Source organism: Geodermatophilus arenarius, from assembly GCF_042654585.1.
Classification (GTDB): Bacteria; Actinomycetota; Actinomycetes; order Mycobacteriales; family Geodermatophilaceae; genus Geodermatophilus; species Geodermatophilus arenarius.
The window spans coordinates 1-179,538 of record NZ_JBHSGR010000008.1; the positions used below are offsets into that span (position 1 = coordinate 1).

General features: G+C 75.9%; 193 protein-coding genes and 4 tRNA genes. 125 read left to right on the forward strand and 72 right to left on the reverse strand.

The genetic code is table 11. The annotated features are described in order from the left end of the window. Positions 1-61: 61 nt before the first annotated feature. Positions 62-685, forward strand: coding sequence for an MBL fold metallo-hydrolase (locus tag ACFO3M_RS08895; protein WP_387988224.1), 624 nt, complete (start codon positions 62-64; stop codon positions 683-685). Between the two features lie 18 nt (positions 686-703). Here the strand turns inward: ACFO3M_RS08895 and ACFO3M_RS08900 are convergent, their stop codons facing one another. Beyond that, a complete protein-coding gene (locus ACFO3M_RS08900; RefSeq protein WP_387988225.1) occupies positions 704-1,048 on the reverse strand; it encodes a hypothetical protein in 345 nt (114 codons plus the stop codon). Positions 1,049-1,209: 161 nt separating this feature from the next. Between ACFO3M_RS08900 and purF the strand changes: the two genes are divergently transcribed. Together purF and purM are read left to right on the forward strand one after the other, a co-directional pair. Next, positions 1,210-2,793 (forward strand): amidophosphoribosyltransferase, encoded by a 1,584-nt coding sequence (purF, locus tag ACFO3M_RS08905; RefSeq protein ID WP_387988226.1) that lies wholly within the window; start codon positions 1,210-1,212, stop codon positions 2,791-2,793. Next, complete coding sequence (gene purM, locus ACFO3M_RS08910) at positions 2,790-3,854, forward strand: phosphoribosylformylglycinamidine cyclo-ligase (protein ID WP_387988227.1); 1,065 nt, start codon at positions 2,790-2,792, stop codon at positions 3,852-3,854. The genes purF and purM overlap by 4 nt, the downstream gene beginning before the upstream one ends. Positions 3,855-3,926: 72 nt before the next feature. Here purM and ACFO3M_RS08915 read toward each other — a convergent pair whose 3' ends face one another. Together ACFO3M_RS08915 and ACFO3M_RS08920 are read right to left on the reverse strand one after the other, a co-directional pair. Beyond that, a complete protein-coding gene (locus ACFO3M_RS08915; protein ID WP_387988228.1) occupies positions 3,927-4,145 on the reverse strand; it encodes a DUF3073 domain-containing protein in 219 nt (72 codons plus the stop codon). Between the two features lie 188 nt (positions 4,146-4,333). After that, complete coding sequence (locus tag ACFO3M_RS08920) at positions 4,334-4,567, reverse strand: Rossmann-fold NAD(P)-binding domain-containing protein (RefSeq protein ID WP_387988229.1); 234 nt, start codon at positions 4,565-4,567, stop codon at positions 4,334-4,336. On the opposite strand from ACFO3M_RS08920, the gene ACFO3M_RS08925 reads away from it, so the two are divergent. The 13 genes from ACFO3M_RS08925 to ACFO3M_RS08985 all read left to right on the forward strand — a co-directional run bounded on the left by ACFO3M_RS08925 (position 4,554) and on the right by ACFO3M_RS08985 (position 15,712). Then, the gene (locus ACFO3M_RS08925) at positions 4,554-6,029 is read left to right on the forward strand and encodes a recombinase family protein (RefSeq protein WP_387988230.1); all 1,476 of its coding nucleotides are present in this window, start codon (positions 4,554-4,556) and stop codon (positions 6,027-6,029) included. The two genes, ACFO3M_RS08920 and ACFO3M_RS08925, sit on opposite strands and share 14 nt — an antisense overlap. Before the next feature lie 250 nt (positions 6,030-6,279). Next, positions 6,280-6,519 carry a hypothetical protein gene (locus ACFO3M_RS08930; protein ID WP_387988231.1) on the forward strand — a complete coding sequence of 80 codons (240 nt, stop codon included), beginning with the start codon at positions 6,280-6,282 and terminating at the stop codon, positions 6,517-6,519. A gap of 209 nt (positions 6,520-6,728) precedes the next feature. Then, on the forward strand, positions 6,729-6,956 hold the full coding sequence (locus ACFO3M_RS08935; protein WP_387988232.1) for a hypothetical protein: 228 nt from the start codon (positions 6,729-6,731) through the stop codon (positions 6,954-6,956). Next, positions 6,953-7,216, forward strand: coding sequence for a hypothetical protein (locus ACFO3M_RS08940; RefSeq protein WP_387988233.1), 264 nt, complete (start codon positions 6,953-6,955; stop codon positions 7,214-7,216). The genes ACFO3M_RS08935 and ACFO3M_RS08940 overlap by 4 nt, the downstream gene beginning before the upstream one ends. 151 nt (positions 7,217-7,367) lie before the next feature. After that, entirely contained in the window at positions 7,368-7,730 is a 363-nt protein-coding gene (locus ACFO3M_RS08945; RefSeq protein WP_387988234.1) for a hypothetical protein, read from the forward strand. 562 nt (positions 7,731-8,292) lie between these two features. Next, the gene (locus ACFO3M_RS08950; RefSeq protein ID WP_387988235.1) at positions 8,293-9,195 is read left to right on the forward strand and encodes a ParB/RepB/Spo0J family partition protein; all 903 of its coding nucleotides are present in this window, start codon (positions 8,293-8,295) and stop codon (positions 9,193-9,195) included. A gap of 1,067 nt (positions 9,196-10,262) precedes the next feature. Beyond that, positions 10,263-10,991, forward strand: a complete 729-nt coding sequence (locus tag ACFO3M_RS08955; protein WP_387988236.1) for an HNH endonuclease family protein — start codon at positions 10,263-10,265, stop codon at positions 10,989-10,991. Then, entirely contained in the window at positions 10,991-11,449 is a 459-nt protein-coding gene (locus ACFO3M_RS08960; RefSeq protein WP_387988237.1) for a WhiB family transcriptional regulator, read from the forward strand. The genes ACFO3M_RS08955 and ACFO3M_RS08960 overlap by 1 nt, the downstream gene beginning before the upstream one ends. Positions 11,450-12,537: 1,088 nt before the next feature. Beyond that, a complete protein-coding gene (locus ACFO3M_RS08965; RefSeq protein ID WP_387988238.1) occupies positions 12,538-12,963 on the forward strand; it encodes a helix-turn-helix domain-containing protein in 426 nt (141 codons plus the stop codon). Further along, positions 12,960-13,244, forward strand: coding sequence for a hypothetical protein (locus ACFO3M_RS08970; protein WP_387988239.1), 285 nt, complete (start codon positions 12,960-12,962; stop codon positions 13,242-13,244). The genes ACFO3M_RS08965 and ACFO3M_RS08970 overlap by 4 nt, the downstream gene beginning before the upstream one ends. After that, positions 13,241-13,924 carry an E3 binding domain-containing protein gene (locus ACFO3M_RS08975; protein ID WP_387988240.1) on the forward strand — a complete coding sequence of 228 codons (684 nt, stop codon included), beginning with the start codon at positions 13,241-13,243 and terminating at the stop codon, positions 13,922-13,924. Before ACFO3M_RS08970 ends, ACFO3M_RS08975 begins: the two co-directional genes overlap by 4 nt. Before the next feature lie 260 nt (positions 13,925-14,184). Then, complete coding sequence (locus ACFO3M_RS08980; RefSeq protein WP_387988241.1) at positions 14,185-15,096, forward strand: hypothetical protein; 912 nt, start codon at positions 14,185-14,187, stop codon at positions 15,094-15,096. Positions 15,097-15,169: 73 nt separating this feature from the next. Beyond that, a complete protein-coding gene (locus tag ACFO3M_RS08985; protein WP_387988242.1) occupies positions 15,170-15,712 on the forward strand; it encodes a hypothetical protein in 543 nt (180 codons plus the stop codon). 96 nt (positions 15,713-15,808) lie between these two features. Here ACFO3M_RS08985 and ACFO3M_RS08990 read toward each other — a convergent pair whose 3' ends face one another. Further along, positions 15,809-16,252 carry a hypothetical protein gene (locus tag ACFO3M_RS08990; protein WP_387988243.1) on the reverse strand — a complete coding sequence of 148 codons (444 nt, stop codon included), beginning with the start codon at positions 16,250-16,252 and terminating at the stop codon, positions 15,809-15,811. A 546-nt stretch (positions 16,253-16,798) separates the two neighbouring features. Here ACFO3M_RS08990 and ACFO3M_RS08995 point away from each other — a divergent pair. Next, positions 16,799-18,109: a DNA-methyltransferase gene (locus tag ACFO3M_RS08995; protein WP_387988244.1), complete on the forward strand. Its 1,311-nt coding sequence runs from the start codon at positions 16,799-16,801 to the stop codon at positions 18,107-18,109. Here ACFO3M_RS08995 and ACFO3M_RS09000 read toward each other — a convergent pair. Then, on the reverse strand, positions 18,045-18,875 hold the full coding sequence (locus tag ACFO3M_RS09000) for an SfiI family type II restriction endonuclease (RefSeq protein ID WP_387988245.1): 831 nt from the start codon (positions 18,873-18,875) through the stop codon (positions 18,045-18,047). The two genes, ACFO3M_RS08995 and ACFO3M_RS09000, sit on opposite strands and share 65 nt — an antisense overlap. A gap of 1,076 nt (positions 18,876-19,951) precedes the next feature. Between ACFO3M_RS09000 and ACFO3M_RS09005 the strand changes: the two genes are divergently transcribed. Together ACFO3M_RS09005 and ACFO3M_RS09010 are read left to right on the forward strand one after the other, a co-directional pair. Beyond that, positions 19,952-20,227, forward strand: a complete 276-nt coding sequence (locus ACFO3M_RS09005) for a hypothetical protein (protein ID WP_387988246.1) — start codon at positions 19,952-19,954, stop codon at positions 20,225-20,227. A gap of 73 nt (positions 20,228-20,300) precedes the next feature. Next, entirely contained in the window at positions 20,301-20,657 is a 357-nt protein-coding gene (locus tag ACFO3M_RS09010) for a hypothetical protein (protein ID WP_387988247.1), read from the forward strand. A gap of 183 nt (positions 20,658-20,840) precedes the next feature. On the opposite strand, the gene ACFO3M_RS09015 is transcribed toward ACFO3M_RS09010, so the two are convergent. Beyond that, the gene (locus ACFO3M_RS09015; protein ID WP_387988248.1) at positions 20,841-21,251 is read right to left on the reverse strand and encodes a hypothetical protein; all 411 of its coding nucleotides are present in this window, start codon (positions 21,249-21,251) and stop codon (positions 20,841-20,843) included. A 228-nt stretch (positions 21,252-21,479) separates the two neighbouring features. Further along, positions 21,480-21,791 carry an IclR family transcriptional regulator gene (locus ACFO3M_RS09020; RefSeq protein ID WP_387988249.1) on the reverse strand — a complete coding sequence of 104 codons (312 nt, stop codon included), beginning with the start codon at positions 21,789-21,791 and terminating at the stop codon, positions 21,480-21,482. Between the two features lie 154 nt (positions 21,792-21,945). On the opposite strand from ACFO3M_RS09020, the gene ACFO3M_RS09025 reads away from it, so the two are divergent. The 7 genes from ACFO3M_RS09025 to ACFO3M_RS09055 all read left to right on the forward strand — a co-directional run bounded on the left by ACFO3M_RS09025 (position 21,946) and on the right by ACFO3M_RS09055 (position 26,063). Further along, positions 21,946-22,125, forward strand: a complete 180-nt coding sequence (locus tag ACFO3M_RS09025) for a hypothetical protein (RefSeq protein WP_387988250.1) — start codon at positions 21,946-21,948, stop codon at positions 22,123-22,125. Continuing rightward, positions 22,113-22,478, forward strand: a complete 366-nt coding sequence (locus ACFO3M_RS09030; RefSeq protein WP_387988251.1) for a hypothetical protein — start codon at positions 22,113-22,115, stop codon at positions 22,476-22,478. The genes ACFO3M_RS09025 and ACFO3M_RS09030 overlap by 13 nt, the downstream gene beginning before the upstream one ends. Before the next feature lie 129 nt (positions 22,479-22,607). Next, positions 22,608-23,273 (forward strand): hypothetical protein, encoded by a 666-nt coding sequence (locus ACFO3M_RS09035; protein ID WP_387988252.1) that lies wholly within the window; start codon positions 22,608-22,610, stop codon positions 23,271-23,273. After that, a complete protein-coding gene (locus tag ACFO3M_RS09040; RefSeq protein WP_387988253.1) occupies positions 23,273-23,512 on the forward strand; it encodes a hypothetical protein in 240 nt (79 codons plus the stop codon). Before ACFO3M_RS09035 ends, ACFO3M_RS09040 begins: the two co-directional genes overlap by 1 nt. A 1,017-nt stretch (positions 23,513-24,529) precedes the next feature. Further along, the gene (locus ACFO3M_RS09045) at positions 24,530-25,150 is read left to right on the forward strand and encodes a hypothetical protein (protein WP_387988254.1); all 621 of its coding nucleotides are present in this window, start codon (positions 24,530-24,532) and stop codon (positions 25,148-25,150) included. Beyond that, on the forward strand, positions 25,147-25,770 hold the full coding sequence (locus tag ACFO3M_RS09050) for a hypothetical protein (protein ID WP_387988255.1): 624 nt from the start codon (positions 25,147-25,149) through the stop codon (positions 25,768-25,770). Before ACFO3M_RS09045 ends, ACFO3M_RS09050 begins: the two co-directional genes overlap by 4 nt. Positions 25,771-25,829: 59 nt before the next feature. After that, positions 25,830-26,063 (forward strand): hypothetical protein, encoded by a 234-nt coding sequence (locus ACFO3M_RS09055; RefSeq protein ID WP_387988256.1) that lies wholly within the window; start codon positions 25,830-25,832, stop codon positions 26,061-26,063. A gap of 609 nt (positions 26,064-26,672) precedes the next feature. On the opposite strand, the gene ACFO3M_RS09060 is transcribed toward ACFO3M_RS09055, so the two are convergent. Next, entirely contained in the window at positions 26,673-27,764 is a 1,092-nt protein-coding gene (locus ACFO3M_RS09060) for a Glu/Leu/Phe/Val family dehydrogenase (RefSeq protein WP_387988257.1), read from the reverse strand. 218 nt (positions 27,765-27,982) lie between these two features. On the opposite strand from ACFO3M_RS09060, the gene ACFO3M_RS09065 reads away from it, so the two are divergent. Then, positions 27,983-29,302: a M23 family metallopeptidase gene (locus ACFO3M_RS09065; protein WP_387988258.1), complete on the forward strand. Its 1,320-nt coding sequence runs from the start codon at positions 27,983-27,985 to the stop codon at positions 29,300-29,302. Here the strand turns inward: ACFO3M_RS09065 and ACFO3M_RS09070 are convergent. Further along, the gene (locus tag ACFO3M_RS09070) at positions 29,289-30,212 is read right to left on the reverse strand and encodes a LysR family transcriptional regulator (RefSeq protein WP_387988259.1); all 924 of its coding nucleotides are present in this window, start codon (positions 30,210-30,212) and stop codon (positions 29,289-29,291) included. The genes ACFO3M_RS09065 and ACFO3M_RS09070 overlap by 14 nt on opposite strands. A gap of 93 nt (positions 30,213-30,305) precedes the next feature. Here ACFO3M_RS09070 and ACFO3M_RS09075 point away from each other — a divergent pair, with 93 nt between their 5' ends. After that, positions 30,306-31,463, forward strand: a complete 1,158-nt coding sequence (locus tag ACFO3M_RS09075; protein WP_387988260.1) for an MFS transporter — start codon at positions 30,306-30,308, stop codon at positions 31,461-31,463. A 60-nt stretch (positions 31,464-31,523) separates the two neighbouring features. Here the strand turns inward: ACFO3M_RS09075 and ACFO3M_RS09080 are convergent, their stop codons facing one another. Then, a complete protein-coding gene (locus ACFO3M_RS09080; protein ID WP_387988261.1) occupies positions 31,524-32,060 on the reverse strand; it encodes a hypothetical protein in 537 nt (178 codons plus the stop codon). Positions 32,061-32,119: 59 nt separating this feature from the next. Between ACFO3M_RS09080 and ACFO3M_RS09085 the strand changes: the two genes are divergently transcribed. The 5 genes from ACFO3M_RS09085 (at position 32,120) to ACFO3M_RS09105 (ending at position 38,382) form a co-directional block, all read left to right on the forward strand. Next, positions 32,120-32,986 (forward strand): MBL fold metallo-hydrolase, encoded by an 867-nt coding sequence (locus tag ACFO3M_RS09085; protein WP_387988262.1) that lies wholly within the window; start codon positions 32,120-32,122, stop codon positions 32,984-32,986. Beyond that, positions 32,983-34,284: a class I adenylate-forming enzyme family protein gene (locus tag ACFO3M_RS09090; protein WP_387988263.1), complete on the forward strand. Its 1,302-nt coding sequence runs from the start codon at positions 32,983-32,985 to the stop codon at positions 34,282-34,284. The genes ACFO3M_RS09085 and ACFO3M_RS09090 overlap by 4 nt, the downstream gene beginning before the upstream one ends. Continuing rightward, positions 34,281-35,801, forward strand: a complete 1,521-nt coding sequence (mftG, locus tag ACFO3M_RS09095) for a mycofactocin dehydrogenase MftG (protein ID WP_387988264.1) — start codon at positions 34,281-34,283, stop codon at positions 35,799-35,801. Before ACFO3M_RS09090 ends, mftG begins: the two co-directional genes overlap by 4 nt. Positions 35,802-35,894: 93 nt before the next feature. Further along, a complete protein-coding gene (locus ACFO3M_RS09100) occupies positions 35,895-36,872 on the forward strand; it encodes a phosphotriesterase family protein (protein ID WP_387988410.1) in 978 nt (325 codons plus the stop codon). Between the two features lies 1 nt (position 36,873). Continuing rightward, positions 36,874-38,382: a class I adenylate-forming enzyme family protein gene (locus ACFO3M_RS09105; RefSeq protein WP_387988265.1), complete on the forward strand. Its 1,509-nt coding sequence runs from the start codon at positions 36,874-36,876 to the stop codon at positions 38,380-38,382. Between the two features lie 63 nt (positions 38,383-38,445). On the opposite strand, the gene ACFO3M_RS09110 is transcribed toward ACFO3M_RS09105, so the two are convergent. Next, the gene (locus tag ACFO3M_RS09110; protein ID WP_387988266.1) at positions 38,446-38,661 is read right to left on the reverse strand and encodes a hypothetical protein; all 216 of its coding nucleotides are present in this window, start codon (positions 38,659-38,661) and stop codon (positions 38,446-38,448) included. 132 nt (positions 38,662-38,793) lie between these two features. Between ACFO3M_RS09110 and ACFO3M_RS09115 the strand changes: the two genes are divergently transcribed. Further along, a complete protein-coding gene (locus ACFO3M_RS09115) occupies positions 38,794-39,477 on the forward strand; it encodes a phosphodiesterase (protein WP_387988267.1) in 684 nt (227 codons plus the stop codon). 133 nt (positions 39,478-39,610) lie between these two features. Beyond that, positions 39,611-40,624 carry a hypothetical protein gene (locus ACFO3M_RS09120; protein ID WP_387988268.1) on the forward strand — a complete coding sequence of 338 codons (1,014 nt, stop codon included), beginning with the start codon at positions 39,611-39,613 and terminating at the stop codon, positions 40,622-40,624. Here ACFO3M_RS09120 and ACFO3M_RS09125 read toward each other — a convergent pair. The 4 genes from ACFO3M_RS09125 to ACFO3M_RS09140 form a co-directional block, all read right to left on the reverse strand. Next, positions 40,585-41,076, reverse strand: a complete 492-nt coding sequence (locus tag ACFO3M_RS09125) for a GNAT family N-acetyltransferase (protein WP_387988269.1) — start codon at positions 41,074-41,076, stop codon at positions 40,585-40,587. The two genes, ACFO3M_RS09120 and ACFO3M_RS09125, sit on opposite strands and share 40 nt — an antisense overlap. 29 nt (positions 41,077-41,105) lie before the next feature. Further along, positions 41,106-41,179 (reverse strand) — tRNA-Phe (locus tag ACFO3M_RS09130). A gap of 26 nt (positions 41,180-41,205) precedes the next feature. Beyond that, positions 41,206-41,279, reverse strand: a tRNA-Asp gene (locus ACFO3M_RS09135). A 24-nt stretch (positions 41,280-41,303) separates the two neighbouring features. Beyond that, positions 41,304-41,376, reverse strand: a tRNA-Glu gene (locus ACFO3M_RS09140). Positions 41,377-41,491: 115 nt separating this feature from the next. Between ACFO3M_RS09140 and ACFO3M_RS09145 the strand changes: the two genes are divergently transcribed. Continuing rightward, positions 41,492-42,139, forward strand: a complete 648-nt coding sequence (locus tag ACFO3M_RS09145) for an AMIN-like domain-containing (lipo)protein (RefSeq protein WP_387988270.1) — start codon at positions 41,492-41,494, stop codon at positions 42,137-42,139. A 4-nt stretch (positions 42,140-42,143) separates the two neighbouring features. Here the strand turns inward: ACFO3M_RS09145 and ACFO3M_RS09150 are convergent, their stop codons facing one another. The 4 genes from ACFO3M_RS09150 to ACFO3M_RS09165 form a co-directional block, all read right to left on the reverse strand. Further along, positions 42,144-42,467 (reverse strand): hypothetical protein, encoded by a 324-nt coding sequence (locus tag ACFO3M_RS09150; protein ID WP_387988271.1) that lies wholly within the window; start codon positions 42,465-42,467, stop codon positions 42,144-42,146. A gap of 23 nt (positions 42,468-42,490) precedes the next feature. After that, positions 42,491-44,008 (reverse strand): metallophosphoesterase, encoded by a 1,518-nt coding sequence (locus tag ACFO3M_RS09155; RefSeq protein WP_387988272.1) that lies wholly within the window; start codon positions 44,006-44,008, stop codon positions 42,491-42,493. 96 nt (positions 44,009-44,104) lie between these two features. Further along, positions 44,105-44,707: an NAD(P)H:quinone oxidoreductase gene (wrbA, locus tag ACFO3M_RS09160; protein ID WP_387988273.1), complete on the reverse strand. Its 603-nt coding sequence runs from the start codon at positions 44,705-44,707 to the stop codon at positions 44,105-44,107. Positions 44,708-44,825: 118 nt separating this feature from the next. After that, positions 44,826-45,305, reverse strand: coding sequence for a GtrA family protein (locus ACFO3M_RS09165; RefSeq protein WP_387988274.1), 480 nt, complete (start codon positions 45,303-45,305; stop codon positions 44,826-44,828). Positions 45,306-45,488: 183 nt separating this feature from the next. Between ACFO3M_RS09165 and ACFO3M_RS09170 the strand changes: the two genes are divergently transcribed. The 4 genes from ACFO3M_RS09170 to ACFO3M_RS09185 all read left to right on the forward strand — a co-directional run bounded on the left by ACFO3M_RS09170 (position 45,489) and on the right by ACFO3M_RS09185 (position 47,996). Then, on the forward strand, positions 45,489-45,914 hold the full coding sequence (locus tag ACFO3M_RS09170) for a VanZ family protein (RefSeq protein ID WP_387988275.1): 426 nt from the start codon (positions 45,489-45,491) through the stop codon (positions 45,912-45,914). Positions 45,915-45,924: 10 nt separating this feature from the next. Further along, positions 45,925-46,806 (forward strand): Rieske (2Fe-2S) protein, encoded by an 882-nt coding sequence (locus tag ACFO3M_RS09175; protein WP_387988276.1) that lies wholly within the window; start codon positions 45,925-45,927, stop codon positions 46,804-46,806. Positions 46,807-46,828: 22 nt separating this feature from the next. Further along, a complete protein-coding gene (locus ACFO3M_RS09180; RefSeq protein WP_387988277.1) occupies positions 46,829-47,686 on the forward strand; it encodes a hypothetical protein in 858 nt (285 codons plus the stop codon). A gap of 178 nt (positions 47,687-47,864) precedes the next feature. After that, positions 47,865-47,996: a hypothetical protein gene (locus ACFO3M_RS09185; RefSeq protein ID WP_387988278.1), complete on the forward strand. Its 132-nt coding sequence runs from the start codon at positions 47,865-47,867 to the stop codon at positions 47,994-47,996. A 472-nt stretch (positions 47,997-48,468) separates the two neighbouring features. Here ACFO3M_RS09185 and ACFO3M_RS09190 read toward each other — a convergent pair whose 3' ends face one another. After that, on the reverse strand, positions 48,469-48,822 hold the full coding sequence (locus ACFO3M_RS09190; protein ID WP_387988279.1) for a phage holin family protein: 354 nt from the start codon (positions 48,820-48,822) through the stop codon (positions 48,469-48,471). Positions 48,823-48,897: 75 nt separating this feature from the next. Further along, on the reverse strand, positions 48,898-49,266 hold the full coding sequence (gene gvpJ / locus ACFO3M_RS09195; RefSeq protein WP_387988280.1) for a gas vesicle protein GvpJ: 369 nt from the start codon (positions 49,264-49,266) through the stop codon (positions 48,898-48,900). Positions 49,267-49,727: 461 nt separating this feature from the next. Between gvpJ and ACFO3M_RS09200 the strand changes: the two genes are divergently transcribed. The 3 genes from ACFO3M_RS09200 (at position 49,728) to ACFO3M_RS09210 (ending at position 50,922) form a co-directional block, all read left to right on the forward strand. Further along, positions 49,728-49,800 (forward strand) — tRNA-Lys (locus ACFO3M_RS09200). 52 nt (positions 49,801-49,852) lie between these two features. Beyond that, entirely contained in the window at positions 49,853-50,512 is a 660-nt protein-coding gene (locus ACFO3M_RS09205) for a dihydrofolate reductase family protein (protein WP_387988281.1), read from the forward strand. Next, positions 50,509-50,922: a VOC family protein gene (locus tag ACFO3M_RS09210; RefSeq protein ID WP_387988282.1), complete on the forward strand. Its 414-nt coding sequence runs from the start codon at positions 50,509-50,511 to the stop codon at positions 50,920-50,922. Before ACFO3M_RS09205 ends, ACFO3M_RS09210 begins: the two co-directional genes overlap by 4 nt. Before the next feature lie 174 nt (positions 50,923-51,096). Here the strand turns inward: ACFO3M_RS09210 and ACFO3M_RS09215 are convergent, their stop codons facing one another. Next, positions 51,097-52,161, reverse strand: coding sequence for a DUF2332 domain-containing protein (locus ACFO3M_RS09215; protein ID WP_387988283.1), 1,065 nt, complete (start codon positions 52,159-52,161; stop codon positions 51,097-51,099). A gap of 268 nt (positions 52,162-52,429) precedes the next feature. On the opposite strand from ACFO3M_RS09215, the gene ACFO3M_RS09220 reads away from it, so the two are divergent. From ACFO3M_RS09220 to ACFO3M_RS09270, 11 genes are all read left to right on the forward strand, one after another. Then, complete coding sequence (locus ACFO3M_RS09220; RefSeq protein WP_387988284.1) at positions 52,430-55,846, forward strand: ATP-binding protein; 3,417 nt, start codon at positions 52,430-52,432, stop codon at positions 55,844-55,846. After that, positions 55,846-56,358, forward strand: a complete 513-nt coding sequence (locus tag ACFO3M_RS09225) for a hypothetical protein (protein WP_387988285.1) — start codon at positions 55,846-55,848, stop codon at positions 56,356-56,358. The genes ACFO3M_RS09220 and ACFO3M_RS09225 overlap by 1 nt, the downstream gene beginning before the upstream one ends. Continuing rightward, positions 56,355-57,551: a hypothetical protein gene (locus tag ACFO3M_RS09230; RefSeq protein ID WP_387988286.1), complete on the forward strand. Its 1,197-nt coding sequence runs from the start codon at positions 56,355-56,357 to the stop codon at positions 57,549-57,551. The genes ACFO3M_RS09225 and ACFO3M_RS09230 overlap by 4 nt, the downstream gene beginning before the upstream one ends. 10 nt (positions 57,552-57,561) lie before the next feature. Further along, entirely contained in the window at positions 57,562-58,683 is a 1,122-nt protein-coding gene (locus ACFO3M_RS09235) for a hypothetical protein (protein WP_387988287.1), read from the forward strand. A gap of 63 nt (positions 58,684-58,746) precedes the next feature. Continuing rightward, on the forward strand, positions 58,747-59,178 hold the full coding sequence (locus ACFO3M_RS09240) for a heavy metal-responsive transcriptional regulator (RefSeq protein ID WP_387988288.1): 432 nt from the start codon (positions 58,747-58,749) through the stop codon (positions 59,176-59,178). Positions 59,179-59,351: 173 nt separating this feature from the next. Beyond that, entirely contained in the window at positions 59,352-59,846 is a 495-nt protein-coding gene (locus ACFO3M_RS09245; RefSeq protein ID WP_387988289.1) for a DUF2975 domain-containing protein, read from the forward strand. Next, complete coding sequence (locus tag ACFO3M_RS09250; RefSeq protein WP_387988290.1) at positions 59,846-60,091, forward strand: helix-turn-helix domain-containing protein; 246 nt, start codon at positions 59,846-59,848, stop codon at positions 60,089-60,091. Before ACFO3M_RS09245 ends, ACFO3M_RS09250 begins: the two co-directional genes overlap by 1 nt. Next, on the forward strand, positions 60,088-61,020 hold the full coding sequence (locus tag ACFO3M_RS09255) for an ABC transporter ATP-binding protein (protein WP_387988291.1): 933 nt from the start codon (positions 60,088-60,090) through the stop codon (positions 61,018-61,020). Before ACFO3M_RS09250 ends, ACFO3M_RS09255 begins: the two co-directional genes overlap by 4 nt. Beyond that, positions 61,017-61,799, forward strand: a complete 783-nt coding sequence (locus ACFO3M_RS09260) for a hypothetical protein (protein ID WP_387988292.1) — start codon at positions 61,017-61,019, stop codon at positions 61,797-61,799. Before ACFO3M_RS09255 ends, ACFO3M_RS09260 begins: the two co-directional genes overlap by 4 nt. Continuing rightward, the gene (locus tag ACFO3M_RS09265; RefSeq protein WP_387988293.1) at positions 61,796-62,932 is read left to right on the forward strand and encodes an FAD-dependent oxidoreductase; all 1,137 of its coding nucleotides are present in this window, start codon (positions 61,796-61,798) and stop codon (positions 62,930-62,932) included. The genes ACFO3M_RS09260 and ACFO3M_RS09265 overlap by 4 nt, the downstream gene beginning before the upstream one ends. A 74-nt stretch (positions 62,933-63,006) precedes the next feature. Further along, complete coding sequence (locus ACFO3M_RS09270) at positions 63,007-64,458, forward strand: protein kinase domain-containing protein (protein ID WP_387988294.1); 1,452 nt, start codon at positions 63,007-63,009, stop codon at positions 64,456-64,458. An 11-nt stretch (positions 64,459-64,469) separates the two neighbouring features. Here the strand turns inward: ACFO3M_RS09270 and ACFO3M_RS09275 are convergent, their stop codons facing one another. Further along, positions 64,470-64,970: a VOC family protein gene (locus ACFO3M_RS09275; protein ID WP_387988295.1), complete on the reverse strand. Its 501-nt coding sequence runs from the start codon at positions 64,968-64,970 to the stop codon at positions 64,470-64,472. Positions 64,971-64,977: 7 nt separating this feature from the next. After that, positions 64,978-65,331: a GNAT family N-acetyltransferase gene (locus ACFO3M_RS09280; RefSeq protein ID WP_387988296.1), complete on the reverse strand. Its 354-nt coding sequence runs from the start codon at positions 65,329-65,331 to the stop codon at positions 64,978-64,980. A gap of 391 nt (positions 65,332-65,722) precedes the next feature. Here ACFO3M_RS09280 and ACFO3M_RS09285 point away from each other — a divergent pair, with 391 nt between their 5' ends. From ACFO3M_RS09285 to ACFO3M_RS09300, 4 genes are all read left to right on the forward strand, one after another. Next, positions 65,723-66,343, forward strand: coding sequence for a hypothetical protein (locus ACFO3M_RS09285; protein ID WP_387988297.1), 621 nt, complete (start codon positions 65,723-65,725; stop codon positions 66,341-66,343). Positions 66,344-66,963: 620 nt separating this feature from the next. Beyond that, positions 66,964-67,230: a hypothetical protein gene (locus ACFO3M_RS09290; protein WP_387988298.1), complete on the forward strand. Its 267-nt coding sequence runs from the start codon at positions 66,964-66,966 to the stop codon at positions 67,228-67,230. After that, positions 67,230-68,159 (forward strand): hypothetical protein, encoded by a 930-nt coding sequence (locus tag ACFO3M_RS09295; protein ID WP_387988299.1) that lies wholly within the window; start codon positions 67,230-67,232, stop codon positions 68,157-68,159. The genes ACFO3M_RS09290 and ACFO3M_RS09295 overlap by 1 nt, the downstream gene beginning before the upstream one ends. Before the next feature lie 194 nt (positions 68,160-68,353). Next, the gene (locus tag ACFO3M_RS09300; protein WP_387988300.1) at positions 68,354-69,745 is read left to right on the forward strand and encodes a neutral zinc metallopeptidase; all 1,392 of its coding nucleotides are present in this window, start codon (positions 68,354-68,356) and stop codon (positions 69,743-69,745) included. Between the two features lie 9 nt (positions 69,746-69,754). Here ACFO3M_RS09300 and phaZ read toward each other — a convergent pair whose 3' ends face one another. From phaZ to ACFO3M_RS09330, 6 genes are all read right to left on the reverse strand, one after another. Further along, a complete protein-coding gene (gene phaZ / locus ACFO3M_RS09305) occupies positions 69,755-70,573 on the reverse strand; it encodes a poly(3-hydroxyalkanoate) depolymerase (RefSeq protein ID WP_387988301.1) in 819 nt (272 codons plus the stop codon). Next, complete coding sequence (locus ACFO3M_RS09310; RefSeq protein ID WP_387988302.1) at positions 70,557-72,329, reverse strand: PHA/PHB synthase family protein; 1,773 nt, start codon at positions 72,327-72,329, stop codon at positions 70,557-70,559. Before ACFO3M_RS09310 ends, phaZ begins: the two co-directional genes overlap by 17 nt. Positions 72,330-72,402: 73 nt before the next feature. Continuing rightward, positions 72,403-73,029, reverse strand: coding sequence for a phosphatase PAP2 family protein (locus ACFO3M_RS09315; RefSeq protein WP_387988303.1), 627 nt, complete (start codon positions 73,027-73,029; stop codon positions 72,403-72,405). Then, positions 73,026-74,129 (reverse strand): lysylphosphatidylglycerol synthase transmembrane domain-containing protein, encoded by a 1,104-nt coding sequence (locus ACFO3M_RS09320; RefSeq protein ID WP_387988304.1) that lies wholly within the window; start codon positions 74,127-74,129, stop codon positions 73,026-73,028. The genes ACFO3M_RS09315 and ACFO3M_RS09320 overlap by 4 nt, the downstream gene beginning before the upstream one ends. After that, positions 74,126-74,746 carry a hypothetical protein gene (locus tag ACFO3M_RS09325; protein ID WP_387988305.1) on the reverse strand — a complete coding sequence of 207 codons (621 nt, stop codon included), beginning with the start codon at positions 74,744-74,746 and terminating at the stop codon, positions 74,126-74,128. Before ACFO3M_RS09325 ends, ACFO3M_RS09320 begins: the two co-directional genes overlap by 4 nt. Then, positions 74,743-76,455 (reverse strand): phosphatase PAP2 family protein, encoded by a 1,713-nt coding sequence (locus ACFO3M_RS09330; RefSeq protein ID WP_387988306.1) that lies wholly within the window; start codon positions 76,453-76,455, stop codon positions 74,743-74,745. Before ACFO3M_RS09330 ends, ACFO3M_RS09325 begins: the two co-directional genes overlap by 4 nt. A gap of 191 nt (positions 76,456-76,646) precedes the next feature. On the opposite strand from ACFO3M_RS09330, the gene ACFO3M_RS09335 reads away from it, so the two are divergent. Then, the gene (locus ACFO3M_RS09335; protein ID WP_387988307.1) at positions 76,647-77,561 is read left to right on the forward strand and encodes an ABC transporter substrate-binding protein; all 915 of its coding nucleotides are present in this window, start codon (positions 76,647-76,649) and stop codon (positions 77,559-77,561) included. Positions 77,562-77,571: 10 nt separating this feature from the next. Here the strand turns inward: ACFO3M_RS09335 and ACFO3M_RS09340 are convergent, their stop codons facing one another. Further along, complete coding sequence (locus ACFO3M_RS09340) at positions 77,572-78,753, reverse strand: acyl-CoA dehydrogenase family protein (protein ID WP_387988308.1); 1,182 nt, start codon at positions 78,751-78,753, stop codon at positions 77,572-77,574. Positions 78,754-78,902: 149 nt separating this feature from the next. On the opposite strand from ACFO3M_RS09340, the gene ACFO3M_RS09345 reads away from it, so the two are divergent. Then, on the forward strand, positions 78,903-79,610 hold the full coding sequence (locus ACFO3M_RS09345) for a hemerythrin domain-containing protein (protein WP_387988309.1): 708 nt from the start codon (positions 78,903-78,905) through the stop codon (positions 79,608-79,610). A 108-nt stretch (positions 79,611-79,718) separates the two neighbouring features. Here ACFO3M_RS09345 and ACFO3M_RS09350 read toward each other — a convergent pair whose 3' ends face one another. Then, positions 79,719-80,765: a YihY/virulence factor BrkB family protein gene (locus tag ACFO3M_RS09350; protein ID WP_387988310.1), complete on the reverse strand. Its 1,047-nt coding sequence runs from the start codon at positions 80,763-80,765 to the stop codon at positions 79,719-79,721. A 97-nt stretch (positions 80,766-80,862) separates the two neighbouring features. Continuing rightward, positions 80,863-82,380, reverse strand: coding sequence for an MFS transporter (locus ACFO3M_RS09355; RefSeq protein WP_387988311.1), 1,518 nt, complete (start codon positions 82,378-82,380; stop codon positions 80,863-80,865). 200 nt (positions 82,381-82,580) lie between these two features. On the opposite strand from ACFO3M_RS09355, the gene ACFO3M_RS09360 reads away from it, so the two are divergent. Then, entirely contained in the window at positions 82,581-82,757 is a 177-nt protein-coding gene (locus ACFO3M_RS09360) for a hypothetical protein (RefSeq protein ID WP_387988312.1), read from the forward strand. A 137-nt stretch (positions 82,758-82,894) separates the two neighbouring features. Here the strand turns inward: ACFO3M_RS09360 and ACFO3M_RS09365 are convergent, their stop codons facing one another. Next, a complete protein-coding gene (locus ACFO3M_RS09365; protein ID WP_387988313.1) occupies positions 82,895-84,685 on the reverse strand; it encodes an acyl-CoA dehydrogenase in 1,791 nt (596 codons plus the stop codon). 94 nt (positions 84,686-84,779) lie between these two features. On the opposite strand from ACFO3M_RS09365, the gene ACFO3M_RS09370 reads away from it, so the two are divergent. Next, complete coding sequence (locus ACFO3M_RS09370) at positions 84,780-85,250, forward strand: hypothetical protein (RefSeq protein ID WP_387988314.1); 471 nt, start codon at positions 84,780-84,782, stop codon at positions 85,248-85,250. Continuing rightward, positions 85,247-86,422, forward strand: a complete 1,176-nt coding sequence (locus tag ACFO3M_RS09375; protein WP_387988315.1) for a zinc-dependent alcohol dehydrogenase — start codon at positions 85,247-85,249, stop codon at positions 86,420-86,422. Before ACFO3M_RS09370 ends, ACFO3M_RS09375 begins: the two co-directional genes overlap by 4 nt. 147 nt (positions 86,423-86,569) lie before the next feature. Here the strand turns inward: ACFO3M_RS09375 and ACFO3M_RS09380 are convergent, their stop codons facing one another. Together ACFO3M_RS09380 and ACFO3M_RS09385 are read right to left on the reverse strand one after the other, a co-directional pair. Beyond that, positions 86,570-88,351, reverse strand: a complete 1,782-nt coding sequence (locus ACFO3M_RS09380; RefSeq protein ID WP_387988316.1) for an MDR family MFS transporter — start codon at positions 88,349-88,351, stop codon at positions 86,570-86,572. Further along, the gene (locus ACFO3M_RS09385; protein WP_387988317.1) at positions 88,348-88,884 is read right to left on the reverse strand and encodes a MarR family winged helix-turn-helix transcriptional regulator; all 537 of its coding nucleotides are present in this window, start codon (positions 88,882-88,884) and stop codon (positions 88,348-88,350) included. The genes ACFO3M_RS09380 and ACFO3M_RS09385 overlap by 4 nt, the downstream gene beginning before the upstream one ends. Before the next feature lie 296 nt (positions 88,885-89,180). On the opposite strand from ACFO3M_RS09385, the gene hrpA reads away from it, so the two are divergent. Further along, positions 89,181-93,128: an ATP-dependent RNA helicase HrpA gene (hrpA, locus tag ACFO3M_RS09390; protein WP_387988318.1), complete on the forward strand. Its 3,948-nt coding sequence runs from the start codon at positions 89,181-89,183 to the stop codon at positions 93,126-93,128. Here hrpA and ACFO3M_RS09395 read toward each other — a convergent pair. After that, a complete protein-coding gene (locus ACFO3M_RS09395) occupies positions 93,125-93,523 on the reverse strand; it encodes a hypothetical protein (protein ID WP_387988319.1) in 399 nt (132 codons plus the stop codon). The two genes, hrpA and ACFO3M_RS09395, sit on opposite strands and share 4 nt — an antisense overlap. Positions 93,524-93,731: 208 nt before the next feature. On the opposite strand from ACFO3M_RS09395, the gene ACFO3M_RS09400 reads away from it, so the two are divergent. The 3 genes from ACFO3M_RS09400 to ACFO3M_RS09410 all read left to right on the forward strand — a co-directional run bounded on the left by ACFO3M_RS09400 (position 93,732) and on the right by ACFO3M_RS09410 (position 95,772). Then, a complete protein-coding gene (locus ACFO3M_RS09400; protein ID WP_387988320.1) occupies positions 93,732-94,112 on the forward strand; it encodes an ATP-binding protein in 381 nt (126 codons plus the stop codon). A gap of 75 nt (positions 94,113-94,187) precedes the next feature. Then, positions 94,188-94,361, forward strand: coding sequence for a hypothetical protein (locus tag ACFO3M_RS09405; protein WP_387988321.1), 174 nt, complete (start codon positions 94,188-94,190; stop codon positions 94,359-94,361). A 46-nt stretch (positions 94,362-94,407) separates the two neighbouring features. Beyond that, entirely contained in the window at positions 94,408-95,772 is a 1,365-nt protein-coding gene (locus tag ACFO3M_RS09410) for a cytochrome P450 (protein WP_387988322.1), read from the forward strand. 10 nt (positions 95,773-95,782) lie between these two features. On the opposite strand, the gene ACFO3M_RS09415 is transcribed toward ACFO3M_RS09410, so the two are convergent. Beyond that, complete coding sequence (locus tag ACFO3M_RS09415) at positions 95,783-97,096, reverse strand: sulfate adenylyltransferase subunit 1 (protein ID WP_387988323.1); 1,314 nt, start codon at positions 97,094-97,096, stop codon at positions 95,783-95,785. A gap of 92 nt (positions 97,097-97,188) precedes the next feature. Between ACFO3M_RS09415 and ACFO3M_RS09420 the strand changes: the two genes are divergently transcribed. Next, positions 97,189-97,419: a hypothetical protein gene (locus ACFO3M_RS09420; RefSeq protein ID WP_387988324.1), complete on the forward strand. Its 231-nt coding sequence runs from the start codon at positions 97,189-97,191 to the stop codon at positions 97,417-97,419. A 65-nt stretch (positions 97,420-97,484) separates the two neighbouring features. On the opposite strand, the gene cysD is transcribed toward ACFO3M_RS09420, so the two are convergent. The 6 genes from cysD to ACFO3M_RS09450 form a co-directional block, all read right to left on the reverse strand. Beyond that, positions 97,485-98,411, reverse strand: a complete 927-nt coding sequence (cysD, locus tag ACFO3M_RS09425; protein ID WP_387988325.1) for a sulfate adenylyltransferase subunit CysD — start codon at positions 98,409-98,411, stop codon at positions 97,485-97,487. Between the two features lie 37 nt (positions 98,412-98,448). Further along, on the reverse strand, positions 98,449-99,174 hold the full coding sequence (locus ACFO3M_RS09430) for an inositol monophosphatase family protein (protein ID WP_387988326.1): 726 nt from the start codon (positions 99,172-99,174) through the stop codon (positions 98,449-98,451). After that, complete coding sequence (locus ACFO3M_RS09435; RefSeq protein WP_387988327.1) at positions 99,171-99,884, reverse strand: PaaI family thioesterase; 714 nt, start codon at positions 99,882-99,884, stop codon at positions 99,171-99,173. Before ACFO3M_RS09435 ends, ACFO3M_RS09430 begins: the two co-directional genes overlap by 4 nt. Next, complete coding sequence (locus ACFO3M_RS09440; RefSeq protein ID WP_387988328.1) at positions 99,874-101,460, reverse strand: sensor histidine kinase; 1,587 nt, start codon at positions 101,458-101,460, stop codon at positions 99,874-99,876. Before ACFO3M_RS09440 ends, ACFO3M_RS09435 begins: the two co-directional genes overlap by 11 nt. A gap of 59 nt (positions 101,461-101,519) precedes the next feature. Further along, complete coding sequence (locus tag ACFO3M_RS09445; RefSeq protein WP_456904131.1) at positions 101,520-102,248, reverse strand: response regulator transcription factor; 729 nt, start codon at positions 102,246-102,248, stop codon at positions 101,520-101,522. Positions 102,249-102,354: 106 nt separating this feature from the next. Continuing rightward, positions 102,355-103,170, reverse strand: a complete 816-nt coding sequence (locus ACFO3M_RS09450) for a siderophore-interacting protein (protein ID WP_387988330.1) — start codon at positions 103,168-103,170, stop codon at positions 102,355-102,357. 310 nt (positions 103,171-103,480) lie between these two features. On the opposite strand from ACFO3M_RS09450, the gene ACFO3M_RS09455 reads away from it, so the two are divergent. Together ACFO3M_RS09455 and ACFO3M_RS09460 are read left to right on the forward strand one after the other, a co-directional pair. Continuing rightward, complete coding sequence (locus tag ACFO3M_RS09455) at positions 103,481-103,690, forward strand: hypervirulence associated TUDOR domain-containing protein (RefSeq protein ID WP_387988331.1); 210 nt, start codon at positions 103,481-103,483, stop codon at positions 103,688-103,690. A gap of 31 nt (positions 103,691-103,721) precedes the next feature. Beyond that, complete coding sequence (locus ACFO3M_RS09460; protein WP_387988411.1) at positions 103,722-104,144, forward strand: DUF2795 domain-containing protein; 423 nt, start codon at positions 103,722-103,724, stop codon at positions 104,142-104,144. Between the two features lie 29 nt (positions 104,145-104,173). On the opposite strand, the gene ACFO3M_RS09465 is transcribed toward ACFO3M_RS09460, so the two are convergent. Continuing rightward, entirely contained in the window at positions 104,174-105,175 is a 1,002-nt protein-coding gene (locus tag ACFO3M_RS09465; RefSeq protein ID WP_387988332.1) for a hypothetical protein, read from the reverse strand. 196 nt (positions 105,176-105,371) lie between these two features. Here ACFO3M_RS09465 and ACFO3M_RS09470 point away from each other — a divergent pair, with 196 nt between their 5' ends. Then, complete coding sequence (locus tag ACFO3M_RS09470; RefSeq protein ID WP_387988333.1) at positions 105,372-107,465, forward strand: LCP family protein; 2,094 nt, start codon at positions 105,372-105,374, stop codon at positions 107,463-107,465. Positions 107,466-107,663: 198 nt separating this feature from the next. Here ACFO3M_RS09470 and pstB read toward each other — a convergent pair whose 3' ends face one another. From pstB to ACFO3M_RS09500, 6 genes are all read right to left on the reverse strand, one after another. After that, complete coding sequence (gene pstB, locus ACFO3M_RS09475; RefSeq protein WP_387988334.1) at positions 107,664-108,443, reverse strand: phosphate ABC transporter ATP-binding protein PstB; 780 nt, start codon at positions 108,441-108,443, stop codon at positions 107,664-107,666. A 26-nt stretch (positions 108,444-108,469) separates the two neighbouring features. Beyond that, complete coding sequence (gene pstA, locus ACFO3M_RS09480; protein ID WP_387988335.1) at positions 108,470-109,549, reverse strand: phosphate ABC transporter permease PstA; 1,080 nt, start codon at positions 109,547-109,549, stop codon at positions 108,470-108,472. Beyond that, a complete protein-coding gene (pstC, locus tag ACFO3M_RS09485) occupies positions 109,549-110,502 on the reverse strand; it encodes a phosphate ABC transporter permease subunit PstC (RefSeq protein ID WP_387988336.1) in 954 nt (317 codons plus the stop codon). The genes pstA and pstC overlap by 1 nt, the downstream gene beginning before the upstream one ends. 104 nt (positions 110,503-110,606) lie before the next feature. Further along, positions 110,607-111,731 carry a phosphate ABC transporter substrate-binding protein PstS gene (gene pstS, locus ACFO3M_RS09490; protein WP_387988337.1) on the reverse strand — a complete coding sequence of 375 codons (1,125 nt, stop codon included), beginning with the start codon at positions 111,729-111,731 and terminating at the stop codon, positions 110,607-110,609. 243 nt (positions 111,732-111,974) lie between these two features. Then, the gene (mshD, locus tag ACFO3M_RS09495) at positions 111,975-112,913 is read right to left on the reverse strand and encodes a mycothiol synthase (protein WP_387988412.1); all 939 of its coding nucleotides are present in this window, start codon (positions 112,911-112,913) and stop codon (positions 111,975-111,977) included. After that, positions 112,910-113,680, reverse strand: a complete 771-nt coding sequence (locus ACFO3M_RS09500) for a winged helix-turn-helix transcriptional regulator (protein ID WP_387988338.1) — start codon at positions 113,678-113,680, stop codon at positions 112,910-112,912. The genes mshD and ACFO3M_RS09500 overlap by 4 nt, the downstream gene beginning before the upstream one ends. 99 nt (positions 113,681-113,779) lie before the next feature. Between ACFO3M_RS09500 and ACFO3M_RS09505 the strand changes: the two genes are divergently transcribed. The 7 genes from ACFO3M_RS09505 to ACFO3M_RS09535 all read left to right on the forward strand — a co-directional run bounded on the left by ACFO3M_RS09505 (position 113,780) and on the right by ACFO3M_RS09535 (position 118,153). Continuing rightward, positions 113,780-114,577 (forward strand): alpha/beta hydrolase family protein, encoded by a 798-nt coding sequence (locus tag ACFO3M_RS09505; RefSeq protein WP_387988339.1) that lies wholly within the window; start codon positions 113,780-113,782, stop codon positions 114,575-114,577. Then, the gene (locus ACFO3M_RS09510; RefSeq protein WP_387988340.1) at positions 114,574-115,407 is read left to right on the forward strand and encodes a hypothetical protein; all 834 of its coding nucleotides are present in this window, start codon (positions 114,574-114,576) and stop codon (positions 115,405-115,407) included. The genes ACFO3M_RS09505 and ACFO3M_RS09510 overlap by 4 nt, the downstream gene beginning before the upstream one ends. A gap of 9 nt (positions 115,408-115,416) precedes the next feature. Continuing rightward, positions 115,417-116,106, forward strand: a complete 690-nt coding sequence (locus tag ACFO3M_RS09515) for an LmeA family phospholipid-binding protein (RefSeq protein WP_387988341.1) — start codon at positions 115,417-115,419, stop codon at positions 116,104-116,106. After that, a complete protein-coding gene (locus tag ACFO3M_RS09520; RefSeq protein WP_387988342.1) occupies positions 116,103-116,588 on the forward strand; it encodes a thioredoxin family protein in 486 nt (161 codons plus the stop codon). Before ACFO3M_RS09515 ends, ACFO3M_RS09520 begins: the two co-directional genes overlap by 4 nt. A gap of 120 nt (positions 116,589-116,708) precedes the next feature. Continuing rightward, positions 116,709-116,984 carry a DUF4395 family protein gene (locus tag ACFO3M_RS09525; protein ID WP_387988413.1) on the forward strand — a complete coding sequence of 92 codons (276 nt, stop codon included), beginning with the start codon at positions 116,709-116,711 and terminating at the stop codon, positions 116,982-116,984. 36 nt (positions 116,985-117,020) lie between these two features. Next, positions 117,021-117,854: a sulfurtransferase gene (locus ACFO3M_RS09530; protein ID WP_387988343.1), complete on the forward strand. Its 834-nt coding sequence runs from the start codon at positions 117,021-117,023 to the stop codon at positions 117,852-117,854. Between the two features lie 2 nt (positions 117,855-117,856). Beyond that, positions 117,857-118,153 carry a DUF1416 domain-containing protein gene (locus ACFO3M_RS09535; protein WP_387988344.1) on the forward strand — a complete coding sequence of 99 codons (297 nt, stop codon included), beginning with the start codon at positions 117,857-117,859 and terminating at the stop codon, positions 118,151-118,153. A gap of 107 nt (positions 118,154-118,260) precedes the next feature. Here ACFO3M_RS09535 and ACFO3M_RS09540 read toward each other — a convergent pair whose 3' ends face one another. Next, entirely contained in the window at positions 118,261-119,493 is a 1,233-nt protein-coding gene (locus ACFO3M_RS09540; RefSeq protein ID WP_387988345.1) for a PP2C family protein-serine/threonine phosphatase, read from the reverse strand. A 209-nt stretch (positions 119,494-119,702) separates the two neighbouring features. Here ACFO3M_RS09540 and ACFO3M_RS09545 point away from each other — a divergent pair, with 209 nt between their 5' ends. From ACFO3M_RS09545 to ACFO3M_RS09555, 3 genes are all read left to right on the forward strand, one after another. Next, complete coding sequence (locus ACFO3M_RS09545; RefSeq protein ID WP_387988346.1) at positions 119,703-119,849, forward strand: hypothetical protein; 147 nt, start codon at positions 119,703-119,705, stop codon at positions 119,847-119,849. Between the two features lie 66 nt (positions 119,850-119,915). Then, positions 119,916-120,452, forward strand: a complete 537-nt coding sequence (locus ACFO3M_RS09550; RefSeq protein ID WP_387988347.1) for a heme-binding beta-barrel domain-containing protein — start codon at positions 119,916-119,918, stop codon at positions 120,450-120,452. Continuing rightward, positions 120,449-122,149, forward strand: coding sequence for a DUF885 domain-containing protein (locus ACFO3M_RS09555; protein WP_387988348.1), 1,701 nt, complete (start codon positions 120,449-120,451; stop codon positions 122,147-122,149). Before ACFO3M_RS09550 ends, ACFO3M_RS09555 begins: the two co-directional genes overlap by 4 nt. Here the strand turns inward: ACFO3M_RS09555 and ACFO3M_RS09560 are convergent. Beyond that, on the reverse strand, positions 122,146-122,841 hold the full coding sequence (locus ACFO3M_RS09560; RefSeq protein ID WP_387988349.1) for a TetR/AcrR family transcriptional regulator: 696 nt from the start codon (positions 122,839-122,841) through the stop codon (positions 122,146-122,148). The genes ACFO3M_RS09555 and ACFO3M_RS09560 overlap by 4 nt on opposite strands. A gap of 129 nt (positions 122,842-122,970) precedes the next feature. Between ACFO3M_RS09560 and ACFO3M_RS09565 the strand changes: the two genes are divergently transcribed. Continuing rightward, positions 122,971-123,903 (forward strand): NAD-dependent epimerase/dehydratase family protein, encoded by a 933-nt coding sequence (locus ACFO3M_RS09565; RefSeq protein ID WP_387988350.1) that lies wholly within the window; start codon positions 122,971-122,973, stop codon positions 123,901-123,903. Between the two features lie 3 nt (positions 123,904-123,906). Here ACFO3M_RS09565 and ACFO3M_RS09570 read toward each other — a convergent pair whose 3' ends face one another. Both ACFO3M_RS09570 and nhaA read right to left on the reverse strand, forming a co-directional pair. Then, positions 123,907-124,605, reverse strand: a complete 699-nt coding sequence (locus ACFO3M_RS09570; protein ID WP_387988351.1) for a hypothetical protein — start codon at positions 124,603-124,605, stop codon at positions 123,907-123,909. A gap of 344 nt (positions 124,606-124,949) precedes the next feature. Next, positions 124,950-126,299, reverse strand: a complete 1,350-nt coding sequence (gene nhaA / locus ACFO3M_RS09575) for a Na+/H+ antiporter NhaA (protein ID WP_387988352.1) — start codon at positions 126,297-126,299, stop codon at positions 124,950-124,952. 129 nt (positions 126,300-126,428) lie between these two features. Between nhaA and murD the strand changes: the two genes are divergently transcribed. The 9 genes from murD (at position 126,429) to ACFO3M_RS09620 (ending at position 134,198) form a co-directional block, all read left to right on the forward strand. Further along, on the forward strand, positions 126,429-127,796 hold the full coding sequence (gene murD / locus ACFO3M_RS09580; protein WP_387988353.1) for a UDP-N-acetylmuramoyl-L-alanine--D-glutamate ligase: 1,368 nt from the start codon (positions 126,429-126,431) through the stop codon (positions 127,794-127,796). Continuing rightward, positions 127,789-129,120, forward strand: a complete 1,332-nt coding sequence (locus tag ACFO3M_RS09585) for a MurL-like N-terminal domain-containing (protein WP_387988354.1) — start codon at positions 127,789-127,791, stop codon at positions 129,118-129,120. Before murD ends, ACFO3M_RS09585 begins: the two co-directional genes overlap by 8 nt. Before the next feature lie 101 nt (positions 129,121-129,221). Continuing rightward, the gene (locus ACFO3M_RS09590; RefSeq protein ID WP_387988355.1) at positions 129,222-129,677 is read left to right on the forward strand and encodes a Fur family transcriptional regulator; all 456 of its coding nucleotides are present in this window, start codon (positions 129,222-129,224) and stop codon (positions 129,675-129,677) included. Continuing rightward, positions 129,674-130,783 (forward strand): CAF17-like 4Fe-4S cluster assembly/insertion protein YgfZ, encoded by a 1,110-nt coding sequence (ygfZ, locus tag ACFO3M_RS09595; RefSeq protein WP_387988356.1) that lies wholly within the window; start codon positions 129,674-129,676, stop codon positions 130,781-130,783. Before ACFO3M_RS09590 ends, ygfZ begins: the two co-directional genes overlap by 4 nt. Beyond that, a complete protein-coding gene (locus tag ACFO3M_RS09600; RefSeq protein WP_387988357.1) occupies positions 130,780-131,349 on the forward strand; it encodes an RsiG family protein in 570 nt (189 codons plus the stop codon). Before ygfZ ends, ACFO3M_RS09600 begins: the two co-directional genes overlap by 4 nt. 98 nt (positions 131,350-131,447) lie before the next feature. Continuing rightward, complete coding sequence (locus tag ACFO3M_RS09605) at positions 131,448-132,386, forward strand: asparaginase (protein WP_387988358.1); 939 nt, start codon at positions 131,448-131,450, stop codon at positions 132,384-132,386. Positions 132,387-132,474: 88 nt separating this feature from the next. Continuing rightward, positions 132,475-132,999, forward strand: a complete 525-nt coding sequence (locus ACFO3M_RS09610; RefSeq protein ID WP_387988359.1) for a helix-turn-helix domain-containing protein — start codon at positions 132,475-132,477, stop codon at positions 132,997-132,999. Further along, a complete protein-coding gene (locus tag ACFO3M_RS09615; protein WP_387988360.1) occupies positions 132,996-133,736 on the forward strand; it encodes a hypothetical protein in 741 nt (246 codons plus the stop codon). Before ACFO3M_RS09610 ends, ACFO3M_RS09615 begins: the two co-directional genes overlap by 4 nt. 177 nt (positions 133,737-133,913) lie before the next feature. Next, complete coding sequence (locus tag ACFO3M_RS09620; RefSeq protein WP_387988361.1) at positions 133,914-134,198, forward strand: DUF2516 family protein; 285 nt, start codon at positions 133,914-133,916, stop codon at positions 134,196-134,198. Positions 134,199-134,220: 22 nt separating this feature from the next. Here ACFO3M_RS09620 and ACFO3M_RS09625 read toward each other — a convergent pair whose 3' ends face one another. From ACFO3M_RS09625 to ACFO3M_RS09635, 3 genes are read right to left on the reverse strand one after another with little or no spacing between them, the layout of a single operon-like run. Then, positions 134,221-134,430, reverse strand: coding sequence for a PspC domain-containing protein (locus ACFO3M_RS09625; RefSeq protein ID WP_387988362.1), 210 nt, complete (start codon positions 134,428-134,430; stop codon positions 134,221-134,223). Positions 134,431-134,481: 51 nt separating this feature from the next. Continuing rightward, positions 134,482-135,339 carry a spermidine synthase gene (locus ACFO3M_RS09630; RefSeq protein ID WP_387988363.1) on the reverse strand — a complete coding sequence of 286 codons (858 nt, stop codon included), beginning with the start codon at positions 135,337-135,339 and terminating at the stop codon, positions 134,482-134,484. Further along, a complete protein-coding gene (locus tag ACFO3M_RS09635; protein ID WP_387988364.1) occupies positions 135,336-136,193 on the reverse strand; it encodes a class I SAM-dependent methyltransferase in 858 nt (285 codons plus the stop codon). The genes ACFO3M_RS09630 and ACFO3M_RS09635 overlap by 4 nt, the downstream gene beginning before the upstream one ends. A 59-nt stretch (positions 136,194-136,252) precedes the next feature. Here ACFO3M_RS09635 and ACFO3M_RS09640 point away from each other — a divergent pair, with 59 nt between their 5' ends. Beyond that, a complete protein-coding gene (locus tag ACFO3M_RS09640; protein ID WP_387988365.1) occupies positions 136,253-137,254 on the forward strand; it encodes a UDP-N-acetylmuramate dehydrogenase in 1,002 nt (333 codons plus the stop codon). A 52-nt stretch (positions 137,255-137,306) separates the two neighbouring features. On the opposite strand, the gene ACFO3M_RS09645 is transcribed toward ACFO3M_RS09640, so the two are convergent. Next, on the reverse strand, positions 137,307-138,095 hold the full coding sequence (locus ACFO3M_RS09645; protein WP_387988366.1) for an SDR family oxidoreductase: 789 nt from the start codon (positions 138,093-138,095) through the stop codon (positions 137,307-137,309). 84 nt (positions 138,096-138,179) lie between these two features. Between ACFO3M_RS09645 and mshA the strand changes: the two genes are divergently transcribed. Genes mshA through ACFO3M_RS09670 form a run of 5 tightly spaced genes read left to right on the forward strand, consistent with a single transcriptional unit; the run spans position 138,180 to position 142,792 of the window. Next, positions 138,180-139,508, forward strand: coding sequence for a D-inositol-3-phosphate glycosyltransferase (mshA, locus tag ACFO3M_RS09650; protein WP_387988367.1), 1,329 nt, complete (start codon positions 138,180-138,182; stop codon positions 139,506-139,508). A gap of 13 nt (positions 139,509-139,521) precedes the next feature. Beyond that, positions 139,522-140,106 carry a type III secretion system chaperone family protein gene (locus ACFO3M_RS09655; RefSeq protein ID WP_387988368.1) on the forward strand — a complete coding sequence of 195 codons (585 nt, stop codon included), beginning with the start codon at positions 139,522-139,524 and terminating at the stop codon, positions 140,104-140,106. Then, entirely contained in the window at positions 140,103-141,695 is a 1,593-nt protein-coding gene (locus ACFO3M_RS09660; RefSeq protein ID WP_387988369.1) for an MFS transporter, read from the forward strand. Before ACFO3M_RS09655 ends, ACFO3M_RS09660 begins: the two co-directional genes overlap by 4 nt. 18 nt (positions 141,696-141,713) lie before the next feature. Next, positions 141,714-142,016 (forward strand): hypothetical protein, encoded by a 303-nt coding sequence (locus ACFO3M_RS09665; protein ID WP_387988370.1) that lies wholly within the window; start codon positions 141,714-141,716, stop codon positions 142,014-142,016. A gap of 5 nt (positions 142,017-142,021) precedes the next feature. Then, on the forward strand, positions 142,022-142,792 hold the full coding sequence (locus ACFO3M_RS09670) for a phosphoglyceromutase (RefSeq protein ID WP_387988371.1): 771 nt from the start codon (positions 142,022-142,024) through the stop codon (positions 142,790-142,792). A 179-nt stretch (positions 142,793-142,971) separates the two neighbouring features. On the opposite strand, the gene phoU is transcribed toward ACFO3M_RS09670, so the two are convergent. Next, positions 142,972-143,625 (reverse strand): phosphate signaling complex protein PhoU, encoded by a 654-nt coding sequence (gene phoU, locus ACFO3M_RS09675; RefSeq protein WP_387988372.1) that lies wholly within the window; start codon positions 143,623-143,625, stop codon positions 142,972-142,974. 219 nt (positions 143,626-143,844) lie between these two features. Here phoU and ACFO3M_RS09680 point away from each other — a divergent pair, with 219 nt between their 5' ends. After that, positions 143,845-145,071: a sensor histidine kinase gene (locus ACFO3M_RS09680; RefSeq protein WP_387988373.1), complete on the forward strand. Its 1,227-nt coding sequence runs from the start codon at positions 143,845-143,847 to the stop codon at positions 145,069-145,071. Then, complete coding sequence (locus ACFO3M_RS09685) at positions 145,068-145,748, forward strand: winged helix-turn-helix domain-containing protein (RefSeq protein WP_387988374.1); 681 nt, start codon at positions 145,068-145,070, stop codon at positions 145,746-145,748. Before ACFO3M_RS09680 ends, ACFO3M_RS09685 begins: the two co-directional genes overlap by 4 nt. A 147-nt stretch (positions 145,749-145,895) precedes the next feature. Here ACFO3M_RS09685 and ACFO3M_RS09690 read toward each other — a convergent pair whose 3' ends face one another. Together ACFO3M_RS09690 and ACFO3M_RS09695 are read right to left on the reverse strand one after the other, a co-directional pair. Beyond that, on the reverse strand, positions 145,896-146,117 hold the full coding sequence (locus tag ACFO3M_RS09690; RefSeq protein WP_387988375.1) for a DUF3072 domain-containing protein: 222 nt from the start codon (positions 146,115-146,117) through the stop codon (positions 145,896-145,898). A 10-nt stretch (positions 146,118-146,127) separates the two neighbouring features. Further along, entirely contained in the window at positions 146,128-146,346 is a 219-nt protein-coding gene (locus ACFO3M_RS09695; protein WP_387988376.1) for a hypothetical protein, read from the reverse strand. An 81-nt stretch (positions 146,347-146,427) separates the two neighbouring features. Here ACFO3M_RS09695 and ACFO3M_RS09700 point away from each other — a divergent pair, with 81 nt between their 5' ends. Beyond that, complete coding sequence (locus ACFO3M_RS09700) at positions 146,428-147,441, forward strand: helix-turn-helix domain-containing protein (protein ID WP_387988377.1); 1,014 nt, start codon at positions 146,428-146,430, stop codon at positions 147,439-147,441. 129 nt (positions 147,442-147,570) lie between these two features. Here ACFO3M_RS09700 and ACFO3M_RS09705 read toward each other — a convergent pair whose 3' ends face one another. From ACFO3M_RS09705 to ACFO3M_RS09715, 3 genes are all read right to left on the reverse strand, one after another. After that, the gene (locus tag ACFO3M_RS09705) at positions 147,571-148,422 is read right to left on the reverse strand and encodes a class I SAM-dependent methyltransferase (RefSeq protein ID WP_387988378.1); all 852 of its coding nucleotides are present in this window, start codon (positions 148,420-148,422) and stop codon (positions 147,571-147,573) included. A gap of 5 nt (positions 148,423-148,427) precedes the next feature. Further along, positions 148,428-150,605 (reverse strand): bifunctional MFS transporter/dTMP kinase, encoded by a 2,178-nt coding sequence (locus tag ACFO3M_RS09710; RefSeq protein ID WP_387988379.1) that lies wholly within the window; start codon positions 150,603-150,605, stop codon positions 148,428-148,430. Between the two features lie 94 nt (positions 150,606-150,699). Next, complete coding sequence (locus tag ACFO3M_RS09715; protein WP_387988380.1) at positions 150,700-151,518, reverse strand: DUF3109 family protein; 819 nt, start codon at positions 151,516-151,518, stop codon at positions 150,700-150,702. 40 nt (positions 151,519-151,558) lie between these two features. On the opposite strand from ACFO3M_RS09715, the gene ACFO3M_RS09720 reads away from it, so the two are divergent. Both ACFO3M_RS09720 and ACFO3M_RS09725 read left to right on the forward strand, forming a co-directional pair. Continuing rightward, the gene (locus tag ACFO3M_RS09720) at positions 151,559-152,503 is read left to right on the forward strand and encodes a Ppx/GppA family phosphatase (RefSeq protein ID WP_387988381.1); all 945 of its coding nucleotides are present in this window, start codon (positions 151,559-151,561) and stop codon (positions 152,501-152,503) included. Beyond that, on the forward strand, positions 152,503-153,348 hold the full coding sequence (locus tag ACFO3M_RS09725) for a hypothetical protein (protein WP_387988382.1): 846 nt from the start codon (positions 152,503-152,505) through the stop codon (positions 153,346-153,348). Before ACFO3M_RS09720 ends, ACFO3M_RS09725 begins: the two co-directional genes overlap by 1 nt. Positions 153,349-153,375: 27 nt before the next feature. On the opposite strand, the gene ACFO3M_RS09730 is transcribed toward ACFO3M_RS09725, so the two are convergent. Continuing rightward, on the reverse strand, positions 153,376-153,945 hold the full coding sequence (locus ACFO3M_RS09730; RefSeq protein ID WP_387988383.1) for a type 1 glutamine amidotransferase domain-containing protein: 570 nt from the start codon (positions 153,943-153,945) through the stop codon (positions 153,376-153,378). A 105-nt stretch (positions 153,946-154,050) separates the two neighbouring features. On the opposite strand from ACFO3M_RS09730, the gene proC reads away from it, so the two are divergent. The 5 genes from proC to ACFO3M_RS09755 all read left to right on the forward strand — a co-directional run bounded on the left by proC (position 154,051) and on the right by ACFO3M_RS09755 (position 157,896). After that, positions 154,051-154,869: a pyrroline-5-carboxylate reductase gene (gene proC / locus ACFO3M_RS09735; RefSeq protein ID WP_387988384.1), complete on the forward strand. Its 819-nt coding sequence runs from the start codon at positions 154,051-154,053 to the stop codon at positions 154,867-154,869. 252 nt (positions 154,870-155,121) lie between these two features. Then, the gene (locus tag ACFO3M_RS22745; protein ID WP_456901439.1) at positions 155,122-155,463 is read left to right on the forward strand and encodes a helix-turn-helix domain-containing protein; all 342 of its coding nucleotides are present in this window, start codon (positions 155,122-155,124) and stop codon (positions 155,461-155,463) included. A gap of 301 nt (positions 155,464-155,764) precedes the next feature. Further along, positions 155,765-155,863, forward strand: a complete 99-nt coding sequence (locus ACFO3M_RS09745) for a 30S ribosomal protein bS22 (RefSeq protein WP_012854759.1) — start codon at positions 155,765-155,767, stop codon at positions 155,861-155,863. A 10-nt stretch (positions 155,864-155,873) separates the two neighbouring features. Further along, positions 155,874-156,992 carry an NAD-dependent epimerase/dehydratase family protein gene (locus tag ACFO3M_RS09750; protein WP_387988385.1) on the forward strand — a complete coding sequence of 373 codons (1,119 nt, stop codon included), beginning with the start codon at positions 155,874-155,876 and terminating at the stop codon, positions 156,990-156,992. Continuing rightward, entirely contained in the window at positions 156,985-157,896 is a 912-nt protein-coding gene (locus ACFO3M_RS09755; RefSeq protein WP_387988386.1) for a lysophospholipid acyltransferase family protein, read from the forward strand. Before ACFO3M_RS09750 ends, ACFO3M_RS09755 begins: the two co-directional genes overlap by 8 nt. 159 nt (positions 157,897-158,055) lie before the next feature. Here ACFO3M_RS09755 and ACFO3M_RS09760 read toward each other — a convergent pair whose 3' ends face one another. From ACFO3M_RS09760 to ACFO3M_RS09770, 3 genes are all read right to left on the reverse strand, one after another. Next, positions 158,056-158,961, reverse strand: a complete 906-nt coding sequence (locus ACFO3M_RS09760; protein ID WP_387988387.1) for an HAD family hydrolase — start codon at positions 158,959-158,961, stop codon at positions 158,056-158,058. A gap of 94 nt (positions 158,962-159,055) precedes the next feature. Further along, positions 159,056-160,261, reverse strand: a complete 1,206-nt coding sequence (locus ACFO3M_RS09765) for a DUF5667 domain-containing protein (RefSeq protein WP_387988388.1) — start codon at positions 160,259-160,261, stop codon at positions 159,056-159,058. 118 nt (positions 160,262-160,379) lie between these two features. Continuing rightward, entirely contained in the window at positions 160,380-161,210 is an 831-nt protein-coding gene (locus ACFO3M_RS09770; protein ID WP_387988389.1) for a sigma-70 family RNA polymerase sigma factor, read from the reverse strand. Positions 161,211-161,412: 202 nt separating this feature from the next. Here ACFO3M_RS09770 and ACFO3M_RS09775 point away from each other — a divergent pair, with 202 nt between their 5' ends. From ACFO3M_RS09775 to ACFO3M_RS09840, 14 genes are all read left to right on the forward strand, one after another. Continuing rightward, entirely contained in the window at positions 161,413-161,664 is a 252-nt protein-coding gene (locus ACFO3M_RS09775) for a glutaredoxin family protein (protein WP_387988390.1), read from the forward strand. A 277-nt stretch (positions 161,665-161,941) separates the two neighbouring features. Next, the gene (locus tag ACFO3M_RS09780) at positions 161,942-162,628 is read left to right on the forward strand and encodes a redox-sensing transcriptional repressor Rex (RefSeq protein WP_387988391.1); all 687 of its coding nucleotides are present in this window, start codon (positions 161,942-161,944) and stop codon (positions 162,626-162,628) included. Continuing rightward, positions 162,625-163,980 (forward strand): glutamyl-tRNA reductase, encoded by a 1,356-nt coding sequence (locus ACFO3M_RS09785; RefSeq protein WP_387988392.1) that lies wholly within the window; start codon positions 162,625-162,627, stop codon positions 163,978-163,980. The genes ACFO3M_RS09780 and ACFO3M_RS09785 overlap by 4 nt, the downstream gene beginning before the upstream one ends. Further along, entirely contained in the window at positions 163,977-164,927 is a 951-nt protein-coding gene (gene hemC, locus ACFO3M_RS09790) for a hydroxymethylbilane synthase (RefSeq protein WP_387988393.1), read from the forward strand. The genes ACFO3M_RS09785 and hemC overlap by 4 nt, the downstream gene beginning before the upstream one ends. 103 nt (positions 164,928-165,030) lie before the next feature. Further along, entirely contained in the window at positions 165,031-166,560 is a 1,530-nt protein-coding gene (locus ACFO3M_RS09795; protein WP_387988394.1) for a uroporphyrinogen-III synthase, read from the forward strand. Beyond that, a complete protein-coding gene (gene hemB, locus ACFO3M_RS09800) occupies positions 166,557-167,555 on the forward strand; it encodes a porphobilinogen synthase (protein WP_387988395.1) in 999 nt (332 codons plus the stop codon). The genes ACFO3M_RS09795 and hemB overlap by 4 nt, the downstream gene beginning before the upstream one ends. Further along, complete coding sequence (locus ACFO3M_RS09805) at positions 167,555-168,100, forward strand: hypothetical protein (protein WP_387988396.1); 546 nt, start codon at positions 167,555-167,557, stop codon at positions 168,098-168,100. The genes hemB and ACFO3M_RS09805 overlap by 1 nt, the downstream gene beginning before the upstream one ends. Then, positions 168,097-169,479 carry a glutamate-1-semialdehyde 2,1-aminomutase gene (gene hemL / locus ACFO3M_RS09810; RefSeq protein WP_387988397.1) on the forward strand — a complete coding sequence of 461 codons (1,383 nt, stop codon included), beginning with the start codon at positions 168,097-168,099 and terminating at the stop codon, positions 169,477-169,479. Before ACFO3M_RS09805 ends, hemL begins: the two co-directional genes overlap by 4 nt. Further along, positions 169,479-170,111 carry a histidine phosphatase family protein gene (locus ACFO3M_RS09815; protein ID WP_387988398.1) on the forward strand — a complete coding sequence of 211 codons (633 nt, stop codon included), beginning with the start codon at positions 169,479-169,481 and terminating at the stop codon, positions 170,109-170,111. The genes hemL and ACFO3M_RS09815 overlap by 1 nt, the downstream gene beginning before the upstream one ends. Next, positions 170,108-170,740 (forward strand): TlpA family protein disulfide reductase, encoded by a 633-nt coding sequence (locus ACFO3M_RS09820; protein WP_387988399.1) that lies wholly within the window; start codon positions 170,108-170,110, stop codon positions 170,738-170,740. The genes ACFO3M_RS09815 and ACFO3M_RS09820 overlap by 4 nt, the downstream gene beginning before the upstream one ends. Continuing rightward, positions 170,741-171,559 (forward strand): cytochrome c biogenesis CcdA family protein, encoded by an 819-nt coding sequence (locus ACFO3M_RS09825; protein WP_387988400.1) that lies wholly within the window; start codon positions 170,741-170,743, stop codon positions 171,557-171,559. Further along, a complete protein-coding gene (resB, locus tag ACFO3M_RS09830; RefSeq protein ID WP_387988401.1) occupies positions 171,556-173,190 on the forward strand; it encodes a cytochrome c biogenesis protein ResB in 1,635 nt (544 codons plus the stop codon). The genes ACFO3M_RS09825 and resB overlap by 4 nt, the downstream gene beginning before the upstream one ends. Then, entirely contained in the window at positions 173,187-174,152 is a 966-nt protein-coding gene (gene ccsB / locus ACFO3M_RS09835; protein ID WP_387988402.1) for a c-type cytochrome biogenesis protein CcsB, read from the forward strand. The genes resB and ccsB overlap by 4 nt, the downstream gene beginning before the upstream one ends. Before the next feature lie 116 nt (positions 174,153-174,268). Next, positions 174,269-174,619: a hypothetical protein gene (locus ACFO3M_RS09840; protein WP_387988403.1), complete on the forward strand. Its 351-nt coding sequence runs from the start codon at positions 174,269-174,271 to the stop codon at positions 174,617-174,619. A 95-nt stretch (positions 174,620-174,714) separates the two neighbouring features. Here the strand turns inward: ACFO3M_RS09840 and ACFO3M_RS09845 are convergent, their stop codons facing one another. Further along, a complete protein-coding gene (locus tag ACFO3M_RS09845) occupies positions 174,715-174,924 on the reverse strand; it encodes a hypothetical protein (RefSeq protein WP_387988404.1) in 210 nt (69 codons plus the stop codon). 107 nt (positions 174,925-175,031) lie between these two features. Here ACFO3M_RS09845 and ACFO3M_RS09850 point away from each other — a divergent pair, with 107 nt between their 5' ends. Beyond that, positions 175,032-175,469 carry an Lrp/AsnC family transcriptional regulator gene (locus ACFO3M_RS09850; protein WP_387988414.1) on the forward strand — a complete coding sequence of 146 codons (438 nt, stop codon included), beginning with the start codon at positions 175,032-175,034 and terminating at the stop codon, positions 175,467-175,469. Between the two features lie 29 nt (positions 175,470-175,498). Further along, entirely contained in the window at positions 175,499-175,810 is a 312-nt protein-coding gene (locus ACFO3M_RS09855) for a DUF4229 domain-containing protein (RefSeq protein ID WP_387988405.1), read from the forward strand. Positions 175,811-175,817: 7 nt separating this feature from the next. On the opposite strand, the gene ACFO3M_RS09860 is transcribed toward ACFO3M_RS09855, so the two are convergent. Both ACFO3M_RS09860 and menE read right to left on the reverse strand, forming a co-directional pair. Next, positions 175,818-176,690: a 1,4-dihydroxy-2-naphthoate polyprenyltransferase gene (locus ACFO3M_RS09860; protein ID WP_387988406.1), complete on the reverse strand. Its 873-nt coding sequence runs from the start codon at positions 176,688-176,690 to the stop codon at positions 175,818-175,820. Next, positions 176,690-177,829, reverse strand: a complete 1,140-nt coding sequence (gene menE / locus ACFO3M_RS09865; protein WP_387988407.1) for an o-succinylbenzoate--CoA ligase — start codon at positions 177,827-177,829, stop codon at positions 176,690-176,692. The genes ACFO3M_RS09860 and menE overlap by 1 nt, the downstream gene beginning before the upstream one ends. A gap of 41 nt (positions 177,830-177,870) precedes the next feature. Between menE and ACFO3M_RS09870 the strand changes: the two genes are divergently transcribed. Together ACFO3M_RS09870 and ACFO3M_RS09875 are read left to right on the forward strand one after the other, a co-directional pair. Next, the gene (locus ACFO3M_RS09870; protein WP_387988408.1) at positions 177,871-178,830 is read left to right on the forward strand and encodes an o-succinylbenzoate synthase; all 960 of its coding nucleotides are present in this window, start codon (positions 177,871-177,873) and stop codon (positions 178,828-178,830) included. Continuing rightward, the coding region (locus ACFO3M_RS09875) for a thiamine pyrophosphate-binding protein (protein WP_387988409.1) at positions 178,827-179,538 on the forward strand (712 nt) is incomplete at its 3' end. The genes ACFO3M_RS09870 and ACFO3M_RS09875, both read left to right, overlap by 4 nt.

The window sequence follows — 179,538 nt, forward strand, 5'->3', positions numbered from 1 at the left end:
TCGAGGCCGCGTTCGAGAAGATGCAGAAGGGCGAGGTGCTGCGCTCCGTGGTGGTCCTCTGATGGCCGGGTCCACGGGAGGCGTCCGCATCGAGAAGGCCGTCGTCTCCGGGGTGTTCAGCCTCGACGGGCAGGACTTCGACGTCGACAACAACGTCTGGCTCGTCGGCGACGACGACGAGGTGCTGGTGATCGACGCGCCGCACCGCGCCGAGCCGATCCTCGAGGCGATCGGCGGGCGGAGGGTGACGGCGATCGTGCTCACCCACGGGCACAACGACCACATCACGGCCGCGGTCGACCTGCGGGAGGCCACCGGCGCGCCGGTCTGGTTCCACCCCGCCGACCGGGTGCTGTGGGAGATGGTCCACGAGAGCGCCGACCCCGACGAGGCGCTGGCCGAGGGCACCCTCTTCCGCGTCGCCGGCACGTCGCTGACCGCGCTGCACACCCCGGGTCACAGCCCGGGCAGCACGTGCCTGCACGCGCCCGACCTGGCCGCCGTCTTCACCGGCGACACGCTGTTCCACGGCGGCCCCGGCGCCACCGGCCGCAGCTTCAGCGACCACCCGACGATCGTGCGGTCGATCCGCAGCAGGCTGCTGACCCTCCACGGCGACACGGTGGTGCACACCGGCCACGGCGAGGACACCCGCATCTCCGCCGAGATCAGCACCGTCCGGTAGGGCGGCGCCGGCCCGGCGTCACGCCGGGCCGGCGTTCCCCCCGGCCGTCGTCCCGTCGCTCCCGGCCTCCGCGGCCGGGGGCTCCGGCGTGCCCGAGCGCTCCAGGCGCTGGCGGATCGCCGCGACGTTGAGCGCCAGGTCCTCCAGCGCCTCGACGGCGCGCGTGGCGAGGGCGAACGTGAGGTTCTCCCGCCGCTCCTCGGCGCTGGGCTCGCGCCGGCGCTGCCGCGTGTCGTGGTCGGTCGCCCGCCGCCAGGGGTCGTCGTCGCCGTCGTCGCCGCCGCGCGACGGGTCGAACAGCCCGCGCAGCATGCGCTGGGCCATCTCGAGGAAGTCGTTCGGGTCGGGCCGGTCGCTGCTCATGTCGGTTCCTCTCAGGTGGACCGTCCGTCAACGCGCCGGACCCCTGCTGCGGTTCCGCCCGCCCGGAGTGCCCGGCCGGCCGGTGCGGACCCGCCGCCGGGGTGGGCACGATCACGGCTCGGGCAGGAGGTACCCCGCAGGGCGCCGGTACGCTCGTCGGTGTGCCTCGCGGTGACGGACGGCTGACGCACGACCTCGACCCCCACGCTCCCGGCCCCCAGGACGCCTGTGGCGTCTTCGGCGTCTGGGCTCCGGGGGAGGAGGTCGCGAAGCTGACCTACTTCGGCCTGTACGCCCTCCAGCACCGCGGTCAGGAGGCGGCGGGCATCGCGGTCTCCGACGGCGCCTCGGTGGTCGTCTACAAGGACCTCGGCCTGGTCAGCCAGGTGTTCGACGAGTCCACGCTGGGCAGCCTGCGCGGCCACCTCGCCGTCGGGCACACCCGGTACTCGACCACCGGCGCGTCCACCTGGGAGAACGCCCAGCCGACGTTCCGCACCACCGACGCCGGCACCGGCCTGGCGCTGTGCCACAACGGCAACCTGGTCAACACCGCGGAGCTGGCCAGCCGGGCCGCGGACGCCGGCGTGCCCGGCGCCTTCACCGCCAGCACCGACTCCGACCTGGTCACCTCGCTGATCGCCGCCCGCCCCGACATGAGCGTCGAGGCCGCGGCCATGGAGGTGCTCCCGCAGCTGCGCGGCGCCTTCAGCCTCACCTTCATGGACGAGGACACCCTCTACGCCGCCCGCGACCCGCAGGGCGTGCGCCCGCTGGTCCTCGGCCGGCTCGAGCGCGGCTGGGTGGTGGCCAGCGAGACCGCGGCCCTCGACATCGTCGGCGCCTCGGTGGTCCGCGAGGTGGAGCCCGGCGAGCTGCTGGCCATCGACGAGAACGGCCTGCGCAGCCAGCACTTCGCCCCGGCCGAGCCCAAGGGCTGCGTCTTCGAGTACGTCTACCTCGCCCGCCCCGACACCACGATCGGCGGCCGCAGCGTGCACGCCGCCCGCGTCGAGATCGGCCGCCGGCTGGCCAAGGAGCAGCCCGCCGACGCCGACCTGGTGATCCCGGTCCCGGAGTCCGGCACGCCGGCCGCCGTCGGGTACGCCGAGGCCAGCGGCATCCCCTACGGGCTCGGGCTGGTCAAGAACTCCTACGTCGGCCGCACGTTCATCCAGCCGTCGCAGACCATCCGGCAGCTGGGCATCCGGCTCAAGCTCAACCCGCTGCGCGACGTCATCCGCGGCAAGCGGCTGGTCGTCGTCGACGACTCGATCGTGCGGGGCAACACCCAGCGCGCGCTGATCCGCATGCTGCGCGAGGCCGGCGCGGTCGAGGTGCACGTGCGCATCTCCAGCCCGCCGGTGAAGTGGCCGTGCTTCTACGGCATCGACTTCGCCAGCCGCGCCGAGCTCATCGCCAACGGCCTCGACGTCGACGGCGTGCGTGCCTCCATCAACGCCGACTCCCTCGGCTACGTCTCCGAGCAGGGCCTGGTCGCCGCCACGGAGCAGCCGGTCAACCGGCTGTGCACCGCGTGCTTCACCGGCCGGTACCCGATCCCGCTCGGCGAGTCCGGGGTGCTCGGCAAGCACGTGCTCGAGGGCAGCCTCCCCGCCGGCGTGGCCCGCACCCCCATGCCGCGGGTCGACGACGCCGAGCGCGCCGTCACCGGCTGGACCGGCCAGCAGGCCGGCAGCCCCGCGGTGCCCGGCGGCGCCGACGACGCCCTGCGCCGTCCGTGAGCCGGGCGCCCGGGAGCGGCGGCTTCACCTACGCGGACTCCGGCGTCGACATCGACGCCGGCGAGCGGGCCGTCGACCTCATGCGGACGGCGGTCGAGCGGACCCGCCGGCCCGAGGTGGTCGGCGGCCTGGGGGGCTTCGCCGGGCTGTTCGCGCTCGACACGACCCGCTACCGGCGCCCGCTGATCGCCTCGTCCACCGACGGCGTGGGCACCAAGATCGCCCTGGCGCGGCAGCTGGACCGGCACGACACCGTCGGCATCGACCTGGTCGCCATGGTCGTCGACGACCTCGTGGCCTGCGGCGCCGAGCCGCTGTTCCTCCAGGACTACGTCGCCTGCGGGAAGGTCGTCCCGGAGAGGATCGCCGCGATCGTCACCGGCATCGCGGCGGGGTGCGAGCAGGCCGGGGCCTCGCTGGTCGGCGGGGAGACCGCCGAGCACGGCGACCTCATGGCCGCCGACGAGTACGACCTGGCCGCCACCGCGGTCGGCGTCGTCGAGGCCGACGCGGTGCTCGGGCCCGAGCGGGTCCGCGACGGCGACGTCGTCGTCGCGATGGCCTCGAGCGGGTTCCACTCCAACGGCTACTCGCTGGTGCGCCGCGTGGTGTCCGCCGCCGGCCTCGACCTCGCCGCCACCCCGGCCGGGCTGGACCGGCCGCTGGGTGACGTGCTGCTCGAGCCGACGCGGATCTACGCCCTCGACTGCCTCGCCCTGGTGGACGGGCTCGGGGTCGACGGGGTGCACGCGTTCGCGCACGTCACCGGCGGCGGGCTCGCCGGCAACACCGCGCGGGTGGTGCCCGACGGGCTGGAGGCGGTGCTCGACCGCGGCACCTGGGCACTGCCGGCCGCGGTGTCCCTGCTCGAGGAGCACGGCGTGCCGCGCGAGGAGTCCGAGCGGGCGTTCAACTGCGGCGTCGGCATGGTCGCCGTCGTCGCGGCCGAGGTGGCCGAGCGGGCGGTGGGCCTGCTGACCGGCCGCGGGGTGCCGGCCTGGGTGGCGGGCACCGTCGGCGCCGGCGGGACCGGCGCGCGGCTGGTGGGTTCCTACCGCTGACCACGGCACACACCGCCGCCCCACGAGGGACGGCGGTGTGTCGTGTCGATCAGACCGGCGCGGGGCCGACCCTCAGCGACTGGCTGCCCAGTCGTCCTCGGAGTCGTCGTCCGCCCACCGGTCGGTGTACTCGTCGTCCTCGTCGTCGTCCTTGTCGGCACGCGACGCGGTGTACGGAGACGGAGAACCGGCCAGCTCGCGCTGCAGCGCGGAGAGGTCGGTGTTGGGTGAGCTGTACTTGAGCTCACGGGCCACGCGTGTCTGCTTGGCCTTCGCTCGGCCGCGCCCCATCGGCTCGACCCCCTCGTGACGGAGAACGGGAGTCCAGCTCACGGGCTGGACGGCCCGCGTGGCGACCCCGACTGAGTGACTGTGTCTTGACCCAGCCTACGACACGAGCGAGGCGCGGGCACGGGTCCTCCCCCGCGGTCCCCCGACAGGGGCGGTGGTCCGCGCCACGCCCCTGCCGACGGCCCAGGTCAGCGGGGCAGCCGGATGGTCGCCAGCCGCCCGACGGAGGCGATCCGCTGCTCGGCCAGCCGGTCGGCGGCGACCGCGGGGGAGACGCCCTCGGCCGCGGCCGTCTCGAACACCCGCAGCGCGACGTCGAAGATGCCGGCCGCCTTGGCCTCCGCGCGGGCGAAGGAGAAGCCGTGCGCATACTCGTGCCAAAGACCTGCATTGGCGTACGTTGGCCCCGTGACCACCACCACGCACAAGGGCCTGACCAGCTCAAACACCGCCGCCGACACTGCCAGCACCGACGCCGCGCCCGTCGTCCGGGCCGTGCTCTACAGCCGCATCAGCAAGGACACCGAGGGCCTCGGGCTGGGCGTCGAGCGCCAGCGCGAGGAGCTGCACCGGCTGGCCGCCGCCCGTGGCTGGCACGTGGTGGCGGACCTAGCGGACAACGACATCAGCGCCAGCAGCGGCAAGCGTCGCCCGGCCTACGAGCAGGCGATGGCCCTGGTGGACCGCCGCGAGGTGGACGTGCTGGCCGTGTGGGCGGTGGACCGGCTGGTGCGCCGCCTGCGGGATCTGGAGGACGTGATCGACAGGACCGAGGCGAGTGGCAGTGCCGCCGGGGTCCGTATCGTCACCTGCCAGGGAGACCTCGACCTGTCCAGCCCGGCGGGCCGGATGCAGGCGCGCATCCTGGCGTCCGTGGCCCGCAACGAGTCCGAGCAGAAGGGCCTGCGCCAGCGGCTACAGCAGCGCCAGGCCGCGCAGTCCGGCCGCCCCCCGGCGCGCCGCGCCTTCGGCTACTTGCCCGGCGGCCGGGACCTGAACGAGCCCGAGGCCGGCGCGATCCGCGAGTGCGCGAAGCGACTGCTGGCCGGGGCCAGCCTGACCAGCCTCGCGGACTACCTCAACGGCGAGGGCCTGACCACCAGCCTGGGCCGCCCGTGGGAGCGGACCGCCGTGCGCGCCATGCTGCTGAACGCCCGCCTGGCGGGCATCCGCACCCTGCGCGGCGAGGTGGTGGGCAAGGGCACGTGGCCGCCGGTGCTGCCCGAGGAGGACTGGCACGCGGTCCGCGCGCTGCTGCTGACCCCCGGCCGGACCACCAGCGGCGGCACCACCGCCCGCAAGTGGGTGGGCGGCACCCTGTACCGGTGCGGCCGGTGCCGTGCCCCCATGCGGACCGGCACCCGCGCCGGTGCGTCCGGCAACGCTGACCCGACCGCCGCGCGCATTTACCTGTGCGACGCCACCGGGTCAAAGCACCTGACCCGGCGGGCGGACGAGGTGGATGCCTACGTGCTGGCCGTGGTCGAGGCGCGGCTGGCCGAGCCGGACGTGGCCGCGCTGCTGCCCGCCGAGTCCCCGGACGTGGCCGGGCTGCGCCGTGAGGCGGCGGACCTGCGGGAGCGCCGGGACGGGCTGGGCGAAGCCTTCGCCGACGGCCTGCTGACCGCCGCGCAGGTGAAGACGGCCTCGGACCGGCTGTCGGCGCGGCTGGCCGAGGTGGAGGAGCGGCTGGCGCAGGCCAGCCAGGCGGGCGGCCTGTCCTACGTGCTGGCCGCCGAGTGCCCGCCGGTGGCTTTCCGGTCCGCCGCCCTGGGCATCCAGCGCGCCGTCATCGACACCCTGATGACCGTGGTGCTGCTGCCCGGCCGGTCCGGCAGCCGGGGCTTCGACCCCGAGACCGTCCGGCTGGACTGGAAGGGCTGACCGCTCCGCACCACCCGGCCACCGGCCCCGGCTGCCCCCTTGGCGGCCGGGGCCGTCGCATGTCCAGGGGGCCGGAAGTTTGCGCACGCGCTAGTAGGCACGGCGCGCTAGGGCACCTAGCGTCGTGGGTGCCAGGCAGCGGGGCACAGGTCCCGCACCCCCGACCGTGGGGGCTGGCGAGCGGTGGCAGTGCGCGGCCAGGGACGCGCCACCGTGCGATCCCTGACCCCAGGAGCCCACCGTGTCATCGGTGACTCATGAGCGCGCCCGCGTGGCCCACGCGACGCGCTTCCACGGCCCGGACGCCCCGCAGACCGCCCTCGCCCGGCGGGACCTGCGCGCCGCGAACCTCGAGGCCGCCATCCGGCGCGCGGTGGCCGAAGCCCCGCCCCTGACCGGGCAGCAGAAGGCCAGGCTGCGCGCGCTGCTGTCCCCGGCCGCCGGCACCGCCGCCCGGCAGCAGGCCGCCCGGCTGGACGGCGACGAGTGACCGCCGCCCCGGCGCGGCCGGGGCGGGCTGACCCCAGGGACACGTCTCGCCGCACGGTGCGTCCGCGAGACGTAGGTTGGGCGGTGCCTGACGCGGTGACCCCCGCTGACGGCAGCACCGGCCTCCCCCGTGGGGACCCGGCCCGCACCGCCCCGGCACGGCGGCAGCGGACAGGGGAGGTCTCGCTGCCGCACGTCCTGGGGGTCCCGATGGCCGCACCACCCGTCCCACCGAACCCGGAGGTCCGCCGCTGGCGGGCCGCCGTGGGCCTGGCCGCGCGCTGGCATGGCCCCGACAGCCCCGAGGCGCTGGCCGCCCGGCAGGCGCTACGACACGCCGCGCTGTCCGCCGACGTGCGCGACGCCCTGGCCGCCGGGCACCTGTCCCCGGCGCACCGGCGGGACCTGGCCGACATGCTGCTGGACGGTGCCGCGTGAGCGCCGCCACCCGCCGCCGTGCGGCCACCACCCTGCCGACCGGCCTGTCCACCGCCGAGCGGCTGGTCTACGGCTACCTCGCCGCCTTCGTCACTGTGCGAAAGGGCGTGCCCGTGGACCCGCCCACGCTGGCCGCTCACGTCTGCCTGCCCGCTGACGTGACCGCCGCCGCCGTCGAGGCGCTGCTGGCCCGACGGCTGCTGCGCCGCCAGCCCGACGGCCGCGTGCTGGTCCTGGGCGCGCCGGGGAGTGGACCATGAACGGGGAGACCCGGCCCCCCTGCCCTGGGGACCGGGCCACCGCCACCGCTGACACCGCCGCCGCCAAGCAGGGGGTCCGCGCTGCCCAAGGTACCGGCCCGGCGGGTACTGCCGCGCCTGGCCGCCACCTGCCGGACAAGGGGGTCGGGTAGTGGCCGCGCCGCCCCGGTGGAAGGCCAACGCCGGGCTGCGCGGGAAGTGGTCGCGGGCCGTCATCGGCAGCCCTGATATCAGCCCGCCAGCCGCGCGGGTGGCTTGGGCGCTGTCCCTGTGGATGACCGACGACGGGGTGGTGGCCGTCAACCGCCGCGAGGTGGCCGAGGCGCTGGGCTGGAAGACGGTTCAACGGGTCACGGACCGCATCGGGGAGCTGCGGCGGGCCGGGTTCCTGGGCGACGTGGGCGGCGGCAAGAACGGCCAGGTGGCCCGCTACCAGGCGCAGATCCCCCTCCCCGCCCGGCAGTGGATGGCCGCCGGGACCGCCGCCGCCAGCGCCGAGGAGGGCACGCGGTGACCGGGGCCAGGTACCCCGGAGCGGGGTACCTCGGTGGCCGCCTTTACGGGGGGCAGGTAACGGGCAGCCAGGTACCTGGGAGCGGGGTACCTGCCCTCGCGGCGACAGGCGGGCCAGGTACCCCGGAGCGGGGTACCAATACGCGCGCGCGTCAACAGACGGGACGTGCCTCGGTCCCCTACGGGACCGCACCCGGCCGCCGGACTGGTGCCCCGTCCGGCCCCGTCCTGTCCTTCGCTGCGGTGACGCCGACAGGCGGCACCTACGGGACCGGACCACGACGGGACGGATGGGCGGCCGGTCACGTCCTGCGGCTGACCGCCGGACGGCGACGGCACGAGCCACCGTCAGCGATGAAGAACAACAACAACCATTCCCGCCACCACGGCGGCACCGGCGGACGGTTGCCCGGCAGCACCGCCCTGCGGGGCCGTCCGACCGACGCCCGACTGGTGTCGCGGGGCGCGGAACGCGAAGCCACCTGCGGCCCGCAGGACCGCGTACGCGCGCACGTCCCCAGGACGACGCTGTGGCCATCACGCAGGACCCGATAGGTGACCGCATGACCGCCATCGCCGGGGTGCACCCGTACGCCGAGCAGTTCCCGATGCTGACCGACGACGAGCTGGCGGATCTGGCCGAGTCGATTCGGGCGAATGGTCTGCGACAGCCCATCGTCGTCACCCCGGACGGGCTGGTGCTGGACGGGCGCAACCGGTGGGCCGCCTGCCAGCGTGCCGGGGTCAAGCCGGCGACGATGGTGTACGAGGGCGACCCCGCCGACTGCGTCATCGACGCCAACGTGCGGCGGCGGCACATGACCACCGGCGCGCGGGCGATGAGTGCGGCGCTGGTGCTTGCGGCTGCTGGGCGGCGGCGGGACGGCCGGTGGATCGGCTGGTCCCGCACTTCCCAGACATCTGGAAGGTCCTCCGGCGAGCGCGAGGCGCTGCGGCAGGCGGGCGTCGTCCTCGACTACGCGCCGGACCTGGCCGCGCCGGTGGTGTCCGGCGAGGTGACGCTGAATGCCGCCTACGAGCGAGCGCAGCGTGCACGGGGGTCCAGACGGCTACGCGACGACGAGGACGCTGCACGCGCCCACCTCGAGGAGCACGCCCCCGAGCTGGTCGAGTTGGTGGCCGACGGCACGCACGGGTCCTACCGCGAGGTCGCCTGGGCCGCGCTGCTCATCGAGGACGAGCGGGCGGGTGCAGCGCGGTCCGAGCGTGACCACCAGCAGCAGTCAAAGCGCACCTACGCCCACCTGGCGGGGACCGTCCGGTTCCTGGCCCAGCTCGACGCAGCCCTGGGCGGCGTGAACCGCGTCATGGACGCCTACGACCCCGCCGCGCTGGACGCCACGGCAGGTGCCGACCCCGCCGGCCTTGAGCCGGATAGCCTGCGCCGCGCCTCGCACTTCCTGGCGCAGCTCGCGGAGTGGGCGGAACGGCGGAACAAGGCATGACCCTCGCCGACCAGGCACTCACCCCCGGCACCCCCACCGAGTGCCCCCTTGTCCCCGACCTGGGGGTAACCCGTGAGCGCCGCTGTGTCGTGGACCCTCTCGCCTCAGGTCCCGTCACACTAGGGACCTCCTGCCAGGCCGACTCCGTGGCGCTCGCGGCACGGCCTCCCGGCCAGCACCACCAGCACCCACGGATGCTCCCGCCCGGACTGCCCCACCCGCAGGCCAGCACCCACACGGCCAGGCGGACCCCGGCACCCACGCGGGCAGCACCCCCGCGCCAGCACGTGCACCCCCCCCCCGCGCACAGGCTCCCCCGCACAGGGGCTCCCCCACGCACAGGGCAGGGGCAGGGCAGGGGCACCCACCCCACCCACGCACCAGGCCACAGGCGCAGGGGCACGGCAGGGGCAGGGCAGGGGCAGCAGCACAGGCAGGGCAGCAGCAGCGGTGACAGCGCAGGCACAGCCAGCAGCAGCATCGGACAGGCAGGCAGCAGCACACACACGTCGGCACAGGTCAGCGCACGCATGGTCAGCGCGATGCACACGGCGCATGACCAATGCGATGCGCATGGTCATCGGTCAGCGATGCACATGGTCATCACTGACGCGATGCACACGGGCATCGGCGACGCGATGCACACGCGGGCATCGGCATCGGCCAGGCATCGGCACGCGGGCAACGGCACGGACAGGCAGCAGCACAGGCAGCCCGGCACCCACCGCACCACCAGCAGCACCACCCCGAACACCACCCGCGAGCGCGCCACGACGGCCCGCGAGCGTCCCGAGCAGCCGCCGCCCGCACTAGCGGACCAACGGACCAGCCAGCACCCACCGCGCGCCGAACGTCGTCACCACCAGCCAACCCCGCCGCGACCGCCGAGCCCGCCGCCCCGTCACCAGCCCGGCGCAAGCTGATCGGCTGACGACCCCCTCCCCCCTTCGAATGTCAGCCACCCCCGGTACCTGACCCCTTCGCCGCTAGTCAGCAGTCCCCCCCGATTCGCACAGACACCGATTCGGCTCACGAAGTGCCAACGACCACCGAGAGGACCCCGAGACGTGACAAGCGCACCGACCAGGCCAGCGCCGGCCGTCGCTGCTGACGAGGGCGGGCTGCTGGCGGGCCTGACGCGGCAGGAGCGGGACCGGCTGGCGGCGCTGCTGGCGGGCAGCAGCACCGAGGACCCGTCCGGCTGCCTGCATTGGCGCGGCCGGACCAACGAGCAGGGCTACCCGATCCTCTGGCTGGGCGACCGCTACGTGCGGGTGCACCGGCTGGCGTACGAGCTGACCGAGGGGCCGGTGCTGCCGGGCTTGCTGCTCGACCACGCCTGCCACACCGCCGACCGGTCCTGTCCTGGGGGCCGGTCCTGCCTGCACCGCCGCTGCATCCGCCCGGCGCACCTGGAGCCGGTGTCCGACCTCGAAAACGTGCGCCGGGGCCGCAGTCCGGCTGCCGTGGTGATGCGGACGGGCTACTGCCAGCGGGGCCACCTCGTCGCGGGCGACAACCTGCTAGTCCGCACGTACCCGAACCGGCGGACCGAGCGCCGCTGCCGCATCTGCGCCGAGGCTGCGGTGGCCCGGTGGGTGGCGCGGGACGCGGAGCGGCGGAGGCAGGCGCGCAAGGCGCAGGGTCCCCGGCAGCCCCGAACCGTCTGCTCGCAGGGGCACCCGATGACCGAGGCGAACACGTACCGGCGGCCGTCCGGGGCCACCGAGTGCCGGACGTGCCGAGCCGCGAAGCCGCACCGCAGGACCGCCACGGCGTCGGGGCGGGTGGCCTGATGCCCGCCCGGCAGGCAGCGGACCGCAGCGGCCCCGCGTCCCGCTGGCCGGTGGCGTGGGTGGGTCCGTCCAGCGCCGTGCCCTGGCCCAAGGTCCGCCCGGCGTCCCCGGACGCGGCGGCTGCCCATCGGGTGCTGCGCGCCGCGCTGAACCGGCTGACCGCGAAGACGCCGTGCCAGCGCGGTCCGGCCGAGGACTGGTTCCCGGTGGGTCAGGCTGGCGTGCCGCAGGGCCGCGAGACGGCGCTGCGCTGCCAGGGCTGCCCGGTCATCGACGAGTGCCTGGCCGCCGGGCTGGCCGCCTACGAGGTGGGCATATGGGGTGGCACCAGCGAGGGCGAGCGCGACGCCATGCGCCGGGCCGCGCGTGCCGAGCGGGCGCGTCACGAGCTGGCCGCCGCCAGGGCCGCGCGGGCTGCCGGTGCCGTGGCCGACCGGGTGCCCGAGCCAGTCGGCTAAGAGGTACCCCAAGGGGTATGCGAGGGCCGGTCTAACTATTCGTAGGCGACAGCGCGAGCGGCTGACTCAAAGTCAGACGAGCATGGCCTGACCTACGAACAGTCAGCCGACAGGCCGACTCGCCTAACGCTTGAGTCGGCCTCTCGGAAGGTCCCTGGCATAGCGGTCCGCAAGTGGAGGGTCAGGCCGACTCAGGGCACGACAGGGGCGAGAGCGGGCAGACGCTAAGCCGGCGATTTGCGGTCCCGCGAGGGGTGCTGATCGGCGGGTTCGGGGCGGCCGTCGCCGCCGTCCGCCAGCGGCACCGGGGGCCGTCGTCAGCCCCCGGCGCGGCGGGGACCGGCCTCACACCACCGGACGGGGCCAGGGTGGGCCGTCCGCCGCCACTTCGGGAGCCCCCTCGGCGTGTCTCGACCGGCGTAGCGCGCTGTCCGCAGGGTGAAGATCGCTTGACCCGCTCGGGTCTTCGCCACGCAAGCTCGGCAGGCAGGCCGCCAGGGGCGGACCACCGGCGCAGGGACGTGGACGGCAACAGAGCCGCCCGCACCCGCCCCGGCCAGGACGCCCCGGCAGGAAGACCGCCGCCGTGCTCCCGAACTCCCTGACCGAGCGAGCCCGCCTGGGCGCGCTGACCCGTGACCACGCACCCGAAGCCGAGGTCGCCGCGTGCCGTCACCGCATGCTCGTCGGCCAGGCCGCCCGCCTGGTCCGGCAGGCCGTGGCGCTGCTGCCGCCGGACACGTCCCGCGAGGACCGAGACGAGCTCGCCCGGCTGCTGTGGGGCGACACGTGGTGAGCGCGCCGGACACGTGCCGCCACGGGCACCCCTACGACGAAACCAACACCGCCTATCGGACGGACGGCCGCCGCCGGTGCCGGGCCTGCGCCGCCGCCCGGTCCCGCCGTTGGTACGCCACCGTCGAACGCCCGGACCCGGCCCGGCGGGCGCACCGGAACGCGCAGCGGCAGGCCAGCCGAGAGCGCGCCCGCCAGGCGGCTGCGTCGTGACCGCCCCGGCCGGACGGCCCGGCCCGCGCCCCGCCGTGGCTGCACCAGCCCGCCGCCCACCCGCGCGCCGGGTGGCCCCGGTGGCTGACCTGGCAGCCGAGTACGCCCGCGACCTCGGCCCGGCCGGAGTCCTGCTGTCGTCGCCGGTGGCGATGCAGCACGTGGCCGACGCCCTGGCCGGTGCCATCCGGGGGCAGCGGTCCGCCGGGCTGCCGGTGCCCCCGGAGGTGCTGGAACTGGCGGCCGTCCTGGGCCGCCACCTGGCCGAGGGCTGCCGCCAGCGGCAGGCATCTCTGCCGCCTAACCGCCGCTCGGCAACGTGGAGTGCACCGGCCCCGCTGGTCACCGTCAGCGAGGCCGCCGCCCTGCTGGGGGTCACGCCCCGGCGGGTGCGGGACTACCTGGCCGACGGCCGCCTCCCCGGCACCAAGCGGGGGCGCGCCTGGCTGCTGGACCGGGCCGCCGTCCTGGCGGCTGCGGACGATCGAAGGGACACCACCCGATGAGCACGATCCCCACGGTGGACCAGGCAGCCGCGCAGGTGGCCGCCAGGGACGCCGACCCCTACGACACCCCGGAGCTGCGCGCCGCGCGGGCCTTCGAGCCGCTGCTAGACGACGCCTACCGGCGCGCCGGGCTGCACCGCCGGACCCCACAGGACGTGGCGCGGGACCTGGCGGCCAGCCGCCGCCGCGCCGCCGAGGCGGACATGCGGGCCGCCGAGCGCGAGACCGACTTGGCGCTGGCCTACGCCCTCGCCCGCACCGGCCGGACTGGTGCCCTGTGACCGGCCGCATCGCCCGGCCGCAGCCCGAGCCGGGTGCCGTTGCCCTGGCGTCCAGCCTGGGCATCGAGCTGGCCGGGGTGGCTGGCACCGGCCCCGGCGGGCAGGTCACCAGGGCCGACGTCGAGTTCGTGGCTCGCGACCGGGACTACCGGGCGGGCACCGCCGCCACGCACCTACGGGCCATCCCGTCCGAGCCGCGTCCGCTGGCCGCCGGTGGCGGGCTGGCCGCCGACCAGTCCGTCGTCGCCGCCAACGCCCGCGTCGCCGTCCGCGACCCGAACGTGCGCACCCTCGCCAACGGGCGCGGGGTCCGGCTGGACCGCGTGACCGGCACCGGCACCGGCGGGGCCATCACGAAGGCCGACGTGCTGACCGCCGCCGCCGCGCAGGACCGGCAGCGGGCCGCCGCGCAGCGCCGCGCCTTCCCCGAGCCGGCTCGGCAGCCCGAGCCGCGCATCACCTTCACCGCGTCCGGCCTGCCAGTCTCGGTGCTGGACGAGGTGCCGCCGTCCGTCCGCCGGGCGCTGGCCGCCGCGCCGGACAACGCCACGGCCTTCGCGCTGGTGGAGAAGTACCGGGGACTCGCGGACGAGGACGCGGCCCGGCTGCTGGCCCGCGACCGGTCCGTCGCGACGACCTACGGCGGTGCGGACACCGCCGGGGCCTGGCCGAGAGGCTGATAGACCAGGGACGGTGCGCCGTCCTAGGGCCGAGCCGCCGCCCCGGCGCTGATCTCCCGCCGGGGCGGCGGGGAGGGCAGGAGACCGGGCGGGCGCAGATCCTCGTCGTCATCCCTGGCCGGTCTCATGGTTGAGCGCCTTTCCACGCAGGGTGTCGGGGTCCTAAGCCGCGCGCGCAGCGGAGGTGACATGTTCGGCGGCATGTAGGCGGACGGTCAGGGCTCGATACCCTTGAGTCACTACCGAGCGTGGAGGGCTACATGACCGAGCGCACTGTGCGCTTCTTCGAGATCACGGACGTGCACGGACAGCGCCTCCCGGCCGACCTTCCCTTCGAAGCCATCCGCAACGCGGTCAACGACGTGCCCGAGGACAAGGCCTACGTGTCCGTGGGCAACACCGTGGAGGTCCTCGGCTCGACGTACGAGGCACCGACCAGCGGCCCGCGACCCACCGTGCCGCTCATCACGCTCGACCGGATCACCCGGGACGTCCGGCTGCGGATCGAGCGACGACGCAACTACCGGCCCCTGGTGCTCGAGCAGGACGAGACCCTGGCCGAGCCCACCTTCTTCAGCATCTTCCCGCGCAACGTGCTGGCGGTCCTGCGCAACAGCGGCAGTGCTCCCGGCGTCGCATCGTTCCGGGACTACATCAACCACCTGGAACTCCTCGACGGCGCGATCGGCGTGACGCCACTGGCCGACCGCAACGCGGTCAGGGCCATCGCGGACGTGGACACGCTGACCAAGCTCACCGTGGCCATCGGCGCGGACGTCAGCCCCGAAGACTTCGACGGCACGCCGCTGATCGCGGACGTGTTGCGGCAGGCCCGCACGCGGCTGGGTGCCGTCGGGTTTGAGTTCACGATCAAGCTGGCGACGCAGGGTCAGGCCGAGGCCTCCGACGTCGCCGTCAACGAACTCCGCCAGCTCGTCGAGAGCAACGGGCTGGCCAACGTCACGAAGGCTCAAATGACCTACCGCCGGCTCGAAGACCACCGGGCGGACACCTACAACTTCATCCAGGAGGCGGTCACCACAGGTGTCGTCGTCGAACTGGTGGACGAGACGGTGCAGCCCACGCTGCGGTCCGCCAGCGAAGCCATCGCCAAGGCCTACAACGAGGACAAGTACGACGACATCCAGTCGGCCCTGCGGCTGTCGGATTGACAGTGCCCGGGCGTAGGTTCCGGGCATGGTGGGTCAGGGAGGTGTGAACGGGGGTATCAGCAGGCCAGGCCCGGTGCGGAAGGCCGCATCGCTGGCCTTCGCTCGGTGGATCCAGTGGTGGTGGTGTGACGTCCCCCTGGCCGCCGTCATCGTCGTCGTCCTCGCCGTCACCCCCTGGGTCCGGGACGTCGTGGACGTCCTCGGCAACCTCAACCTGTCCGACCGACGGAGCGTCTACACCGACCTCCTCAACATCACGGCACTGTTCGCAGGCTTCACCACCCTGGCGACCGCCACGTACCTGGGATGGTCGAGTCGGGGCATCACTGCGGTCCGGCTACTAGTCGGCAAGGACCTGCTGCGGCTGTGGCTGGTCTCGACCAGCCTGCCGTGGCTCTGTGCGGTGGTCGTCGTCATCGTCAAGGTGACCGACAGGGGAGCCGACGAGCCGACCAACGTCATGCGGTGGGTAGCGGTGGGCTCGATGATCGTCCTGGCCGAGCAACTCGCCAGGGTGCTGTACCTCTTCTACTCGCTGGCGATGATCGAGCAGCAGCCACAGGGGCCGGTGCGCCCGGTAGCCCCAAGGCCCATCGGCGTCCGCCAACCACGCTGACCTCCTACGTGGTCCGTCAGGCCCGAGGGCACACCGTGCCGGTGTACTCGCGCCGAGAGCCGGCCTAGCCGCCAGGCAATCCCTACTCGCATAGCGTCAGTCCATCCGCCAGGCCAGCAGCGCCGCACTCGTCAGCCCCATCAGCCAGCCGAGGGCAGCCACGCACGCGGCGGCCAGGACCACGAAGCAGGCGGCCAGCCACGGCCGGTGCCGGGTGCGCCAAGCGGCCAGCGGCCCCAGGACCACCAGCGCAACGAGGGCGAGCGGGGTCCACGCCAGCGACAGGAACCCGGCGAGGTCCAGCAGGCCACCGCTCCCCGTGTAGGAGGGCCACAGGAGCTTCGGGTCATGCCTGCCGGACGCCACCTCGGCCAGCGGCAGCCGGTGGAGGCCGTTGACGAAGTAGGGCAGCAGCACGCCCGCGCCGTAGGGCAGGACGGCCGCCAGGACGCCGCCGCAGTAGGCGGCCAGCCACCGGCGGGGCCGGGCGGGCGCGGTGACTGGGGATGTGGGCGCGGCTGGGGCTGCGGTCAGGGTCACGCGGCCGAGGTTGGCACCGGCCGGCTCAGGTGGCGACAGCGGCAGTCGCGAGGCTGAGCCGAGCCGGCCGGGGGCCGGGCGGGCAGCGGTCAGCCGTCGGCTAGCCCGTCTCCCGGTCGCGGGCGTCCATCTCGGCCAGGCTCTCGCGGAGCTCGGCGGCCTCGGCCCGACCCGGCGGCATGTCCCCGGCTGGGATTGACCCCATAAGCGGGGACAGCGCGCCGTCCGGTGGCGACTGGTGACCTCAGCCGGAGGATGCGCCGTCCCCTCTGAACGGCGGCGGGCGGGACGGTTGTGTGTCCCCGGCCTGACCGCCGCCTGTCCCGTCGAGGACCGTCTGGCCTGGACCTTCAGCCGCCAGGGTGGCCGCATCCCGCCCGTACTGCTTCGCTGACCGGGGGCTGTTCCACGTCCCCGCCCCCGGTCAGCCACCTCCTGCTCAACGGCCGCCGCGCCGAGTCTGTGGCTACGCGGGCACGGACAGGCGGACCGGGGGGCGGCGTGCCAGGTCGGAACTTGTCAGACCCCTCCTTAGACTCCGAAATCATGCGAGGCCGCCACAAGCTAGGGACGCCGACCAGCGACCAGGCGTGGCAGGCGCTACGCAGCGGGGCTAAGCACTCGGGGGACGACTACGCGCTCTACCTCGACGACGCGGCCGATGCGCTGACTCAGATGCCTGACGGCAGCATCAACACCTGCTTGACGTCCCCGCCGTACTGGGCGGTGCGGGACTATGGCCACCACGATCAACTCGGGCTCGAGGACGAGGCTGAGGACTACGTCGAGCGCCTCGTCAAGATTTACCGCGAGGTCTACCGCGTCCTGGCTGATGACGGGACAGCGTGGCTGAACATCGGGGACAGCTACTTCAACCGCACGATTACGGTGGGCGGCAAGCCGCCGCGCACAGGTTGGCGGCGGAACAAGCAGCTCAGCCTGATCCCTTTCCGAGTCGCGCTAGCTCTAGAGGACGACGGCTGGTGGGTCCGCAACGTCGCGGTTTGGCATAAGCCGAATGCCATGCCTAGCAGCGTCTCCGACCGGCTGACCAACACATGGGAGCCGGTATTCCTGCTGTCCAAGTCGGAGAGGTACTACTTCGACTTGGACGCGATCCGCGTGCCGCACGTGACTGATGACAACGTGGAGCGGGTCCGGGCTGAGCGCGGCGACGCAGACGGCAAGGCAAAGGGGCAAGCCGAGCTGCGCCGCTGGCTCAACTCCCCGCGGCACCGCTCCACCATCGACGGACTGAAGGAAGTGGAGCGCCGCCCCAACGCTCCTGAGTCTGTCGAGCTGGCGGCATACCTGCGGGTCGCGCTCAAGCGAGAGAAGCGCTCTATCGGGTGGGTCGCGGAGCAGATCCAGCAGCCCTTTGAGCGGACGCGGCATTACTTCCGGACCGACGTCATCGGCTCACGTCTACCTCCGCCGGAGACGTGGCTTCAGCTAAAGACGCTGCTCAACTTGGACGACACGTACGACGAGGCCATGCGCGTCGAGGTTGGCGACAACGTCTTCCGCAACCACCCGCTGGGCCGTAACCCGGGCGACCTGTGGTCCGTGCCCGTCGCCGCCAACCGTGCCGAGCACCTGGCCGTCATGCCGAAGGGACTCGCTACGCGCGCGCTGACGGCGACGCTGCCGAAGGGCGGCACCTGCCTGGACCCTTTCATGGGTACGGGCACCACCGGCCACGTCGCCCGCGCCCTCGGCGGGCGCTTCGTCGGCATCGACGTGCAGGACGAGTACATGCGGGCCTACATAGAGGCGAGCACCCAGCAGGTGCTCACGCTTCCCCTTGAATCGGACGAGGCAGGTACAGGAACGGCTCGTTCGTCTCAAACCCGCTAGCGTCCACGTCCCGCCAGATCGCCTGCGTGAAGCCATCGGTGGACCCGGCGTAGGTCAACTGCTGAAGCCGCCAGGGGCAGGCCTGCCGCAGCCGGTCGAAGTAGACGCGGATGCGTGGGTCCTCCTGCCGCGCGTCGGAGTGCTTGCCTTTGCCCCAGAAGCCGGTAGAAGCGTTGGGGTTGTACTTGTCCTTCAGCCTGCCGTGCGGGACCGCCAAGACGTAGATGTCCTTCAGGTCGCGGTACGGCTCTTGGATCTTGCTCACGTCGCGGTAGTACATGTGCACGAAGATCGACGTGGTAACCGCGTGCAGCACGCCACCCGCCGAGGGGATCTCCATGTGCTGCGGCACGCCCGCGTCCAGGTGGTGCGCTGTCGTAACGCCGTCAACCGTGACGTTGAAGTCCGCGTCCATGGGCAGTTGAGACGCCTGCAAAGTGTCGCGGTTGTTCTCCTTCGATGCCTTCGCATCGGCCAGTAGCACCTGCGGGATGAGGCCGGCGGAGGTGGGGAACCAGCGGCTGCGCTTGTAGTCGATGAAGCCGGCGAAGCGCCGGTCGATCGGGTAAATCTCAGCAACTTCAAGGGCGTACTGCGTCAGGTCCTCCGCCAGGACGATGACCTCCGTGCCCTTCGGGGGTGCGTTGTCGAAGATCCTCTTGGCTTCCCCTGAGTACTGCTGGAGGGCCTGGACGATCATGCGCAGCGTCTGCTTCTCGAGCAGCTCCAGATCATCGAGGGGGAGCAAGCGGTAGTCCTGGTGCACCGGCGGACCGTATCCAGGCACACGGTCCGCCAAGGTGGAGCACGCATAGCCGCCATCATTGGAGTTATCTAACGAGGCTGATGGGTCCCTTGGGGTTGCGTCGGCGTCGGTCGACAGGACTAGGCGGCACATGCGCGCGGAACCCGACAGGTCATGCGCCCGTAGCGACCCGCATGGGTTCATACGCTGTCGCCGTGAGTCGGATCATGCGGGCTCCCGGGGGTGGCATCCACTCGCCCGTAGAGCTGTTGGATCAACTGGCCAGCAGCGTGGGGGCGTACCTGACGGCACTCAAGGACCTGGAGCGGCTGACCCGGGAGCGGGTGGTGGACGACCCGCAGGAGGTCCGGCGGCGGTGGCGGCAGCGGCTCCTTCTTCGTCGGTCGGTTAGGGGCAGCGGTCCAGGCGCAGACGCCACCTGATCTCGCACCAGGCAGACGTGTTCCGTCACGTCTTGGTGGTGACCGTGCCCGTGTACTCGTGCCACGAGCCGGCCCAGCCGCCGCATCGGGGGTGACCACCGGCCCGGTGACAACCAGGGTGCTCCAGTCCGGCACCTCGCTGGGCGACCCCGCCGCCACTGCTAGGCGCAGCGCGGCCCGCAGCGCAGCCGTCGCTCGGCCTACATCGGCGCTGGGCAGCACTGCCGTCGCGGTGTAGGTCACCGGCACAGTCTCGTCGGCCGCTCCCACCTCAACCGCTGCAATGCGGCAGGCGGTCGCCCGGAAGGGGGAGCGCGCCTGGCGGCGATGGTCGGGTGACGCCCGTGGGGTGCTATGGGTGACGCGCCGCCGTCGTTGACGGCCGTCGGTGTTCCGGTACGTGAGGATCCACATGCTCGGTCAGCACGGCCGATGAACCACAGGAGAGACATGCGTGCCGGTAGTGCTGTTCTGATCTCTGCCACCGTGACCCTCAGCGTCACCGCCTGCGGTGGGGAGGCCGACGGTGGCGCAGCCGCCACGGCCACGCCGTCCACCTCATCGCCCGCCGCACCATCGACGTCGTCCCCGGCGACCACGTCGTCAACGCCCGCCGCCTCGCCCTCCTCGAGCCGGCCGGCAACCGCCGGGGACGTGCTAGACGACTTCATCGCACAGGCCTCCGTCACCGCTGGGCCGGAGGCGTGGGGCCACACCACCTCGGTGCAGCTCCTGGCCGGCGGCACCGCGATGCTGATCTTCACGGACTGGACGCCAGCGACCGTGGACCGGGACCTGGCCAACGCCATCTGCGGCGCGGCCTACCAGTGGCGGCTCGATGCAGGGGCGTACAGCCCGGCGGCGAACGTCAGCACCATCGGCCTCTACTCCCCGGAGGAGGTGGGCGGCGAGCAGGTGTTTTCCTGCTGATTGGGCTGTGTGACGCGCAGCGCATCGGGGTGTCGCACGTAAGCCTGGCTGTTCGCGGCTTCACCATTTCGCTGTGGAGTTCTTCAGTACCGTCGCCCAGCTCCTGCCGGTCCTGATGGCTGCGTCGGTGTTCTTGCTGCCCACTCTGAGGGCACGCAAGGAGGCATGGCGTTTCGCCATCATCATCAGTGGTGTCGCTGGGACCGTCGCCCTGGCCATCTGCGTACTGATGCTGTCTGGCTGGTTGCTCGAGTCGGACAAAGCCTGGGCAACGCCGATGGTGACCGTGTGCGCCCTAGCCACCATCGTTCTCGGCGGCGTGGGGACCTTCGCCCCGGCCCTCGGGAGCAGCTCACCGAACATCGGTCAGCCCAGCGGGCAGCCAGCAGGTACGCCGTCTGGTCAGTCTGGTCAGTCTGGTCAAGCCTGACCCTCCGAGCCGCCGGCTTCGGGTGGAGAGCGCGTCAGCGAGGGGGGGATGTGCCCAATCTCCAACTGACGTTCGCGGGCACAACCGTCGGGCGCATCAAACGATCGGCCCGGGCGCGTGACGCGCCACATCTGACGGCAGCGCCCCGACGCTGCATAGGGCCGGGGCGCTGCTGTCCATCAGTCAGAGCACCTGGCTGGACTGGTCCTTCCAGTCAATGAAGGCGTGGTCGTGGTCAGCGGCGAGCGGGGTGAGGTCGTCCCACTTGGCCGTCGCGACGCCCCGGCGCAGCGCCGGGTACTCCCACTCCATGTACTCGCGCAGCAGCGGCAGCGGGTCGCCCAGCGCCAGGCAGGTGCGCGGCCGGGTGCTGCCGTCGTTCATTAGGTAGGTCTCGTCCGGCGACGGGAACGCGCCGCGCAGACGCCAGGCGGCCACCGGCCAGCCGTCGAAGACGGCGATGACCCGGTCGCAGGTCGACGCCTTCGCCACGCTGATCGCCCAGGCGCGCTCCGCCCACGGCTCCAGTTGGGTAACCGTCATCCACGGCCTGAAGGACTTGTTGACGCTCACGAACAGAACGGTTGCGGCCATGACGGCGCGCTCCTTCCCGAGCGCCTGTGCGCTCGTCTCCGGGATCGCCCGATGCGTTCCCTGTGACCTATTTTACGCCGCTGGTCCCGTGGCCTCTTCCGGGCTGTGGACCCCTGGTCTAAGGCGGCGACGACGGCGGAGCGCGACGGCAAGAAACGAGCCGGCGGAGGCGGTGGCAGTGCATCCCGGCCGCACCAGCATCCGCTACGGGACGGGTGCCGGTGCCGCCTACGGCCGTAGTCCGAGCACTTCCGCTGCCGCGTCCACCCGGTGCAGGTACGCCCCGCGCTGGGAACCGTCCGCCAGCCGGTAGCGCGGCCCGGGCCGCACTGGTGCGAGGTCCACCAGCCCGACGGTGCATAGGCGGGCCAGCAGGTGCCGGGCGGTGCGCACGGGCACCCCGGCCGCCGCCGCCAGTTCGGTGCACGACTGCCAGCCGGGTTCGGCGGCCAGCAGGACGCGGACCAGCGCCACCTCCCGCGCCGTGACGGGAGGTGGGCGGGTGGTGCCGCTGGGGCCTGGCTGGTCCTGCGTCGTCATGCCGTCAAGGTAGCGCCGTTGCCGGTCCTTGCCGGTTCATGCCGCTCATTGCCGACGGGTCCCGAGGTGACGCAAGCTGCCCACGCCGGACCGGCCCGTCCGGCACCGGGGCTGACCACCCCGGCGAACACCCACCACCACCAGGAGGCACCCGGTGACCGTCACCAGCGCCACCCATACCGTCCGCGCCGACAACATGGCCATCGCCCACGTGCGCGGCGTCCAGCCCATGCCGGTGTCCCTGACCGGCGGTCCGCCGAGGACCGCGAGACCGTCGAGCAGGCCATCTACGAGGCGCTGCGCCTGGTGGTCCCGCTGGCTGTGGACCGCGTGACCCTGCGGTGGCGGCCCGACGGCACGACCGTCGACGTCCGACTGCCCGGCCTGAACCGGTCCCACCCCCGGCCGCAGCACGTGGCGACCTTCCGCGTGCGGCCGGTGGACCGGGCGGCCGCGCCGCAGGACACCGCGCCGGACCCGGACCCGGTGGACGCCGCTCGGCGCGCCGCCCGGGACGCGAACGCTGCCGCCCTGGCCGCGATCCGCGAGGTCCTGGGGGACCAGCCGGTGCGCATGGCCGGGGTCGTGGAACAGGCGGTCCGGCGCGCACTGCTGGCCGCCCACGACCTCGGCCGCGAGGAGGGCTGGCGCGCCTGCGCCGTCGAGCACTACCTGCCCACGGACTGACCCTGCGACGGGCGGGGGGTGGACTGACCGGCCGCCCCCCGCCGCGCCTGCCGCACCACCCCACCACCACCCCGGCCGGAGCACGCCGCCTGACCAGCAGCCCCCCGGCCAGCATCCGAGGAGCCCGAAGTGCCCGAGACATACCTCACCGACGTCCCTGCCCGCGCCGTGCGCGCTGGGGACCTGCTGGACACCGGCCGCACCGTCACCGGCTGCCGGACGGGCACCCGCTGGACGCACATCGACGTCGGCGGGGAGGCCCGCCCGTGGCGCGTGGCCGCCGACGAGCCGGTCACTGTTGCCCGGCAACGGCCAACCCCGGCCGAGCGCCGCCAGCAGATGACCCGGCTGGCGTTGGAGTCCCTGAACTACACCGCCCACCGGGACGCGCTGACCTTCGCCGCCTGCCGGGACCGCATGGCCGCCGCCCTGGCTGCCGACACCGTGCCCACGTGGTCCGACCTAGACGACCTGCCTGCGCTCTGCGCCCGCCTGGACCTGTGGCGGTGGGTGGACCTGGAGCACCGCCAGCGCGTCCTCGCCACCGTGGACGGCTGGACCGCCGCGCAGGCCGCCCGGTGGGAGGTGACCGGCAGTCATGCGGACGTGCCGAGCCGGCTCGACGCCCTGCCCTCGGTGGCGGACGAGGTGCGCGAGCGGCTTCTCAGCCAGGCCGCGCACCTGGGCGGCAGCAGCGACCCCGGCACCCGCTTTCTCGCAGCGGCGGACACCGCCGGGCGCGCGGGCTGGCTGCGGGATCTCCGGGGCTTCGACACCCTGGGCGGGGCTGCCTGATGGACCCGGACGCCTGCCGCTTCGAGGCGCTGGCGCTGGCCGCCGCGCTGACCACCCCCCGCGCTGACGCGGACCCGCCCGCGCAAGCTGCCCGCGCCGCCGCCCTGGCGGACCGGCTCATCGCCCTCGACGACTTCCTGTGCCAGAGCGGGCATCTCCCTGGCGCGTGGCGGCGCGGCCGTCACCCGGCGGACACCCGCCAGGCCGTCCCCCGGCCGGTGCCCGATGAAGGGCGGTAAGTCGTCGTGTCGTACTGGGCTGGGCGCTGGTGGCCTGGCCGCCGCTGGCAGTCCTGCCAGGCCTGACCGTGGGCCGCCTCCTGCGCGCCCGACGGGGGGCGACGATGCTGACCCCCTGCGCTACTGCTGAGCCACCACGTGGAGGGCCGCGCCATGCCCGCTGACCCGGACCGCCGCGCCCGGCTGATCCGCCGCCGCCGCGCCGCCGCACGTGCGAACGCCCGCCATGACGATCAGCGGGACGCAGCCCGTGCCGCGATGGAGGCCCGGCTGTGCGCCCGGCGCGGCCAGCCGCTGGACCCGGACGACCCGCCGCCCGCCACCTCCGCAGCCGGGCAACCGTGATCGGACACCCACGCCCGGCCGAGGAGTGGTGGCACCCCGGCGGCCACCTAGGACCGCCGAGGCTCCGGCACCAGTGCGCGCCCTGGCCGGGCCGCTGAGGAACCACCCCCAACGGTTGCCGCCGGTGACCGGCGGCCCACCACCACCTCAGGCGGACCCGAGGAGGCGACCCGATCCTTGCACCGGCGACGGTGGGCCAGTCGCCGGGCCATCGGGCCAGGCGGTCCGCCCGGCCGTGCATCACGCAGGGACGAGCGCTCTGCACTCGGGGCACGGGTGACCCGAGCCAAGACCCCGGCCGGGGGTCCACGGCCCCCGCAGGACACGCACGCTCGCCCCGCAGACCGCCCGCCACGGTCCCGCGCCGCTGTCCGCGTCCTGGCGGATCACCGCGTGCGCCCACCCCGCTGCGATCCTGTCCTTGCCCACGGTGTCGCCCAACTTCGGGGCGTTGCCCACGTCGTGCTCCCGGCCCGTCACGTAGTCCTGTGCCATGCCCGCCAGCATCGCCGCCTTGGACCACCGCGCCGGGCAGCTCCGTGACAGGAGGGGTCGGTGAGACGAGTGTGGTGCGGCCGGGTTTCCTCCTTGAGGTCTGGCCGCTGTGCCGGTGCCCGTCCCGAGCGGCGCGGCGCGGCGGGGCCGCTGTGCGGCAGGTGCGACGCTGCGTCCGTGCGGATCGTGACTGCTGCCTCGCTGACCGTCGCTGCGGTGGCTTTGGCCGGGTGCACGTCCCCGGTGGCTGGCACCGGGACCCCCGCGCCGTACACCGCCGCCGCGCCGGCTGGCGAGACAACCGCGCCCTACGAGGCAGCCGCCGACGGAGGGCTGATACCCGCGCAGTACCCGCAGTGTGACCTCGGTGCGGAGATCCTGGACTACCTGGCGACCGGCGACAACGCCGGCGACCCCGGCCTGGACCGAGTGTTCGCGGACTACGTGGGGGTGTCGCTGCCGCAGGCGCGGGCGCTGGCCGACGAGTGGATCGCTGCCTGCGACGAGCGGGCCGCCGAGGATGAGGCTGCGGCGGCATCGTCCACCGCAGCGGAGTCCGCAGCCGCCGCAGCGGCAGCAGCAGAGGCTGCCCAGGCGGCCGAGGACCGGCGCGCCTGCGGCGCTATCGGTGGCCGCTACGTGGAGGGGTCCATCTGGGACGGGGCCTGCGAGTCCACCGTGGTGGGCAACCCCAGCGGCCAGCCCTTCAAGGACTGCGGCCATGCGTGGCTCACCTTCCCCGCCACTGAGGAGGACCTGGCCCGGCTGGTGTCCGACTACCCCGGCTGCTTCCCGTGACCGGGGGCATCGTCTGGACCGGCATCATCACCGGCGTCATCACGGCCACGGCCACGCTGCTGGGCGTCCGGCTGACCCAGCGGCACACCCTGGCCATGCGGCTGCTGGACCGGCAAGAGCAGCGACGCGTGGAGCAGCGTGAGGCCTTGGCCGAGGTGCTGGTCACCGGGCGCGAGTGGGTCCACAGCCTGGGCGCTGTGACGACAGCGGCCGAGCGGGCAGACGTGCTGGCACTGGTGCGGACGCCTGCTCTGAAGGACCACCCGTCCCGGGCCGTTGCCCACGGACGCGCGTTGTTGACCGCGCGGCTGGTGGTGCGTGATCCGTTGGTGCGCGCGAAGGTCGTGTGGCTGTCGGATCGGGTTACAGACCTGCCGTCGCGGTTGGCTCGCGTCATCGTCACCCAACAGGACGGGGACGGTGCGACGGACCCCGACGCGGTGAAGGCCGTCCGGCGGCAGGCGTCCGCGTACCGGGACGCGCTGAACGACCTCGAGCGGCTGACCCGCGAGCGCGTAGTGGACGACCCGTCGGATGTCCGGAGGCGCTGGTGGCAGCGGGTCCGGCTGCCTAGACGGCGGTCGGTTCCGCAGCCTGAGGCGTCCACCGGCGCAGTCTGACCGGCGCGGCCGTCCCGCGCCGGAACGCTGAACAGTGCCCGCATCTAGGGTCCTCAGGCGTGGACTACGACATCGTGAAGCGCTTCAGGGCCGAGTTCGGCGGGCAGGTCGAGGAGGTCTATGTGAACGGCCGCCGGGTGGGCATGGTCTACCGAGACCCGAAGCCGCCCGCCGAGATCGACGAGCTGTGGATGGCCTACACGCAGGGCGGGCAGGGGGCGCGCAGCCGCGACGAGGCGCTCCGGGCGGTGCTGCGGCACGCCGAGGAGAACCCCGATTACGAGTTGCAGTAGCCGCCTGGCCGGTCCCTGCGCCTGCGGCAGTCCAATAGGGCAGCACCGGCCCGGTGGACGAACGCGACGGCTTCGTCGCCTACCTCGATCGAGCGGCCTTCATGGACCGCCCACCCGGTACCAGCGCCAAGCCACCATGTGAGTGGCGTACCGGATGCAGACCTGCTGCCGCTCGGCCAGGATCTTGCGCTCGGCTCTAGCTGCGGCCGCATCCCTAGTCCTGTCCGGCGGCGACCCACCTGGTAGCAGCGTTAGCGCGGCCTGCCGCTACCGCCACAGGACTCGCACATGAGGTTCCATCCAGCGCCGAGCTTCCTACCGATGCCGCCGCAAGTACGGCAGTGACCAGCAGTTCCTTCGCTTGCGCTGTACTTGCTAGCACTACGCCCCATGAGCCACAGGGCTACGCACACGCCAAGGAATGACCAGGCATACCACCCCATGACCACCACCGGCCCTATTCGACGGTGCGCCAAGGGTCGGCTCCGGGGTTCCGCTCGTCAAGGTCCGAACAGCGTGGCGGATCGTGCTACCTGTAGTGGCTGACCAGCTCTTATGACTTCCGCTAGCTCGTACCTGCGGGTGATCTTGGCGTTCGTGCCCCCCTGGTCAGTGAGGCAGTCGAATCTGCGTCAACCGACCGACGGACGCAATGCGCTCCTCGGCCATGCGGTCCGCTGTGACCGCTGGGGACACTCCCTCGGCGTCTGCGCGCTGGAAGACGCGCAGGGCCGTGTCGTAGATCCCTGCGGCCCTGGCCTCAGCACGGGCGAAGGAGAAGCCCCCTCCAGGTCCTCCGCGTGACGTGCCGTGCCGCTCGTCCTCGACCTGGATGACCCCGCCGGCGTTCACGAGGTAGTCGGGGGCGTAGAGGATCCCGCGCGCGGTCAGCCGGTCCGGGATGCCCTCGTGGGCGAGCTGGTTGTTCGCGCCGCCGCAGACCACCTCGGCCTGCAGGGCGGCGACCGTCGCGTCGTCGAGCGCGCCGCCGAGGGCGCAGGGCGCGTAGACGTCGGCCGGGCAGCGCACCAGGGTCGCGGTGTCGGCGACCGCCTCGACGCCGGGGTGCCGGGTGAGGACCCGCTGCACCGCGGCGGGGTCGACGTCGGTGACGAGGACGTCGGCGCCGTCGGCCACGAGCCGGTCGACCAGCCAGCCGCCCACCTTGCCGACGCCGGCGACGGCGACGGTGCGCCCGGACAGCGTCGGCTCGCCCCAGCGGTGCTGGGCTGCGGCGCGCATGCCCTGGAAGACGCTGAAGGCGGTGAGCACCGAGGAGTCCCCGCACCCGCCGTACACCTCGGAGCGGCCGTGGGCGAAGCGGGTCTCGCGGCCGACGAGGTCGAGGTCGGCGTTGGTCGTGCCGACGTCGCAGGCGGTGAGGTACCGGCCGCCGAGGGCCTCGACGAACCGGCCGTAGGCGCGCAGCAGCGCCTCGGTCTTGTCGGTGCGCGGGTCGCCGATGACCACGGCCTTGCCGCCGCCGAGGTCGAGGCCGGCCAGGCTGTTCTTGTAGGTCATCGCCCGGGCCAGGCGCAGCGCGTCGGCGACCGCCTCGTCCTCGGAGGCGTAGGGGTGGAAGCGGGTGCCGCCCAGCGCGGGGCCCAGCGCCGTCGAGTGGACGGCGATCACCGCCCGCAGGCCCGAGGCCGGGTCGGAGCAGAAGACCACCTGTTCAGCGCCGGAGCCGAAGACGTCCACGACCGTCGAGCCTAGAACGTGCGGACGTGCCGTCCGTCACCCCCGAGGGGGTCTCCAGTCCGCCGCCCGGGGTGTCGACAAGTGACGTGACGGATGTCGGTGACTGTGTCGTGCGGTCACGGTGTGACTTCCGTGCCGCGTGTTGCCACTGTGGCGCGTGTCCGCCGGACGACGCTGACGCCGCACCTGCACCACCCCTCTTCCCCAGGGAGCGCCCGATGCCGCAGTGCCGTCCCGCCCGGACCCGCGGCCGCCGTGGCGGCGTCCGCGCCGCCCTGGTCGGCCTGCTCTCCTGTGCGGTCCTGCTCGGCACCGCCGGGCCCGCCCTGGCCGTCCCGCCACCACCGGTGAACCCGAGCGACGGCGAGATCGCCGGCGCCCAGGCGGCCCAGGAGGCGGCCGCCGCCGAGGTGGGCCGGCTCGCCGCCGAGGTGGCCGCCGCCGAGAGCGAGCTCGAGCGGCTCGGTGTGCAGGCCGAGGCGGCCGGCACCGCCTACCTCGCCGCCGAGGAGGCCCTGCTCCAGGCCCAGGCGGCCGCCGACCAGGCCGCCGCCGACCTGCAGGCCGCGACCGACGCCGTCGACGCCGCGATCGACCGCATCGCCGGCTTCGCCCGCGACAGCTACGTCAACGACCCCACCCTGGCCACCGCGGCGGCGCTGCTGGACTCCGCCGGCCCCGGCGAGCTGGTCCAGCGGGCCGCGCTGCTGGACTACGTCGCCGACACCCAGGTCGACGTGCTCGAGGAGTTCGAGGTCGCGCGGGTCCGGCAGGCCAACGCCGAGTCCGCCGCGCGGGCCACCCGGGACGCGGCCGCGGCGGCCGAGCAGCAGGCCGCCGACGCCAAGGCCGCGGCCGACGCGCAGGTGGCCGCGCAGCAGACGGCCGTCGCCGCGGCCGAGGCGAACAAGGCGACGCTGGACCAGCAGCTGCAGGCGGCGCAGATCCACCTGCTGGAGCTGCAGGGCGCCCGCGACGCCTACCAGGAGTGGCAGCGGCAGAAGGCCGAGGAGGAGGCCGCCGCGGCCGCGGCCGCCGCCCAGGCCGCCGAGGAGGCCGCCGCCGAGGCCGCCGCCGACCGCGCCGCGGCGTCGTCGGGGACCCGCACGGCCGCCGCCTCCGAGGTCAGCGGGTCCGGCTACGTGAAGCCGACCTCGGGCCGGACCTCGAGCTGCTTCGGCGCCCGCTGGGGCGTCCTGCACGGCGGCGTGGACATCGCCGCCCCGATCGGGACGCCGATCTACGCGGCCACCTCGGGCGTCGTCGTCCGGCACGGCCCGGCGACCGGCTTCGGCCTGGCGATCTACATCCGCGGCGACGACGGCGCGGTCACCGTCTACGGCCACGTCAACGCCGAGTACGTCGGCACCGGCGAGCGCGTCGTCGCGGGCGAGCCGATCGCCGAGGTCGGCAACCGCGGCCAGTCCACCGGCCCGCACCTGCACTTCGAGGTCCACCCCTCGGGCGCCCTCCACGGCGGCCAGGTCGACCCGGTGCCGTGGCTGCGCGCCCGCGGGGTGTCGATCAGCGGCTGCTGAGCCGGGCGCGGCGGGCCGCGCCGATCCGCTGCAGCGCGGCCAGCGCGGCGGCGGTCGCCGGCGGGCGCGGTCCCGGCAGCACCGCCGCCTGCACCCGGCGGGAGCCCGGCTCGTCGGCCAGCGGGCGCAGGACGAGGTCGTGCCCGCCGACGACCACGGTGAGGTCGTGGGTCAGCGCGACGCCGCGGCCGGCCGCCACCAGCGCCTGGGTCTCCACCGGCTCGTCGCCGTGGCCGGCCAGCAGCAGCGGCGGCGTCACCCCGGCGCGGGCGAGCACCGCGTCCAGCCGGCGGGCGGCCGAGCCGTCGTGCGGGCGGATCCAGGTGTCCGCGGCCAGGTCGCGCACCCGCACCGCGGCGGCGCCGGCCAGGCGGTGACCGGCCGGCAGCGCGACGCGCAGCGGGTCGTCGAACAGGGCGTGCAGTTCGACGTCGTCGGCAGGCGGGGCGGGCTCCAGGTCGGGCTCGCAGACGAGCGCGAGGTCGAGTCCACCCCGGCGCAGCCGGGCCAGGGCCGCGGCCCGGTCGACCAGCTCGTCGACGACGACGAGGCCGGGATGGCGCTCGCCGAGCGCCGCGGCCAGCTCGGCGGACAGGTACACCAGGGCGGAGAGGAAGGAGCCCAGCCGCACGGTGCCGCGGGTGAGGCCGGCGAGGTCGCGCACCTCGCGCTCGGCCCGTTCCAGGCCCGCGAGCAGCGTCTCCGCGTGGGCGAGCAGCAGGCGGCCGGCCTCGGTGGGCCGCACGCCCTGCTGCGTGCGGTGCACCAGCAGCGTGCCGAGCTGCCGCTCCAGCAGGCTCACCTGGCGGGAGACCGCCGGCTGGGTGAGGTGCAGCGCGGCCGCCGCCGCGGTGAACGAGCCGTGCGTGAGGACGGCGTGCAGCGTCACGAGCCTCGTCGTGTCCAGCACGGCCCGCAGTCTGCCCCTGCCATGACCGGACGTCAGGACCGTCCCAGCCGATCCTGATGGATGGTCACGGCCCCGGCGGCCGATGTCCCGGGGGTGACCGTCGAGCAGCCCACCGCGGGCCGGGCCGTGGCGGCGACCCGCGTCCTCTTCCTCCTGACCGGGCTGCTCGCCGCCAGCTGGGCCGGGCGGGTCCCCGCGGTGCAGGAGCGGCTGGGGCTGAGCCCGGGTGGCCTGGCGGTCGCGGTCCTCGCCGTCGAGGGCGGGGCGCTGCTCGGCCTGCCGCTGGGCAGCGCGCTGGTCACCCGCCGGGGCAGCCGCGCCGGGGCGGCGCTGGGCCTGGCCGGCTACGCGCCGCTGCTGTCGGTCGCGGCGGCGGCGCCGTCCCTGCCGTGGCTGGCGGCCGCGCTGGCCGGCTGGGCCGCTGCCAACAGCGTCGTCGACGTCGCGCTCAACGCCCAGGGCGTGGCGCTGGAGCGGCAGTGCCGGCGCCCGGTGCTCTCCGGCCTGCACGCCGCCCAGGGGGTCGGGCTGCTGGCCGGCGCGCTGGGGGCGACGGCGGCCGCCGCCGCGGACGTCCCGCTCGGCGTGCACCTGGGCGCGGCGACCGCGGCCGGTCTCGTCGCCGGCGGTCCCGCGACGCGGCTGCTGCTGCGCGAGCTCCCGGCGCCCGCGCGCCCGCGATCGGCCGGGTCCCGCCGGGGCCTGCTCGGCCTGGGCGCGGTGGCCTCGTGCGCGTTCCTCGTCGACGCCTCGGCCACCCAGTGGGTCGCCGTCCACCTGCGGGCCGACCACGGCGCCGGGCCGGGGCTGGCCGCCGCGGGCCTGCTCGCCGTCACCGCTGCGCTGGTCGTGGGCCGGCTCCCCGGCGACCGGCTGCTCCTGCGGTGCCGCCGCGCCGCCGTCGTCCGGGGCTGCGGGCTGGCCGTCGCGGCCGGGGCGGGGCTGGCGGCGCTGGCGCCCACCGCGGGCTGGGCGCTGGCCGGCTGGGCGCTCGTCGGGCTGGCGGTGGCCCCGCTGGCGCCGGTCGTGCTCGGTGCCGCGCCGGACGCGCCGCACCGCGGCGGCGCCGGGATCCCGGCACCGGCCGCCATCGCCACGGTCACCACCGTCGGCTACCTGGGCTCGGCCACCGGGCCGCCCGCCGTCGGCGTGCTCGCCGAGGGGGTCGGGCTGTCCGCCGCGCTGGTCCTCGTCGTGCTCGCGGGCCTGGCCGCCGCGGTGCTCGCCGGGACCGTCCCCGCCCGCCGCTGACCGGGCCGGACACGACGACGGCCCGCCCCCCGAGCGGGGAGCGGGCCGTCGTCGTGGCGGCTAGGAGGTGGGAGCGGCGGCGCCGCAGTTCTGCTCGCCGAACTCGGTGACGTTGGTCGCCTCCGGGCCCTGGGCGACGGTCACGAACTGCTGGGCGGCGGTCTGCAGCTGGGCCTGGCCGTCGGGGGTGCTGAGGTCGACGGAGTTGGCGGTGTCGGAGAAGGCCTGCACGGCGTCGCCCACGACCTGCCAGTCGCTCGCGATCTCGGCCGGCGGCTGCACGGAGTCGAACGCGGCGGCCGCCTGCTGCAGCAGGCCCGGCAGCTGCTCGGTCGTCGCGGCCGAGAGCTGGTTGCCGAGCTCCTCGTACTGCGCGGCCTGCTCGCAGAACGCCGCGACGGCGGGGTCGTCGCTGCCCGCGGAGGACGAGCCGCTGGGGTCGCCACTGGACTCGGCGGAGCTCGAGGTGCTCGCGGCGGTGGACTCGGCGGCCTCCCCGCTGCCCGACCCGTCGCCCCCGTCGCCGCAGGCGGTGAGCAGGACGGCCGCGGCCGCCGCCACGACGGCGGAGCGGGACAGGTGCGCGATCGATCGCATGCTCGGAGGCTAACGGCCGGTCGGGCGGTCCGCGTGCGGGCGCGGACTACCGTGCGGTCGTGCGCGCCCCCGTCGACCCACGCGTCACCTGGGACCTCCCCGCCCCCGGCGGGCTGCCGCGGACGGCGGACCTCGAGCCCCTGGTCACCCGCGTGCTGGCCCCCAACCCGTCGGGCATGACCCTCGACGGCACCAACACCTACCTCGTCGGCGCGCCGGGCAGCGGGCAGGCCGTCGTGGTCGACCCCGGTCCCGACGACCCCGCCCACCTCGCCGCGGTGGAGGAGGCGCTGGCCGCCCGCGACGCGCGCTGCGTCGCCGTGCTGGTCACCCACCACCACGGCGACCACGCCGAGGCCGCGCAGCCGTGGGGGGCCCGGTTCGGCGCGCCGGTCGCCGCGGCCGACGCCGCCGTCGCGGGGCCCGGCGGCCGGCTGCTCGAGCCGGGGGAGCGGCTGCGTCTGGCGGGCACCGCGCTGGACGTCGTCCCGACGCCCGGGCACACCCCCGACCACCTGGCCTTCCGGCTGGAGTCCGGGGCGGTGCTGGTCGGCGACCACGTCCTCGGCCGGGGGACGTCGGTGGTCACGCACCCGGAGGGTGACGTCGTCGCCTACCTGGAGTCGCTGCGGCGGGTGCACGACCTCGGGCCGAGCGCGCTGTACTGCGGGCACGGACCGGAGCTCACCGAGGACCCGGGCGCCGTGCTCGACTTCTACCTCGCCCACCGCGCGTTCCGGGAGTCGCAGCTGCTGGCCGCGCTGGTCCGCGGGGCGGGCACCGTCGACGCGGTGGTGGCCGACGTCTACGCCGAGGTGCCCCGGGCGCTGTGGCCGGCGGCCGCGCAGTCGACCCGCGCCACGCTGGCCAAGCTCGCCGCCGAGGGGCACGTCGTGGTGGACGGCGACCGGGTGCGTCTGCCGTGACCGCCGTCGTCCGGGCCGCCGACAGCGAGCGCGACCAGCGGCGGGCCGCGGCGGCGCTGCGGGCGGCGGGGCTGCGGCGCGGCGACCGGCTGCTGGTCTCGGCGGCGTCCTCCCCGGCGCTGCTGGCCGTCGTCCTCGGGGCGCTGCGCACCGGGATCGTGCCCGTGGTGCTCGACCCGGCGCTGCCCGCCGCCGAGCGGGCCGCCCTCGCCGACGACGCCGACGCGGCCCTCGACGCCGGTCCGGCGCCCGAGCGGCTGCTCACCGGCGACGACGAGGCGGACCTCGCCGACGTGCCGCTGGCCCGGCCGATGCACTACACGTCGGGCACCACCGGGCGCCGCAAGGGCGTGTGGTCCGGCGTCCTCGACGACGGCGACGCCCGCGCGCTGGCCGCCGAGGAGATCGACCTCTGGGGCTTCACCGCCGCCGACCGGCACCTGGTGCTCTCCCCGCTGCACCACTCGGCGCCGCTGCGGTTCGCCGTCCACACGCTGCTGGCCGGCGGCGAGGTGCTGCTGCCCGGCCCGTTCGACGCCGCCCGGGCGGCCGCGGCGGTCAGCACGCTCGCCCCCACGACGACGTTCTGCGTCCCCACCCACCTGCGCCGGCTGCTCGCCCGCGACGACGTCGACTGGTCCTCCCTCCGCGTGCTCGCGCACGCCGGCGCGCCCTGCCCCGAGCCGCTCAAGCGGGCGGTGCTCGACGCGCTGCCGGCGGGCAGCGTCTGGGAGTTCTACGGCTCCACCGAGGCCCAGTTCACCGTCTGCTCCGCCGACGACTGGCTGGCGCACCCCGGCAGCGTCGGCCGCGCGCGGCCGGGCCGGCGGCTGGAGACCGACGCGCGCGGCCAGCTGTGGTGCGCCGTGCCGCGGTGGGCGCGGTTCGAGTACTGGCGCGCGCCGGAGAAGACCGCGGCGGCCTGGCGCGGCGACCGGGTCACGGTCGGCGACCTCGGCCGGGTCGACGCCGACGGCACCGTCTGGCTCGACGGCCGCCGCGAGGACCTGGTCATCTCCGGCGGCGTGAACGTCTACCCGGCCGAGGTCGAGGCGGTCCTCGACGCGCACCCGGACGTGGTGGAGAGCGCGGTCGTCGGCGTCCCCGACGAGGAGTGGGGGCAGCGGGTGATCGCCGCCTACGTGGGCACCGCGGACCCCGCCGCCCTCGGCGCCTGGGCACGGGAGCGGCTGTCCCCGGCCAAGCGGCCCAAGAGCCTGCACCCGGTGGGGGAGCTGCCGCGCACCTCCACCGGCAAGGTCCGGCGGCTGGACCTGCCGGGGGTCCTCGGCCTGTGAGCTGGGACGTCGTCGTGGTGGGCGCCGGATCGTCCGGCTGCGCGCTGGCCGCCCGCCTCGCCGACGCCGGCCGCCGCGTCCTGCTGCTCGAGGCCGGCGCCGACCACCCCTGGCCCGCCGACTTCCCGCCCGACCTGCGCGACGCCGCCACGCTGCGCGCCACCGTGCCCGGGCACCCCGCGAACTGGTCGTTCACCACCGAGCTGACCCCGGGCACCACCGCCCCGCTGCCGCGCGGGCGCGTGGTGGGCGGGTCCAGCGCCGTCAACGGCGGCTACTTCGTCCGCGCCACCCCCGCCGACCACGCCGGCTGGGCCGCCGCGGGCAACGACCTGTGGAGCCTCGACGCCACGCTGCCGGCCTGGCGCCGGCTCGAGGACGACCGCCAGTACGGCGACCGGCCGGGGCACGGCCGCGGCGGCCCGCTGCCGGTCACCCGGCCCGTCGGCGGCTCGCCGCTGACGGAGGCGCTGGCCGCGGCGGCCGCGGAGCTCGGCGTCCCGGAGGAGCCGGACAAGAACGCCGGCGGCCCGCCCGGCTACGGACCGGTGCCGTTCACCGTCGACGGCGGCCTGCGGGTCAACGCGGCGATGGCCTACCTGTCCCCGCGGCGCGGGTCGCCGCGACTGACGGTGCGCGGCGGGGTGCGGGTACGGCGGGTGCTGGTCGGGCGCGGCCGCGCGGTGGGCGTGGACACCGACGCCGGCCCGGTGCACGCCGCCGAGGTGGTGCTGGCCGCGGGCGCCGTCGGCTCGCCGCACCTGCTGCTGCTGTCCGGCGTCGGCCCGGCCGACCACCTGCGCGCGCACGGCCTCGACGTCGTCGCCGACCTGCCCGGGGTGGGCGCCGGGCTGACCGACCACCCGCTGGTCCACCTGCCCTGGGTGCCCGTGGCCGGGCTGCCCGAGGGCGACTGGCCGCTGCCGCTGCACGGGTCGCTGAACGCCACCTCCTCGGACTCGCCCGTGCCCGGCGACCTGGAGGTGCTGCCGTGGCTGCGGCCCTGGGGGCGGGTGGTCCCCGGCGGGGGCGGGGACGACCGCACGCTCGCGCTGGCCGCCGGGCTGTACCGCGAGGAGAGCCGGGGCCGGCTGTCGCTGGCGTCGGCGGACCCCGCGGCGCCGCCGCGGATCGAGCACCGGTACCTGGCGACCGCGACCGACCGGCGGCGGCTGCGCGAGGCGGTGCGCCTGGCCGACGGCCTGCTGAGCACCCGCGCGCTGGCCCCGCTGGTCGCCGCCCGCCCCGGCCCGCCGGCCGGCGTCCTCGCCGACGACGCCGCCCTCGACGGCTGGGTCCGCGCGCACCTGACCACGGCGGTGCACCTCGCCGGCAGCGCCCGGATGGGCCCGGACGGCGACCCGGGCGCCGTCGTCGACCAGCACCTGCGGGTGCGCGGCGTCGACGGGCTGCGGGTCGCCGACACGTCGGTGCTGCCCGAGGCGCCCTCGCGGGGGCCGGCGGCGACCGCGGTGATGGTCGGCGAGCGGGCCGCGGAACTGGTGACCGGCGGCTGACCCCAGTGCGACGCAGGTCACGTCCCCGCTAGCGTGCCGGTGCCCGGACGGCGTCGTCCGGGCACCGGCCCAGAGGAGGACCCGTTGCCCCAGGTGCAGACCGTTCGCGGCCCCGTCGACACCGCCGAACTCGGCCCGACCCTCATGCACGAGCACGTGTTCGTGCTCAACGCCGACGTCCAGCAGAACTACCCCGGCGAGTGGGGCAGCGAGGACGACCGGGTCGCCGACGCGGTGCAGAAGCTGACGAGGCTGGCCGCGACCGGCGTGCGCACCATCGTCGACCCCACCGTCATCGGCCTCGGCCGCTACATCCCGCGCATCCAGCGGATCGCCGAGCAGGTCGACCTCAACATCGTCGTCGCGACCGGCTGCTACACCTACGACGACGTCCCGTTCTTCTTCCACTACCGCGGCCCGGCGCTCAACGAGGCCGTCGGCGCCGAGGTGCCCGACCCGATGGTCGACATGTTCGTCGGCGACATCACCGACGGCATCGCCGGCACCGGCGTCCGGGCGGCGTTCCTCAAGTGCGCCATCGACCACCAGGGCCTGACCCCGGGCGTGGAGCGGGTCATGCGCGCCGTCGCCAAGGCCCACCGCGCCACCGGCGCCCCGATCACCGTGCACACCCACCCGGGCAGCCACACCGGGCTCGACGTCCAGAAGGTGCTCGACGACGAGGGCGTCGACCCCGGCCGCGTCGTGCTCGGGCACAGCGGGGACACCACCGACGTCGACCACCTGTCCGAGCTCGCCGACGCGGGCTTCGTCCTCGGCATGGACCGGTTCGGCATCAACCTGGACACGACCTTCGAGGCCCGCGCCGACACGCTGGTCGAGATGTGCCGCCGCGGCTACGCCGACCGGATGGTGCTCTCGCAGGACGCCTCCTGCTACATCGACTGGCTGGCCCCCGGCGTCATGGACCTCCTGCCGCAGTGGCACTACACGCACATCCACGACGACGTCCTCCCCTACGTGCGCGAGCGCGGCGTCACCGAGGAGCAGATCACCACGATGCTGGTGGACGTCCCGCGCCGGTACTTCGAGAACACCGGGACCTACTGAGATGGCGCTGCACCCCTTCGACGAGGCAGGGGTCGAGCGCGACGCGGCCGGCGTCAAGCACTACACCGACCTGCCGGGGTCCGTCGTCGCGATGCTGCGGGCCTCGGTCGAGCGCGACCCGGACGGCGAGGCGGTCGTGGAGGTCGACGGCCCCCGGCTGACCTTCCGGCAGCTGTGGGACGGCGCGGCGCGGGTCGCCGGCGGGCTGCGCGAGGCCGGCGTCGGCCGCGGCGACCGGGTGGCGATCCGGCTGGGCAACGGCGCCGACTGGGTGCTGGGCTTCCTCGGCACGCTGATGGCCGGTGGGGTGGCCGTACCGGTGAACACCCGGTTCACCGAGCCCGAGGCGCAGTACGTCGTCGACGACAGCGGCGCGCGGGTGGTGCTGGCGCCGGGGGAGCCGCTGCCCGACGGCGCGCCGTACGTGGAGGAGGGGCTGACCCGGTCCGACCTCGCGGCGATCTTCTACACCTCGGGGACGACCGGCTTCCCCAAGGGCGCGATGACCAGCCACGAGAACTTCCTGACCAACACGGAGAACGCGCGCCGGGTGGTCGGGCTGGGCCGGCACGACCCGACGCTGCGGAACCTGATCAGCGTGCCGCTGTTCCACGTCACCGGCTGCAACAGCCAGCTGCTGCCGGCGCTGGAGGGCGGCGCGGCGGCGGTGGTCATGCCGGCGTTCGAGGTCGGCCGGTTCCTGCGGGTCATCCCCGAGGAGCGGATCGCGGTCGTCACGTCGGTGCCCGCGGTGTTCTGGCTGGCGGTCAACCAGCCCGCCTTCGCCGACACCGACGTGAGCTGCGTCCGGTTCGCCACCTACGGCGGGGCGCCGATCGCGCCGGAGCTGGTGGCGCGGATCAAGGAGGCGTTCCCGGCGGCGCGGGTGGGGAACGGGTTCGGGTTGTCGGAGACGTCGTCGATCTCGACGTTCCTGCCGCACGAGTACGCCGGCACGCACGCCGACTCGGTGGGCTTCCCCGCCCCGGTGGTCGACCTGCAGGTGGCCGACCCGGACCCGGAGACCGGTGTCGGGGAGCTGCTCATCCGCGGCGCCAACGTCGTCCAGGGCTACTGGAACAAGCCGGAGGCGACCGCGCAGGCGTTCACCGACGGCTGGCTGCACTCCGGGGACCTGGCGCGCATCGACGACGACGGGTTCACCTACGTCGTCGACCGCGCCAAGGACATGATCAACCGCGGCGGCGAGAACGTGTACTGCGTCGAGGTGGAGAACGCGCTGGCGGCCGCGCCGGGGGTCTTCGAGGTCGCCGTCGTCGGGGTGCCCGACCCGGTGATGGGGGAGAAGGTCGGCGCCGTCGTCGTGCCGGTGCCCGGCACCGAGCTCGACCTCGAGGCGTTCCTGGCGCACGCCCGTGCCCACCTGGCCGACTTCAAGGTGCCGCAGTTCGTGTCCGTGCGGTCGGCGGTGCTGCCCCGCAACCCCGGCGGCAAGGTGCTCAAGCCGGTGCTGCGCGCCGAGTCGGAGTGGGCGCCGGTGCGGCGCTGAGCCGGCGGGTCGTCCCGGCGGCGCGCCGTCCGCAGCCGCCGGGACGCCGGACCTGGGGCCCGGTCAGCGGACCGGGCGGATCTCCGACGTCGTGGTCGTGGTCAGCGGCGACCAGGCGTCGGGGTGCGGGCGGCCGGCGTCGGCCACCCACCCGGCGGAGCGCTCGCCGGGCCGCGGAGCGGTGCGGGGAGCGGGCCGGGAGCTCAGGGCGACGATCAGGGCGAGCAGCAGGAGCAGTCCGGCGAGGACCCCGCCGGTGACCAGGAGCGTCGTGAGCACTGACTGACCGTATGCGGCGGACTGCTCCGTGTCACAGGCAAGGAACGACGGACATCCCGCCCGGTCACCGGCAGGTCCTGCCGGTTGACGAGCGACACGTGCACGGCCCGGGAGCGCGGGTAGGGCAGCGGCGTGCTCGACCTCGCGAGGCTGGCCGGACGACTGGCCGCGGTGCCGCTGGGCGCCCTGGCGCGCCGGCGCCGCGGCAAGCCGATGCACCCCCGCGGCGCCGTCGTCGCGGCCGTGCTCGAGCGGACCGGCGTCCCCGGCTCCTGGGGCGTCCCGTGGCTGGAGGGACCGGCGCGCGAGGACGCCGTCGTGCGGCTGTCCCGCGGGGCGGGCCTGCCCGCCCCGCTGCCCGACGTCCTGGGCCTCGCGGTCCGGCTGCCCGACGGCGGCCGGCCCGTGGACCTGCTGCTGTCGAGCACCGGCTCCGGCCGCTGGACGCGGCTCCTGCCGGTGCTCCGGGTCGACGCCGCGACCACCTACTCGTCGATCATGGGATACCGCTCGGCCGCCGGGACGCTCCGGCTGGCGGCGGTCCCGGACCGGCCGGAGGAGCTGCCGTCGGACCCGGCGCCGGTCGCCGCCGCGGCCGCCGGGACGGCGTTCCGCCTGGTGGTCGCCCGCGGGGCGGGGGAGTGGGTGCCGTTCGGCCGGCTGACCCTCGGGGACCCGGTCGAGGGCCTCGACCCCGACCTGCGCTTCGACGCCGTCCGCAACCCGCCACCGGGCCTGGTCGCCGACGGCCCGATGGCCCGGTTCCGGGCGCCGGCCTACGCCGCCGCGCGGGAGGGCCGCAGCGGCGCCGGCTGAACCCCCATCGGGTGACGCAGGCCACTCGGTGAGCCTCCACACGGTTGTGCGGCACCATCCTGGGGTATCGGAACTCCCCGGAGTTCATCGAGGAGCACCGCCCCTGCCGTCGCAGTGCTCGACCGCAGGAGGAGTGGCCGCCCGAGTGATGCACGCACTACCGACGTCCGCGCGGACCCGCGTCGCGACGGTGCCGCACGCCGATCCCTACGTCGACGCCGTGCTGCCCGCCTCCGCGGTGCGGGTGGGGCCCGCCCACGACCCGAGCCCGTGGCTGGACCCGGCGTACCTCACCGCGCACGCGGCCCTGGTCGACGTCGTGCACCTGCACACCGGCCGCGGGCACCTGCACGAGGACGAGGTGGTCAGCTGGACCGAGGCGCTGCGCCGCACCGGGGTGCCGCTGGTCGTCACCGTGCACCAGCTGCGCGACCCCGCCCGGCCCGCCCGGCACGACGCCCACCTCGCCGCGCTGCTGGCCACCGCGGAGGTCGTCTTCACGCTGACCCCCGGCGCCGCCGACGAGATCGCCGAGCGCTTCGGGCGGACGGCGATCGTCGTCGCCCACCCCTCGGTCGCCGCGGCCGACCCGGACACCGGCGCCGAGCGCGGCCTGGTCGGGCTGGCGCTCGGCATCCCGGGGGCCGCGGTCACCGACCCGGTCGCGATGGTGCGGGCCGCGCTGTCGGGCGCGGTCTCCGGCGGCGGGCGGCTGCGGGTGTTCCTCGAGCCCGGGCGGTCACTCGCCCTCGACCCGGACCTGGCCCGCGCCGAGGGGCTCGAGGTGGTCGCCCGGGACCCGGCGCGGTGGGCCGCGCAGCTGCAGGAGCTGCACGTGGCGGTGCTGCCGCAGCGCTGCGGCACGCACTCGCGGGACCTGGAGGTGTGCCGCGACGTCGGCACGCGGGTGGTGGCGCCCCGCTGCGGGTGGTTCGCCGAGCAGTGGTCCGACGTCGTCGGCTACGGCGACGACGAGGGGTGCGGCTTCGACCCGGTGTCGCTCGGCGTGGCGGTCGGCGCGGCGCTGGCCCGGCCGATGCCGCGCCCGGCCGACCGCGCCTGGCGGGCGGAGCAGCGCGCCGCGGTGCAGGCCGTCCACGAGCAGGTCTACGACCAGGTGGTGGCCGACCGCGTCGTCGGCGTCTGAGCCGGTCGGAGCAGGTCGACCACCCACAGGCCGGGCAGCACCTCGTGCTCGGCCACCTCGGCGAACCCGGCCCGGGCGTAGAGCCGGCGGGCCGGGGTGTTGTCGCGGCCGGTGGAGACGGTGACCGGGCGCCGCCCGGCCCGCTCCAGCACGGCGGCGACCAGGGCCAGCCCGGTGCCGCGGCGCGCGTGCGCGGGGTCGACGACGAGCCGGTCGACGTCGACGCCGTCGCCGGTGTCCCGCCAGCCGAGGGCGCCGAGGACGGTCGCGCCGTCGAAGGCGACCAGCCAGGACAGGCCCGCGGCCCGCAGGCCGGTCAGGTCCTCGTGCAGGGCGGGGATCCGGTCGTCGCCGATCAGCCGCGCCTCGACGGCGTAGGCGGCGTGCTGGACCTCGAGCAGGCGGGCGGCGAGGCCGGCGTCCCGGGCCGGGTCGCGCGACTCGACGACCACCGGGCTCCCGGGGGGAGAGGAGGAGTGTGTGGGCAGGGGCGGGGTCGAACCGCCGACCTCTCGCTTTTCAGGCGAGCGCTCGTACCGACTGAGCTACCTGCCCCTCCCGGTGACGCTGCACCGGGGAAGCGACCCTGACGGGACTCGAACCCGCGACCTCCGCCGTGACAGGGCGGCGCGCTAACCAACTGCGCTACAGGGCCTTGCTGGTACTGCTGGTGGTGCCGTGCCCCCAACGGGGTTCGAACCCGTGCTACCGCCTTGAAAGGGCGGCGTCCTGGACCGCTAGACGATGGGGGCTCGTGTTCGCCGGGGGCAGGGAGAACGATACACGGCCCCCGGAGGGCCCCCGACACCACCCCTCGGCCAGGCGTGGCGGGCCCGTCCGGGGCCGGCCGGCTGTCACGATCCGCGGGTGTCCCGCCGCGCCCTCACCCCCGCCCTGCTCACCGCGGCGCTCCTGCTGACCGGCTGCGGCGCGGAGGAGCGGCCGGCGGCGGCCGCGCCCTCGACCGCTCCGTCGTCCGCCACGACGTCGTCGGCCGGCGGGTCGGCCTCGCCGACCGGGGGCGACACCGGCGGGGACACCGGCGGGGACACCGGTACCGCCGCGCCGTCGCCCCCCGCCGACACGCGGCCCGACACCGCCGAGGCCTCCGCCGACGCGTCGGTGACCGTGCGCGACGTGCGCACCGGCCGCCACGACGGCTTCGACCGCGTGGTGTTCGAGGCCGGCGGCACGGGGACGCCGGGCTGGGACGTCCGCTACGTCGACGTGGCGAGCTCGCAGGGCAGCGGCGAGGAGGTCGACGTGGCCGGCGAGGCGGTCCTGCAGGTGACGATCACCGGCGCCGGCTACCCCTACGACACCGGCGTCGAGGAGTACGCGGGCCCCGACCCGCTGCCGGGCCAGGGCACCGCCACGGTCACCGAGGTGGTCTTCGACGCGACCTTCGAGGGGACGACGGTCGCCTTCGTCGGCACCCGCTCGCAGGCGCCGTTCCGGGTCTACGGGCTCGAGGACCCGACCCGGGTGGTGGTCGAGGTCGCCGACGCCGGCTGAGGCCTCAGCCGAGGCTGGCGGTGAGCTCCACCGAGTCGCCGGAGACGCTGGTGCACTCCAGGGACAGGCTCCCGGCGTTCACGGACTCGCCCTCCCCGCAGGACACGCTGGCCCCGGCGACGCTGATCGACGCCCGCCCGTCCTGCACGCTCCCGAGCGTCACCGTCGTCCCGAGGACCTCGACCTCGCTGCCCTCCCCGTCCAGCGTGATCGTGCAGGTCGACCCGGAGCAGGAGAAACCGTTCGAGGTGAACGAGCAGCCGGCGACGGGGACCAGGGCCAGGGCCCCGGCGAGGACGCCGGCGGCCAGGCGGGGAGTCGGAGCCATGGCGCGAGCGTAGGACGGGCGGCTCAGTCCGTCGGGGAGGACGGCGTCCCGCCGCCGGTGCCGTCCTGCGTGCCGTCGGCGGGCACGTCGGCGGGGACGTCGGCGGGGACGTCGTCGGCGGTCCGCTCCGGGACGACGGTGCGCACGATCGTCGCCTCGGTCTCGCCCAGGCCGCCGAGGGTGATGTCGTCGTAGGCGACCAGCGCGCCGGTGTCCGGGTCGAGGTAGAGGACCGTGCAGGTCAGCGGCTCGGGGTACTCGCCCTGCAGGCCGCGCAGGCCGGCACCGCCGGTCGACCCCTGCACCATGAGCAGCGTCCCGCCGTCGAGGGTCTCGACCTCCCGCTCGTGGGTGTGCCCGGCCAGGACCAGCGGGACGACGCCGTCCAGCGGCCCGGCCTGCTCCGGGTCGTGCACCATCGCGATCGCCGGCGTCTCCGCCTGCTCCTCGGCGACCTCCGCGAGGTCCTCGCCGGTCTGCTCCAGCGTCTCGCCGTCGCCGGTGGCGTCCTTGTCGGGGGTGAACCGGGGGTCCCGGGCGCCGATCACGGTCAGGCCGGCGACCTCCGTCGCGGAGTCGTCGAGGACGGTGGCGTTGGGCTGGGAGGCGACCAGCGCGGCGGTGGTCGCGGAGTCGTGGTTGCCGCGGACGTACACGTAGGGGACGCCGAGCGCGCCGATGGAGCCGATCAGCCGGTTCTCCGGCTCGCTGCCCCAGTCGGTGATGTCGCCGGTGTCGAGGACGGCGTCGACGTCGAACTGGTCGGCCACCTGCGCCACCAGGTCGAAGCCCGCCGGGTTGAGGTGGACGTCCGAGACGTGCAGCAGGGCCACGGTGTCGGTGGGCCCGCCCGGCGCCGGCAGGGCCGACAGCGCGGAGTACAGCGTGCCGACGTTGGTGACCAGCTCCTCGAGCGACTCCCGGTAGGCGCTGAACCGGGCGACGATGTCCTCGGCGCTGCCGATCAGGCTGGTCGCGTTGACCAGCAGGCCGGTGTAGGTGGGCTGGGACAGCGCCTCGGGCCGCCAGGTCGCCGCACCCAGTCCGGCGGTGCCCGCGAGCAGGACCACCGAGACGCCCGCGGCCACCAGCGGCTCGCGCCAGCGGCGGTAGAGGAGCAGGGAGGCGACGGCGGCGCCGCCCACCCCGGCGGCGGCCGTCGTCCAGGCCAGCCGGACGACGGCGTCCTGCAGGTCGGCGCTCACCTGGTCGACCACGCCGTCGAGCCGGGCCGGGTCGCTCACCAGCGCCTGGATGCGCGTCTCGTCGACACGGCGCAGCTGGACGTCGAGCCCGAGCGGGCCGTCGTAGGCGTCGACCTCCAGCGTCCCGAGCGGCGGCACCTCCACGGTCGCGCCGCCGCCGGTGGGGGTCAGGGCGAGGCCGGCGTCGAACGGGCCGATCGGCGCCTCGACGCGGCCGAGCAGCAGGATGCCGAGCAGCGCGCCGGCAGCCGCGACGGCGAGCCGGACCGCCCAGCGCCCGGCGACCCGCGCCGGACGCCTCCAGCGCCCGGGCGCCCGCGTCGTCGGCCCGCTCATCCCGCCGAGGTTAGTTCCGGGCGGGTACCTCTGCCGGGGACGGCGACGGCCGGCCGGGAGGGGTCCCGGCCGGCCGTCACGGTGTGTCCGTGCAGGTCAGGCCACCAGCTTCGCGGTCACCTCGGCCAGCCGGCGGCCCTGGTAGCGGGCCGCGGCGATCTCGGCGTCGGAGGCGGTGGCCGACTTGCCGCCCGAGGCGTTCGAGACGCCGTAGGGGTTGCCGCCGGCCTCGAACAGCAGCGGGTCGGTGTAGCCGGGCGGCACGATGACCGCGCCGAAGTGCGAGAAGACGTTGAAGAACGTGAGGATCGTCGACTCGTTGCCGCCGTGGACGTTCTGCGCGCTGGTGAACGCGGTGGCGCCCTTGTCGGCGAGCTTGCCGGTGAACCACAGGCCGCCGAGCTGGTCGATGAACTGCTTCATCTGCGAGGCGGGCGTGCCGAAGCGGGTGGGGCTGCCCAGCGCGTAGCCGTCGGCCCACTCCAGGTCGGCCGGCGTGGCCTCCTGGACCTCGCTCGCGGTGGCGTCGACGTGCGCCCGCCACAGCGGGTTGCTGTCGATGGCCTCCTCGGGGGCCAGTTCCGGGACCCGGCGCAGGCGCACCTCGGCGCCGGCCTCCTCGGCACCCTCGGCCAGGGCGGCGGCCAGCTGGTGCACGTTCCCGGTGGACGAGTAGTAGATGACGGCGATCTTCGCCACGGTTCCCTCGGCTCTCGTGTCGCGTACGCGGTCTCGTAGTTGCGTGTTCAACCACTACCGGGCTGTGTGCTCGCGACACGCACGCGCCAAACACGCGGCGGGCGACCGGGCCGGGGGATCAGGCGGGCTGCGGGCGGAAGACCCAGCGCAGGGCGAGGAAGCGCAGCGTCCCGATGGTCGCGGTGACCAGGGCGATGACCGCCAGCTCCGCGACGACGGGGGGCTCGGGGACCGTGGCGTTGAACCAGCTCAGCGCCAGGCTGGTGGCCACCATGCCGGCGATCGCCAGCGCGCCGCCCTCCCACTGCGCGGCGAACCAGCCGACCCGCTCGCCGGCGCGGAAGGTCAGCCGCCGGTGCATCTCGTTGGCGAGCATCGACGACAGCGCCGAGCCGACGACGTTCGCCTGCACGCCGCCCAGGTCGCGCAGCAGCCAGAACAGCAGCGCGTAGACGGCGCTGGAGAACCCGCCGACCATCACGAACCGCGCGAACTGGCCCAGCGCCCGGTCGGAGCGCACCAGGGTGTTCAGGCTCGCGGCCAGGTCGGCGACGACGTCGACGACCGCGGGGCGGTGCAGCAGCGACGGGCAGGTCACGGGCACACCTCCTGGCTGCTCACGGCGTCGTCGGGGATCACTGTCCAGGATCCTCCTGACACTTACCTGGGGGCGAGCGAGTTGCTCCGCGCGGGTCGCTGTGTCGGGTGTGCGTCCCCTCACTCCGGGTCATCGCAGCTCGCTCCCAGGGGCCTGCCAGGGACCTGCGTCACGGTCGGGGCCATGAGGTCGCTGCTGTCCGCCGCCCTCGCCGTGGCGCTGACCGTCGTCGCCGCGCTCACGCTGCTGCCCACCGGCGACGCGGGCTGGGCCTGGGGCTCGCCCGCCGTCGAGGCGCGCTGGTACCTCGCCGGCCTGGACTCGCCCGCCACCGTGCGGCAGCTGCTGGGCAACCTGCTGCTGCTGACGGCGGTCGCCGCGGTGGCCGTCCTCCGCTTCCCGGTCCTGCGCCGGCCGGCCGTCCTCGCGGGCGCGGCCGTCGCGACGGGCGCGGCGATCGAGGTGCTGCAGTGGCTGCTGCCGCTCGGCCGCGTCGTCTCGCCGCTGGACGCGCTGCTCAACGCGACCGGTGCGGTCGCCGCGGGACTCCTCGTGACCGTGCTGGTCAGCCCCCTGGCCGGTGGCGTCAGGGTGGCCCGGCGGGGGTAGGGACCCGCGCATGAGCCTGATGGGGATCCTCGACCGCCTCGCCGACGTGAGCACCTTCGACCGGACCATCGAGTCGGCCCGCAAGGCGGTCCAGGCGGTCCTGCGGCCGGGAGTGCTCAAGGACGCGCTGCACGGCACCTGGCTCGGCCACCCGCTGCACCCCGTGCTCGTGCAGGTCCCCGTCGGGAGCTGGACCTCGGCCGGCCTGCTCGACGCCGTCCCGCCGCTGCGGCCGGCGGCCACCGTCCTGATCGCCACCGGGGTCGTGGTCTCGGTGCCCGCGGCGATGTCCGGTGCGGCCGACTGGTCGGAGCAGGAGGTCGGCGTCCGCCGGCTGGGCGCGCTGCACGCGGTCTCCAACGTGGCCGCGCTGAGCCTCTACGTGGGTTCCCTGGTCGCCCGGGCCAGGGGCCGCGGAACGCTCGGCCGGGTGCTCGCCTACGCCGGGCTGGGCATCGCCACCGGGTCCGCGGCGATCGGCGGGCACATGTCCTACGCCCAGTCCTCGGGCGCCTCGCACGCGGCGACGGCGGCCCGCGCGCTGACCTCCGACTGGATCGACCTCGGCCCGCTCGACGACCTGCCGGAGGGCCGGCCCGCGCTGCGCACCGCGGGCGGCAGCGGGGTCGCCGCGCCGCTGGCCGCCGTCCGCCGGGGTGCGCGGGTCGACGTCTTCGTGGGCGCCTGCTCGCACCTGGCCGGGCCGCTGTACGAGGGCACCGTCGAGGAGGTGCGCGGGCACACCTGCCTGGTCTGCCCGTGGCACGACTCGGCGTTCGACCTGGAGAACGGGGAGCCGCGGCGCGGGCCGGCGGCGAACCCCCAGGAGAAGCTCGAGGTGCGGATGGAGGCCGGCCGGGTGATGGCGCGGCTGCCCTCCCGCCACCAGTAGCCCGCCGCCCTACGCTCGCCGCGTGCGGCGGACGGCGGCGGGGCTCGTCGTGCTGCTGTGCGCCGCGTGCGGCTCCGCCGGGCCGTCGGCCGCCGAGCCGACCCCGCCGGTGCCGCCGTCGTCCACGCCCGCTCCCGGTCCGGCCGTGCCGCCGGTGCCCGGGATCGAGGCCGAGGCGGTGGAGCTGCGCACCGACGCGGCGGTCGGCGGCCAGGTGCAGGTGCGGGTCACCGACACCGGCACCGAGCCGTTCACCGTCACCGCCGTCGCGATCGACTCGCCCGGCTTCGTGCCGCTGCCGGACCGGGCGCTCACCGCCGCCTACGCGCCCGGCCGCACCATCGACCTGCCCACGCCCTACGGCGAGGTGGTGTGCGACCGGGCCGCCGAGCCCGCCGCGGCGCGGCTGACCGTCGTCCGGCCCGACGGGCGCACCGAGACCCTGCGCGTGCCGCTGGCCGCCGAGACGCTCGGCCGCATCCACGAGGAGCGCTGTGCCGTCCGCGCCGTCCTCGCCGTCGCGGGGGTGGCCGTCACGGGGCTCGCGTCGGACGGCGACGCCGTCACCGGGTCGCTCGTGCTGACCCGGTCCGGCGACGACGACCGCCCGGTGACCGTGACCCGGCTGGAGGGCAACGTGCTCTACGACGTCGCCGCGGACGACCTGCCGCGGACCCTGGGGGCGGGGGACCCGACGCTGGAGGTCCCGGTCGAGTTCACGATGGCGCGCTGCGACCCGCACGCGCTGGCGGAGGTCAAGCAGCCCCACCTGTTCCTGCTGGGGCTGCAGGTGGGGGACGACGACGAGGTGCCGGCGGACCTGCCGCTGGACCAGGCGCAGCGGGACGTCCTCTCCGGGCTGGTCGCCACCGCCTGCTGACGGGCCGGAGAAGGGACCGGCCCGGCTGTCCCGGGGGGAACGGGACGGCCGGGCCGGAGTGGTCGCGCGCGGTCGTGACCGGCGCGCTGGGATGACCGTAGGTAGTGGCCCCCGGTGCCACGATCCCCCGATCGGGTGCACGCCCCCGACCGGGTGGCGCTCCCGTGGTGACGCACGGTTGCCGACGGCGCACGGTGGGCACCTCGACCGGGTGTTCCTCTTCTTCTCCAACCGCCTGGGCTGCCTGGGATCCCTGCTCGTGTCGGCGGTGCTGACCCTGGTCGTGCTGCTGGTGCTCGACGTGCTGTGACCGACGCCGAGGTCCTGGGGGTACTGGCGGCCGCTGCGGAGGCGGACCGGGCCCGACTCCGGGCCGCCGTCGCGGCGGTGGAGGAGGCCGACGGAGTCCTCGTGGAGCGGCGCGCCGGGTGGTGACGGGGCGTGCACCGGGGGACAGCGCCCCGCTGCGCAGCGCCGTGGGGCCGGGCGGGACCGGCGTGTCCGGGACGGGTGGTCCGGGCGGCAGCCACAGGATCGGCGCCCTCGGAACCCCAGGCGTGCACGGACGTGCGCCGACGAGATCGGAGGGCACCGATGCAGGACCAGACTCCCCGACGAGCCCAACCCGACCAGCGGCGCCGTCCCGGCCTGCGCGAGATCCCCGCCGTCCGGAGAGGTGAGGAGGACGAGCGCAGGGCCCCGGCACGGGCCGCGCGCGCCGACGCCTGAGCCGTGACGACGCGGCGCGCCGGCCGGACCCGCCGGTCGCGCCGCGTCCCCGGTCAGGTCCCGGGGCGAGGGGCAGCGCCCGGAGACGCCCAGGGCATCCGCGCGCGGCCGGCGCGCGCCAGGGCGGAGGCGCCCGCGCCGAGCGCCGCGGTGACCAGTGCCGCCGACACCGTCGGCGGCAGCCGGCGGTCCAGCAGCCGGATCAGCAGCGCCGTCGCGCCGCCGGCCGCCATCGAGCCGAGCACGGCCGAGCCGCCGAGCAGGCGCACCCCCTCCCGCGAGTCGCGGTACGGGCGCGTGACCTCGTCCCGCACCCGCTCGACCTCGCGGTGCACCGCCGCGCCGATCTCCTCGGTCAGCGGCTGCAGCAGGTCACGGCCGGGAAGTCCCGGGATCTGCGACGTCATGGCACCCTCCCCGGTCCCGACGGTCGCGGTGCCTGCATTGTCGGCCCGGCCGGGCCGCCGTGGGGCGGGAGCGTCCTACCGCTCGCGCTCCTCGTTCCCGCGGCCGGTGATCTTCTCGACGAAGTTCTCGATCTTCTCCGCGGGACCGCTCAGCTTCTTCTTCACGACCATCTTGGCGCCGCCCTCGAGGGTGTCCTCGAAGAGCCCGGGCAGGCCCCTGGGCTCGCTGCCGGGGTACAGGTCGAGCCGGTTCACCGCCTCCGCGAACCGCAGGTAGGTGTCCACGCTGGCGATGACGACCCGCGCGTCGACGGTCACCAGCTCGATGCCCAGCAGCGCCACGCGCGCGTACGCGTCGAGCACGATGCCCTTGTCCAGCACCACGTCGAGGACGTCGGCCAGGCCGCTGGGCCGGGGCGCGCGGTTGACGGTCGACACGGTCATGAGCTCCCCCAGGTCTGCGGTTGCCTCCCACGATGGACCGCCGCCCGCCGGTCCGCAGAGGATGTCGCCCCGGTCGCGCCGAGCGTCGTCGGACGATCGCGCTCGGTCACGGGATCGCGGACCGGCGGGGCGGGCCGCCGGCGGCCGGCCCCGGCGCTCCCGGCCGGGGCACCATGCGGGTGCCGCACCCGCCCGCGGCCCCGCGCGGGCCGGCAGCGGACGGAAGAGGGTGCCGCCATGCCGCAGGGAACCCGACGCCGGGCCCAGCCACCCCAGCGACGTCTGAGCTCGACGCGGCAGGCGCCGCAGAGGGCGTCGAAGCCGCAGACGACGGCGGACACGGGCCGGAAGCAGTCCTTCGGCAGCCAGCTGTGGAAGGGCTTCCTGGAAGGCCTGCGGAGCCGACGCTGACCTCCAGGGGCCGGTGACCGCCCGCTCCGTCTGGGAGACTCGGCGGCGCCGGGCCTCTAGCTCAACTGGCAGAGCAGCGGACTTTTAATCCGCGGGTTGTGGGTTCGATCCCCACGGGGCCCACCGTGCTGACCGGGCCGGCTGCGCGACGCGGCGGCGTGGGGCGGGATCCCCGATGAGTTCTGCGCCCGTCGTGCGTCAGGACCACATGAGCACCGGGACCCAGGCGATCCGGCTGGACATGACCGTGTCCCTCGACGGGCTCGTCGTCGGGCCGGAGGACGGTCCCGAGGAGCCGATGGGCCTCGGCGGGTTCCGTCTGTTCAACTGGCTGGACCACCGCCTCGACCCGGGTCCGAACGGTCAGGTGGTCGCCGAGGCGACCGCGACCCGGGCCGTCATCTCGGGCCGCCGCACCTACGAGCACGCGAACCGCTGGAACGGCGACCACCACGACGGCGTCCCGGTCTTCGTGCTCACCCGCCACGTGCCGGAGGAGCCTCCGCCGGGCAGCGTGCAGTACGTGACCGACGTCCGTGCCTGCGCCGCACGGGCCCGTGCCGCCGCCGGCGACGCCGACGTGCTGGTGCTGGGCGCCGGGGCCGCCCAGGCGCTGCTCCGGGCCGGCGAGCTCGACGAGATGGAACTGCACGTCGTCCCCGTCCTCCTCGGACGGGGACGACGGCTGTTCGACCACCTGCCCGCCGAGCGGACCGAGCTCGAGCTGGTCCGTGAGTCGAACGCCGCGGACACCGACCCCGAGCACCGGGTCCTGCACCTGCGCCACCGCGTACGGCGGCCGCCGGCCGGTCACGACGCGGGAGCGGGACGGTGAGGACCCTGCACGTCGGCCTGCGGGTCGCCGATCCCGAGCGGGCGGTCGCCTTCTACACGGCCGTGGGCTACGAGGTGGTCGGACGGGTCCCGGAGACGCCGATCGGCCAGCTGACGATGCTCAAGCTGCCGGGCGACGACGTCGTCAGCGTCGAGCTGGTCTTCGACCCCCGCGAGACCGGGAGGGCCCGGGGCACCGGCCTCAGCCACCTCGTCGTCTCGGTGGAGTCGATGGACGCCACGGTCGCCGACCTCAGGGCGAAGGGCATCGAGGTCGCGGACCCCGGGTCGCCCGACGGCTCCGCGGACTTCCGGACCACCGTGATCACGGACCCCGACGGCAACCGGATCGAGCTGGTCCAGTGGCCCCCCGGCCACCCCGACGGTCTGACCGCGGCCGACTGGTCGTGACCGCCCAGGTGTCGTGCTCCTCCCGGCGGCCGGCAGGTCCCCACGGTCCCGGCCCGCTGCGGTCCTCCGCCGACGCCGGTCCGGAGCCCGTGTCCGAGCTGCGGCTGCCGGCGGACGCGTCCGGGCACCTGCAGGTGGCGCTCACCGCCCGCCGACCGGGCTGACCGCGTGGGGTCAGGAGCCCGCCAGCCAGGCCAGGATGCGGCCCCGCGACCAGCACCGGCCGACGGCCTCGACGTGCACGGTCGAGCCGTCGAACACCGCCACGCCCAGGACGCTGTGGCCCGAGGCGCGGCGGTCGCCGAAGGTCGGGACGGCGGGCGCGACGCCGACCCCCTCCGCGGACACCCACGCCACCGTCCGGCCGGCCGCCGCCTCGCCGAGGCGCTGCAGGAAGCGCAGCCGGGCATCGAGGGGGAGGCGCGACAGCGCCCACGTCGTCGTGACGACGGGCAGCGCGTCCGCGGGCACCCGGGCGAGGGCGTCGGGCAGCACCTCGACGGCGTCGCCGCGCAGCAGCAGGGGAGGAGCCGTCGCCGCCAGCGCGATCTCCGCCTCGAGCAGCGCTGTCCGCTCCGGCCGGTCCGGTGGCAGGCAGGCGCGCAGCCACCGGGCGTCGTCGGGGTCGGTCACGTCCACCGGGTCGCGGTCGACGCCGATCCGGGCGACGACCTCGGGTACCGCCCGCGCCGGGACGGGCCGGTCCCCCACGACGCGGCACGCCGTCCGCAGCGGGGACGACGGGTCGCCCAGCGTCCGCCCGTCGCCGTAGGCGACCCCGACGCGGTCGACGGACAGGTCGAACCCGGCGCCGCAGTCCACGTCGACGAGCCCGACCGCGGCCGCGCCCACCCGGTGCGCCGCCTCGGCGACCAGCGGGTACAGCACGGCGCCGTGTCCGGTCTCGTCGGCGCGCACCGGCCGGCGTGCGGCGACGTCCGCGACCGCGTCGGTCACCCGCAGCAGCGTGTCGACCGCCGCGCCGGCGGCGGCGTCGGCGTCCCCGGCGGCGTAGGCCGCGGCGAGCGCGGGGGCGCGCCCGACGAGGGCGAGGTCGTGCAGCGCGGCGAGGACGACGGCGGGGCTCCGCCTGCGCGCCGGCAGGGCCGCGACGGCGCGCAGGGCCTCGTCGGACCCGCTCAGCGCGAGGGCGACCCGCTCGTACAGCGGCGACGTCCCGGCGGCGTCGACCTCGGCGAAGCGCCGGTACGCCTGGGCGAGCGTGCGGGCCCCGGCCACGGTCAGGCGCCTCCCGCGGTCGTCCCCGGCACCCGGCGACCCTAGCCACCCTGACCACGGCCCTCGCCTCCTGCGGCGGGACCCACCGGGCGGAAGGCACCCCTTGGCGGGAGATCCGGTTCCTCAAGTCGGTCCTCCGTTCGGCCGATGCCCCCGGTGCGCGGCACGAGGCCGCGCGAGCGAGGCATCGGACGGACTACTCGTGACGACCCAGACAGCCGCCCCGGCGGTGGACCAGCCCGCGCGGGCGGGGCACGGAGACGGCCGCGTGGCGGACGCGGACCGGCCCGAGGACGTGGCGCTGCAGGCGGAGGCGGAGGCCGCCGCCGGAGCGCTGACGGCGGACGGCGCCAAGGAGCTCCTGCGCGCCCTCGACCGGATGACCAGGCAGGCCGAGCCGGGCGACTGCCGGGCTGCCGCCCAGCGCGTGGTCGACGCGGCCCGCTCCGCGGGCGTCGGCGGCCGCGGCATCCTGGTGCTGCAGGCCAACCTGCTCGCCCGCCTCGGGGACGCCGAGGGCGCGGCCGACCTGGTCGTCACCGCGCACGCCGAGCACCCCGACGGCTTCAAGGACACCCACCCGGTCCTGGCGTGGAAGCTCCTCCGCCGGCACAGTTCCCGGGCCGCGGCCGCCTACGTCGACCGGCTGCAGGCCGCCGGTGTCCCCATCGCGCACGAGCTCGACCCCTCGGCCCTCCTCGAGCGCCTGCAGGACGCCCGCAACGCCACCGACCTCGACGCGGCCATCGACGGCCTCGAGCGGGCTGGTGGCTTCCCCGACGTCGTCGCCGCGGGCCGCGCCCTCGGCATCCTGCGCACCGCCCACGGACGACGACCCGAGCACGTGCTGCGCCTGGTGGACCTGGCGATCGCGTCCTCGGCCGTGACGCCGCGGGTCGTCAACGACGCGCTGATCGTGCTCTCCGAGCTCGGGGCCGCGGACGAGAGCCGCACCGTGCTGGCGAGGGCGGAGGCGGCGGGAGTGCCGCTGGTCGCCGACCACCGGCTGCTGTTCGTCACCGCGCTCGCCAACGCCATGCGCTTCGACGACGCGCTCGCGGCCTACCAGGCGTACCTCGACGACGGCTTCCCCGCCAACGCCCGTGCCCGAAGGGTGCACGTGGCCGCCCTGGCGCTGACCGACCGGACGGCCGAGCTCTCCGCCGCGCTTCTCGACTGGGCCCGCGCGGTCCGCGCCGGGGAGGTCACCGACCCACCGGCCAACGTGCTCGCCACTGCGCTGACCGCACTCGCCCGCGACGACATCACGCTCCTGCTCGAGGTGTTCCGGGGCGGCGCGGGGGCGTTCACCTTCAACGGCACCCACCGCCGGATCCTCGCAGGCCACGCGCAGCGGACCCTGTCCGTGCCGACGTACGCGGAGGCGCTCGCCGCCGCGGCCGACGCCGGGGTGCCACCGACCGCGCACGAGCTGGACGCGCTGGTGGAGATGGCCGTCGGCGGCGATCCGGAGGAGGTCGTCGAGGCGCTGCGGCAGGTGGTGCGGGCCTCCGGGGACGCGCTGCCCCGGCTCGCCCTCCCGCTGGTCCGGGCCCACATCGCCACCGGGGACCTCGTCGCCGCGGAGACCACGGCGGGGGAGTGCCCCGCGCCCGCGATCGTCGAGGCGCTGGTCGCCGCCCACCTGGACGCCGGGGACCTGGACGGCGCCCTCCGTGGCTGCGAGCTGTTCGAGCACGGTGCCGGGACCGAGCCCGCGGAGACGGCGCACCCACGGATGCCGTACCCGCCGGCCCTCGTGACCCGCGTCGTCCGAGGGCTGGCCGTCCGGCGCGGCACGGATGCCGCCGAGCGGTGGCTGCGGCGCCACTCCCCGGCCACCTGGCCGGTGGAGGCGTGGGAGGCGCTGGCCCGGGCCCACCGGCGCGACAAGGGCAACTCCCGGGCCATCGAGCAGCTCATGGGGGAGATGCGGGAGGTCGGCGGCGGGTGCAGCGGCGGCGTCTGGGCCGAGTGGCTGTACGCCGTCCCACGGCACAAGCGCGCCGCGCGGCTGGTGTACGCGCGGGCCGCCATGCGCGCCGACAAGGTCGTCCCCACGCCGTCCTTCCACACCGCTGCGATCGTCGGGGCGCTGCAGCCGGACAAGGTGCCGGCCGACCGGGTCGGGACGGACGCGGAGGCCGCGGCCTGGGAGAACGCGCAGCGGGCCATGGGCGCGGGCGAGCGGCTGCTGGTCAAGGCGGTCGAGAGCCTGACCCCGCGAGCCGGGGCGCGCGCGGCGCAGGACGGCTGGTTCACCGCGGCGCAGCTGCTGGAGATCGCCCGGGCGTACCCGCTGGCCCGGCGGCCCTACGCCCAGCTCGACAGCGTGGTCGAGGTGCGCGTGGCGGCCGAGACCGAGCCCGACGAGCAGTTCGCGGCGTTCCTCGGCGCGGTCGCCGCGGCCCACGCCCGTGCCCTCCTGCCGGAGGGGGTCAAGCGGCTGCGCACCGCGGCCGTCAAGCGCGGCCTCGGCCGGCCCCCGGAGCTGACGGCCGCGCTGTTCGACGCGCTGGCCGGCCGGCCCGAGTCCGTGCCGGAGGCCGCGGCCGCCGAGGCCGCCCGCGGCGCGCTCGCGGCCCCGGTCGTCGCCGAGGCGGCCGGACGGGCGCTGGCCGAGACCGGCTCGGTCGAGGCCGTGCTGGGGGTCCTCGACGGCACGGACGACGCCGCGCTGGACGAGGAGCCCGCGGAGGCGCTGCTCAGCGCCGCCACCCTCGCGCTCGCGGAGGCCGGCCAGTCCGAGTCGGCGCAGGAGCTGGGCCGGGCGGCGGAGAGCCGTGGCCTGTCGCTGTCCCCCGCCGCGCAGGCGAGCCTGCTCACCACGCAGCGCCCGGAGGCGCCGGCCGCGGCCGAGCAGGGTCCGGTGTGGACGACGGCGCAGCTCGCCGCCTACAACTCCCTGCTCGAGCACGAGCTGGCCAACCACCTGCGCGGCAGCCGGGCCAGCACGGAGCTCCTGCGGGCGGTCACGCGGAACCTGCGCCGGCGACTGCCCGACGAGGTCGCCACGGACTTCGAGCGGGACCTCGCCGCGCTCGACGACGTCGTGGCCTCCCTGCGGCGGTCGCAGAACCTGCAGCAGCGGAGCATCGCGAAGATCGCAGCCGCCGCCGACCTCGAGCGGCGTTCCGCAGGCGCCGTCCCGGTGCTCGCGACCGTGGAGTCGGTGGTCGAGCAGCTGGAGTCCGAGGCCGTCGCCGCGCACACCGAGATCCGGCTGCTGGACCGCGAGGGGTGTGGCGGCATGGCCGTGCGCGGCCACGCGACGCTGCTCCAGTTCGCGCTGCACAACCTCGTGTCCAACGCGATCAAGGCCCACACCCGCCGCAAGGGCGACGAGCGGCGCGTCGTCGAGATCCTCGCGACCTTCGGCGAGTCCGCCCGCGAGGACCTCGCCGTGGCCCCGTACGGCTGGGTGGTGCTCTCGGTGCGGGACCACGGGGACGGCGTCCCCGAGGACCTGCCCGACAACGTGGCCAACTGGTCCATCCCCGGGCAGCCCGGCCAGGGCGCCGGGATCGGGCTCCGGGTCACCGAGAACATGGTCCGCCAGTCCGGCGGCCAGCTGTGGATCGACACGTCCGTCGCCGAGGGGAGCCGTTTCTGCTTCCGCCTGCCCTCCGCGGCGCGCCGCAACGCCAGAGCCGCCCACCGCGGCGCCCGAGTGGAGGAGATGTGATGAGCGCAGGCCTGCCCGTCGTCGTCGTCGACGACAAGCACGAGCTGCTGGACCCGTTGCGGCAGCTGCTGGAGTACGAGGGCTGGACGGTGGACACGTACGACGACATCGATGCGGCCGCGCGGGCGCTCCTCGAGCGCACGGAGCCCTTCGTGCTCGTCGTCGACCACGACTTCGACCGGCCGGACGGCCGCACCGGGTTCGACCTGACGGAGCTGCTCCGCTCGGCGCACCCCTGGGGGCCGGCACTGCCGATCTGTTACTACAGCGGCCGGATCGACGGTGGTGACTTCCTGGCGGCCCAGCGCGGGCGGCAGCTCGTCTCGCCCAGCTCGTACACCCACAAGAACGACGACGTGGACATCGTCGACGTCGTGCGGCAGGCCGAGCAGGCCTTCCTGGACTTCCGCGACCTCTTCGAGCAGCAGGCGCTGCGCCGGGCGCTGCTCGGCGCCGACGAGGACCTCGAGGCCGGCGCCGACGACGACGTGCTGGTCGGGGAGGAGCGGTGACCGCCGCGCTGCTCACCTCGTCACCCTCGAGCCGCAAGGCCGTCGTCGACACCTGCGCGGTGCTGGAGGGCCGGCGCTGGCACGGGCACTTCCGCGAGCGGGTCGCCGCGTGGCTGGGCGAGGACGGCACCGTCGTCCTGCCGGGGCGGGTGGTCGCCGAGATGGCGCGCGTGGCCGCCACCCGGTTCCTGCAGGGGGACGAGTCGGCGTACAAGACGCAGCAGCGGGCCGCACTGGCGCTGACCGACCCCGGTCAGCTGTTCGGGATCCCGCGCGCCCGCCGGGCGATGCTCACCCGCGCCGACGTCGTCCGGCTCTGCCAGGACAGCGGCGACCCGGAGCTGATGCAGGCCGCCGCCGGGTCGACGCGGTGCGTGCCCGGGGACGCCGACTTCGAGATCGCGCACGTCGTCCGGGTCCTGACCGCCGCCGCGCACGAGGCCGTCCTCGTGACCCGCGACCACGACCTGCAGCAGGCCGCCGGCCGGCTCGGGCTCGCGCTGCTCGACGGCCCACCGGAGCAGCCGCGGCCCCAGGAGCCCACCGACCGGGTCGGGCGGGACCTGCCCGAGCCGGCGGCCGGGCGCACCGTCCACCTCCTGTCCCTGCAGGGCGCCGTCACGCTGCTCCAGGGCCGGCTGCCGCGGGCGGGCGCTCCCGACGACGTCCTCGTCGTGCTGTCGTCCACCCTGGTCCGCGCCGCGCAGCTCGCCGCCTTCGGCGTCCGCCGGGGCGAGGACGGCAAGCCCGACGCGGCCGAGCTCGCGGAGGTGCAGGAGCGGCTGCGGCGGCTGCTGACCACGGGCCGCCCCGACGGCGGTCAGCGCCGTGCCTTCGTCTGGGCGACCCCCTGGCGGGTCTACCGGCGGGCGGCCACGCGCGTCACCGAGGCCCGCTTCGCCTGCGACCGCTCCGGCAGCCGGCCGCTGGACATGCACACGCTCCTGCTGCTGGCCGCGGCCGAGGAGCTGGGGGACGGCGGCCACGAGGTGCGCGTGCTGACCAGCAGCTGGGAGCCCGCGGAGGAGGACCACCTGCTCGCCGCGGCCCGGGCCTGGCGTCTCGAGGGCGGGCTGAAGCGCATGCCGGTCGCGGGGCACCACCGGCGCGGCACCCGCGAGGTCACCGAGGTGCACCTCCCCGGGGACGAGCCCGACCTGGGCGCCCTGCTCGACCGGTTCCGCCGCCGCTGACGGGAGCGCCATGGGGACGTACGACACCGTGCACCACGGGCACCGCTACGAGCAGGTCAAGCTGTGGGGCAAGGGCCTGCGGTACCTGCACGTCGGCGACCGGGTCGGCCTCCCGCGCGGCGGGCTCGGCCCCACGGGCACCTACACCGTCGCGATGCACACGGGCGGCCACGTGCACGTCGTGGACGGCGTCCTCGCCGGCTGGGAGGAGGAGCCCGGCGCGGGACCGCTGCTGACGACCCGCGGCGGCCGGTTCGACCCGGCCGACTGGCCCGGTGGCCCCTTCGGTCCCTGGTACCGGGACGCCGACGCGCCCCCCGACCGGCGCGTCTTCACCGGCCTCGACCGGGACTGCCCACGGCACGGGGAGCCACCGCTGCGGCTCGCCCGCGACGACGACCCGGACCTGCGGCGCGAGCGTGCCCTCGCCGCCGCGCGGGCCGACGTCGCCGCGCGGCTGGCCGCGGGCCTCGACGAGGCCGGGCGCGTCGAGGCGGCCCGCGGGTACCTCGCCGACCGGCGGGGCTGGGTGCAGGTGGCGGTCGAGGGCGCGGCCGGGTTCCTCGGGATCGCCGAGGACCCGGTCCGGGCGGGGGACCGGCTGGTCGCGTTGCTGTCGACCGCCGCGCCCGGCGCGCCGGAGTGGCGGAACGCCGCCTCGCTGCTGGAGGACACCGCCGCCGTGCTGGCCGCCCCCGCGGTGGCCGGCGCCCTGCGCCTGATGGCCGCGGCGCTGCCCCGGGACGAGGTGCGGGAGACCGACCGGGAGGCGGAGTCCCTGGACTCCGTCGCGCACCCGGCGATCCGCCGCCGGCGCCGCAGCGTCGCCCGGGCCGACGACTGGGCCCACCGGCTGGGCCGCTACGACGACCTCCACTTCCGCGCCGCCGCCGAGGCGGCGGTGGCCCGGCACGGGGCGGCCGTCCTGCCGGCGGTCCCCCTGCCGTTCTGGGGGCGGGACATCGTGGTCGACGAGGTCGCCGCGCCCCTCCTGGTCCCCGTCCTCGGCCGCGACCTCACGCCCGAGGAGCGGAGCGTCCTGACCTGGGCGCTGCTCGGTGTGCCCGGGTCCCTCGAGACGCTCGACGCGGCGACCCTGGCGGCGGCTCTGCGCCGCACCCTCGCCGGCTGAGGACCCCTCCGCCGGGCGCCGGGCTTGACCCTGGACCCGGGTCACAGGCCTAGCGTCGGCCGCATGACAGCGACAGCCGTCCGCGGGCTCCGCGTCGCCGAGCTGGCGTCCGCGGCAGGGGTCCCGACGGACACCGTCCGCTACTACGAGCGCGTCGGCCTGCTGCCGGAGCCGGAGCGGACCGCGGCGGGCTACTGCAGCTACGACGCCGGCGCCGTCGACCGGCTGCACTTCATCCGCGGCGCCCAGCGCCTGGGCCTGCGGCTGTCCGACATCCGCGCCCTGCTGGCCGTGCGCGACACCGGGACGTGTCCCTGCGAGCCGGCCGAGCAGCTGCTGCGCCGGCGTCTCGACGAGGTCGACGCCGAGATCGCCCGCCTCGTGGCCCTCCGCGCGCAGATGCGGGCGATGGCCGACGCCCTGCCCTCGGCGCAGTGCCCGCCGCCCAGCCCCGGCACCTGGTGCCCGCCCGCGAGGGGAGGTGACGAACCGTGAGCGACCCGATCGAGGACGACTGCTGCGACGAGACCTGCGACTGCTGCTGACGGCGCGCGCCTGACGCGAGAGCGGCCGGGCCCGGGACCGGTGCGCTCTCCACAGCCGAAGGACCTCTCGTTCGTCGACAACTGTCTATCGACATTCGATGGATCATGCGCGAGAGTCGATGCATGTCACGCATGCACCGGGTGGTCGTGCCCCTGCGGGTCCTGCTCGTCGTCGTGTTCGCCGCGCTGGCCGCCGCCCAGGTCCGGGCCGTGCCGGAGCTCGTGCCGGACGTCGCAGACCCGTCGCTGGAGCAGACGGTCGTGGGCTGGGTCATGTGGACGGTCCTGGTCCTCGCGCTCGTGTGCGTCCAGGTCGTCATCGTCTGCACCTGGCAGCTGCTGACGCTGGTCACGGCCGACCGCATCTTCAGCGCGAGCTCCCAGCCGTGGGTGGACGCGATCGTCGGCGCGATGGCCGCCGGGTGGCTGATGCTCCTCGGCGCCTTCGTCTGCTCCTACTACTTCGTCGTCGACGAGGTGAGCGACGACCCCGTGCTCCCCGCGCTGCTGGTCGTGCTGCTGCTGGTCGGCGCCGTGGTCGGGCTGCTCGTGGTCGTCATGCGGGCGCTGCTGCGGCAGGCCACCGTCCTGCGCACCGACATGGAAGCGGTCATCTGATGCCCATCGTCGTGCGTCTCGACGTCGAGCTGGCCCGGCGGAAGATGAGCGTGGGCGAGTTCGCCGAGCGGGTGGGGCTCACCCCGGCGAACGTCGCGGTGCTCAAGAACGGGCGGGCCAAGGCGATCCGCTTCAGCACCCTCGAGGCCGTGTGCCGGGTGCTCGACTGCCAGCCCGGGGACATCCTCGAGTGGGTGCCCGACGGGCAGGAGGCCCCGCAGCCGGCGCACGAGGCCTCGCGGTGATCGAGGTCCGCGGCCTGACCAAGCGCTACGGCGACGTCCTCGCCGTCGACGACCTGAGCTTCGACGTCGTGCCCGGGACCGTGACCGGCTTCCTCGGCCCCAACGGGGCGGGCAAGTCGACGACGATGCGGATGGTCCTCGGCCTGGACCGCCCGACCGCGGGGACGGCGCTGGTCGGCGGACGGCGGTTCGCGGAGCTGACCGAGCCGCTGCGCGAGGTCGGCGCCCTGCTCGACCCCGGCGCCGTCCACCCCGGCCGCACCGGGCGCGACCACCTGCGCGTGGCGGCCCGGACCAACGGCATCCCGGCGCGCCGCGTCGACGAGGTGCTCGGGCAGGTCGGCCTGGAGCGCGCCGCGCGCCGCCGCATCCGCGCGTACTCGCTCGGCATGCGCCAGCGGCTGGGCATCGCGGCCGCGCTGCTCGGCGACCCCCGCGTGCTGCTGTTCGACGAGCCGGTCAACGGGCTGGACCTCGACGGCGTCCGCTGGATCCGCGGGCTGCTGCGCGGGCTCGCCGACGAGGGCCGCACCGTGCTGGTCTCCAGCCACCTGCTCGGCGAGGTGCAGGCGATCGCCGACCGGCTGGTCGTCATCGGCCGCGGCCGCCTCGTCGCCGACGTCACCACCGACGAGCTCCTGCGCGGGCCGGGCCGGCCCCGGGTCCGGGTCCGCAGCCCGCAGCCGGAGGCGCTGACGGCGCTGCTCCGGCGGCACGGCCTCTCCGCCGAGCCGGCCGGGGGAGCGGAGCTGCAGGTCGAGGGCGGCACCGCCGCGCAGGTGGGCGACCTCGCCGCGGCCGCCGCCATCCCGCTGCACCACCTGTCCGAGACGGCCGCCTCGCTGGAGGAGGCCTACCTCGCGCTCACCGGCGAGGCCGTCGAGCACCCCGGCCGGCCGGTCGCGGCGACGCCGGAGGGGGCCCGGTGACCGCGCCGTCGGTCCCCGGGGTGGGCACCGGGCGCCTGCTCGCCCGCACCGCCGCCGCCGAGTGGACCCGGCTGTGGACCGTCCGCGCCACCTGGTGGTGCCTGGCGGCCGCCGCCGTGACCACCGCCGGCATCGACGCCGTCGTCGGCGCGGAGGCGGCCGCGGACCCGCCGTCGGGGAGCGGCGCCTGGGCGGCGGTGGCCGTGCCGGTGCTGCCCGCGCAGTTCGCGCTGCTCACGCTGGTCCTCCTCGCGGTCACGTCCGACCACGCCACCGGCGGGATCGTCCCGACCCTGCAGTGGACGCCGCGCCGCGGGGTCCTCCTGGCGGCCCGCACCCTCGTGCCGGTCGCCGTCGCCACCGTCCTCGGGGTGGCGATCGCGCTGGCCGGCGCCCTGGCCGCGTTCGCCGCGCCGCACCCGGAGATCACCCTGTCCTGGGACGACGGCCCGGGCGTGCTCGCCGACGTCGCCCTCGTGCTCGCCGCCGGCACCGCCCTCGCCGCCGGGCTCGGCTTCCTGCTGCGCAGCACGGCCGGCGCCCTCGTCGCCGCCTTCCTCCTGCTCCTGGTGCTGCCGCTGCTGCTCCCGGCGGTCGGCGCCGGCTGGTCGGCGGCGGTCGCCGAGGTGCTGCCCGGGTCGGGGGCGGCGTTCCTCCTGCTCGGCGGGGAGGGGCCGGGGATGACGCGGTCGTCGTCGGTCGCCGTGCTGCTCGCCTGGGCCGCCGGTGCGCTGCTGCTCGGCCTCCTGCGCCTCGTCCGCGCCGACGCCGACCGGTGAGCGCCCGCGACACCGCCGACGTGCTCGTCGTCGGCGCCGGGCTGGCCGGCCTGCACACCGCCACGCTGCTCGCCCGCCGCGGCCACGACGTGCTGCTGGCCGACCGGCGGCGGCGCCTGGACGGCGCGATCCGCACCACGGGCATCTTCGTCCGCAAGACGCTCGACGACTTCGCGCTGCCGCCGGACTGCCTCGGCCCGCCGATCCGGCGGGTGGTGCTGTACCCGCCGGACCGGCGCCGGCCGGTGGTCCTGGACAGCGACCGCGACGAGTACCGCGTGGGCGACATGGGCGCGCTCTACCCGGCCGCCGCCCGCGAGGCGGCCGACGCCGGCGTGCGGCTCGCGCTGGGGACCCGCTACGCCGGGCGCGCGGACGGCGGGTCCCTGCTGGCCGGCCCGGACGGGGTCGCGCGCGTGCGGGCGCGGTTCGTCGTCGGCGCGGACGGCGCCCGGTCCGCCGTCGCCCGCGACCTCGGCCTGGACCGCAACACGCACCTGCTGGTCGGCGCCGAGGAGGTGTTCCCGGTCGCGGACGGCGGGGGACCGCCGACCTTCCACTGCGTGCTCGACCCCTCGCTCGCCCCCGGCTACCTGGCCTGGGTGGTCGACGACGGCCGGCACGCCCACGTCGGCGTCGCCGGGTACGCCGCCCGCTTCCCGGACGGCCTGCGCGCGGCGCTGCGGCGGTTCGCGACGGGGGCGCCGGGCCTGCCCGCGGGCCGGCCGGGCGAGGTGGAGCGGCGCGGCGGGCCGATCCCCGTCGGCGGCCTGCTGCGCCGGATCGGCTGCGCGGACGGGCTGCTCGTGGGCGACGCCGCGGGCGCGGTCTCCCCGCTCACCGCCGGCGGCCTCGACCCGTGCCTGCGGCTGTCCCGGCACGCCGCCGACGTCCTCGACGACGCGCTGCGGACCGGCCGGGCCGACGCGCTGCGGCACTACGACGGCGCCGCGCTGCGCGCCGCGTTCCGCGGCCGGCTGCTGCTGCGCCGGGGACTCGCGGCGGTGCGCACCCCGGCGATGGCGGCGGCCGCCTTCCCGGTGCTGCGCACGGCGCCCGGGCGCGCCGCGGCACGCCGGGTGCTCTTCGGGGACCGCTCCTTCCCCGACCCCGCGCGACGTACCGTCTCCTGAGGCCGGTCGTCCCCGCCGCGGGCGTCCGGCGGCCGGGGGGACCGGCCACCGGACGACGAGGGGGAAGAGGACCGATGCGCCCGACGGGCGACCTGCTGGGCGGCCGCTACCGGCTGGACTCCGTCCTCGCCAGCGGCGGCATGGGACGGGTCTGGCGGGGGCACGACACGCTGCTCGACCGGCCGGTCGCGGTGAAGGTCCTGCGCAGCGAGTACACCGGCGACCCGTCCTTCCTGCAGCGCTTCCGTGCGGAGGCGCGGCACGCGGCGCAGCTGTCCGACCCGCACATCGCCGCGGTGCACGACTACGGCGAGACGGTCAGCCCGGACGGCGAGCCGCTGGCCTACCTCGTGATGGAGCTGGTGGCCGGGGAGCCGCTGTCGGCTGTTCTCGCCCGCGCCGGCCGGCTGGACGCGACGGAGACGCTGCGCATCGTGCGGCAGGCCGCCGCGGGGCTGGCCACGGCGCACGCCGCCGGCGTCGTCCACCGGGACGTCAAGCCGGGCAACGTGCTCGTCGTGCCGGACGGCGGGGTCAAGATCACCGACTTCGGGATCGCCCGCTCGGCGTCGAGCGTCCACATGACCCAGACCGGGCAGGTGATGGGGACCGCCCAGTACATCTCCCCGGAGCAGGTGCAGGGCGCCAAGGCCTCGCCCGCCAGCGACGTCTACGGCCTCGGCGTCGTCGCCCACCAGTGCCTCACGGGACGGGTGCCCTTCGACGCCGAGAGCCCGGTGCAGGTGCTCCTCATGCACGTCCAGCAGCAGCCGCCGCCGCTGCCGGCCGACGTGCCGGCGGACGTCCGCGCGCTGGTCGAGCGGGCGATGGCCAAGGACCCGGCCGCCCGCTTCCCCGACGGCGCCGCCCTGCGCGACGCCGTCGACGCGGTGCTCGCCGGCCGGCCGGCCCCGGGCGCGTCGTCGGCCACGCTCGTCCTCCCCGTCGCGGCCCCGCAGCAGACGACCGTCCTCCCGGCCGACGCGACGGCGCCCTCCGACGTCCCCGGGGAGGGGCCGCGGCGCCGCCGGCTGCTCGCCGGTGCGCTCGCGCTGCTCGTCCTCGCCGTCGTCGGGGTGGCGGTCGTCCTCGGCACCCGCGGGGACCCCTCCCCGTCCGCGGCGCCGTCGTCCTCCCCGTCCGCGTCGCAGCCCGTGACCTCGTCCTCGGCCCCGTCGCCGTCCGCCCCGACCACGACCCAGCCCGCGCCGCCCCCCACGGTCGACGTCGTGGCCGCCGCCCTGGTCGGGCGCCCCTTCCCCGACGTCCAGGCGGAGCTGGTCGCCCTGGGGCTCCAGGTGCAGCCGGGCACGGTCGTCACCGGCGACGTCCCGGAGGGGCAGGTGGTCGCCGTCGACCCCACCGGCCCGGTCGTCGTGGGGTCGGCGGTCACCGTCACCTACGCCACGCCGCCCCCGGTGCAGGACGAGGAGGAGGACGAGGGCGGGGACGACGAGGGCAACGGGAACGGGAACGGCAAGGGCAACGGCAGGGGCCGCGGGAACGGCAACGGCGGCGGCGACTGACCGCCCGGGCCTCAGAGCACGGACAGGCCGTACATCTCCCCGAGCGGGTCGGCGATCAGCTCGATGCGGGCGCCGTCGGGGTCGCGGAAGTAGACCGAGACGCCGCTGTGCACCTCGTGCGGCACCCCGGCGTCGGTGAGCCGCCGCACCAGCTCGTGCCAGCGCTCGGGCTCGACGCTGATGGCCATGTGGTGCAGCCCGCCGAGCACCTCGGCGTAGGGGCCGACGTCCAGGCCGGGGAAGTCGAAGAACGCCAGCAGGTTGCCGTTGCCGATGTCGAAGAAGAAGTGCGAGGAGCCGGGGTAGTCGCGGTTCTCGACCAGCTCGGTCAGCGGGAAGCCGAGGACCTCCTGGTAGAAGCGCACGGTCCGCTCGACGTCGCTGCTGATCAGCGCGGTGTGGTGCAGGCCGCGGGCGGTCGAGGGCGGGCGCTCGCCGGCCGGCTTCAGGTGCGCGGCGCGGATGCGGTCGCGCTCGGCCTCCAGGGCGCTCAGGTCGCGGGTCTCGGTCATCGGGGTCTCACCTCGGGTCGTCGGGGGTCGGGTGGTCGGCGGCCGGCGCCAGCCCGAACTGTGCCCTGCGGTCGGCTGGCACGAGGTCGAGGTAGTCCGGGTGCCGCCGGATGTGACCCCGGATGAACGGGCAGAACGGCAGGACCCGCGCACCCGCCTCGCGGGCGGCGTCGAGGGCGCCGCGCGCGAGCACGGAGCCGAGCCCGCGGCCCTCGAAGGCCGGATCGACGACGGTGTGGGTGAACGACAGCGCCGACGCCGTCCGCCGGTACTCGGCGTAGCCGGCGACCGCGCCGTCCACGAGGACCTCGAAGCGGCTGGCCGCCGTGTCGTCGACGACCACCGGTGCACTGTCGGTCACGGGTCTGTCGGTCACGGGTCCGTCGGTCACGGGTCTCCTCCGTTCGTCCCGGGGATGATCGCGCATCCCGGCCGGGCGCGGTCCCGGTCCGCCTGCGCCACCGCCGGGACGCGCCGGGGGTTGAGCCGAAACGGCGTCGTCGTGCGGTTTCGGCACATCCACACGCACGCGTGAGCGCGGAACGGTCGACATGTGGGCGGTTGGAGGAGCCGGTCACCGTCCGTGTCGGTGGCCTTCGCAACGATCCGACTACGCCGTGTCACGCGAGCGCCGCACCGGGGTCCGCGTCGCGCGCCGCGCCCCTACGTTTCTGCCACCCGCTCCGCCCTCACCCGGCGGGCGCGGCCGCCGTCGCGCTTCCCCCGCGGCGGCCCCATGGACGGGATGAACGGTGGAACCAGTGGCACTCCGCAGCAGTGAGATCAGGGTCGACGGCCAGGCACGCCTGGGCTGGTGGCTCGTCGTCGACGACGGGCAGGGACGCGACCGCCTCGTCGACGGTCCCTTCCCCGACCGGTCGGAGGCGGCCTGGGCCGCCTCGATGCACGCCGGCGACGCCCGGCCGGTCTACGGCGTCCTGCGGCCCGACGGCGGCCTGCACCGCCGCCCCTCCCCGCAGGAGCTGGCCTGGCTGGGCCACCTCGGCGACCAGCTCGACCGGCTGCCCGCGGACTGGGACGCGGAGCTGACCGACGAGGACCCGCTGGCCACCCTGGTCGTCGAGGTCACCGCCGCGCTGACCGAGGCCGGCCTGCCGCTGTGGGACGCCGCCGGTGACGGCGCCGCGCTCGGCGGGGCCTGCGTCAGCGCCGAGCCCGCCCTCGACGGCGTCGTCGTCGGCTGGCGGCAGCACGACCGGATGAGCGTCGAGCAGGTGCACGGCCTGGTCGCCGACATCTCGGTGCAGGCCGTCATGAACCGCGCGCTCGCCGACGTGCTCTGGCTGCGCGGCCTCGACGTCACGCCGCTCGGCGAGGAGGCCGGCGGACACGTCGTCCGCTACGCCGAGTAAGCGCCGCACGCGCCACACAGCACGCCCTCCCGGGACGCCGTCGACACCGACGGCGTCCCGGTGTCGTTCCCGGGTCCCGCCTCCCGCCGGACCCCCGTGGCAGGCTCCGGGCGACCCGGGACGGCGAGGACGGAGGCGGACGCGCCCCGGGCCGGGTCCACCGAGGGACCGCACGAGGAGCGGCACCGCGACGGGTCCCTGCGCGCCCGCGGGCACGTCGTCGGCGGGCGGCCCGTCGGCTGCGGGGAGTGGTTCCGCCTCGACGGGACGGAGCTGCCCTCCGGGTGGTCCGACCGCGGCCGCCCGACCGGCGAGTGGACCACCCACGACAGCAGCGGCGCGCCCCGTGAGACGGCCACCCGGGGCTGACCGCCCCCGACACGCCGCCGCCCGGGATCACCGACCGGGCGCGGACGCCGTCCACGCGGGGGGACGCACCGCGAGTCGACAAGACGTCGTCGGTTGCCCACGGTCACCACCCCCGCGGACGGGCGCACACAACGATCACGTGACGCCGCCGCGGGAGCCGTGTCCAGCAGGGGTCCCGCGGGGCGCCCGGGCCCGATGCTCTCGGTGTCCCCGGCACTTCCCCGGCCGGGACGTCGTCCTGGAGGAACACCGTGAGCGCGCCCACCCTGCCGGCACCCCGCCGGACCTCCCCGTCCCCGCTACCGCCCGGGGACGGGCTCGGCATCGCCGACCTGCTCGACCTGCTCGGCCTCGAGTCCGACGCCGGCCTGCCCGCCGACGACCCCGCCCTCGACGCCCCCGCCCTCCCCGGCCCCGCCGTCCGCGTGCCGGTGGACCCGGTGGCGGTCGTGCGCGGCTGGGTGCGGCGGGCGGCCGACTGGGGCGCCGGTCCGCAGCGGTCCTGGTGCGCCTGGTGATGACCGCCGTCCTGCTCTGGCCGGTGGTCGCCGTCCTGGGGTTCCTCGCGACGGCCGGGCTGGTCGTCGCGCTCGGCCGCAGCTCGACGGCCCGCTACGAGTTCGAGCGCAACGCCGCGAGCCGGCGGGAGCCGCCGGCCGGCCCGCCCGCGCCGGTCGCGGCGGGCGGTGACGACACCGTCCCCGTCCTGCTCAAGGCGCCGGTGCCGGCCCTGCCGACCGGCGGCGGCGAGGCCGCCGCGGCCGGCGCCGTCGCGACGGCCACCCCGGCCCGCACCGCCGTGGGGCTGGCGACCCACCCCGCCGGGCGGCGCAGCGCCTCGGCCGGCGCGCCGACGGCGTGGTGGCTGGCCGACGGGACCGGGGACCGGCCCGTCGCGCTCGCCGGGCCGTTCGACGACCGGGTGGAGGCGGACTGGGCGGCCGTGGCCTGCGAGCTCGACGGCGCGGTCCGCACCGTGCACGGCGTGCTCCGCGAGGACGGCACCGTCGCCCGGCGCCCCTCGCCGCAGGACCGGGCGTGGCTGACCGAGCTCGGCACCCAGCTCGACCGGCTGCCCGAGGACTGGGACGAGCTGCTCACCGACGAGGACGCGCTGACCACGCTGGTCGTGGAGGTCGCCGCCGCACTGGTCGAGGCCGGCCTGTCGCTGCACGACTGCTCGGCCACCGACCCGGGGACCGCCGCCGCCGGCGGGGTGTGCCTGACGCCGGAGACCACCCACGGCGGGGTCCTGGTGAGCTGGCGCCAGCACGACCGGATGAGCGTGCAGCAGGTCCGCGGTGCCGCGCTGGACACGGCCGTGCAGCGGACCATGAACGCGCTGCTCGCCGACGTGCTCGCGCAGTTCGGCTTCGTCGTCGACCCGTTCGGGCCGGAGGGCTGCTCCCTGGTCACCGCGATCCGCACCCACCCCCTCGGGGACTGACCGGCGGGTGGCGGGTCGGGGCCGTGCGGGACCGTGCCGGGCCGGCGCCCGCCCCCTGCCCGCCCCCGGCCCGTCGTCGCGGCGGGCGTGCCCGCCCCGCGCAGCGACGGCGCGCCGCGGGCGGTGCCGGCGTCCCGGACCGGCGCGCGGCGCCGTTGACCGCGGGGTCGCCGCCGGGGAGCCTCGCTGTCACGATGCCCGCCGCCGCCCGCTCGCGCCGCCCGGCCGCCGGCGTCCTGCTGGTGGCGGGGGTGCTGGCGGGCGGCTGCACCTCCGTCGTCCCCGGTACGGCCTCCCCGACGGGGACGGCGACCACCGACGCCACCGACGTCGAGGTGCGGGTGCACCTGGCCGAGGACGGCGACCCGGCCGACCGGGTGGCCCGCAACGCGGTGGCCGACGTCCTCGCCTGGTGGGAGCGGACCTACCCGGAGGTGTTCGGCGGGCGGTTCGGGCCGATCGAGGGCGGCTTCTGGTCGGTCGACCCCGCCGAGACCGACCCCGCCGCCCTGCCCGACGGCGTCTGCTTCCCCGACGACGTCGACGACCTCGCCGACAACGCGTTCTACTGCGGCGACGACGACGTCGTCGTCTACGACCGGGCCTGGCTGGCCGACCTGGTCGGGGACTACGGGCCGTTCATCGTCGCCGAGATCATGGCGCACGAGATCAGCCACGCCGTCCAGGCGCAGGCCGGTCTCGACGACCCCTCGATCGTCGCGGAGACGCAGGCCGAGTGCTTCGCCGGCGCGTGGACCAAGTGGGTGGTCACCGGGCACTCCGAGCACTTCGCCGTGCGGCCCAAGGAGCTCGACCCGTACCTGCTCGGCTACCTGTACTTCGGTGACGCCGTCGGCACCCCGCCCGACGCCGAGGACGCGCACGGGTCGCTGTTCGACCAGCTGTCGGCCTTCCAGGAGGGCTACGCCGACGGTCCGGGGGCGTGCGCCGCCTTCGACGGGTCCCGCGTGTTCACCCAGGAGGAGGTCCTCCCGCGCCCGGGCGGGCGCGACCGGTCCTACCGCGCGGTGGTCGACGGCGCCGACGACGTGCTGGCCGGTTTCTGGCAGCAGGCCCTGACCCGCGGCTTCCCGGGCACCGGCCCGCTCGGCGGCCCGTTCGCCGCGCCCGAGGTCCGGGCCGCCGACGGCGCGGGCGCGGTGTGCACCGGCGAGGGCGCCGAGCTGGACCTGCAGTTCTGTCCCGGGGACGGCTCGGTCCGCTACGACGCCGCCGGCCTGCTCGAGCCGGCCTTCCACGAGGTCGGCGACTTCGCCGTGACGACGCTGCTCGGCCTGCCCTACGCGCTGGCCGTCCGCGAGCAGCGCGGGCTGTCCGTGGACGACCCGGAGGCGGTGACCAGCGCGGTGTGCGCCACCGGCTGGCTGGCCCGCGAGGCCCACCTCGGCGCGCTCGACGGCGCGCCGCTGGACCTCTCGCCCGGCGACGTCGACGAGGCGGCGGTGGTGCTGCTGCGGTACGCCACCGAGCCGACCGTCGTCCCGGAGTCGGGCCTGTCCGGCTTCGAGCTGGTCGACTCCTTCCGGCAGGGCTTCGTCGAGGGCGGCGACGCCTGCGGGCTCTAGGCGCCTGCTCTAGTCGGTGTCGAGGAAGTCCTCGACCACCGGCGCGAGCTCGTCGGCCTCGGTGACCAGCGCCAGGTGCCCGCCGCGGTACACGTGCAGCCGGGCGTCGGGGATCAGCCGCGCCATGATCCGGGCGTTGACCAGCGGGACGATCGGGTCGTCGTCACCGGCCACCACCAGCGTCGGCTGCCGCACCAGGGAGAGGAACGGCAGGCTGCTCCAGCCCGAGCTCGCGGCCAGCTGGTAGTAGTAGCCGCGCCGCGGGCCGGTGCGCTCGTGCGCGTGCAGCGCCCGGGCGGCCCGCTCGGGGTCGGTGCGCACCGACCCGCCGTAGATGGTCGGCGCGATCCGCCGGGCGTACTCGGCGTCGCGGTGCCGCCGCGGCGTGAGCATGTGCGAGAGCACCCGCGGCGAGGCGGGCACCATCAGCGCGCCGGTGCCGGTGGCCGCGAGCACCAGCCGGCGGCAGCGGCGGCGGTGCTGGACGGCGAAGTGCTGCGCCAGGCCGCCGCCCCAGGACAGCCCCAGGACGTCGACCGGCCCGTCGTGGCCCAGCCGGCGCAGCACCCCGGCCACCACCGGTGTCAGCGTGCCCAGCACGTAGGGGACGACCGGCCGCGGGGACCCGCCCACGCCCGGGACGTCGAACCGGATCACGGTGCGCCGCGGGTCGAGCGCGTCCACGAAGGGCTGCAGCACCTCGAGGCTCGCGCCGATGCCGTTCATGAGCAGCAGCGGCGGCGTCGTGCCGTCGCCGCGCCGCTCGGCCACCCGGAGGGTGCGGCCGAGGACGGTCAGCGTGCCGACGGACTCACTTCTCGAGGACATAGGTCCCAGGAGCGTCCCCCAGGACCGGCAGCTCCGCACTGCCGAGCGACTCCGGCGCGGGCACCTCGTCGCCCGACCGCTCGCCCAGCCAGGCCATGAAGTCCGGCCACCAGGAGCCCTTCTCCTTCGTCGCCCGGGACAGCCACTCCTCCGGGTCGGCGGGGGTGTCCGGTGCCACCTGGAACGTCGACTTCGGGTTCCCGGGCGGGTTGACCAGCGAGGCGATGTGGCCGTTGGTGGACAGCACGAACCGGCTCTCCCCGCCGAGCAGCTGGGTGGTGCGGTAGCAGGCCTGCCACGGGCACAGGTGGTCGGCGATCCCGGCGGTGACGTAGGCGTCGACGTCGACGGCGGACAGGTCCACCGGCGTGCCGAGCATCGTCGCCCTCCCCGGCTCGGTGAGGGCGTTGCCGACCGCGACCTCGATGAAGTCCCGGTGCAGCGCCGCGCTCATCCGGGTGGTGTCGGCGTTCCAGAAGAGGATGTCGAAGGCGGCCGGCGGCTTGCCCTGCAGGTAGTTGTTGACCCAGTAGTTCCACACCAGGTCGTTGGGGCGGAGCCAGGCGAAGACCTCGGCGAGCATGGCGCCGTCGAGGTAGCCCTTCCTCCGCGACTTCTCCGTCGCCTCCCGCACCGCCTCGGGGTCCATGAGCGCCGACACCGTGCCGGCCCGCGCCCAGTCGAGGACGGTGACGGCGAAGCTGGCGGCGGCGACCCGGTCCAGCCGGCCGGTGGCGGCCAGGTGCGCCAGCACCATCGCGGTGATGATCCCGCCGGAGCAGAACGCCTGGAGGGCCACGCGCTCGCTGCCGGTGACCCGTTGCGCGGCGTCCATCGCGTCCAGGACGGCCTGGCCGTAGGTGTCCAGCCCCCAGTCGGCGTGCCGCTCGTCGGGGTTGCGCCAACTGATCATGAAGACCTGCTGGCCGGCGGCCACGTAGTGCTCCACGATGCTGCGGCCGGGCGCGAGGTCGGTGATGTAGTACTTGTTGATCGTCGGCGGCACCATCAGCAGCGGCACGGCGCGGACGGTCTCCGTCGTCGGGCGGTACTGGATCAGCTCGAACACGTCGGTCCGCAGGACGACGGCGCCCGGGGTGACCGCGAGGTCCTCGCCCACGGTGAAGGCGTCGGGCTCGACCATCGAGGGGACCCGCGGCGGGGACACCAGGTCCGAGACCATCCGGCGCAGCCCGCTCACCGCGTTGCGGCCGCCGGTGTCGATGACCGCCTTGAGCGCCAGCGGGTTGAGGAACGGGACGTTGGACGGCGCCAGCGCGTCGACGACGTTGGTCAGCGTGAACCGGATCCGCTCGTCGTCCTGCCAGTCCAGGTCGGCGTCCTCGACCAGGCGCGCGGCGGCCTGCGCGGCGGCGATGTGCGCCTGCATGGTCCGCCGGAGGAACGGGTTGCCGGTCCAGGCGGGGTCGGCGAAGCGGCGGTCCTTCGGCGAGGGGGCGACCTCCGAGCGGCCCACCGCGATCCGCCCGAGCTCGCGCACCAGGTCCCCGCCGGTGCGGACGACGGTCTCGGGCCGGCGCGCCAGCGACGCGCCGAACCGGGCGACGGTGCGGGCCGGCGGCACCATCCGCCGCAGCGGGCCGCGGGCGCCGTCGACCAGCACCATGTCCAGGCCGGTGACCGCCTCGGACGCCTCCGGGGAGGAGGGCTGGCCGCCGTCGGAGGCCGCGGCGGGCCGCGGGCGGGGCGGGGCGGACGGGCGCGGGGCGGACGGGCGCGGTGCGGTGGTGGTCATCCGGTGCTCCTCGGGTCTCGAGGCCTCCTGTGACCCCAGTCACTCAACCACAGGCGGCGCCGGGCGGCAGACCTCACCGCGGCCGGCCGACCACCAGCAGCACCACCGCCCCGACGAGCAGGCCCAGGCCGACGCCGCCGACGACGTCGAGCGGCAGGTGCGCCGCGGTCCACACCCGCGCCAGGCACACCAGCGCCGCCAGCACCACCCCGGCGATCCGCCCACGGCGGCCCAGCCACGGCCAGGCCACGGTCACCACGGCGGTCACGACGGCGGCGTGCCCGGACAGGAACCCGCGGCCCTGCGCGGCCGCCCCCCGGATGACGACCTCGTCGAGCAGCCCGCCGGGCCGGCCGCGCACGACGACGTCCTTGATCCCCTTCGCGGCCAGGTAGGTCCCGACGCCGGCGAGCAGCAGCCCCAGCGCGAGCCGCCACCGCCGCAGCGCGGCCGCGACCACGGCGGCCGCCGGCACGACGAGGAAGTTGCCCAGCTGCATGACCGGCCAGACCAGCACGAACGGCACGACGTCGACCCCGTTGACCGCCCGGAACACCGCCGCCTCCGCCGCGGGCACCGACGTCCGCTCGACCGGCAGCGCGGCGAGTCCGAGCAGCAGCGCACCGGCGGCGGCGAGGACCACCTCGCGTCCGCCGCGGGCGACCGGCGGGCGCGGGCGGGTGGCCGCCCGCCCGGTCACGCCGTCTCCGGCACCAGCTCCGTGCGCGGTGCGGAGTTCGGCTCCCGCCGCCACGAGCGGTTGCGCCGCCAGAACAGGTAGGTGCCGATGCCCAGGGGGATGGGCAGCACGTAGGTGAGCGCGCGGAAGACCAGCACCGCCGCGGCCACGAGTGCCCGGTCGCCGCCGGCCGCGGCCAGGCCGGTGATGAGTGCCAGCTCGATGACGCCCAGCCCGCCCGGGGTGAACGGGATGGCCGTGAGCAGCCGCGCGAAGGCGAACACCGTCAGCGCCTCCACGACGCTGACCTGCTCGGAGGTCACGCCCACCGCGCGCAACGCGATCATCAGGACGAGGAACAGCGACAGGTGGCTGACCAGGGTCGCGAGGGTCAGCCAGTGCCAGCGGGCGTGCAGCAGCAGAGCGGTGCGGTCGCGGAACTTCGTCGTCGCGTCGTCCCATCCCCGCACCGGAGGCCGGCCGAACGGCCGCAGGAGGGCCGAGGCCACCCGGCCCGCGCCCGTGCCGATCCGGGCCGCGCTCTCCCGGCTGCGCAGCAGCAGGCCGAGCAGGACCACGGCGGCGACCAGCCCGGCCACGCCGGCCAGCCCGGCGAGGAGCCGGCCGGTGGTGGGTGTGGAGGAGAAGGCCAGCAGCGACAGGGCGAGCACGGGCAGCGCCAGCTTGGCGAAGTTGTTCCAGAGCCCTGACAGCAGCAGGCTGACGGACGTCCGGGAGCGGGAGAAGCCCCACGAGGAGTTCATCCCGTAGGTCAGCCCGAGGGAGATCGCCGCCCCGGCGATCACGGTGTTCGACACGGCGGTCGTGGTCAGCGTCGAGACCGTCGCCTCACGCAGCCGCAACCCCGGCATGGTCACGACCATCACGAACTGGTAGGTGGCCAGGTTCCACAGCGTGGCGACCGCCAGCAGCGCCAGTTCGGTCCAGGACATGCCCTCCACCGCGGACCAGACGGCGGACAGGCTGGTGAACTGCGGCAGGAACCAGAAGAAGACCGCGGCGACCAGGGCGACGGAGAGCAGCGGTGGCAGCACGCGCCGCCACACGGGCTTCCGCTTCGGCGGCCGGCCGGGCGGGGCCTGCGGAGCAACGGCGGTCATGGCGGGTCCCCCTCGCCCTCGGGGCCGGCGGCGTCGGCGGGCGGGTCGAGCTGCAGCCGGCCGCCGCTCTCCTCGTGGACCTGGTCGGACAGCACCTCGCGGCTCACCACGCCCAGGCTCTGGGTGGCGAGCGCCAGGGGCTCCCCGCGGTTGTCGCCGGAGAGCGTGAACACGACGGTCAGGCAGCCGCCGGGGAAGACGTAGTAGCGGCGGCCCAGGTAGTCCGGGGTCACCCGGACGACCCGCTCGTAGCGTTCGAGCCCGTCCCGCTCGCTGGGGATCTCGGTGGCGCCCGTGGTGTCGCAGCCGTCGGTCAGCCGCACCTCGATGGCGTGGTAGCCGTCGCGGTCGGAGTTCAGCCAGAACCGCGCGGAGCCCGAGTGGGCGTCGAGGCCGGCGAAGGTCCAGCCCACCGGGATGCTCTCCACGCACGGCACCCAGGTCGCCGTCGGCACCGCCTGGGCCATGAGCACGACGCCGTGGGCGGCCCGGTCGTCGTCGCCGGTGCGGCAGGCGGGCAGCTCGCCGCTGACGGTGGGGGTGCCCGGCGCGCAGCCCGCCGTCAGCAGGGCGGCCGCCAGCGCCGCCGCCGCGGCCGGGCGCCGGGTGGCGCTCACAGCGGGGACCCGAGCAGGTCGATGCCGATGGCGACGGTGAGGACGAGGGCGAGCGCGGTGACCAGGCACAGCCCGGCCCGGCGCCAGGTCCACCGCTGGATGCGCACCGGCGGGAGCCGGTAGGGCAGCAGCTCGAGGAAGTCCCGGTGCAGGTCGCGGCCCTGCGCCCGCAGCATCCGGCGCAGCTGCGAGGGCATGGTGAGCCCGCGGGTGGCGGCGAAGGCCTCGGCCAGCTCCTCGTCGGAGAACTGCAGGCGCGCCCGCTCGTAGACGGTCCGGGCGTCGGTGCGCAGCGCGAGGACCAGCAGCATGTTCGCCAGGTCCACGGCCTGCCGCCACGGGCTGGGGCGCACCTCGGCGAACGCCGAGTCGATGAGGAACAGCGTGCCGTCGCGCACCATCACGTTGGCCGGCTTGATGTCGCGGTGGGCCATGCCGATCTCCCACATCCGCCGCACCACGGCCAGCCCCTGGTCGATCAGCGCGTCGTCCACGACGACCTCGGGGTCGCCGATCTCCCGCGCGCCCTGGAGGAACTCGGCGACCAGCAGGTACTCCCGCTCCGGGGTGATCTCCACGATCCCCAGCGGGTGGGGCACGGGCAGGCCGGCGTCGGACAGCAGCCGCAGGACGTAGTCCTCGTACTGCACCAGCCGCCGCACGCTGTGGTACGGCTTCTCGTCCTCGAGCCGGCCGTAGAGCAGCGTGCGGCCGAGCTTGAACCAGCGGTCGGACCGCACGTGCGTGGCGGCGTACAGCTTGCCGAAGACGCAGCTCTCCTCCTGCTCGGCGGCGTCGGCGGCCTTGACGGTGATCCTCAGCGGCGTGGAGCCGCCCGACCCGGCCAGGCCGAAGGGCTCCACCGAGGTGGCCAGCAGCCCGAGCTGGTCCTGCAGCGCCCGGACGATCGCCTCGCCGCGCGCCCCGGAGACGTCCAGGTGCGCGGGGCTGCCCCGCCGGTAGACGACGGGGTACACCTCGTTGGGCGTCAGCAGCCGGAAGGCGGCCAGCGGGGCGGCGACGCCCAGGACGACGCCGGCGAGGACGTCGGTGGGGTGGTCCTGCGCGAGGTAGAGCCGCGAGGCCGCGGTCACCAGCAGCAGGCCCCACACCACCCACTTGCCGACGTCGCGGAGCCGCCCCGCGGGCACCAGCGAGTAGAGGGTGCTGACGAGGAAGGTGGCGAGCACGGTCATCGGCACCGACGGCATCGAGAAGCCCGACCAGGGGCCGAGGATCTCCACCTCGTAGGGGCGCGGGCGCTGCAGCGTGGCGGCCAGGGTCGCGGCGGTGTTCACCACGAGCAGGCCGACCCCGATCCAGACGAACAGGTGCCGCCAGCGGCGGAAGACCGCCAGCACGACGAGGTTGGCCAGCCACAGCAGGTGGATCGCCCGGCTGGTGCCGAGGACGCCGGCCACCTCGGCGACGTCGGTCAGGCCGGGGGAGCGGACGGACGCGATGGCCTGCAGCACCCGGGTGTCGACCAGGTCGACGAACGCCGTGCTCCCGGTGAGGAGGACGACGCCCCAGGTGACGACGACGACGCCGCTGAGCGCCAGCCACCACTTGCCCGACGCGTTGAGGTGCCGCGGCAGCGGCGGTGGCTCGCCGGAGGGGCGGCGTCGCCGGGGCTCGCGGTGGATGGGCGGCGGGTCCGGCCGCCGGACCTGCCCTCCGGCGGGCGCCTGCGCCGCGGGTGCCGTCACCGGTCCCCGCGGTGTCGGAGCCGGGACCGGTGCCTGGGGCACCGGGGGCCGGGCCGTGGCCGCCATGCCGCCCGATGCTGCCCCGGTTGCGCTCGCGGGACCATCGACCTTGGTCCCGAGCAGGGCTAGCGTGGCCGTCCCCGCGCCAGTCCGCCCGTGGGGCGCCGCCTCCTGCCCCGGGAGGGTCCGCGATGCGTCGTCGACCGCTCGCCGCCCTGCTCCTCGCCGCCCTGCTCCTCGCCACCGCCGTGCTGGGCGCCTGCGGCTCCCCGGCCGCGGACGCGGACCCGCCCGCCGACGGCGTCGTCCGGGTGGCGTCCTACGACTTCCCCGAGAACCAGACGCTCGCCGAGGTGTACGCCGAGGCGGTCCGCCGGGCCGGGTTCGAGGTGGCGGTGCAGCACGGCATCGGCACCCGCGAGGTGGTCTTCCCGGCGCTCGAGCAGGGCGTCGTCGACCTCGTCGTCGACTACCTGGGCACCGCGTCGGAGTTCCTGGAGGCCGGCGCGGGGACCGCGTCCCACGACCCCGCCGTCCTGCGGGACCGGTTGGCGGCCGCCGTCGCGCCGCGCGGGCTGACCGTCCTGGCCCCGGCCGAGGCCGAGGACCAGAACGGGTTCGTCGTGCTCACCGACACCGCCGCCCGGCACGGCGTGACGACGCTCAGCGGACTCGCCGCGATCGCGCCGCGGCTGGTGTTCGGCGGCCCGCCCGAGTGCAGCGAGCGGCGGTTCTGCCTGCCCGGGCTGCGCGAGGTCTACGGCATCGAGTTCGGCGAGGTGCGCAGCATGCCCTCGCGCGCGGCCACGGCGGAGGCGCTGCTCACCGGGCAGGTCGACGTCGGCATGCTGGAGACGACCGACGCCCGGCTGACCGACGCCTCGCTGCACCTGCTGCGCGACGACCGGGCGCTGCAGCCACGGGAGAACGTGGTGCCGCTCGTGCGGACCGAGGTGGCCGCCGAGGGCGGCGAGCCGCTGCGCGCCGCGCTGGACGCGGTCAGCGCCCAGCTGACGACGATCGACCTGATCCGGCTCAACCGGTTCGTCGCCGTCGACGGGCTCACCCCCGCCGAGGCCGCCGCCCGCTGGTGGGACGGCCGCTAGACGGAGGACCTCACGTGATGGCGCTGGTGCCGGTGATCGCGCGGCCGACGATGAGGCTGTTGACCTCGCGGGTGCCCTCGTAGGAGTAGATCGCCTCGGCGTCGGCCACGAACCGGCCGACGTGGTTCTCCAGCAGGATCCCGTTGCCGCCCATGAGCTCCCGCGCCCAGCCGACGGTCTCCCGCATGCGCATCGTGCTGTAGCCCTTGGCCATCGAGGCGTGCTCGTCGCGCAGCATCCCGCAGTCCTGCAGCTGGGACGCCCGCGCGCACAGGGCCGCCGACGCGGTGATGTTGCCCAGCATCCGGAACAGCAGGTCCTGCACCAGCTGGAACGAGGTGATCGGCCGGCCGAACTGCTCGCGGCCCAGCGCGTAGCGCAGCGCGTGCTCGTAGGCGCCGCGCGAGCACCCGACCGCCGACCACGCCACGCTCACCCGCGTCGCCCGCAGGACGTTCGCGGTGTCGCGGAAGGAGTTGGCGTTCTGCAGCCGGTTCTCCTCCGGCACGCGGACGCCGTCGAGGGTGATGTGCGCGTTCTGCACCGCGCGCAGCGCGATCTTGTCCTCGAGGTCGACGGCGCTGAAGCCGGGCGCCGGCGTCTCGACGACGAAGCCGAGCACCCGGTCGGTGTCGACGTCGCGCGCCCAGACGACCACCAGGTCGGCGAAGCTGCCGTTGCCGATCCACTTCTTCTCCCCGTCGAGCACCCACTCGTCGCCGTCGCGGCGGGCGGTGGTCTGGATGCCGCGGGCGACGTCGGAGCCGTGCTCGGGCTCGGTGAGGCCGAAGGCGCCGATCCGCTCCATCCGCGCCATCGCCGGCAGCCAGCGCTCCTTCTGCTCCTCGGAGGCGCACAGGTGCAGGGTGCCCATGGCCAGGCCGCCGTGGACGCCCATGAAGGTGGCCACCGAGGGGTCCCCGCGGCCGAGCTCCATCGACACCATGCCGTCGAACAGCGACGAGCGGCCGGGGGAGCCGTACCCGGAGTACTGCGCCCCCGCGATGCCCAGCTCGGCCAGGCCCGGGATGAGCTCCCGGGGGAACTGCGCCCGGGTCCAGTACTGGTTGATCACCGGCTCGACCTGCTCGTCCATGAACGCGCGGACGCGCAGGAGGGTGGCCCGGTCCTCCTCGTCGAGGAGGGCCTCGAGCTCGTAGAAGTCCGACGTGACGGTGGGCCGGTCGGCCATGGCGCTGCCTCCTCCGGGTACCGGGACCCCGCTGTCCCGTGGGTCCGGCCTACCCCCGCCCCCGGACGGCAACCGGGGCGGGCGGCATGGCGGCGGGCCGATCGGGGCAGGACCGGCGGATCCGACCGCACACGTCCCGAGGAGGGCCCGTGCCCCGTTCCATCGCCGACCAGACCGAGGACGAGCTGGGAGGTCCCGGCAGCGTCCTGGTCCGTCAGCGGAAGGACCACGTCGAGCTCGACCGGCTGCTGCACGAGCTCGACGGCACCACCGGGCGCGCGCAGGAGGAGGTGCTGACCCGCATCGACCGGCTGGTGTTCAGCCACGCCTTCGCCGAGGAGACCGTGCTCTGGCCGGTGATCCGCCGGGTGCTGCCCGACGGTGACGAGCTCACCCGGCGGGTCGAGATCGAGCACCAGGAGGTCAACGAGCTGGTCGCGGCGCTCGAGGAGGGCGGCCCCGACTCCCCGGAGCGGCCGGCCCGGCTCGCCCGGCTGGTCGAGGTGCTGCGCGAGGACGTCCGCGACGAGGAGGACGTGGTGTTCCCCCGGCTGCAGGAACGGCTCGACCCCGCCGAGCTGCGCCGGCTGGGCCGCCGGTGGGACCTGATGCGCCGGATCTCGCCCACCCGCGCGCACCCGACGGTGTCCCGCCGCCCGCCGGGCAACGCGCTGTCGGGCCTGCCGCTGTCGCTGCTGGACCGCAGCCGCGACGTCGTCGACACCCTGGTCCGGCGGGCGCCCGCCCCGCTGGCCCCGGCCGGTCAGGCGGTCAGCCGGGGGCTGGCCGCGGTGGCCGCCGCGATCGAGCGCACCCCGCCGGCCCGCCGCGGCGACGGCCCGCCCACCGCACGCTGAGCACACGACGAGGGCCCCCTCCCGGTCCCGGGAGGGGGCCCTGTGGTCGGCCTCCCTGCGGGGGCCCGCCGCGAGCGGAGCGAGTGGCGGGGGCAGGGAGGTCCTTCCTCAGTGGGTGTTGCGGGGCTTGGGCTCGGCGCGGGCGTCGAGCTGGATCTCCTTGTCCGCCCCGGGGACGCCCTCCTTGAGCTCGGTCGTCCGCTCCTTCTCGGCGTCGAACTCGATGCCGAACAGCAGGGCCAGGTTGATCAGCCAGAACCAGATCAGGAAGACGACGACGCCGGCCAGCGCGCCGTAGGTCTTGTTGTAGCTGCCGAAGTTGGCCACGTAGAAGGCGAAGGCGGCCGAGGCCAGGACCGCGACGAGGATGGCCACGCCGGCACCGGGGCTGATGAACCGGAAGCCGCGCAGCTTGACGTTCGGCGTGGAGTAGTAGAGGACGGCGATCATCAGCGCCAGGACCACCAGGATCACGGGCCACTTGACGACGTTCCACACGGTGAGCGCGGTGTCGCCCAGGCCGATGGCCGAGCCGACGGCCTCGACGACCGGGCCGCTGAGGACCAGCATCGCCACGATGACGGCGGCGAACAGGATGCCGATCAGGGTGATCAGCAGCTGCAGCGGCTTGAGCTTCCAGATCTTGCGGCCCTCGGGCGTCTCGTAGACGACGTTGGACGCGCGGGTGAAGGCGCCCACGTAGCCCGACGCCGACCAGATCGCGAGGGCGAGACCGATGACGAGACCGAAGCCGGCGGTGCTCTGGTTGCCGGCGACCTGCTCGATGACCGGGCCCATCGTGTCCGCGGCGCTGGCGGGGACGACGGTGGTCAGCGCGTCGGTGAGCTGCTGGGGGGTCGTCAGCAGGCCCACGATCGACGTGAGCGCGATCAGCGCCGGGAAGAGCGCGAGGACGCCGTAGTAGGTCAGCGACGCCGCCCAGTCGGTGAGGTTGTCCTCGCTGAACTCCTTGACGGTCCGCTTGACCGTGCCGAAGAAGGTCGGCGTGGTGTCCGTCCCGCGCGGCGCGTTGTCGAAGCGGGTGGAGTTGACCTTGTCGTCGTGCGGCGCGGGGTCACCGGCGGTGTTGCCGGAGAAGCGTGCCGGCTTCGCCGTGTCGGTGCTCGCGGCGCGGGAGCCGTGCGGGCGGGCCATGGTCGTCCTCCGGATCTGGGCGGGTGGATCGGACCGTGGGTTCCCCGGACGGGACGCTTCCATGCGCGCGGTGATCATCCCGGCGCGTCGCGGGGTGTCAGCGGATGCCGGAGACGGGGGACCACTCGCCGGCGGCGGCGGTCGCCCGCTCGACGTCGTGGAGGTCGTCGGGGTCCGGCGGCCCGCTGCGCCGGGCCTGCACCATCCCGGCCAGGCTGACCAGGGCCACCGCGGCCGCCGCGCCGGCGCCGAGCAGGGCCACCGTGGTGAACCCGGAGGCCCGGGGCAGGCCGGTGGCCGGGTCGAGGGTGGCGCCGAGCAGCGCCACGGTGAGCGTGCTGCCCACCGCCTGCCCGAGCGAGCGGGCGATCGAGTTGACGGCGTTCGCGACGCCGGTCTCGCCGCGCCGCACCGCCTGCACCACGAGGGTCGGCAGCGCCGCGTAGGCGACGGTCACCCAGGCCTGCGACAGCAGCCCCGCGACGACGACCAGCGCCGGCTCGGACCGGCCCAGGGCGAACACGACGAACCCGGCGACGCCGGCGACCGCCCCGGTGAGCAGGGTGGGCAGCGCCCCGATCCGGTCGACGACCTTGCCGGCCAGCGGCGCCAGCAGGATGCCGACCACGCCGCCGGGCAGCAGGTAGACGACGGCGGCCTCGAGCACCGGCGCGCCGAACCCGTAGCCGGCCACCTCGGGCGGCGTCTGCACGTACTGCATGACGACGAGGAAGGAGACGAACAGCCCGATGCCGGTGGTGAGGCCGGCGAGGTTGGGCACCAGCATCCGCGGGTCGGTGAGCAGCGCCGGGCGCACCAGCGGCTGGGCGCGGCGGCGCTGCAGCAATACCCAGCCGGCGAGGACGGCCAGCGCGCCGGCCGCGCAGCCGAGCGTCGGCGGGGAGGTCCACCCCCAGGTGTTGCCCTGCGACACCGGCAGGAGCAGGAGCACCAGCCCGACGCCGAGGACGACGGCGCCGAGCCAGTCGACCCGCCCGCTCGCCGTCGCGGTGCGGCGGGGGAGCAGGACGGCGCCGAGCACCAGGGACAGCAGCGTGACGCCCAGGCCGATCCAGAACGGCCGGTGGTAGTCCCCGCCGTCGCCGGTGAGCAGGCCCGCGGCGACCAGGCCGACGACGCCGCCGACGCCGAGGGTGCTGCTGACGACCGACATCGCCACGCTCAGCCGCTCCGGCGGGAGCTCGCGGCGCAGCACGCTGATCGACAGCGGGAACAGCCCGTAGGAGGAGCCCTGCAGGACCCGCGCCACCAGCAGCAGCGGCAGCGAGCGGGTGACGACCGCCAGCAGGGTGCCGAGCGCGACCGCGACCAGGATGCCGAGGATGACCGGCCGCTCGCCGCGGGTGTCGCCGAGCCGGCCGAGCACCGGGGTGAGGACCGCGGCGGCCAGCAGGTTGGCGGTGAGCACCCAGCCGGCCGCGGCCGGCGAGACGCCGAGCTGCTCGCCGATCGGGCCGAGCACCGGGACCACGAGGCTCTGCAGCAGCGAGAGGGTCGTGACGCCGAGTGAGAGGGTCAGGACGAGCAGCGCCGGCCGCGTCCGGGTGGGCGGGGTCCCGGTGCCGGAGGGGGAGACCTCGGCACCTGCGGACACGCCTCGATGACACCACGCGCCGGACCCGGGGGCGCACCGGGCCGGGACGGCCCCGACGGGTGAAGTCGGTCACAGCCTGTCAGGTGAACAGTGCGTAGCGACGATTGAGAGGGCGGTTCGCGGGGGACACAGTCCCCAGAGACGAGCCGCCGGGCCCGCCGCCCGGCCGGCGTCACGAGACGAGCAAGGGGACGTTCGAGATGCTTCTGTGGCCTGCAGTCACCCTGGTCGGGTTCCTGGTCCTGACCGCCTTGGTGATCGCGATGGGCACCTCGACCACGGCACGGTACGAGCGCGAGCAGCGGGCGGCCGCCCGCCGCGAGACCGCCCAGGCCGGTGCCACCGTCGAGGCGGTGGGGATGGCCCGGGCGGCCTAGTCGGAGGACCCCCTCGCCCCCCGCGACCTGCGAGCTCGCGGCGGGACCCCACGAGGGGGGCCGCCCCGGACGACCCGCGCCCCGCCGCTCCTCCCGGAGCCGCGGGGCGCGAGTGCGTCCAGAGGTGGGCAGTGCGTCTAGAGGTGGGCATCGGGGGTGTCGAGCACCGTCCGGTCCAGGGACTCCAGCAGGTCCAGCCAGGTGTGCACCCTCGGCAGCTCCCAGTGCTGGAAGTACCGCGCCGCGGCGCGCTTGCCCTCGTGGAAGTCGCCGGTCTCGTCGCGCGTGGCCAGCGCCTGCTCCAGCCACAGCCAGCCGACGACGGTGTGCCCGGCCGCGTCGAGGTAGGCGCTGGCGTTGGCCAGGGCCAGCGCCGGGTCGCCGGTGCCCCACAGGGTGCCGGTCACCGCGACGAGCCGGGCGACGGCGGCGTCGACGTCCGCGGCCAGGTCGGCGAACGGCGTCCCGGCCGCCCGCGCCGTCGTCGCCGCGATCGTCTCGGCCAGCAGCCGCAGCCCGGCGCCGCCGTGCATCGTCACCTTGCGGCCGAGCAGGTCCAGGGCCTGGATGCCGTTGGTGCCCTCGTGGATCGGGTTGAGCCGGTTGTCCCGGTAGAACTGCTCGACCGGGTAGTCGCGGGTGTAGCCGTAGCCGCCGTGCACCTGGATGGCCAGGTCGTCGGCGACCGGCCCCCACTGCGAGGGCCACGCCTTGGCGATCGGCGTCAGGGTGTCGAGCAGCAGGTGGGCGCGGCTGCGGTCGTCCTCGGTCTCGCCGGTCTTCTCCTCGTCGACCAGGCGGGCGCAGTACAGCCCCAGCGCCAGGCCGCCCTGCGCGTAGCTCTTGGCGGCCAGCAGCATCCGGCGGACGTCGGGGTGGTCGACCAGCCGGACCATCGGCGACGACGGGTCCTTGCTGCTCGCGGAGCGGCCCTGGGTGCGGGTGCGGGCGTACTCCAGCGCGTGCAGGTAACCGGTGTAGCCGAGGACGGTCGCGCCCATCCCGACGCCGATCCGCGCCTCGTTCATCATGTGGAACATGTAGGAGAGCCCCTTGTGGGGCTCTCCTACGAGGTACCCGACGGCGCCGGCCCGGCCGCCCGGGGTGTGCACGCCCTCGCCGAAGTTGAGCAGCGTGTTCGTCGTCCCGCGGTAGCCCATCTTGTGGTTGAGCCCGGCCAGGACGACGTCGTTGCGCTCGCCGAGCGACCCGTCCTCCTCCACCAGCACCTTGGGCACGATGAACAGCGAGATGCCCTTCACGCCGGCCGGGCCGCCGGGGATCTTGGCCAGCACCAGGTGGACGATGTTCTCGGTCAGCTCGTGGTCGCCGGCCGAGATCCACATCTTGTTGCCGGTGAGCCGGTAGGTGCCGTCGTCCTGGGGCTCGGCGCGGGTGGTGATGTCGGCCAGCGAGGACCCGGCCTGCGGCTCGGACAGCGCCATCGTGCCGAACCAGCGGCCCTCGAGCATCGGCCGGACGAAGCGGTCCTTCTGCTCCTGCGAGCCGTGCGCGAGCAGCAGCCGGGCGTTGCCCATGGTCAGGAACGGGTAGCTCGAGGTCCCGACGTTGGCCGCCTTGAACCAGGCGAACGCCGCCTGCCCGACGGTCTGCGGCAGCTGCATGCCGCCGTACTCCTCGTCGAAGGTCCCGGCCATGATCCCGGACTCGCGGAACACCGCGAGCGCCTTCGCGACCTCGGGGATCATCTCCACCCTGCCGTCGACGAACCGCGGCTCGTTCTCGTCGGCCTTCCGGTTGTGCGGCGCGAAGTGCTCGGTGGCGATCTGCTCGGCGAGCTCCATCACCGCGTCGAACGTCTCGCGCGAGTGCTCGGCGAACCGGGGCCGCTTGGTGAGCGTCTCGACCTCCAGCCACTCGTGCAGGAGGAACTCCAGGTCGCGGCGGGACAGGATGAGCGAGGACACGACGGCCTCCACGGACGACGGCGGCGGGAGAGCCGGGCGCGCGGCCCGACCGGCCCACGATAGGCCGGACGCCGGGCCGGGTAGCGAGCGCCGCATGGACCTGAACCAGCTGATCGGCCGGGCCACCGGCCTGGCGAGCGGGGCCGGCGCCACGCTGCTGAGGCGGTTGCAGCACGTGCGCGTGCCCGGGGCCGGCCAGGCCTCCGCCACCGACGACCCGGAGGTCGCCGCCCGGCGGTGGCGGGCGGTCACCGTGCTGCGGGAGCCGGGGGAGGTGTCGGCCGCGCTGCCCGCGCCGCTGGCCGCGCTCGGCGACCGCGTCGAGGTGCGCACGACGCCCGCGCCGGGCGACCGCGGCACCGAGCTGGCGGCACGCTTCCGCGGCACGCCCACCGAGGACGAGGTGGGCGAGCTGCGCGCCGCGCTGCGCGAGTCGAAGGCGCTGCTGGAGGTCGGCGAGGTGCTGCGGATGGAGCCCCAGCCGCACGGGAGGCGCGCGGCCACCCCGCAGGGCGCCGCGCTCGAGGGCGCCGCGCAGGCCGCGCCGAAGGAGGGCGTGCTGTGAGGGCCGCGACCTGGACCGGCGTCAACGAGGTCTCGGTGGAGACCGTCCCCGACCCGACGATCCTCAACGACCGCGACGTCGTCCTGCGGGTCACCCGGACGACGACGTGCGGCTCGGACCTGCACCTGCTCGGCGGCTACATCCCCGCGATGCGCGTGGGCGACGTGCTCGGCCACGAGTTCATGGGCGAGGTCGTCGAGGTCGGCCCGGGCGTGCGCGACCGCCGCGTCGGCGACCGCGTCGTCGTCAACTCCTTCATCGCCTGCGGCAACTGCTGGTACTGCCGGCAGGAGCTGTACTCCCTGTGCGACAACGGCAACCCGAACCCCGGCATCACCGAGGGGTTGTGGGGCCAGAGCCCGGGCGGCTGCTTCGGCTACTCGCACGCGATGGGCGGCTTCGCCGGATCGCACGCCGAGTACGTCCGGGTGCCCTACGCCGACGTCGGCACCTTCCTCGTGCCCGAGGGGGTCGGCGACGACCGCGCGCTGTTCGCCTCCGACGCCGTCTCCACCGGGTGGATGGGCGCGGACCTGGCCGGGACGAAGCCCGGCGACACGGTGGCGGTCTGGGGCGCCGGCGGGGTGGGGCAGATGGCCGCCCGCGCGGCGATGCTGCTCGGCGCCGAACAGGTGGTCGTCATCGACCGGCTGCCCGAGCGGCTGGAGCAGGTGCGGCGGCACGTGGGCGCCGAGGTGGTCGACTACTCCACCACCGACGTCATGGCGGAGCTGCGTGAGCGCACCGGCGGCCGCGGTCCCGACGTCTGCATCGAGGCCGTCGGCATGGAGGCGCACAGCACCGGCGTGCAGGGCGCCTACGACCAGCTCAAGCAGCAGCTGCGGCTGCAGACCGACCGGCCGTCGGCCGTCCGCGAGGCGATCATGGCCTGCCGCAAGGGCGGGAGCGTCTTCGTGCTCGGCGTCTTCGCGGGGCCGGTGGACAAGTTCCCGCTGGGTGCGGCGATGAACAAGGGCCTGACGCTGCGCGGGGCGCAGGTCCACGGCCAGCGCTACATGCCGCGGATCCTCGAGCACATGGCCCGCGGCGAGCTCACCACCGAGCACCTGGCCACGCACGTGATGCCGCTGGAGGACGCCCCGCGCGGCTACCGCATGTTCAAGGACAAGGAGGACGGCTGCGTCCGGGCGGTCTTCCTGCCGAACGGCTGAGGCGCTCCTGCCGGGACGACCACCGGGTGCGTGCACGGGACACGTGCCGGCACGCCGGCCGGCCGTGCACGCGTCCGGTGGTCGACGGCCCGGAGACGGCGAGAGGCCCCTCCCCGCGCGGCGCGGGGAGGGGCCTCTCGCCGTCGGTCAGCCGCGGTGGCGGCCGCCGGTCGCGGCCTCGCCGGGGCGCCCGACCGGGGGAGCCGTCGACGTCGGCGCCGCGGCACCGGCGGCCTCGGCCACCTGCCGGCCGGCGTCGTCCCCGGTGGGCTCGCCGGCGGTCTGGCGGGCGGCCTGCTGGGCCTGGATGCCGGACTGGTCGCTCAGCGCCAGCTGCGGCAGGAACAGGAACACGAAGAACCCGAGCGCCACCACGCACGCGGCGATGAGGAACACCAGGTCGATCGAGTTCGAGAACCCGGTCTTGAACGGCGCCGCGAGGAACGACGGCAGCGTCTGGATGAAGGAGGTGTCCGACAGGTCACCGCCGCCCTGCAGCTGACCGCTCTGCACCGCCTGGGCCACGCGCGGGTCGGACGCCGCGGCCGAGGTCACGGCCGACTCGATGTCCACCGGCAGCCGGCTGAACAGCACCGACAGGAAGACCGCGGTGCCGATCGTGCCGCCCATCTGCCGGAAGAACGTCACCGACGAGGTGGCCACGCCCATCTCCCGCGGGGACACGGCGTTCTGCACGGCGAGGATCGTGGGCTGGAAGTTGAAGCCCAGGCCCAGGCCCAGCAGGACCATGAACGGCACCAGCGTCCACACCGAGGTGTCGGCGTCGACGACGAACGACATCGACAGCAGCGCGACGGTCATGAACACGATGCCGACCAGCGGGAAGACCTTGTACCTGCCCGTCCTCGAGATCGCGATGCCCGAGCTCATCGCGCCGGTCATGATGCCGGCGACCAGCGGGATCATCTGCAGGCCGGCGACCGTGGCGCTGGAGCCGTGGACGATCTGCAGGTACTGCGGGAGCAGCAGCAGGCCGCCGAACATGCCCGCGCCCATCACCACGCTGCCGACGCCGACGACGGTGAAGCTGCGGTTGCGGAACAGCCGCAGGGGCAGCAGCGCCTCGTCGCGGTAGGCCCGCTCGGCGAGGAGGAACAGCACGAAGCCGACGGCGCCGACGACGTAGCAGGCCACCGAGCGGGTCGAGCCCCAGCCCCAGATGCGGCCCTGCTCGGCGACGATCAGCAGCGGCACCAGGAAGGTCACCAGCGCCAGCGCGCCGGGCCAGTCGATGCGGTGCTCCCGCCGCTCGTGCGGCAGGTGCAGCACCCGGAAGACGGCGGCGAAGGCGACCAGGCCCAGCGGGACGTTGACGTAGAAGATCCAGCGCCAGCCGTCGATGCCGAGCAGCGAGCCCTGACCGGCGAAGAACCCGCCGATGACCGGGCCCAGCACGCTCGAGGTGCCGAAGACGGCCATGAAGTAGCCCTGGTACCGCGAGCGCTCCCGCGGCGGCACGATGTCGCCGATGATCGCCAGCGCCAGCGACATCAGGCCACCGGCGCCGATGCCCTGGACGGCGCGGAACGCGGCGAGCTCGTACATCGAGTTCGCCAGGCCGCAGAGCATCGAGCCGACGACGAACACGGCGATGGCGAACAGGTAGAACGGCCGCCGGCCGTAGATGTCGGAGAGCTTGCCGTACAGCGGCGTGGCGATCGTCGAGGTGATGAGGAACGCCGTCGTCGCCCAGGCCTGCAGGTCGTAGCCCTGCAGGTCGTCGGCGATGGTGCGGATCGCGGTCGCGACGACGGTCTGGTCGAGGGCCGCGAGGAACATCGCGACCATCAGGCCGACGATGATCGTGAGGATCTGGCGGTGCGTGAAGGCGCCGGAGGAGTCCGGTGCGGCCGCCGCGGCGCGGGCGCCGCCGCGCCCACCCGTGGGGTGGGCGGTGGTCTGGCTCATGGCTTCTCTCTCGGTACGGGGAGTGCGGAGGGGGAGCGGGGGTCGGACGGCAGCGCTGCCGTCAGGTCGTCCAGCAGGCGTCCGAAGAGCCCGGTGAGCGTGGCGAGGTCGGCGTCGGACCAGCCGGTGAGCATCCCGGCGAGCTGGGTGGCGCGCTCCTCGGCCAGCCGCTCGACGGCGGCCCGGCCGGCGTCGGTGACGACGAGGCGCGTGGCGCGGCCGTCGGTCTCGTCGGCCACGCGCCGCACCAGGTCGTGCTCGACCAGCCAGGCCACGTGCCGGCTGACCGTCGACGGGTCCGCGTGCACCAGCTCGGCCAGCGCGCTCTGCCGCTGTGGCCCGAGCCGGGCCAGCGGGAAGAGGAGCACCAGCGCCGCGCGCTCGCGGCCGTCGGCGGCGGACGGGAGGCTCTTGAACGCGTGCACCAGGCGCATGAAGCGCGGCATCTGCTCGGAGAGCCGGCGGACCTCCGCTGCGCGCTGCGGCGACGGCGCGGCCGAGGGGCCGGCGTCACGGGACGCGGACGGGGGCACGGCGGACTCCGGAGGACGGGAGGAGTGGATGCATGCACGGTACAAATGCGTGCGCGCTACACGCAACCAGTTGCACCGTACATGCATCGTGACGTGAGCGACACGGCGTCCGGCTCCGGTACCCGCGCGTGCCGGTCGCTGCACCTCCCGCGGGAAGGAACCGGCGTGCCGGCGCGTTGCACCCGCTGGCCCAGCAGCCCCGGACCTCCGGTGGCGCGGGTCGCACCTGCGATCCTGGGGGCGGTGGCCCCGGTCGCCACCCGTCCCCGCACCCTGGAAGAGAGTCGAGCGCGCCCGTGACCGCGACCCTCGCGGACCTCCGGTCCCGGCTGGCCGCGCTGGCCCTCGACGACGAGCACCGGCTCGGCCGCCGGCTCGAGGGCCTGCGCCGCACCCGCGACGAGGCCGCGCGCGAGCGGGCCCTGGGGAGGATCGTCACCGACGTCGCCGCCGCCGAGGAGCGCATCGCCCGCCGGCGCGCCGCCGTCCCGGCCGTCACCTATCCCGAGCAGCTACCGGTCAGCGCCCGCCGCGACGACATCGCCGCCGCCCTGCGCGAGCACCAGGTGGTCGTCGTCGCCGGCGAGACCGGCTCGGGCAAGACCACCCAGCTGCCCAAGATCGCCCTCGAGCTCGGCCGCGGCGTCCGCGGGCGGATCGGGCACACCCAGCCGCGGCGGATCGCCGCGCGCACGGTGGCCGAGCGGATCGCCGAGGAGCTCGGCACGCCGCTGGGCGGGGCGGTCGGCTGGAAGGTGCGCTTCACCGACCAGGTCGGCGACGGCACGCTGGTCAAGCTCATGACCGACGGCGTGCTGCTGGCCGAGATCGCGCACGACCGGCTGCTGCGCCAGTACGACACGATCATCGTCGACGAGGCGCACGAGCGGAGCCTCAACATCGACTTCCTGCTGGGCTACCTCGCCCAGCTGCTGCCGCGCCGGCCCGACCTCAAGGTCGTCATCACCTCGGCCACCATCGACGTCGACCGGATCGCCAAGCACTTCAGCGTCGACGGCGCCGAGGTGCCCGTCGTCGAGGTCAGCGGCCGCACGTACCCGGTGGAGGTCCGCTACCGGCCCGTCGTCGACCCCGACGACCCGGACGCCGACCCCGACCGCGACCAGGTCACCGCCATCGGCGACGCCGTCGAGGAGCTGGCGCACGAGGGCCCGGGCGACGTCCTGGTCTTCCTCGCCGGCGAGCGCGAGATCCGCGACACCGCCGACGCCCTGACCGAGCGCTTCCCCGGCGTCGAGGTGCTGCCGCTCTACTCCCGGCTGTCGGCCGCCGACCAGCACCGGGTGTTCCAGCCGCACACCGGCCGCCGGGTCGTGCTGGCCACCAACGTCGCCGAGACGTCGCTGACCGTGCCCGGCATCCGCTACGTCGTCGACCCCGGCACCGCGCGCGTCTCCCGGTACAGCGCGCGCACCAAGGTGCAGCGGCTGCCCATCGAGCCGATCAGCCAGGCCTCGGCGCGGCAGCGCTCGGGCCGCTGCGGCCGCGTCGCCGAGGGCGTCGCGATCCGGCTGTACACCGAGGACGACTTCGACGCCCGGCCGGAGTACACCGACCCGGAGATCCTCCGCACCAGCCTCGCCTCGGTGCTGCTGCAGATGGCCGCGCTCGACCTCGGGGCCGTCGAGGACTTCCCGTTCGTCGACCCGCCGGACCGGCGCGCCGTCGCCGACGGCCGGGCGCTGCTCGAGGAGCTCGGCGCGCTGGACGACGCCGGCCGGCTCACCGAGACCGGGCGGGCGCTCGCCCAGCTCCCGCTCGACCCGCGGCTGGGCCGGATGGTCGTCGAGGCCGACCGGCGCGGCGTGCTGGAGGAGGTGCTCGTCGTCGCCGCGGGCCTGACCGTCCAGGACCCCCGCGAGCGGCCCACCGAGCACCAGCAGGCGGCCGACCAGATGCACGCGCGGTTCGCCGACGAGCACTCCGACTTCCTCACGCTGCTCAACCTCTGGCGGTACCTGACCGAGCAGCAGGAGGCGCTGTCGGGCAGCGCGTTCCGCCGCACGGTCAAGCGCGAGTTCCTCCACTACCTGCGCATCCGGGAGTGGCAGGACCTGCACGGCCAGCTGCGCAGCACCGCCCGCCGCCTCGGGATGACCCCCGGCTCGCTCGCCGCCGAGCCCGACGAGCGCGGCATCACCACCGCGCTGCTCGCCGGCCTGCTGTCGCAGGTCGGCCTCCAGGTGGAGGACACCCGACGGAAGGACGGCGACCGGCGGCGCGGCGGGCGCGAGTACCTCGGCGCGCGCGGCGCCCGGTTCGTCATCGCCCCCGGCACCCCGCTGGCGAAGAGGCCGCCGCGCTGGGTCGTGGCCGCCGAACTGGTGGAGACCAGCCGGCTGTTCGCCCGCACCGTGGCCCGCGTCGACCCGGACGACGTCGAGCGGCTGGCCGGCCACCTGGTCAAGCGCGAGTACTCCGAGCCCCGCTGGGACGTGAAGCGCGGCTCCGTCGTCGCCACCGAGCGGGTCACCCTGTACGGCCTCCCGCTCGTCGTCGGCCGGCGGGTGCAGTACGGCTCGATCGACCCGGTCGTCTCCCGCGAGCTGTTCATCCGGCACGCCCTCGTCCAGGGCGAGTGGACGACGCACCACCGCTTCTGGGCCGACAACCAGCGCGCCATCGAGCGGGTCGCCGAGCTGGAGGAGCGGGCCCGCCGCCGGGACATCCGGGTCGACGACGAGACGCTGTTCGAGCTCTACGACGCCCGCATCCCCGCCGACGTCGTCTCCACCCGGCACTTCGACCGGTGGTGGAAGCAGGCCCGCCGCGAGACGCCGGACCTGCTCACCCTCACGCCGGAGATGCTCACCGACGCGGCCGCGGCCGGGCAGGTGGACCCCGCGGACTTCCCGGACGAGGTACCGCTGACGCAGGGGCTGACCCTGCCGCTGTCCTACGCCTTCGCCCCCGGCGCGCCGGAGGACGGCGTCACCGTCGACGTCCCGCTCGCGGTGCTCGACACCGTCGCCGAGCGCACGTCGGGGGAGTCGCTGGCCTTCACCGTCCCCGGCCTGCGCGAGGAGCTGGTGACGGCGCTGCTGCGGACGCTGCCCAAGCAGCTGCGCCGGGCCCTGGTGCCGATCCCCGACCGGGTCCGCGAGGTGCTGCCGCACATCAGCCCCACCGAGCCGCTGCTGCCCGCCCTGGAGCGCGAGCTGCGCCGGGCCGCGGCCGTCGTCGTCCCGCCGGACGCCTGGCGCCCCGCCGAGGTGCCTGCGCACCTGCGCGCCACCTTCCGGGTGCTGGACGACGAGCAGCGGCCGCTGGCCACCGGCAAGGACCTGCAGGCGCTGCGCCGCGAGGTGGCCCCGGCCGGCCGGGCGAGCCTGGCCCGCGCCGCCTCCGACCTGGAGCGCACCGGGCTGACCGCCTGGACGATCGGCGAGCTGCCGCGCACCGTCGAGGTCCGCCGCGGCGGGCACGTGGTCACCGCGTTCCCGGCACTGGTCGACGAGGGGGCGACGGTCGGCGTCCGGGTGGTGGCGACCGAGGCCGAGGCCACGCGGCTGACCTGGCGCGGCGCCCGGCGGCTGCTCGTGCTCGCGGCCGGCTCGCCCACCCGGCAGGTGGTCAAGGGGCTCTCCCCGAAGAGCCGGCTCGCCCTGCAGTTCAACCCCGACGGCGAGATCCCCGCGCTGGTCGACGACTGCGTCGACGCCGCGGCCGACGAGCTGCTCGCGGCCGCCGGCGGTCCGCCCCGCGACGAGGCCGCCTTCGGCGCACTCGTGACGACGGCGCGGCAGCAGCTGCTGCCGCTCACCCAGGACGCCGTGCGGCGGGTCGAGGCGGTGCTCACCCAGGCCCGCGAGGTCGCCGTCGCGATCGGCGCGGCGCCCGGGCGCCGGGTGCCCGAGGCGGCGGTCGCCGACCTGCGCCGCCAGATGACCGGGCTGCTGCACCGCGGGTTCGTGGCCGACGCCGGCCGGCGGCGGCTGCCCGACCTGGTGCGCTACCTCGAGGGCATGGCCCTGCGGCTGGAGAAGCTCCCGGCCAACGCGGTGCGCGACGCCCTCTGGGCGGACCAGGTCGCCGCGGTCACCGCCGAGTACGAGCAGCTGCGCCGGGAGGTGCCGCCCACCGGCGCCCCCGACGACCCGGTCGCCCGCATCCGGTGGATGGTCGAGGAGCTGCGCGTGGGCCTGTTCGCCCAGCAGCTCGGCACGCCCCGGCCGATCTCCGAGCAGCGCGTCTACAAGGCCATCGACGCCCTGACCGCCTAGGCCGTCCCGGCGTCCCGTCCGGCGGGGCCCGGCTGGTCCCGGAGCAGGGCCGAGATGCGCTGGCGGGTGACGCCGAACATCGCGGCGATCCGGTTGATGCTCACGTGCTCGGCCTGCAGGGCGCGGGCCTGGGCGCGGCGCCACGTCGACCCGGCGCCGGCCAGGGCGCCGAGGACGGTGGTGATCCGCTCGACGACCAGCGGGCGGGACTCCTCGGTGACGATGTCGAGCCAGCTGTCCCCCGAGCGGCGCTGGGAGAGCAGCTGCTCGGCGCGGGTCCGGGCGTCCTGCAGCTCGGCCGCGCACCGGTCGATCTCGCGCACCAGCTGCTCGAGGGCGGCGACCGCGTCGTCCCCGGCTGCCGGCGGGACGGTCACCGACGGTCCTGTGGTCACGGGGCCTCCTGACGTCACCGGCGGGCCCGCGCCCGCGATCGGTCGTGCACGATCCTACGGAACGGCCGTTGCGTGCAACAGGTGTGACGTGCAACGGCGACGTGCATGCAACGGGGGTTGCGGAACGACGTCCCCGCTGGGACGGTGGTCCTCGGCTCGATGGCGCACAACCGGCTGGGCCCCCGGTGGCCGGTCACCAGGGAGCGACATGTCGGTACTCACCGCACGGGTGGACCTGCCCCCGGCACCCCGCAGCGTCCCCGTCGCCCGGCACGTGGCCCGCGAGACGCTGCGTGCCTGGCAGGCGCCCCAGGACGCCGACGACGTCGCCCTCCTGGTCACCGAGCTGGTGGCCGACGTCGTCGACCACGTCGGGGGCGGGAGCGTGCTGTCCCTGGAGCTCGAGTACTCCGACGGCTGGCTGCGCATCGCGGTGTCCGACGGCTCGGGCGGGCGCCCCGTCGTCGGCGAGCTGCGCGGCGACCAGCCCCGCGGCCGCGGGATGCAGATCGTCGACGCCATCGCCGACTCCTGGGGCGTCGAGGACGTCGACGGCGGCAAGCGCGTCTGGTTCGTCCTCGGCGCGTGAGCGGGGCCGGAGTTTGACCACGGGGGTCGTCGGGGAGGGCTGGAGGGACCGAAGCCGTTCGACGGAGGAGACGGGATGAGCGAGCCCACCAACGACACCGAGGCCGCGGGCGAGGGCCTGTCCGACGAGGAGATGGTGCAGACCGTCGCCGACCAGACCGACAGCGCCTCGGGGCACGCCTACAAGGCCGGCAAGGACTGGGACGGCGACGCCAGCCAGGCGCCCGCGCCCCCGGACACCGAGTCCTGAGCTGACACACTGCCTCTCGCCCGGCGCCCGCCGGGCGGGAGGTGCTGTGACGACGACGTCCCCGCGGCCGGACCGGACCGCTGCCGACCCCGCGACCCCGTCCGCGACGGCGCGCCTGCTGCGCCCGGCCCGCACGGCCACCCGCTACGCGCTGGGCCACGGCCTCCCGGCCCTGTACCTCGCGCGCGCCGCCCGCCGGGGCGACCCGGTCGGCCGGCTGCTGCGCGACCCGGCGGCCCGCGAGGACCCCTTCGGCCTCTACGAGCAGCTGCGCGCCCGCGGCCCGCTGTCCGGCAGCGCACTGGGCCCGGTCACCGCCTCGCACGCCGTCGCCACCGCGGTGCTGCGCTCGGACGCCGCCGGCGTGGGCTGGGACCGGTCCCGGGCGCCGGCCCTCGTCCGGTGGGCGCTGCGCTTCGGCGACGAGCTCGACGCCACCGGCGTGGCCGAGCCGCCGTCCATGCTGGTCACCGACCCGCCCGACCACACCCGCCTGCGCCGGCTGGTCAGCCGCGCCTTCACCCCGCGCGCGACGCTGGCCTCCGAGCCGATGGTGCGGCGCACCGCCGAGGCGCTGCTGGACCGGCTGGCCGGCCGCGACGACGTCGTCGACCTCGTCGGCACCTACGCCGCGCAGCTGCCGGTGCTGGTCATCGCCGACCTGCTCGCCGTCCCTGCCGGCCGCCGCGAGGACTTCCTGCGCTGGGGCGCCGCCGCGGCCGCCACCCTCGACCCCGGCCTGCCGCCGCGCCGCTACCTGGCCGCCGAGCGCGCGCTGCGCGCCATGCACGCCTTCCTCCGCGGGCACTTCGCGCGGCTGCGGGCCGACCCGGGCGAGGACCTGGTCAGCCGGCTGGTCACCCTCCCCGGCGACGAGGCGCTCACCGAGCGCGAACTGCACGCCACGGTGATGCTGCTGCTCGGCGCCGGGTTCGAGACCACGGTCAACCTGCTCGGCAACGCCGTCGTGCTGCTCGACGCCCACCACGAGCAGTGGGACGCCCTGCGGGAGGACCCGGCGGGCTGGGACGGCGCGGTGGAGGAGGTGCTCCGCCACGACAGCCCGGTGCAGCTCACCGGCCGCAGCACCACCCGCGACACCGAGGTCGCCGGCGTGGCGCTGCCGGCCGGCGCGCGGGTGACCCTGCTGCTGGGCGCGGCCAACCGGGACCCGGCGGTGTTCACCGACCCCGCCCGCTTCGACGTCACCCGGTCGAACGCCCGCGAGCACCTGGCGTTCTCCGGCGGCGTCCACTACTGCCTGGGCGCGGGCCTGGCCCGGCTGGAGGGCGTCGTCGGGCTGCGGACGCTCAGCGAGCGGTTCCCGCGGCTGCGGGTGGCCGGCCGCCCGGTCCGCCGCGACCTGCGGACGCTGCGGGGCTTCGAGGTCCTCCCGGTGCGGCTGGGGTGAGGGCCCCTCGTCAGCGGTGCGGGGGGAGCATCCCGGCGCCGACGGTGGCGTTGGTGGCCTCGTCGACCAGGATGAACCGGCCGGTGACCCGGTTGCTGTTGTAGTCGTCGACGAACAGCGGCTGCGTGGTGCGCAGCTTGACCCGGCCGATGTCGTTGAGGCCGAGCTCCGTGGCCTCGAGGTCGCGGTGCAGCGTGTTGACGTCGAGCCGGTAGGTCAGCTCCTTGACCACCGCGCGCACCGAGCGGGTCGTGTGCTTGACCGCCAGCCGCTGCCGTGGCCGCAGCGGCTCCTCGGCCATCCAGCACACCAGCGCGTCGAGGTCCTGCGTCACCTGCGGCACGTTGCCCGGCCGGCAGATCAGGTCGCCGCGGGAGACGTCGACGTCGTCGGCCAGGCGCACCGTCACCGCCATGGGCGGGAAGGCCTCGGCGACCGGGCCGCGCGGGCCGTCGACGGCCGCGACCGTCGTGGTCAGGCCGCTGGGCAGGACCTGCACCTCGTCGCCGGGGCGGAGCACGCCGCTGGCCACGGTGCCGGCGTAGCCGCGGTAGTCGTGGTGGGCGTCGGACTGCGGCCGGATCACGTACTGCACCGGGAAGCGGGTGTCGACGAGGTTGCGGTCGCCGGCCACGTGCACGTGCTCGAGGTGGTGCAGCAGTGACGGCCCGCCGTACCAGGGCGTGTTGTCCGACCGGGTCACCACGTTGTCCCCGTGCAGCGCCGAGATCGGGACGACGGTCAGGTCGTGGATCGACAACTTCGTCGCGAACGCGCTGAACTCGTCGCGGATGCGCTCGTAGACGTCCTCGGACCAGTCGACGAGGTCCATCTTGTTGACCGCGACGACCAGGTGCGGCACCCGCAGCAGCGAGGCGAGGAAGGCGTGCCGGCGGCTCTGCTCGACCAGGCCCTTGCGCGCGTCGACCAGCACGATCGCCAGGTCCGCCGTCGAGGCGCCGGTGACCATGTTGCGCGTGTACTGCACGTGGCCGGGGGTGTCGGCCAGGATGAACGTCCGCCGCGGGGTGCTGAAGTACCGGTAGGCGACGTCGATGGTGATGCCCTGCTCGCGCTCGGCGCGCAGGCCGTCGGTGAGCAGCGCCAGGTCGACGTAGTCGCCCTTGCTGGCCCGCTCGATCGCGGCGTACTGGTCCTCGAACACGGCCTTGCTGTCGTAGAGCAGCCGGCCGATGAGCGTGCTCTTGCCGTCGTCGACCGAGCCGGCGGTGGCGATGCGGAGGATGTCCTTGCGCGCCGTCGCGATCTCGGCCGCCTGCTCGGCGGCGGGGGAGTGGACGTCGACGGCGGACAGCTCGGACATGACCCCCATCGTCCCAGCCGCCGCACCGCGGCCCGCGATCGGGGACGCTGGTGTGAGCGGGACCACCCGGCACCCGCGGGGAGGAGCGGTGCGTGGGCGGCTTCGTGTTCCTCGTCCCGGTGCTGCTGGTCGTCGTCGCGGGGTACGCGCTCGGCTACGTCGTCGCGGAGGCGCTCGGGGTCGCGGCGCCCGAGGCGGTGGCCTGGCCGGCGGGCCTGCTGCTGCTCGCCGTCACCGTCGTCGTCCTGCTGCGCCACCGCCGCCGGCGGCGCGCGCGAGCGCGCGGCCTCCCTGCAGGGGGCCGCCGACAGCGCGGTGACTAGCCGGAACGGCCCCGGTGCAGGGGCCCGCGCCGGGCGGACCGGGGCGTGGGGGCACCGAGGCCCTCCTAGAAGTAGCCCTCCTTCTTCCGGTCCTCCATCGCCGCGTCGCTGACCTTGTCGTCGCCCCGGGTGGCGCCGCGCTCGGTCATCCGGGTCACCGCCACCTCGGCGATGACCTCCTCCACCGTGCGCGCCTCCGAGCGCACCGCCGCGGTCAGGTTGGCGTCGCCGACGGTCCGGTAGCGCACCGTCTCGCGGAACACCCGCTCGCCCTCGCGCGGGCGGACGAACTCGTTGACCGCGTAGAGCATCCCCTGCCGCTCGACCACCTCGCGCTCCTGCGCCAAGTACAGCGGCGGGATCTCGATGCCCTCCCGGGCGACGTACTGCCAGATGTCGAGCTCGGTCCAGTTCGACAGCGGGAACACCCGGATCGACTCGCCCAGGTGGATGCGCCCGTTGTAGAGGTCCCACAGCTCCGGCCGCTGGTTCTTCGGGTCCCACTGGCCGAACTCGTCGCGGAAGGAGAACACCCGCTCCTTGGCCCGCGCCTTGTCCTCGTCGCGCCGCGCGCCGCCGAACAGCGCGGTGAACCCGTGCTCCTCCACCGCCTCGAGCAGCACCGGCGTCTGGATCCGGTTGCGCGAGCCGTTGGGCTCCTCGCGGACCAGGCCGCGGGCCATCGCGTCGGGCACCGAGGCGACGACGAGCTCCACGCCCAGCTCGGCCACCCGCTTGTCCCGGAACTCGAGGACGTCGGGGAAGTTCAGGCCGGTGTCGACGTGCATGACCGGGAACGGGATCCGCGCCGGCGCGAACGCCTTGCGGGCAAGCTCCAGCATGACGATGGAGTCCTTGCCGCCGGAGAACAGCAGCACCGGCCGCTCGAGCTCGGCGGCCACCTCCCGGATGACGTGGATCGACTCGGCCTCGAGCGTCTCCAGCTGCGTGAGCCGGTAGTCGGGGGTCGTCACCCCACCAGTGTCCGTCACGGGGTCGAGCCCCCCGGCCCGGCCCCTCGGCCGGCGCTCAGCGCACGGCGGCCAGGAGGTCCGCGGCCAGCTCGGGGCGGCACACCAGCAGGTCGGGCAGCGAGGGGTCGGGCTCGTTGTAGCGCAGCGGCGACCCGTCCAGCCGGACCGCGGTCAACCCCGCGGCCAGCGCGACGGCGACCGGCGCCGCCGAGTCCCACTGGTACATCCCGCCGGCGTGCACGTAGGCGTCGACCTCGCCGCGGACCACCGCGGTCACCTTGAACCCGGCCGAGCCCAGCGGCACGAGCTCCCCGCCGACCGCCGCCGCGGCCGCGTCGGCCTGCGCCGGCGGCCGGGTCCGGCTCACCGCGATCCGCGGCGGTCGGGCCACCGGCGGCGGCAGGGCCGGCGCCGGGTCGGTGACCAGCACCTCCCCGACGGCGGGCAGCGCGACGGCGCCGGCGCCCAGCGTCCCGCGCACCCACAGCGCCACGTGGACGGCGAAGTCGGACCGCTCCGTCTCGCCGTACTCGCGGGTGCCGTCGAGCGGGTCGACGATCCACACCCGGCCGGCCTCCAGCCGGCTGCGGTCGTCGGCCGCCTCCTCGCTGAAGACGACGTCGTCGGGGCGCTCGGCGGCGAGGACGGCGGTGATCGCCTCCTGGGCCGCGGCGTCGCCGGCGTCGCCGAGGGCGCGGCCGGTCAGCCCGCCGGAGCGCAGGCCGGTCAGCACGTCCGCGGCCGCCCGCGCGGCGGCCGCGGCGACCTCGACGTCCCTCACTCCCCGGCTCCCGGGGCCGTGGCGTCGGTGGGACGCGAGGGCGGGGCGTGCCGGCCGGAGGCGTCGGTGACCCGCGCGAAGTACTCGGCGCGCAGGTCCTCCCGCGGCAGCACGAACACCGCCCGCGCCTCGACCAGCGGCCGGTCCGGCGCCTCGGCGAGCGCGATGGTGCCGGTGACGACCGACTTGCGGCCGCCGGCCTCGGTCACCCGGCCGCGGCAGACGACCGGGGTGTCCAGCGGCACGGGCCGCCGGTAGTCCAGCTCGAGCCGGGCGGTCATGCCCCACAGGCCCGCCCGGATCGTGGCCGCACCCAGCACCTGGTCCATCACCAGGCCGCTCATCCCGCCGTGCAGGAAACCGGGCGGCCCCTCGTAGGCGAGGCCGAAGGACACCTCGCCGACGACGCCGCCGGGCTCCTCGCGCAGCCGCAGCGGCGGGGCGAAGGCGCTGCCGACCCCGGCCACCGGGTTGTACACGCGCCGGAACCGCACCGGGTCGTCGAGCGCCGGCAGCTGCCCCGGCGGGCGGACGGCGGCGGTGAGCCGGCCGGTGGCCGTCCGCACCGCCGCGGCGACCTCCTGCAGGTCCGCGGCGGGGACCGCGGTGCGCACCGAGGCGTCGACCAGGCCGCGCAGGGCGTCGCCCAGGTCGGCGACCGCGCTCATCAGCGCCGCGTCGTAGGGGGCTCCTCCGCTGTCAGTGCTCACCCGCGGACGGTAGCCCCGCGGGCCCGGCCGGCTGCCCGCGGGGACCGGCGGGCGCGGGCCCGGGTGCCGCCCCGGGAGCGCCGCCCGGGACGCGGGGCAGCCCGGGGCCCGAGCGGGGCAGCCGGACGGTGAAGACCGCGCCGCGGCCGGGCGCGGTGTCCAGGGAGACCTCCCCGTCGTGCGCGGCCACCAGCGACGCCACGATCGACAGGCCCAGCCCCGTGCCACCGGCGGCGCGGCTGCGCGAGGCGTCGGCCCGGTAGAAGCGCTCGAACACCCGGGCGGCGTCCTCGGGCGCCATGCCCGGGCCCTCGTCGGCCACCCGCAGCACCACCACGTCCTCGCCGCCGCTGGTGTCCTCGCCGATCGAGACGGTCACCCGGGCGGTCTCCGGCGTGTGCACCAGCGCGTTGGTCACCAGGTTGCCCACCACCTGGCGCAGCCGCGCCTCGTCGCCGAGGACCACCGGCACCTCGGTGAGCGAGTCGTCCAGGTGCAGGCTGACCGGCCGGTCCGGCTGCAGGACCCGCGCGTCGTGCACGGCGTCACCGGCGACCTCGGCCAGGTCGACCGGCGCGATGGACAGCGGCCGCTGCAGGTCCAGCCGCGCCAGCTGCAGCAGGTCCTCGACCAGGACGCCCATCCGGCCGCCCTCGCTCTCGATGCGCTGCATCAGCCGGTCGGTCTCCTCCGGGCTGGTGACGGCGCCCTGGCGGTAGAGCTCGGCGAAGCCGCGGATGGAGGTCAGCGGGGTCCGCAGCTCGTGGCTGGCGTCGGCGACGAACCGGCGCATCCGCTCCTCGGACGCCCGGGCCTGCTCCTCCGAGGCCTGCTGGGCGCGGAACGCGTCCTCGATCCGGGCGAGCATGCCGTTGAGCGCCTGGGACAACCGGCCGACCTCGGTGCGGCCGTCGCCCGGCGCCACCCGCTGCGTCAGGTCGCCGGCGGCGATGGCCTGCGCGGTGCGCTCCACCTCCGCCAGCGGGCGCAGGCTGCTGCGCACCAGCCAGTACCCGGCCACGCCCAGGGCGACCAGCACCACCAGGCCGACGACGATCTCGATGGCCACCAGCCGCGCGATCACCCGGTCGTCGCGGTCGAGGTCCCCGCCGACGACGAGGACCAGCCCGCCGCGCAGCTCCGCGGCCGTGACCCGCCAGGACGTGTCGCCGTCGCCGGAGGCCACCGTCTGCGCGAGCGACCGGCCGGGGCCGCCGTCCTGGGGCGGGCCGCCGGGGGCCGCGGCGCGGGCCGCGATCGCGGCGACGTCGTCGGCGTCGAGGGCGGGCAGCGCGTCCTCGTCGTCGGGGCCGGAGAGGACCACCGGCTCCGCGTCCCCGGGGATCAGGCAGGCCACGTAGGTGTCGGGGGCCAGGTAGCGCTGGCGGCTGCCGAACAGGCAGTCGGTGAGGTAGTCCTGGGAGCCGGCCGTCTCGCGCAGCGTGCTCTCCAGCTGCTGGTCCAGCTGGGCGACCAGGTAGCGCTTGAGCAGCGACGTCGCCGTCACCCCGGTGGCGACCAGCGCGAGGGTCACCAGGACCAGCAGCATCGCGACGAGCGTGATCCGCAGCGGCACCCGCGGGAGTCGGGGACCGCTGCGGAGCGCCGCTCCGGGAGGAGGACCGGGGGGAGTGCTCACGCGCCGCGGGGCAGGCGCAGGGTGTAGCCCACCCCGCGGATGGTGTGCAGCAGGCGCGGCTCGGTGGTGTCCACCTTGCGCCGCAGGTAGGAGATGTAGGACTCGACGACGTTGGCCTCGCCGTTGAAGTCGTAGTTCCACACGTGGTCCAGGATCTGCGCCTTCGACAGCACCCGCCCGGCGTTGGCCATGAGGTAGCGCAGCAGTTTGAACTCGGTGGGGGACAGGTTCACCACCTGGCCGGCCTTCACCACCTCGTGCGACTCCTCGTCGAGCTCGATGTCGGCGAAGGTGAGCCGGCTGGTCTCGACGGCGCGCTGCTGGCCGGCGCTGCGGCGCAGGACCGCCCGGATGCGGGCGAGCACCTCGTCGAGGCTGAACGGCTTGGTCACGTAGTCGTCGCCGCCGAGGGTCAGCCCGGAGACCTTGTCCTCGGCCGCGTCCCGCGCGGTGAGGAACAGCACCGGGGTGTGCCGGCCGCTCTCCCGCAGCCGGCGGACGACGCCGAAGCCGTCCAGGCCCGGCATCATCACGTCGAGGACCAGCAGGTCGGGCCGGAACGTCGAGGCCAGGGCCAGCGCCTGCTGGCCGTCGGAGGCCGTCGCCACCTCGAACCCGGCGTAGCGCAGGCTGGCCGAGAGCAGCTCGCGGATGTTGGGCTCGTCGTCGACCACCAGGAGGCGCGCCTCCGGGGCGGCGGGCCGAGCGGTGCGGGCTCCCGTCACGACAACTCCCGTCGGACGCCTGGCTGCTGTCGTCATGCCCCGAGGCTCTGCCGCGGAACTGCAGTCCCCCTGGACGCTACCTGTGAGTTCCCTGAGGGCGGCCCTTCTAGCCGGCGGGCGCCATCGCGCGGCCGCGCCGCCAGTAGCCGATGGCGTGGTGCTGGGCGCGGGCGAGCCCCCAGCGGCCGCGCAGGTCGGCCCGCACCGCCCGGACGGCGGCCGACTCGGCGGCCACCCACGCGAAGACGTCGTCGCCGGCCGGGCGCTCCGTCGCGGCCACGGCGTCGGCGAGCAGGGTGCTCTCGCCGGGCGGCGTGCCGCCGCGGTGCAGCCAGCGCACCTCGACGCCGGCCGGCGCGGCGAGCTGCTGCTCCTCCTCCGGCCCGGCGACCTCGAGCAGCGCCGTCCCGACGGTCTCCGGTCCGGCCGCGGCCAGGATGCGGCTGATGGCCGGCAGCGCCGTCTCGTCGCCGGCGAGGAGCAGCGTGCCGGCCGGCCGGTCGCCCAGCGGGCCGCTGCCGGCCACGCCGAGCAGGGCGCCCGGGGCCGCCGCGCCGGCCCAGGCGGCGGCCGGGCCGTCGCCGTGCAGCACGAAGTCGACGTCGACCTCGCCGCGGCCGGGGTCCTGGCGGCGGGCGGTGTAGCTGCGCAGGCTGACGCCGTGCGGCCCGGCCGGCCACACGACCCGGCCGTCCCGGGCCACCGCCGGCCACCGCGGCTCCGGATCCCCCACGCGGGGCACCAGCAGGTTGACCGTGGGCCCGGCCGCGGCGACGGCGGCCGGGGTCCCCGAGAGGACGACCCGGCGCACCGACGGGGTGACGTCGGTGACGGAGACGACGGTGAGGACGTCGACGGGGCGGGGGCTGCCCGGCAGGTGGTCCCCGTCAGCGGGAGCGGGCGGGCCGGCGGGATCGGTCACGCCGGCGAGCGTAGGGACCGGGCCGGGAACGGGGCCGACCCGGCCGACCCCGGGGGAATGGGGTCGACCGGGCCGGCGATCGAGGACGGGTGACCTCACCGAGCGTCACCACTGCTGAACTCTCAGCAGGAGGTTCGCCCGTCCGGTCCCCGTCACTGCACACGCTACGTGAGGACGGCCGTCCTGCCACCGCACGAGCGGGTGACGCCCGCTCTCCGGAGGGTGATCTGCGTCGCTCCGGGTGCCGATGTGTGTGCGCTCCGGACGCCGGGCACGGGGGAGGGACGACCCGACGACACGGAGGTCCGAGATGGCCGACGAGTTCGAGAAGGGTGACCACGTCACCTGGAACAGCCACGGCAGCAAGGCCGAGGGGACCGTCACCCGGAAGATCACGGAGGAGACGGAGGCCGGGGGCCGGAAGGTCAAGGCCAGCTCGGACGACCCCCAGTACGAGGTCGAGAGCGACAAGAGCGGCAAGACGGCGGTGCACAAGCCCTCCGCGCTCGACGAGAAGTAGTCACAGGGACAAGGAGGCGATCGTGAGCGAGATGGACGACGGGTTCGCTGGTGTGTCGTCGCGCAGCAACAAGCACAACCCGCGGCTCGACGAGCAGCTGGAGCACGAGATCCAGGGGATGCTGAAGGCCGAGCGGGCCACCCGGGCCGAGGAGTTCCGGGAGGTCGAGCCGGTCGCCGAGGGCGAGCCGGACATCGCCGCGAACCCCGCGGGCACCCTGGTCGGCGGCGTCCCCGTCGGGATGACCGAGGACGCCGTGGTCGCCCGCGCGGAGCTGGCGCGCTGGCTGGTGCGGGCCGACTTCCCGAACGACGGGCCGGGGCTGGTCGAGGCCGCGCTCGACCACCGGGCGACCGACGCCGTGGTCGACGAGCTGCGCCGGCTGCCCGAGGGCGAGACGTACGAGCGGATCGGCGACGTCGCCCGCGCGCTGGGGTACCCGACCGAGACCTGACCGGCGGGACGAGCGGGACCCGAGGGGGCTCAGGAGCCGGTGCGCTCCTGGGCCCCCTCGCCGCTCTCGTCCTCGGCGATCTCGTCGCGGCCGCGCCGGCGGAACAGCCTGGACCCCGGGAAGCCCTTCACCACCTCGCGGATGTCCTGCATCGTGTCGACGAGGTCGTGCACGTCGGTACCGACGTCGCCCAGCGACTCCAGCACCGGCAGCATCGTCTCGTCGAGGTGCGTGACCACGTCCGGCAGCCGGTCGACCAGGCGGACCAGCGCCTCCACCTCGTGCGGGTCGAGCGTCTCGGCCAGTCGCCGCACCGACGGCGCCAGCCGCGTCAGGGGCTCCTCGTAGCCGGCCAGCAGGGGGTCGATCCGCCCGACCAGTCCCTCGGCGGCGGTGACCGCGCCGTCCGCCCGCCCGAGCGTGCCCTCGGCGCCGTCGACCGCGCTCTCGGCCCGCCCGACGGCGTCCTGCGCCCGCTCGATGGTGGTGCCCACCGCCGCGATGGCCGCGTCGGCCTTCTGCTGGGTGCCCTCGACCGCCTCGATCGCACGGTCCGCGCGGGACTGGGTGCCCTCGACGGCCCTGATGGCGGCGTCGGCGCGGGACTGGGTGCCCTCGACGGCGCCGATGGCGGCGTCCGCGCGGGACTGGGTCTGCTCGACGGCGCCGATGGCGGCGTCCGCGCGGCGCTGGGTGCCCTCGACGGCGCCGATGGCGGCGTCGGCCTTCTGCTGCGTCCCGCCGACCGCGGCGATCGCGGCGTCGGCGGCCCGCAGCGTCGACCCGGCGCCGGCGACCAGTTCGTCGGCGCGCTGCCGCGTCGCGTCGAGGGCGGTCACCGCGCCGTCGACCCGGTCGACCAGGCCCTCCGCACGGTCCACGACGGCGTCGACGCGGTCCAGCAGCCCCTCGAGCCGCCCGATCGCCGCGGCCACCCGGGGCACCAGGGCGAGCGCGTCGGCGACGCCGTCGCGCAGGCTCTCGACGGCGGAGAAGACGTCGGAGGGACCGGGGATCGAGGGCAGCCGCACGCGCCGACGCTACGTCCGCGCACCGGACCCCGCCCGTCCGCGACCGCCCTCCCCCGGTCGTGGCCTGCGGATACGCGACCCGCCCGGCGGGTCACGCCGCGTGCAACCGGTCGAGGCGGCCTTCCGCCCGTATCGTTGAGTGCTGCCGCGTGTGCGGTGAGCGACGGCGCGGACCACGACGATGGGATCGACAGCGGTGCGGGACGAGCGGGGGGACGACCGGGCCGTGGGCGGCGACGCGCCCGGTCCGGTGACCGTCGAGCAGTTGCTCGCCCGCCAGGGCGGCGCCACCGGCCGCCGCGCCGCGCGCCGCACCGGTGAGGTGCCCATCCCGCTGGAGCCCGGCGAGTCACTGCCCTCGCACCGCGGGCCGAAGCCGCCCGTGCCCGGCACTGCCGCCGCGCCGCCGGCCGCCGCACCCCCATCCGCCGCGCCGGAGGAGCCCCGCCGCGGGTTGCCGCCGGTCCCCGCCGCGCCGGCCGGTGTCCAGTACTCCCGTCCGGTCCCGCCGCTGCCCGGCACCCCGCCGAAGGGCGTCCGGCGCCCCGCCTCGGTGACGCCGCCGGCCGGCGTGCAGCACTCCCGCCCCGTCCCGCCGCTGCCGGGGACGCCGCCCGCGGGGACCCACTGGTCGACGCCCGTGCCGCCGCTGCCCGGCACGCCGGCGGCGGGCGTCCAGTACTCCCGCCCGGTCCCGCCGCTGCCCGGCCGCCCCGCGCACCCGCCGATCCCCGGCCTCGACGGGCCGGCGATGTCCGGCGCCGGCAGCACCCGGCGGCCCGTGGCCCCCCGCCCGCCGCGCAGCCCCGGCCGGCGCCGGCTGGTCCGCGCCGCCGTGGCCCTCGGCGTGCTGTTCGGCCTCGTGGTCGGCTATCACGCGGGCCTGTACGCCTACGTCGACCGCAGCATCGCCCGCGTCGCCGCCCTCGCCCCCGAGGGGCCGGAGGTCATCGCCCCGCAGCTGCAGGACGGGTCGACCACCTACCTCGTCGTCGGCACCGACCTCCCCGGCACCGACGGGCCGGCCTCGGTCACCACGCTGCTGGTGCACGTCGCCGCGGACGAGCAGCGCGCCGTCCTGGTCAGCGTCCCGCCGACGGCGTGGGTCGACACCCCCGCCTGCCGGACCGACGACGGCGCCGCCCGCGAGCCCGTCTCCGAGGCGTTCGCCGCGTCGCTGCTGGCCGGCGGGCCCTCGTGCATGGTCCGCGCGGTGCAGCAGCTGTCCGGCCTGCGCGTCGACCACTACCTCGCCGTCGACCTCGGTCGCCTCCCGGCGATGGTCGACGCCGTCGGCGGGGTCAGCGTCTGCCTGCCCACCGCCGGTCCCGCCGACGCCGCCTCGGCCGCCCCGCTGCCGGCCGGCACGTCGGAGCTGACCGGGGCGCAGGTCGGCCGCTACCTGGCGCCCGGCGACGCCGGCTCCGACGTCACGGGGGTCGCCGCGGCCGAGCGCACGCAGCTGCTGCTGTCGGCCACGCTGCGCTCGGCGATGACCGTCGGGACGCTGGCCAACACCTACGACCTCACGCGGTTCCTCACGCGGTCCGCCGGCGCGCTCACCGTCGACGAGCAGACGACGCTCGGCGACCTCCGCACGCTGGCCTCGGCACTGGGCGACCTCGAGGGCGACGCGGTCCAGCGGGCGAGCCTGCCGGTGGCGCAGGTCGGCTACGTGCCGGCCGGCAGCGACCAGGCCTACGTGCTGCTCGACGGCGCCGCCACCCGCACGCTGTTCGACGACGTCATCGAGGACAGCACCGTGCCCGCCGAGCTGGCCACCCCGGTCGCCGCGGCGGCCACCGCCCCGGCGGACCCGGCCGCCGCGGAGACCCCGGCCGCCGACCCCGCCACCGCGCCCGAGCAGGCGCCCGCCAGCCCGGCCGCCCAACCGCTCACCGTGGCGCCGGCCGCCGTCACCGTCGACGTCCTCAACGGGACCGCCACCTCCGGGCTGGCCTCGACCGTGGGCGACCTGCTGCGCCAGCAGGGCTTCGCCGTGGGCCAGGTCGGCAACGAGCGCGGCACGGTCAACCAGACCGTCGTCCGGCACGGCCCCGGGGTGGTCGAGCAGGCGCGCACCGTCGCCGCCGCCGTCCCCGGCGCGGTCCTGCAGCCCAGCGACGCCATCGGCGACACCGTCCAGCTGGTCCTCGGCCCGGGCTACACCGGCGTCGTCCCGGTCCAGGTGCCCCCGGCCCCCGCCCCGGCCGTGGCCGCCGCGCCGGCCCCCGAGACGCCCGCGGCGCCCTCCACGACGGCCGCCCCCGCCACGCCCGTCAGCTGCTGACCGAGGCGCTCCACCGGGTGGGGCCTCGCCCGGCGACTCGTGCACTGGTCCGCATCGGGGGCAGAGCACGAGCGGGCACGGGACCGGATCCGGACGTCGGACGGCCACGGGCCCGGTCAGCAGCTGACCGGGCCCGTGGCCGTCCGTGGCCTCCTCGCAGGGTCCCGCCGCGAGCGGCGGGGGACGAGGGGTCCTCCCTCACCCGAAGCGGCCGGAGATGTAGTCCTCGGTCGCCTTCTGGTCGGGGTTGCTGAAGATCTTCTCGGTCGGGTTGAACTCGATGAGCCGGCCGGGCTGGCCCACGCCGTTGAGGTTGAAGAACCCGGTGGACTGGCTCACCCGCGCCGCCTGCTGCATGTTGTGCGTGACGATGACGATGGTGAACCGCTCCTTGAGCTCGGTCATCAGGTCCTCGATGGCCAGCGTGGAGATCGGGTCCAGGGCCGAGCAGGGCTCGTCCATGAGCAGCACGTCGGGCTCGACGGCGATCGCGCGGGCGATGCACAGCCGCTGCTGCTGACCGCCCGACAGGCCCGAGCCGGGGCGGCCCAGCCGGTCCTTGACCTCGTCCCACAGGTTGGCGCCGCGCAGCGAGCGCTCGACCAGCTCGTCGGTCTCGGCCTTCTTCATCCGCTTGTTGTTGAGCCGGTTGCCGGCGATGACGTTGTCGTAGATGGACATCGTCGGGAACGGGTTGGGCCGCTGGAAGACCATGCCGATCTGCCGGCGGACGTCGACCGGGTCGGTGTCGGCGCCGTAGAGGTCCTGGCCGTCCATGACGACCTTGCCCTCGACGCGGGCACCGGGGATGACCTCGTGCATGCGGTTGAGCGAGCGCAGGAAGGTCGACTTCCCGCAGCCCGACGGCCCGATCAGTGCGGTGATGCTGCGCGGCTCGATGGAGACGTTCACGCCCTCCACGGCCAGGAAGTTGCCGTAGTAGATGTTGAGGTCGGAGACCTCGATGCGCTTGGCCACGGGGGGATCCTCCGGGTCGGGGTCGGTCAGCGACCGGTCTTGGGGGCGAAGAAGCGGCTGATCAGGCGGGCCACGACGTTGAGGACCATCACCAGGATGATGAGGACGAGTGCCGCCGTCCAGGCCCGGTCGAGGAACGCCTGGGTGTCGGTACCCGGCTGCGTGAGCTGGTAGTAGGCGAACACCGGCAGCGTCGCCATGCGCCCGTCGAACGGGTTGAGGTTCGTGCCGGTGATCAGGCCGACGGTGATGAGCAGCGGCGCGGTCTCGCCGATCACGCGCGCCACGGCGAGGGTGATGCCGGTGCCGAGGCCGGCGACGGCGGTCGGCAGGACGACCTTGACGATCGTCCGCCACTTGGGCACGCCCAGGGCGTAGCTGGCCTCCCGCAGCTCGTTGGGGACGAGCTTGAGGACCTCCTCGCAGGAGCGGACGACGACCGGGATCATGAGCACCGAGAGGGCCGCGGACCCCATGAGGCCGAGCCGGACGTCGTTGCCGAACAGCAGCGTGAACAGCGCGAAGGCGAACAGGCCGGCGACGATCGACGGGATGCCGGTCATGACGTCGACGAAGAAGGTGATCGCCTTCTTCAGCCGGCCGGTGCCGTACTCGACGAGGTAGATGGCGGTCAGCAGGCCGATCGGCACCGAGATCACCGCGGTCACCGCGGTGATGACCAGCGTGCCGAAGATGGCGTGGTAGGCGCCGCCGCCCTCGCCCACGACCCGGAACATCGAGTTGGTGAAGAAGGCGGCGTCGAAGCGCGCCAGGCCCTTCTCGAGCACCGTGTAGACCAGCGACACCAGCGGGATCATCGCGATCGCGAAGGCCGTGGTCACCAGCGCGGTGACGAGCCGGTCGGAGGCCTTGCGCGACCCCTCGACGACCCGGGACCCGACGTACACGGCCAGCGTGCCCAGGACGGCGCCGTAGATGACGGTGAGCGCGACGCTGAACCCGGTGAGCGCCGACAGCAGCGCCCCGACCGCGATCCCGGCGGCGTAGAGCCCCAGCGGGGCGAACCGCGGGAGGCGGGAGCGGCGGGGGACCGGGCCGGACGGCTCCGGGGCGACCTGCAGCGTCGACTGCGTGGAGGTGCTCATCAGTTGGCTCCGGAGAAGTCGGCGCGCCGGTTGACGATCCAGCGGGCGAGCATGTTGACCGCGAGGGTGATGACGAACAGCACCAGGCCGCTGGCGATCAGGGTGTTGATCCCCAGGCCGGTGGCCTCGGGGAAGCGCAGGGCGATGTTCGACGCGATGGTCGAGGGGTTCGAGCTGCTGATCAGGTTGAGCGTGGCGCCGGCGCCGCCGGACAGCACGATGGCCACCGCCATCGTCTCGCCGAGCGCGCGGCCCAGGCCCAGCATCGCGCCGGCGATGACGCCGGACTTGCCGTAGGGCAGCACCGCCATCTTGATCATCTCCCAGCGCGTGGCGCCGAGGGCGAGCGCGGCCTCGCGGTGCAGGGCCGGGGCCTGGCTGAACACCTCGCGGGAGATGGCCGAGATGATCGGCAGGATCATGACCGCGAGCACCAGGCCGACGGTGAACATCGTGCGGCCGCTGGTGGAGGCCGGGCCCGCGAAGAACGGGAGCCAGCCCAGGTCGTCCGCGGCCCAGACGTGGAACGGGACCAGCGCCGGCGCGAGGACCGCGAGCCCCCAGAAGCCGTAGACGACGCTCGGGATGGCCGCGAGCAGGTCGATCACGTACCCGAGGCCGGCCGCGATGCGGCGGGGCGCGTAGTAGGTGACGAAGAGCGCGATGCCCACCGCCAGCGGCGTGGCCACGATCAGGGCGAGGACGGCGCCGAGGAGCGTGCCGAGGATGAGCGGGCCGATGTAGGCGGCCAGGCCCTCGCCGCCCGGGATGTCCTCCGCCGGCGCGGTGAGGGCGGGGATCGCCTCGCTGATGAGGAAGGCGGCCACGCCCGCGAGCACGAGCAGGATGAAGATGCCGGAGCCCTTGGCGCTGCCGGCGAAGATGCGGTCCCCCGCCCGGCGCACGACGCGCTGCTGCGACGGGGGTGGGGTGGGGGCCTTCGTGGCGGTCACCGTTGCTCCGGGTGGTCGATCGGCGGTGCGGGGAGCCCGTCTCCGGGCGGGGCGGTGGCCCGGGGCGTCGGCCGACGCCCCGGGCCACCGGGTGGGGTGCTGGGTCAGCCGGCGGCCGTGATGGCGTCCACCGCGGGCTGGGCCTGGTCGCGCAGGGTGTCGGAGATCGGCGCGTTGCCGGCGTTGTCGGCGGCGGCCTGCTGGCCGTCCTCGCTGACCACGTAGGACATGAAGGCCTTGACGTTGTCGGCGGTCGCCTGCTCGTCGTACTCGACGCAGCCGATGTGGTAGCTGACCAGGACGATCGGGTACTCGCCCGAGCCCTCGGTCTGCCGGTTGACCTCGATGGCGAAGTCGTACTGGCCACGGCCCTCGACCGCGGGGGAGTTCTCCACGACGGCGGCGGCGGCCTCGGCCGACGGGGCGACGAACTCCGAGCCGACGCCGACGTTGGCGACACCGAGCTCACCGGCGCGGCTGGCGTCGGCGTAGGTCACGGCACCGGCCGTGCTCTCGACGACGCCCACGACGCCGGACGTGCCGTTGGCGGCCTCGCCACCGGGCAGCGGCCACACGCCGTCGGGCTCCGAGGTCCACACGTCACCAGCGGTCTGGAACAGGTAGTCGGTGAAGTTGTCCGTGGTGCCGGAGTCGTCGGCGCGGTGCACGGGGGTGATCGCCGTGTCGGGCAGCTGGGCGTCCGGGTTGGCCTCGGCGATCGCCGGGTCGTTCCAGGTGGTGATCTGGCCGGTGAAGATGCGGGCGATCACGTCGGGCGTGAGGTTCAGCTGGTCGACGCCCTCGAGGTTGAAGATCACCGCGATCGGCGAGATGTAGTTCGGCAGCTCGAAGACCTCGCCGCCACCGCAGCGCTCCTGCGCGGCGGTGAGCTCCTCCTCGTCCAGAGCGGCGTCGGAGCCGGCGAAGTCGGCCCGGCCCTCGATGAACTGCTCGCGGCCCGCGCCGGAGCCGGCCGGGTCGTAGCTGAACTGGACGTCGGGGTACTCGCCCTCGAAGCCGGCCTGCCAGGCCTCCATGGCCGCCTGCTGGCTGCTGGCGCCGGCGCCGACGAGGTCGCCGCTGAGCTCGGCGGCGCTCGCGCCGCTGCCGCCGTCGCCGCCGCCCGAGGCGCTGTCGGACTCGTTGGCGGCGCCACACGCGGCGAGCGTGAGGGTGCTGGCCAGCGCCGTGCTGAGGACGACGGCGCGCGACCGGGTGCTGAGCTTCAAGCCAGTGCCTTTCCGGAGGTGCCCGGACCTCGATGCCGGGCAGGGGAGGACCAACGGAACGGGACGGTAGGCAGCCCAGGTGGCCGGTCCCGGGTCGCTCGATGAACGCCCGGTGAACGCCGGTCGAGCCTTTCCCGACCGGGTGAGAACAGCATCACGTCCGGCAGGTGAACGCGTGCGAGTCGGGTGGCGGTGGACACGTCCGGTGCGGCACAAAGGGACGTTTGCGCCGCGTGCCCGGGATCAGGGGACGCGCCGCCAGGAGACGTCGACGGCGTACCGCGTGAAGCCGGTGCGCTCGTAGAGCGTCACCGCCGCGGTGTTGTCCTCCTCGGTGTAGAGGAGCACCTCGTCCAGCCCGCGCCCGCGCAGGTGTGCCAGGCCGCGCACGGTCAGCGCCCGGCCGAGCCCGAGCCCCTGGGCGTCGGGGTCGATGCCCAGCACGTACACCTCGCCGACGGCGTCCGGGCCGGCGTCGCCGGGCGGGTGCACCTTGGTCCAGTGCGCGCCGAGCAGCGCGCCGCCGGCGTCGGGGTCGCCGCGCCAGGCCAGCAGGAAGCCGGCCGGGTCGAACCAGGGCTCGGCCTCGCGCAGCCGCAGGTCCTCCGGCGTCCAGGCGCCCTGCTCGGGGTGGGCGGCGAAGGCCCGCGCGTTGAGCCGCAGCCAGGCGGCCTCGTCCCGGCCGGGGCGGAAGGCGGCCACGGACACGTCCGGCGGGAGCGGGGCGGCGGCGTCGAGGTCGGCGTCGGTGAGCGGGCGGCGCATCTGCAGCAGCACGCGGGCCCGGGTGTAGCCGCGGGCGCCGGCCAGCGCGGTGGCGGCCGGCAGGTCGCCGTGCGCCCAGACCCGCAGCGGACGGCCGTCGGCGAGCTCCTCGAGCCGGGTCAGCAGCGCGCCGCCCACCCCGCGCTCCCGGGCCGTGGGCGCGACGACCAGCTCGGCCTCGGCGTCCCCGGTGCCGTCACCGAGCTCGAGCCGGGCGTAGCCGGTGAGCGGGCCGTCCGGCTCGGTGGCGACGACGTCCCGGCCGCCGGGCGGGCCGCCGTGCTGCAGCCGCAGCTCGGCCTCCTCCGACAGCGGGCGGACGCCGTCGGCCGCCGCGGCCGCGCGCAGCAGCGCGAGGACGGCGGCGGTCCGCGCGGGGTCGAGCCCGGCGGAGTCGGAGACGGCGACGGCGCTCAGAGCAGCGGGGCGGTGGTGGGCGAGGTGTCGGCGACCGTGCCGGCGGACCGCTCGGCCTCGGCGCGGGCGGCCGCGGCGGTCGCGTCGGCGACCTGCTGGTCGAGCTTGTAGCCGACGTTGCGGACGGTGCCGATCAGCGCCTCGTGCTCGGTGCCGAGCTTGGCGCGCAGCCGGCGCACGTGGACGTCGACGGTGCGGGTGCCGCCGAAGTAGTCGTAGCCCCAGATCTCCTGCAGCAGCTGGGCGCGGGAGAACACCCGGCCCGGGTGCTGGGCGAGGTACTTGAGGAGCTCGAACTCCTTGTAGGTGAGGTCGAGCGGGCGGCCGCGCAGCTTCGCCGAGTAGCTGTGCTCGTCGATGACCAGCTCGCCGGCCTGGGTGACGCCGCCGTCGGCGCCGTCGGCGGGCGTGGTCGCGGCGAGCCGGCGGGCGGTGGCCCACTTCAGCCGGGCGTCCACCTCGGCCGGGCCGGCGGTGTCGAGCAGGACGTCGTCGACGCCCCAGTCGGCCGACAGCGCGACCAGCCCGCCCTCGGACAGGACCGCGACGAGGGCGGAGGCCACGCCGGTCGAGGACAGCAGGCTGCACAGCGTGCGCGCCTGGATGAGGTCGTGGCGGGCGTCGACGAGCACGACGTCGCCGGAGTCGCCGTCGAGCAGGCTCGACAGCTCGGGGGCAACGACGCGGACCTGGTGGCCGAGCAGCCCCAGGGCGGGCAGCACCTCGGTGGTCGCCTGACGCGCCGCGGTCATGAGCACGAGTCGCATGTCGTCTCCTCGGGGAGGGCATCGACGGCGCTGTCGAACCGAGACCGCAGGATAGCCGACGTGCGTCCCGTTCCCTCCGAGGTCACCCGAGCGCGTCCGGTGACGGTCCGCACCGAGGACGGCGTGCGGCTCGAGGGCGTCGTCGTCCCGGCCTCGGGGTCGGCGACGGGCACGGTCTTCGTCGTGGCGCACGGGTTCACCAACTCCACCGCCTACCCGCCGTTCCGGCGGATGGCCGGCTGGCTGTCCCGGTTCGGCGAGGTGCGCGCCCTGGACTTCCGCGGGCACGGCCGCTCCGGCGGCGGCACGGGGGCCGGCGGCGACGACGAGCTGCGCGACGTCGACGCGGCGGTGGCCGCGGCGCGGGCCGACGGCGCGGGCGCGGTGGTGACCCTCGGGCTGTCCATGGGCGGGGGCGCGGTGCTGCGGCAGGCGGCGCACGGCCGGCACCGCCCTGACGCGGTGGTCGCCGTCAGCGCGGTCAGCCGCTGGTACGTCCGCGACACCCCGCCCATGCGCCGCGTGCACTGGCTGCTGGAGACGACGCTCGGCCGGCGGGCCGGCGCGCGCCTGCTCGGCGTCCGCCTGGCGCCGCCGTGGGAGACCGTGCCGTCGTCGCCGCTGGAGGCGGTCGCCCGGATCGCCCCGACGCCGCTGCTGCTCGTGCACGGCGACCGGGACGCCTACTTCCCGCTCGAGCACGCCCGCGCGCTGGCACGGGCGGCCGGCCCGACGGCGACCGCGTGGGTGGTCCCCGGCTTCGGACACGCCGAGAGCGCCCTCACCGCTCCGCTCGTCGAGCGCGTCGGGCGCTGGGCGTCTGCGACGATCGGGGGCGAGCGGGAGGTGCCGGCGCCGACGGGGGCGCCGGGCGGTCCCGGGCAGGAGGGGACGTGACCACGGCGCTGGACTCCCCGCCCGCCGCCCGCGCGCGGCACGCCGCCGCGGCCGTCGTCGCCGGCGCCGCCGTCGCACTGGTGCTGCTCGCGCCGGACCTGCTCGGGGAGCACGGCCGCCTGGCCGCCGTCCTCGTGCTGCAGGCCCTCCTCGTCGCGGGCTGGGTGGCCGCCACGGCGCCGGCCGGGGCGGCGGGTGTCGCGGTGGTCGGGGCGGCGGCCGCCGTCGGCGCCGACCTCGCCGTGGACCTGCTCGCCGGTGACGCGGACCGGCCCGGCCCCGGGTTGCTGCTGGCCGTCGCCGGGCCCGCGCTGATCGTCGCGGTGCTGCACCAGATGCTGCGCCGGCCGCCGCGCACCGACGTCGTCGGCTCGCTGGGCAGCGTGGCGCTGCTGGTCACCGCCGTCTGCGCGCTGGCGCTCCTGCTGCTGCCCGACGTCGCCGGCGACGACGGCGAGGTCGCCGCCGCGCCGCTGCTCACCGCCGGCGCCGCGCTGGTCGTCGCGCACCTCGCCGACGCCGTGCTGCCCCGCCCCGCGGTGGCCCCGGGCGCCGACCGCGGCGTGACGGGGCTGCTGCTCGCCGTGGCTACCGGGGTCGTGGTCACGCTGGTGGCGGGCGGCACCGGCGGGACGGCCGACGTCGTCGGCGGCGTCGCGACCGGCCTGGTGCTGGGCCTCGTCGCGGGCCTCGCCGGGACCGCCGCCTCGTTCGCGGTGGGCGGCGCCGGGGAGCGGCGCCGCGGTGCCGCCGTCGCCGGGGTCGCGGTCGAGGCCGTGCTGCCGCTGGCCGTCTGCGCGCCGGTGCTGCTGGCCCTGGCCGCCGTCTGATCCGCAGCCGTGCGCGCCCTGCTCGTCGTCCTCGCGCTGGTGGTCGTCCTCGCGCTGGTGGCCGACCCGGTCGCCGAGGGCGTCGCCGAGGACCGGGTCGCCGAGGCGCTGCGGGACGCCGGCGGGCTGGCCGGGACGCCCGACGTCGACGTCCGGGGCTGGCCGTTCCTCACCCAGGCGGTGTCGGGGACCTACGAGGACGTCCGCATCTCCCTGACCGCCGCCGAGCTCCGGCAGCCGGAGGGGACCACCGCCGACGTCCGGCTGCGCGGGGCGCACGTGCCGCTGTCCGACGCGCTGTCGGGGTCCGTGCGCGAGGTGCCGGTGGACCGGGTCGACGGCACGGCGACGCTGTCCTACGAGCTGCTCGCGCAGCAGCTCGGCGGCGACACCACCGTGGCCCGCGAGGGCGACGGGCTGCGGGTCACCCGGACCGTGGAGGTGCTCGGCCACACCGTCCCGCTCACCGCCGCGGGCACGGTGTCGCTGGACGGCCAGGACCTCGTGGTCGACGTCGAGGAGGCCGACGCGGCCGGTGTCGACGTGCCCGACGTCGTCGTCGACCGGGCGAGCGACCTGCTCGACCTGCGCTACCCGGTCGAGCTGCCGTTCGGACTGGAGCTGACCGGCCTGCGCCCGGCCGACGCCGGCGTCGAGGTCACCGCCGCGGCCACCGACACGGTGCTGCGCGCGCCATGAGCCGCCCGGGAATGCGCACCGAGGCGGTCGGGTTGGTGCGGGGGACGAGCGGGACCGCCCCGGCGGTGCTCGCCGGGGCGCTCGTGCCGACCGCCGCGGCGGCCCGGTGGCTGCGCACCCGCGACGGCCGGCCCAGGACGGAGGAGGAGCCCGTGGGCGGACCGACCGCGGTCCTCGAGGAGCTCGGCGTGCGGCCGGGCGAGGCGGACCTGACCGTCGTCCAGTTCTCCACCGCGTTCTGCGGGCCGTGCCGCACCACCCGCGCCCGGCTGCAGCACCTGGAGGCGACCCGGCCGGGCCTGGCGTACGTGCACGTCGACGCCGAGAGCCACCTCGACGCCGTGCGCGAGCTCGACGTCCGGCGCACGCCGACGCTGTTCTACCTGGACCGGTCGGGCAGGCTGCTGGGCCGCAGCAGCGGCGCCCCGCGCCCGGGGGAGCTCACCGCCCTGGTGGACGCGCACACGGGCGCCCGGTCGTGATCGGCTACCCTCGCCGCGTGGGCACCCTGCTGACCTCGCGCCGCACAGTGGACCTGTGCCGCGTCGGCAGCTGCCTGTGTCGCGCCTCCTGAGGGCGGTTCCACCCCGCCCAGACGTGCCCTGACCGCCGTCCGGAGACCCCTCTTCATGCCCCTGAGTCCTGCCCGCACGGTCGACGTGCGCGGGCCCCGCCCCACCGCGTGGGTCACCGGCGCCGTCCTGGCCCTCGTCTCCGCCGTCGGCGCGGCGGGGTACCTGCTCGGTGCGCCGGTGCTCGGCGCCGTCGCCACCGGGTTCGTCCTCGTCGCGGCCCTGCTCGGCGCGGCCACCGCGTCCTGCCCCGGCCGCGAGCCGTACCCGACCGTCCGGCGGGCCCGTCCCGCCCCCACCGCCTGACCGTCCGCACACCCACCACAGGGAGGAAGACCCCCCATGAGCCGCAACGACGTGCTCGTCACCGCCGACTGGGCGCAGGAGAACATCGGCGCCCCCGGCATCGTCTTCGTCGAGGTCGACGAGGACACCAGCGCCTACGACAAGGGCCACATCGAGGGCGCGGTCAAGCTGGACTGGAAGACCGACCTCCAGGACCCGCTGCGCCGCGACTTCGTGGGCAAGGAGCAGTTCGAGGAGCTGCTGTCCGCCAAGGGCATCGGCAACGACGACACCGTCGTCCTCTACGGCGGCAACAACAACTGGTTCGCCGCCTACGCCTACTGGTACTTCAAGCTCTACGGCCACGACCAGGTCAAGCTCCTCGACGGCGGCCGCAAGAAGTGGGAGCTCGACAGCCGCCCGCTGTCCTCCGACGCCGTCGAGCGCCCGGCCACCCAGTACCGGGCCCAGGAGCCCGACACCTCCATCCGCGCCTTCCGCGACGAGGTCGTCGCCGCGATCGGCCAGCAGAACCTGGTCGACGTCCGCTCGCCCGACGAGTTCGCCGGCAAGCTGGTCGCCCCCGCCCACCTCCCGCAGGAGGGCGCGCAGCGTCCCGGCCACATCCCGACCGCGGTGAACGTGCCGTGGAGCAAGGCGGCCAACGAGGACGGCACCTTCAAGAGCGACGACGAGCTGCGCAAGCTCTACGCCGACGCCGGCCTCGACGAGTCCAAGGACACCATCGCCTACTGCCGGATCGGTGAGCGCTCGAGCCACACCTGGTTCGTGCTGCGCGAGCTGCTCGGCCACCAGAACGTCAAGAACTACGACGGCTCCTGGACCGAGTACGGCTCGCTGGTCGGTGTCCCGATCGAGAAGGGGGCCTGAGCGTGTGCGGCGCCCCGAGGCAGGGCGGTGCCCTCGCCGGGATCGACCTGGCCACCCAGACGGTGATCCAGGGCCAGGTGTGGCACGACGGCGCGCCGGTGGCCGGTGCCTACGTCCGGCTGCTCGACGCCACCGACGAGTTCACCGCCGAGGTGGTCACCAGCCCGGAGGGCGAGTTCCGCTTCTTCGCCGCACCGGGCACCTGGAAGCTGCGCTCGCTGGCCCCCGTCGGCCGCGGTGAGCGCGTCGTCGAGGCCGAGGTCGGGCTGACGGAGACGACCGTCGTCCTCGAGAAGTAGTCCCCTGCGCACGGCGCCCCTCCCGGCTGCGGCCGGGAGGGGCGCCGTCGTGTCCGGGGTCGGTCGTGTCCGGGGTCGGTCGTGTCCGGGGTCGGTCGTGTCCGGGGTCAGGAGATGCCGGGCGGGAGCCGGTTGGGGCCGGCCTCCGGGGGGCGCGGCCGGTCCTCGGGGAACGCGCGGACGGCGACCAGCGCGACGTCGTCGGCGCCGGCCGCGGGCACCATCCGGGCCAGCACGGTGTCGCACAGCTCCTCCAGCGGGACCTCGCCGAGGTCGCGCAGGGCCTCCCGCAGCGCCGCCAGCCCGGCGTCGAGGTCGGCGTCGCGGCGCTCGACCAGGCCGTCGGTGACGAGGAGCAGGGTGTGCCCGTCCGCCAGCTCGGCCGTGTGGTCGGTGCGCCGCGTGTCGGGATCGACGCCGAGCATGCGGTCGGGGCGGGTCTCCAGCAGCGTGGTGGTCCCGTCCGGGGCGAGCAGGACCGGCGGCAGGTGGCCGGCGTTGCTCCAGCGCAGCACCCGGGTCCCGGCCACCGGCACGTCCGGGTGCCGCTCGACGCGGGCGAGCGCCACGGTGGCCAGGGTGCCCACCGCGAGGCCGCGCGCCGCGCGCTCGGTCCGCGTCAGCGTCGCCGACGGCGGTTCCTGCTGGTCCCAGGCCAGCGCCCGCACCAGCCCGCGCAGCTGGCCCATCGCCGCCGCGGCGTCGCTGTCGTGGCCGACGACGTCGCCGATCACGAGCACCGTCGCGCCGTCGGGCTGGAGGAAGGCGTCGTACCAGTCACCGCCGACCCGGGCGCCGTCGGCGGCCGGGCGGTAGCGGACCGCGATCTGCAGGTGGTCCGGCTCCGGCGGCGGGGTGAGCAGCGCCTGCTGCAGCCGGTCGGACAGCGCTCGCTCGACGGCGGCCTGCTCGGTGACCCGCCGCAGCTCCTCGGCCTGCCGGCGTGCGGCGAGCCGGTCGGTGAGGTCGCGGAAGGAGACGACGACGCCGGTCACCTCACCGTCCTCCACCATCGGGACGGCGATGAGCTCCACGGGCACCGGCGTGCCGTCCGTGCGCCAGAACACCTCCGAGTCGGCGGCGACGGTCCGGCCGGACCGCAGCGCCCGCCAGACCGGGCACTCCTCGCGGGGGTACGGGGAGCCGTCGGGCCGCCGGTGGTGCATGAGCTCGTGCTGGTCGTGACCGAGCTGCTCGGCGGCGGGCCGGCCGGTGATCCGCTCGGCGGCCGGGTTGACGAACTCCACCCGCCCGGCCAGGTCGAGGCCGTAGATCCCGTCGGCGACGGTCGCGAGCACCCGTTCGTGGCGGGCCGCCGTCCGGGCGAGCTCGGCCTCCACCCGGTGCAGGCCGTCCGCCGTGGTCCGTGGGTCGATGGCGCCGTCCTCCTCCGCTCCGCCGGGCCGTGACCCCTCCAGGGTGCCCGACGCGCTCAGGTGCGCAGCCCGGGCACCGCCGCGGCGGGTGGCCTCCCGTGATCGGCACGGCGCCCATCCGCCCCGCGGCGGGTCCCGCGGCGCAGCGCCGGGTGGGTGCCTACCGTGGCGTCGTGGTCGCCGCCTGGGTCCTCGTCGCGCTCGCCGTGCTGCTGGCGGTCGCGTGCGGCGTCGCCGCGAGGCGGCTGGCCCGGCGGCCGGCCGAGCGGTCCCGCCGCGTGCCGCCGTCGCCGCCGGGCCGGCCCGCCGGCGGGCGCTGACCGCCGCGGGAGCGCAGGTCGCGGCCGGGCTACGGTGGCGGGCATGCCTCCCCGGGACGCCGGCCGGTGACCGGCCCGACCGAACTGCCCGTCGCCGACACCGTCGACGTCCGCGAGGGCCCCGAGGTGGCGCACGCACTGCTGTCGGTGCTGCCGCTGCTGGGCGAGTGGCACGGCGAGGGCGTGCTCGCCGGCGGGGACGCCGGCGACCGGCGCTTCGGCCAGTGGATCCGGTTCGCCCACGACGGCCGCGACTTCCTCGCCTACGAGTCGCGCACCTGGCTGATCGGCGACGACGGCCGGGTCGAGGGCCCCGCGTCCCGCGAGTCCGGCTTCTGGCGGCCGCGCGGCGAGGACGACGTCGAGCTGCTGGTGACCAGCGCCGAGGGCGTGCTCGAGCTGTACGTCGGCCGCGCCCGCACGACGACGAGCTGGGAGCTCACCACCGACGTCGTCGCGCGGACCCAGGACGCGCCGGACACCACCCGCGCCGTGCGGCTGTACGGCATCGTCGAGGGGGCGCTCATGTACGCCGTCGACCGCGCCGGCGCGGACACCCCGCTGCGGCCCACCATGTCGGCGCGGCTGGAGCGGCTGCGGTGACCGCCCCGGGAGACACGCCCCGGCAGGTGGCCGACCGCTACGTCGACGCCGTCTGCGACCTCGACCCGATCGTCGCGACGTCGCTGGGCACCCGGCCCGGCGACGACCGGCTGCCCGATCCCAGCCCCGCCGGCCTCGAGGCGGAGGCCGAGCTGACCCGCTCGACGCTGGGCGAGCTGGACGCCGTCCTCGCCGCCGACCCGGCGCTGGACGAGGACCCGGTCGAGCGCCGCTGCGCCCGGCTGCTGCACGAGCGGCTGGGCGCCGAGCTGGCCGCGCACGAGGCCGGCGAGGGCTTCCGGGCGCTGTCGAACCTGTTCAGCCCGGTGCACTCCATCCGCCAGGTCTTCCTGCTCATGCCGACGGCGACCGACGACGACTGGGGCGTGGTCGCCCGCCGGATGGCCCGGGTGCCCGAGGCCTACCGCGGCTACCTCGACACGCTGCGCGAGGGCGCCCGCCGCGGGCTGTTCGTGGCGCCGCGGCAGGTGTCCACCGTCGTCGGCCAGCTCGGCGAGTGGCTCACCGGGCCGTTCTTCGGCGGGCTGGCGGCCTCCGGCCCCGACGCGGTGCGCGGCGACCTCGACGCCGCCGCCCGCGCGGCCGACGCCGCGGTGGCCGAGGTGCGCGACTTCCTGCGCGACGAGTACCTCCCGCGGGCGGAGGGGACGCCGGACGCCGTCGGCCGGGACCGGTACGCCGTCGCCGCCCGCCGGTGGAACGGCTCGGACCTCGGCGCGGGGGAGGGCCTGGAGGAGGCCTACGCGTGGGGCTGGGCCGAGCACCGGCGGCTGCTGGCCGAGCAGCAGGCCGAGGCCCGGGCGCTGCGGCCGGGCTCCTCGCCCAAGGAGGCCATGGCCTGGCTCGACGAGCACGGCCCCGCCGTCGACGGCGTCGAGGCCGTCCGGCAGCGGCTGCAGGCGATGATGGACGAGGCGGTCACCGCCCTCGACGGCACCCACTTCGACCTCGCCGAGCCGGTCCGCCGGGTGGAGGCGATGATCGCGCCGCCCGGCAGCGCGGCGGCGCCGTACTACACCCGCCCGGCGCAGGACTTCTCCCGGCCGGGCCGCACCTGGCTGCCGACGCTGGGCCGCGAGCGGTTCCCGCTCTGGGACCTGGTGTCGATCTGGTACCACGAGGGCGTCCCGGGCCACCACCTGCAGCTGGCGCAGTGGGCCTACGTCTCCGGCGACCTGTCCACCTACCAGACGTCGCTGGGCTCGGTCAGCGCGAACGTCGAGGGCTGGGCGCTGTACGCCGAGCGGCTCATGGACGAGCTCGGGTACCTCACCGACACCGGCGCCCGGATGGGCTACCTCGACGCCCAGCAGCTGCGCGCCATCCGCGTGGTCATCGACATCGGCATGCACCTGCGCCTGCCGGTGCCCGAGGACGCCGAGGGCGTGCTGGCCGAGCACCGCGGGCAGCCGTGGACGCCGGAGCTCGCGCGGGCGTTCGCCGGCGAGCACCTGGGCAGCGACCCGGCGTTCCTCGACAGCGAGCTGATCCGCTACCTGGGCCTGCCCGGGCAGGCGATCAGCTACAAGCTCGGCGAGCGCGCCTGGCTGGCCGGCCGGGCGGCGGCGCAGCGGGCGCGCGGTGCCGACTTCGACCTGAAGGCCTGGCACATGGCGGCGCTGTCGCAGGGCTCGCTCGGGCTCGACGACCTCGAGGCCGAGCTCGCGGTCCTCTAGTCCGGGGGTCCGTCCGCGGTCAGCCCGATCAGCGCACCGAGCTCGGCCACCGCGCGGGCGAAGTAGGCGTCGGCGTCCTCGACCGACCCGGTGAGGTGGCCGAACAGCTCGAAGCTGACCGTGCCGTACAGCGCGCTCCAGGCCAGCAGGGCGCGCACCCGGACGGCGTCGTCGATGCCCGGGGCGTCCTGGCCCAGGATCTCGACCGCCACGTCGCCGAGCAGGCCGGGCACCCGGCCGCCGTACCCGTGCAGCCGGCCCGCCCGGGCGGCGTCGGCGAGCACGCGGCCGAGGACGACGCCGACCCGCGACGCGGCCGGGACGGTGTCGCGCGGCGCGCTGTAGCCGGGGACGGGGGAGCCGTAGAGCAGCGCCCACTCGTGCGGGTGGGCCCGGGCCCGGTCGCGCACCGCCGCGCACACGGCCGCCCAGCGCCGCTCCGGCGCCGCGGCCGGGTCGTCGGCGGCCTCGGCCGCCTCCCCGAGGGCGTCGTAGCCGTCGATGATCAGCCGGGTCAGCAGGTCGTCGCGGCTCGGGAAGTAGCGGTACACCGCCGACGACGCCATGCCCAGCTCCCGCGCCACCGCGCGCAGCGACAGCCCCGCCGCCCCGACCTCGGCGAGCTGGCGGCGAGCCGCCTCGGTGATCTCGGCGGTCAGCTCGGCGCGGACGCGCTGGCGGGCGGTGGGCACCCGGCCATGCTCCCCGGCGAGAGCGCTGTACACAAGGGAGAGCACTGCTCTTGACAGCTCCACTCCGGGTACGAGAGCGTCATCCTCGAACGAGAGCACCGCTCTCGATGAGACGACGAGGAGATCGCCATGGCACTGCACGTGATCGTCGGCAAGGGCCCGGTGGGCACGACGACGGCGGAGCTGCTGGCCGCTCGCGGCCACCGGGTGCGGGTGCTGTCGCGCAGCGGCGGCGTCTCCACCGGCGCGGTCGAGCACCGCCGGGTGGACGCCGCCGACGCCGCGGCCCTCACGGCCGCCACCGAGGGCGCCGCCGCTCTCTACAACGCGGTCAACCCCGCCTACCACCGCTGGACGACCGACTGGCCGCCGGTGGCCGCCGCCCTGCTCACCGCGGCCGAGCGGACGGAGGCGGTGCTCGTGACGATGGCCAACCTCTACGTCTACGGCCGGCCCACCGCGCCGATGACGCCGGAGAGCCCGCTCGCCGCCACCGACACCAAGGGCCGCGTGCGGGTGGCCATGTGGCGGGAGGCGCTGGCCGCGCACGAGGCCGGCCGGATCCGGATGACCGAGGCCCGCGCCGCGGACTTCGTCGGACCGCAGGTGCCGGCCGCGCAGTCGCACCTGGTGCGCCAGCTCCCGGCGCTGCGCCGCGGCCGCCGCGCCTGGGTGGTCGGCGACCCCGACGCGCCCCGCAGCTGGGCGTACCTGCCCGACGTCGCCGCCACGCTCGCGACCCTCGGCACCGACGCGCGGGCGCTGGGCCGGGCCTGGCACGTGCCGAGCACCCCGCCGCGCTCCCAGCGGCAGGCGCTCGGCGACCTCGCGCGGGCGATGGGCCGGGAGCCGGTGCCGGTCAGCGGCATCCCGTGGCCGGTGCTCCGCGCCGCCGGCTGGTTCTCGCCGGTGCTGCGGGAGGTCCTCGACGTGCGGCACCAGTTCGACCAGGAGTACGTGGTCGACGCGACGGCGACCACCGAGGTCTTCGGCCTGACCGCCACACCGTGGGACGAGGTCGTCGCCGCGACCGCCGGCGCGCCGGAGCCGGCGCGGGCCTGAGCCTCAGGCCCGCGGGGCCACCGCGTTGACCGGGTCGCTGTCGGGCGCGACCGGGTCGGCGGGGGCCGCCGGGGCCACCTCGAGCCGGGTGGCCAGCAGCGCGTCGACGGCGGCCACCCCGGCGCCGACGTAGGTGCTGGTGAGCGCGGGGTCGGTGACGACGCACCAGGCGCGGTCGGCCGGCCACCACAGCGCGGCGCTCTGCTCGTACGGCTCGGGGGCGAAGTTGCTGGCGGCCCGCTCCACCGGCCCGCGGGTCAGCAGGAGGTCGGCGCGGGGCAGGCGCAGCCGGGGCAGGTCGGCGGCGCCGCCGTCGTCCCAGCCGAACCAGCACTCGCCCGGCGTCGTGGTCTGGTCCCCGAGGACCGCGGCCAGCTCCCGCGCGACGTGCGCCACCAGGTGGCCCTCGGCGGGGGCGTCGTTCCACAGCCCGGGCTGGTCGGCCTCGCCGAGGTACTCCCAGGAGCCGGTGATGCCGGGCCACTGCATGAGGCGGTGCGCCCGCGTGCCGTTGGCCGCGGCCACCTCGTCCCAGCGGACGTGCACGTCGACGTCGCCGTCGTAGCGGACGGCGGGGTGGAAGACGCGGGCGTAGGCGGGGAAGCGGGCCGGCAGGAGCGCGGCCACGGTGTCGGGGGGAGCGGCACGGACGGCGTCGGTGATCCAACGGCCGGCCGGTGCGGAACGTCCAGCGGTCTGCACGGCCGCCGTTCCTCCCCCTCAGCGCGCTGGGCGGGTCCGTGCCCAGGGACGGACAACCCCCGGGCCGCTCCGCGGCGCCACCTCGGGAGGCGGCAGCTCACGGGCCGACTGGACAAGTGTCGGCAGCCCGGGGGTCGGGTGACTGTCCGGTTCTCGCTCGCCGCCGTACGACGGACGGGCGATCATGCCGTCGTTCGGATTCCACTCCGAACGGGCGGCCCATCTGGACGGCGGCTAGCGGACAGCCACCTCACGAGTCCGATAAGAATTCAATTGTTCGGACCACCTCCCCTCTCGTGTACCTCGACGGTACGTCGCAGTTCCGGGGTCGGCAACGACGTTGTTCAGCCGTCGGCTGAACCCCTGCGCAGGCCCGGGGCGCCGGGCGTGTCGGGGTCGCGCTGGTAGACGTCGGGGATGCCGTCGTGGTCGGCGTCGACCGCCTCCAGCGCCTCGATGCGCCGGTAGCGGCGGTTGCGCAGCCGCAGCACCACGCTCGCCAGCAACGCCGACGTCAGGGTGCCGACGAGCACGCCGACCTTGACGTGGTCGTCGCGCTCGCTGCCGGTGCCGAAGGCCAGCTCGCCGATGAGCAGCGACACGGTGAACCCGATGCCCCCGAGCAGCGCCATGCCGACCAGGTCCGGCCAGCCCAGCTCGTCGGCGAACTCCGCGCGGGTGAACCGGGTGACCAGCCAGGTGGCGCCCACGATCCCGAGGACCTTGCCCACGACCAGGCCGACGACGATGCCGAGCGCGACCCGGTCGCCGAGCGACTCGACCAGCCCGGACAGCCCGCCCACGGTCACCCCGGCGGCGAAGAACGCGAAGACCGGCACGGCGACGCCCGCCGAGATCGGCCGGAAGCGGTGCTCCAGGTGCTCGGCCAGCCCCGGCCCCGCGCCCGGCCCGCCGGCCGCCTCGCTGCGCACCACCGGGACCGTGAACGCCAGCAGCACGCCGGCCACCGTGGCGTGCACGCCCGACTCGTGGACGAGGACCCAGGTGAGCAGCGCCAGCGGCAGCAGCAGCCACCACGAGCGGACCCGCTTCTGCACCAGGAGGCCGAACACCGCGAGCGGGACCAGCGCCAGCGCCAGCCACCCGACGGCCAGCGACGACGTGTAGAAGACCGCGATGACCGCGATGGCCAGCAGGTCGTCGACGACGGCCAGGGTGAGCAGGAACGTCCGCAGCGCGCTCGGCAGGTGGGTGCTGATCACCGCCAGGACGGCGAGGGCGAAGGCGATGTCGGTCGCCGTCGGGATCGCCCAGCCGCGCAGGGCGTCACCACCGCCCAGGTTGACCAGCACGTAGAGCACCGCGGGCACCACCATCCCGCCGACCGCCGCGGCCACCGGCAGCACCGCCCGCCGCGGGTCGCGCAGGTCGCCGGCGACGAACTCGCGCTTGAGCTCCAGCCCGGCGACGAAGAAGAAGACCGCCAGCAGCCCGTCGGCGGCCCAGGTGCCCAACGTCAGGTCCAGGTGCAGGGACGCCGGCCCGACCCGGGTGTCGCGCAGCGCCTCGTAGGAGTCCGCCCACGGCGAGTTGGCCCACACCAGGGCGACGACGGTGCCGATCAGCAGCAGGACGCCGCCGACGGTCTCCCTGCGCAGGACGGCGGCGATCCGGCTGGCCTCGGTCCACGAGCCGCGGCTGAACACGCGGGTGGATCCGTGCGGGGTGGTCATCGGGCGGCTCCTGGGGGAGGGGTCGGTCACGACACCGCCGACCAGACTTCCCGGCACACCTGGCGGCCACCCTACCGGCGGCCCCGTCGTCGCCGTCCGTGCACGGGGCCGGTCCGTAGAGTGGGCGCCGTGGACCCCCGCCCGGCACCGCCCCCGCGGGAGCGGTCCCTCCGGCTCGCGGAGCTGGCCGGCCGGCGCGTCGGGGTCTGGGGACACGGCCGCGAGGGGCGCGCCGCGGTCGCCGCGGCCCGCGCCGCCGGCGCCGCGTCGGTCCTGGTCGCCGACAGCCGCCCCGTCGACCCGGCGTCACTGCCCGAAGGCGTGACCGCCACCGCCGACGTCGCCGACCTCGCCGGCTGCGACGTCGTGTTCCGGTCGCCCGGGATCAGCCCCTACCGCGAGGACGCCCGGGCGCTGGCCGACCGCACGCTCGTGACCACCGGCACCGGCGTCGCGCTCGCCGAGGTCGCCGCGCGCGGGATCCCGGTCCTCTGCGTCACCGGCACCAAGGGCAAGAGCACGACCAGCGCGCTGGCCGCCGCGGTCCTCACCGCCGCCGGCCGCCCCGCCGTGCACGCCGGCAACATCGGCACCCCGCTGCTCGACGTCCTGGACGGGGTCGGGGACCGCACGCTCGTCGTCGAGGTCTCGAGCTACCAGGCCGCCGCCGTCCCGGACTTCGCCGGCCGCGGCGCGCTCACCTCGCTCGCCCCCGAGCACCTGGACTGGCACGGCTCGGTCGAGACCTACTACCGCGACAAGCTGCGCGTGTTCTCCTCCTGCCCGGAGCGCTCGGTCGTCGTCAGCGCCCAGGCGCGCCCGCTGGCCGCCGGGTACCTCGACGCCGCGCAGCTGGTCGACCCCGCCGACGTGCTGCCCCCGGGCCTGGCCGCGGCCGTGCAGCCGGTGCACCTGCCCGGCGCGCACAACCGCAGCAACGTCGAGGTCGCGCTGGCCGCCTGCGCCCTGCTCGGTCTGGACCTCGCCGCCACCGCCGACGCCGTGACCGGCGCCGTCGCCGCCTTCCGCGCGCTGCCCCACCGGCTCGCGCCGGTGGCCACCCTCGGCGGCGTCACCTTCGTCGACGACACGCTGAGCACCACCCCCGTCTCGGTGCTGGCCGCGCTCGACGCGCTCGCCGGCCGGCCCGTCACGCTCATCGCCGGCGGCCAGGACCGGGGCCTGGACTACACGGGCCTGGCCGCGACGTTGGTGGCCCGGCGGGAGGAGGTCGCCCTGGTGACCGTCCCCGACACCGGGGCCCGGCTGGCCGACGACGTCCGCCGGGCGGCCGACGGCGCCGCCGTGCGGCTGACCGAGACGGCGTCGCTGGCCGAGGCGGTCGCGGCGGCGATCGCCGGCACCGCCCCGGGCGGCGTCGTGCTCCTGTCGCCCGGCGCCCCCAGCTACAACCGCTTCCGCGACTTCGAGGAGTTGGCAGCCACCTATGAGCAGATCCTCGTCGACGCCGGCGCCGACCGTGCCCACGGTGTCTGAGGCCGGCGCCTTCGTCGTCGCCGGCCGGTCCCTCGACCTCACGACCGGCGAGGCGGCCTTCACCTACCGGCTCGGCGACGACGAGTTCACCGAGCGGCTCACCCTCGACCCGGCGCTGCTGACCGGCGCCGCGCCCGCGCAGCCCGGTGCCGCCGTCGAGGCCGCGCTGGACCTGGTGCACCTGGTCATGGGCACCAGCTACTACAAGCTGGCCGCGCCCGGCCGGGTCACCGTGGAGCGGCCGGTCACCGCCGCGCAGCTCGCCGTCGCGCAGGCCGCCTACACCCACGGGCTCGGCGAGTTCGCCGCGGTCAACCACCTGCCGGTGCCGCACCGGGTCCGGTTCGACGCCGAGGTCCGCGAGCCCGGCCCCGTCCCGGCCGGCGGCGGGCGCGGCGCGCTGCTCCCGGTGGGCGGCGGAAAGGACTCCGCGCTGGCGATCGTCGTCATCCCCGACGGGACGGCGCTGGCGATCAACCCGACCCGCGCGCAGCGCGACGTCGCCCGCGCGGCCGGCGTCCCGCTGGTCGAGGTCCGCCGCAGGCTGGACCCGCTGCTGGCGGAGCGGACCGCGCGGGGCGGCCTCAACGGGCACGTGCCGGTGACCGCGATCAACTCCTCGATCGCCACGCTGGTCGCCGTCCTCGGCGGCCACGACCCGGTCGTGTTCGCCAACGAGCGCTCCGCCGACGAGGAGACGCTCACGATCGACGGCGCGAGCGTCAACCACCAGTACTCGAAGTCCTACGAGTTCGAGCGCCTGTTCGCCGCGGCCGCCGCCGAGGTCGGCGCCGGCTACTTCAGCCTCACCCGGCAGCTGTCGGAGCTAGCCACCGTGGCCGCCGTCGCCGCGCTGCCGCTGAAGGCCGACATCCTCAGCTGCAACCGCTCCTACACGCAGGAGCACCTGGGCGGGCGGGCCGAGCAGCGCTGGTGCCTGCACTGCGACAAGTGCCTGTTCACGTTCCTCTGCTTCGCCGTCTTCCTGACCCCCGACGAGGCGCAGGCGGTGTTCGGCGGGAACCCGCTGGCCGACGTCGCGCTCGCCGACGGGTTCCGGAGGCTGTGGGCCACCGAGAAGCCGTTCGACTGCGTGGGCGAGCGGGCCGAGAGCGCGGCGGCGATGGCGCACCTGGCGGCCAGCCGGTCGTGGGGCGACGCGCCGGTCGTGCGGGCGCTCGGCGCCGAGGCCGCGGCCGCTGCGGAGGTGACCGGGGCGACCGTCGCGCGGTTCCTCCCGCCGCGCGGCGAGCACGCCATCCCCGAGCGGTACCTGGAGTCCCTGCGGCGCGTGCTGGCCGACGCCCGCAGCGCCGTCGCCTGAGCGAGGACCTCTTCCGCTCGCCTCTCGGCCCCTCTGCAGGGGCCCACGCCGAGCGTGCGAGGCGTGGGGGGCAGAGGGGTCCTTTCACTACGCTCCTTGCCGTGACGACCGAGCACGGTCCCGCGCCGCTGGCCGAGCGGCTGCGGGCGCAGGGGCTGCGGCTGACCCCGCAGCGTCAGCAGGTGCTGGCCGCCGTCGCCGCGCTCGACCACGCCACCCCCGAGGCCATCGGTGCCCGGCTGCGCGAGGAGGCCGGGCCCGGCGGCGCGGCGCCGGACACCTCGACCGTCTACCGCACGCTGGAGCTGCTCGAGCGGCTCGGCCTCGTGTGGCACACCCACGTCGCCAAGGGCGCGCCGGTCTACCACGCGTCCGAGCACCCGCACCTGCACGTGGTCTGCGCCACCTGCGGGGAGATCTCCTCCGCCGACCCGGCGCTGCTGGAGCAGGCCGCGGAACGTCTGGCCGCCGACCTGGGTTTCACCCTGGACGTGGGGCACGTGGCGCTGTCGGGCACGTGCCGCCGATGCAGGGGAGCCGGGACGGAGAACGCATGACCACCACCTCACCGCTGGCCGCACGGGCCGGCGCCGTCGTCGCCGAGGGCGCGACCGTGGCCACCCACTACGGCGACCCGCTGCGCGAGCAGCGGCTGCTCGCCGAGGGCGCCGGGCTCGTCGACCGCAGCGACCGCGACGTGCTCACCGTCCCCGGCGCCGACCGGCTCACCTGGCTGCACAGCCTCACCAGCCAGCACCTCGAGCGGCTGGCCGACGGCACCGGCACCGAGGCGCTGGTCCTCTCGCCGCACGGCCACGTCGAGCACCACCTGGTCCTCGCCGAGCTCGGCGGCACCACCTGGGCCGACGTCGAGCCCGGCACCGGCGCGGCGCTGCAGACCTTCCTCGACCGGATGCGGTTCATGCTCCGCGTCGAGCCCGCGCTGGTGACCGCCGACCGGGCGCTGCTGTCGCTGGTCGGCCCCCGCTCGCCCGAGGTGCTCGCCGCCGCCGGGCTGCCCGCGCCGGAGGGCCCGTACGCCGTCGCCGCGTCGCCGGGCGGCGGCTGGGTGCGCCGGATGCCGCCCCTCGGAGACGGCGGCGCGACCGCGTTCGACCTGCTCGTGCCGCGTGCCGGGATCGCCGCCCGCGCCGACGCGCTGACCGCCGCCGGCGCCGGGCTCGCCGGGCTGGACGCCTACGAGGCGCTGCGGGTGGAGGCCCGCCGGCCGCGCCTGGGCGTCGACTCCGACCACCGCACCATCCCCAACGAGCTGGAGTGGCTGACCACCGCCGTCCACCTCGAGAAGGGCTGCTACCGGGGGCAGGAGACGGTCGCGCGGGTGCACAACCTCGGCCGTCCGCCGCGGCGGCTGGTCCTGCTCCACCTCGACGGCGTCAGCGAGGACCTGCCCGTCCCGGGGACGCCGGTGACCTCCGGCGCCCGCGAGGTCGGCCGCACCGGCACGGTCGTGCGGCACCACGAGCTCGGCGTCGTCGCGCTGGCCCTGGTCAAGCAGTCGGTGGCCCCCGGGGCCGAGCTCGCCGTCGGCGGGTCGCGCGCCGCCGTGGACCCCGACGACGCGCCCGCCGCCCTCGACGACACCCGGGCCGCGGCCCGCGACCGGGTGCGCGCGGTGCGGTCTGCCACCATCGGGCGGTGACCTCCGCAAGCTCTGGCCCGACCGCCGCCGGCGGTGCGGCCGTCGACGCGCTGCTCGACCCCGGATTCCTCGCCGACGTGGAGTCCCGTCCCATGGCCGAGGTGCGCGGGCTGCGCCGCCGCGCCGAGCAGGAGGAGGTCAACCTCTCCTACACGCGGCGGCTGCTGCAGGGGCGGCTCGACATCGTCCGACGCGAGCTGCAGCGCCGCGCCGAGCACGACGGGCGCTCGCTGGTCGACCTGCTGCCCGAGATCCTCGCCGAGAAGGGCCGCGGCCCCGCGCACGGCCTCGGCCGGCACCAGACGGTGCAGCCGGCGGCGCCGGAGGAGTACGAGTCCTGGGTCAACGCGCTGACCCCCGACGTCGACCTCTCCGCCGTCCCCGACCTCGCCGACGCCGACCTCGAGCGGGCCGCCCGCGCGCTGGCCGCCGCCGAGGGCTCGCTGTCCGAGCGGCGGCGGGGCGTGCAGCAGGTGATGGACGCCCTCGCCGGGGAGCTGGCCCGCCGGTACCGCAACGGCGAGGCCGACGTGGCCGCGCTGCTCGCGGCCGAGGGGCGCCATTGATGGAGGACCCCCTCGCCCCCCACCCCTCGCAGGCTCCCGGCGGGACCCTGCACGGGGACCGTTCCGGTACGTCACCGTGGCCGGACGCGCCGGTCCTCGTGGAGGTCTGGCGCTCGGGGTTCCTGGAGTCCGTCCACCGCGGCGCGGTCGTCGTCGTCGGTCCCGACGGCGGGGTGCGCTGGTCGGCCGGTGACGTCGCCCACCCGGTCCTGCCCCGCTCGTCGAACAAGCCGGTGCAGGCCACGGCCTACCTCGCGGCCGGCTGGCAGCCGCGCTCGGGTGAGGAGCTGGCCGTCTCGGCCGGCTCGCACGCCGGTGAGGACGGCCACCGCGACCTCGCCGCCGCCGTGCTCGCCGCCGCCGGCCTCGGTCCGGACGCGCTGGGCTGCCCGGCGGCCCTCCCCGGGCACGAGCCGACCCGCGCCGCCTGGCTGGTCGCCGGCCGCGAGCCGGAGCGGCTGGCGTTCAACTGCTCGGGCAAGCACGCCGCGATGCTCGCCTCCTGCGTCGCCGCCGGCTGGCCGACCGAGGGCTACCTCGATCCCGGCCACCCGCTGCAGCAGGCGATCGAGGCCCGCCTGTCCGACGCGGCCGGCGAGCAGGTGGCCGCCGTCGTCGTCGACGGGTGCGGCGCGCCGCAGCACGGGCTGTCCCTGACCGGGCTGGCGCGCGGCGTCGGCTCCCTGGTGGAGGCGCCGTCGGGCAGCCCCGAGCGGGCGGTGGCCGACGCGATGCGGGCGCACCCCTGGTACGTCGCCGGCACCGGCCGGGACGACACCGACCTCATGACCGCCGTCCCCGGGCTGCTGGTCAAGGGCGGGGCCGACGGCGTGCACGTCGCCGCGCTGCCCGGCCGCGGTGCGGTCGCGTTCAAGCTCGACGACGGCGGCGACCGCGGGCGCGCGCCCGTCCTCGCCGCCGCGCTGCGCCGGCTCGGGGTGGACGCCGAGGCGCTGGCCCGCTGGTCGGTCACCCCCGTGACCGGCGGCGACGGCGTCGTCGGCGAGGTCCGGTCCTCGGCGGTGCTCGCCGGCTGACGGCGACACGCCGGGTGTGAGGCGACTCACGCCCCGGTGCTTGCTCCTCCGCTTGCAGTTGCTAGCACCCGTGGTTAGCGTCGGAGACGTGCAGACCCCCGGCGAGTTCGTGAGCGGTCAGGTGAGGTCGGTCCGCGAGAAGGTGGACCAGCTCGCCGGCAGCGTCGCGGAGACCGTCGCGGCCGAGGCCCAGCAGGTCTCGGCGGTGCGCTCGCAGGTCGGGGAGTACATCCGGGAGCAGCGCAGCGCCGCCCGGGTGTCCCTGCGCGAGCTCGCCCGCACCGCGGGGGTGAGCAACCCCTACCTGTCGCAGGTGGAACGGGGGCTGCGCAAGCCGTCGGCGGAGATCCTCGCCGCCATCGCCCGGGGTCTGAAGATCTCCGCCGAGTCGCTCTACGAGCAGGCGGGCATCCTCGACCGGCGGGCCGGCAACCCCGACACGGTCGCGGCCATCCGGTCCGACGACCAGCTCTCCGAGCGGCACAAGGCCGTGCTCGTCGAGCTGTACGAGACCTACGTCCGCGAGTACGCGGCCACCCGCACCACCGCACCGAGCACCGCCCCGGGCGTTCCGCCCGGATCCGACCCGACCCCCTCCAAGGAGTCCGCATGACCACCGCCACCACCCTGCTGGAGCAGGTCGCCGAGCGCGGCCGCCGTCAGTTCCTCGTCGCCGTCGGCGCCGGTGACCTCGCCGTCGAGCAGGCCCGCACCGTGCTCGCCTCGCTGCGCACCCTCCCCGGTGAGGCCCAGGTCCAGGTCGACCTGGCCACCAAGGAGGCCCGCACCCGCGCCGAGCAGGCCGCCGACCGCGCCCGCGAGACCGTCACCCAGGCCCGCGCCAACGGCCGTCAGCTGGCCACCGCCGTCCGTCCGGACGTGGTCGTGAGCACCGTCTCGACCCTGGTCGAGCAGGCCCGCACCCAGGCCACCGCCACCGTCGAGCAGCTGGCCGAGCGCGGTGCCGACGTGCTGCAGGAGCTGCGCCGCCAGCCCGGCTTCCGCCGCTTCGTGGTCCGCGCCGAGCAGGCCGTCGACACCGTCGAGGACGCCGTCGAGGAGGTCATCGAGGAGGCCGCCGAGGCCGTGAACGAGGCCTCCGACGAGGTCACCTCGCTGGTCCAGAAGGCCGCCTCGAAGACCACCAAGGCCGCCGCCAAGGCCGAGCAGGCCGTCGACCAGGCCGCCGACCAGGCCAAGGCCGCCATCGAGGAGGGCGCCGAGGCCACCGACGAGGCGACCGCCAAGGCGGCCCGCAAGCCGGCCAAGCGCACCACCGCCGCCCGCGGCAAGGCCACCGGCACCTCGGCCCGCGTGAGCCGCACCCGCACCGCCAAGACCACCGACTGAGCAAGGACCCTCCTGCCCCCCGCCGCTCGCACGCTCGCGGCGGGCCCCTGCAGGAGGGCCACGCGAGACCAGGGCCCCGGAGCTGCCACCGCGCTCCGGGGCCCTGTCGCGTCCCCGGGGGTGGGACGTCACCCGTGGGGGAGGCAGTGACGGCGTCCCGGCGGGTACCCTCCGGGCATGGGGTTCGACTGGGCCGTTCTCGAGGGCCTGCGGCTGGTGTTGCTGGCCGTCGCGGCCTGGGCGTTCGTCGACGCCGTCATCCGTCCGGCTGCCGGCTACGTCGCCGCCGGCAAGCTGAGCAAGCCGGCCTGGGCGGCGATCACCGCGCTGGCCGCGGTGGTCATCTACCTGCAGGGGCCGATGACCTTCCTCGGCCTGCCCGCGGTGATCGCCACCGTCGTCTACCTGGTCGACGTGCGGCCCGCGGTCCGCGGCGTGCAGCGGGGCAACAGCAGCTGGTGAGCCGGCCCGCCGGGTCGGCGGGTCACCAGCGGTCGTCCGCGGGCATCAGCACCCACAGGACGAGGTACGCGATGAACTGCGGCCCCGGCAGGATGCACGAGACCACGAACGCCAGCCGCAGGGCGCCGGTGGAGATGCCGTAGCGGCGGGCGATCCCGGCGCACACGCCGGCGATCATCTTGTTGCGGGTGTCGCGGGCGAGACGGCGCGGGGCCGGTGCGGGGTACGTCATGACCCGACACTAGGCGCGGCCGGCCGCCCCGGACATCGGGGAAGACCCTGGTCAGCGGCCGAAGACCCCTGGGGGAGGCTCCGGTGAGGGCACGGCGCCGTCGTCGTGCACCGGCTGCGCCCTGCCGGTGAACCGGCCGAGGTCGGGGCCGGCCACCACCCGCGCCGGCATCGGGTCCCCCGCGCAGCGCCGGGTCAGCCCGGCCACCGGCAGCTCCGCGTCGGAGGCCACCGCCACCAGGTTGCCGAACCGCCGTCCGCGCAGCGTGCCCGGCTCGGCCAGGACGGCGACGTGCCGGAAGACGGCGCACAGCGTGGCCACCTGGCCGCGGGCGAAGCGCAGCGGCGGGCCGTCGGCGACGTTGGCCGCCAGCACCCCGCCCGGCCGCAGCACCCGGTGCACCTCGGCGGCGTACTCGACCGTCGTCAGGTGGGCGGGGGTGCGGGCGCCGGCGAAGACGTCGCTGACGACGACGTCGGCGCTCGCCGTCGGCAGCGCGGCCAGGCCGGCGCGGGCGTCGGCGGCGCGCACCCGCACGCGGGCGCCGCGGGGCAGCGGCAGGTGGGCGCGGACCAGGTCGGTGAGCCGCTGGTCGAGCTCCACCACCCGCTGCCGCGAGCCGGGGCGGGTCACCGCCACGTAGCGGGCCAGCGTCAGCGCGCCGCCGCCGAGGTGGACGACGTCGAGCGGCTCGCCCTCCGGCGCGGCGAGGTCGAGTACGTGACCCATCCGGCGCACGTACTCGAACTCCAGGTGCGCGGGGTCGTCGAGGTCGACGTGCGACTGCGGCGTGCCGTCGACCACCAGCACCCAGGAGCCGTCGCGGTCGGCGTCGCCGAGCAGCTCGGCGGTGCCGCCGTCGACCTCGGTGGGGCCGGGCGGGAGCACCTCCGGCCGGGGACGCCTCACGCCGGCGCCACCGCCGACCAGCGGACGGTGAGCTCGCCGTGCCGCCAGCGGCGGCTGCTCCCGACCAGCGGCCAGCCGTCGTCGGCCAGCGCCTGCACCGCGGCGGTCCAGCGCTGCCGCGGTCCGAACGTCGACAGGCCCGCCGCCGAGGCCCACGCGGCGTCCAGGGCGCGCAGCAGGGTGTGCACCGGGCGGCCGGGGACGTTGTGGTGGATGAGCGCCTTGGGCAGCCGCTCGGCGAGGTCGGAGGGGCGCTCGAGGTCGGCGACCCGCGCGGCCAGCGTGAGGGTCAGCGGCCCGTCGGCGTCCAGGGCCACCCAGGTCGCCCGCCGTCCCCACTCGTCGCAGGTGCCCTCGACCAGCAGCCCCCCGGGGCCCAGGGCGGCGCACATCGTCTCCCACGCCCGCGCGGCCGACGCCTCGTCGTACTGGCGCAGCACGTTGAACGCCCGCACGAGGACCGGCTGCAGCCCGGCCAGCTCGAACCCGCCGACGCGGAAGTCGACCCGGGGCGGGTCGCGGTCCCCGGCGACGGCGGCGACGCGGTCCGGGTCGATCTCGAGGCCGACCACCTCGAGCCCCGGGACCTCCGGGCCCAGCCGCTCGGCCAGCTCCAGCGTGGTGACCGCCGAGGAGCCGTAGCCGAGGTCGACCACCAGCGGGCGGGCCGCGTCGCGCAGCCGCGGCACCTGGGTGGCGACCAGCCAGCGGTCGACCCGCCGCAGCCGGTTGGCGTTCGTGGTGCCCCGCGTGGGCAGGCCCAGCGCCCGCGCGCGGCCGGCGGCCAGCCGGGGGTGGGCCTTCCTCGGCGCCAGGTTCGCCCGGCGCTTGTGCTCGCTGCCCCCGTCGCTCACCGGCCCCGAGGGTAGTCGCCCTGCCCGGCGGGCTCGCGCGCCGCGGCTACCGTGGGCTGGTGCTCCTCCGCTCCGACGCCCGTCTCGCCGACCTCACCACCCTCGGCGTCGGCGGCCCCGTCGAGCGGCTGGTCGAGGTCACCGACGCCGCCGAGCTGGTCGCCGCCGTGCGGGAGGCCGACGAGGCCGGGCGGCCGCTGCTCGTCCTCGGCGGCGGGTCGAACCTGGTCGCGCCCGACGAGGGGTGGGCCGGTGACGTCGTCGCGGTGCGCAGCCGCGGGGTCGAGCGGCGCGGCGACGTCCTCGAGGTGCAGGCCGGCGAGGACTGGGACGACCTCGTCGCGCTCACCGTCGCGCAGGAGCTCGCCGGCATGGAGGCGCTGTCGGGCATCCCCGGCTCGACCGGCGCCACCCCGGTGCAGAACGTCGGCGCCTACGGCCAGGAGGTCGCGCAGACGATCACCGAGGTGCGGGTGTACGACCGCGCCGAGAAGCGCGAGCGCACGCTGACCAACGCCGAGTGCGCCTTCGGCTACCGCGACAGCCGGCTCAAGCGCGAGCCCGGCCGGTTCGTCGTCCTCACCGTGACCTTCGCGCTGGACGCCGGGCCGCTGTCCCGGCCGGTGGGCTACGCCGAGCTGGCCAAGCGGCTGGGCGTGGACCTCGGCGGGCGCGCGCCGCTGGCCGACGTCCGTGCGGCGGTGCTCGAGCTGCGCCGCGGCAAGGGGATGGTCGTCGACCCCGCCGACCCCGACACCCGCAGCGCCGGGTCGTTCTTCACCAACCCGGTCGTCCCGGCGGAGCAGGCGGTGTCCGGCTGCCCGAGCTGGCCGGCCGGGGACGGGCTGGTCAAGCTCAGCGCGGCGTGGCTGGTGCAGTCGGCCGGCTTCGGCCGCGGCACGCGCGAGGGCCGGGTCGGGACGTCGTCGCGGCACAGCCTCGCGCTGACCACCGAGCCCGGCGCGACGGCGGCCGAGCTCATGGCCTTCGCCGACCGCGTCGTCGCGGCGGTCCGCGAGCGCTTCGGCGTCACCCTGGTCCCGGAGCCCACCCGGCTGTAGGCCGCGACCCGCGCACCCCGGACCCCGACGCCGTCGCAGCCTGCCCGCGGGCTCAGTCGGACTCGCGGTGCACCTTGTGCTGGGCGGCCTGGGCGCGCGGGCGGACGACGAGCAGGTCGACGTTGACGTGGTGCGGGCGGGTGAGCGCCCAGGCGACGCAGTCGGCGACGTCCTCGGCCACCAGGGGCCGGCGCACGCCGCGGTAGACCGACTCCGCCCTCTCCCGGTCGCCGACCCGGTTGAGGGTGAACTCCTCGGTCTTGACCATCCCGGGCGCGATCTCCACGACCCGGACCGGCTGGTCGTACAGCTCCAGCCGCAGCGTCTCGGCCAGGGTGTGCACCGCGTGCTTGGCCGCCGTGTACGACGCCCCGCCCTCGTAGGAGACCAGCCCCGCGGTGGAGCCCATGAACAGCAGGTCGCCGGCGCCGGACGCGACGAGCTTGGGCAGCAGCGCCTTGGTCAGCCGGACGGTGCCGAGCACGTTCACCTCGTAGGTCCGCGCCCAGGAGTCGAGGTCGGCCTCGGCCACCGGCGCGGCGTCGAACGCCCCGCCGGCGTTGTTGACCAGCACGTCCACGCGGTCCAGGGCGGCGGCGAACGCCTCGACCGACGCCGGGTCGGTGAGGTCCAGCGGCAGCGCCCGGGCGCCGATCCGCTCGGCGAGCGCGGTCAGCCGGTCCAGCCGCCGGGCCCCCACGACGACGTCGAAGCCCTCGGCCGCCAGCCGGGCCGCGGTGGCCGCGCCGATGCCGCTCGAGGCGCCCGTGACGACGGCGGTGCGGCCGGTCCCCGGCAGCGGCCGCGGGCCGGAGGAGGAGATCTCGGCAACACCGGTCATGTGGTCATCCTGACCCTGTTGCAGGATGGGGAGTCGACAGGGGTGCCGCACCGGCACCCGGGGCGGCGAGGCGGGAGGTCGTGGGTGCCTGCTCGCCGCCTCCTCCCTCCGCGCGCGCCGCGGCGGGTGGCGACCATCTCGGTGCACACCAGCCCGCTCGACCAGCCCGGCGCCGGCGACGCCGGGGGCATGAACGTCTACATCGTCGAGGTCTCCCGCCGGCTGGCCGCCCGCGGCATCGCCGTCGACGTGTTCACCCGCGCCACCTCCAGCGAGCTGCCGCCGGTGGTCGAGATGAGCCCGGGCGTGACCGTGCGGCACGTCAGCGCCGGGCCGTTCGAGGGCCTGGGCAAGGAGGAGCTGCCCGGCCAGCTGTGCGCCTTCACCGCCGGCGTGCTGCGCGAGGAGGCCCAGCACGAGCCGGGCCACTACGACGTCGTCCACTCGCACTACTGGCTCTCGGGTCAGGTCGGCTGGCTGGCGCGCGACCGGTGGAACGTGCCGCTGATCCACACCGCGCACACCCTCGCCAAGGTGAAGAACGCCGCGCTGGCCGACGGCGACCGGCCCGAGCCGCGCGCCCGCGTGATCGGCGAGGAGCAGGTGGTCGCCGAGGCCGACCGACTGGTGGCCAACACCGACGAGGAGGCCGACCAGCTCGTCGAGCACTACGGGGCCGACCCGCGCCGCACCCTCGTCGTCCCCCCGGGCGTGGACCTCGACCGGTTCGCCCCCGGCGACCGCACCGCCGCCCGCCGCGCGCTGCGGCTGCCCGCCGACGCCGTCGTGCTGACCTTCGTCGGCCGCATCCAGCCGCTCAAGGCGCCCGACCTGCTGCTGGCCACCGCCGCCCGGATGCTCGAGGACGACCCCGCGCTGCGCTCCCGGCTGCGGGTGCACGTCGTCGGGGCGCCGAGCGGGTCGGGCCTGGAGGCGCCGCGGCAGCTGGAGGAGCTCGCCGCGCACCTGGGCATCGCCGACCTGGTGCGCTTCCTCCCGCCGCAGCCGCCCGACCGGCTGGCCCTGCACTACCGCGCCGCCGACGTCGCCGTCGTCCCCAGCCACAACGAGTCCTTCGGCCTGGTCGCGCTCGAGGCGCAGGCCTGCGGGACGCCGGTGGTCGCCGCGTCGGTCGGCGGCCTGCGGACGGCGGTCCGCGACGGCGTGTCCGGCGTCCTGGTCGACGGGCGGGACCCGGGCGCCTACGCGGCGGCGGTCCGCGCGGTCCTCGAGCGCCGGCAGCTGATGGGCGCCGGTGCCCGCCGGCACGCCGCGGCCTTCTCCTGGGACCGCACCGCCGACGCGCTGGTGGCCGCCTACTCCTCGGCCGCCGCCGAGATGGCCGCGGCCGCCCGGCGCAGCCGCGCGCTGGGCTCGCTGCGGCCGGTGGCCGGGACGCAGGTGGCCTGGTGAACGAGGGGGCGCGGTGAGCGACGGGACCGGGGAGGCGCCCTCCACCCGCGCCGACGTCGTCGCCGCCCTGGACGCCGTCATCGGCCGCACGCTGCGCGAGGCCGACCTGGTGCACGAGCACCCGGCGCCCGGCCGCTGGCTGGTCGACCTCCCGGGCACCAAGAAGCTCAAGACGGTCTGCGGGCTCATCGTCGGCGAGCACGCGCTGCGGATCGAGGCGTTCGTCTGCCGCCAGCCCGACGAGAACCGCGAGCAGCTGTGGACCTACCTGCTGCAGCACAACGCGCGCATGTACGGCGTCGCCTACTCGGTCGACCGGGTCGGCGACGTCTACCTCACCGGCCGCGTCCCGCACGCCGCGGTGACCCCGGAGGAGCTCGACCGGCTGCTCGGCGCGGTCCTCAGCTACGCCGACGACCACTTCAACACGATGCTCGAGATCGGCTTCGGCACCTCGATCCGCCGGGAGTGGGAGTGGCGGGTCAAGCGCGGCGAGTCGCTGCGCAACCTGGAGGCCTTCGCCGCCTTCGCCCAGCGGGGCACGACCCGGCGACCGGCCGACGGCGGGGGAGCGTCCTCCGCGGACGACGGGGGATGACCACCACCGGGCGGCCGGCGGCGGCGCCGGCCGTCGAGGAGCGCCCCGGCTACGCCCGGCGGTGGTGGGTGCTGGCCACGATGACCGTCTGCCTGCTCGTGGTGATCACCGGCAACACGACGCTCAACGTCGCCATCCCGACGCTGCAGCGGGAGCTCGGCGCCACCCAGGGCGAGCTCCAGTGGGCCGTCGACGCCTACATCGTGGTCTTCGCCGGGCTGCTGTTCTCCTGGGGCGTCATCGGGGACCGCATCGGCCGCCGCCGGGTGCTGCTGATCGGTCTCGCGGTCTTCGCCGGCGGCTCGGTGCTGGCGGCCTCCTCCGACAGCCCGCTGGAGCTCATCGCGTGGCGGGCGGTCATGGGCGTCGGCGGGGCCGCGGTGCAGCCGACGACGCTCGCCGTCATCACCAACGTCTTCCCGCCGGCCGAGCGCGGCCGCGCCATCGGGATCTGGGCGGCCACCGCCGGGCTCGCCGTCGCCGGCGGCCCGCTGGCCAGCGGTCTCGTGCTGACGCACTTCTGGTGGGGCGCGATCTTCCTCATCGGCGTGCCGGTCGCCCTGGTCGGCGTCCTCGGCACGCTCGCGTTCGTGCCCGAGTCGCGGGACCCCGACCCCGGCCGGCTCGACGTCCCGGGCGTGCTGCTGTCGATCGCCGCGCTGGCCGGGCTGGTCTACGGGATCATCCACGGCGGCTCGGGCGTGGGCTGGGGGACGCCCGGGGTGCTCGTCCCGCTGGTCGGCGGCGCGCTGCTCGTGGTGCTGTTCGTCTGGCTGCAGCGGCGCTCGACGCACCCGGCGCTCGACGTCTCGCTGTTCCGCAACCCGGCGTTCTCCGCGGCCGCCGCCGCGCTGGGCCTGAACTTCTTCGCCCTGATGGGCGCGACCTTCTACCTCGTCTACTACCTGCAGGGCGCCCGCGGCTACGACCCGCTGCAGTCCGGCGCCGCGCTCATCCCGGTGGCGCTGGGCATGGCGGTGATGGCGCCGCGCAGCTCCCGGCTGGCCGAGCGGTTCGGCGCCAAGGCCGTCTGCGCGACCGGGTTCGGGCTCATCACGCTGTCGTTCCTGGGCTTCCAGCTGCTCGACCAGGCCGCGCCGCTGTGGCTGCTGCTCACCACGCTGACGGTGCAGGGGCTGGGCATGGGGGCGGTCATGGCCCCGGCCACCGAGTCGATCATGTCGGTCGTGCCGCGGGAGAAGGCCGGCGCGGGCGCGGCGGTGAACAACACCGTCCGCCAGGTGGGCGGGGCGCTCGGCGTCGCGATCCTCGGCTCGGTGCTGGCGACCGCGTACGCGGCCAACGTCCGCGGCGCCGTCGACGTGCTGCCGGCCGGGCTGCGCGACGAGGCGAGCACCTCCGTCGCGGCGACCCTCGAGCTGGCCGGGGCGACGGCGGACGAGGCGCGGGCCGCCGGCGACGCCGAGCTCGCCGCGGCCGCCGACGCGCTCGCCGACACCGCCCGCGACGCGTTCGTCGCGGCGATGCACCTGACCGCCGTCGGGACCGCGGCGGCCGCGGCGGTCGCTGCCGTCGTCGTCCTGGTGTGGCTGCCCGGGCGACGCGAGACGGGCGCACGGGCGACCTGACGGGCCTAGCGTGGGTGCGTGCAGGAGCCGCCCGCCGCGCAGGAACGGCTGGGCCGCGCGCTGATCGGCGTGGTCGCCGCGTCCGGCCTGGTCTACCCGCTGCTGCTGTGCGCGGTGCAGCTGGTGCTGGCGCAGCTGTTCGTCGTCGACGTCGCCGCCACCGCGCTGTGGCTGGCGGTCGCGCTGACCTGCAGCGTGGCGCTCGTCGCCGCCGTGCGCTGGGGTGCCGCCCGCCGGGTGGTCAGCCCGTGGCTGCTGCTCGGGCTGGTCCCGCCGGTGCTGTACGAGGCCTGGGTGCTCTGGCCGCTGCTGGCAGGATGACCGGTGTGACGACGCCTGTCGAGAACGCGCCCGGAACCCTCGTCCTGCTCCGCCACGGCGAGAGCGAGTGGAACAAGGCCAACCTGTTCACCGGCTGGGTGGACGTCGAGCTGTCGGAGAAGGGCCGGGCCGAGGCGGCCCGTGGCGGGCAGCTGCTGGCCGAGCACGGCCTGCTGCCCGACGTGCTGCACACCTCGCTGCTGCGGCGGGCGATCACCACCGCGGAGCTGGCGCTGGCGGCCGCCGACCGGCAGTGGATCCCGGTGCGCCGCTCGTGGCGGCTCAACGAGCGGCACTACGGCGCGCTGCAGGGCAAGGACAAGGCGGCCACCCTCGCCGAGTACGGCGAGGAGCAGTTCATGACCTGGCGGCGCTCCTACAGCACCCCGCCGCCGCCGATCGAGGCCGGCAGCGAGTTCTCGCAGGACGCCGACCCGCGCTACGCCTTCCTGCCGCCGGAGGTGCGGCCGGCCACCGAGTGCCTGGCCGACGTCGTCGTCCGGATGCTCCCGTACTGGTACGACGCGATCGTCCCGGACCTGCGCAGCGGCGCCACCGTGCTGGTGGCCGCGCACGGCAACAGCCTGCGGGCGCTGGTCAAGCACCTCGACGGCATGGGCGAGGACGAGGTGGTCGGGCTGAACATCCCCACCGGCGTCCCGCTGCGCTACGACCTCGACGCCGACCTGCGGCCGGTGAAGCCGGGCGGGGAGTACCTCGACCCCGAGGCCGCCGCGGCCGCGATCGAGGCGGTCAGGAACCAGGGCAAGAAGTAGCGAGCGACAGCGAGCTCGTGCTGACGAGTGGGGGCCGGAGGCCTCCGCGAGGGAGCACGGTCGGTACTCCGCGCGACTGACACCGCGCGTGGCCGCGGTGGGAGCCCGGTGGGGCGACGATGTGCAGAGGGCCTCCCCACCGCCGGCGGTGGGGAGGCCCTCGTGCGTGGAGGGTGGGGTCAGACCGCCTGCATGTCCCGCTCGCCGGTGACGAGGAAGACCACCCGGCGGGCGACGCTCACGGCGTGGTCGGCGAAGCGCTCGTAGTAGCGGCCGAGCAGGGTGATGTCGATGGCCGACTCCATGCCGTGCGTCCAGCCGGGGCTGAGCAGCTCGGTGAACAGCTGGCGGTGCAGCTGGTCCATGAGGTCGTCGTCCTTCTCCAGCTGCGCGGCGCCCTCGACGTCGAGCTTGGCGATGACGGCGCCGACCTGCGTGACCAGGCTCTGCGCGACGTGGCCGGCCTCGAGGAAGATCGGCCGCACCTCGGCGGGGACGGCGGACTCCGGGAAGCGCATCCGGGCGAGCTTGGCCACGTGGACGGCGAGGTCGCCCATGCGCTCGAGGTCGCCGACGATCCGCATCGCCGTGGTGACCGTGCGCAGGTCGGTGGCGACCGGCTGCTGACGCGCGAGCAGGGTGAAGCAGCGCTCCTCGATGCTCTCGCGCACCGCGTCGATGTGCTCGTCGCCGGCGATGACCAGGTCGGCCAGTGCGACGTCGGCGTCGAGCAGCGCGGTCGTGGCCTTGTTCATCGCCGACCCGACGGAGTTGGCCATCTCCACCAGGCAGTGGTTGATGTCCTCGAGCTCTTCGCGGTAGTGCTCGCGCACGGGTCCTCCTCGTCGGCCGGCCGTCCACCGGGTACCGCCGTCCGGACACCGTCTGCTCGGTGCGCCGTCCTGACGGTTCGAGGGTAGGCGGTGAGGAGACACCGGACGGGCCCGATCGGTGAACGTGGGGGCACCCCAGCGTGAACAGTCGCCCTACCCGGTCGCGGCACCACTCACACGGGGGATGACCGGGTCCGGACGCGGCCTAGCATCGGCCCCGTGAGCACGCTGGTCGCCCTCGGGGCCGGCTTCGTCGTCGGCGCCGTCGTGGCGGCCGTCGTCGTGCTGCTCGTCCGCCGGCCCGCCGACGGGACCGAGCGCCCCGGCGACGACGACGCCCGGACCGCGCCCTCCGAGGCGCTGCTCGCCCGCCGGCTGCTCGACCTCATGGACCCCGCGGTCCTCCTGCTGGACAAGGACGACGCCGTCGTCGTGGCCAACCCGACCGCGCGCGGACTCGGGATCGTCCGCGAGCGCCGGCTCGTCGTCCCCGCGCTGCAGGACCTCGTGAAGGAGGTCCGTCGCCGCGGGCACCGGCGCTCGGACGTCAGCCTCCCCGGCGAGGTCGTCGGCGGCGGCACGCGGCTGGTCGGCGCGCACGGTGTCCGGCTGGACACCCCGCCCGGCGAGGTCGCGCCCTCGGCCGTCCCCGGCCCCGTGGCGCTTGTCCTCCAGGACGTGACCGAGGCCCGCCGGGTCGAGGCGGTCCGGCGCGACTTCGTCGCGAACGTCGGGCACGAGCTGAAGACGCCGGTCGGTGCGCTGGGCCTGCTCGCCGAGGCCATGCAGGGCGCCGCCGACGACCCGGACACCGTCCAGCGCTTCGCCGCGCGGATGGCGCACGAGGCCGACCGGCTGGCCCGGCTCGTGCGCGAGCTCATCGACCTGTCCCGCCTGCAGGGCGCCGAACCGCTGCCCGAGCTCGTGCCCGTCGACGTCGACACGGTGCTCGCCGAGGCCGTCGACCGCACCGGCCTGGCCGCGGCGGCCAAGGGCATCACGATCGCCGTCGGCGGCGCCCACGGGCTGGTCGTGCGGGGCGTGGAGGCCCAGCTGACGACGGCGGTCACCAACCTGCTGGCCAACGCGGTCGCCTACAGCCCCGAGAACACGAAGATCGCCGTCGGGGCGCGGGCGCGCGGCGGGTTCGCCGAGATCGCCGTCACCGACAGCGGCATCGGCATCCCGCGGGCCGACCGGGAGCGGGTCTTCGAGCGCTTCTACCGCGTGGACCAGTCGCGGGCGAGCAGCACCGGCGGCACCGGTCTGGGGCTGGCGATCGTCAAGCACGTGGCCAGCAACCACGGCGGTTCGGTCAGCGTGTGGAGCGAGGAGGGCCTCGGCTCCACCTTCACGCTGCGCATCCCCCTGGCGGTCGAGGACCGCCGCGAAGCTCCCGGCGCGGCCGCTGGTGCGGCGCCGGTCCTCCAGGAAGGACGGTCATGACCCGAGTGCTCGTGGTGGAGGACGAGGAGTCCTTCTCCGACGCGCTGTCCTACATGCTCGGGCGGGAGGGGTTCGAGGCGGTCGTCGCCGCGACCGGCCCCGACGCCCTGGCCGAGTTCGACCGCGCGGGCGCCGACGTCGTCCTGCTCGACCTCATGCTCCCCGGCCTGCCGGGCACCGAGGTGTGCCGGGCACTGCGTTCCCGCAGCAACGTCCCGATCATCATGCTCACGGCCAAGGACTCCGAGGTCGACAAGGTCGTGGGCCTGGAGCTCGGCGCCGACGACTACGTCACCAAGCCGTACTCGGCGCGCGAGCTGGTCGCCCGGATCCGGGCGGTGCTGCGCCGCCGCGGCGACGTCGACGCCCCCGCCGACGGCGCGCTGGAGGTCGGCCCGGTGCGGATGGACGTCGAGCGGCACGTGGTCGCCGTCGACGGCGAGACGGTGGCGCTGCCGCTCAAGGAGTTCGACCTGCTCGAGCTGCTGCTGCGCAACGCCGGGCGGGTGCTGACCCGCGGCCAGCTCATCGACCGCGTGTGGGGCTCGGACTACGTGGGCGACACCAAGACCCTCGACGTCCACGTCAAGCGGCTGCGCGCCAAGATCGAGCCCGACCCGGCCAACCCCAAGCACCTCGTGACGGTGCGGGGTCTGGGCTACAAGTTCGAGCAGTGACACGGTCGGCCCACCGGCCTCCACCGCGGCCAGGACGGGTGGCCGGCCGCCGCTGAGCCGCTTCCCGTCGCCGCGAGGGAGGACCCTGCGGGCCCTCCGCTCCCGGCGACCGCCTCCGGCGTCCGTCGAGGAAGGGGCCGGCCAGGGTCACTGACCCCGGCCGGTCTCCTCCTGGAGCTCGTCGATCTTCCGGGACGCGTCGGCCTTCGTGATGTCCTCCGGCACGTCCTCGCCGGCCTGGCGGGCCAGCGTGCCGAGGTAGCTCTTCTGCGCCCCGGTGGCGGGCTCGTCGCCGGTCACCCAGTCCGACGGGTCCTTCTCGGCGGTGGGGTCGCCGGCCTGGCCGGTGTTCGCGTTGGATTCGCTCATGTGTTCGATCCTAGGCGTGGGTGAGCTCCGCCGCAGGTCGAGCGGCCTGGCCGGCCGCGGCGGCCCGCGCGGCCTCCCAGCGCCGGCCGGTGCGGTAGACGTGCACGCTCCCGCAGGAGGGGCACTCGACCGCCAGCGCGATGTGGGTCGGGTGGTTGACGACCGACCGGATGCGCCGTTCGGCGACCAGCTCGTCGGTCCGGGTCACGGGGCAGGTGATCAGCAACATGGGAGGAGCGTGCTCCGGGTCCGCACCCGGGACGAGTGGCAGGGGTGACATGGATCGCGTCTTTCCTGCCATCATGTCCGCGTGACCGGATCCGACCGCCCGCTCGTCGTCAGCCTGCTCGCCGGGGACGGCGTCCTCGGCGCCTTCGGCTTGGGCGTCGCCGCCGAGGTCTTCGGCTACGACTACCGCCGCTTCGGCATGCCGCGCTTCGACTTCGCGATCGTCACCGACCGGCCGGGCGTCGTCCGCACCGACACCGGGCTGTCGCTGTACGTCGAGCACGGCCTCGAGCGGCTGGCCGTCTCCGACATCGTGCTGGTGACCGCGTGGGAGAAGCTGTCCGCGCCCGTCCCGCCGGCGGTCCTCGACGCGCTGCGCGCCGTGCACGCCCGCGGCGCCCAGATCGTCAGCCACTGCACCGGCGCCTTCGTCGTCGCGGCGGCCGGGCTGCTCGACGGCAAGCGCGCCACCACGCACTGGCGGTACGCCGGCGAGCTGGCCGCCCGGTACCCGTCGGTCGACGTCGACCCGCGGGTCCTCTACGTCGACGAGGGCCGGATCATCACCGGCGCCGGGACGGCGAGCGGCGTGGACGCCCTGCTGCACCTCGTCCGCCGGGAGTGGGGCGCCGCGGCGGCCAACGCCCTGGCGCGCGAGATGGTCGTGCCGCCGCACCGCGACGGCGGGCAGGCCCAGTACATCGACGAGCCGGTCGCCCGCTGCGAGGACGACCTGCTCGGCGTCGTCCTGGACTGGGCCCGGGCGCACCTGGCCGAGGACATCAGCGTCGAGGCGCTGGCCCGGCGCGCGCTGATGAGCCCGCGCAGCTTCGCCCGCCGGTTCAAGGCCACGACCGGCACGACGCCGCACGCCTGGCTGCTGTCCCAGCGGCTGGCCGCGGCCGAGGCGCTGCTCGAGGAGAGCGACGCCCCGGTGGAGGAGATCGCCCGGCTGGTCGGCTTCGGCACCGCCGCCGGGTTCCGCGAGCAGTTCAGCCGCCGCCGCGGCGTCTCACCGCGGGCGTACCGGCAGACCTTCCGCACCGGCGGCGCCCGGGTCGAGCTCGTCCCGGCGGGCGAGGACCCCGCCGCCTAGGACCCGCCGCCCAGGACCCGCCGCCCAGGACGGGTCCGGCCGCCGAGGTCGTGGGTCCCGAACTGCAGGACGGCACCGGCGAAGCGGTCCGCGGGCACCAGCCCGTCGAGACCCGCCCGCACGTGCGCGTCAGGCCAGGGGGACGGGGCGCGCGACGCCGACCAGGGAGTCCAGCCGGCCGGCGTTGCTCGGCGCGAGAGGGCTGCGGACCACCCGCGTCAGCGCGAACCCGGCGCGGGCCAGCAGCATCGCGTGCGTGCGCGGGGTGAAGTGCCAGATGTGCTCGGCCGGCTTCAGCGTCCACCAGCGGGTGCCGAGCAGCCGCGCCGGCAGCGACGAGACGTAGGGCGTGGAGAACAGGACGACGCCGTCGTCGGCCACGAGGGAGCGGGCGGTGCGCCAGAAGTCGAGCGGGTCGGGCACGTGCTCGACGGTGTCCCACGCGCAGACGACGTCGAAGCCCGGCTCCAGTGGCGCCTCGGCGAGCTGGCCGCAGAACACGTCCAGGCCGAGCACCTCGGTGGCGTGCTTCGCCCCGGTGCGGGACAGCTCCACCCCGCTGGTCCGCCAGCCGGCCCGGCGCGCGGCGTCGAGGAACAGGCCGTAGCCGGCGCCGACCTCGAGCAGCCGGCCGCCGGCGGCGCGGCCCCGGACCCGGTCGAGCAGCGTGAGCCGCCCGGCGGTCCAGGTGCGCTGCAGCAGCATCGCGGGGTCGAACCGGCGGGGCTCCTGCGCCGCCCCGTCGACGGCGCTGCCGTACACGCCGCCCTCGAAGTAGCCGACGTCGTCGTAGAGCCGCTGCAGCGCCTCCGGCCGCAGCCGGGGGCTGACGAACACCAGGCCGCAGGACGGGCAGCGGACGACGCCGAACGGGGAGAGGTCGTGCACGAGCCGGCCGGGGACGCCGCAGAGGCAGCACCCCACCGCCTCGGTGTCCTCGGGGGTCCATGTCACCGGGCCGGGGGTCACCGGGGCGCTCACGCCGGTCAGCCTACGGAGCCTCCGGTGATCCCCCCGGTACCGGTCCGCGCGGCGCCGACGGGCGGGTCGGCCGCGCCGGCGGCGCCGTCGGGACGCTCGCCGAGCTCGGGATAGCGCTGGGTGACCAGCGTGGTGATCTTCCGCCGCACCGCGCGCGACACCAGACCGTCGCCGTCCGGGCCCCCGTCGGCGCCGAGCAGCTCGCCCGGTACGACGACGTAGCGGTCGGGCGCGGCCTCGGCCTGGGCGAGGAACGCCGCGCGCACCGCGTCGGCGTCGGCGTCGACGGGACGGGCGGTGACGGCGGAGTCGACGACCACGGTGAGGTCGGGCAGCAGGCCGCGGGTGGCCCACAGCGAGGTGCGGAAGATGCGGTCGGCGTCCAGGCCCTGCCCGGCGCCGTGGAAGGCGATCGAGGTGTCCACGTAGTGGTTGCACACCACGACCTCGCGCCGCTGCAGCGCCGGCCGGATGACCGTGGCCACGTGCTCGGCGCGGTCGGCGGCCGCCAGCAGCGCCGCGGTGTAGGCGGCCACCGGGTGGCCCTCGCCGTCGGTCGCGCCGGGCACCTCCGGCGCCGGCGGGTAGAGCAGCGTGCGGACCTGCCGGCCCAGCGCCGTGTCGCTCGGCTCGTGCGTGGCCACCACCGGGCAGCCGCAGTCGCGCAGCACCTGGGCGAGCTCGGCGGTGTACCGGCGGGTGAGGTCGCGGTCGGCGCCCTCGACGACGACGAACAGGCCGGTGCCGCTGGCCGAGGCCGACAGGATGTCCGAGCTGCCCCACAGCAGCCGGAACACGTCGCGGGGTCGGGTGCCCGGCCGGCCGCGCGGGACGACCTGGCGGACGGCGTAGGCGCTCACCAGCAGCGCGAGGACGCCGCCGATCAGCAGCGTGAGGCCCGGCCCGGTGAGGCTGAGCATCAGCTCGCCCACGCGCAGGTCGTGGTTGCCGAGCAGGCCGGCCAGGCCCGGGCCGACGGCGACCGACAGCAGCAGGACGATGCGCACCGACGACACGACGAAGGCGAACACCCGGCCGCGCAGCCGGTCCTCGACCTCGTAGCCGATGAGCGTGTAGCCGATGATCCAGGAGATCCCGGCGAACAGGCCGACGAGGAACGCCGCCATGGTGGCGAGGACGAAGTCCTGCAGCAGGGACATCGCCAGCAGCGCGATCCCGGCCAGGCCAATGGAGCGGGCGAACAGGCTGCGCCGGGGGACCGTGGGCAGGATCCGCGGCCCGACCAGCATGCCGAGGGCCAGGCCGGTGAAGACGATGCCGAACACCACGCCGTAACCGGCGGCGCCGGCGTCCAGGGTGGCGATGTAGAGCTGCGCCACGCCGATGATCAGCCCGCCCGCCCCGAACGCGCCGATGACGCCGACGTACAGCGCGCGCATCAGCGGCTGCCCCCGCAGGAAGGAGACGCCCTCGACGACGAGGGAGAACACGTTCGACGACGACTGCCGGTCGACGGGCGTCCGCGGGATGAGCCGCCGGGACAGGAGCACCGTGGTGGCCGACAGGGCGAAGCTCGCCGAGTTGAACAGCAGGGCGACGACGATCGCCGTCCGCGCGTCGCCCGCCTCGCCGCTGCCGGGGAACACGCGCGCGACGGTGGACAGCAGGGCGAACAGCAGCGACGCCACGGGCACCGCGCCGTAGACGCTGAACAGCGACACCTGGTTGGCCACGGCCAGCCGCTCGCGCGGCACGATCGCCACCCAGATCGCCTGCTTGGCCGGGTTGGTGAACAGCCCCACCGCCTCGACGAGGAACTGGGCCACGTAGAGCCAGGTCAGCTCGTAGCTGAAGGCGATCGACAGGTACAGCGAGCAGGCCAGCAGGTCACCGACGACGACGGTGGTGCGGCGGTCGAGCCGGTCGGCCAGGGCGCCGGCGATCGGGCCGAGGAGCAGGTCGGGCAGCAGCCGGGTGAGGATGACGCCGGAGATCGCCGCGCCCTGGACGCCGAGCGACTCGTCGCGGGTGAGCTGCTGGGCCATCGCCGTGGTGGCCAGCAGGCCCAGCCAGTCGCCGAGGCTGGAGACGGTGATAGCCGCCCACATGCGGCGGAACACCGGGATGCGCAGGAGGACCAGCAGCGCGTTCTCCTGCGCCCGCCCGCTGGCCGACGACCCCGCCGGGCGCGCGCGGGGGCTCGCCGCCTGTCCGTCGCTCACAGTCCTCGCCGTCCGGTCGTCGCGGTCGTCCCCAGCAGGGTAGTGGCGGGCGGTGCCGATCCGGCCCCCGCCGCACCCGGGCGGGGGAGTGCCCTCAGGCGCCGGGCCGCAGCCGGGGCAGCGGGAGGGGCACCGGCGCCGGGCTGGCCGGGTGCGGGGCGACCAGGCCGAGGTCCAGCCGGGCCTCGGTGAGCCGGCGCAGCTCGGCGTAGGCGGCCGGGCCGAGCAGGCTGGTGAGCTCGGCGGCGTAGGTGGCCACCAGCGGCTCGGGGGAGACGTGCGCGGCCGGCGAGCCGGTGCACCACCAGTGCAGGTCGGCGCCGCCCGGGCCCCAGCCGCGTCGGTCGAACTCGCCGATCGTGCTGACCAGGACCGTCGTCCCGTCGGGCCGCTCGACCTCCTCCTGCTCGCGGCGCACCGGCAGCTGCCAGCAGACGTCGGGCTTGGTGAGCAGCGGGTGCAGTTTCTCCCGCAGCGCCATCCGGTGCAGCGCGCAGCCGGTGCCGCCCGGGAAGCCGGGGCGGTTGAGGAAGACGCAGGCGCCGTCGACCAGGCGGGTGCGCAGGGAGCGGACGCCGCCCTCCTCGGGGGCCGCGTCGTCGGCGGAGTCCTCCTCGGTCCAGGCGCCGCGGCCGAGCGGCGCGAGTTGCCAGTCCTCGTCGGCGAGGTCGGCGACGGCGGCGGTCACCCGGGCGAGGTCGTCCTCGTCGCTGAAGAACGCGCCGTGGCTGCAGCAGCCGTCGTCGGCCCGGCCCTCGACGACACCGGCGCAGCCGCGGCCGAACACGCAGGTCCAGGCCGAGGACAGCCAGGTCAGGTCGGCGCGGACGACGTGCCGCGGGTCGGCCGGGTCCGGGAACTCGATCCACTCGCGGGCGAAGTCCGGGTCGACCTCCGGCGGTACGTCCTGCACCGGTCCAGCCTAGGGACGGCCCGCCCGGCAGACTGACCGCATGCGGCTCGGGGTGCTGGACGTCGGCTCGAACACCGTCCACCTGCTCGTGGTGGACGCCCACCGCGGCGGCCACCCCACCCCGACCTACGACGACCGCGCGGTCCTGCGCCTGGCCGAGCACGTCGGCAAGGACGACGTCCTCTCCAGGACCGGGGAGAAGGCGCTGGTCGCCGCCGTGCGCAAGGCTTGCCGGCGGGCCGAGGAGCAGGGCTGTGACGAGGTCCTCGCGCTGGTCACCTCGGCCATCCGCGAGGCGGTCAACGGCATGGAGGTGCTCGACCGCGTCCGCGCGCAGACCGGCGTCGAGCTGCAGGTGACCAGCGGCGAGGAGGAGGCGCGGCTGACCTTCCTCGCCGTCCGCCGCTGGTACGGGTGGAGCGCGGGCCGGCTGCTGGTCCTCGACATCGGCGGCGGCTCGCTGGAGCTGGCCAGCGGCGTCGACGAGGACCCCGACGTCGCGCTGTCCGTGCCGCTGGGCGCCGGGCGGATGACCCGCCGCTTCCTGCAGGACGCCGCCGAGGGCGGCCGGCCCGACCTGGCCGCCCTCGGCGCGCTGCGCGAGCACGCGGCCGACGTGCTCAAGCCGGCGGCGAGGAAGCTGCGCGGCGCCGGCGCGCCGGACCTCGTGGCGGCGACGAGCAAGACCTTCCGCACGCTGGCCCGGCTGACCGGCGCGGCGCCCTACTCGGCCGGCCTGCGGGTGCCGCGCGAGCTCACCCTGGACGGCCTCGGCCAGCTGATCGGCTTCGTGTCCCGCATCGAGGCGCGCAGCCTCGCCGAGCTGCGCGGCGTGTCGCCCGACCGCGCCCACCAGGTGCCGGCCGGTGCCGTGGTGGCGCAGGCGGCCATGCAGGCGCTGGAACTACCCTCCGTCAAGATCTGTCCGTGGGCGCTGCGCGAGGGCGTCATCCTGCGGCGACTGGACTCCTTGGGAGGCGCGTGATGGCACAGCCCCGCAGGGACCCCGATCCCGGGCGCGGCCCGGAGACCGGCGGCCGGCCGCTGGCCGACATCCTGCGCGAGGCCGGCATCGAGGCACCGCGCAGCGTGCGCCGGCGCCGGGGCGACACCGGGGACATCCCGATCAAGCAGCGCCGCCGGGACCCCGACGCCGAGGACGGCCCCAACCCCGGCCGCCGCGCCGGCGACACCGGCCGGGTCCCCGGGGCCGGCCGGCCGTCCCCCGACACGGGGCCGGTCGCCGACACCGGCCGCCCCGCGCGGGACCGGGCGGCGGAGAAGGCGGCCGCCCGGGCCGAGAGGGCGGGCAGGGCCGAGAAGGCCGCCGAGAGGGCCGGCAGGACCCGGGACACCGGCCGCGTCGCGGGGGCGCCGGCCGGGGACGGGCGCGGACCCGCCGAGCCGTCGACCGCGGCCATCCCGGGCATCCGGCCCTCCCGCAAGCCCGGCGTCCCCGGCGCCTCGGCGGAGCCCGCGCCCGCCACCGGCCCGATCCCGGTCGCCCGCGCCGGGGAGACCGAGGTCCTCGACGAGCCGCTCGGCGCCAAGGAGGGCGCACTGGCCTGGCTGCGCTTCGCCGGTGAGCTGGTCCTGGCGCTGGCCGCCGGCGTCGGCATCTACTTCCTGGCCACCGTCGTCTGGGAGCAGGTGCCGCAGGTCGCGGTGGTCCTCGCCCCGCTCGCGGTGACCGGCCTGGTCGCCGGCGTGGGCGCCTGGCGGCAGCGCACCGGCCGCGAGCCCACCGGGCTGCGGCTGGTCGCCGTCCTCGTGTTCGCCGGGACGCTGCTCACCATCGCCCCGGCCGCCGGGCTGCTCGCCGGCACCTGAGGGGCCGCCGGGCAGCCCGGCGGCGCGTCACTCGTCCTCGTCGACCCCGTCAGCACCGGCCTGGCCGAACTGCTCGACGATCGCCGCGGTGAACGCGTCGAGGTCGTCGGGCTCGCGGCTGGTGACCAGGTTGCCGTCGACGACGACCTCCTCGTCGACCCACTTCGCGCCCGCGTTGCGCAGGTCGGTCTGCAGCGACGGCCACGACGTCATCCGCCGGCCCCGGACGACGTCGGCCTCCGCCAGCACCCACGGCGCGTGGCAGATCGCCGCGACCGGCTTGTCCGCGTCGAAGAACGCCTTCACGAAGGCGACGGCGTCGGCGTCGGCCCGGACGAAGTCGCCGTTGATGACGCCGCCGGGCAGGACCAGCGCCGCGTAGTCCTCGGGGTCGGCCGAGGCGACGGTCGTGTCCACCTTCCTCGTGTCGCCCTTGTCGATGTGCTGGTACATCGTGATGCTGCCGCTCTCCAGTGACACCAGCTCCGGCTCGGCCCCGGCGTCCTCCAGCGCCTGCCACGGCCGTTCCAGCTCGACCTGCTCGACGCCGTCGGTCGCGAGCACGGCCACTTTCATCCCGTCCAGTTCTCCTGCCATGCGGGCGCGGCTACCCGGCACCGGGAGGCGGCACACCCGCGCGCACTACCGTCCGACGCGGGGTCGATGCGGCGTCCGGAGCACACCGAGAGCTGGGAGAACGGGATGGCACAGCGGCAGGGCCTGGCGGTCTACGGCGGCGGCAAGATGGGCGAGGCGCTGCTGGCCGGGCTGGTGAAGAGGCAGGGCCCGGACGGTGTGGTCGTCTGCGAGCGGCACCCGGAGCGTGGCCGCGAGCTCGCCACCCGCTACGGGATCGACGTCGTCGGGATCGAGGAGGCGGCCGCCCGCGCGCGGGTGCTGCTCCTGGCGGTCAAGCCGCAGGACCTGCCGGCGCTGCTGGAGCGGCTGGCGCCGTCGGTGGACCCCGGGCACCTGGTGGTGAGCATCGCCGCCGGCATCGCCACCGCCACCATCGAGGCGGCGCTGCCGGCCGGCGTGCCGGTGGTGCGGGTCATGCCCAACACCCCGGCGCTGGTCGACGAGGGGATGAGCGTGCTGTCGGCCGGGGCGTCGGCGGGCGAGGCGGAGCTGGACGAGGCCGAGGCGCTGCTGTCCACCGTCGGCCGGGTGGCGCGGGTGCCCGAGTACCAGCAGGACGCGGTGACGGCGCTGTCCGGCAGCGGGCCCGCCTACTTCTTCTACCTCGTCGAGGCGATGGTCGACGCCGGCGTGCTGCTCGGCCTGCCGCGGGCGCTCACCACCGAGCTGGTGGTGCAGACGGCGCTGGGGTCAGCGGTGATGCTGCGCGAGTCGGGGGAGCACCCGGCCCAGCTGCGGGACGCGGTGAGCAGCCCCGGCGGCACCACCATCGCCGGCATCCGGGAGCTGGAGCGGCACTCGGTGCGCTCGGCGCTCATCGCGGCCATCGAGGCGGCCGCCCGGCGCTCGGTGGAGCTCGGCCGGACCGACGGGAGCCGGTGACGGTAACCCGCCCGTGACCGGAGTGGGGGGACGCTGCGTCACGGTGTCGACACGGCGACGTGGAGACGCGCCGATACGGCTGTGAAGCGAGTTGCATAGGTGTAGTTCTGCCAGGGACGGACCGTTCCCCGTGTCCGTTTCTTCCATCGCTTCCGTCACGCGGGTCCCCCTACTCTCTGTGTCAGCACGTGCGTGTCCCGTAGTCGGTGGGGAAGCCGACGCCCGACGCGTGCTAGGTCCGGAGAGCTGATCATGACCATGCCCCAGCGCACCAACGCCGCTTACGTCCGCCCGGCCGTCCCCGGCCCGCGGCCCATGGCCCGCCCGATGCCGGCCGCCGCCGTCGCGCGCCCCGTCGGCCCGGCCCACCCCGCCGCGATGCCCGTCGGCCGCCCGGCCGTCCCGCAGCCGCGCGCCGCGGTCACCTTCCTGACCGTCGCCGAGGTCGCCAGCATGATGCGCGTCTCCAAGATGACCGTGTACCGCCTCGTGCACGCCGGCGAGCTGTCCGCCGTCCGCGTCGGCCGCTCCTTCCGCGTCCCCGAGCGCGCCGTCCAGGACTACCTGCGCGACGCCTACACCGACATCGCCTGACGGAGGACCTCCCTGCCCCCACGCCTCGCTCCGTCCGGCGCGGGCCCCGGCAGGAAGGCCGTTCCAGCACCTCGCCAGGCCCCTGCGGAGGGGCCGTTCCACCCCCTCGCCAGGGGGAGATCCATCCGGCCCGGTTCCCGCGGCAGCGTCGCCGCGGGGGCGCCGGGTAGGCTCGGGCGCCGAGCGACACCCCGGCCCCGGCCGGAGCCGTCGCACACGAGCTGATCCACACTCGCGTGGCGTCCGGTTCCGAACCAGCGGTCCCCGGCGCGACACGCGGCAACGACGTCGGGAGCAGGACATGGGTTCGGTCATCAAGAAGCGCCGCAAGCGGATGGCGAAGAAGAAGCACCGCAAGCTCCTGAAGAAGACCCGCGTGCAGCGTCGCAACAAGAAGTGAGCTGACGCTCGTGCCGCCTGCCGTCGTCCTCGTCACCGGTGTCAGCCGGTGGCTCGGGGGTGCGCTGGCGGCCGAGCTCGCTCGCGACCCGTCCATCGACCGGGTCATCGGGGTCGACACCGTCCCCCCGTCCGCGGAGCTGCTCCGCCGCCTCGGCCGCACCGAGTTCGTGCGTGCCGACATCCGCAACCCGCTGATCGGCAAGGTCATCAGCACCGCGGCGGTCGACACCGTCGTGCACATGAACATCAGTTCCACGCCCGCCGGGTCCGGCGGGCGGGGGCCGATGAAGGAGCTCAACGTCATCGGGACGATGCAGCTCCTCGCCGCCTGCCAGCGCGCGCCCTCGGTGCGCCGGCTGGTGCTCAAGTCGACCAGCGCCGTCTACGGCGCCTCCCCGCGCGACCCCGCCGTCTTCACCGAGGCGATGCAGGCGCGCCGGGTGCCGTCGGGCGGGTTCGCCAAGGACAGCCTCGACATCGAGGGCTACGTGCGGTCCTTCGCGCGCCGCCGTCCCGACGTCGGGGTCGCCGTCCTGCGGTTCACCAACTTCATCGGCCCGCGCATCGACTCGGTGCTCACCGGGTTCCTGCGCATGCCCGTCGTCCCCACCGCCCTCGGCTACGACGCGCGCGTGCAGCTGCTGCACGAGGACGACGCCCTCGGCGTCCTCACCCGCGCCACGACCGGGGACTTCGCGGGGACGGTGAACGTCGGGGGAGGGGGCACGTTGCTGCTGTCCCAGGTCATCCGCCGGCTGGGCCGGCTGCAGCTGCCGGTGCCCTCGCCGGCGCTGGGCTCCCTCGGCCGGCTCACCCGCCGCTTCGGCTACGTCGACTACTCCCCGGAGCAGATGCGCTTCCTCAACTTCGGCCGGGTCGTGGACACGACCGTGCTGCGCACCGAGTTCGGCTACACCCCCCGCTACACGACCGCCGAGGCGCTGGCCGACTACGCGCGCACCGTCCCGCCGGTGGTCCCGCCGGCCCTGGTCGGCGAGGCGACCGACCGGGCCCGCGGGCTGGTCGCGCGGGCCGGGTCGGTCGCCTCCTCCGTGGGGACGACGGTGCAGGGCCGGCTGCGGCCGACGCCGGCCCCGCCGGGACTGCGGGCGGTGCGCGATGCCTGAGGCCCGCGTCATCCGGCTGCGCCCCGACGACGACGGCCGGCCGCACGTCCCGCCGCCGTCGGACCCGAGCTGGGACGAGCAGGTCGCCGGCGGCCTGGAGTTCCTCCGCCGCCGCCTGACCGGCGAGTACGAGACGGACGAGTTCGGCTTCGACACCGACCTCACCGACCACGTGCTCCTGCCGGTGCTGCGGCCGCTGTTCAACCGGTGGTTCCGCGTCGAGACCCACGGCATCGAGAACGTGCCCACCGACGGCGGGGCGCTGGTGGTCGCCAACCACTCCGGCACGCTGCCCGTCGACGCGCTCATGGCGACCGTGGCGCTGCACGACGACCACCCGGCGCAGCGGCGGTTCCGGCTGCTCGGCGCCGACCTGGTCTTCGACCTGCCCTTCGTCGGGTCGCTGGCCCGCAAGTTCGGCGCCACGCTGGCCTGCAGCGAGGACGCCGAGCGGCTGCTGTGCGCCGACGAGCTGGTGGGCGTCTTCCCCGAGGGGTTCAAGGGCATCGGCAAGCCGTTCCGCGACCGGTACACGCTGCAGCGGTTCGGCCGGGGCGGTTTCGTCACGGCGGCTCTGCGCACCGGCAAGCCGATCGTCCCCTGCGCCATCGTGGGCGCCGAGGAGATCTACCCGATGGTCGGCAACGCGAAGACCCTCGCGCGGCTGCTCGGGCTGCCGTACTTCCCGGTGACGCCGACCTTCCCCGCGCTCGGCCCGCTCGGGCTGGTGCCGCTGCCGTCGAAGTGGCTGATCGCCTTCGGCGAGCCGATCGAGACGGCGCACTACGGCCCGGCCGCCGCCGAGGACCCGATGCTGGTGTTCAACCTGACCGACCAGGTCCGGGAGACCATCCAGCACTCGATCTACCAGCTGCTCCTGCAGCGCAGGTCCGTCTTCAGCTGACACCGTCGGCCTCCGGCCGACACCGCGGCCACGTGCCGTCCTCCTGCCGCGTGGAGCCCTTCCTGCCGCTCGGTCGCGGGAGCCCTCGGCCCCCACGTCCTCGCAGCACCTCGCAGGGCGGCTCCCGGGCCCTCGCCGGGGACCCTCCGGGCCGCCTCCTCAGGCCCGTCGGCGGCGGAGGGCGACCGCGCCGCCGACGACGCCGCCGGTGACCGCCGCGGCCGCGACCGTGGGGACGCCGATGCGGGCGGCCTTCCGGCCGGTGCGGAAGTCGCGGACGGTCCAGTCGCGGGAGCGGGCGACCGCGCGCAGCTCGGTGTCGGGGTTCACCGCCACCGCCGTCCCGGTCAGGGTGAGCATCGGCAGGTCGTTGGCCGAGTCGCTGTAGGCGGTGCAGCGGGCGAGGTCCAGGCCCTCCCGCTCGGCCAGCGCCCGCACCGCCTCCGCCTTGGCCTCGCCGTGCATGAGCTCGCCGACCAGCCGGCCGGTGTAGCGGCCGTCGACCACCTCGGCGACCGTGCCCAGCGCGCCGGTGAGCCCCAGCCGGTGGGCGATGATCCGGGCCAGCTCCACCGGTGTCGCAGTGACCAGCCACACCCGCTGGCCGGCGTCGAGGTGCTGCTGGGCGAGGTTGCGGGTGCCCGACCAGATCCGGTCGGCCATGAGCTCGTCGTAGATCTCCTCGCCGGCGTCGACGATCTCGGCGACCTCGCGGCCGGCGACGAAGGCCAGCGCGGTCTCGCGGATGGTGTGCATGTCGCCGGCGCTCTCGTTGCCCGCGACCCGGAACTTGGCCTGCTGCCACGCGAAGCGGGCGATGTCGCGGGAGGTCAGGTACTTCCGCGAGGCCAGGCCGCGGGCGAACCAGAACAGCGAGGCGCCCATCATCATCGTGTTGTCGACGTCGAAGAACGCGGCGGCGGTGCGGTCGGCCACCACGGCCGGGACCGGCTCGACCTCCGCGGCGGCCGCGGACGCCGCGCCGGCGACGTGCGCGCGGATCTCCTCCTCGGACGGCGCCCCGCCGTCCTGCCTGCGGCGGCCGCGGAACGGCAGACCCGGCACGGGCTCCCTCCCCTGGGGTGGTCCCTCCGCCCTGGGGCGGTACCCGACCGACCCTATCGGCCGCCCGCCGGGGCCCCCGACCCGGACCGGGGCCTCAGCAGATGATCGGCCAGAGGCAGATCGGCAGCGGGGTGTCCAGGACCGGGGGCGGCGTGGTGGTCGACGGCGCGGACGGCTGACCGCCGCCCCCGGGCAGCGGGAGCGGCGGCAGGGGCAGGCCCCCGCCGGGCACGGGCGGGGCCGTCGTCGGCGCGGTGCCGCCGGTCGGGACGCTCCCGCCCCCGGAGCCGGTCGGCGCCGCCGGGCCGCTGCCGGTCGACGGCGCGGGCGCCGCGCTCGAGGGCGCCGTGGTCCCCGAGCCGGCCGTCGGCGGGGCCGGCTGCGTCGACGGCGCGGCCGGCTGGTCGGGGGTCGGGGCGCCGGGGCCGGCCGGTGCGGGCGCCGTGGTCCCCGAGCCGGCCGTCGGCGGGGCCGGGGTGGCCCCGCAGGCGACGGGCAGCGGGCCGAACCGGTCGGCGCCGGAGACGGCGGGGCCGGCGGGGCAGTCGAGCGCGGTGCGCAGCTCCGCGGCGCGGGTGCCGACCTCCGAGACCACCTCGAGCGAGCGGGTGGCGGCGGTGCCGGCGTCCGCGGGCAGCGCGTCCTGCAGGCCGGCGAGGCCGGAGCCCTGGTCCTCGGCCCAGCCGGCGAGCACCGCCAGGGGAGCGGCATCGCGGCCGGCGACGGCCTGGGTGAGCACCAGGGCGGCGCCCTCGGTGGTCTGGGCGTCCATGGTGGCGAGGGTGTCGACGACCAGGTCGGCCGGCGGCGTGGCCACGCCGTCCTCGACCAGGTCGCCGAGCTCCTGCAGCCGGGTGGTGGCGAACTCCAGCAGCGTCAGGCCGCGCTCGTCGCCGGCCAGCGCGAGCTGGGTCTGCTCGGTGCCCCGCTTCAGGGCGTAGAGCGCGTCGCCGGGTTCGGCGTCGGTGGACAGCGCGACCAGGGACCCGAGCGCGGTGACCGCCAGCGCCGCACCGGCGACCCCGGCGGTCAGCCGGGACCGCCACGCCGGGCGGCCGGGTGCCGGCCGGGCGGCCCGCAGCCGGGACAGACCCCGGCGTGGCTCCGGCTCCGGCGCCGGCTCCGGCGAGCGGACGGCGGCCATCGCCACCAGCCGGGCGCGGGTGGCCGCGCGGAAGTCGGGCGCGGGCTCGTCGTCGAGGTCCACGGCGAGCGCGCGGAGCCGGTCCTCGAGGGCCGCCTCCCGCTGCCGCGCGGACGCACGGCGGGATGCTCCCGCGGCGTCGTGCTCGGCGCTCACCTGGGTCCTCCGGTCTGTCGGTCGGGGCTCGGTCGACGGGAGCAACGACGCAGGTCAGGGGCCGTTACGGCGTACCCGCGGGTAACAACGCCGCGTCCCCCGCCCGGGGTCCCGCGGGTCACCGGAGCCCCTCCGGCAGCAGGCCGGCCAGCCGCCGCACCGCCCGGTGCTGCAGCGCCTTGACCGCGCCGTCCTTCTTGCCCATGACCGCCGCGGTCTCCGACACCGACAGCCCCTGGAGGAACCGCAGCGAGATGCACTCCTGCTGCTCGCTGCCCAGCTGGCGGATGCACGCCAGCAGCTGCTCGTTGGTCAGCCGCGAGACGACGGCGTCCTCGGGACCGTCGGTGGCCTGGTCGGCGTCGCGCATGTCCGCGGTGGTGACCTCCAGCCGGAACCGGCTGCTCTTCACGTGGTCGCGGATGATGTTGCGGGCGATCGTCACCAGCCACGCGCCGACGTCGCGGCCCTGGAAGGACAGCGAGTCGATGCGCCGCAGCGCGCGGACGAAGGTCTCGCTGGTGAAGTCCTCGGCCTGGGCGCGGTCGCCCATCCGGTGCAGCACGTACCGGTGGACCAGTGTCACGTAGTGGTCGTAGAGCCGGCCGAACGCCTCGGCGTCGCCGGCCTGCGCCTGCCGGACGAGGTCCCAGACGTCGACCCGGTCGTCGGGCAGGTCCTCCTCGAGTGCCGCCAGCTCCTCGGCGAGCGCCTCCTCGTCCTCCTCGGGCGGCTCCACCACGGTCCCGGGGGCGGCCCCGTCGGGAGCGACGGCCTCCGGAGCGACGGCCTCCGGAGCGACGGCCTCGGCGTCGACGACGGCGTCCGGCTCCGCCGGTGCGGCCTCCACGCTGGCGCGCGGGTACGGCGTCGGGCGGGGGCGGGGACCGGGCCGCCGCCCCGCCGGGACGGCGGACGACCGCTCGTCCACCGGGCGCGACTGCGGCATGCGGGACGTCGACCTCCTCGTCGGCCCGCCGAGCCGTGACGGCTCGCCCGACGGGGGTCCTCCCGGCTCGGCGGTGTCCCGCTGTCCTGCGGGTCCTCTCACATGGTGACAACATCACTGCGAACCGTCCACGTCGGCCGGCCGTGCGGTACGTCCCGGTACCCCGCCGGGGGGACCGCCGCCGCCCCGCAGGAGGTGTCCTGTGACCGAGACCCCCGTGCGGCTGGAGCTGCTGACCCGGGCCGGCTGCCACCTGTGCGTGACCGCGGCCGAGACGCTCGCGCGGATCGCCGGGGAGGCCGGGGTCACCACCCGCGAGGTCGACGTCGACGCCGACCCGGAGCTGCAGGCCGAGTACGGCGACCGGGTGCCGGTGGTGCTGCTCGACGGCCGGGAGCACTCCTACTTCACCGTCGACGTCCCCCGGCTGCGCCGCGACCTCGGCATCGCATGAGGACCCCGTCCTCCCCACCCCTCGCAGGCTCGGGGCGGGACCCGGGACGGGGCCGTCACGAGGGTCGGAAGACCCCCGGGCGGGTATGGTCTCGAACACAGCCGCGGGCATCCGCGCTGGCCCGGGGCCCGAGGGCGTCCCCGGGACTTTGTTCCTGCGTTCACAAGCGGTTACCGTGGCTGTCGCCGGGTGGGCGTACCGCCCGGATCCCCGATGTCGTCCGCCCACGCAGGCTCCCGCCGGCGCCCGGGCGCGACCGCTGTGGAGTAGGCCCGTGATGCAGTCGCGGCCCCGGATCCCGGAGGCCACCGTCGCCCGGCTGGCCGTGTACCTGCGGGTGCTCACCGGACTCGCCGACAGCGGCCGCGGCACCGTCTCCTCCGGCGAGCTGGCCTCGGCGGCCGGCGTCAACCCCGCCGGGCTGCGCAAGGACCTCTCCCACCTCGGCCCGTGCGGCGTGCGCGGGGTCGGTTACGACGTGGCCACCCTGCGCGACCGCATCGCGGCCGTGCTCGGGATGGAGACCGCGCACGCGTGCGTCCTCGTCGGGATCGGGAACCTGGGGTCGGCGCTGGCCGGCTACGGGGGCTTCGGCAACCGCGGCTTCGAGTTCGTCGGCCTGTTCGACGCCTCGCCGGCCCGGGTGGGGCAGCGGATCGGCGACCTGCCGGTCCGGCCGATGGAAGAGCTCGACGAGGTCGTCGCCGCCACGCGGGCGACGATCGGGGTCATCGCGACACCGGCGGAGGTGGCGCAGCGGGTCTGCGACCGGCTGACCAGGGCCGGGGTGAGGAGCATCTTGAACTTCGCGCCGGTGGCGCTCACCGCACCCGCCGGGGTCGGCGTCCGCCAGGTCGACCTCTCCGTCGAGCTGCAGGTCCTCGCGTTCCTCGACAAGCAGCGGGGCGCCCTCCCGGGAACGGCGCTCGGCACCGGGCTCGCCCCCGCCGGGGGGATGGCATGAGCCTGCTCGCCGTCGGCATCAGCCACCAGACCGCGCCGGTCGCGCTGCTCGAGCAGGTCGCGATGAGCGCGGACGACAGGGTCAAGGCGCTGCACGAGCTGGTCGAGAGCGACCACGTCAGCGAGGCGCTCGTGCTGGCCACCTGCAACCGGGTCGAGGTCTTCGCCGAGGTCGACCGCTTCCACGGCGGCGTCGCCGAGGTCAGCCGGGTGCTGGCCCGCCAGGCCGGCGCCTCCGTCGAGGAGCTCTCGCCCTACGTCACCGTCCACTACGAGGACCAGGCCGTCGCCCACCTGTTCACCGTGGCCGCGGGCCTGGACTCCATGGTGGTCGGCGAGACCCAGGTCCTCGGCCAGCTGCGCGCCGCCTACGCCCTCGCCCAGGAGGAGGGGACGGTCGGCCGCTCGCTGCACCCGGTCGCCCAGCACGCCCTGCGGGTGGGCAAGCGGGTGCACTCCGAGACCGGCATCGACCGCGCGGGCGCCAACCTGGTCACCGTCTCCCTCGACCACGCCGAGCAGCGGGTCGGCCCGCTGGCCGGCCGCCCGACGCTGGTGGTCGGCGCCGGGTCGATGGGCGCGCTGGCCGCCACCACGCTGTCCCGCCGCGGCGCGCTGGTCACCGTCGCCAGCCGCTCGCCGGAGTCGGCCGCCCGCCTGGCCGCCGCGGTCGACGGCGGCACCGCCGAGCTCACCGACCTGCGCGCGGCGATCGCCGACGCCGACGTCGTGGTCACCTGCACCGGCGCCACCGGCCTGGTGGTGGGCACCGACGTCGTCGCCGGCGCCATGGCCGACCGGGACGGCCGTCCGCTGGCCGTCGTCGACCTGGCCCTGCCCCGCGACGTCGACCCGGGCGTGGCCGCGCTGCCCGGCGTGCACCTGGTCGACCTGGCGCTGCTGCAGGGCGAGCGCTCGGCCGCCGGGGGCACCGGCCCGGTCGCCGCCGACGACGTCTCCGCCGCGCACGCGCTCATCGAGGCCGGGACCGCGCTGCTGCGCGCCGAGCGGCAGGCCGCCGCCGTCGCCCCGACCGTGTCCGCGCTGCGCAGCCAGGCCGCCGAGGTCGTCGACGCCGAGCTGCTGCGCCTGTCCACCCGGCTGCCCGACCTCGACGCCCGCGCCCGCGGCGAGATCGCCCGCACCGTGCGGCGGGTGGTCGACAAGCTGCTGCACGAGCCGACCGTGCGGGTCAAGGAGCTGGCCGCCACCCCCGGCGGCGTCGACTACGCCGACGCGCTGCGGGCGCTGTTCGGCCTCGGCATCGACACGGAGGTGCCCGAGGACGGCACCCGGCTGGCCGAGGCGGTCACCGTCGACCCCGACGACCTGCGCCCCGGCGGTGTGGCGTGACCGCGCCGCCGACCGGCACCGCCACCCGCACGCTGCGCCTGGGCACCCGCGCCAGCCAGCTCGCCCGCACCCAGTCGCAGACCGTCGCCGACGCGATCACCGCGGCCAGCGGCGTGCCGGTGGAGCTGGTGCACATCAGCACCGAGGGCGACCGGTCGGCCGCGGCCATCGCCCAGCTCGGCGGCACCGGCGTCTTCGTCACCGCGATCCGCAGGGCGCTGCTCGAGGGCACCGTCGACGTCGCGGTGCACAGCTACAAGGACCTGCCCACCGCGCCCGAGCCCGGGCTGGTGCTGGCCGCCGTCCCGCCGCGGGAGGACCCCCGCGACGCGCTGGTCGCCCGCGACCGCCTGACCCTCGGCGAGCTGCCGGCCGGCGCCCGCGTCGGCACCGGCGCCCCGCGGCGGGTCGCCCAGCTGCGCGCGCTCGGCCTGGGCCTGGAGGTCGTACCGATCCGCGGCAACGTCGACACCCGGATGGCCCGCGTCGTCCCGGGCGACCTCGACGCCGTCGTGCTCGCCCGCGCCGGGCTCGCCCGCCTGGGCCGGCTGGCCGCGGTCACCGAGACCCTCGACCCGCTGCAGGTGCTGCCCGCCCCGGCGCAGGGCGCCCTGGCCGTCGAGTGCCGGGCGGACGACGAGCGGACGCTGCAGCTGCTCGCTCCCCTCGACGACGCCGGCACCCGTGCCTGCGTGCTCGCCGAGCGCACCACGCTGGCCGCGCTCGAGGCCGGCTGCAGCGCCCCGGTGGCCGCCTACGCGGAGCTGGCCGAGGGCGAGGACGGCGCCGAGCTGTACCTGCGTGCCTCGGTCACCGCGATCGACGGCAGCGACGGCGTCCGCGGCTCGGTCACCGGGCCGGTCGGCGAGGCCGGGCGGCTGGGCCGCGACCTCGCCGCCGACCTGCTCGACCGCGGCGCCGCGGAGCTCGTGGCGGCCGCCCGGTGAGCCCCGGGCGCCGTCCCCCCGCCGGGCAGACCGCTCCGGCACCCCAGACCCCCACCCACGCCCTCCCCAGGGCCTCGACACCAACAAGGACCAGGAGCTCGTGATGACGCGCTTCCGCAAGACCCCCGGCCGCGTCGTCTTCGTCGGCGCCGGCCCCGGTGACCCCGGCATGCTCACCGCCCGGGCCACGGCCGCGATCGCCGAGGCCGCGGTGCTGCACGTCGACCCCGACGTGCCCGCCGCCCTCCTCGACGCCGTGCGCGCCGGCCGCCCCGGCGTCGAGCCGACCGTCGTGAGCGGCGAGCCGGCCGACGTCGCCAAGGCCGCCGTCGCGGCCGCGAAGACCGGCGACGTCGTCGTCCGGCTGGTCGCCGGCGACCCGTTCACCTCCGACGCCGTGGTCAAGGAGGTGCTCGCCGTCGGCCGCACCTCCGTGCCCTTCGACGTCGTCCCCGGCGTCGCCCCCGCCACCGCGGTCCCGGCCTTCGCCGGCGTCGCGCTCGGCGGCACCTCGCTGACCGCCGACCTGCGCCACAGCGACGTCGACCTGCCCGCGCTGGCCGGGGCCGCGCACGCCCTCGGCGCCCCGGTGGTGCTGCAGGGCGGCGCCGAGCAGCTGCCCGACGCCGCCGCGCGGCTGGTCGAGGGCGGCCTGTCCGGCAGCACGCCGGTCGTCGTCACCACCGGCGGCTCGGGCACCGGCCAGAAGAGCGTGACCGCCAAGCTGTCGGCCGTCGCCGAGAAGACCGCCGACCTCGGCGGCGTCAGCGGGCCGGTCGTGGCCACCGTCGGCGCCGCCGTCGACAAGCGCGGCAAGCTCTCCTGGTGGGAGAGCCGCCCGCTGTTCGGCTGGCGGGTGCTGGTGCCGCGCACCAAGGACCAGGCCGGCGAGATGAGCGACCGGCTGCGGGCCTACGGCGCGGTGCCGGTCGAGGTGCCGACCATCGCCGTCGAGCCGCCGCGCAGCCCCGCGCAGATGGACCGCGCCATCAAGGGCCTGGTCACCGGCCGCTACGGCTGGATCGTGTTCACCTCGGCCAACGCGGTGCGCGCGGTCCGGGAGAAGTTCGCCGAGCTGGGCCTCGACGCCCGCGCCTTCGCCGGCGTGAAGGTCGCCTGCGTCGGCGAGCAGACCGCCGAGGCGGTCCGCGCGTTCGGCATCGTGCCGGAGCTGGTGCCCACCGGGCAGCAGTCCAGCGAGGGCCTGCTGGCCGACTTCCCCGAGTACGACGACGTGCTGGACCCGATCAACCGGGTGCTGCTGCCCCGCGCCGACATCGCCACCGAGACCCTCGCCGCGGGCCTGCAGGAGCGCGGCTGGGAGATCGACGACGTGACCGCCTACCGCACCGTGCGCGCCGCCCCGCCGGCCGCCGCGGTCCGCGAGGCGATCAAGGGCGGCGGCTTCGACGCGGTGTGCTTCACCTCCTCGAGCACCGTGCGCAACCTGGTCGGCATCGCCGGCAAGCCGCACGCGAAGACCGTCGTCGCCGTCATCGGCCCCGCCACCGCGGCCACCGCGCAGGAGTTCGGCCTGCGGGTCGACGTCCAGCCCGAGACCGCCGCGGTGCTCCCGCTGGTCGACGCGCTGGCCGAGTACGCCGAGGCGCGGCGGGAGGGTGAGGGCGAGTGACCTCCCCGCAGGGCGGGTCGAACCCGGGCTTCGCGCGCGGGCGCCGGCTGCGGTCGACGCCCGCGCTGCGGCGGCTCACCGCGCAGACCCGGGTGGCCCCGGCCGACCTGGTGCTGCCGGTGTTCGTCAAGGAGGGCATCGACCGGCCGCAGCCGATCGGCGCGATGCCCGGCGTCGTGCAGCACACGCTGGACTCGCTGCGGAAGGCCGCGCACGAGGCGGCCGACGCCGGCATCGGCGGGCTGATCCTCTTCGGCATCCCCGCCGAGAAGGACGAGGCCGGCTCGCAGGCCGACGCCGCCGACGGGATCGTCAACGTGGCGCTGCGCCAGCTGCGCGCCGACCTCGGCGACGAGCTGGTGCTCGTGGCCGACCTGTGCCTGTGCGAGTACACCTCGCACGGGCACTGCGGCCTGGTCACCCCGGCCGGCGTCGTGGACAACGACCCGACGCTGGACCGGTACGCCGCCGTGGCGATCGCGCAGGCGCAGGCCGGCGCCCACGTCATCGCCCCCAGCGGGATGATGGACGGGCAGGTCGCGGCGATCCGCCGGGCCCTGGACGGCGCCGCGTTCACCGAGACGCCGATCCTCGCCTACGCCGCCAAGTACGCCTCGGGCTTCTACGGGCCGTTCCGCGAGGCGGCCGAGGGCGCGCCGCAGTTCGGCGACCGCTCGACCTACCAGATGGACCCGCCCAACGCCGACGAGGCGCTGCGCGAGGTGGCGCAGGACCTCGCCGAGGGCGCCGACGCCGTCATGGTCAAGCCGGCGCTGCCCTACCTGGACGTCGTGGCCCGGGTCGCCGACGCCGTCGACGTCCCGGTCAGCGCCTACCAGGTGTCCGGCGAGTACGCGATGGTCGAGGCGGCCGCGGCCAACGGCTGGATCGACCGCGAGCGGGCGATCCTCGAGACGATCACCGCCATCCGGCGGGCCGGCGCCGGCCAGGTGCTCACCTACTGGGCGGTCGAGGCCGCGCGCCTGCTCCGCTGATGGGCTACGTCGAGCCCGGGGGCTCCTGGCGGCCGTTCTGGCTGGTCGCCGGGGTCCTCGGGCTCCTCGCCGTCCTGGACCTGGCGCTGCCCGGCCCGGACGTGCCGCCGCTGCTGTGGGTGCTCGCCGTCGTCGCGGTGCTCGGCACCGTCGCCTTCGGCTGCACGGCGGCCCGGCGGGTGTGGACGGTGCGGGTCGACGGCGGCGGTCCCGACGGCGCGCTGTCGGTGGGCCGCGAGCGGGTGCCGCTGACCGACGTCGACGCCGCCCACCTGCGGGCCGTGCGCGAGGGGACGGCCGGCGTGGACGCCGGCGCCCCCGTCCTGGGCGGCGGGTGGTCGGTGCCGCGCGGGCGCACCGGGCTGCCGCTGCGGCTGACCGACGGGCGGACCGTGCTCGTGCCCACCCGCGACCCCGCGGCGCTCGCCGGCGCGCTGCTGGCCGCGGTCCCGGGCGGCGCCCCGCCGGGGAGCCCGACGTCACACGGCGCCGGCCCCGACACCCCCGACGGGCGTCCGGGGGGCGGGGGGACACTGGGGCCGTGACCTCGCTGGACACGACCCGGTACGACTACGACGCACCGGTCTCCGCCGACCTGTTCGCCCGCGGGCAGCGCGTGACCCCGGGCGGGGTGAACTCGCCGGTGCGCGCCTTCCGCGCCGTCGGCGGCACCCCGCGGTTCATCGCGCAGGCCCAGGGCCCCTGGCTGACCGACGCCGACGGCCGCCGCTACGTCGACCTCGTCGCGTCGTGGGGGCCGATGCTCCTCGGCCACGCGCACCCGGCCGTCGTCGAGGCGGTGACCGCCGCCGCCCGCCGCGGGCTGTCCTTCGGCGCGCCCACCGAGGGCGAGCTCGAGCTCGCCGAGGAGATCATCGCCCGCGTGCGCCCGGTCGAGCGGGTGCGGCTGGTCAACTCCGGCACGGAGGCGGTGCTGTCCGCGCTGCGCCTGGCCCGCGGCGCCACCGGCCGGCCGCTGGTGGTCAAGTTCGCCGGCAACTACCACGGCCACGTCGACGCGCTGCTGGCCTCGGCCGGGTCCGGCGTCGCCACCCTCGGCCTGCCCGACACCCCCGGCGTCACCACCGGCGCGGCCGCCGACACGATCGTGCTGCCCTACAACGACGTCGCCGCCGTCGAGGCCGTCTTCGCCGAGCGCGGGTCCGACATCGCCGTCGTGGTCTCCGAGGCGGCGCCGGGCAACATGGGCGTCGTCCCGCCGCTGGACGGCTTCAACGCGCAGCTGCGCCGGATCACCACCGAGCACGGCGCGCTGCTGCTGCTCGACGAGGTCATGACCGGCTTCCGGGTGTCCCGCTCGGGCTGGTACGGCCTCGACCCCGTCGACGCCGACCTGTTCACCTTCGGCAAGGTCATGGGCGGCGGGCTGCCGGCCGCGGCCTTCGGCGGGCGCGCCGACCTGATGGAGCAGCTGGCCCCGACCGGGCCGGTGTACCAGGCGGGCACGCTGTCGGGGAACCCGGTCGCCGTCGCCGCCGGGCTCACCACGCTGCGGCACTGCACCGACGACGTCTACGCCCGCTGCGACCGGGTCGCGGTCACCCTGCGCGGCGCGGCCAGCGCGGCCCTGTTCGCCGCCGGCGTCCCGCACCGGGTGCAGCAGGCCGGGTCGATGTTCTCGGTCTTCTTCGTCCCCGACGAGCGCCGGGTGCGCGACTACGACGACGCCCGCACCCAGGACACCGCCGCCCACCGCGCGTTCTTCCACGAGATGCTCGCCCGGGGCGTGTACCTGCCGCCGTCGGCGTTCGAGGCCTGGTTCGTCAGCGCCGCGCTCGACGACGAGGCCGTGGAGCGGGTGCTCGACGCGCTGCCCGCCGCCGCCCGCGCCGCCGCGGCCGCCGACCCCGCCGACGCCCCGTCCGACGAGGACGCGAAGGACGCCCAGGAGCTGCAGCCCTGATGGAGACGACCGTCGTCCACCTGCTCCGGCACGGGGAGGTCCACAACCCCGGGAAGGTGCTCTACGGCCGGCTGCCCGGCTACCGGCTGTCGGAGGCCGGCGAGGCGATGGCCCGCCGCGCCGCCGAGTGGCTCGTCGGTCGCGGCGTCACGCACCTGGTCTCCAGCCCGCTGGAGCGGGCGCGGCAGACCGCCGCGCCGGTCGCCGAGACGCTGGGCCTGCCGGTCGCCGTCGACGAGCGGCTCATCGAGGCCGGCAACGCCTTCGAGGGGATGCCGGTGGCCGGCGGTCAGGGGCTGGTGCGCCGGCCGCGGGACTGGTGGAAGCTGCGCAACCCGGTGCGGCCCTCGTGGGGCGAGCCCTACGTCGAGATCGCCGCGCGGATGCTGCTCGCCGTCGAGGCCGCCCGCGACGCCGCCCGGGGCGCCGCCGCCGTCTGCGTCAGCCACCAGCTGCCCATCTGGACGCTGCGGCTGCACCTGGAGGGGAAGCGGTACGTGCACGACCCGCGCCGGCGGCAGTGCGGGCTGGCCAGCGTCACGTCGGTGACCTACGAGGGCGACCGGGTCGTCGGCATCACCTACGCCGAGCCGGCCGGGGCCACCGACCCCGACGCGGTGCCCGGGGCATGACCGCTCCACGACAGCGCTCCGCCGGCGCCCCACGCTCCCGCGGGGTCCCCGGGAGGCGCGCCCTGACCGCCCTGCTGGCGTCGGCCGCCCTGCTGGCCGGCTGCTCCACGGGCTCCGACGCCGTCGACGTCAGCAACGGCGGCGAGTTCCGCTTCGTCGCGGCCACCCCGGCCGGCGAGGTGATCCCCGAGGGGGAGCGGGACTCCGCGCCCGCGTTCGGCGGCACCCTGGTCGGCGGTGGTGACTGGACCTCCGACGAGCTGGCCGGGCAGGTCGCCGTCCTCAACTTCTGGGGCTCCTGGTGCGCGCCCTGCCGGGTGGAGACGCCGGCGTTCCAGGAGGTCTACGCCGACGTCCGCGACCGGGGCGTGGCCTTCCTGGGCCTCAACGTCAAGGAGGCCGACGAGCAGTTCGCGCAGGCGTTCGTCGACAGCCAGGGCATCGAGTTCCCCTCGCTGTACGACCCCGCCGGCGAGGTCGCGCTGGCCTTCCGGGACTACCCGGCGAACGCGATCCCGTCCACGATCGTGCTGGACCGGGACGGCCGGGTCGCCGCCGTGTACACGGGCGAGGTGTCGCAGGAGGACCTGCGCGCCGTCCTCGACCGGCTGCTCGGGGAGGAGAGCTGAGTGGACGGCGTGCGTGAGCTCGTGACCGACGGCCCGCTGCTGGTGGCCGCCGTCGTCGCCGCGCTGGCCGGGCTGGTCAGCTTCGCCTCGCCCTGCGTGCTGCCGCTGGTGCCGGGCTACCTGTCCTACGTCACCGGGCTCGTCGGCACCGGCGCCCGCCCCGCGCCCGCGCCCGTCCCCGCCGGCCCGGGGGCCACCGCCACCGCCGTCCGCGCCGACGAGCGCACCCCGCGCGGGCGGATGGTGCTCGGCGCGCTGCTGTTCGTCCTCGGCTTCACCGTCGTGTTCGTCGCCGCCGGCGCGGCGTTCGGCGGGCTGGGCCGGCTGCTGGTCCAGTACGACGACGTCATCACCCGGGTGATGGGCGCGGTCGTCGTCGTGGTCGGCCTGGGCTTCCTCGGCTGGCTGCCGTTCCTGCAGCGCACCGCCCGGCTGTCGGTGCGCCCCGCGGCCGGGCTGGCCGGCGCCCCGCTGCTCGGCGTCGTCTTCGGGCTGGGCTGGACGCCGTGCCTGGGCCCGACGCTGTCGGCGGTCTACTCGCTGGCCTACACCGAGGCCACCGCCGGCCGCGGCGCGCTGCTGTCGGTCGCCTACTGCCTGGGCCTGGGCGTGCCGTTCGTGCTGGTCGCGCTCGGCGCCCGGTGGGCGGTCGGGGCGACGACGTTCCTGCGCCGGCACGCCCGCGGGGTCACCCGCTTCGGCGGCGCGGTGCTGGTGCTGGTCGGCCTGCTCCTGGTCACCGGCGCGTGGACCGAGATGATGGGCTGGCTGCGGTCCTGGCTGGCCGTCACCGGGCTGGGGGAGTCCGCGCCACTGTGACGACCACCGCCCCGCCCCGCCCGGCCGCCGCGCCCCCGCCGCCGGCCCCGCCCTCCGGGCTCCGCCGCGCCGGCGGGTTCCTGCTGCGCCAGTGGCGCCGGCTCACCGCCATGCGCACGGCGATCGTGCTGCTGTTCCTGCTGGCGCTGGCCGCCATCCCCGGCTCGCTGCTGCCGCAGCGGTCGCTGTCGCAGAGCAACGTCACGCAGTACTTCGCCGACCACCCGACGCTCGCGCCGCTGCTCGACCGGCTCTACCTGTTCGACGTGTTCGGCTCGCCGTGGTTCGCCGCGGTGTACCTGCTGCTGTTCGTCTCGCTCATCGGCTGCGTGCTGCCGCGCGCGCTCGAGCACGCCCGCGCGCTGCGCACCCCGCCGCCGCCCGCGCCCCGGCGGCTGACCCGGCTCCCCGACGCCGCCGCGCTGCCCACCGCGCTGCCGGCCGCCGGCGCCCTCGACGTCGTCGAGGAGGAGCTGCGGGTCCGCCGCTACCGCGTGGTGCGCCGCGAGCGGGACGGCGTGGCCGAGCTGTCGGCCGAGAAGGGCCTGCTCAAGGAGACCGGCAACCTGGTCTTCCACCTGGCGCTGGTCGGCCTGCTGCTGGCGCTGGCCGGCGGCAAGCTGTGGGGCTACGAGGGCAGCATCCTGGTCACCGAGGGCCAGCGGTTCTGCAACTCGTTCCAGCAGTACGACACCCACTCCTCCGGCGCGCTGGTGGAGGGCAGCGACCTGACGCCGATCTGCGTCGGGCTCGACGACTTCCGCGCCACCTACGAGCAGGACCTCACCGCCTCCTCGTTCACCGCCGACATCACCTACGGCGCCCCCGGCGAGGAGGGCCGGCCGACGACGATCGGCGTCAACGACCCCCTGCGGGTCGACGGCGACCGGGTCTACGTCACCGGCCACGGGTTCAGCCCGACGTTCACCGTGACCCGGCCCGACGGGTTCAGCATCGACGACGTCTCGGCGCCGTTCCTCCCCAGCGACCAGCGGATGATGGGCAGCCAGGGCGCGCTCAAGCTGCCCGACCTCGGCGCGGGCACCGAGGACCAGTTCGCGCTGGAGGGCTTCTTCGCGCCGACCGGCCTGACGCAGGGCGGGGTCCTCACCTCGATCGACCCGCGCCCGCTGGCGCCGCAGGTGGCGGTCGTGGCCTACGAGGGCTACCTCGGCCTGGACTCCGGCCTGCCGCAGTCGGTCTACTCGCTCGACGCCTCGCAGATCGAGCGCGGCCGGCTCACCGAGGTCGGCCGGGGCAACCTGTCGGTCGGGGAGTCGCTGACCCTGCCCGACGGGACGACGGTGACCTTCACCGGTTACAAGGAGTTCGCCGCCCTGCAGTTCTCGCACGACCCGGGTCAGGTGTGGGTGCTCGCCGCGGCGATCGCGGTGCTGGCCGGCCTGCTCGGGATGCTGCTGCTGCGCCGGGAGCGGGTCTTCGCCCGCGCCACCGGGCCCTCCGCCGACGGCGGTACCGTGCTCGAGGTCGGTGGACTGACTCGAGGCAGCGGCGACAGCGCACCGCGCTTCACGGCGTTGACCGACGACCTGCGGGCGGCCCTCGCCGCCCGCGCCGCGACCCGTGCCCCGTCCGGGGGCGCACCCGAGACCGGAGGCACACCCGCGTGACCGCCGACCAGCTGTCCGGACTGTCGGACACCCTGTTCTCCGTCAGCGTCGGCCTGTACTCGCTCGCCGTCGTCGCCTTCGCCGCCCAGCTGGCCTTCGGCCGCCGGCCCGCCCGCGCCCGCGCGCTGGTCGGCGCCGGCGCCCCGGTCGACGAGCCGGTGGCCCCCGAGGCGGCCCCGGCCGGCACGGACGACCCGCCGGCGGTGCGCCGCTGGGGCCTGGTGGCGATGCTGCTCACCGCCCTGGGGGCGCTCACCCACGCCGGCGTGCTCGTCGCCCGCGGCCTGGCCGTCGACCGGCTGCCCTGGGGCAACATGTACGAGTTCGCCGTCGCGGTCGTGCTGGTCGCCGTCGTGGCCTTCCTCGTCCTCGCCGTCCGCTCACCGGCCCTGCGGCACCTGGGCCTGTTCGTCCTCGCCCCGGTCGTGGTCAGCCTGGTCGCCATCGGGCTGTTCCTCTACGTCGAGAGCGCCCCGCTCGTGGCGGCGCTGCGGTCGAGCTGGCTGGCCGTGCACGTGACGACGGCGATCCTCGGCTTCGGCGTCTTCTTCGTCAGCGGCATCGCCAGCGTGCTCTACCTGGTCCGCGGCCGGTTCGAGGCCCGCGGCGGCGACCCGTCGTCGTCGCGGCTGGTGGCGCGCATCCCCTCGGCCGCCACGCTGGACCGGGTCGCGCACCGCACGGCGATCTTCGGCTTCCCGATCTGGACCTTCGCGGTCATCGCCGGCGCCATCTGGGCCGAGAGCGCCTGGGGCCGGTTCTGGGGCTGGGACCCCAAGGAGACGTGGGCCTTCATCGCCTGGGTGGTCTACGCCGCCTACCTGCACGCCCGGACGACGGCGGGCTGGCGGGGCCGCCCCGCGGCGTGGGTCAACGTGGTCGGCCTGGGCGTCATGGTCTTCAACCTGCTGTACGTGAACATGGTGTCGTCCGGGTTGCACAGCTACGGCGGTGTCGACTGACCTGCGTCCCGTCCGCCCCACCCGCCCCACCCCTCACTCCCGTGAGGGGGTCCGGGCGCGGGTTCCCGGCCCGGCGTGTTGCGATGGGCGCATGACTGCACGCGCGGGGGGACGCCGTGGGTAGACACGCAGCCGCCGACGGCGCCGGCACCGACCCGATCGTGGCGGCCGCGCTGGCCACCGGCACCCCGGCGACCCGGCACGCGCCCGGCGCCACCGCCCAGGGGACCGAGGGCGACCTGGGCTGGCCGGGGGACACCACCACCGGCGGCGGGCTCGGCTGGCCGGGCTCGCTGGACCGGGCCGACGACGCCGGCGCGGCGGCCGGGACCGACGCGACCGAGGGCCCCGAGGCCACCGCGCGCATCGACGTCGTCCCCGCCGTGCCCGGGACCGCGCCGGACGGGGACCCGGAGCCGCCGGGCCCGCGCGGCTGGCGCCGTCTGTTCGGCGGCCGCGCGGCCTGAAGGACCCCGCTGCCCCCCACCCCTCGCAGGCTCAGGGGCGGGACCCCGCGGCAGGGCCGACGGCTGGCCGGGGCGGTCCTCGGCCTGCGGTCCGGCTAGGCGGGGGAGCCGTCGTCGCGGCGGACGCGGCGGCCGAGCTCGCGGAGGAACTCCGGGTCGTCGTCGGGGGCGACCGGGCGCGACGCGCGGGAGGGCCGCGGACGACGGGCAGGCCGCTCCCGGCGCAGCTCGCTCCCGGCGACCGCCGTCGCCCGGACCACGAGCACCACCACGAGCACCGCCACCAGCAGCAGCACGACCGGCACCCGGCCTCCCCTCTCCAGGAACGTCCCTGCCACCCAATGTACGAGCGCGGGGATACTCGGGGAGCGGGCCGCGACCGCGTCCGCACACGACCTGGACGGAGCCCCCCATCGACGCCGTCGACCGGCAGCTGATCGACCTGCTGCGCGCCAACGGCCGCGCCAGCATCGCCGAGCTGGCCCGGCAGGTCGGGCTCTCCGCGCCGGCCGTGCACGAGCGCGTGGGCAAGCTGGAGGCCTCCGGCGTGGTCCTCGGCTACCGCGCCGTCGTCGACCCGGCCGCCCTCGGGCTCGACGTCACCGCGCTGATCGGCGTCATCGAGAGCGACGCCGTCGACGACACCGGCGTGGAGGCGGCGCTGCGGGCGATGCCCGAGGTCGAGGACTGCTGGCGGGTCGCCGGCAGCGAGGGCTACGTGCTCAAGGTCCGGGTGACCGACATCCCGGCACTCGAGGCCGCCATCAACGCGTTGAACAGGATCGAGGGCGTCGCCCGCACCCGCACGACCGTCGTGCTCTCCACGAAGTGGGAGGGCCGGACGGGATGACGCCCGACAGCACGCAGGAGGACAGCAGCATGGCCGAGAGCACCACCCCGGGCGCGCCCACCGGCGGTCCCGCGACCCCGCCGCGGATCGCGCCGTGGCTGCTGCTCTACACGCTCGGCCGGCTGGTCATCGCCGCCGCGCTCGTCGCGCTCATCTGGCTGGTCGGTCTGCCCGGCTTCCCGGCGCTGCTGTTCGGCCTGCTGCTGTCGATGCCGGTGGCGCTGGTGCTGCTGCGCCCGGTCCGCGACAAGCTGACCGAGGGCCTGGCCGCCCGCAGCGTCGCCCGCCGCACCCGCAAGGAGCAGCTGCGCGCCCGGCTGTCGGGCGACGCCGCCGCCTGAGCCCGCCTCAGCCCGACAGGGCGAGCCCGGCGCCGAGCAGCACGCCGGTGGCCAGGGTGAGCAGGCCGGTGGCCTGCAGCGCGGCGATCAGCGCCGGCCCGCGGCCGCCGGAGAGCACCACCCGCGACGGCGGCACGGCCAGCGGCGCGGCGGCCAGCGCGAGCAGCGCCCACGGCCGGCCCACCCCGATCGCCACGACGACGGCGAACGCGACCGCGAGCAGGCCGACGTAGAACCGCCGGGTCGCGCGGTCGCCGAGCAGCACCGCGAGCGTGCGCTTGCCCACCCGCGCGTCGCCCTCGACGTCGCGCAGGTTGTTGACCACCAGCAGCGCCACCGACAGCAGCCCGATCGGCACCGCGGCGGCCAGCGCCAGCCCCTCGACCCGCCCGGTCTGCACGAACGTCGTCCCGGCGACGGCGACCAGGCCGAAGAACACGAAGACGAACACCTCGCCGAGCGCCCGGTAGCCGTAGGGCAGCGGGCCGCCGGTGTAGGTCCAGGCCGCGGCGATGCACACCGCGCCGACCGCGACCAGCCACCAGCTCGACAGCGCCGCCAGCACCAGCCCCGCGACCCCCGCGACGGCGAAGGACAGCAGCGCCGCCATCAGCACCGCGCGGGGCGAGGCCGCGCCCGAGCCGACCAGCCGCATCGGCCCGACCCGGACGGCGTCGGTGCCGCGCCTGCCGTCGGAGTAGTCGTTGGCGTAGTTGACCGCCACCTGCAGCGCCAGGGCCACGAGCAGCGCCAGCAGCGCGGGCACGAGCCGGAAGCCGTCGAGCGCGGCCGCGGCGCCGGTGCCCACGAGCACCGGGGCGAGCGCGGCCGGCAGGGTGCGGGGCCGGGCGCCGGCCACCCACTGCGCGGGCGTCGCCATCAACGGACCCCTCCACCCAGGGCGGCTGCCACGCCGCGGCGGTCGGGCTTGCCGGTGTGCAGCGTCGGCACCGACCCGATCAGGTGCAGCTCGCGCGGCGCGGACGGGCCGCCCAGCCGCTCGGCCACCCACGGCCGCAGGGCCGCGAGGTCGGGTGCGGCGCCCGGCGCCGGGACGACGGCGGCCACCACCCGCTGCCCCCACTCGTCGTCGGGCCGGCCGAAGACCACGGCGTCGGCGACGGCGGGGTGCTCGCGCAGCGCCCCCTCGACCGCCTGCGGGGCCACGTTCACCCCGCCGGTGACGACGACGTCGTCGAGCCGCCCGGCCACCGTCAGCCGCCCGTCGGGGCCGACGCTGCCGGCGTCGCGGGTGCGGAACTCCCCGCCGGCGAACGCAGCCGCGGTGCTCTCCGGGTCGCGGCGGTAGCCGAGCGCCAGCACCGGTCCGGCGATCGCGATCCCCTCGTCGTCCGCGCGCACCCGGACGCCGTCGAGCGGGACGCCGTCGTAGACGCACCCGCCCGCGGTCTCGGTCGTGCCGTAGGTGGTCACCACCGCGACGCCGGCCTCGCGGGCGCGCGCCAGCAGCCCCGGGTCGGTGGCCGCGCCACCGACGAGCACCGCGTCGAACGCGCGCAGCGCCGCCGGCTCGCGCTCCAGGTACCGGCGCAGCTGGGTGGGCACCAGCGCGGTGTACCGCCGGCCGGCGGACATCCGCGCCACCGCCGCGGCCAGGTCCTCCCCGGGCGCGAGCACGGTGGGCGCCGTGCCGCCGAGCACCGACCGCACCAGCACCTGCAGCCCGGCGATCGCCGACACCGGCAGCGCGAGCAGCCAGGCGCCCGGGCCGCCGAGCCGGTCGAGGGTCGCCGTCGCCGAGGCCCGCAGCGCCGCGGCCGGCAGCAGCACGCCGCGCGGGCCGCCGGTCGACCCGGAGGTGACGACGACGAGGTCGGCGCCGTCCTCGAGCGGCTCGTCCGGCGCGAGGACCTCCCGCGCGGCCGCCGCGGGCGGCCCGGCCGGGAGGACGGCGAGCGGCGCGGCGCCCTCCAGGCAGGCGCGGACGGCGGGCAGCACGGTGCCGAGGACGGCGTCGGGGGAGTCCGGCGCGGGGAGGACGGTCAGCTGCCGGATCACGGGTCCCGAGGGTACGTCGCGCGCGACATAGGCTTGCGGGCGTGATCACCCCCGCCGGCCTCCCCGAGGGGATCGACCGGCTGGCGGTGTGGTCGGTGCCGATGCGCACCCGCTTCCGCGGCATCGACGTCCGCGACGGCGTGCTCGTGCACGGCCCGGCCGGCTGGGGCGAGTTCTCCCCGTTCTGGGACTACGGCGTGCGGGAGAGCCGCCGCTGGTGGTCGGCCGCCGCCGAGGCCGCGCTGCAGGGCTGGCCCGCGCCGGTGCGCGACGCGGTGCCGGTCAACGCGACCGTCCCCGCGGTGGGCCCCGAGCGGGCGCACGCGATCGTGACCGCGTCGGGCTGCCGGACGGCGAAGGTGAAGGTGGCCGAGCCGGGCCAGACCGCCGGTGACGACCTCGCCCGCGTGGAGGCCGTCCGCGACGCGCTCGGCCCGTCCGGTGCGCTGCGGGTCGACGCCAACGCCGCCTGGGACGTCGACACCGCCGTCGCCCGCATCCGGGAGCTGGACCGGGTGGGTCTGGAGTACGTCGAGCAGCCCTGCGCGACGCTGGCCGAGCTCGCCGCGCTGCGCCGCCGGGTCGACGTCCGGGTCGCCGTCGACGAGGGCGTGCGCCGCGCCGACGACCCGCTGGGCGTCGACCTGCGGGAGGCCGGCGACGTCGTCGTCCTCAAGGTGCAGCCGCTCGGCGGCGTGCGGGCCGCGCTGCGCGTGGCCGAGGCGCACGGGCTGCCGTGCGTGGTCTCCTCCGCGCTGGAGTCCTCGGTGGGCATCGCCGCGGGGGTCGCGCTGGCCGCCGCGCTGCCCGAGCTGCCCTTCGCCTGCGGCCTGGCCACGGTCGCCCTCCTGGACGGCGACGTCACCGACGCCCCGCTGCTGCCGGTGGACGGCGCACTGCCGGTGACCCGGCCCGACCCCGGCCGGCTGGACGCCGTGACCGCGCCGGGCGACGTCACCGCCCGCTGGACGGAGCGGCTGGGCGCGGTGCTGGCCGCGTGAACCCCTCCACCGCGCTGGCCCGCGTGCTGGTCGACGAGCTGGTCCGCGGCGGCGTCCGCGACGCCGTCGTCGCGCCCGGCTCCCGCTCGGCGCCGGTCGCCCTGGCGCTGGCCGCCGCCGAGCGAGCCGGCGTCCTGCGGCTGCACGTGCGCATCGACGAGCGCACGGCGTCCTTCCTCGCCCTGGGCCTGGCCCGCGCGTCCGGCCGGCCGGTGCCGGTGCTCACCACCTCCGGGACGGCGACCGCGCACCTGCACGCCGCCGTCCTCGAGGCCGACGTCAGCGGGGTGCCGCTGCTGGCGCTGACCGCCGACCGGCCGCCGGAGCTGCGCGGCACCGGCGCCAACCAGACGATCGAGCAGCCGGGCCTCTACGGCGGCGCGGTGCGCTGGGCGGCCGACGTCGGCGTGCCCGAGGCCGGCCGCGAGGCCGCGCAGAACCGCTACTGGCGCTCGGTGGTGTCCCGGGCGCTGCTCGCGGCCACCGGCGTCCTGTCCGGCGACCCCGGGCCGGTGCAGCTGGACCTGCCCTTCCGCGACCCGCTGCTGCCCGAGGAGGAGCCCGGCCCGCTGGCGGGCCCGTGGGCCGGCCGGGACGGTGGCGCGCCGTGGACCGCCGGCGCGTCCGCGCCCGCCGCGGCCGCACCGATCGCCGACGGCCCGCGCACGCTCGTCGTCGCCGGGGACGGGCCCGAGGCCGCCGGCCGGG

Excerpts from the sequence above, each read along its gene's own strand:
- ACFO3M_RS09360 (WP_387988312.1), top strand. The coding sequence starts at position 82,581 with ATGCTTCTGTGGCCTGCAGTCACCCTGGTCGGGTTCCTGGTCCTGACC.
- ACFO3M_RS09745 (WP_012854759.1), top strand. The coding sequence starts at position 155,765 with ATGGGTTCGGTCATCAAGAAGCGCCGCAAGCGGATGGCGAAGAAGAAG.
- ACFO3M_RS09020 (WP_387988249.1), bottom strand. The coding sequence starts at position 21,791 with ATGACGACGCAGGACCAGCCAGGCCCCAGCGGCACCACCCGCCCACCT.
- ACFO3M_RS08900 (WP_387988225.1), bottom strand. The coding sequence starts at position 1,048 with ATGAGCAGCGACCGGCCCGACCCGAACGACTTCCTCGAGATGGCCCAG.
- ACFO3M_RS09620 (WP_387988361.1), top strand. The coding sequence starts at position 133,914 with ATGGGGTTCGACTGGGCCGTTCTCGAGGGCCTGCGGCTGGTGTTGCTG.
- ACFO3M_RS09245 (WP_387988289.1), top strand. The coding sequence starts at position 59,352 with ATGTCACGCATGCACCGGGTGGTCGTGCCCCTGCGGGTCCTGCTCGTC.
- ACFO3M_RS09105 (WP_387988265.1), top strand. The coding sequence starts at position 36,874 with ATGGCGCTGCACCCCTTCGACGAGGCAGGGGTCGAGCGCGACGCGGCC.
- ACFO3M_RS09405 (WP_387988321.1), top strand. The coding sequence starts at position 94,188 with ATGAGCGAGCCCACCAACGACACCGAGGCCGCGGGCGAGGGCCTGTCC.
- ACFO3M_RS09625 (WP_387988362.1), bottom strand. The coding sequence starts at position 134,430 with ATGACGTACCCCGCACCGGCCCCGCGCCGTCTCGCCCGCGACACCCGC.
- ACFO3M_RS09520 (WP_387988342.1), top strand. The coding sequence starts at position 116,103 with ATGAGCCGCCCGGGAATGCGCACCGAGGCGGTCGGGTTGGTGCGGGGG.
- ygfZ (WP_387988356.1), top strand. The coding sequence starts at position 129,674 with ATGACCACCACCTCACCGCTGGCCGCACGGGCCGGCGCCGTCGTCGCC.
- ACFO3M_RS09805 (WP_387988396.1), top strand. The coding sequence starts at position 167,555 with ATGGGCTACGTCGAGCCCGGGGGCTCCTGGCGGCCGTTCTGGCTGGTC.
- ACFO3M_RS09530 (WP_387988343.1), top strand. The coding sequence starts at position 117,021 with ATGAGCCGCAACGACGTGCTCGTCACCGCCGACTGGGCGCAGGAGAAC.
- ACFO3M_RS09685 (WP_387988374.1), top strand. The coding sequence starts at position 145,068 with ATGACCCGAGTGCTCGTGGTGGAGGACGAGGAGTCCTTCTCCGACGCG.
- ACFO3M_RS09815 (WP_387988398.1), top strand. The coding sequence starts at position 169,479 with ATGGAGACGACCGTCGTCCACCTGCTCCGGCACGGGGAGGTCCACAAC.
- ACFO3M_RS08935 (WP_387988232.1), top strand. The coding sequence starts at position 6,729 with ATGGCCGCACCACCCGTCCCACCGAACCCGGAGGTCCGCCGCTGGCGG.
- ACFO3M_RS09400 (WP_387988320.1), top strand. The coding sequence starts at position 93,732 with ATGTCGGTACTCACCGCACGGGTGGACCTGCCCCCGGCACCCCGCAGC.
- ACFO3M_RS09270 (WP_387988294.1), top strand. The coding sequence starts at position 63,007 with ATGCGCCCGACGGGCGACCTGCTGGGCGGCCGCTACCGGCTGGACTCC.
- ACFO3M_RS08995 (WP_387988244.1), top strand. The coding sequence starts at position 16,799 with ATGCGAGGCCGCCACAAGCTAGGGACGCCGACCAGCGACCAGGCGTGG.
- ACFO3M_RS09175 (WP_387988276.1), top strand. The coding sequence starts at position 45,925 with ATGAGCCTGATGGGGATCCTCGACCGCCTCGCCGACGTGAGCACCTTC.
- ACFO3M_RS09150 (WP_387988271.1), bottom strand. The coding sequence starts at position 42,467 with ATGGCTCCGACTCCCCGCCTGGCCGCCGGCGTCCTCGCCGGGGCCCTG.
- ACFO3M_RS09080 (WP_387988261.1), bottom strand. The coding sequence starts at position 32,060 with ATGCGATCGATCGCGCACCTGTCCCGCTCCGCCGTCGTGGCGGCGGCC.
- ACFO3M_RS09170 (WP_387988275.1), top strand. The coding sequence starts at position 45,489 with ATGAGGTCGCTGCTGTCCGCCGCCCTCGCCGTGGCGCTGACCGTCGTC.
- ACFO3M_RS22745 (WP_456901439.1), top strand. The coding sequence starts at position 155,122 with ATGACCATGCCCCAGCGCACCAACGCCGCTTACGTCCGCCCGGCCGTC.
- ACFO3M_RS09455 (WP_387988331.1), top strand. The coding sequence starts at position 103,481 with ATGGCCGACGAGTTCGAGAAGGGTGACCACGTCACCTGGAACAGCCAC.
- ACFO3M_RS09725 (WP_387988382.1), top strand. The coding sequence starts at position 152,503 with ATGGCACAGCCCCGCAGGGACCCCGATCCCGGGCGCGGCCCGGAGACC.
- ACFO3M_RS08895 (WP_387988224.1), top strand. The coding sequence starts at position 62 with ATGGCCGGGTCCACGGGAGGCGTCCGCATCGAGAAGGCCGTCGTCTCC.
- ACFO3M_RS09460 (WP_387988411.1), top strand. The coding sequence starts at position 103,722 with ATGGACGACGGGTTCGCTGGTGTGTCGTCGCGCAGCAACAAGCACAAC.
- ACFO3M_RS09755 (WP_387988386.1), top strand. The coding sequence starts at position 156,985 with ATGCCTGAGGCCCGCGTCATCCGGCTGCGCCCCGACGACGACGGCCGG.
- ACFO3M_RS09340 (WP_387988308.1), bottom strand. The coding sequence starts at position 78,753 with ATGGCCGACCGGCCCACCGTCACGTCGGACTTCTACGAGCTCGAGGCC.
- pstA (WP_387988335.1), bottom strand. The coding sequence starts at position 109,549 with ATGAGCACCTCCACGCAGTCGACGCTGCAGGTCGCCCCGGAGCCGTCC.
- ACFO3M_RS09235 (WP_387988287.1), top strand. The coding sequence starts at position 57,562 with ATGGGGACGTACGACACCGTGCACCACGGGCACCGCTACGAGCAGGTC.
- ACFO3M_RS09720 (WP_387988381.1), top strand. The coding sequence starts at position 151,559 with ATGCGGCTCGGGGTGCTGGACGTCGGCTCGAACACCGTCCACCTGCTC.
- ACFO3M_RS09795 (WP_387988394.1), top strand. The coding sequence starts at position 165,031 with ATGACGCGCTTCCGCAAGACCCCCGGCCGCGTCGTCTTCGTCGGCGCC.
- nhaA (WP_387988352.1), bottom strand. The coding sequence starts at position 126,299 with ATGACCACCCCGCACGGATCCACCCGCGTGTTCAGCCGCGGCTCGTGG.
- ACFO3M_RS09300 (WP_387988300.1), top strand. The coding sequence starts at position 68,354 with ATGCCCGCCGCCGCCCGCTCGCGCCGCCCGGCCGCCGGCGTCCTGCTG.
- proC (WP_387988384.1), top strand. The coding sequence starts at position 154,051 with ATGGCACAGCGGCAGGGCCTGGCGGTCTACGGCGGCGGCAAGATGGGC.
- ACFO3M_RS09660 (WP_387988369.1), top strand. The coding sequence starts at position 140,103 with ATGACCACCACCGGGCGGCCGGCGGCGGCGCCGGCCGTCGAGGAGCGC.
- ACFO3M_RS09855 (WP_387988405.1), top strand. The coding sequence starts at position 175,499 with ATGGCCGAGAGCACCACCCCGGGCGCGCCCACCGGCGGTCCCGCGACC.
- ACFO3M_RS09155 (WP_387988272.1), bottom strand. The coding sequence starts at position 44,008 with ATGAGCGGGCCGACGACGCGGGCGCCCGGGCGCTGGAGGCGTCCGGCG.
- ACFO3M_RS09770 (WP_387988389.1), bottom strand. The coding sequence starts at position 161,210 with ATGCCGCAGTCGCGCCCGGTGGACGAGCGGTCGTCCGCCGTCCCGGCG.
- ACFO3M_RS09225 (WP_387988285.1), top strand. The coding sequence starts at position 55,846 with ATGAGCGCAGGCCTGCCCGTCGTCGTCGTCGACGACAAGCACGAGCTG.
- ACFO3M_RS09040 (WP_387988253.1), top strand. The coding sequence starts at position 23,273 with ATGGACCCGGACGCCTGCCGCTTCGAGGCGCTGGCGCTGGCCGCCGCG.
- ACFO3M_RS09690 (WP_387988375.1), bottom strand. The coding sequence starts at position 146,117 with ATGAGCGAATCCAACGCGAACACCGGCCAGGCCGGCGACCCCACCGCC.
- ACFO3M_RS09565 (WP_387988350.1), top strand. The coding sequence starts at position 122,971 with ATGGCACTGCACGTGATCGTCGGCAAGGGCCCGGTGGGCACGACGACG.
- ACFO3M_RS09065 (WP_387988258.1), top strand. The coding sequence starts at position 27,983 with ATGCCGCAGTGCCGTCCCGCCCGGACCCGCGGCCGCCGTGGCGGCGTC.
- ACFO3M_RS09730 (WP_387988383.1), bottom strand. The coding sequence starts at position 153,945 with ATGGCAGGAGAACTGGACGGGATGAAAGTGGCCGTGCTCGCGACCGAC.
- ACFO3M_RS09645 (WP_387988366.1), bottom strand. The coding sequence starts at position 138,095 with ATGACCGGTGTTGCCGAGATCTCCTCCTCCGGCCCGCGGCCGCTGCCG.
- ACFO3M_RS09295 (WP_387988299.1), top strand. The coding sequence starts at position 67,230 with ATGACCGCCGTCCTGCTCTGGCCGGTGGTCGCCGTCCTGGGGTTCCTC.
- ACFO3M_RS09320 (WP_387988304.1), bottom strand. The coding sequence starts at position 74,129 with ATGACCGCCGTTGCTCCGCAGGCCCCGCCCGGCCGGCCGCCGAAGCGG.
- ACFO3M_RS09015 (WP_387988248.1), bottom strand. The coding sequence starts at position 21,251 with ATGGCCGCAACCGTTCTGTTCGTGAGCGTCAACAAGTCCTTCAGGCCG.
- ACFO3M_RS09190 (WP_387988279.1), bottom strand. The coding sequence starts at position 48,822 with ATGACGTCGCAGATCCCGGGACTTCCCGGCCGTGACCTGCTGCAGCCG.
- ACFO3M_RS08980 (WP_387988241.1), top strand. The coding sequence starts at position 14,185 with ATGACCGAGCGCACTGTGCGCTTCTTCGAGATCACGGACGTGCACGGA.
- ACFO3M_RS08950 (WP_387988235.1), top strand. The coding sequence starts at position 8,293 with ATGACCGCCATCGCCGGGGTGCACCCGTACGCCGAGCAGTTCCCGATG.
- ACFO3M_RS08970 (WP_387988239.1), top strand. The coding sequence starts at position 12,960 with ATGAGCACGATCCCCACGGTGGACCAGGCAGCCGCGCAGGTGGCCGCC.
- ACFO3M_RS09380 (WP_387988316.1), bottom strand. The coding sequence starts at position 88,351 with ATGAGCCAGACCACCGCCCACCCCACGGGTGGGCGCGGCGGCGCCCGC.
- ACFO3M_RS09500 (WP_387988338.1), bottom strand. The coding sequence starts at position 113,680 with ATGCGACTCGTGCTCATGACCGCGGCGCGTCAGGCGACCACCGAGGTG.
- phaZ (WP_387988301.1), bottom strand. The coding sequence starts at position 70,573 with ATGTCCTCGAGAAGTGAGTCCGTCGGCACGCTGACCGTCCTCGGCCGC.
- ACFO3M_RS09860 (WP_387988406.1), bottom strand. The coding sequence starts at position 176,690 with ATGGCGACGCCCGCGCAGTGGGTGGCCGGCGCCCGGCCCCGCACCCTG.
- ACFO3M_RS09695 (WP_387988376.1), bottom strand. The coding sequence starts at position 146,346 with ATGTTGCTGATCACCTGCCCCGTGACCCGGACCGACGAGCTGGTCGCC.
- ACFO3M_RS09370 (WP_387988314.1), top strand. The coding sequence starts at position 84,780 with ATGGACCTGAACCAGCTGATCGGCCGGGCCACCGGCCTGGCGAGCGGG.
- ACFO3M_RS09780 (WP_387988391.1), top strand. The coding sequence starts at position 161,942 with ATGCAGTCGCGGCCCCGGATCCCGGAGGCCACCGTCGCCCGGCTGGCC.
- ACFO3M_RS09820 (WP_387988399.1), top strand. The coding sequence starts at position 170,108 with ATGACCGCTCCACGACAGCGCTCCGCCGGCGCCCCACGCTCCCGCGGG.
- ACFO3M_RS09250 (WP_387988290.1), top strand. The coding sequence starts at position 59,846 with ATGCCCATCGTCGTGCGTCTCGACGTCGAGCTGGCCCGGCGGAAGATG.
- ACFO3M_RS09350 (WP_387988310.1), bottom strand. The coding sequence starts at position 80,765 with ATGGCCCGCCCGCACGGCTCCCGCGCCGCGAGCACCGACACGGCGAAG.
- ACFO3M_RS09275 (WP_387988295.1), bottom strand. The coding sequence starts at position 64,970 with ATGACCGAGACCCGCGACCTGAGCGCCCTGGAGGCCGAGCGCGACCGC.
- ACFO3M_RS09615 (WP_387988360.1), top strand. The coding sequence starts at position 132,996 with ATGACCACCGCCACCACCCTGCTGGAGCAGGTCGCCGAGCGCGGCCGC.
- ACFO3M_RS09415 (WP_387988323.1), bottom strand. The coding sequence starts at position 97,096 with ATGTCCGAGCTGTCCGCCGTCGACGTCCACTCCCCCGCCGCCGAGCAG.
- ACFO3M_RS09785 (WP_387988392.1), top strand. The coding sequence starts at position 162,625 with ATGAGCCTGCTCGCCGTCGGCATCAGCCACCAGACCGCGCCGGTCGCG.
- gvpJ (WP_387988280.1), bottom strand. The coding sequence starts at position 49,266 with ATGACCGTGTCGACCGTCAACCGCGCGCCCCGGCCCAGCGGCCTGGCC.
- ACFO3M_RS08915 (WP_387988228.1), bottom strand. The coding sequence starts at position 4,145 with ATGGGGCGCGGCCGAGCGAAGGCCAAGCAGACACGCGTGGCCCGTGAG.
- ACFO3M_RS09240 (WP_387988288.1), top strand. The coding sequence starts at position 58,747 with ATGACAGCGACAGCCGTCCGCGGGCTCCGCGTCGCCGAGCTGGCGTCC.
- ACFO3M_RS09205 (WP_387988281.1), top strand. The coding sequence starts at position 49,853 with ATGAGTTCTGCGCCCGTCGTGCGTCAGGACCACATGAGCACCGGGACC.
- ACFO3M_RS09335 (WP_387988307.1), top strand. The coding sequence starts at position 76,647 with ATGCGTCGTCGACCGCTCGCCGCCCTGCTCCTCGCCGCCCTGCTCCTC.
- ACFO3M_RS08960 (WP_387988237.1), top strand. The coding sequence starts at position 10,991 with ATGCCCGCCCGGCAGGCAGCGGACCGCAGCGGCCCCGCGTCCCGCTGG.
- ACFO3M_RS09310 (WP_387988302.1), bottom strand. The coding sequence starts at position 72,329 with ATGACCACCACCGCACCGCGCCCGTCCGCCCCGCGCCCGTCCGCCCCG.